Source organism: Pseudoroseicyclus sp. CXY001 (assembly GCF_041714655.1).
Lineage (GTDB): Bacteria > Pseudomonadota > Alphaproteobacteria > Rhodobacterales > Rhodobacteraceae > Pseudoroseicyclus_A.
In genome coordinates, this window is the sequence record NZ_CP168219.1 from 873,711 (window position 1) to 1,096,508 (window position 222,798).

Annotated in this window: 213 protein-coding genes, 2 tRNA genes and 1 pseudogene (2 of these 216 running past the window's edge); 125 read left to right on the forward strand and 91 right to left on the reverse strand. The window is 69.5% G+C overall.

Annotation, left to right across the window (positions count from 1 at the left end; genetic code table 11):
• Nucleotides 1-62, forward strand: partial view of a class I SAM-dependent methyltransferase gene (locus tag ACAZ03_RS04385; RefSeq protein ID WP_373356167.1) — the end only. Its footprint begins 1,141 nt before the window's first position; the window shows 62 of its 1,203 coding nt (coding positions 1,142-1,203); its start codon lies off the left edge, out of view; the stop codon is at nt 60-62.
• The gene (locus ACAZ03_RS04390; protein ID WP_373356168.1) at nt 62-727 is read left to right on the forward strand and encodes an SOS response-associated peptidase; all 666 of its coding nucleotides are present in this window, start codon (nt 62-64) and stop codon (nt 725-727) included. The genes ACAZ03_RS04385 and ACAZ03_RS04390 overlap by 1 nt, the downstream gene beginning before the upstream one ends.
• An 89-nt stretch (nt 728-816) precedes the next feature.
• On the opposite strand, the gene ACAZ03_RS04395 is transcribed toward ACAZ03_RS04390, so the two are convergent.
• On the reverse strand, nt 817-1,674 hold the full coding sequence (locus tag ACAZ03_RS04395; protein WP_373356169.1) for a helix-turn-helix domain-containing protein: 858 nt from the start codon (nt 1,672-1,674) through the stop codon (nt 817-819).
• An 85-nt stretch (nt 1,675-1,759) separates the two neighbouring features.
• Here ACAZ03_RS04395 and pobA point away from each other — a divergent pair, with 85 nt between their 5' ends.
• Nucleotides 1,760-2,926 (forward strand): 4-hydroxybenzoate 3-monooxygenase, encoded by a 1,167-nt coding sequence (gene pobA / locus ACAZ03_RS04400; protein WP_373356170.1) that lies wholly within the window; start codon nt 1,760-1,762, stop codon nt 2,924-2,926.
• Between the two features lie 53 nt (nt 2,927-2,979).
• Here pobA and sthA read toward each other — a convergent pair whose 3' ends face one another.
• From sthA to choX, 5 genes are all read right to left on the reverse strand, one after another.
• Entirely contained in the window at nt 2,980-4,368 is a 1,389-nt protein-coding gene (gene sthA / locus ACAZ03_RS04405; protein ID WP_373356171.1) for a Si-specific NAD(P)(+) transhydrogenase, read from the reverse strand.
• A 96-nt stretch (nt 4,369-4,464) separates the two neighbouring features.
• On the reverse strand, nt 4,465-5,385 hold the full coding sequence (locus ACAZ03_RS04410) for a pirin family protein (RefSeq protein WP_373356172.1): 921 nt from the start codon (nt 5,383-5,385) through the stop codon (nt 4,465-4,467).
• A gap of 179 nt (nt 5,386-5,564) precedes the next feature.
• Nucleotides 5,565-6,608 carry a choline ABC transporter ATP-binding protein gene (choV, locus tag ACAZ03_RS04415; protein ID WP_373356173.1) on the reverse strand — a complete coding sequence of 348 codons (1,044 nt, stop codon included), beginning with the start codon at nt 6,606-6,608 and terminating at the stop codon, nt 5,565-5,567.
• A complete protein-coding gene (gene choW / locus ACAZ03_RS04420) occupies nt 6,605-7,444 on the reverse strand; it encodes a choline ABC transporter permease subunit (protein WP_373356174.1) in 840 nt (279 codons plus the stop codon). Before choW ends, choV begins: the two co-directional genes overlap by 4 nt.
• 117 nt (nt 7,445-7,561) lie before the next feature.
• The gene (choX, locus tag ACAZ03_RS04425) at nt 7,562-8,497 is read right to left on the reverse strand and encodes a choline ABC transporter substrate-binding protein (protein WP_373356175.1); all 936 of its coding nucleotides are present in this window, start codon (nt 8,495-8,497) and stop codon (nt 7,562-7,564) included.
• A 73-nt stretch (nt 8,498-8,570) separates the two neighbouring features.
• Between choX and betI the strand changes: the two genes are divergently transcribed.
• From betI to ACAZ03_RS04450, 5 genes are all read left to right on the forward strand, one after another.
• Nucleotides 8,571-9,143 carry a choline-responsive transcriptional repressor BetI gene (betI, locus tag ACAZ03_RS04430; protein ID WP_373356176.1) on the forward strand — a complete coding sequence of 191 codons (573 nt, stop codon included), beginning with the start codon at nt 8,571-8,573 and terminating at the stop codon, nt 9,141-9,143.
• On the forward strand, nt 9,140-10,648 hold the full coding sequence (gene betC / locus ACAZ03_RS04435; protein WP_373356177.1) for a choline-sulfatase: 1,509 nt from the start codon (nt 9,140-9,142) through the stop codon (nt 10,646-10,648). The genes betI and betC overlap by 4 nt, the downstream gene beginning before the upstream one ends.
• A gap of 4 nt (nt 10,649-10,652) precedes the next feature.
• A complete protein-coding gene (gene betB, locus ACAZ03_RS04440; protein ID WP_373356178.1) occupies nt 10,653-12,110 on the forward strand; it encodes a betaine-aldehyde dehydrogenase in 1,458 nt (485 codons plus the stop codon).
• Nucleotides 12,110-13,780, forward strand: coding sequence for a choline dehydrogenase (gene betA / locus ACAZ03_RS04445; RefSeq protein WP_373356179.1), 1,671 nt, complete (start codon nt 12,110-12,112; stop codon nt 13,778-13,780). The genes betB and betA overlap by 1 nt, the downstream gene beginning before the upstream one ends.
• 118 nt (nt 13,781-13,898) lie before the next feature.
• Nucleotides 13,899-14,333 carry a hypothetical protein gene (locus ACAZ03_RS04450; protein WP_373356180.1) on the forward strand — a complete coding sequence of 145 codons (435 nt, stop codon included), beginning with the start codon at nt 13,899-13,901 and terminating at the stop codon, nt 14,331-14,333.
• Nucleotides 14,334-14,348: 15 nt separating this feature from the next.
• Here ACAZ03_RS04450 and ACAZ03_RS04455 read toward each other — a convergent pair whose 3' ends face one another.
• From ACAZ03_RS04455 to ACAZ03_RS04485, 7 genes are all read right to left on the reverse strand, one after another.
• Entirely contained in the window at nt 14,349-15,191 is an 843-nt protein-coding gene (locus ACAZ03_RS04455; RefSeq protein ID WP_373356181.1) for a phytanoyl-CoA dioxygenase family protein, read from the reverse strand.
• A 69-nt stretch (nt 15,192-15,260) separates the two neighbouring features.
• Nucleotides 15,261-16,160, reverse strand: a complete 900-nt coding sequence (locus ACAZ03_RS04460) for a hypothetical protein (protein WP_373356182.1) — start codon at nt 16,158-16,160, stop codon at nt 15,261-15,263.
• 26 nt (nt 16,161-16,186) lie between these two features.
• A complete protein-coding gene (locus tag ACAZ03_RS04465; protein ID WP_373356183.1) occupies nt 16,187-16,642 on the reverse strand; it encodes a PaaI family thioesterase in 456 nt (151 codons plus the stop codon).
• Nucleotides 16,639-17,529, reverse strand: coding sequence for a 3-keto-5-aminohexanoate cleavage protein (locus ACAZ03_RS04470; RefSeq protein ID WP_373356184.1), 891 nt, complete (start codon nt 17,527-17,529; stop codon nt 16,639-16,641). Before ACAZ03_RS04470 ends, ACAZ03_RS04465 begins: the two co-directional genes overlap by 4 nt.
• 60 nt (nt 17,530-17,589) lie before the next feature.
• On the reverse strand, nt 17,590-19,095 hold the full coding sequence (locus ACAZ03_RS04475; RefSeq protein ID WP_373356185.1) for a tripartite tricarboxylate transporter permease: 1,506 nt from the start codon (nt 19,093-19,095) through the stop codon (nt 17,590-17,592).
• Nucleotides 19,096-19,110: 15 nt separating this feature from the next.
• Nucleotides 19,111-19,641: a tripartite tricarboxylate transporter TctB family protein gene (locus ACAZ03_RS04480; RefSeq protein WP_373356186.1), complete on the reverse strand. Its 531-nt coding sequence runs from the start codon at nt 19,639-19,641 to the stop codon at nt 19,111-19,113.
• Nucleotides 19,631-20,608, reverse strand: a complete 978-nt coding sequence (locus ACAZ03_RS04485; RefSeq protein ID WP_373356187.1) for a tripartite tricarboxylate transporter substrate binding protein — start codon at nt 20,606-20,608, stop codon at nt 19,631-19,633. The genes ACAZ03_RS04480 and ACAZ03_RS04485 overlap by 11 nt, the downstream gene beginning before the upstream one ends.
• Nucleotides 20,609-20,908: 300 nt before the next feature.
• Here ACAZ03_RS04485 and ACAZ03_RS04490 point away from each other — a divergent pair, with 300 nt between their 5' ends.
• The 5 genes from ACAZ03_RS04490 (at nt 20,909) to ACAZ03_RS04510 (ending at nt 25,716) form a co-directional block, all read left to right on the forward strand.
• On the forward strand, nt 20,909-21,901 hold the full coding sequence (locus tag ACAZ03_RS04490; RefSeq protein WP_373356188.1) for an alpha/beta hydrolase: 993 nt from the start codon (nt 20,909-20,911) through the stop codon (nt 21,899-21,901).
• The gene (locus tag ACAZ03_RS04495) at nt 21,898-23,535 is read left to right on the forward strand and encodes an MFS transporter (RefSeq protein ID WP_373356189.1); all 1,638 of its coding nucleotides are present in this window, start codon (nt 21,898-21,900) and stop codon (nt 23,533-23,535) included. The genes ACAZ03_RS04490 and ACAZ03_RS04495 overlap by 4 nt, the downstream gene beginning before the upstream one ends.
• 66 nt (nt 23,536-23,601) lie before the next feature.
• Nucleotides 23,602-24,081, forward strand: coding sequence for a nuclear transport factor 2 family protein (locus ACAZ03_RS04500; RefSeq protein WP_373356190.1), 480 nt, complete (start codon nt 23,602-23,604; stop codon nt 24,079-24,081).
• A complete protein-coding gene (locus ACAZ03_RS04505; RefSeq protein WP_373356191.1) occupies nt 24,081-24,938 on the forward strand; it encodes an amidohydrolase in 858 nt (285 codons plus the stop codon). The genes ACAZ03_RS04500 and ACAZ03_RS04505 overlap by 1 nt, the downstream gene beginning before the upstream one ends.
• A gap of 10 nt (nt 24,939-24,948) precedes the next feature.
• Nucleotides 24,949-25,716 (forward strand): HpcH/HpaI aldolase/citrate lyase family protein, encoded by a 768-nt coding sequence (locus ACAZ03_RS04510; RefSeq protein ID WP_373356192.1) that lies wholly within the window; start codon nt 24,949-24,951, stop codon nt 25,714-25,716.
• Here the strand turns inward: ACAZ03_RS04510 and ACAZ03_RS04515 are convergent.
• Nucleotides 25,713-26,558 (reverse strand): helix-turn-helix domain-containing protein, encoded by an 846-nt coding sequence (locus ACAZ03_RS04515; protein ID WP_373356193.1) that lies wholly within the window; start codon nt 26,556-26,558, stop codon nt 25,713-25,715. The two genes, ACAZ03_RS04510 and ACAZ03_RS04515, sit on opposite strands and share 4 nt — an antisense overlap.
• Nucleotides 26,559-26,745: 187 nt before the next feature.
• On the opposite strand from ACAZ03_RS04515, the gene ACAZ03_RS04520 reads away from it, so the two are divergent.
• The 3 genes from ACAZ03_RS04520 (at nt 26,746) to ACAZ03_RS04530 (ending at nt 29,222) form a co-directional block, all read left to right on the forward strand.
• A tRNA-Gly gene (locus tag ACAZ03_RS04520) sits at nt 26,746-26,819 on the forward strand.
• 158 nt (nt 26,820-26,977) lie between these two features.
• Nucleotides 26,978-27,958 carry an agmatinase gene (gene speB, locus ACAZ03_RS04525; protein ID WP_373356194.1) on the forward strand — a complete coding sequence of 327 codons (981 nt, stop codon included), beginning with the start codon at nt 26,978-26,980 and terminating at the stop codon, nt 27,956-27,958.
• The gene (locus ACAZ03_RS04530; RefSeq protein WP_373356195.1) at nt 27,942-29,222 is read left to right on the forward strand and encodes a glycerate kinase; all 1,281 of its coding nucleotides are present in this window, start codon (nt 27,942-27,944) and stop codon (nt 29,220-29,222) included. Before speB ends, ACAZ03_RS04530 begins: the two co-directional genes overlap by 17 nt.
• A gap of 360 nt (nt 29,223-29,582) precedes the next feature.
• On the opposite strand, the gene ACAZ03_RS04535 is transcribed toward ACAZ03_RS04530, so the two are convergent.
• Nucleotides 29,583-31,349 carry a trypsin-like peptidase domain-containing protein gene (locus ACAZ03_RS04535; RefSeq protein ID WP_373356197.1) on the reverse strand — a complete coding sequence of 589 codons (1,767 nt, stop codon included), beginning with the start codon at nt 31,347-31,349 and terminating at the stop codon, nt 29,583-29,585.
• Between the two features lie 189 nt (nt 31,350-31,538).
• Here ACAZ03_RS04535 and ACAZ03_RS04540 point away from each other — a divergent pair, with 189 nt between their 5' ends.
• The 19 genes and pseudogenes from ACAZ03_RS04540 to ACAZ03_RS04630 all read left to right on the forward strand — a co-directional run.
• A complete protein-coding gene (locus ACAZ03_RS04540) occupies nt 31,539-32,456 on the forward strand; it encodes a glycine--tRNA ligase subunit alpha (RefSeq protein WP_373356198.1) in 918 nt (305 codons plus the stop codon).
• The gene (locus ACAZ03_RS04545; RefSeq protein WP_373356199.1) at nt 32,456-32,968 is read left to right on the forward strand and encodes a DUF6446 family protein; all 513 of its coding nucleotides are present in this window, start codon (nt 32,456-32,458) and stop codon (nt 32,966-32,968) included. Before ACAZ03_RS04540 ends, ACAZ03_RS04545 begins: the two co-directional genes overlap by 1 nt.
• Nucleotides 32,965-35,022, forward strand: coding sequence for a glycine--tRNA ligase subunit beta (gene glyS / locus ACAZ03_RS04550; RefSeq protein WP_373356200.1), 2,058 nt, complete (start codon nt 32,965-32,967; stop codon nt 35,020-35,022). Before ACAZ03_RS04545 ends, glyS begins: the two co-directional genes overlap by 4 nt.
• 54 nt (nt 35,023-35,076) lie before the next feature.
• Nucleotides 35,077-37,638 (forward strand): putative PEP-binding protein, encoded by a 2,562-nt coding sequence (locus ACAZ03_RS04555; RefSeq protein WP_373356201.1) that lies wholly within the window; start codon nt 35,077-35,079, stop codon nt 37,636-37,638.
• 172 nt (nt 37,639-37,810) lie between these two features.
• On the forward strand, nt 37,811-38,488 hold the full coding sequence (locus ACAZ03_RS04560) for a cell wall hydrolase (RefSeq protein WP_373356203.1): 678 nt from the start codon (nt 37,811-37,813) through the stop codon (nt 38,486-38,488).
• 194 nt (nt 38,489-38,682) lie between these two features.
• Nucleotides 38,683-41,565, forward strand: coding sequence for a monovalent cation/H+ antiporter subunit A (locus tag ACAZ03_RS04565; RefSeq protein WP_373356205.1), 2,883 nt, complete (start codon nt 38,683-38,685; stop codon nt 41,563-41,565).
• 1 nt (nt 41,566) lies between these two features.
• Nucleotides 41,567-41,995 (forward strand): Na+/H+ antiporter subunit C, encoded by a 429-nt coding sequence (locus ACAZ03_RS04570; protein ID WP_373356206.1) that lies wholly within the window; start codon nt 41,567-41,569, stop codon nt 41,993-41,995.
• On the forward strand, nt 41,995-43,671 hold the full coding sequence (locus ACAZ03_RS04575) for a monovalent cation/H+ antiporter subunit D (protein ID WP_373357041.1): 1,677 nt from the start codon (nt 41,995-41,997) through the stop codon (nt 43,669-43,671). The genes ACAZ03_RS04570 and ACAZ03_RS04575 overlap by 1 nt, the downstream gene beginning before the upstream one ends.
• Entirely contained in the window at nt 43,671-44,162 is a 492-nt protein-coding gene (locus tag ACAZ03_RS04580) for a Na+/H+ antiporter subunit E (RefSeq protein ID WP_373356207.1), read from the forward strand. The genes ACAZ03_RS04575 and ACAZ03_RS04580 overlap by 1 nt, the downstream gene beginning before the upstream one ends.
• Entirely contained in the window at nt 44,159-44,428 is a 270-nt protein-coding gene (locus tag ACAZ03_RS04585; protein ID WP_373356208.1) for a K+/H+ antiporter subunit F, read from the forward strand. Before ACAZ03_RS04580 ends, ACAZ03_RS04585 begins: the two co-directional genes overlap by 4 nt.
• A gap of 7 nt (nt 44,429-44,435) precedes the next feature.
• Nucleotides 44,436-44,810, forward strand: coding sequence for a Na+/H+ antiporter subunit G (locus ACAZ03_RS04590; RefSeq protein WP_373356209.1), 375 nt, complete (start codon nt 44,436-44,438; stop codon nt 44,808-44,810).
• 89 nt (nt 44,811-44,899) lie between these two features.
• Nucleotides 44,900-46,048 (forward strand): calcium-binding protein, encoded by a 1,149-nt coding sequence (locus ACAZ03_RS04595; RefSeq protein ID WP_373356210.1) that lies wholly within the window; start codon nt 44,900-44,902, stop codon nt 46,046-46,048.
• Between the two features lie 219 nt (nt 46,049-46,267).
• Nucleotides 46,268-47,734 (forward strand): calcium-binding protein, encoded by a 1,467-nt coding sequence (locus tag ACAZ03_RS04600; protein ID WP_373356211.1) that lies wholly within the window; start codon nt 46,268-46,270, stop codon nt 47,732-47,734.
• Nucleotides 47,735-47,921: 187 nt separating this feature from the next.
• The gene (locus tag ACAZ03_RS04605) at nt 47,922-49,022 is read left to right on the forward strand and encodes an ABC transporter ATP-binding protein (RefSeq protein WP_373356212.1); all 1,101 of its coding nucleotides are present in this window, start codon (nt 47,922-47,924) and stop codon (nt 49,020-49,022) included.
• Between the two features lie 85 nt (nt 49,023-49,107).
• Entirely contained in the window at nt 49,108-50,217 is a 1,110-nt protein-coding gene (locus ACAZ03_RS04610; RefSeq protein ID WP_373356214.1) for an extracellular solute-binding protein, read from the forward strand.
• Between the two features lie 59 nt (nt 50,218-50,276).
• Nucleotides 50,277-50,564 carry a DUF1330 domain-containing protein gene (locus ACAZ03_RS04615; protein ID WP_373356215.1) on the forward strand — a complete coding sequence of 96 codons (288 nt, stop codon included), beginning with the start codon at nt 50,277-50,279 and terminating at the stop codon, nt 50,562-50,564.
• A 5-nt stretch (nt 50,565-50,569) separates the two neighbouring features.
• Entirely contained in the window at nt 50,570-52,138 is a 1,569-nt protein-coding gene (locus ACAZ03_RS04620; protein ID WP_373357042.1) for an ABC transporter permease, read from the forward strand.
• Nucleotides 52,135-52,578, forward strand: a complete 444-nt coding sequence (locus tag ACAZ03_RS04625) for a hypothetical protein (RefSeq protein WP_373356216.1) — start codon at nt 52,135-52,137, stop codon at nt 52,576-52,578. The genes ACAZ03_RS04620 and ACAZ03_RS04625 overlap by 4 nt, the downstream gene beginning before the upstream one ends.
• A 5-nt stretch (nt 52,579-52,583) precedes the next feature.
• Nucleotides 52,584-53,429 (forward strand): annotated as a pseudogene (locus ACAZ03_RS04630) (ABC transporter permease); the annotation flags it as partial.
• A gap of 395 nt (nt 53,430-53,824) precedes the next feature.
• Here the strand turns inward: ACAZ03_RS04630 and ACAZ03_RS04635 are convergent.
• From ACAZ03_RS04635 to ACAZ03_RS04665, 7 genes are all read right to left on the reverse strand, one after another.
• Nucleotides 53,825-54,754 carry an AEC family transporter gene (locus tag ACAZ03_RS04635; protein WP_373356217.1) on the reverse strand — a complete coding sequence of 310 codons (930 nt, stop codon included), beginning with the start codon at nt 54,752-54,754 and terminating at the stop codon, nt 53,825-53,827.
• Nucleotides 54,751-55,533, reverse strand: coding sequence for an MBL fold metallo-hydrolase (locus ACAZ03_RS04640; RefSeq protein ID WP_373356218.1), 783 nt, complete (start codon nt 55,531-55,533; stop codon nt 54,751-54,753). The genes ACAZ03_RS04635 and ACAZ03_RS04640 overlap by 4 nt, the downstream gene beginning before the upstream one ends.
• The gene (locus ACAZ03_RS04645; RefSeq protein ID WP_373356219.1) at nt 55,533-56,309 is read right to left on the reverse strand and encodes a TatD family hydrolase; all 777 of its coding nucleotides are present in this window, start codon (nt 56,307-56,309) and stop codon (nt 55,533-55,535) included. Before ACAZ03_RS04645 ends, ACAZ03_RS04640 begins: the two co-directional genes overlap by 1 nt.
• Nucleotides 56,310-56,334: 25 nt before the next feature.
• The gene (locus ACAZ03_RS04650) at nt 56,335-57,447 is read right to left on the reverse strand and encodes a DNA polymerase III subunit delta' (protein WP_373356220.1); all 1,113 of its coding nucleotides are present in this window, start codon (nt 57,445-57,447) and stop codon (nt 56,335-56,337) included.
• 167 nt (nt 57,448-57,614) lie between these two features.
• Entirely contained in the window at nt 57,615-58,238 is a 624-nt protein-coding gene (gene tmk, locus ACAZ03_RS04655) for a dTMP kinase (RefSeq protein ID WP_373356221.1), read from the reverse strand.
• Between the two features lie 17 nt (nt 58,239-58,255).
• On the reverse strand, nt 58,256-59,515 hold the full coding sequence (locus ACAZ03_RS04660; protein ID WP_373356222.1) for a D-alanyl-D-alanine carboxypeptidase family protein: 1,260 nt from the start codon (nt 59,513-59,515) through the stop codon (nt 58,256-58,258).
• Nucleotides 59,516-59,549: 34 nt separating this feature from the next.
• Nucleotides 59,550-60,431: an SPOR domain-containing protein gene (locus ACAZ03_RS04665; RefSeq protein ID WP_373356223.1), complete on the reverse strand. Its 882-nt coding sequence runs from the start codon at nt 60,429-60,431 to the stop codon at nt 59,550-59,552.
• Nucleotides 60,432-60,692: 261 nt separating this feature from the next.
• Between ACAZ03_RS04665 and ACAZ03_RS04670 the strand changes: the two genes are divergently transcribed.
• Nucleotides 60,693-60,782, forward strand: a tRNA-Ser gene (locus ACAZ03_RS04670).
• Between the two features lie 243 nt (nt 60,783-61,025).
• Here ACAZ03_RS04670 and ACAZ03_RS04675 read toward each other — a convergent pair.
• The 6 genes from ACAZ03_RS04675 to ACAZ03_RS04700 form a co-directional block, all read right to left on the reverse strand.
• On the reverse strand, nt 61,026-62,582 hold the full coding sequence (locus tag ACAZ03_RS04675) for an ABC transporter substrate-binding protein (RefSeq protein WP_373356224.1): 1,557 nt from the start codon (nt 62,580-62,582) through the stop codon (nt 61,026-61,028).
• A gap of 50 nt (nt 62,583-62,632) precedes the next feature.
• Nucleotides 62,633-63,475 (reverse strand): alpha/beta hydrolase, encoded by an 843-nt coding sequence (locus tag ACAZ03_RS04680; RefSeq protein ID WP_373356225.1) that lies wholly within the window; start codon nt 63,473-63,475, stop codon nt 62,633-62,635.
• Nucleotides 63,476-63,696: 221 nt separating this feature from the next.
• Nucleotides 63,697-65,355 carry an ABC transporter ATP-binding protein gene (locus tag ACAZ03_RS04685; RefSeq protein ID WP_373356226.1) on the reverse strand — a complete coding sequence of 553 codons (1,659 nt, stop codon included), beginning with the start codon at nt 65,353-65,355 and terminating at the stop codon, nt 63,697-63,699.
• Nucleotides 65,352-66,182, reverse strand: a complete 831-nt coding sequence (locus ACAZ03_RS04690) for an ABC transporter permease (protein WP_373356227.1) — start codon at nt 66,180-66,182, stop codon at nt 65,352-65,354. The genes ACAZ03_RS04685 and ACAZ03_RS04690 overlap by 4 nt, the downstream gene beginning before the upstream one ends.
• Nucleotides 66,182-67,123: an ABC transporter permease gene (locus ACAZ03_RS04695; RefSeq protein ID WP_373356228.1), complete on the reverse strand. Its 942-nt coding sequence runs from the start codon at nt 67,121-67,123 to the stop codon at nt 66,182-66,184. The genes ACAZ03_RS04690 and ACAZ03_RS04695 overlap by 1 nt, the downstream gene beginning before the upstream one ends.
• 6 nt (nt 67,124-67,129) lie before the next feature.
• Nucleotides 67,130-68,260 (reverse strand): C45 family autoproteolytic acyltransferase/hydolase, encoded by a 1,131-nt coding sequence (locus tag ACAZ03_RS04700; RefSeq protein WP_373356229.1) that lies wholly within the window; start codon nt 68,258-68,260, stop codon nt 67,130-67,132.
• Between the two features lie 154 nt (nt 68,261-68,414).
• On the opposite strand from ACAZ03_RS04700, the gene ACAZ03_RS04705 reads away from it, so the two are divergent.
• Entirely contained in the window at nt 68,415-69,308 is an 894-nt protein-coding gene (locus tag ACAZ03_RS04705) for a GntR family transcriptional regulator (RefSeq protein ID WP_373356230.1), read from the forward strand.
• Nucleotides 69,309-69,312: 4 nt separating this feature from the next.
• Here ACAZ03_RS04705 and ACAZ03_RS04710 read toward each other — a convergent pair whose 3' ends face one another.
• Entirely contained in the window at nt 69,313-70,596 is a 1,284-nt protein-coding gene (locus ACAZ03_RS04710; protein ID WP_373356231.1) for a glutamine synthetase family protein, read from the reverse strand.
• Complete coding sequence (locus ACAZ03_RS04715) at nt 70,593-72,068, reverse strand: aldehyde dehydrogenase family protein (protein ID WP_373356232.1); 1,476 nt, start codon at nt 72,066-72,068, stop codon at nt 70,593-70,595. Before ACAZ03_RS04715 ends, ACAZ03_RS04710 begins: the two co-directional genes overlap by 4 nt.
• A 174-nt stretch (nt 72,069-72,242) precedes the next feature.
• On the opposite strand from ACAZ03_RS04715, the gene ACAZ03_RS04720 reads away from it, so the two are divergent.
• The 7 genes from ACAZ03_RS04720 (at nt 72,243) to ACAZ03_RS04750 (ending at nt 81,341) form a co-directional block, all read left to right on the forward strand.
• On the forward strand, nt 72,243-73,685 hold the full coding sequence (locus tag ACAZ03_RS04720; protein ID WP_373356233.1) for an aldehyde dehydrogenase family protein: 1,443 nt from the start codon (nt 72,243-72,245) through the stop codon (nt 73,683-73,685).
• On the forward strand, nt 73,685-75,532 hold the full coding sequence (locus ACAZ03_RS04725) for an MOSC domain-containing protein (RefSeq protein ID WP_373356234.1): 1,848 nt from the start codon (nt 73,685-73,687) through the stop codon (nt 75,530-75,532). Before ACAZ03_RS04720 ends, ACAZ03_RS04725 begins: the two co-directional genes overlap by 1 nt.
• Before the next feature lie 14 nt (nt 75,533-75,546).
• Complete coding sequence (locus ACAZ03_RS04730; protein ID WP_373356235.1) at nt 75,547-76,953, forward strand: aspartate aminotransferase family protein; 1,407 nt, start codon at nt 75,547-75,549, stop codon at nt 76,951-76,953.
• Nucleotides 76,953-77,894, forward strand: coding sequence for a 3-hydroxyacyl-CoA dehydrogenase NAD-binding domain-containing protein (locus ACAZ03_RS04735; RefSeq protein WP_373356236.1), 942 nt, complete (start codon nt 76,953-76,955; stop codon nt 77,892-77,894). The genes ACAZ03_RS04730 and ACAZ03_RS04735 overlap by 1 nt, the downstream gene beginning before the upstream one ends.
• Complete coding sequence (locus ACAZ03_RS04740) at nt 77,891-78,655, forward strand: 3-keto-5-aminohexanoate cleavage protein (protein ID WP_373356237.1); 765 nt, start codon at nt 77,891-77,893, stop codon at nt 78,653-78,655. Before ACAZ03_RS04735 ends, ACAZ03_RS04740 begins: the two co-directional genes overlap by 4 nt.
• Nucleotides 78,656-78,795: 140 nt before the next feature.
• The gene (locus tag ACAZ03_RS04745; protein ID WP_373356238.1) at nt 78,796-80,178 is read left to right on the forward strand and encodes an aspartate aminotransferase family protein; all 1,383 of its coding nucleotides are present in this window, start codon (nt 78,796-78,798) and stop codon (nt 80,176-80,178) included.
• Nucleotides 80,178-81,341 carry a serine hydrolase domain-containing protein gene (locus ACAZ03_RS04750; RefSeq protein ID WP_373356239.1) on the forward strand — a complete coding sequence of 388 codons (1,164 nt, stop codon included), beginning with the start codon at nt 80,178-80,180 and terminating at the stop codon, nt 81,339-81,341. Before ACAZ03_RS04745 ends, ACAZ03_RS04750 begins: the two co-directional genes overlap by 1 nt.
• A gap of 6 nt (nt 81,342-81,347) precedes the next feature.
• On the opposite strand, the gene ACAZ03_RS04755 is transcribed toward ACAZ03_RS04750, so the two are convergent.
• Entirely contained in the window at nt 81,348-82,034 is a 687-nt protein-coding gene (locus ACAZ03_RS04755) for a GntR family transcriptional regulator (RefSeq protein WP_373356240.1), read from the reverse strand.
• A 231-nt stretch (nt 82,035-82,265) separates the two neighbouring features.
• Between ACAZ03_RS04755 and ACAZ03_RS04760 the strand changes: the two genes are divergently transcribed.
• Entirely contained in the window at nt 82,266-83,432 is a 1,167-nt protein-coding gene (locus ACAZ03_RS04760) for a serine hydrolase domain-containing protein (RefSeq protein ID WP_373356241.1), read from the forward strand.
• A gap of 118 nt (nt 83,433-83,550) precedes the next feature.
• On the opposite strand, the gene ACAZ03_RS04765 is transcribed toward ACAZ03_RS04760, so the two are convergent.
• The 6 genes from ACAZ03_RS04765 to ACAZ03_RS04790 all read right to left on the reverse strand — a co-directional run bounded on the left by ACAZ03_RS04765 (nt 83,551) and on the right by ACAZ03_RS04790 (nt 89,193).
• Nucleotides 83,551-84,735 carry an MFS transporter gene (locus ACAZ03_RS04765; protein ID WP_373356242.1) on the reverse strand — a complete coding sequence of 395 codons (1,185 nt, stop codon included), beginning with the start codon at nt 84,733-84,735 and terminating at the stop codon, nt 83,551-83,553.
• A complete protein-coding gene (locus ACAZ03_RS04770; RefSeq protein ID WP_373356243.1) occupies nt 84,728-85,486 on the reverse strand; it encodes a hypothetical protein in 759 nt (252 codons plus the stop codon). Before ACAZ03_RS04770 ends, ACAZ03_RS04765 begins: the two co-directional genes overlap by 8 nt.
• Before the next feature lie 25 nt (nt 85,487-85,511).
• A complete protein-coding gene (locus ACAZ03_RS04775) occupies nt 85,512-86,177 on the reverse strand; it encodes a flavin reductase family protein (RefSeq protein WP_373356244.1) in 666 nt (221 codons plus the stop codon).
• Nucleotides 86,174-87,670 (reverse strand): tripartite tricarboxylate transporter permease, encoded by a 1,497-nt coding sequence (locus ACAZ03_RS04780; protein ID WP_373356245.1) that lies wholly within the window; start codon nt 87,668-87,670, stop codon nt 86,174-86,176. The genes ACAZ03_RS04775 and ACAZ03_RS04780 overlap by 4 nt, the downstream gene beginning before the upstream one ends.
• Nucleotides 87,670-88,119, reverse strand: a complete 450-nt coding sequence (locus ACAZ03_RS04785; protein WP_373356246.1) for a tripartite tricarboxylate transporter TctB family protein — start codon at nt 88,117-88,119, stop codon at nt 87,670-87,672. The genes ACAZ03_RS04780 and ACAZ03_RS04785 overlap by 1 nt, the downstream gene beginning before the upstream one ends.
• A gap of 63 nt (nt 88,120-88,182) precedes the next feature.
• Nucleotides 88,183-89,193: a fumarylacetoacetate hydrolase family protein gene (locus tag ACAZ03_RS04790; protein WP_373356247.1), complete on the reverse strand. Its 1,011-nt coding sequence runs from the start codon at nt 89,191-89,193 to the stop codon at nt 88,183-88,185.
• A gap of 186 nt (nt 89,194-89,379) precedes the next feature.
• Between ACAZ03_RS04790 and ACAZ03_RS04795 the strand changes: the two genes are divergently transcribed.
• Nucleotides 89,380-90,102, forward strand: a complete 723-nt coding sequence (locus ACAZ03_RS04795) for a helix-turn-helix domain-containing protein (protein WP_373356248.1) — start codon at nt 89,380-89,382, stop codon at nt 90,100-90,102.
• 36 nt (nt 90,103-90,138) lie between these two features.
• Here ACAZ03_RS04795 and ACAZ03_RS04800 read toward each other — a convergent pair whose 3' ends face one another.
• From ACAZ03_RS04800 to ACAZ03_RS04810, 3 genes are all read right to left on the reverse strand, one after another.
• A complete protein-coding gene (locus ACAZ03_RS04800; protein WP_373356249.1) occupies nt 90,139-90,864 on the reverse strand; it encodes an RraA family protein in 726 nt (241 codons plus the stop codon).
• 18 nt (nt 90,865-90,882) lie between these two features.
• Complete coding sequence (locus tag ACAZ03_RS04805) at nt 90,883-91,869, reverse strand: tripartite tricarboxylate transporter substrate binding protein (RefSeq protein ID WP_373356251.1); 987 nt, start codon at nt 91,867-91,869, stop codon at nt 90,883-90,885.
• A gap of 143 nt (nt 91,870-92,012) precedes the next feature.
• The gene (locus ACAZ03_RS04810; protein ID WP_373356252.1) at nt 92,013-92,555 is read right to left on the reverse strand and encodes a carboxymuconolactone decarboxylase family protein; all 543 of its coding nucleotides are present in this window, start codon (nt 92,553-92,555) and stop codon (nt 92,013-92,015) included.
• A 442-nt stretch (nt 92,556-92,997) separates the two neighbouring features.
• Between ACAZ03_RS04810 and ACAZ03_RS04815 the strand changes: the two genes are divergently transcribed.
• The 4 genes from ACAZ03_RS04815 (at nt 92,998) to ACAZ03_RS04830 (ending at nt 99,152) form a co-directional block, all read left to right on the forward strand.
• Nucleotides 92,998-93,957: an AraC family transcriptional regulator gene (locus ACAZ03_RS04815; protein WP_373356253.1), complete on the forward strand. Its 960-nt coding sequence runs from the start codon at nt 92,998-93,000 to the stop codon at nt 93,955-93,957.
• A 203-nt stretch (nt 93,958-94,160) separates the two neighbouring features.
• Nucleotides 94,161-95,159 (forward strand): hypothetical protein, encoded by a 999-nt coding sequence (locus ACAZ03_RS04820; RefSeq protein ID WP_373356254.1) that lies wholly within the window; start codon nt 94,161-94,163, stop codon nt 95,157-95,159.
• Complete coding sequence (locus ACAZ03_RS04825; RefSeq protein ID WP_373356255.1) at nt 95,156-98,422, forward strand: hypothetical protein; 3,267 nt, start codon at nt 95,156-95,158, stop codon at nt 98,420-98,422. The genes ACAZ03_RS04820 and ACAZ03_RS04825 overlap by 4 nt, the downstream gene beginning before the upstream one ends.
• Nucleotides 98,423-98,426: 4 nt before the next feature.
• On the forward strand, nt 98,427-99,152 hold the full coding sequence (locus ACAZ03_RS04830) for a hypothetical protein (protein WP_373356256.1): 726 nt from the start codon (nt 98,427-98,429) through the stop codon (nt 99,150-99,152).
• A gap of 302 nt (nt 99,153-99,454) precedes the next feature.
• On the opposite strand, the gene yihU is transcribed toward ACAZ03_RS04830, so the two are convergent.
• Entirely contained in the window at nt 99,455-100,387 is a 933-nt protein-coding gene (yihU, locus tag ACAZ03_RS04835; RefSeq protein ID WP_373356257.1) for a sulfolactaldehyde 3-reductase, read from the reverse strand.
• 20 nt (nt 100,388-100,407) lie between these two features.
• Nucleotides 100,408-100,764: a carboxymuconolactone decarboxylase family protein gene (locus tag ACAZ03_RS04840; RefSeq protein WP_373356258.1), complete on the reverse strand. Its 357-nt coding sequence runs from the start codon at nt 100,762-100,764 to the stop codon at nt 100,408-100,410.
• Between the two features lie 183 nt (nt 100,765-100,947).
• On the opposite strand from ACAZ03_RS04840, the gene ACAZ03_RS04845 reads away from it, so the two are divergent.
• The 3 genes from ACAZ03_RS04845 to ACAZ03_RS04855 are packed head-to-tail and all read left to right on the forward strand — an operon-like array spanning nt 100,948 to nt 103,335.
• A complete protein-coding gene (locus ACAZ03_RS04845; protein ID WP_373356259.1) occupies nt 100,948-101,769 on the forward strand; it encodes an N-acyl homoserine lactonase family protein in 822 nt (273 codons plus the stop codon).
• Nucleotides 101,766-102,530 carry an SDR family NAD(P)-dependent oxidoreductase gene (locus ACAZ03_RS04850; RefSeq protein WP_373356260.1) on the forward strand — a complete coding sequence of 255 codons (765 nt, stop codon included), beginning with the start codon at nt 101,766-101,768 and terminating at the stop codon, nt 102,528-102,530. The genes ACAZ03_RS04845 and ACAZ03_RS04850 overlap by 4 nt, the downstream gene beginning before the upstream one ends.
• A gap of 16 nt (nt 102,531-102,546) precedes the next feature.
• Nucleotides 102,547-103,335: an SDR family NAD(P)-dependent oxidoreductase gene (locus ACAZ03_RS04855; RefSeq protein ID WP_373356261.1), complete on the forward strand. Its 789-nt coding sequence runs from the start codon at nt 102,547-102,549 to the stop codon at nt 103,333-103,335.
• Here ACAZ03_RS04855 and ACAZ03_RS04860 read toward each other — a convergent pair.
• The 3 genes from ACAZ03_RS04860 to ACAZ03_RS04870 are packed head-to-tail and all read right to left on the reverse strand — an operon-like array spanning nt 103,332 to nt 107,627.
• Complete coding sequence (locus ACAZ03_RS04860; protein WP_373356262.1) at nt 103,332-104,660, reverse strand: MmgE/PrpD family protein; 1,329 nt, start codon at nt 104,658-104,660, stop codon at nt 103,332-103,334. The two genes, ACAZ03_RS04855 and ACAZ03_RS04860, sit on opposite strands and share 4 nt — an antisense overlap.
• Entirely contained in the window at nt 104,657-105,544 is an 888-nt protein-coding gene (locus ACAZ03_RS04865; RefSeq protein ID WP_373356263.1) for an NAD(P)-dependent oxidoreductase, read from the reverse strand. The genes ACAZ03_RS04860 and ACAZ03_RS04865 overlap by 4 nt, the downstream gene beginning before the upstream one ends.
• 19 nt (nt 105,545-105,563) lie before the next feature.
• Complete coding sequence (locus ACAZ03_RS04870) at nt 105,564-107,627, reverse strand: TRAP transporter large permease subunit (protein ID WP_373356264.1); 2,064 nt, start codon at nt 107,625-107,627, stop codon at nt 105,564-105,566.
• Nucleotides 107,628-107,882: 255 nt separating this feature from the next.
• On the opposite strand from ACAZ03_RS04870, the gene dctP (ACAZ03_RS04875) reads away from it, so the two are divergent.
• Both dctP (ACAZ03_RS04875) and ACAZ03_RS04880 read left to right on the forward strand, forming a co-directional pair.
• Entirely contained in the window at nt 107,883-108,833 is a 951-nt protein-coding gene (dctP, locus tag ACAZ03_RS04875; RefSeq protein ID WP_373356265.1) for a TRAP transporter substrate-binding protein DctP, read from the forward strand.
• A 90-nt stretch (nt 108,834-108,923) separates the two neighbouring features.
• Nucleotides 108,924-109,607 carry a GntR family transcriptional regulator gene (locus tag ACAZ03_RS04880; protein ID WP_373356266.1) on the forward strand — a complete coding sequence of 228 codons (684 nt, stop codon included), beginning with the start codon at nt 108,924-108,926 and terminating at the stop codon, nt 109,605-109,607.
• Nucleotides 109,608-109,736: 129 nt separating this feature from the next.
• Here the strand turns inward: ACAZ03_RS04880 and dctP (ACAZ03_RS04885) are convergent, their stop codons facing one another.
• On the reverse strand, nt 109,737-110,747 hold the full coding sequence (dctP, locus tag ACAZ03_RS04885; RefSeq protein ID WP_373356267.1) for a TRAP transporter substrate-binding protein DctP: 1,011 nt from the start codon (nt 110,745-110,747) through the stop codon (nt 109,737-109,739).
• A gap of 151 nt (nt 110,748-110,898) precedes the next feature.
• Between dctP (ACAZ03_RS04885) and ACAZ03_RS04890 the strand changes: the two genes are divergently transcribed.
• Nucleotides 110,899-112,323: an aldehyde dehydrogenase family protein gene (locus tag ACAZ03_RS04890; RefSeq protein WP_373356268.1), complete on the forward strand. Its 1,425-nt coding sequence runs from the start codon at nt 110,899-110,901 to the stop codon at nt 112,321-112,323.
• 67 nt (nt 112,324-112,390) lie between these two features.
• Nucleotides 112,391-114,022, forward strand: coding sequence for a GMC family oxidoreductase (locus tag ACAZ03_RS04895; RefSeq protein WP_373356269.1), 1,632 nt, complete (start codon nt 112,391-112,393; stop codon nt 114,020-114,022).
• Here the strand turns inward: ACAZ03_RS04895 and ACAZ03_RS04900 are convergent.
• On the reverse strand, nt 113,997-114,518 hold the full coding sequence (locus ACAZ03_RS04900) for an SRPBCC family protein (protein ID WP_373356270.1): 522 nt from the start codon (nt 114,516-114,518) through the stop codon (nt 113,997-113,999). The genes ACAZ03_RS04895 and ACAZ03_RS04900 overlap by 26 nt on opposite strands.
• Complete coding sequence (locus ACAZ03_RS04905; RefSeq protein ID WP_373356271.1) at nt 114,502-114,861, reverse strand: ArsR/SmtB family transcription factor; 360 nt, start codon at nt 114,859-114,861, stop codon at nt 114,502-114,504. The genes ACAZ03_RS04900 and ACAZ03_RS04905 overlap by 17 nt, the downstream gene beginning before the upstream one ends.
• Before the next feature lie 104 nt (nt 114,862-114,965).
• Between ACAZ03_RS04905 and ACAZ03_RS04910 the strand changes: the two genes are divergently transcribed.
• From ACAZ03_RS04910 to ACAZ03_RS04960, 11 genes are all read left to right on the forward strand, one after another.
• On the forward strand, nt 114,966-116,639 hold the full coding sequence (locus ACAZ03_RS04910; RefSeq protein ID WP_373356272.1) for an ATP-binding cassette domain-containing protein: 1,674 nt from the start codon (nt 114,966-114,968) through the stop codon (nt 116,637-116,639).
• A gap of 271 nt (nt 116,640-116,910) precedes the next feature.
• Complete coding sequence (locus ACAZ03_RS04915) at nt 116,911-118,503, forward strand: ATP-binding cassette domain-containing protein (protein WP_373356273.1); 1,593 nt, start codon at nt 116,911-116,913, stop codon at nt 118,501-118,503.
• A gap of 171 nt (nt 118,504-118,674) precedes the next feature.
• A complete protein-coding gene (locus tag ACAZ03_RS04920; RefSeq protein ID WP_373357043.1) occupies nt 118,675-120,285 on the forward strand; it encodes a cytochrome ubiquinol oxidase subunit I in 1,611 nt (536 codons plus the stop codon).
• 5 nt (nt 120,286-120,290) lie between these two features.
• Nucleotides 120,291-121,454 (forward strand): cytochrome d ubiquinol oxidase subunit II, encoded by a 1,164-nt coding sequence (gene cydB / locus ACAZ03_RS04925; RefSeq protein ID WP_373356274.1) that lies wholly within the window; start codon nt 120,291-120,293, stop codon nt 121,452-121,454.
• Between the two features lie 11 nt (nt 121,455-121,465).
• Nucleotides 121,466-121,603 carry a cytochrome bd-I oxidase subunit CydX gene (gene cydX / locus ACAZ03_RS04930; protein ID WP_373356276.1) on the forward strand — a complete coding sequence of 46 codons (138 nt, stop codon included), beginning with the start codon at nt 121,466-121,468 and terminating at the stop codon, nt 121,601-121,603.
• 7 nt (nt 121,604-121,610) lie between these two features.
• Nucleotides 121,611-122,303 carry a Crp/Fnr family transcriptional regulator gene (locus ACAZ03_RS04935; protein WP_373356277.1) on the forward strand — a complete coding sequence of 231 codons (693 nt, stop codon included), beginning with the start codon at nt 121,611-121,613 and terminating at the stop codon, nt 122,301-122,303.
• A gap of 146 nt (nt 122,304-122,449) precedes the next feature.
• Nucleotides 122,450-122,881, forward strand: coding sequence for a YeeE/YedE family protein (locus tag ACAZ03_RS04940; RefSeq protein ID WP_373356278.1), 432 nt, complete (start codon nt 122,450-122,452; stop codon nt 122,879-122,881).
• Nucleotides 122,882-122,886: 5 nt separating this feature from the next.
• A complete protein-coding gene (locus ACAZ03_RS04945; RefSeq protein ID WP_373356279.1) occupies nt 122,887-123,327 on the forward strand; it encodes a DUF6691 family protein in 441 nt (146 codons plus the stop codon).
• Between the two features lie 22 nt (nt 123,328-123,349).
• A complete protein-coding gene (locus ACAZ03_RS04950; RefSeq protein ID WP_373356280.1) occupies nt 123,350-124,234 on the forward strand; it encodes an MBL fold metallo-hydrolase in 885 nt (294 codons plus the stop codon).
• Between the two features lie 21 nt (nt 124,235-124,255).
• Nucleotides 124,256-124,591 carry a TIGR01244 family sulfur transferase gene (locus ACAZ03_RS04955; protein WP_373356281.1) on the forward strand — a complete coding sequence of 112 codons (336 nt, stop codon included), beginning with the start codon at nt 124,256-124,258 and terminating at the stop codon, nt 124,589-124,591.
• 7 nt (nt 124,592-124,598) lie between these two features.
• Complete coding sequence (locus tag ACAZ03_RS04960; protein ID WP_373356282.1) at nt 124,599-126,317, forward strand: SulP family inorganic anion transporter; 1,719 nt, start codon at nt 124,599-124,601, stop codon at nt 126,315-126,317.
• Between the two features lie 14 nt (nt 126,318-126,331).
• On the opposite strand, the gene gcvA is transcribed toward ACAZ03_RS04960, so the two are convergent.
• On the reverse strand, nt 126,332-127,228 hold the full coding sequence (gene gcvA / locus ACAZ03_RS04965; RefSeq protein ID WP_373356283.1) for a transcriptional regulator GcvA: 897 nt from the start codon (nt 127,226-127,228) through the stop codon (nt 126,332-126,334).
• 216 nt (nt 127,229-127,444) lie between these two features.
• Between gcvA and ACAZ03_RS04970 the strand changes: the two genes are divergently transcribed.
• From ACAZ03_RS04970 to ACAZ03_RS05020, 11 genes are all read left to right on the forward strand, one after another.
• Nucleotides 127,445-128,581, forward strand: a complete 1,137-nt coding sequence (locus ACAZ03_RS04970; RefSeq protein WP_373356284.1) for a hypothetical protein — start codon at nt 127,445-127,447, stop codon at nt 128,579-128,581.
• Nucleotides 128,582-128,586: 5 nt separating this feature from the next.
• Nucleotides 128,587-129,669 (forward strand): ketopantoate reductase family protein, encoded by a 1,083-nt coding sequence (locus ACAZ03_RS04975; RefSeq protein WP_373356285.1) that lies wholly within the window; start codon nt 128,587-128,589, stop codon nt 129,667-129,669.
• Complete coding sequence (locus tag ACAZ03_RS04980) at nt 129,666-130,775, forward strand: Gfo/Idh/MocA family protein (protein WP_373356286.1); 1,110 nt, start codon at nt 129,666-129,668, stop codon at nt 130,773-130,775. Before ACAZ03_RS04975 ends, ACAZ03_RS04980 begins: the two co-directional genes overlap by 4 nt.
• A complete protein-coding gene (locus ACAZ03_RS04985; RefSeq protein WP_373356287.1) occupies nt 130,772-132,358 on the forward strand; it encodes a DUF885 family protein in 1,587 nt (528 codons plus the stop codon). The genes ACAZ03_RS04980 and ACAZ03_RS04985 overlap by 4 nt, the downstream gene beginning before the upstream one ends.
• Nucleotides 132,355-133,365, forward strand: a complete 1,011-nt coding sequence (locus ACAZ03_RS04990) for an ABC transporter ATP-binding protein (RefSeq protein ID WP_373356288.1) — start codon at nt 132,355-132,357, stop codon at nt 133,363-133,365. The genes ACAZ03_RS04985 and ACAZ03_RS04990 overlap by 4 nt, the downstream gene beginning before the upstream one ends.
• Nucleotides 133,362-134,381 carry an ABC transporter ATP-binding protein gene (locus ACAZ03_RS04995; RefSeq protein ID WP_373356289.1) on the forward strand — a complete coding sequence of 340 codons (1,020 nt, stop codon included), beginning with the start codon at nt 133,362-133,364 and terminating at the stop codon, nt 134,379-134,381. The genes ACAZ03_RS04990 and ACAZ03_RS04995 overlap by 4 nt, the downstream gene beginning before the upstream one ends.
• A 69-nt stretch (nt 134,382-134,450) precedes the next feature.
• A complete protein-coding gene (locus tag ACAZ03_RS05000; protein WP_373357044.1) occupies nt 134,451-135,377 on the forward strand; it encodes a 2-hydroxyacid dehydrogenase in 927 nt (308 codons plus the stop codon).
• A 61-nt stretch (nt 135,378-135,438) separates the two neighbouring features.
• Nucleotides 135,439-137,046, forward strand: a complete 1,608-nt coding sequence (locus ACAZ03_RS05005) for a peptide ABC transporter substrate-binding protein (protein WP_373356290.1) — start codon at nt 135,439-135,441, stop codon at nt 137,044-137,046.
• Nucleotides 137,047-137,112: 66 nt separating this feature from the next.
• Nucleotides 137,113-138,066: an ABC transporter permease gene (locus ACAZ03_RS05010; protein WP_373356291.1), complete on the forward strand. Its 954-nt coding sequence runs from the start codon at nt 137,113-137,115 to the stop codon at nt 138,064-138,066.
• The gene (locus tag ACAZ03_RS05015; protein WP_373356292.1) at nt 138,059-138,946 is read left to right on the forward strand and encodes an ABC transporter permease; all 888 of its coding nucleotides are present in this window, start codon (nt 138,059-138,061) and stop codon (nt 138,944-138,946) included. Before ACAZ03_RS05010 ends, ACAZ03_RS05015 begins: the two co-directional genes overlap by 8 nt.
• Nucleotides 138,947-138,981: 35 nt before the next feature.
• On the forward strand, nt 138,982-140,205 hold the full coding sequence (locus ACAZ03_RS05020) for an aminotransferase class I/II-fold pyridoxal phosphate-dependent enzyme (RefSeq protein WP_373356293.1): 1,224 nt from the start codon (nt 138,982-138,984) through the stop codon (nt 140,203-140,205).
• 35 nt (nt 140,206-140,240) lie between these two features.
• Here ACAZ03_RS05020 and ACAZ03_RS05025 read toward each other — a convergent pair whose 3' ends face one another.
• From ACAZ03_RS05025 to ACAZ03_RS05060, 8 genes are read right to left on the reverse strand one after another with little or no spacing between them, the layout of a single operon-like run.
• Nucleotides 140,241-141,356, reverse strand: coding sequence for a chemotaxis response regulator protein-glutamate methylesterase (locus tag ACAZ03_RS05025; protein ID WP_373356294.1), 1,116 nt, complete (start codon nt 141,354-141,356; stop codon nt 140,241-140,243).
• The gene (locus tag ACAZ03_RS05030; protein WP_373356295.1) at nt 141,353-142,207 is read right to left on the reverse strand and encodes a protein-glutamate O-methyltransferase CheR; all 855 of its coding nucleotides are present in this window, start codon (nt 142,205-142,207) and stop codon (nt 141,353-141,355) included. Before ACAZ03_RS05030 ends, ACAZ03_RS05025 begins: the two co-directional genes overlap by 4 nt.
• Nucleotides 142,195-142,821: a chemotaxis protein CheW gene (locus tag ACAZ03_RS05035; RefSeq protein WP_373356296.1), complete on the reverse strand. Its 627-nt coding sequence runs from the start codon at nt 142,819-142,821 to the stop codon at nt 142,195-142,197. Before ACAZ03_RS05035 ends, ACAZ03_RS05030 begins: the two co-directional genes overlap by 13 nt.
• 9 nt (nt 142,822-142,830) lie before the next feature.
• Nucleotides 142,831-144,540 (reverse strand): methyl-accepting chemotaxis protein, encoded by a 1,710-nt coding sequence (locus ACAZ03_RS05040; RefSeq protein ID WP_373356297.1) that lies wholly within the window; start codon nt 144,538-144,540, stop codon nt 142,831-142,833.
• A gap of 10 nt (nt 144,541-144,550) precedes the next feature.
• Nucleotides 144,551-145,063: a chemotaxis protein CheW gene (locus tag ACAZ03_RS05045; RefSeq protein ID WP_373356298.1), complete on the reverse strand. Its 513-nt coding sequence runs from the start codon at nt 145,061-145,063 to the stop codon at nt 144,551-144,553.
• On the reverse strand, nt 145,060-147,018 hold the full coding sequence (locus ACAZ03_RS05050; protein ID WP_373356299.1) for a chemotaxis protein CheA: 1,959 nt from the start codon (nt 147,016-147,018) through the stop codon (nt 145,060-145,062). Before ACAZ03_RS05050 ends, ACAZ03_RS05045 begins: the two co-directional genes overlap by 4 nt.
• On the reverse strand, nt 147,015-147,380 hold the full coding sequence (locus ACAZ03_RS05055; RefSeq protein ID WP_373356300.1) for a response regulator: 366 nt from the start codon (nt 147,378-147,380) through the stop codon (nt 147,015-147,017). The genes ACAZ03_RS05050 and ACAZ03_RS05055 overlap by 4 nt, the downstream gene beginning before the upstream one ends.
• On the reverse strand, nt 147,377-147,649 hold the full coding sequence (locus ACAZ03_RS05060) for a hypothetical protein (protein WP_373356301.1): 273 nt from the start codon (nt 147,647-147,649) through the stop codon (nt 147,377-147,379). Before ACAZ03_RS05060 ends, ACAZ03_RS05055 begins: the two co-directional genes overlap by 4 nt.
• Nucleotides 147,650-147,837: 188 nt before the next feature.
• On the opposite strand from ACAZ03_RS05060, the gene ACAZ03_RS05065 reads away from it, so the two are divergent.
• A complete protein-coding gene (locus ACAZ03_RS05065) occupies nt 147,838-149,529 on the forward strand; it encodes a hypothetical protein (RefSeq protein ID WP_373356302.1) in 1,692 nt (563 codons plus the stop codon).
• Nucleotides 149,530-149,558: 29 nt separating this feature from the next.
• Here ACAZ03_RS05065 and ACAZ03_RS05070 read toward each other — a convergent pair whose 3' ends face one another.
• Genes ACAZ03_RS05070 through ACAZ03_RS05090 form a run of 5 tightly spaced genes read right to left on the reverse strand, consistent with a single transcriptional unit; the run spans nt 149,559 to nt 154,978 of the window.
• Entirely contained in the window at nt 149,559-150,650 is a 1,092-nt protein-coding gene (locus ACAZ03_RS05070) for an ABC transporter ATP-binding protein (protein WP_373356303.1), read from the reverse strand.
• A gap of 4 nt (nt 150,651-150,654) precedes the next feature.
• Nucleotides 150,655-151,485, reverse strand: a complete 831-nt coding sequence (locus ACAZ03_RS05075; protein WP_373356304.1) for a carbohydrate ABC transporter permease — start codon at nt 151,483-151,485, stop codon at nt 150,655-150,657.
• Nucleotides 151,482-152,435 carry a carbohydrate ABC transporter permease gene (locus ACAZ03_RS05080; RefSeq protein ID WP_373356305.1) on the reverse strand — a complete coding sequence of 318 codons (954 nt, stop codon included), beginning with the start codon at nt 152,433-152,435 and terminating at the stop codon, nt 151,482-151,484. The genes ACAZ03_RS05075 and ACAZ03_RS05080 overlap by 4 nt, the downstream gene beginning before the upstream one ends.
• 22 nt (nt 152,436-152,457) lie before the next feature.
• Nucleotides 152,458-153,747 (reverse strand): ABC transporter substrate-binding protein, encoded by a 1,290-nt coding sequence (locus ACAZ03_RS05085; RefSeq protein ID WP_373356306.1) that lies wholly within the window; start codon nt 153,745-153,747, stop codon nt 152,458-152,460.
• A 52-nt stretch (nt 153,748-153,799) separates the two neighbouring features.
• The gene (locus ACAZ03_RS05090; protein ID WP_373356307.1) at nt 153,800-154,978 is read right to left on the reverse strand and encodes a serine hydrolase domain-containing protein; all 1,179 of its coding nucleotides are present in this window, start codon (nt 154,976-154,978) and stop codon (nt 153,800-153,802) included.
• A gap of 154 nt (nt 154,979-155,132) precedes the next feature.
• Here ACAZ03_RS05090 and ACAZ03_RS05095 point away from each other — a divergent pair, with 154 nt between their 5' ends.
• Nucleotides 155,133-156,152 (forward strand): LacI family DNA-binding transcriptional regulator, encoded by a 1,020-nt coding sequence (locus tag ACAZ03_RS05095; protein WP_373356309.1) that lies wholly within the window; start codon nt 155,133-155,135, stop codon nt 156,150-156,152.
• A 338-nt stretch (nt 156,153-156,490) separates the two neighbouring features.
• Here ACAZ03_RS05095 and ACAZ03_RS05100 read toward each other — a convergent pair whose 3' ends face one another.
• On the reverse strand, nt 156,491-157,846 hold the full coding sequence (locus ACAZ03_RS05100; RefSeq protein WP_373356310.1) for a formimidoylglutamate deiminase: 1,356 nt from the start codon (nt 157,844-157,846) through the stop codon (nt 156,491-156,493).
• Nucleotides 157,847-157,918: 72 nt separating this feature from the next.
• On the opposite strand from ACAZ03_RS05100, the gene hutI reads away from it, so the two are divergent.
• The 8 genes from hutI (at nt 157,919) to ACAZ03_RS05140 (ending at nt 164,929) form a co-directional block, all read left to right on the forward strand.
• On the forward strand, nt 157,919-159,103 hold the full coding sequence (gene hutI / locus ACAZ03_RS05105; RefSeq protein WP_373356311.1) for an imidazolonepropionase: 1,185 nt from the start codon (nt 157,919-157,921) through the stop codon (nt 159,101-159,103).
• Entirely contained in the window at nt 159,097-160,620 is a 1,524-nt protein-coding gene (hutH, locus tag ACAZ03_RS05110) for a histidine ammonia-lyase (RefSeq protein WP_373356312.1), read from the forward strand. Before hutI ends, hutH begins: the two co-directional genes overlap by 7 nt.
• Nucleotides 160,617-161,417 carry an N-formylglutamate deformylase gene (hutG, locus tag ACAZ03_RS05115; protein ID WP_373356313.1) on the forward strand — a complete coding sequence of 267 codons (801 nt, stop codon included), beginning with the start codon at nt 160,617-160,619 and terminating at the stop codon, nt 161,415-161,417. The genes hutH and hutG overlap by 4 nt, the downstream gene beginning before the upstream one ends.
• On the forward strand, nt 161,414-163,090 hold the full coding sequence (gene hutU / locus ACAZ03_RS05120; protein WP_373356314.1) for a urocanate hydratase: 1,677 nt from the start codon (nt 161,414-161,416) through the stop codon (nt 163,088-163,090). Before hutG ends, hutU begins: the two co-directional genes overlap by 4 nt.
• Complete coding sequence (locus ACAZ03_RS05125) at nt 163,087-163,779, forward strand: UTRA domain-containing protein (protein ID WP_373356315.1); 693 nt, start codon at nt 163,087-163,089, stop codon at nt 163,777-163,779. Before hutU ends, ACAZ03_RS05125 begins: the two co-directional genes overlap by 4 nt.
• Nucleotides 163,780-163,912: 133 nt before the next feature.
• Complete coding sequence (locus ACAZ03_RS05130) at nt 163,913-164,230, forward strand: ArsR/SmtB family transcription factor (protein WP_373356316.1); 318 nt, start codon at nt 163,913-163,915, stop codon at nt 164,228-164,230.
• Nucleotides 164,227-164,655: an SRPBCC domain-containing protein gene (locus tag ACAZ03_RS05135; RefSeq protein WP_373356317.1), complete on the forward strand. Its 429-nt coding sequence runs from the start codon at nt 164,227-164,229 to the stop codon at nt 164,653-164,655. Before ACAZ03_RS05130 ends, ACAZ03_RS05135 begins: the two co-directional genes overlap by 4 nt.
• 76 nt (nt 164,656-164,731) lie before the next feature.
• Complete coding sequence (locus tag ACAZ03_RS05140) at nt 164,732-164,929, forward strand: hypothetical protein (RefSeq protein WP_373356318.1); 198 nt, start codon at nt 164,732-164,734, stop codon at nt 164,927-164,929.
• On the opposite strand, the gene ACAZ03_RS05145 is transcribed toward ACAZ03_RS05140, so the two are convergent.
• On the reverse strand, nt 164,913-165,350 hold the full coding sequence (locus ACAZ03_RS05145; RefSeq protein ID WP_373356319.1) for an EVE domain-containing protein: 438 nt from the start codon (nt 165,348-165,350) through the stop codon (nt 164,913-164,915). The genes ACAZ03_RS05140 and ACAZ03_RS05145 overlap by 17 nt on opposite strands.
• Nucleotides 165,350-165,718, reverse strand: coding sequence for a VOC family protein (locus tag ACAZ03_RS05150; RefSeq protein WP_373356320.1), 369 nt, complete (start codon nt 165,716-165,718; stop codon nt 165,350-165,352). Before ACAZ03_RS05150 ends, ACAZ03_RS05145 begins: the two co-directional genes overlap by 1 nt.
• A 63-nt stretch (nt 165,719-165,781) precedes the next feature.
• On the opposite strand from ACAZ03_RS05150, the gene ACAZ03_RS05155 reads away from it, so the two are divergent.
• The 10 genes from ACAZ03_RS05155 to ACAZ03_RS05200 all read left to right on the forward strand — a co-directional run bounded on the left by ACAZ03_RS05155 (nt 165,782) and on the right by ACAZ03_RS05200 (nt 178,099).
• On the forward strand, nt 165,782-166,210 hold the full coding sequence (locus ACAZ03_RS05155) for a MarR family winged helix-turn-helix transcriptional regulator (protein ID WP_373356321.1): 429 nt from the start codon (nt 165,782-165,784) through the stop codon (nt 166,208-166,210).
• Between the two features lie 110 nt (nt 166,211-166,320).
• The gene (locus tag ACAZ03_RS05160; protein WP_373356322.1) at nt 166,321-168,390 is read left to right on the forward strand and encodes an FAD-dependent oxidoreductase; all 2,070 of its coding nucleotides are present in this window, start codon (nt 166,321-166,323) and stop codon (nt 168,388-168,390) included.
• 46 nt (nt 168,391-168,436) lie between these two features.
• Nucleotides 168,437-169,957 (forward strand): trimethylamine methyltransferase family protein, encoded by a 1,521-nt coding sequence (locus ACAZ03_RS05165; protein WP_373356323.1) that lies wholly within the window; start codon nt 168,437-168,439, stop codon nt 169,955-169,957.
• A gap of 13 nt (nt 169,958-169,970) precedes the next feature.
• Nucleotides 169,971-172,004, forward strand: coding sequence for a CocE/NonD family hydrolase (locus ACAZ03_RS05170; protein WP_373356324.1), 2,034 nt, complete (start codon nt 169,971-169,973; stop codon nt 172,002-172,004).
• A gap of 12 nt (nt 172,005-172,016) precedes the next feature.
• A complete protein-coding gene (locus tag ACAZ03_RS05175; RefSeq protein ID WP_373356325.1) occupies nt 172,017-172,967 on the forward strand; it encodes an ABC transporter permease in 951 nt (316 codons plus the stop codon).
• A complete protein-coding gene (locus ACAZ03_RS05180; RefSeq protein ID WP_373356326.1) occupies nt 172,951-173,871 on the forward strand; it encodes an ABC transporter permease in 921 nt (306 codons plus the stop codon). The genes ACAZ03_RS05175 and ACAZ03_RS05180 overlap by 17 nt, the downstream gene beginning before the upstream one ends.
• Nucleotides 173,868-174,821, forward strand: a complete 954-nt coding sequence (locus tag ACAZ03_RS05185; RefSeq protein WP_373356327.1) for an ABC transporter ATP-binding protein — start codon at nt 173,868-173,870, stop codon at nt 174,819-174,821. The genes ACAZ03_RS05180 and ACAZ03_RS05185 overlap by 4 nt, the downstream gene beginning before the upstream one ends.
• Before the next feature lie 113 nt (nt 174,822-174,934).
• Nucleotides 174,935-175,873 (forward strand): oligopeptide/dipeptide ABC transporter ATP-binding protein, encoded by a 939-nt coding sequence (locus ACAZ03_RS05190; protein ID WP_373356328.1) that lies wholly within the window; start codon nt 174,935-174,937, stop codon nt 175,871-175,873.
• Nucleotides 175,874-175,886: 13 nt separating this feature from the next.
• A complete protein-coding gene (locus tag ACAZ03_RS05195) occupies nt 175,887-177,437 on the forward strand; it encodes an ABC transporter substrate-binding protein (protein WP_373356329.1) in 1,551 nt (516 codons plus the stop codon).
• Nucleotides 177,438-177,496: 59 nt separating this feature from the next.
• Nucleotides 177,497-178,099 (forward strand): TetR/AcrR family transcriptional regulator, encoded by a 603-nt coding sequence (locus tag ACAZ03_RS05200; RefSeq protein WP_373356330.1) that lies wholly within the window; start codon nt 177,497-177,499, stop codon nt 178,097-178,099.
• Between the two features lie 114 nt (nt 178,100-178,213).
• Here ACAZ03_RS05200 and ACAZ03_RS05205 read toward each other — a convergent pair whose 3' ends face one another.
• From ACAZ03_RS05205 to ACAZ03_RS05220, 4 genes are read right to left on the reverse strand one after another with little or no spacing between them, the layout of a single operon-like run.
• The gene (locus tag ACAZ03_RS05205) at nt 178,214-179,809 is read right to left on the reverse strand and encodes a 5-guanidino-2-oxopentanoate decarboxylase (RefSeq protein WP_373356331.1); all 1,596 of its coding nucleotides are present in this window, start codon (nt 179,807-179,809) and stop codon (nt 178,214-178,216) included.
• 3 nt (nt 179,810-179,812) lie between these two features.
• Nucleotides 179,813-181,009 carry a pyridoxal phosphate-dependent aminotransferase gene (locus ACAZ03_RS05210; protein WP_373356332.1) on the reverse strand — a complete coding sequence of 399 codons (1,197 nt, stop codon included), beginning with the start codon at nt 181,007-181,009 and terminating at the stop codon, nt 179,813-179,815.
• On the reverse strand, nt 181,006-181,653 hold the full coding sequence (locus ACAZ03_RS05215; RefSeq protein ID WP_373356333.1) for a TetR family transcriptional regulator C-terminal domain-containing protein: 648 nt from the start codon (nt 181,651-181,653) through the stop codon (nt 181,006-181,008). The genes ACAZ03_RS05210 and ACAZ03_RS05215 overlap by 4 nt, the downstream gene beginning before the upstream one ends.
• Nucleotides 181,654-181,709: 56 nt before the next feature.
• Nucleotides 181,710-182,573 carry a LysR substrate-binding domain-containing protein gene (locus ACAZ03_RS05220; RefSeq protein ID WP_373356334.1) on the reverse strand — a complete coding sequence of 288 codons (864 nt, stop codon included), beginning with the start codon at nt 182,571-182,573 and terminating at the stop codon, nt 181,710-181,712.
• A gap of 116 nt (nt 182,574-182,689) precedes the next feature.
• On the opposite strand from ACAZ03_RS05220, the gene ACAZ03_RS05225 reads away from it, so the two are divergent.
• Entirely contained in the window at nt 182,690-183,829 is a 1,140-nt protein-coding gene (locus ACAZ03_RS05225) for a TauD/TfdA family dioxygenase (protein WP_373356335.1), read from the forward strand.
• A complete protein-coding gene (locus ACAZ03_RS05230; protein WP_373356336.1) occupies nt 183,826-184,566 on the forward strand; it encodes a class II aldolase/adducin family protein in 741 nt (246 codons plus the stop codon). Before ACAZ03_RS05225 ends, ACAZ03_RS05230 begins: the two co-directional genes overlap by 4 nt.
• Before the next feature lie 36 nt (nt 184,567-184,602).
• Here ACAZ03_RS05230 and rpoH read toward each other — a convergent pair whose 3' ends face one another.
• Nucleotides 184,603-185,499: an RNA polymerase sigma factor RpoH gene (gene rpoH, locus ACAZ03_RS05235; RefSeq protein WP_373356337.1), complete on the reverse strand. Its 897-nt coding sequence runs from the start codon at nt 185,497-185,499 to the stop codon at nt 184,603-184,605.
• Nucleotides 185,500-185,620: 121 nt separating this feature from the next.
• Nucleotides 185,621-186,064, reverse strand: a complete 444-nt coding sequence (locus ACAZ03_RS05240; protein ID WP_373356338.1) for a winged helix-turn-helix transcriptional regulator — start codon at nt 186,062-186,064, stop codon at nt 185,621-185,623.
• A 170-nt stretch (nt 186,065-186,234) separates the two neighbouring features.
• Between ACAZ03_RS05240 and ACAZ03_RS05245 the strand changes: the two genes are divergently transcribed.
• The 5 genes from ACAZ03_RS05245 (at nt 186,235) to ACAZ03_RS05265 (ending at nt 190,266) form a co-directional block, all read left to right on the forward strand.
• Nucleotides 186,235-186,963, forward strand: coding sequence for a PIG-L deacetylase family protein (locus ACAZ03_RS05245; RefSeq protein ID WP_373356339.1), 729 nt, complete (start codon nt 186,235-186,237; stop codon nt 186,961-186,963).
• 33 nt (nt 186,964-186,996) lie between these two features.
• Complete coding sequence (locus tag ACAZ03_RS05250) at nt 186,997-187,380, forward strand: DoxX family protein (protein WP_373356340.1); 384 nt, start codon at nt 186,997-186,999, stop codon at nt 187,378-187,380.
• Between the two features lie 100 nt (nt 187,381-187,480).
• On the forward strand, nt 187,481-188,449 hold the full coding sequence (locus tag ACAZ03_RS05255; RefSeq protein WP_373356341.1) for a VOC family protein: 969 nt from the start codon (nt 187,481-187,483) through the stop codon (nt 188,447-188,449).
• 82 nt (nt 188,450-188,531) lie between these two features.
• Nucleotides 188,532-189,206: a 4-carboxy-4-hydroxy-2-oxoadipate aldolase/oxaloacetate decarboxylase gene (locus tag ACAZ03_RS05260; protein ID WP_373356343.1), complete on the forward strand. Its 675-nt coding sequence runs from the start codon at nt 188,532-188,534 to the stop codon at nt 189,204-189,206.
• Nucleotides 189,199-190,266, forward strand: a complete 1,068-nt coding sequence (locus ACAZ03_RS05265; RefSeq protein ID WP_373356344.1) for a 4-oxalomesaconate tautomerase — start codon at nt 189,199-189,201, stop codon at nt 190,264-190,266. The genes ACAZ03_RS05260 and ACAZ03_RS05265 overlap by 8 nt, the downstream gene beginning before the upstream one ends.
• Nucleotides 190,267-190,355: 89 nt before the next feature.
• Here ACAZ03_RS05265 and ACAZ03_RS05270 read toward each other — a convergent pair whose 3' ends face one another.
• Both ACAZ03_RS05270 and ACAZ03_RS05275 read right to left on the reverse strand, forming a co-directional pair.
• The gene (locus ACAZ03_RS05270) at nt 190,356-191,444 is read right to left on the reverse strand and encodes an alkylphosphonate utilization protein (RefSeq protein ID WP_373356345.1); all 1,089 of its coding nucleotides are present in this window, start codon (nt 191,442-191,444) and stop codon (nt 190,356-190,358) included.
• 244 nt (nt 191,445-191,688) lie between these two features.
• The gene (locus ACAZ03_RS05275) at nt 191,689-192,420 is read right to left on the reverse strand and encodes a Crp/Fnr family transcriptional regulator (RefSeq protein WP_373356346.1); all 732 of its coding nucleotides are present in this window, start codon (nt 192,418-192,420) and stop codon (nt 191,689-191,691) included.
• 126 nt (nt 192,421-192,546) lie between these two features.
• On the opposite strand from ACAZ03_RS05275, the gene ACAZ03_RS05280 reads away from it, so the two are divergent.
• From ACAZ03_RS05280 to ACAZ03_RS05290, 3 genes are all read left to right on the forward strand, one after another.
• Entirely contained in the window at nt 192,547-192,966 is a 420-nt protein-coding gene (locus ACAZ03_RS05280; RefSeq protein ID WP_373356347.1) for a hypothetical protein, read from the forward strand.
• 90 nt (nt 192,967-193,056) lie between these two features.
• Entirely contained in the window at nt 193,057-193,245 is a 189-nt protein-coding gene (locus tag ACAZ03_RS05285) for a PLDc N-terminal domain-containing protein (protein WP_373356348.1), read from the forward strand.
• Between the two features lie 9 nt (nt 193,246-193,254).
• The gene (locus ACAZ03_RS05290) at nt 193,255-194,349 is read left to right on the forward strand and encodes an AI-2E family transporter (RefSeq protein WP_373356349.1); all 1,095 of its coding nucleotides are present in this window, start codon (nt 193,255-193,257) and stop codon (nt 194,347-194,349) included.
• A 105-nt stretch (nt 194,350-194,454) separates the two neighbouring features.
• Here the strand turns inward: ACAZ03_RS05290 and ACAZ03_RS05295 are convergent, their stop codons facing one another.
• The 3 genes from ACAZ03_RS05295 to ACAZ03_RS05305 form a co-directional block, all read right to left on the reverse strand.
• Nucleotides 194,455-194,856, reverse strand: coding sequence for a PRC-barrel domain-containing protein (locus ACAZ03_RS05295; protein ID WP_373356350.1), 402 nt, complete (start codon nt 194,854-194,856; stop codon nt 194,455-194,457).
• Between the two features lie 109 nt (nt 194,857-194,965).
• Complete coding sequence (locus ACAZ03_RS05300; RefSeq protein WP_373356351.1) at nt 194,966-195,322, reverse strand: hypothetical protein; 357 nt, start codon at nt 195,320-195,322, stop codon at nt 194,966-194,968.
• Nucleotides 195,322-195,666, reverse strand: a complete 345-nt coding sequence (locus tag ACAZ03_RS05305; RefSeq protein WP_373356352.1) for a YqjD family protein — start codon at nt 195,664-195,666, stop codon at nt 195,322-195,324. Before ACAZ03_RS05305 ends, ACAZ03_RS05300 begins: the two co-directional genes overlap by 1 nt.
• 170 nt (nt 195,667-195,836) lie before the next feature.
• Here ACAZ03_RS05305 and ACAZ03_RS05310 point away from each other — a divergent pair, with 170 nt between their 5' ends.
• Nucleotides 195,837-196,010, forward strand: coding sequence for a DUF1328 family protein (locus ACAZ03_RS05310; protein ID WP_373356353.1), 174 nt, complete (start codon nt 195,837-195,839; stop codon nt 196,008-196,010).
• Nucleotides 196,011-196,082: 72 nt separating this feature from the next.
• On the forward strand, nt 196,083-196,556 hold the full coding sequence (locus ACAZ03_RS05315; protein ID WP_373356354.1) for a Dps family protein: 474 nt from the start codon (nt 196,083-196,085) through the stop codon (nt 196,554-196,556).
• Between the two features lie 103 nt (nt 196,557-196,659).
• Here ACAZ03_RS05315 and ACAZ03_RS05320 read toward each other — a convergent pair whose 3' ends face one another.
• Nucleotides 196,660-197,472, reverse strand: a complete 813-nt coding sequence (locus ACAZ03_RS05320; protein ID WP_373356355.1) for a response regulator — start codon at nt 197,470-197,472, stop codon at nt 196,660-196,662.
• Nucleotides 197,473-197,590: 118 nt separating this feature from the next.
• Between ACAZ03_RS05320 and ACAZ03_RS05325 the strand changes: the two genes are divergently transcribed.
• The 4 genes from ACAZ03_RS05325 (at nt 197,591) to ACAZ03_RS05340 (ending at nt 201,795) form a co-directional block, all read left to right on the forward strand.
• A complete protein-coding gene (locus ACAZ03_RS05325) occupies nt 197,591-197,737 on the forward strand; it encodes a NepR family anti-sigma factor (RefSeq protein ID WP_373356356.1) in 147 nt (48 codons plus the stop codon).
• Nucleotides 197,738-197,802: 65 nt separating this feature from the next.
• Nucleotides 197,803-198,360 (forward strand): RNA polymerase sigma factor, encoded by a 558-nt coding sequence (locus ACAZ03_RS05330; protein WP_373357045.1) that lies wholly within the window; start codon nt 197,803-197,805, stop codon nt 198,358-198,360.
• Nucleotides 198,357-200,105, forward strand: a complete 1,749-nt coding sequence (locus ACAZ03_RS05335) for a sensor histidine kinase (protein WP_373356357.1) — start codon at nt 198,357-198,359, stop codon at nt 200,103-200,105. Before ACAZ03_RS05330 ends, ACAZ03_RS05335 begins: the two co-directional genes overlap by 4 nt.
• Nucleotides 200,106-200,115: 10 nt before the next feature.
• On the forward strand, nt 200,116-201,795 hold the full coding sequence (locus tag ACAZ03_RS05340) for a phosphatidylserine/phosphatidylglycerophosphate/cardiolipin synthase family protein (protein WP_373356359.1): 1,680 nt from the start codon (nt 200,116-200,118) through the stop codon (nt 201,793-201,795).
• A 126-nt stretch (nt 201,796-201,921) separates the two neighbouring features.
• On the opposite strand, the gene ACAZ03_RS05345 is transcribed toward ACAZ03_RS05340, so the two are convergent.
• From ACAZ03_RS05345 to ACAZ03_RS05365, 5 genes are all read right to left on the reverse strand, one after another.
• Nucleotides 201,922-203,337 carry a PRC-barrel domain-containing protein gene (locus tag ACAZ03_RS05345; protein WP_373356360.1) on the reverse strand — a complete coding sequence of 472 codons (1,416 nt, stop codon included), beginning with the start codon at nt 203,335-203,337 and terminating at the stop codon, nt 201,922-201,924.
• A gap of 229 nt (nt 203,338-203,566) precedes the next feature.
• Nucleotides 203,567-204,295 carry an SDR family NAD(P)-dependent oxidoreductase gene (locus ACAZ03_RS05350; RefSeq protein ID WP_373356361.1) on the reverse strand — a complete coding sequence of 243 codons (729 nt, stop codon included), beginning with the start codon at nt 204,293-204,295 and terminating at the stop codon, nt 203,567-203,569.
• Nucleotides 204,292-205,371, reverse strand: coding sequence for a class I SAM-dependent methyltransferase (locus ACAZ03_RS05355; protein WP_373356362.1), 1,080 nt, complete (start codon nt 205,369-205,371; stop codon nt 204,292-204,294). Before ACAZ03_RS05355 ends, ACAZ03_RS05350 begins: the two co-directional genes overlap by 4 nt.
• The gene (locus ACAZ03_RS05360) at nt 205,368-206,117 is read right to left on the reverse strand and encodes a DUF1365 domain-containing protein (protein ID WP_373356363.1); all 750 of its coding nucleotides are present in this window, start codon (nt 206,115-206,117) and stop codon (nt 205,368-205,370) included. The genes ACAZ03_RS05355 and ACAZ03_RS05360 overlap by 4 nt, the downstream gene beginning before the upstream one ends.
• Nucleotides 206,118-206,128: 11 nt before the next feature.
• Nucleotides 206,129-207,427, reverse strand: a complete 1,299-nt coding sequence (locus tag ACAZ03_RS05365) for an NAD(P)/FAD-dependent oxidoreductase (protein ID WP_373356364.1) — start codon at nt 207,425-207,427, stop codon at nt 206,129-206,131.
• A 360-nt stretch (nt 207,428-207,787) separates the two neighbouring features.
• Between ACAZ03_RS05365 and ACAZ03_RS05370 the strand changes: the two genes are divergently transcribed.
• The 4 genes from ACAZ03_RS05370 to ACAZ03_RS05385 all read left to right on the forward strand — a co-directional run bounded on the left by ACAZ03_RS05370 (nt 207,788) and on the right by ACAZ03_RS05385 (nt 211,562).
• Nucleotides 207,788-208,318, forward strand: coding sequence for a sigma-70 family RNA polymerase sigma factor (locus tag ACAZ03_RS05370; protein ID WP_373357046.1), 531 nt, complete (start codon nt 207,788-207,790; stop codon nt 208,316-208,318).
• A 44-nt stretch (nt 208,319-208,362) separates the two neighbouring features.
• Nucleotides 208,363-209,010 carry a ChrR family anti-sigma-E factor gene (locus ACAZ03_RS05375; RefSeq protein ID WP_373357047.1) on the forward strand — a complete coding sequence of 216 codons (648 nt, stop codon included), beginning with the start codon at nt 208,363-208,365 and terminating at the stop codon, nt 209,008-209,010.
• 160 nt (nt 209,011-209,170) lie between these two features.
• Complete coding sequence (locus ACAZ03_RS05380; protein ID WP_373356365.1) at nt 209,171-209,755, forward strand: PDC sensor domain-containing protein; 585 nt, start codon at nt 209,171-209,173, stop codon at nt 209,753-209,755.
• Between the two features lie 82 nt (nt 209,756-209,837).
• A complete protein-coding gene (locus ACAZ03_RS05385) occupies nt 209,838-211,562 on the forward strand; it encodes a methyl-accepting chemotaxis protein (protein WP_373356366.1) in 1,725 nt (574 codons plus the stop codon).
• A 64-nt stretch (nt 211,563-211,626) separates the two neighbouring features.
• Here ACAZ03_RS05385 and ACAZ03_RS05390 read toward each other — a convergent pair whose 3' ends face one another.
• A complete protein-coding gene (locus ACAZ03_RS05390) occupies nt 211,627-212,013 on the reverse strand; it encodes a DoxX family protein (RefSeq protein WP_373356367.1) in 387 nt (128 codons plus the stop codon).
• A 344-nt stretch (nt 212,014-212,357) separates the two neighbouring features.
• Here ACAZ03_RS05390 and rpsA point away from each other — a divergent pair, with 344 nt between their 5' ends.
• Nucleotides 212,358-214,046 (forward strand): 30S ribosomal protein S1, encoded by a 1,689-nt coding sequence (gene rpsA, locus ACAZ03_RS05395; protein ID WP_373356368.1) that lies wholly within the window; start codon nt 212,358-212,360, stop codon nt 214,044-214,046.
• Between the two features lie 147 nt (nt 214,047-214,193).
• Here the strand turns inward: rpsA and ACAZ03_RS05400 are convergent, their stop codons facing one another.
• Nucleotides 214,194-214,523, reverse strand: a complete 330-nt coding sequence (locus tag ACAZ03_RS05400; RefSeq protein WP_373356369.1) for an ArsR/SmtB family transcription factor — start codon at nt 214,521-214,523, stop codon at nt 214,194-214,196.
• On the reverse strand, nt 214,523-215,158 hold the full coding sequence (locus ACAZ03_RS05405) for an SRPBCC domain-containing protein (RefSeq protein WP_373356370.1): 636 nt from the start codon (nt 215,156-215,158) through the stop codon (nt 214,523-214,525). Before ACAZ03_RS05405 ends, ACAZ03_RS05400 begins: the two co-directional genes overlap by 1 nt.
• A 289-nt stretch (nt 215,159-215,447) precedes the next feature.
• Between ACAZ03_RS05405 and ihfB the strand changes: the two genes are divergently transcribed.
• The 5 genes from ihfB to trpB all read left to right on the forward strand — a co-directional run bounded on the left by ihfB (nt 215,448) and on the right by trpB (nt 219,282).
• Nucleotides 215,448-215,729, forward strand: a complete 282-nt coding sequence (gene ihfB / locus ACAZ03_RS05410; protein ID WP_373356372.1) for an integration host factor subunit beta — start codon at nt 215,448-215,450, stop codon at nt 215,727-215,729.
• A gap of 9 nt (nt 215,730-215,738) precedes the next feature.
• On the forward strand, nt 215,739-216,080 hold the full coding sequence (locus tag ACAZ03_RS05415; RefSeq protein WP_373356373.1) for a lipopolysaccharide assembly protein LapA domain-containing protein: 342 nt from the start codon (nt 215,739-215,741) through the stop codon (nt 216,078-216,080).
• Between the two features lie 44 nt (nt 216,081-216,124).
• A complete protein-coding gene (locus ACAZ03_RS05420) occupies nt 216,125-216,796 on the forward strand; it encodes a phosphoribosylanthranilate isomerase (protein WP_373356374.1) in 672 nt (223 codons plus the stop codon).
• On the forward strand, nt 216,793-217,983 hold the full coding sequence (locus ACAZ03_RS05425) for a hypothetical protein (protein ID WP_373356375.1): 1,191 nt from the start codon (nt 216,793-216,795) through the stop codon (nt 217,981-217,983). Before ACAZ03_RS05420 ends, ACAZ03_RS05425 begins: the two co-directional genes overlap by 4 nt.
• A 75-nt stretch (nt 217,984-218,058) precedes the next feature.
• Nucleotides 218,059-219,282, forward strand: coding sequence for a tryptophan synthase subunit beta (gene trpB / locus ACAZ03_RS05430; RefSeq protein ID WP_373356376.1), 1,224 nt, complete (start codon nt 218,059-218,061; stop codon nt 219,280-219,282).
• 29 nt (nt 219,283-219,311) lie between these two features.
• Here trpB and ACAZ03_RS05435 read toward each other — a convergent pair whose 3' ends face one another.
• From ACAZ03_RS05435 to ACAZ03_RS05460, 6 genes are all read right to left on the reverse strand, one after another.
• On the reverse strand, nt 219,312-219,683 hold the full coding sequence (locus ACAZ03_RS05435) for a DUF2237 family protein (RefSeq protein WP_373356377.1): 372 nt from the start codon (nt 219,681-219,683) through the stop codon (nt 219,312-219,314).
• 23 nt (nt 219,684-219,706) lie between these two features.
• Nucleotides 219,707-220,744 (reverse strand): DUF2332 domain-containing protein, encoded by a 1,038-nt coding sequence (locus tag ACAZ03_RS05440; protein ID WP_373356378.1) that lies wholly within the window; start codon nt 220,742-220,744, stop codon nt 219,707-219,709.
• Nucleotides 220,741-221,430, reverse strand: coding sequence for an aminoacyl-tRNA hydrolase (gene pth / locus ACAZ03_RS05445; RefSeq protein ID WP_373356379.1), 690 nt, complete (start codon nt 221,428-221,430; stop codon nt 220,741-220,743). Before pth ends, ACAZ03_RS05440 begins: the two co-directional genes overlap by 4 nt.
• A gap of 9 nt (nt 221,431-221,439) precedes the next feature.
• Nucleotides 221,440-221,742 (reverse strand): hypothetical protein, encoded by a 303-nt coding sequence (locus ACAZ03_RS05450; RefSeq protein WP_373356380.1) that lies wholly within the window; start codon nt 221,740-221,742, stop codon nt 221,440-221,442.
• A 270-nt stretch (nt 221,743-222,012) separates the two neighbouring features.
• The gene (locus ACAZ03_RS05455) at nt 222,013-222,654 is read right to left on the reverse strand and encodes a 50S ribosomal protein L25/general stress protein Ctc (RefSeq protein ID WP_373356381.1); all 642 of its coding nucleotides are present in this window, start codon (nt 222,652-222,654) and stop codon (nt 222,013-222,015) included.
• Between the two features lie 108 nt (nt 222,655-222,762).
• Nucleotides 222,763-222,798, reverse strand: partial view of a hypothetical protein gene (locus ACAZ03_RS05460; protein ID WP_373356382.1) — the 3' portion only. Its footprint extends 897 nt past the window's final position; only the last 36 of its 933 coding nucleotides appear in the window; its start codon lies off the right edge, out of view — the gene reads right to left on this strand; its stop codon occupies nt 222,763-222,765.

The following is a 222,798-nucleotide window of genomic DNA, read 5'->3' on the forward strand; positions in this document are numbered from 1 at the left end:
AGCGGATCGAGGCCGGCTTCGCCGGCGTCGGCTCGCTCCTCTATTCCGGGGGGGCGCGCTGATGTGCGGGCGGATGGCGCTGACCCTGCCGAAGGAGGCGATGGTTGAGCTCTTCGCCGCGACCCCGGCGAACAACCTGCCCGAGGTGCCGAACTACAACATCTGCCCGACCAATCAGGTGCATGGCGTCACCTCCGAAGGCGGGGCGCGGCGGATCCGGTCGATGCGCTGGGGGCTCCTGCCGCCCTGGTACAAGACGCCCTCCGCCGGGCCGCTCCTCATCAATGCCCGCGCCGAGACGGTGGCCGAGAAGCCGGCCTTCCGCGAGGCGATCCGGGCGCGGCGCTGCCTCGTGCCGGCGGACGGGTTCTACGAATGGTCGAAGGATGCGGAGGACAACCGCCTGCCCTGGTTCGTCCACCGCGCCGACGGGGCGCCGATGGTCTTCGGCGGGCTCTGGCAGGAATGGCAGGGCGAGGGCGGTGGGGTGGCGACGCTGGCCATCGTGACGCTGGCGGCGGAGGGCAAGATGGCATCGGTCCACCAGCGCCAGCCGCTGGTGCTGGCGCCCGAGGACTGGCCGCTCTGGCTCGGCGAGGCGGGCAAGGGCGCGGCGCTTCTGATGAAGACCCCACCCGAGGGCACGCTCGACCTCTACCGGGTGGACCGGGAGGTGAATTCCAACCGCGCCTCGGGGCCGCAGCTTCTGGAGCCGCTGGAAGGCTGAGGGCCGGCCCGTGCCGGGCCGGGTGGAGGCTCTGCCTCCACACCTCCGAGGTATTTTCGGCCAGATGAAAGGGGATCGGGGGGCGCCTGTCAGGCGACGAAGGGGGCGCGGAAGGCACTGGGGGACTGGCCGGTGACCCGCCGGAAGACGCGGGAGAAATAGGCCGGATCCTCGAAGCCGAGCCGGTAGCCGATCTCCGCCACATCCTCGCGGGTATAGGCGAGGAGGCGCTTGGCCTCCTGCATGAGGAGGAGTTGCGCATAGGCCAGCGGCGAATAGCCCGTGGCGCTCCGGCAATGGCGGGTGAGCTGGCTGGCGGAGAGGCCGAGCCGGGCGGCGCAATCGCCGATGCTGGTGCGCAATTCCGGCGCCTCGCGGATCAGCGCCTCGAAGCCGGCGATCGTGGCGCGGGGGCGCGAGGGGGCAGGGCGCGCGGTTTCCTCCGCCTGGGCCAGCGCGCAGAGGATCTGCAGGACGAGCGCGCGGAGGAGCGGGCCGCGCGCCGGGGCATGGGCCAGCCGCACGTCGTGCAAGACGCCGAAGGCGCCGGCGGCGAGCGGCGGGGCGGGCAGGCGGCGGGGGGCGTCGGCGATGCGCTCCAGCTCGGGCTCGCCGGCGGTGAGGCGCGCCATCTCGGTGTTCGGCACCGAGACGACATAGCCCTCGATCCCCGGCTCGAAGGTGAAGCCATGCACCGTCAGCCGCGGCACCGAGATGATCTCGCCGCCCCGCACGGGCCGCCGCTCGCCGTCGAGCTCCATCTCGCCGGCGCCCTCGATGATGTGGAAGAGCTGGTGCAGGCCCAGATGCCGGTGCGGCGAGATCACCCAGCCATGGGGGCCGGCGCGATCCTTCAGCCGCTCGCAATGGAGCACATCGGGGAAATCCCGGCTCTCGCCATAAAGCGCATAGGCGGGGATCAGATCTGCGTCCCGTGTCGCGGTCATGCGCGGATCATGCCAGCCTCGGGGGGCAACGTCCATGTCCCGGGGGCGGCCTTGCGTCTATTCTCCCAGCCGAGGGAGGATCACCATGCGTACCCAGGTCTGCATCATCGGCGGCGGCCCGGCGGGGCTGCTCTTGGGCCAGCTCCTCCACCGGCGGGGCATCGAGACGATCCTCATCGAACGGAAGAGCCGCGATTACGTTTTGTCGCGCATCCGCGCCGGGGTGCTGGAGCGGGGCTTCGTGGGGCTGATGGAGGAGGCGGGCGTCGCCGGGCGGCTCCACCGCGAGGGCTATCCGCATGACGGCGTCATGATCGGCGCCGGGGCGGAGATGTTCCGCATCGATTTCGCGAAGCTCACCGGCCACCGGGTGACCGTCTATGGCCAGACGGAGGTGACCCGCGATCTCTACGAGGCGCGCGAGGCCGCCGGCCTGCCGACCCTGCACGAGGTGGACGAGGTGGCGCTGCAGGGGCTGGAGGGGGCCTCGCCCACGGTCACCTTCCTCCATGAGGGGGAGCGGAAAACGATCCGCTGCGACTATGTCGCCGGTTGCGACGGCTTTCACGGGCCCTCGCGGCAGGCGATCCCGGAGGAGAAGCGGCGCGAGGTCGAGAAGGTCTATCCCTTCGGCTGGCTCGGCATCCTCTCCGAGACGCCGCCCGTCCATGAGGAGCTGATCTATTCGAGCTCGAAGGAGGGCTTCGCACTCTGCTCGATGCGCAACGAGACCCTCAGCCGCTACTATGTGCAGGTGCCCATGTCCGACCGGGTGGAGGACTGGTCCGACGCGCGCTTCTGGGCCGCGCTCCGCGCCCGCATCCCCGCCGGGGCGGCCGACGCGCTGGTCACCGGGCCCTCGATCGAGAAGAGCATCGCGCCGCTCCGCAGCTTCGTCTGCGAGACGATGCGCTGGGGGCGGCTGTTCCTCTGCGGGGATGCCGCCCATATCGTGCCGCCGACCGGGGCCAAGGGGCTGAACACGGCGGCCTCCGACGTGTATTACCTCTATGAGGCGCTGGCGGCGGCCTGCACCGGCGACGAGGCGGCGCTGGACGCTTATGCGGAGAAGGCGCTCGCCCGGGTCTGGAAGACGCAGCGCTTCTCGTGGTGGATGACGCAGCTCCTCCACCATTTCCCCGAGCAGACGGCCTATGACCGGCGGGTGCAGGCGGCGGAGCTGACCTTCCTCGCAGAGAGCGAGGCGGCGCAGAAGGCGCTGGCGGAGCAATATGTGGGGCTGCCGTACTAGGCGGGGGCGGGTGGAAACCATGTGGTTTCCGCCCGCTCCATGAAGACGCTGCCCTAGCGGCTCATCCGGTTCCAGGCATCGAGCCCGGCGATCTTGTAGGCTTCAGCCAGCGTCGGGTAGTTGAAGGTGTTCTCGACGAAGAAATCCACGGTGCCGTGCAGGTTGATGACCGCCTGGCCGATGTGGATCAGCTCCGTCGCGCCCTCGCCGACGATATGCGCGCCGAGGAGCCGGCGGCTCTTCAGCGAGAATATCAGCTTCAGGAAGCCGGCATCGACGCCCATGATGTGGCCGCGGGAGGTCTCGCGGAACCGGGCGATGCCGCATTCGTACGCCTCGCCCGACTTGCGCACCTCCTCCTCCGACTGGCCGACGGTGGAGATCTCGGGCACGGCGTAGATCCCGTAGGGAAAGGTCTCCGGCGCCGGGGGCACGGGCATCTCGAAGGCGTGGCAGGCGGCGACGCGACCCTGCTCCATCGAGGTGGAGGCGAGCGAGGGGAAGCCGATCACGTCGCCGGCGGCATAGATGTTGGGCACCGAGGTCTGGAAGGTCTTGTCGTCGACCTTGATGCGGCCGCGCTTGTCGGCCTCCAGCCCGATCTCCTCCAGCCCCAGCGCGCCGATATTGCCCTGCCGGCCGGCGGCGAAGAGCAGCATCTCTGAGCGGATGCGGCGGCCGTCGCCGAGGGTGACGTCGACGCCGGTCGGGCCGCTCTCGATGCGCTCCACTGAGGCGCCGAGCCGCATCGACATGCCGCGGTCGCGCATCTGGTGGGTGAAGTCCTCGACGATCTCGCGGTCGATGAAGTCGAGGATCTTGTCCCGCCCCTCGATCAGCGTCACCGGCACGTCGAGCGCCGAGAAGATCGTCGCATATTCGACGCCGATCACGCCGCCGCCGATGACGGTCAGCGTGCGCGGCAGGTGGTCGATCTCGAGGATCTCGTCGCTGTCGAAGACGCGCAGCCCGTCGAAGGGCACGTAATCCGGCCGGAAGGGCCGCGTGCCGACGGCGACCAGCGCCTTGTCGAAGCCCATGCGCCAGGTCTCGCCGTCGGGGTTCGTCAGCGCGACCTCGTTCGCCCCGGTGAACCGCGCCTCCGCCGTCACCGAGCGGACCATGTTGCGCATGAACTGGTGCTGGAGCACCTCGACCTCGTGGTCGAGCGTCTTGTGCAGCCGCTGCATCAGGTCATGGGCCGTGATCTCCTGCTTCACCCGGTAGCCGCGGCCGTAGAATCCGCGCTCGCGCCAGCCGGAGAGGTTGAGCACGGTCTCGCGCAGTGTCTTCGAGGGGATCGTGCCGGTATGCACCGAGACGCCGCCGAGCCGGCGGCCGCGGTCGACGACCATGACCGAGCGCCCGAGCTTGGCCGATTGCACCGCCGCCCGCCGCCCGGCGGGGCCGGAGCCCACGACCAGCATGTCCACCTTGTCCATCGGCCTCTCCCTTTCGGGGACAGCAGAACAAGGGATGTGTCAAAAAACAATGACGATGGGGGCGGGGCGGCGACGGGGCCGCCCCTTTGCCCGGATTCAGGGCGCCGGGACGAACTCCGCGTCATCCCCCGGCGGCAGGGCGAAGCGCCCCTCGCCCCAGCGGCCGGCGATCCAGTCGGCCTTGGCCGCCTCGATCCGGTCGCGAGAGGAGGAGACGAAATTCCACCAGATATGCCGGCGCTGGCCGAGCGTGGCGCCGCCGAGCGCCATCAGCCGGGCGCCCTCCGGCCCGGCGGTGACGGAGATCGCGTCGCCCGGGCGGAAGACCATCATGCGGCCGGCCGCATAGGTTTCGCCCGCCACGGTGATCTCGCCTTGCGTGATGTAGAGCCCCCGGTCCTCGTGCTCGTCGGGCAGGGGATAGGCGGCGCCGGGAGCGAGCGTCACGTCGAGGTAGAAGGCCTCGGAATAGAGCGTCGCCGGCGCCCGCTCGCCATGGGCATTGCCGAGAAGGAGCCGCGCGGTGATCCCCTCCGCCTCGAGGAGCGGCAGCGCGCCCTCCCCGTGATGCTCGAAGACCGGGTCGACCTCCTCGCGATCCTCCGGCAGGGCGATCCAGGTCTGGATGCCGAAGAGCGCGTTCGGCCCCTGGCGCGCCGCGAGCGAGGTGCGTTCGGAATGGGTCACGCCGCGGCCGGCCACCATCCAGTTGACCTCGCCGGGGCGGATCAGCTGGTCGGAGCCGATGCTGTCGCGGTGATGGAAATCGCCCTGATAGAGATAGGTGACGGTGCCGAGCCCGATATGCGGATGCGGCCGCACGTCGACGCCTTGGCCGGTCAGAAATTCCGCCGGCCCCGCCTGATCGAAGAAGATGAAGGGCCCGACCATCTGCCGCTGATGCGAGGGCAGGGCGCGCCGCACCTCGAAGGCGCCGATGTCGCGGCTGCGGGGGATGATCACCGCCTCGATGGCCTCGGGGGCCACATGGGTGGCGGCATTGGGGTTCCAGCTCATCAGGTGCCTCCTTCGGCTCTTGTCCGAAGATAGGCGGCGCATCCGCCGCCAAAAAGGCCCCTCTTGCCTCTGCCCCATTCCAAATACCCTTCGGGGGGGTCGCCATTGGTGGCGCCATTGGTTCGAGCCCCAATGGCGACGGGGCAGACAGCCCCCCGGCCTCTCCACCAGGCGCTAGGTCAGACCCCGCCGACCACCCGCTGATCCGCCGGCAGGAGCCCGCGCAGCACGTCGTCGCGCGTGAGCTGGCCGATGAGCTTGCCGTTCTCCTCGACGCCGACGCAGCCCTCGGCCTCGATCAGCCGGGCGATGCCCTCGCGGACGAGCCGGTTCGCGTCGATCTTGATTGTGGGCTGGCCGGTCAGCGGCGTCATCAGGTCGCGGGCGCGGAAGACGCCGAGCGGGTTCATGTGCTGCACGAATTCCGCGACGTAATCGTTCTCCGGGGCGGAGAAGATGTCGCGCGGCTCGCCGGTCTGGATGATCCGGCCGCCCTCCATGATCGAGATCTGGTTGCCGATCTTGAAGGCCTCGTCGAGGTCGTGGCTGACGAAGATGATCGTGCGCTTCAGCCGCTGCTGCAGCTCCAGAAGCTCGTCCTGGAGCTTCGTGCGGATGAGCGGGTCGAGCGCCGAGAAGGGCTCGTCCATCAGAAGGATCGGCGCCTGGGTGGCGAAGGCGCGGGCGAGGCCGACGCGCTGCTGCATGCCGCCCGAGAGATCGCCGACCTTGCGCTCGGCCCATTCGGAAAGGTTCACGAGCGCGAGCTGCTCGTCGACCCGCTCCTTCATCTCCTTCTTCTTCATGCCGCCGAGTTCGAGCCCGAGCCCGACATTCTCGCGCACCGTGCGCCAGGGCAGCAGCCCGAACTGCTGGAAGACCATGGCGACGTGATGCATGCGGATGCGCCGCAGTTCCGCCGCGCCGGCATGGGTGACGTCGACCATCTTGTTGCCGTCGTTCACATGCACGGCGCCGCGCACCACCGGGTTCAGCCCGTTGACGGCGCGGAGCAGCGTCGACTTGCCGGAGCCGGAGAGGCCCATGAGGACGAGGATCTGCCCCTCCTCGACCTCCAGCGTGCAATCGTGCACGCCGAGCACCTGCTTGGTGGCCTCCTGGATCTCGCCGCGGTTCTTGCCCTCGTCCATCATCGGCAGGGCGCGTTCGGGGTCGGAGCCGAAGACGATGGAGACATTGTCGATCTTGACGGCGGTACTCATTTGTCGCGGCTCCCCAGGTTCAGGATGCGGTCCAGCATGATCGCGACGACGACGATGACGAAGCCGGATTCGAAGCCGAGCGAGGTGTCGACGCGGTTCAGCGCCTGCAGGACGGGCACGCCGAGGCCGGAGGCGCCGACGAGCGCCGAGACGACGACCATGGAGAGCGACAGCATGATGGTCTGGTTGAGGCCGGCCATGATCTGCGGCAGCGCGTAGGGCAGCTCGACCTTGAAGAGCGCCTGCCGCGGCGTGGCGCCGAAGGCGCGGGCGGCCTCGAGCAGCGATTGCGGCGTCGAATGAACGCCGAGATAGGTCAGGCGGATGGGCGCCGGCAGCACGAAGATCACCGTGGCGATGAGCCCGGGGACGGTGCCGATGCCGAAGAAGACGATGGCCGGGATCAGGTAGACGAAGGTCGGCAGCGTCTGCATCAGGTCGAGGATCGGCCGCAGGAACAGGTAGAACTTCGGGCGGTGTGCGGCGGCGATGCCGATCGGCACGCCGACGGCCATGCAGACGATGCAGGCCGAGAGCACCAGCGTCAGGCTCTCGGTCGTCTCTTCCCAGTAGCCCTGGTTGACGATGAAGAGAAAGCCGAGCGCCACGAAGAGGCAGATCTTCCAGCTTCGCTGCACGGCCCAGGTGATGGCCACGAAGACGGCGATGACAATGAGCGGGTAGGGCTCCTGCAGGAGCCATTCGATCCCCTCGATCATCGCGTCCATGAGGTCGGCGAAGATGTCGAGCAGAAAGCCCAGATTGTCGCGGATCCATTCGAAGATCGCGCTGGCGCCGTCCCCGACCGGAATTTTGTATGCTTCGAGCCACTCCATGGCTTTACGCTGTCCCCTGTCTTTTTTGTCATTGGTGCCGCCTGCTATCGAAAAGGGGCGCCCGGCGGGCGCCCCTTAGCAGGACCGGCCAGACGGCCGGCCGGTCCTGCTGCAGCGTCACATGCCGAGCGAGGCGCGCACGGCGTCGAGACCCGGCTCGCCGTCGAGGGTGGTCACGCCCTCCAGCCAGCCTTCCCACTCGCCGGGGTTCGCCACGAGCCAGGCCTCGGTGGCCTCGGCCGGGTCGGCACCCTCGTCGAGGATCTGGCCCATGATGGCGTTTTCCATGTCGAGCGTGAAGGACATGTTCTTGAGGAGCTGGCCGACGTTCGGGCATTCCTCGACATAGCCCTGGCGGGTCACGGTGTTCACCACGCCTTCGCCGCCGAAGAAGTCTTCGCCGCCGGTCAGGTACTCGAGATCGAAGTTCGCGTTCATCGGGTGCGGCGCCCAGCCGAGGAAGACGACGTCCTGCTGGTCCTCGTAGGCGCGGCTGACCTGCGCCAGCATGCCCTGCTCGGAGGATTCGATGACGTCGAAGCCGGACAGGCCGGAGGTCTCGTCCTCGGTCAGCGAGATGAGGTAATCGTTGCCCTCGTTGCCGGGCTCGATGCCGTAGACCTCGCCGTCGAGCTCATCGCGGAAGTTCGCGATGTCGTCGTAGGTCTGCAGGCCCTTCTCGTAGGTATAGGCCGGCACGGCGAGCGTGTAGATCGTGCCCTCGAGGTTGGTGGCGACGGTCTCGATCTCGCCGGAATCGAGATAGGGGCCGATGGCGCCCGACTGCGCCGGCAGCCAGTTGCCGAGGAAGATGTCGACATCGTCGGATTCCAGCGCGGCGAAGGTCACCGGCACGGAGAGGATCGACGTCTCGACCTCGTAGCCGAGGCCTTCGAGAACGTGGGTCGCCGTGGCGGTGGTGGTGGTGATGTCCGTCCAGCCGACGTCGGAGAAGGTGACAGTATCGCAATCGGCGAAGGCGGCCCCGGCGCAAAGCGCGAGGACGGAGGCAGTCGCAGTGATTTTCATAAGAGGCTCCCTGTCTTTCATCATTGAAATCTGATTGACCAGTCAAACAATGAGGCTTTATTGCCGGATGGCAACCAATTTTTCCGGGGAGCGGCAGATGAGCGTCGAAATACGACGCCGGGACGAGCTGATCCGGGCGACGATAAAGGTGATCGGCGAGGCAGGCTCGCTCGACATCACCGTCAGCCGGATCGCGAAGAAGGCGGGCGTCTCCCCGGCGCTGGCCTTCCACTATTTCGGCGACAAGGAGGCGCTGTTCCTCGCCTCGATGCGCCATGTGCTGCGCAGCTACCACAACGATGTAGTGGCGGCACTCACCTCGGCCAGCACACCGCGCGAAAGGCTTGCGCAGATCATCCATGCGAGTTTCGCGCCGGGCAACTTTCACCGCGGCGTCATCGCCGCATGGCTCAATTTTTACGTGCTGGCGCAGTCTTCGGAGGAGGCGCACCGCCTGCTTCGAATTTACCACCGCCGCCTGCAGTCGAACTTCGTCCACGACCTCCGGCCCCTGGTCGGCGACCGCGCCGGGCTGATCGCCGCGCGGCTCGGCGCGATGATCGACGGGCTCTATCTGCGCCTCGTCCTGACCCCGGTGGAGGCGGCCGGAGAAAGCGCCGCCGACACCGTCCTCGCAACTCTGGAAAACGAGCTCAACAGCCCCTCATGACCCGACCGAACATCCTCATCCTCATGGTCGACCAGCTGAACGGGACGCTCTTTCCCGACGGCCCCGCGGACTGGCTGCATGCGCCCAATCTCAAGGCACTCGCCGCCGAATCGGCGCGATTCGAGACCTGCTATACCGCCTCGCCGCTCTGCGCCCCGGGGCGTGCCAGCTTCATGTCGGGGCAGCTCCCCTCCGTCACCGGCGTCTATGACAACGCAGCGGAGTTCGCCTCCGACCTGCCGACCTATGCGCATCACCTGCGCCGCGCCGGCTATCAGACGGCGCTCTCCGGCAAGATGCACTTCGTCGGCCCCGACCAGCTTCACGGCTTCGAGCAGCGGCTGACGACGGATATCTACCCCGCCGATTTCGGCTGGACCCCGGATTACCGCAAGCCCGGCGAGCGGATCGACTGGTGGTACCACAACATGGGCTCCGTCACCGGCGCCGGCGTGGCCGAGATCACCAACCAGATGGAATATGACGACGACGTCGCCTTCCAGGCCGAGCAGAAGCTCTTCGACCTCTCCCGCGGCAAGGACGACCGGCCCTGGTGCCTGACGGTGAGCTTCACCCATCCGCACGACCCCTACGTCGCGCGGAAGAAATACTGGGACCTCTACGAGGAGTGCGAGCACCTCCTGCCGGAGGTCGGCACCATGCCCTACGAGGAGCATGACGCGCATTCCAAGCGCATCTTCGATGCCAACGACTGGCGCAGCTTCGACATCACCGAAGAGCACATACGCCGGGCGCGGCGCGGCTATTTCGCCAATATCTCCTATCTCGACGACAAGATCGGCGCGATCCTCGACGTGCTCGAGCGGACGCGGCAGGAGGCGGTGATCCTCCTCGTCTCCGACCATGGCGACATGCTCGGTGAGCGGGGGCTCTGGTTCAAGATGAGCTTCCTCGAAGGCTCCTCGCGCGTGCCGCTCATGATCAAGGCCCCCGGGGTGAAACCGGGCCGCGTCACGCAGCCCGTCTCCACCATCGACGTCTGCCCGACGCTCTGCGATCTCGCCGGCGTCTCGATGGAGGAGGTCGCGCCCTGGACGGAGGGCGAGAGCCTGATCGAGGTGGCGAACGGCACGCGCCAGCGCGCCCCGGTCACGATGGAATACGCCGCCGAGGCCAGCCAGGCGCCGCTCGTCGGCATCCGCGACGGGCGCTACAAATACATCCGCTGCACGCTGGACCCAGAGCTGCTCTTCGATCTCGAGGCCGATCCGCACGAGCTGACCAACCTCGCCGAAGACCCGGCCCACGCCGAGGCGCTGGGGCGCCTCCGCGCCCAGGCCGACGAGCGGTGGGACCTCGCGGGGTTCGACGACGACGTCCGCAAGAGCCAGGCCCGCCGCTGGATCGTCTACGAGGCGCTCCGCAACGGCGCCTATTACCCATGGGACCATCAGCCGCTGCGCGACGCTTCCGAGCGCTACATGCGCAACCACATGGACCTGAACATCGTCGAGGAGAGCCAGCGCTTCCCGCGCGGCGAATGAACCTATGAGCTATGACCCCCAACCGCAGGCCAGCCACTACATCGGCGGCGCCTATGTCGAAGATTCCTCGGGCACCGAGATCCCGGTGATCTATCCGGCGACCGGCGAGCGCATCGCGACGCTCCATGCCGCGACGCCGGCCATCGTCGATCAGGCGCTCGCCGCCGCCGAGGCCGCGCAGAAGGTCTGGGCCACATGGACGCCTCGTGCCCGCGGCCGGGTCCTGACCCGCGCCGCGCAGATCATGCGCGAGCGCAACCGCGAGCTCTCCGAGCTCGAGACCCGCGACACCGGCAAGCCGCTGCAGGAAACGCTGGTGGCCGATGCGACCTCGGGCGCCGATGCGCTCGAGTATTTCGGCGGGCTGGCCGCCGGGCTGACCGGCGAGCATATCCAGCTCGGCGACGACTGGGTCTATACGATCCGCGAGCCGCTCGGCGTCTGCGTCGGCATCGGCGCCTGGAACTACCCCACGCAGATCGCCTGCTGGAAGACCGCCCCGGCGCTTGCCTGCGGCAATGCCATGGTCTTCAAACCGTCGGAGACGACGCCGCTTTCGGCTTTGAAGGTCGCCGAGATACTCACCGAGGCCGGCGCGCCGGCCGGGCTCTTCAACGTCGTGCAGGGCATGGGCGAGGTCGGTGCGGCGCTCGTCACCGATCCGCGGGTCGCCAAGGTTTCGCTGACCGGCTCGGCGGCGACGGGCAAGCGCGTCTATGCGGCCGCGGCGGCGGAGATGAAGCACGTGACGATGGAGCTCGGCGGCAAGTCGCCGCTGATCGTCTTCGAGGATGCCGAGATCGACAACGCCGTCTCCGGCGCGATCAACGGCAACTTCTATTCCTCCGGCCAGGTCTGCTCGAACGGCACCCGCGTCTTCGTGCATCGCAGCATCAAGGAGGCGTTCCTCGAGCGCCTGACCGAGCGCCTGAGCGGCATCGTCTACGGCGACCCGCTGGACGAGGCGACGAACTTCGGCCCCATGGTCAGCGAGCGGCAGATGCAGATCGTTCAGGGCTTCATCGAGAAGGGCGTGGCCGAGGGCGCCCGGCTCGTCGCCGGCGGCAAGCGGCTGGAGCGCGAGGGCTTCTTCCTCGAGGCCACGATCTTCGCCGACGTGACCGATGACATGACCATCGCGCGGGAAGAGATTTTCGGCCCCGTCATGTCCGTCCTCGATTTCGAGACGGAGGACGAGGCCGTGACCCGCGCCAATGCCACGGAATACGGGCTCTCCGCCGGGGTCTTCACCCGCGACATCTCCCGCGCGCACCGGGTGATCCGCTCGCTCGAGGCGGGCTCGTGCTTCATCAATTCCTACAATGACGCGCCGGTGGAGGCGCCCTTCGGCGGGGTGAAGGCCTCCGGCGTCGGCCGCGAGAACGCCCATGCGGCGCTCGAGCATTACTCGCAGCTCCGCTCCGTCTATGTCCGCATGGGCGATGTTGAGGCGCCGTTCTGATGGCCTCTGACCGGAGCGCGGATTACGTCATCGTCGGTGCCGGCAGCGCCGGCTGTGCCATGGCCTATCGTCTGGCGGAGGCCGGCAAGCAGGTGCTCGTCATCGAGCACGGCGGCTCCGACGCCGGCCCCTTCATCCAGATGCCGGGTGCGCTCAGCTACCCGATGAACATGAAACGCTACGACTGGGGCTACCGCTCCGAGCCCGAGCCGCATCTGGGCGGCCGCCGGCTCGCCCTGCCGCGCGGCAAGGTCATCGGCGGCTCCTCCTCGATCAACGGCATGATCTACGTCCGCGGCCATGCCCGCGACTATGACCATTGGGCGGAGGAGGGAGCGGCAGGCTGGAGCTATGCCGACGTGCTGCCCTACTTCAAGCGCATGGAAGACTGGCATGCCGGCGGCCATGGCGGCGATGCGAGCTGGCGCGGGCAGGGCGGCCCCTTGCATGTGACGCGCGGCCAGCGCGACAACCCGCTGACCCGCGCCTTCGTCGAGGCCGGGCGGCAGGCGGGTTATCCGGTGACGCCGGATTACAACGGCCGCCAGCAGGAGGGCTTCGGCCCCTATGACATGACCGTCTGGAAGGGGCAGCGCTTCTCCGCCGCCCGCGCCTATCTCTACCCGGCGCTCAAGCGCCCCAACTGCGAGCTGGTGCGCGCCTTCGCCCGCCGCGTCGTCATCGAGGACGGCCGCGCCGTCGGGGTCGAGGTCGAGCGCAAGGGCAAGGTCGAGGTGATCCGCGCCGGGCGCGAGGTGATCCTCGCCGCCTCGTCGATCAACTCGCCGAAGCTGCTCATGCTCTCCGGCATCGGGCCGGCGGCGCATCTGGCGGAGCACGGGATCGAGGTCGTGGCCGACCGGCCGGGCGTCGGGCAGAACCTGCAGGACCATCTGGAGCTCTATATCCAGGTCGCCGCCTCGCAGCCCGTCTCCCTCGCGAAATACTGGAACCTCCTCGGCAAGGCCTATGTCGGCGCCCGCTGGCTGCTCACGCGGACGGGCCCGGGCGCCTCGAACCAGTTCGAGAGCGCCGGCTTCATCCGCTCCGCCGTCGGGGTGGAGTATCCCGACATCCAGTTCCACTTCCTGCCCATCGCCGTGCGCTACGACGGCCAGGCAAGCCCCGAGGGCCACGGCTTTCAGGCCCATGTCGGCCCGATGCGCTCGCCCTCGCGCGGGGCGGTGACGCTCCGCTCGGCCGATCCGAAGGAGGACCCGAAGGTCCTCTTCAACTACATGAGCCGCGAGGAGGACTGGCGCGACTTCCGCAGCTGCATCCGCCTGACGCGGGAGATCCTTGGGCAGGAGGCGTTCAAGCCCTTCTACAAGCACGAGATCCAGCCCGGGGCCGCGGCGCAGTCGGACGAGGAGCTGGACGCCTTCATACGCGAGCATGTGGAAAGCGCCTACCATCCCTGCGGCACGGCAAAGATGGGCGCGGCGGACGACCCGATGGCGGTCGTCGACCCGGAGGCGCGGGTGATCGGGGTGGAGGGGCTGCGGCTCGCCGACAGCTCGATCTTCCCCCGGATCACCAACGGCAACCTCAACGCCCCCTCGATCCTCGTCGGCGAGAAGGCGGCGGATCACATCCTCGGGCGGTCGCCGCTCGCCCCCTCCAACATGGAGCCCTGGATCCACCCGGACTGGCAGACCTCGCAGCGCTGACGGCCGGGCCCCTGGGGTGGGGGGCCTGCGGGGGGGGGGGAACCATGTGGCGCGCCGGAGCTTTCCTTTAGGGAAGAGGCTGCGCCCTTCCGGCGCGGCCCCGGCAGAGGAGAGACAGATGGCCGAGGACAAGACCGCCCCCCACCCCAAGAGCGATGACGACATCCCGATGGGGCCCACCTCCACCGCCGCCGGCCCGGCCACCATGCCGGCCGATCTCGATCACGAGGCCGCCGACGAGGTCGATGCCGAGGTCGCGCGCGACGAGGCGCCGGAGCCCGGCACCCCCGGCTCGACGGCGGAGACTGCCGCCAGCGCCGGCGCCGCCCCGGCCGCAGCCGGCACCGCGGCCGCCGGCAGCGCCGGCTCCGCCCCCGGCCCGACCGCCCCAGACCCCACCGGCGCCGCCTCTCGCGGGCCGCTCGAAGGCGCGGCCGCCGAGCCGACGCCCGGCCCGCATGGCGAGCATGATCCCGCGCCGGGCGCCGGGCTCTACTGGGGCGGCGCGGCGCTGGCCCTCGTCGTCATCGTGGCGCTGATCGTCATCTTCTGAGGCCAACTCTGGCGCTCAGGGCGCTTCCCAGAGAAGCGGGAAGAGCGGATGCTCCATCGGCGCGCGCTCGGGCAGCTCCTCCTGCAGGCCGGGGAAGGGCGGCGAGGTGCGCCAGGGCCGCGGCGCATGGCGCACATCGTCGCCCATGAAGCGCACCGAGAGCACGCGCCGCCGCCCCGACCCGGCGCCGCCCGCCGCATGGAGTGCAAGCATGTGGAACATCACCACGTCGCCCGGCTCCAGCGCCCAGCCGCGGATGTCGAAGGCCTCCCGGTCGGCATCGACATCGGGCCGGTCGGCGAGCGTGCCCTCGGGGAACCAGCGCGCCTCATGGGTCATGAAGGTGCGGGGCATGAGCCAGGGGCCCCTATGGGTGCCGGCGACGAATTCGAGCGTCGCCTCCCGCGGTACCGGGTCGAGCGGCGCCCACATCGAGCAGGTCTGCGACCCTTCGATGTTGTAATAGGGCTGGTCCTGGTGCCACGGGGTCTTGGCGCGGGTGTTCGGCTCCTTGACCAGGAGGTGGTCGTGGTAGAGCCGCACCTGGCGCGCCTCCATCAGCCGCCCGGCCGCGGCGGCGGCGGGGGAGGTGAAGATCACCTCGCGATAGGCGTCGATCCGCTGCCAGTTGCAGAAATCCTCGATGAAATAGCCCGGATCGTCCGGCTGGCTGGCGACGATGGCCCGCTCGCTCGGCGCGGCCATGTTCGCCTCGATCCCCTCGCCGAGGCGGGCGAGCTCTTCGGCATTGAAGAGCCCGCGCAGGACGATGACCCCGTCCTGCTGGAAGGCCGCGACCTCCTCCGGCCCGACGAGCGCGGCGGCGCGGGCTGTCGTATCTTTCGTCGTCTCACCCATGGCGTTCCCCTTCTCCTGCCGGCCGACGCTAGCGCGCCCGGGCGGCGGAGGGGAAGGGCGCGCCTGCCCTCAACTCTCGGCCGGAGCCGGATAATCCGCGGCGTTGAGCACCCAGCCTTCCTTGGTCGAAAAATCGAAGCGCGGCGGGCTGAAGATGTCGACGAGGCGGTTGCCGTCGGGGTCGAGCGAGCGCGAGGTATGGATCGTCGGCGGCGGAATGACGGCGACGGAGGGCGCGCCGCAGGTCTCGGCATCGTCGGGCCGCCATTGCGAGAGGTCGTTCGTCCAGGGCCAGCGCAGGTAATGCGTATAGGCGCCTTTGAGACAGAGCGAATATTGCTCGAAATTGTCGTGGCTGTGCGGCGACATGCGGCCCGGGTCCCGCGGCGGCGAGATGTCAAAGGCGTTGATCATGATCGTCGTGCAGCGGAAGAGGCGGCCGAAGCGGCCTTTTTCCATCGGCACATCGAGCGAGTAGGCGCGGATCGCCCAGCCGCCCGGCGGGGCGGGCCAGCGCTCGAGCGGCGGCACATTGGGGTCCCGCTCGGCATAGGCCGCGGCATTGACGCAGCGCTCCACCGCGTCCGGGTTCTCCGTCGTGATCAGGCGCACGACCACCGCGTCGCTCTGTAGCGTCACCGCGCTCGGCCCCGGCGGCACGAAGACGACCGAGGGGCCCTCGACCTCCTCCGCCGCGCCGCCCGCCTCGACCCGGATCCGCGTGGCGCGGTCGGGGAGGAGGATCGCGTATTCATCGACCTGCTCGGCCCGGGTCAGCACGAGGCCGGCCTTGCCGTCGGTGTAGCTGACGACCAGGTTCTGGCCGCGGGCATACCAGCTCTGGCTGTCGCCCTCGGTCTCTTGTGGGGGCATGTCGTAGAAGCGGGCGTATTCGGCGCTCTTGAAGCTGTCGGGCGCGGCGGCGGGCCCGCTATTCAGCGTCGCGCGCAGATCGTCCTTGGGGTACATGGTCAGGCTCCTGTGATGAGGCGATGTCAGGTGCCGGCCCTGCGGCCGACGATCTTGAAGATCCCCTGCATGGCGGCGACGGTCCGCTCGCCGACGACGAGGCGGCCGGAGGCGAAGGTCATGGACCGCGTCGCATGGGTGATCTCGGCGCGGCTCTCGACGAGTTCGCCGATGAGCGCGGCGGAGGCGTAGGAGATGTCGAGCTGGATCGTGGCGCTGAGGACCTTTCCCGGCCCGGTCTCGCCATCGGGGTTGCGATGGCGGCGGACCAGCCCGCCGAGCCCCATGTCGGCGAGGCTGGCGATGATGCCGCCGTGCATCGCGCCGTTGCCGTTGTCATGCTCTTCGGTGCAGCGCATCGCGATCTGGAAGACGCCCCCCGCATCGCGCTCCCAGACGATGCCGATGGTCGTGGGATAGCGCCCGGTCGCCTCGCGGGCGCGCCAGCCTTCGCCGCCCGGCGGATCGCTCGGGGCGCTCATGCCGCGGCGGCCGGGGCGGCGGGCAGCGAGAGGATCTCGCGGGCCTGCGCGGGCGTGGCCGGCGCGCAGCCCAGCCCCTCGATCAGGCTGACCGCGCGCGCGACGAGGGGGGCGTTGCCCTCCGCGAGGACGCCGCGCTCGAGATAGAGATTGTCCTCCAGCCCGACGCGGACATGCCCGCCGAGGATCACCGACTGGGCGACCATGGGCATCTGCCCAGGGCCGATGCCGAAGGCGCCCCAGGGCGTGCCGGCCGGCAGCATGGAGCGCATGAGCAGCATAGCTTCGGTCGTGGCCGGGGCGCCGCCGGCGATGCCGAGACAGAACTGGAAGAAGGGCGGCGAGGGGATCGCGCCTTCGGCCACCAGGCGCAGGGCCGTGCCGATCTGGCCGACGTCGAAGACCTCGAGCTCCGGCTTCACGCCCGTCTCGGCCATGATGCGCGCCATGGCCCGCAGATGCGCGGGCGTGTTCACCACGGCGTTCTCGCCGAGGTTGATCGTGGCCACATCGAGCGTGCAGAGCTCCGGCCGGGTCGGGGCCAGATGCTCCGTCCTCCGGCTCGGGCTTTGCGGCATGGTGCCGGGCCCGCTCTCGCCGTCGGCCGGCGGCACGCAGCGCGCGCCCATGCCGGTGGTGAGGTTGAGGAGCACCTCGGTGTTCCGCTCGCGGATGCGCTCGACCACCTCGACGTAGAGCGCCGTCTCCATCGAGCCCTCCCCCGTCTCGGGGTCGCGCACATGGATGTGGATCGACGAGGCTCCGGCCTCCGCCGCCGCCAGCGCCTCGGCCGCGATTTGCGCCGGCGTGATGGGAACGTGGGTGCTTCTGGGGCCGATGGCGCCACTTCCGGTGACGGCGCAGGTGACGATGACGGGGCGTTTCATGAGGCGGGACCTTTGGTCGGACGTGAGGGATCTGCGGGCGGCCGTGCCGCCCGCGACGGGTCAGGCGGCGGCGGCCTCGGCCTTCCGCTTGCGGGGCAGCAGGTAGAAGATCATCAGCCCCGACATCGCCAGGAGTGCGAGCGCGATCGGGTGGCGCAGGACGATCGTCCAGTCGCCGCCCGAGATCCGCACCGCCTGCACGATCGAGGCCTCGAGCTGCGGCGTCAGGATGAAGGCGACGATGAAGGCGATGAACGGATAGCCGAAGGACGTCATGAGGTAGCCCCAGAACGCCGCGCCCACCATGAAGACCACGCCCATCGGCGAGCCGGTGATGAGATACATCCCCGTCGTGCAGATGATGAGCGCGCAGGGGTAGACCACCGTGGACGGCGCCGTGACGACCTTGGCCCAGAGCCGCATGCAGACCTGCCCGACGCCGAGATTGGCGACATTGGCCATCAGCATGGCCCCGAAGAGCCCGTAGACGAGCTGCCCCTGGTTCTCGAAGAGCAGGGGCCCGGGCTGGACGCCGTGAAGGACGAAGGCGCCGACGAGCAGGGCCGCGCCGATATTGCCCGGGATGCCGAGGGTCAGAAGCGGGATCAGGTTGGCGCCGACGACGGCGCTGTTGGCCGTCTCCGACGCCGCGATGCCGCGCGGATCGCCGGTGCCGAAAGCCTCCGGATCCTTGGCGCTCTGCTTGGTGACGGAGTACGAGATCATGCCCGCGGTCGAGGAGCCGAGGCCCGGGATCGCGCCGATGATTGTGCCGATGACGAACGCCCGGAAGGCGACGACCCGGTTGGCCAGGAGCTCCTTCAGGGTCACCGATTGCGACTTCGCCTGCAGCACCGTCAGCGTCGAGCCGCCGCTCGAGCCGCGGTTCATCTGCGCGATCTCGCGGATGATGACCGAGACGGCGAGCATCCCCAGCGCCAGGGGGCCGAGCGGGATGCCGTCGTAGAGCTCGTAGGAATTGAAGGTGAAGCGCGGCGTGCCATAGCCCGGATCGAGCCCGATGGCGCCGATCAGGAAGCCGAGGCCCACCGAGATCACGCCCTTGATGAGGGAATCGCCGACGAGGCCCGAGATGACCGTGAAGGCCAGCACCATGAGCGCGCAGATCTCGATCGGGCCCATCTTGAGCGCGACCATCGCCAGCGGCGCCGCCACGAGGATGAGAACGATATCGGAGCCGACATCGCCGAAGATCGAGTAATAGAGCGAGTATTTCATCGCCTTGCCGGCCTGCCCCTTCTTGGCCATCGGATGGCCGTCGAAGGTGGTGGCCGCCGCCTCGGCGGAGCCGGGCGTGTTCAGCAGGATCGCCGAGACGGCCCCGCCGACGGTGCCGCCCTTGCTGATGGAGATCAGGAAGGCGACGGCCGTCAGGGTGTCGAGCGAGATCGTGAAGGGGATCGCGACGGCCAGCGCCATGACGGTGCCGAGGCCGGGAATAGCGGCGATCACCTGGCCTAGTGTCACACCCAGAAGGATGTAGAGGAAATTCGTGATCGTCAGGGCGTCGAGAAACCCCGCGAGGACGACGGAAAGGTCGGGCATGTCAGGCTCTCCGGTTCAGGGCAGCGGGCGCTGGAGCACGATCTCGAAGAGCACCCAGACACAGACGGGCACAGCGAAGACCGCGATGGCGATCCAGAGCTTGCGGGTCTCGAAGACGACGAACATGAGCGCTGCGAGCAGCGCCATCGCGCCGACGAGGAAGCCGAAGGTCTCCATCAGCCAGACCATGCCGAGAAGCAGGGCGCCGACGAGCAGGAACCTCAGGAAGTCGCGGAGCGCGGGCAGGTTGGTGCCTGTCCGCACGAAGAGCACCTGCAGGATGCCGAAGATCACGAAGATCCACGCCCCGATCTGCGGGAAGAGCCGCGGGCTCGGGCTCTCGTAGCCCTGGTGGTCGACATTCTGGGGGATGCCGTAGACCAGCAGCCAGATGCCGGCGCAGGTCACGAGCACGCCCACGATCCGGTCGAGCGTGATCAGCCCGGAGCGGGGGGGCTCGTCGGCCCCCCCGGTCACAGGCCGGTCCGGACCGGAGGCGGTCGGCAGAACGACCGCCCGCTCCGGATCGGGCGGATTATTCGCCATTGCCGAAATACTCGCGGAAAACGGCGAATTCACGCTCCAGAAGCGCGGTCGTCTCTTCGGGGCCGAGGTTGTAGGCCTCGTTCTCGAACTGCACCATGAGCTCGCCGAAGCCCTCGGAATTGATCGCCTCGTCGATCGCCTCCTCGAGGCAGGTCAGCACAGGCTCCTCGATGCCGTCGGGGGCGGCGATGAGCACGTAGCTGACGGCGCCCACGAAATCGTAGCCGAGCTCGGCCGTCGTCGGCGTGTCCGGATCCCAGAGCGTCCGCCGGTCGCCGAGCGTGAAGAGCCCGGTCAGCCGCCCCGTCGCCATGTGCTCGATGGCCGTGGTGCCCATGAGGGCGGCATCGACATGGCCGCCGAGGATCTGCTGGAGCGAGCCGGTCGAGCCCTGCGCGGGCACCAGCGTGATCTTCACGCCCTCGCGCTCGGCGATGGCATCGAAGAAGATGTTGGAATCGACGGAGGCCGAGGCGATCGTGAAATTGCCGCTCTCCCGGGCGTGCTCGATCATCTCTTCATAGGTGTCGAAGTCGTTGTCGGCGAGCGTGTAGATGCCGATGGGCGTCTGCTGCGCGGTGCCGAGGAACGAGAAATCGGTGATCGTGTAGGGGCTGTCGGGGTTGCGGTTCGGCACTTTCGAGATGGAGCCGGTGCTGGTGAGGCCGATGGTCATGCCATCGGCGTCGGCGCCGGAGAGCCGGGCCATCATGACGCTCGAGCTGGCGCCCGGGATATTGGTGACGGCGATGGACCAGCCCTGCGCCGCCTCGAGTTCGGCGGCGATCTGGCGGGCGATCAGATCGGTGCCCCCGCCGGCATCGTAGCCCACCCAGAAATCGATCGGCCCGTCGGGGAAGCCCTCGGGGCAGGTCGCCGCGGCAGCGCCGCTTGCCGAGAGCGCCACCAGCGCGGCGGTGAGGCCGGCGGCCTTCATGGAACGGATCGGTCCTTGTGTCTTGGTCATCCTTCTTCCTCCCTTTTTCTGCCCGTTTTACAGGCAGTTGTCATGCACCGGGGCGGGCCGCTCCTCTTCGGCCGCCACGGTGAACCTGCCTGAAACGGTCAGCGGGCGGTGGCTTCAAGTCAATGAGGATGGCCGAAGCGCGAACGAGTGTTTCACCTATTGAAACGCTCTGCGGAATGGACTTCCCGTCGGGTGCGGGCTCCTGCTCTTCAAGAGGCGAGACTCCGCCCTGCGACCGAGGCGCCCTCCAAGAGCGGGGGCGTTGTCGCCGGCGGAGCGGAATTTGGCGGAGACCCCAGCATGGACGAAGTAGAACGGCGGGATTTCACCGTCAAAACGCGTGACGGAGTGACCATCGCCGTCCGCGAGGTCAAGGCGCGCGGGGCAGAGGCCGGCCAGCCGATCATCCTGCTGCACGGCACCAGGGTGCCCGGCTTCAGCGAATACGATCTGAAGGTGGCGGGCGGCTCGCTCGCCGAGGATCTGGCCCGGCTCGGCCATCCCTCCTACATCGTCGATGCGCGGGGCTTCGGCCTCTCCGAGCGCCCCGCCGAGATGGAGGAGCCGCCCGTCCCCGGCGCGCCCTCGCTGGTGCGCACGGTCGAGATCACCAAGGATCTGGAGGCCGCCGCGCTCGCCATCCGCGAGCGCTGCGGCGTGCAGAAGGTCGCCGTCTTCGGCTGGGGCGTCGGCGGGACGGCGGCGATCATGTTCGCCGGCATCGAGCCACAGCTCTGCAGCCACATCTTTCTCTACGACACGATCTACGGCGGCGGCGGCACCTATGGCTCCGGCCCCGGCTCCCGCTTCGAGGATCCCGAGCGGCCGGGCTGGTTCAACAAGCAGGTGAACGGCAACTACAACTACAATTCCATCGACCTGCTCGAAGAGCACTGGGATCGTCAGGTCCCCATCGACGACAAGGATGCCTGGCGTGACCCCGCCATGGTCAAGGCCTTCTCCCAGGCGCTGCTCGATGGCGATCCTACTTCCTACGACCGCGACCCGCCGACCTATCGCAGCCCCAACGGCATGCTGGAGGACCTGTTCTACATGGCCGCGGGCGAGCGGCTGTTCCATGCCAATCAGGTCTATTGCAAGGTCTTCATCATCAATCCCGAGCTCGACACGCTCTGCCAGGACAGCGACATGGAGGTGCTGATCGCGGATCTGAAGAACGCCGAGGACGTCGTTCACTACAATCCGCCGAACACCACCCATTACCTGATCCTCGACAGACCGGACCGCGGCCGCAGCGAGCTGCTCGCCCGCATGGCCGACTACCTCAGGTGAGCGCCACCGCCGCCAGCGGGCCGAGCGATTCCGTCACCGGGATCCTGCGCCTGCCGGAGTTCCGGCGGCTCTGGGCCGGGTCCGTCGCCTCGATCATCGGCAATACGGTGGTGCTCGTCTCCGCCGGATGGCTGATGACGACGCTGACGGACTCCGCGCTGCTCATCGCGCTGGTGCATACGGCGACGACGCTGCCGGTGATGCTCCTGTCGATCCCGGTGGGCGTCCTTTCCGACGGGTTCGAGCGGCGCAACCTCATGCTCGCGGCGCATCTGTTCCTGATGGCCATCGTGGCCCTGCTCTCGCTGCTGGCGCTTTCGGGCGTGCTCTCGCCGCTCGTGCTGCTGTCGCTGACCTGCCTCGTCGGCTGCGGATCGGCCTTCTACTTCCCCGCCTGGCAGGCGAGCATCGGCGATCTGGTGCCGCGGGAGGAGATCCCCTCGGCCGTCGCGCTCAACAACGTCGCCCACAACATCGCCCGCTGCATCGGGCCGGCGACGACGGGCATCCTTCTGGCGGCTGTGCCGGCCTGGATCGCGCTGGCGCTGGGCGCGATGCTCTATGCGGTGATGAGCTCCCTCCTTCTGGCATGGCGCCCGGCGCGGGAGCCGCGCGACCTGCCGCGCGAGGGCTTCTTCTCGGCCCTGCGGAGCGGGCTGGTCTACGTGCTGTCGACCCCGACGCTGACGAGCGTCGTTGTCCGCAACTTCGTCTTCGCCTTCGGGGCGGTCCATACGCTGGCGCTCCTGCCGGTGATCGCCACCTCGCTGCCCCGCGGCGGCCCGGCCGCCTACGGCATGGTGCTGAGCTGCTACGGCTTCGGCGCGCTTCTGAGCGCCTTCCTGAGCAAGATCGTCCGCAACCGGATCGGCAACGAATGGATGGTGCGTTTCGCCTTTCTCGCCGTGGCCGCGTGCGCGCTCGGCAGCGGTTTCGCGACCTCGCTCTGGCAGCTCGCCCTGATCCTGCCGCTCGGCGGCTTCGGTTCGGTCGCGGGCTTCACCTGCCTCAACAGCACCATGCAGCTCTCGGCCGCGCGCTGGGTGGTCGGCCGCGTCATGTCGATCCACCAGACATCGACCTTCGCGGGCCTGACGACCGGCAGCATCGTCGCGGGCGCGGCGGCAGATGCCCTCGGGCTCGGCGGCGCGATGACGCTGGTCTTCTTCGTCCTGTTAGGCGGCGCGGCGCTGGGGCTCCTGCGGCCCATGCCGCCCCTGCCGGGCGATGCCCTGCAGCCGCTAGGCCGCTTCGTGGCGCCGGAGCTGCCGGTCTCCGTCCGCGAGACGAAGGAGCGGGTCGTCGTGCAGGTCCCCTATCGGGTGCCCGAGGAGGACACGGCCGGCTTCCTCGCCGCCATCGAGATCCGCAGCCGGGCCCGGCGGCGCGACGGGGCGCAGCGCTGGCAGCTTCTGCAGGACATCGAGACCCCCGGCCGCTGGATCGAGACCTACAGTGTCGAGAACTGGATCGAATACCAGCGGCACAACAGCCGGCAGACGATAGGCGACCGCGACAACATCGACCTGCTGCGCGGCTACCGCGACGGCGCGATCGCCCGGTTCCTTGTGCAGGGGCCGCGCGTTCAGCAGCCTGTCCCGATGGGGGCCGACCCCGCCAGACATGGCGTCTGACGGACCAAGAGCCGCGACGCATCAGACAGGGCCCTCGAGGGGGCCGAAATGAGGAGGAGAAAGAGAATGAACACCGAGACGAGGCGCGAGGTCGCCCGCCATCTGCACGAGAAGGTCGTCGCCTATTGGCACGACGTCGACTTCAACTGGGGCCGCAATGCCTCGGCCCATTACACCGAGGACGGCATCTTCCTCGGCAGCAGCGTTCGCTACGACGGGCGCAGCGAGATCCAGGAGTTCTACAACTGGCGCATCGACCGCGGCGAGCGGACCAATGTCCATCTCGTCGGCAATTTCCACGTCGAGTTCGAGGGCGATGACACGGCCACCGCCGCCTGGATCTGCACGCTCTACGCCAAGGACGGCCCGCCCCCGCAGGAGACCGCGCCGCCCATCTCGATCACCCGCGTGGTGGACACGTTCGTCCGTCAGGACAACGGCGACTGGCTCTGCGCCAAGCGGCACTGGCACGGGCTCTTCAAGGGCGGCGTGCCCGCCACGAGCCTCACGCGGGAGGAGATGGCCAACCGGATGGGCAAATCCTGATGACCCGGCCCGACATCGAGACCGCCCCGCTGGTCGACACCCATGCCCATATCTTCCGCGAGGGGATGCCCTTCACCGGCGGCGCCTGGAACCGGCCGGATTATCCCTTCACCGCAGAGACCTTCCTCAAGATGCTCGACGCCCATGGCGTGCATTTCGGCGTCATCGCGGGGATCAGCCTCTTCGGCACCTACAACGACTATATGATCGAGGCGCTGCGCCAGCAGCCGCGCCTGCGCGGCACGGCGAGCGTCACGCCGCAGGTCTCGCCCTTCGATCTGGCGCGGATGCACGAATGCGGCGTCGTGGGCATCCGGCTCTTCCGCATCGCCCATGTCTTCGGCGAGCCGCCGGATATCCGCACCGACGATTACCGGCAGCTCTTCCACCGGGTCCGCGATCTCGGCTGGCATGTGCATTTCCTTGCCGGGCCGGGCGATTACGAGGAGACGCTTGAGGTGCTCGGCGAGGTCGGCGTCGATACGGTGATCGACCATTACGGACGCTGCGACCCCGCGCTCGGGCTCGATTGCCCCAAGCTCTCCGGCGCGCTCCGGGCCATCGAGAAGGGCCATACCTGGCTGAAGGTCTCCGCCGGCTGGCGCTTCGCCGGCAAGACGAAGGACGGCAGCCGCCCCGATTTCGAGAGGGCCATCGACGACGAGATCAAGGTGATGGAGCTCATCCGCGCCGAGGTCGGCCTTGACCGCCTGCTCTGGGGGAGCGATGCGCCCTTCATCGGGCAGGAGGCGCATATGTCCTACGAGCTCGCGCTGAAGGGCTATATGGCCGCCGTGCCCGATCCGGCCGACCGCCGCCGGATCGACCGCAACGCGCTCGAACTCTACTTCGCCTGAGGAGGCCCCGATGCTGCCAGATCCCGATGTCATCAACGACTTCCGCGCGCGGCTGCAGGGCGGCGCATCGCTCATGGGCACCTTTCTCAAGCTGCCCGGGCCGCATGTGATCGAGGTGCTGGGCGGCGTCGGGCTCGACTTCGCCATCCTCGACGAGGAGCACGCCCCCTGGACGCGGGAGACGCTGGATGTCGGCATCCTCGCCGCGAGGGCCTCCGGCGTGGCCTCCATCGTCCGGGTGGCGCGGGCGGAGGCGGCGAGCATCCTCTCCGCGCTCGATTGCGGCGCGACGGGCGTGATGGTCCCGCATGTGGACAGCGTCGCCAAGGCGGAGGTCGTCGCCTCCGCCGGGCGCTACATCGGCGGCACGCGCGGCGCCGGGGCGGCGCGGGGGGGCTTCTACGGCCGGAGGGGTCCGCGCAACTACGAGATGGCGGACGAGGAGGCGACCGTGATCGCGATGATCGAGGATGCCGCCGCCATCGACGACATCGACGCCATCGCGGCGGTCGAGGGCATCCATGCACTCTTCATCGGCCGCGGGGACCTCGGCCTGTCGCTCCGCAATGCCCGCGGCTCCGCCGACGATCTGAACGCCTCCGTGGAGCGTGTGGCGGAGGCCGCCAGGCGCCACGGCAAGGGGGTGATGGCGGTCGTGCCCGCGCCCGAACATGCGGATACCGCCTGGCTCCGCGGGCTCGGCGTCACGACGCTCGCCGTCTCCTCCGACATCGGGTTCCTGCAAAGCGCGGCCCGCGCCGCGCGGCAGGCCTTCTAGCCGGCAGCCGACCACTCCGCCTCGATGGCATCCACCGTCTGGCGGAGCGGGTCGATGACGGTCTCCGACAGGCGCTTGCCCTGCATGGCGCTGGCGTAATAGCCGACGCCGACGGCGGCGACGAGCCGGCCCCGCTTGCGCAGCGGCATCGCGACGAATTCGTGCCGCGTCTTCAGGTTCTTGATGGGGATCGACTTGGCGAAGCCCTGCTGGCGCACCTGCGCCACGATCGCGCCGCGCGACGCGAGCAATTCATCGCGCACCGCCGCGCAGCGGTCGCCGATCTGCCGGGCGACGAGCCGGTCGCTGAGCTCCTGCGAGGCAAAGGCGAGCCAGACGCGGCCGAGCGCGTTATGCGCCAGGTCCATCACCTCGCCGAGGACGTTGAACGGATAGGACAGGCAGCTTTGCGGCGAGGTCGAGAACTTGACGACCACCTGGTCCTTCTCGACCGTGGCCACGCTGACGGGCCAGAGGATCCGGTCGGCCAGCGGGTGGATATGCGCCCGCGCGGCGGCAAGCACCTGATGGCTCACCGTATATCCCGAGCTCAGCGCCTTGACCTGTGAGGTGACGGAATAGCCGCCGAGGCATTCGTCGCGCGTGACATAGCCCTCCGCGATCATCGTCTCGAGCATCCTGACGATGGTGGCCTTAGGCAGCCCGGTGTCGGTCGCGAGGTCGCGGACCTTGGCGACACCGTGCTCGTTCAGCATCCGAAGGAGCAGGAGCGCCCGGCGCACCGATTCCACCGGCTGGAACGACATCGTCTGCGATAGCTGAGGGATTGCGTCCCCGACCGCCTCGCCCGCAGGCCAGCGGCGCTCCGACATGGCGGCCATTCAGATCTCCTCCCGCTGCCACTCTACCCGAAAGGGGGTGGTTGAGAAGGGATTTGTCCAAGGGCGCCGGGGCGGGGGCAGGCGGTGCGCCCTCCGGCCGGCTGGCGGCGCGCGCTCCGGCAGCCGCCAGCCGCCGATCCCCCGGTTCTTGACTACCTCCCCGGCTTGACCTAGCGAAGGCCGGCCGGCGGGTGTGATGTAATGGTAGCCTGTCAGCCTTCCAAGCTGAACGCGCGGGTTCGATTCCCGCCACCCGCTCCAGACTTTCGCAAGATGGGGCGCCCGGCCGGCGCGAGGGGTTTCCGGGGCGAACCCCTGCACGGAAATCGCGCGATTTCCTTGGCCCGGTCATCGCCGCCTGCGTCCGTTTCCCCCGAAGAGCCTTCCCAGAGGCCAGGAAACCCGCTTCACTGGCCCCGATGGCACCTGGATACAACCAGCCGCTCGGCGGCAACGACATGCCGCGCCCCGGCGGGCCGGCGACCTTCATGAGGCTCCCCACGGCCGAGGGGCCGGAGGGGCTCGATGCCGCGGTTCTCGGCGTGCCGATGGACATCGGCACCTCCAACCGCCCCGGCACGAGGCTCGGGCCCCGGGCCATCCGCGACGAGAGCCGGATGCTGCGGCCCTACAACATGGCCACCGGCGCCGCGCCCTTCGATCACCTGCAGATCGCCGATATCGGCGACGTGCCGATCAACCTCTTCAACCTCGAGGCCTCGGTCGAGATCATCCGCCAGGCCATCGGCCGCGTCGCCGCGGGCGGCACCGTGCCGGTGACATTGGGCGGCGATCACACGCTGACCTTTCCGGCGCTCCAGGGCGTTGCGGAAAGCTACGGGCCCCTCGCGCTCGTCCATATCGACGCCCATGCCGATGTGAACGAGGCGATGTTCGGCGAGGCGCTGGCCCATGGCACGCCCTTCCGCCGGGCGCATGAGGCGGGTGTGCTCGACGATGCCCGCGTCGTGCAGATCGGCCTCCGTGGCACCGGCTATGCGGCGGAGGATTTCGACTGGGGGCGCGAGCTCGGCTGGCAGATCGTGACGGGCGAGGAGGTGGCGGGGCGCGACCTGAGGCCCCTCATGGCGCAGGTGGCCGAATATGTGGGCGACGCGCCGCTCTACCTGTCGTTCGACATCGACAGCCTCGCCCCCGGCCTCGCCCCTGGCACGGGCACGGCAGAGGCGGGCGGCATCGCCGACTGGCAGGCGCTGCAGATCATCCGGGGGCTCGCCGGGTGCAACCTCGTCGGCTGCGACCTCGTGGAGGTCTCGCCGCCCTTCGACGCCACGGGCAACACGGCCATGGTCGCGGCGGCGCTCGTCTACGAGATGCTCTGCATCCTGCCGGGCGTGCCGCAGCGCCCGGCGCCGAGACGGCATGACTTCGATTTCTGAGCCCGGCTTCGACCGGAGGGCCTTCCTCATCGGCCTCTTCGAGGCGGCCATCGCGGCTGCGGACCCGGCGGAGGCCTTGAAGGGCCAGCTGCCGGAGCGACCCAAGGGCCGGACCGTGGTGATCGGCGCCGGCAAGGGCGCGGCGCAGCTCGCTGGGGCCTTCGAGGCGGCGTGGGAGGGCCCGCTGACCGGCCTCATCGTTACGCGCTACGGCTACGGGGCGCCGCTGGAGCGGCTGGCGCTGCGCGAAGCTGCGCATCCGGTGCCGGATGCGGCCGGCGCGGCGGCGGCGGTGGAGATGCTCGGCCTCCTTCGGGGGCTGACGGCGGACGACCTCGTCGTGGCGCTCATCACCGGCGGCGGCTCGGCGCTGCTGCCCGCCCCGGGGCCGGGAATGACGCTGGCCGACGAGGTGGCGGTGAACGAGGCGCTTCTCGCCTCCGGCGCGCCGATTTCGGTGATGAACGCCATCCGGCGGGAGCTCTCGGAGGTGAAGGGCGGGCGGCTGGCACTGGCGGCGGCCCCGGCACGGGTGGTGACGCTGATCGTCTCCGACGTGCCGGGCGACCGACCGGAGGAGGTCGCCTCCGGCCCCACGGTCCCGGGGGCCGGGTCACGGGCGGAGGCGCGGCGGCTGGTGGAGACCTGGGGCATAAGCCTGCCGGACGCCGCCGCCCGGGCGCTCGCGGGGGAGGAGAACCCGGCGCCATTGCCGGGAGACCCGGGCTTCGCGGGCCACGAGTGGCGCGTCATCGCCTCGGCCGCCCGCTCGCTGGAGGCAGCGGCGGCGCGGGCGGAGGCAGCGGGGGTCGCCGCGGCGATCCTCTCCGATGCCGTCGAGGGCGAGGCGCGGGAGGTGGCGAAGGTCCATGCGGCGCTGGCGCGGGAGGTGGCGCTGAAGGGCCGGCCCTTCGCGCTGCCGGTGGTGCTGCTCTCGGGCGGCGAGACGACGGTGACGCTGGGGGCGTCCGGGGGCCGGGGCGGCCGGAACGGCGAGTTCGCGCTGGCCGTGGCGCTGGCGGCGGAAGGCCTGCCGGTGAGGGCGCTCGCGGCCGATACCGACGGCATCGACGGGACGGAGGACAATGCCGGGGCCTTCGCGGACGGCGGCAGCGCCGGCCGGCTCCGCGCGCTGGGCGCGGACCCGGCGGCGCTCCTCGCGGCCCACGACAGCTACGGCGCCTTCGCGCAGCTGGGAGACCTCTTCGTGCCGGGGCCGACCGGGACGAATATCAACGATTTCCGGGCGATCTTGGTGGGGTAGGGTGCGCGACGGCTGGGCCGTGCCCCGCCCGGTGCGCGCCGCAGGCGCAGGGCGAGCGCCGGCCCGTCCCGCGGGCTGGCGCTCTGGTGAGGTCAGGCGCGACGGCGAGCGAGGGAGTGGTGGCGCCATAAAGCGCGCCGCTCAACCGTCAGGAGCGCCAACCCCCGGGCCGGCGCTCGCCCTGCGCGGTGAGGTCAGGATTGGGAGTGGGGGAGGAAGGTGGGTTACAAACCCATCCTAAGCCTGGCGTCGGTTTTCGTCTTCCGCGGAGCAGAAGTGCTTAAATCCGACGGAGGAAGGTGGGTTACACCCCCCCCCTACGCCGCGGGCCAGACGGGGGGCGCAACCCACCCGTCCCGCTCACTCCCAGCAGCTCACCAGCACCGCGACGTCGCCGGCGTGGCGCGTCAGCATCTCGGGGCTCATCGGCGTCGCGCGCGTGCTCGCGCCGGCCGGGACGCCCGCGGCGTCCAGCACCGGCAGGATCGCATCCGTCTCCACCAGGAAGCTGACATCGGCGGGGAGCTGCGTGCCCCCCGTCGCCGCCGGCTCTGCGAGCATGCCGAGGACCGCGCCGGTCTTGTCGAAGACCGGCCCGCCGGCGTCGCCCTCCTCGGCCGAGAGCGACAGGCGCTTCAGCGTGTCCTCGCCGTTCAGCCCGCGGATGTCGGCCAGCTCGCCGAAGGTCAGGGCCGGCGTCGCCAGCACGCCGCCGAAGGGGAAGCCGGCCACCGCCACCTCGGCGCCGATGAGCGGCACGCCCGTCTGGAAGGAGGCGACCGAGAGCGGCGCGAGCGTCGCCCGCGGCGCCAGAACCGCGAGGCCGAGTGCCGCATCCTCGCCGATCACTTCGGCGTTGGTGCTGCCGATGGTCACCTCACCGCAACCGGCTACGGCCCCTGCGCTCGTGAGGACGGCGCCGTCTTCCGAGACGAAGAAGCCCGTCCGCGTCCGCAGCGGCTGGCGCACGGCGAGGCCGGAGACGAGGTCGATGGCCTGGTCTTCGCCCGGGGGCGCGACGGCGGGGTCGAGGACGCCCGGGAGCCGCGTGAAGCTCGGGCGGATCTCGGCAAGGAGCCGCGTGAAGCGCTCCTCGTCGCCGGCGATCCAGATGAGGGCATAGCCCTTGATCTCGCCGCCCTCGGCCCAGGCCTCGACGAAGGCATGGCGCTCGCCGTCCAGCCCCTCAATGGTGAAGTGATCCGCAGTGCGCTCGCGCGGGCCCTCGGGCGGGATCACGTCGAGCGTCTGCAGGATCTCGTAAAGGCCGAAGAAGCGGTCCTGATCGCCCGGCTGGCTGATGAGCAGCATCTGGACCGGCAGGTCCGGGCTCACCGGCTCGTAGCGGGCGAAGGGCGGCGCATAGGTCGAGAAGGCCACGGCGCCCGTCGGCATGATCATCTCGATGCCGGCCTCGGCATCGCGGACGGGGGCGAGGTCCATCCCCTCCAGCACGGCGTTGTACTCCGCGTAGAGCTCGGCGCGCTGGCGCGTGGTGAGCACGCCCGTTTCCTCATAGCCCCTCGCGCCCTGCCAGGCGGCCATCGAGCCGCGGGTCCCGCGGCCGTAGGCGCCGTCGATGGCGCCCTCGTAGAAGCCGGCCCATTGGAGCCAGACCTGCAGCTCCATCTTCTCCTCGCGGGTGAGCAGCGCCTCGCTCTGCCGCGCCTGCGCCGGGGTCTCGTCGACCACCGGGGCGGGCTCGGGCTCGGGCTCGGCCACCTCGGCCAGCGGGGCGGTCTCGGTCACCTCGACGGAGGGCTCCAGCCCCTCGGGGAGCGGCTGGGCGGTGACCGGCGCGCCGGCGCCGATGGGCCAGAATTGCTGGCGGAAGGTGCTGCCGGTGACGATATAGCTGTCGCCCGGGATGGCGCCGGAGGCGCGCAATTGCCGCAGGACGGCGGAGGCATCGTCGCGGGAATAGGGCCCGATGGCGATGCCGTACCAGCCGGAGGTCAGCGCGTAGCCCACCACATCGGGCAGGTCGCCCGCATAGTCGCGCACGCGATCCTGCGCGGCCGTCAGCGTCGGCAAGGCCTCCACCTGGACCCAGACACCCTCCTGCGCGGCAACGGCCCCGCCCGCAACCAGACCCCAAAGCAGGGCCAGTACCCTCAATCTCTTCACAAAAAGCTTCCTCGATCCTGCGTCGTGAGCCGCCCGGGCGGCCGTCTTTGCCCCCCTTTAGCCGCGCTCCGCCCGACCCGCACCCGAAAATCCCGCGAGCCCCTGCAATTGCGCGGATTCCGTGGCGCGATTGACCCTCTTGCCCCGGGGGACTATGCCCCCGCCGACCCCGTCATGAGGAGCCGCGCCATGGCCGACGCCCCGAGGAGCTTTCAGGAGATCATCCTGCGCCTGCAGACCTATTGGTCGGGTCGCGGCTGCGCCATCCTGCAGCCCTACGACATGGAGGTCGGCGCCGGCACCTTCCATCCGGCGACGACGCTGCGCGCGCTCGGCGAAAAGGCCTGGGCCGCCGCATACGTCCAGCCCTCGCGCCGGCCAACCGACGGGCGCTACGGCGAAAATCCGAACCGGATGCAGCATTACTACCAGTATCAGGTGATCCTGAAGCCCTCGCCGCCGGACCTGCAGGAGCTTTACCTCGGCAGCCTCGAGGCCATCGGTATCGACATGGCCAGCCATGACATCCGCTTCGTGGAGGACGATTGGGAAAGCCCGACCCTCGGCGCCTGGGGGCTCGGCTGGGAGGTCTGGTGCGACGGGATGGAGGTGAGCCAGTTCACCTATTTCCAGCAGGTCGGCGGCCATGACTGCCGCCCGGTCTCGGGCGAGCTGACCTACGGGCTCGAGCGGCTCGCCATGTATGTACTCGGCGTCGAGCATGTGATGGAGATGCCGTTCAACGATCCGCAATCGCCTATCCCCCTGACCTATGGCGATATTTTCCGCCAGACGGAGGAGGAATACTCCCGCCACAACTTCGATGCGGCGACGACCGACATGCTCCTCCAGCATTTCAACGATGCCGAGGCGGAATGCGCGCGGCTCCTCTCGGCGGAGGAGATCGACCCGCGGACGGGCAAGCGCATCGTCATGGCACATCCGGCCTATGACCAGTGCATCAAGGCCTCGCACCTCTTCAACCTGCTCGACGCGCGGGGGGTGATCTCCGTCACCGAGCGGCAGGCCTATATCGGCCGGGTGCGGGCGCTGGCGAAGGCCTGCGCCGATGCCTTCGTGACCACCGACGCGGCGAAGGCCGCCTGATGGCTCGGCTCGCCATCGCCCTGATGCTGGCCGTGGCGCTGCTCCTCGGCGGCGGCATGTGGTATCTGCAGACGCGCGCCTTCTATTTCGAGACCGAGGTCGAGGATGTGCAACTCACCGCCGCCGAAACGGGCGAGCTGACCCCGGTGAGGTTCGAAAATGCCAAGGCGATCGACGCGACTTCCTCGCCGATCCGCTACCGCGCCTGCCTGGTTCTGCCCGGTCTCGACCCGGAAGCCTTCGCCCCCTATCCGGAGGCGGAGCCGCTGACCGGCCCCGGCTGGTTCGACTGCTATAACGCTGAGGCCATCGGCGACGCGCTCGAGGCCGGCGAGGCCGTGGCGGTGCTGGGGCAGGCGAATGTCACCTACGGGATCGACAGGGTCTACGCCCTCTTCCCCGATGGCCGGGCCTATGCCTGGCACCAGATCAACCCCTGTGGCGCCGCCGTCTATGACGGTGAGGATGCGCCGGAGGGCTGCCCGCCCGCGCCCGAGGAGTACGAGGAATGAAAGAGCTGCTGATCGAACTCTTCAGCGAGGAGATCCCGGCGCGGATGCAGGGCAAGGCCTCGGAAGATCTGAAGAAACTCATGACCGACGGGCTCGTCGAGGCCGGGCTCACCTATGCCTCCGCCGCCGCCTTCGCGACGCCGCGGCGGCTGGCGCTGGTGGTCGAGGGCCTCTCCGAGGCCAGCCAGGAGCGGCGGGAGGAGCGCAAGGGCCCGAAGGTCGGCGCGCCGGAGCAGGCAGTCGAGGGGTTCCTCCGCTCGACCGGGCTCAGCCGCGATGACCTCGAGGTGCGGCCCGACAAGAAGGGCGAGGCCTATTTCGCGACGATCACGACCCCCGGCCGCCCGGCGGCGGAGATCGTGGCGGAGGTGCTCGAGACCACCATCCGCAATTTCCCCTGGCCGAAGTCGATGCGCTGGGGCGCCGGGAGTCTGCGCTGGGTGCGGCCCCTGCACCGGATCCTCTGTGTGCTCTCCGATGAGGGCGGCACCGAGGTGGTGCCCTTCGAGCTCGACGGGATCCGCGCCGGCGACCGGACGAGCGGCCACCGCTTCATGGGGCCTGCGGATTTTTCCGTCCGCGATTTCGAGGATTACGAGGCGAAGCTCACCTCCGCTCATGTGATCCTCCGCCCCGAGAGCCGGGCCGAGACGATCCGCCACGACGCCACCCAGCTCGCCTTCGCCAAGGGCTTCGAGGTGGTGGAGGACGAGGGCCTGCTGGCCGAGGTCGCGGGCCTTGTCGAATGGCCGGTGGCGCTGATGGGGCGGATCGAGGAGGCCTTCCTCGGCCTGCCGCCGGAAGTGCTGCAGACCTCGATGAAGGAGCACCAGAAGTTCTTCTCGGTGAGAAACCCGAAATCGGGCCGCATCGAGGCCTGGATCACGGTCGCGAATATCGAGGCGGCGGATGGCGGCGCCGCCATCCTCGCCGGCAATTCGCGCGTGCTCCGCGCCCGGCTCTCGGATGCAAAGTTCTTCTGGGACAATGACTTGCGCGAGGTGAAGGCCCGCGGGCTCGAGGGCATGGCCGAAGGGCTCGCCCGCGTCACCTTCCAGTCGAAGCTGGGCACCCAGGCCGAGCGCGTGGCCCGCATCGCGGCGCTTGCCCGCATCATCGCACCGATGGTCGGGGCCGATGCCGAAGAGGCCGCCACGGCGGCCGCCATCTGCAAGGCCGACCTCCGTTCCGAGATGGTGGGGGAATTCCCCGAATTGCAGGGGCTTATGGGGCGTTATTACGCCGAAGCCGCCGGCCATGCCCCCGAGGTCGCCGCCGCGGCGCAGGAGCATTACGCCCCGCTCGGCCCCTCGGATGACGTGCCCACCGCCCCCCTCTCCGTCACGCTGGCGCTGGCCGACAAGCTCGACACGCTGGCCGGCTTCTGGGCCGTGGGCGAGAAGCCCACCGGCTCGAAGGACCCCTTCGCGCTCCGCCGCGCGGCGCTGGGCGTCATCCGGCTGATCCTGACGGACGGCCTGCGCCTTCCGCTCGACGAGCTGATCCTCGCCGCGAACAAGCTCACCGATGTACCTGATCTCATGCGGTTCTTCCATGACCGCCTCAAGGTCGCGCTCCGCGACCGGGGCCTTGCGCATGACGTGATCGACGCCTGCCTGACCGGCGATGCCGCCGATCTCGCGCAGGTGGCGGCGCGGGCCGAGGCGCTGGCGGAGGTGCTGAAGACCGACGACGGCGTGAACCTCGTGCAGGGCTTCAAGCGCGCTAACAACATCCTCAGCCAGGCCGAGGCGGCCGATGGCGTCGAATATTCCTTCGGCGCCGAGCGCAAGTTCACTGAAGACCCGGCGGAGGTGGCGCTTTTCGATGCGCTGGACGCGGCGGAGGCGAAGATCACCCCCGCGCTCGAGGCGGAGGATTTCGCCGGCGCCATGGCGGCCATGGCCGCGCTCCGCGCCCCGATCGACGCCTTCTTCGAGGCGGTGCAGGTCAATGCCGACAATCAGGTTCTGCGCCGCAACCGGTTGAATCTCCTCAACCGGATCCGCGCCGTGTGCCTGAAAAGCGCCGACCTGACCCGGCTCGAGGGCTGACAGCTTGATCGGCACCCGCCGGGGGCGCATGGTGCCCCCGGAGGTGATGCCGCAATGCAGCAAGTCGCGCGCTTCGAGAAGGTGACGCCGATCACGCAGACCGCGCGGATGGCGGCGGCGGTGCATGGCGGCCGGGCGAAATGCCTGCAGCGGCTGGTGCGGCTCGGCTTCAACGTGCCGACGACTGTCGCGCTTTCCTTCGATGCGGTCCACGAGATCGCGCGCGGCAAGGCGCCGCCCGTCGGCGAGATCCTCGCCCCCTTCGGCCCGGCGCCGCTTCTGTGCGTGCGGCCCTCCAGCCTCGACCAGGATTGGGGCGGGCCCTCCGCGATCCTCAACATCGGCATGAACGACGCCCGCCATGCGGCGCTTTGCGACAGCATCGGCGAGGAGGCGGCCAACGCGCTCTATCTGCGCTTCATCCAGTCCTATGCCGAGCATGTCTCACGACTCGATCCCGATCTCTTCCTCCTGCCCGACGCGCCCAGCGCCGAGGCGGTGGCCGCCATGCGCGAGACCTATGAGGAGGAGATGGAGGAGCCCTTCCCCGAGGCGCCTCAGGTGCAGCTCGCCGAGGTGCTCCGCTCGATGGCGCGCGCCTGGGAGGGCACGTCGGCAAGGCTCCTCCGTCAGTCGAAGGGCGCGCCGGCCGATGCGGGGCTCGGGCTCGTCGTGCAGGCCATGGCGCTGGGCGTCGGCCCGGGCGAGAGCGGCTCGGGCGTCATCGGCTTCGTCGATCCCGAAACCGGCGAGCCGCAGATCACCGGCCGTTACCTCCGCCAGAGCCAGGGCCGCGAGGCGCTCTCCGCGGCTTCGGGCGCGCTCTATCTGACGAATGATCCGCGCGGGCCCTCGCTCGAGGAATGCGCGCCCGAGGCCTTTGCCGAGCTCCGCGCGGCGGGCGACCTCTGCCGGCAGCGGCTCCGCGAGGAGATGCAGGTGGAGTTCACCATCGAATCGGGCCGCATCGCCATTCTCGACGCCGTGCGCCTGCCGCGCGCGCCGAAGGCCGCGGTGAAGATCGCCGTGTCCCTCGCCAGCGAGGGCATCATCCCCGAGGCGGAGGCGGTGATGCGCATCCCGCCCGTGGCGCTGACCGCGCTCCTTCACCGGCAGGTGGACCCGGCGGCGGAGCGCGACATCGTGGCCCGGGGTATCGCCGCATCGCCCGGCGCCGCCACCGGCCGGCTCGTGCTGACGGCGGAGGAGGCGGAGGCGAGCGCCGGGCGCGGCGAGCCCGCCATCCTCATCCGCCGCGAGACCAGCCCGGAGGATATCCGCGGCATGCAGGCGGCACGCGCCATCGTCACGATCCGCGGCGGCGTCACCAGCCATGCCGCCGTCATCGGGCGCGGCATCGGCCTGCCCTGCGTCGTCGGCGCCGGGGACCTCTCCATCGACCGGCAAGGCCAGGTGCTGGCGCCGGGCGGACGGCGGCTGAAGCCCGGCGACTGGGTCACGGTCGACGGCACCACCGGCGAGATCATCGCCGGCGAGGTGCGGCTGGTCGAGGCGGGGCTCGACGACAGCTTCCGCACGCTCCTCGCCTGGGCGGATGCCGAGCGCGACATCGGCGTCCGCGCCAATGCCGACACGCCCGGCGATGCCGAGGTGGCGCGGCGCTTCCAGGCGGAGGGCATCGGGCTCTGCCGCACCGAGCACATGTTCTTCGAGGATGGCCGCATCGGGCTCATGCGCGAGGTAATCTTCTCCGAGACCGACGAGGAAAGCGCCGCCGTGCTCTCGCGCCTTCTGCCGCTGCAGCGGGGCGACTTCATCCGGCTCTTCGAGATCATGGGCGGGCGGCCGGTCTGCATCCGGCTCTTCGACCCGCCGCTCCATGAATTCCTGCCGACCGACACGCGCGGCCTCAAGGACATGGCGGTGATGCTCGGCAAGCCCCATGCCGAGGTGAAGGCGCGGGTGGAGGCGCTCAGCGAATACAACCCGATGCTGGGGATGCGCGGCGTGCGGCTCGGCATCGCCGTGCCGCAGATCTACGAGATGCAGGCCCGCGCCATCTTCGAGGCGGCCATCGAGGCCGGCCGGGCCGGAGCGCCGGTGGTGCCCGAGATCATGATCCCCCTCGTCTCCGCCGCGCGCGAAGTCGAGGTGGTGAAGGCGATGATCGAGGCGGTGGCCGCGGCGGTGCGCAGCGAGACCGGCGACATGGTCGAGTACCGGCTCGGCGTCATGGTCGAGACGCCGCGCGCCGCGCTCCGCGCCGCCGATATCGCCCAGCACGCGAGCTTCCTCTCCTTCGGCACCAATGACCTCACGCAGATGACCTACGGGCTCAGCCGCGACGATGCCGGGCGCTTCATGAGCGCCTATATCCGCCGCGGCGTCTACGAGGAGGACCCGTTCCACCTTCTCGATACCGAGGGGGTGGGAGAGCTGCTGCAGATCGGCGCCGCGCGCGGGCGGAAGGGGCGACCCGACGTGACGCTCGCCATCTGCGGCGAGCATGGCGGCAGCCCCAGGGCCATCGCCTTCTGCCGGGGCGAGGGGTTCACCTATGTCTCCTGCTCGCCCTACCGGGTGCCGCTGGCGCGACTCGCCGCCGCGCAGCTCGCAATCGCCGAGCGCCGAACGGCTGCGGAGCTCCCCGCCTGAGGGCGGTGGCGCCCCTGCAACGGTTCCCCCGTTCTCGATTTGCCTGCGTTTTGGGCGAGATTCCGCCGAACCTGCCGGCATCCCGGGCACGGGATTCGACCTCTTAACCCCATCCGCCTAGGAGCGGCCTGCTCGCGCGGCAGCAGGTCGCGCCGGAAGGGAATGAGAGACAATGCGGATCGCGAAGGCGGGACACCGGGCGCTCAAGGGCGCCTTTCTTATGCTGGCCATGTCGGTTGCGACCGGCCTGTCGCTCCCCGGCGCTGCCGCGGCCGACACCGCGCTTGCCGGCCAGCTTTCCGACCTTCTGGGCCAGGAACGTCAGGCGCTCTCGGAAGCGCCCGAAGCCCGGCTTCTCGCCGTGACGGCGCCGTCGGAAGACCGGCTGACCGCCATGGGTGCCACGGGCGATATCGCCTATTCCGACGCTTTCCTCGCTTCCCTGCCGTCCGCCTCCGGCGGTGCCGAGTGGCAATGCCTGACCGAGGCGCTCTATTTCGAGGCCCGGGGCGAAGCCGCCCGCGGCCTCTTCGCCGTCGCCGAGGTCATCATGAACCGCGTCGATTCCCCCCGCTTCCCCGGCTCCGTCTGCGGCGTGATCCATCAGGGCACCGGCGCGCAGTATCAGTGCCAGTTCACCTATACCTGCGACGGCTCGCCCGAGGTGGTGCATGAGCAGGCCGCCTGGAGCCGCGTCGGCAAGGTCGCCCGGCTGATGCTCGACGGCGCCGACCGCGAGCTGACCGGCGGCGCGACCTATTACCACACCACGGCCGTGCGCCCCTCCTGGGCCCGCCGCTTCCCGCAGACCGCGCAGATCGGCGCGCATCTGTTCTACCGCCAGACCTGACGGCCGGTCCCGGGCCCCGGACCCGGGCCCGAAGTATCTCGAGTTGAGACCCCTGGGGCCCGCCGCGGGCGGGCCTTGGGTCCGCTCCGGGCGGTGCGCCCCGCTCACATCGTCGCGTTTATCGCCGGGCGCCGTTTTCTCCCCCCGCCGCAGCCGTTAGAACATTTCGGAACGATTCGGCCGAAGGGGCGGGCATGGGCGGCGCGGGCCTCCTTCCAATCATTGCACTTCTGCCATTCTTGGGGGCCCTGGTCCCCGGGGTGATGATCCGCGCGGGCCGCAACGCCTGCGCCACCTTCGCGGCGATTCCGACCGCCCTCGCGCTCCTGATGCTGCTGACGCTGGCGCCGGGCGTGATGGAGGGGCAGGTCTACCAGAAGAGCTTCGCCTGGTTCCCGCCGCTCGGCCTGTCGGCCAGCTTCTTCCTCGACGGGCTCGGGCTCATGTTCGCGGTGATGATCCTCGCCGTGGGGCTGCTCATCACGCTCTATGCGCGGTTCTACCTGTCGGGCGAGGATCCGATGGGGGAGTTCTTCACCTATCTGCTGCTCTTCCAGGGGGCGATGCTGGGCATCGTTCTCTCCGACAACATCCTGATGCTCTTGGTGTTTTGGGAGCTGACTTCGCTCACCTCCTTCCTGCTCATCGGCTACTGGAAGAACCTGCCGGAAGGCCGGCAGGGCGCGCGGATGGCGCTGGCCGTCACCGGCTCCGGCGGGCTCGCCATGATTGGCGGCATGCTGATCCTCGGCGAGATCGCCGGCAGCTACGAGCTGACGGACATCCTGCAGGCGGGCGAGGCGATCAAGGCGAGCCCCCTCTACCTGCCGGCGCTACTACTGATCCTCGCCGGGGCCTTCACGAAATCGGCGCAGTTCCCCTTCCACTTCTGGCTTCCGCACGCCATGGCCGCGCCGACGCCCGTCTCGGCCTATCTGCACTCGGCGACAATGGTGAAGGCCGGCATCTTCTTGATGGCGCGGCTTTGGCCGGTGCTGGCGGGGACGGAGCTGTGGTTCTACATCGTCGCCACCACCGGGCTCGTCACCATGGTGCTCGGCGCGCTGATCGCGCTCTTCAAGGACGACCTGAAAGCGCTCCTTGCCTTCTCGACCGTCTCGCACCTCGGCCTTCTGACGCTGCTCCTCGGTCTCGGGACGGAGGCGGGGGCCATCGCCGCGGTCTTCCACGTCTTCAACCACCTGACCTTCAAGGCGGCGCTCTTCATGACCGCCGGCATCGTCGATCACGCGACCCATACGCGTGACATCAAGCGGCTCGGCGGGCTCCTCGCCCTCATGCCGATCACCGGCGCCATCGGCATCCTCGCCGCGCTCTCCATGGCCGGCATCCCGCTCTTCAACGGCTTCCTGTCGAAGGAGATGATGCTGGAGGAGGCGTCTCATACCGTCTGGTGGGAGAATGCCTGGCTCGTGCCGGTGCTGGCGACGCTGGGAGCGCTCCTCTCCGTCGCCTATTCCTTCCGCTTCATCTTCCACACCTTCCTCGGGCGGCAGAAGGACGAGAGCATCGACCACCCGCATGACCCGCCCTTCGGCATGTGGCTGCCGCCGGCGGTGCTCGTGGTGCTGGTCGTGGCCTCCGGGCTCTTCCCCGCCTTCGTCGCCGGCCCCATCGTCGACATGGCAGCCTCCGCCGTGACGGGGGAGGAGATCCACACCCATCTGGCGCTCTGGCACGGGGTGACGCCTGCGCTGATCATGTCGATCATCGCCATCGTCGGCGGCCTGATCCTCCTGGCAGTCCACCGCCCGCTAGACCGGCTCTGGATCGCCGCGCCGCGGCCGGAGGCGAAGGTGATCTTCGACCGGATGATGACCGGGCTCGTCCATGGCTCGCGCGCCGTGGCGGAGGGGATGCACAACGGCGCCGTGTCGCGCTACCTCGCCGTCTTCGTCGTCGCGACCCTCGCCTCGGCGCTCGTCGCCTTCTTCGGGCGGGGCCTCGCCCCCGTCAGCCGGCCGCTCCTGCCCATCCCGCCCATCGCCGTCGTCGGCTGGGTGCTGATGCTGGTGGCGACGCTCTCCGTGATCCTCCTCCATCGCCGGCGGTTCCTGGCGCTGGTGGTGATCTCGATCTGCGGGCTCATGGTCTCCATCGGCTTCGTCTATCTCTCCGCCCCCGATCTGGCGCTCACCCAGATCTCGGTGGAGACGGTGACGATCCTGCTCCTCCTCCTCGCACTCCACTACCTGCCGAAGACGACGCCGACCGACAGCTCGGGGATGCGCCGCATCCGCGACGGCATCATCGGCATCGCCGCCGGCGCAGGGGTGGGCGGGCTCGCCTATGCCTTTATGCGCCGCGACGTGGAGAGCATCTCGGATTACTTCCTCGCCAATGCCTATGAGGGCGGCGGCGGGCACAACGTCGTCAACGTCATCCTCGTCGACTTCCGGGGCTATGACACCTACGGCGAGATCATCGTGCTCGGCATCGCCGGGGTCATCATCTTCGCGCTTATGGAATCGCTCTTGCGCGGCCGCGCCGGCAAGCGCCTGCGCAACTGGACCTTTGCGGCCGACCGCTCCCGCGACCGCCACCCGCTGATGATGGTCGTCGGCACCCGCGTCATGATGCCCATCGCGCTGCTCGTCGGGCTCTACATCTTCCTGCGGGGCCACAACAATCCGGGCGGCGGCTTCGTGGCGGGGCTCGTCTTCTCCATCGCGCTCCTCATGCAGTACATGGCCTCGGGCTTCGCCTGGACGATGGACCGCCAGCGCTGGGAATATCACTCGCTGATCGGCTGGGGCGTCATCATTGCCGGGCTGACGGGCATGGGCGCCTGGATTGCCGGGCTGCCCTTCCTCACCTCCGCCTATGGCTATGTGAAATGGCCCTGGATCGAGGAATTCGAATGGGCCTCGGCGATGTTCTTCGACCTCGGCGTGTTCCTCGCCGTGCTCGGCGCGGTGATGCTGATGCTCTATTCGCTCAGCCGCATGGCCCGCTATGCGGGCGAGACGGTCAACCTCGAGCCGATGGACTACGATCCCTCGTCGCGGCGCGCCGATGGCACGGCGCCCGTGCCCTCCGAAGGCGAGGAGGTCTGAGATGGAGATCGTGGTCGCGAGTTCGGTGGGCGTGCTGACGGCGGGCGGGGTCTACCTGATCCTGCGGCTCCGCGTCTTCCCGGTGATCCTGGGGCTGGCGCTGCTCAGCTACGCCGTCAACGTCTTCCTCTTCTCGACCGGGGGGCTCTCCATCAATGCGGCGCCGATCCTCGCCGACGAGGGCGGCGGCCCCTATACCGACCCGCTGCCGCAGGCGCTGGTGCTGACGGCCATCGTCATCTCCTTCGGGATGACGGCCGTCCTCGTGATGATCTCGCTCGGCGCCTATCTCGACATCGGCGACGATCACATCGACATGGGCCGCGCCCTGCCGGAGGGCGAGACCGAGGGCCCCGAGGGCCGCGACACGCAGAGCCCGGGGCCGGACCCGGGCTATGACGACGATACGCCCGTGAGGCCGCAGCCATGATGAACCACTGGATCATCGCGCCTGTGGTGCTGCCGGCGATGCTGGCGCCGCTCATCGCCTGGGTCATGCGGCACGATATCGTGCTGGCCCGCTCTGCCTCCACCGCCGGCGCAGCCGCGCTCGTCGCCATCGCCGTGGGCCTCCTCAACGTCGCCGCCGGCTCCGGCGAGCAGGTCTACCGGCTCGGCGACTGGCCTGCGCCCTTCGGGATCGTGCTCGTCCTCGATCACCTCTCCGCCGCGATGGTGCTTCTGACGGCCGTCCTAGGGCTCATCGTGCTCATCCATGCCATGGCGACGGGATGGGACAGGCGGGGCCGGCATTTCCATGCGCTCTTCCAGTTCCAGCTCATGGGCATCTGCGGGGCGTTCCTCACCGGCGACGCCTTCAACCTCTTCGTCTTCTTCGAGATCCTGCTCATCGCCTCCTACGGGCTGATGATCCACGGCGGCGGCCGGGTCCGGCTGCAGGCGGGCCTCCAATATGTCGTGATGAACCTCGCCGGCTCGACGCTCTTCCTCTTCGCGCTCGGCACGCTCTATGCCTCGACAGGCACGCTCAACATCGCCGATCTGGCGGTGAAGGTCCGCGAGATCGCGCCGGAGGATGCGGCGCTCGTGCGCGTCGCGGCCATGCTGCTGCTCATCGTCTTCGCCATCAAGGCGGCGGTCTTCCCCGTGCAGTTCTGGCTGCCGGGCACCTATTCGAACGCTCCTGCGCCCGTCGCGGCGCTCTTCGCGGTGATGACCAAGGTCGGTGCCTATGCGATCCTGCGGGTCTTCATCATCGTCTTCGGGCCGGATGTCGCCGCGACCGGCACGCTGCCTGAGAAATGGCTCTTCGCCGGGTCGGTCGTCACCATCGCCATCGGCGCGCTCGGCGTGCTCGGCGCGCGGCGGCTCATGTCGCTGATCTCCTTCTCGGTGATCGGCTCCATGGGCACGCTGATGATCGCCATCAGCGCCTTCACGCCCGACGCCACGCTGGCGGCGCTCTACTACCTCCTCCATTCCACCTTCGCGACGGCGGCGCTGTTCCTGCTCGCCTGCCACGTCATCTCGCGCCGCGAGAGCGGAGACCTCCTCAAGGCGGCGCCGCCCACCGTGCAGCACGCGCTCTTCGCCGCGCTCTTCTTCGCCGCCGCCATCGGCATGGCGGGGATGCCGCCGCTCTCGGGCTTTCTCGGCAAGCTCGTCATCCTGAAGGCGGTGATCCCCTGGGAGCATATGGAGCTCGCGTGGGTCTTCATCCTCACCGGCTCGCTCTTCACCATCGTCGGCTTCGCGCGGGCCGGATCTGAGCTTTTCTGGAAGGCCACCTCCGTGCCCGCCCCCGAGCCTGAGGAGGCTGAGGAGGGCAAGGCCGATGTGGTGCCCGACGGGCGCGGCCAGAAGGCCAGCCCGCTGGCGCTTCTGCCCGTGGCGCTCTGCATCCTGATGATGGGTATCCTCTCCGTCCTCGCCGGGCCGGTGACCCGCTACCTCGGCGTCGCCACCGCGCAGCTCTACGACCGCGAGGGCTATATCTCCGCCGTGCTCGCCCCGCCGGAAGAGGCGGAGGAGGCGGAGGAGGCGCACGGCGACTCCGCCACCGCCGACGGCGCGCATGACGACGTGCCGCTCGACAGCGGCGAGACGCCCCTGCCGGGCGTCACCGTCGAGGAGGCCGGTCACTGATGATGAAGCGCCTCTTCCCGCATCCGATCCTCAGCGTCATGCTGATCCTGATCTGGCTGCTGCTGGTCAACAAGATCACGCCGGGCAACCTCGTCCTCGGCGTGCTTCTGTCCTTCATCGTGCCGGCCGTGACCGAGCCCTACTGGCCGAACCGCGCCCGGCTGCAGAAACCGGCCCTCGGCGCCGCCTATGTCGCCATCGTCCTTTGGGACATCATCATCGCGAATGTCGAGGTGGCGCTGATCGTTCTCTTCAAGCGGCGCGACCGGATCCACTCGCAATGGGTCACCGTGCCGATCGAGCTCACCTCGCCGGAGGCGATCACCGTCCTCGCCGGCACCATCACGCTGACCCCGGGCACCGTGACGGCCATGCTCTCGGCCGACGCCTCGTGCCTGCTCGTCCATTGCCTGCATACGGATGACCCGGACGCGGTGCGCGATGGCATCAAGCACCGCTACGAGCGGCGATTGAAGGAGATATTCGCATGATCGACTATGCCCTCTGGTTCGCCTTCGCCTGCTTCGGCCTCGGCCTGCTCTTCACGCTCTACCGCGTCGCCCGCGGCCCCTATTCGGCCGACAGGATCCTCGCGCTCGACACGATGGTCATCAACGCCATCGGGCTTCTCGTCGTCTACGGGATCTCCATCGGCCGGCAGGTCTATTTCGAGGCGGCCATGCTGATCGCCATGGTCGGCTTCGTCTCCACCGTCGCCTATTGCCGCTTTCTTCTGCGCGGCGACATCATCGAGTGAGGGCGGCATGGACATGATCGTCGAAATTCTCGTCTCGTTCTTCCTCGTCGTCGGCGGGATCTTCGCGCTGGTCGGCTCCTTCGGGCTGGTGCGGCTGCAGGACGCGATGCAGCGGCTCCATGCGCCGACCAAGGCGACGACGCTGGGGATCGGCGGGGTGCTCATCGCCTCGATGATCTACTTCGGCTTCTCGGGCGGGCAGGTGTCGATCCACGAGCTCCTGATCTCGATCTTCCTCTTCCTGACGGCGCCGCTGACCGCGAACTTCATCGCCAAGGCCTATCTGGTGCACCGGGTGGAAGAGAGCGATCTGCCGCCCGTGTCGGGCGAATACGGCTGGGCGATCTACCACGACCCGCCGAAGGATCCGGCGGACCTCTGAGGCCCCCCATATCCGGCGGGTTTTGCCGGGCCCCATGGCTCCCTATGCTGCGACCCTGGTGGGTCGGAGCAGCTTGAGGGAGCAGCTTCATGCCGATCTTCGGATGGCGGCCCGACCGGACCGGCCTCTTCGCCGCGCTGGTCACAGGCACATCGGGCAATGACACCTACACGGGCACGCCCCTTGCCGACACCTATGACGGGCTCGGCGGCGACGACACGATCTACGGCGGGCTCGGCCTCGACAGCCTCGAGGGCAATACCGGCAGTGACACGCTCTATGGCGGCGACGATTCCGATTACCTCTTCGGCGGGGTCGATGGCGACTACCTGGCGGGCGATGACGGCGATGACCGGATCTACGGCGGCCTCGGCGACGACACGGCCTATGGCGGCACCGGCAATGACGGGATCTACGGCGAGGACGGGTTCGACGTGCTCTTCGGCGGCGCCGGGAATGACGCGATGAACGGCGGCGCCGGCAGCGACACGCTGGACGGCGGCGCGGGGGAGGACATCGTGGTCGGCGGCGAGGGCAGCGACGTGCTCTTCGGCGGCGCCGACGACGATTACGTCTCGAGCCTCTCCGGCGACGACACCGCCCATGGCGGCACGGGCAACGACGAGGTGCAGGGCCATTCGGGCGACGATTCCCTCTATGGCGGCACCGGCAATGACCTCATGTACGGCGGCCCCGGCTCCGACGACATGCGCGGCGGCGACGGGGTGGATTCCCTCTACGGCGGCACCGGCCGCGACTTCCTCTATGGCGGCGCCGGCGAGAACACGATCTGGGCCGGCGATGACGACGACACGATCTACGGCGGCGGCGAGATCGACGAGATCTACGGCGGTAACGGCCGCGACGTGCTCTACGGCGGGCCGGGGGAGGGGAACTACCTCGACGGCGGCGCCTCGGACGACTGGGTCTACGGCGGCGACGGGCTCGACGTCGTCTACGGCAATTCCGGCAACGACACGCTCACGGGTGGCACCGGCGTCGACTTCTTCGCCTTCAACCTCGGCCGCGATGTCATCACCGATTTCGACACCGACGAGGACTGGCTCGTCATCTTCCGCTCCGCCTGGGGCGGGCAGAACCTCCGCCGCAGCCAGGTGCGCGCAATGGCGGAGGAGGTGCCCGACGGCGTGGAATTCGCGCTCGGCCTCGGCAACCGGATCCTGCTGGAGGGGCTCGACATCGAGGATGTGCGGGACATCAAGTTCTTCTTCCTCTGACGGCCCACCCGGGCGGCCCTGCTGCCGGCAGCCCGTGACGATGCGCCGCCGCCGCAGCGCGGCCCGACCATGAAAAGGTGAAGGGCTCGGCCGTTGACCGGCGGGGGCGGGAGCCGCTAGGCCTCGTCTCACCACGAGCTATCCCGCCCGGGCAACGACCAGGGGCGGCCCGGGCGGCGAGGCCCGACCCCGGGGTGGCACTGACAGGAGCAGCCCCCGATGAAGACCCGCGTCACCGCCGCGCCCCTTTTCGCCCCCGAGTGGGGGCCGCAGGCCTTCACCGAAGGCACCTCCGGCAACGACAGCCTGACCGTCGAGCCCGGCACCGACGAGCTCTACGGCGGCGCCGGCAACGACACTCTCTACGGCGATGCCGGCAACGACCTCCTCGACGGCGGCGCCGATGACGACACGCTCTATGCCGGCGGCGGCGCGGATGTGCTTTACGGCGGCACCGGCAACGACACGATCATCGGCAACGTCACCTATTCCGACCCCGATGCCGTCGACGACGCGATGGGCGATCTCGTCTACGGCGGCGACGGGGTGGACATCATCCACATCGGCCCGGGCGACGACACGGTCTACGGCGGCGACCAGACGGATACCGTCTGGGATATCGGCGGCTCCGATGTCGTCCATCTCGGCGGCGGGGCGGACTGGTTCCAGGCCTATGGCGGCGCCGATGACGACAGCATCTACGGCGGCGACGGGTCGGATTTCATCCGCGACGACGGCGGCGACAACCTGATCCGCGGCGGCAACGGCCATGACACGGTCTATGCCGGCTTCGGCGACGACAACATCAACGGCGGCGCGGGGCGCGACGTGCTCTTCGGCGCGGGCGGCAACGACCGGATCGCCGGCGCCGCGGATGCCGACACGCTCTATGGCGGCAACGGCGGAGACTTCCTGATCGGCAATGCGGGGCGCGACCGGCTCTTCGGCGACAATGGCTCCGACACGATCTACGGCGGCGGCGATCACGACCAGATCTGGGGCGGGCAGGGGCACGACCTGATCCTCGGGTCCGGCGGCAATGACCGGATCGACGGCGGCTCGGGGCGCGACACCATCCTCGGCCAGGCCGGGGACAACGTGATCCTGAACGGCGAGAAGGTCTTCGGCGGGCCGGGTCGCGACAAGATCTTCGCCTCGGGCGCCACCGACATCCATGCCGGCAGCGACAATGACATCGTCTTCATCGACACCGGCGCCGCGGCCCGCATCCAGGGCAATGCCGGGGACGACCAGTTCCTCTTCCGCAAGGCGAGCAGCGCCGATGTCTACGGCAACAACGGCGACGACCGCTTCGACATCCGCGAGGGCGGGCCGGCCGAGATCTACGGCGGCGCCGGCGACGATCTCGTGCTGATCCGCTACGGCGGCGGGGTGGAGGTCCACGGCGGCGGCGGCAATGACCGCTTCATCGCCCAGCACGAGGGCGCCTCGATCTGGGGCGACGGCGGCGTGGATGTCTTCCACTATCAGGGCGGCGATCTGCATCTGATGGACCTGCAGGCCGGCCGCGAACATGTGCGCGTCTACCGGCCCGAAGGCCAGATGAAGGCCTATGCCGATGCAGCCGCCGGGGCCGTGACCTTCGTCTTCGGCACGGGCGATGTGCTGACGCTTCACGGTTTCTCGGATGTCGAAAGCGCCGAGGCGACGCTCCTTTTCGTCTAGCGAACGCCCGCAGACCGGGCGAATCCGCCGTTTTTCTGGGAGATTGCCCCCTTCTGCCGGCTTTTCGGCCGGCTGCGGGCTTGCAATGCCGCAAGCGCTTTGGAATGCTCCGGGGCAAATGCCGCAAAAAGCGGCAGGGCAGGGGCCATGAGGCGCCGCCACCAACGGGGATTAACGGGAGAGCGCCTTGGACGGATCAGGCAGCGCCGCCGCATTCGTGGCTTTCGAACGGGTTCAGAAGAGCTACGACGGCGAAACACTGGTCGTCAAAGACCTCAATCTGACCATGCCCAAGGGAGAGTTTCTGACGATGCTCGGCCCCTCGGGCTCGGGCAAGACCACCTGCCTGATGATGCTCGCCGGCTTCGAGACGGCCACGCATGGCGAGATCCTCCTCGCCGGAAAGCCGATCAACAACATCCCGCCGCACAAGCGGGGCATCGGCATGGTCTTCCAGAATTACGCGCTCTTCCCGCATATGAGCGTTGCCGAGAACCTCGCCTTCCCGCTGGAGGTGCGCAAGATCGGCAAGTCCGACCGCGAGGCGAAGATCAAGCGCGCGCTCGACATGGTGCAGATGGGCGATTTCGCCGGGCGCCGCCCGGCGCAGCTCTCGGGCGGGCAGCAGCAGCGCATCGCGCTCGCCCGCGCCCTGGTCTTCGAGCCCGAGCTCGTGCTGATGGACGAGCCGCTCGGCGCGCTCGACAAGCAGCTCCGCGAGCACATGCAGTTCGAGATCACGCGCCTCGCCCACAACCTCGGCATCACCACCGTCTACGTCACGCATGACCAGACGGAGGCATTGACGATGTCCGACCGGGTCGCCGTCTTCAACGACGGGCGCATCCAGCAGCTCGCCCCGCCCGACCAGCTCTACGAGCAGCCGGAGAACAGCTTCGTCGCGCAGTTCATCGGCGAGAACAACACGCTCCTCGGCAAGATCGAGGAGATCACCGGCGAGACCTGCAAGGTGCGGCTCGACAGCGGCGACTTGATCGCCGCCAAGCCCGCCAATGTGGCCGAGGTCGGCGAGCGCACCCGCGTCTCCATCCGCCCCGAGCGGGTGGAATGGAACAAGGACCGCCTGCAGGAGGGCGCCTTCACGCTGAAGGCCGAGGTGCTCGAATTCATCTACATGGGCGACATCTACCGGACGCGCCTGCGCGTCGCCGGGCATGATGATTTCGTCATGAAGACCCGCAACGCCCCAGATCAGCCGCGCCTGACCCCAGGCGAGATTATCGAGATCGGCTGGCTGCCAGAGGATTGCCGCGCGCTCGACGCTTGAGCGCGGGGACGGGCGGGGCGCTTCCCGGTGGCGCCCCAGTGACATGCCCATCCGCCGGGGCCTGAAAAACAGGGAGAATAACGACATGAAAACCAAGCTTCTGATGTCCGCCACGGCCGTCGCCGCGCTCGGCACCGCCGTCATGGCGCAGGAGATGGCCGACGAGATGACTCTCGTCAGCTGGGGCGGCGCCTATCAGGCGAGCCAGGTCAGTGCCTATTCCGAACCCTATCTCGCCGACCATCCCGAAGTGTCCATCGTATGGGACGAAAGCTCCCCCGAGGCGGTCGCCAAGCTCCGCGCCATGAACGAGACGGGCAACATCACCTGGGATCTCGTCGACGTGGAAGCGGCCGACGCCATCCGGCTCTGCGACGAAGGACTGGCGATGGAGATCGACGCCGACGAGGTCCTCGCCGCGGCGCCCGACGGCACCACGGCGTCCGACGATTTCGGCGACATGCTGGTCTCCGACTGCTTTATCCCGCAGATCGTCTTCTCGACGACGTTCGGCTACCGCACCGACATGGTGCCCGAGGGCGTCGAGCCGCCGACCGGCGCCTGCGACGTCTTCGACCTCGAGACCTATCCGGGCCAGCGCGCGCTGAACCGCCAGCCGATCGCCAACCTCGAATGGGCACTGCTGTGCGACGGCGTGGCCTATGAGGATGTCTACGACATGCTCGAGACCGAAGAGGGCCAGGACCGCGCCTTCGCCAAGCTCGACACGATCAAGGACCAGACGATCTGGTGGACGGCCGCCGCCGAGACCCCGCAGCTTCTCGCCGACGGCGAGATCTTCATGGGCTCCACCTACAACGGCCGCCTCTTCGCCGCGATCGAAGAGCAGGACCAGCCGATCGGCATGGCCTGGGATTGGCAGATGTTCGACCTCGACGGCTGGGTGATCCCCGAAGGGCTGCCCGAGGACCGGCTCGCCCGCGTGATGGACTTCGTCTACTTCGCGACCGACACGCAGCGGCTCGCCGATCAGGCGGCCTACATCTCCTACGGTCCGGCGCGTGCCTCGTCGGCGCCGCTCGTCTCGACCCATGCCGAGCTCGGCATCGAGATGGCGCCGCACATGCCGACCGACCCGAACAACGCGGAGAACACCTTCGTGAACAACTACCTGTGGTGGGCCGACTACCGCGACGACTTGGACGCCAAGTTCCAGGCCTGGCTCGCGCAGTAAGACCGCTTTCCGGGGCGGCCTTCGGGCCGCCCCGACCCCCAAGAAGGACGAGAAAAGACGTGCCCAAAGGCTACCTGATCCTCCACGTCACCGTGACCGACGCCGAGCCCTACAAGGACTATGTGCGCCTCGACACGCCGATCTTCGAGCGGCATGGCGGGCGCTTCCTGGTCAGGGGCGGCGCGGCCGAGGTGCTCGAAGGCGAGGCCAAGGCCCGGCATGTCGTCGCAGAATTCCCGTCGCTCGAGGCCGCGCGCGCCTGCTACGAGGACCCTGAATATCAGGAGGTCCTCAAGATCCGCACCGCCAATGCCGAGAGCGACGTCATCCTCGTGGAGGGCACCTGATGACCATGGCGACGGAGGAAGGCGGCCGTGTCCCCGAGATGACCGGCGAGAACACCGCCGCCCGCATGGTCGCCGCCGACGGCCGGCCGCTCAAGCGCTCGCTGGCCCGCGCGCTCCGCCGCGAGAAGCTCCGGGCGCTGATGCTGATCGCGCCGCTTCTCATCTTCATCCTCGTCGCCTTCGTCGCGCCCATCGTCGACATGCTCTTCCGCTCGGTCGAGAACGGCATCGTCTCCGACACGCTCCCCCGCACCACCGCGGCGCTGGAGGACTGGGACCCGGAGGAAGCCGAGCTGCCCCCCGATGCCGTCTATGACGCCTTCTACACCGATCTCGTCGTCGCCGAGGAGTTGAAGCTCCATACCCGGCTCGGCACGCGGCTCAATTACGAGCTCACCGGCATCTCCTCGATGTTCCGGTCCACCGGCCGCGCCGTCGGGCGGTTCGAGACGGATATCTACACAGACCAGTTCATCGCCGCCGATCCCGAGTTCGAGCGCCCCGTCGCCTGGGTCGCCTGGATGAACGACGATGCGGTGCGCGAGGCGCTGCCCCAGACCGCCTCTGCCTGGGAAGGCTGGCGCGACATGCTCGACGACAGCGGCGACGAGGCGGGCGAGGAGGACGTGCCCGATTTCGTCTTCGCCGCGCTCTACCGCGACGCGCTGGCCGGCGGGCTGCCCGACGCCCTGCCGCAGGTCGATGTCTCCGGCTTCGAGAGCGTCTCGATCCGCGAGCAATTCGCCGAGGCCGACGAGGAATGGCTCGACCCGGAGGTCTGGGAGACGATCAAGGTCTTCTCCCCCGACTACACGCCCGGCTACTTCCTCAATTCCGCCGATCTGCAGCTCACCCCGCAGGGTTCGATCGAACAGCGGCCGGAGGGCGACCGCATCTACATGACGCTCTTCGGGCGGACGATGTGGATGAGCCTCGTCATCACCGTCTCCTGCATCCTTCTCGGCTATCCGGTCGCCTGGATGCTCGCCAACCTGCCGATGCGCTCGGCGAACCTTCTGATGATCCTCGTGCTCCTGCCGTTCTGGACCTCGCTTCTGGTGCGGACCTCGGCCTGGAAGGTGCTCCTCCAGCAGCAGGGGGTCATCAACGACATCCTCGTCTGGGCGCATATCATCTCGGACGGGAACCGGCTGGTGATGATCAACAATGCCACCGGCACGATCATCGCCATGACGCATATCCTTCTGCCCTTCATGATCCTGCCGCTCTATTCGGTGATGAAGACCATCCCGCCGAGCTACCTGCGCGCCGCCAAGAGCCTCGGCGCGACGAACTGGACGGCCTTCTGGCGGGTCTATTTCCCGCAGTCGGTCCCCGGGATCGGCGCGGGCTCGATCCTCGTCTTCATCCTCGCAATAGGCTACTACATCACGCCGGAGCTCGTGGGCGGCACCAAGGGGGTCTTCATCTCCAACCGCATCGCCTACCACATCTCGCAATCGCTCAACTGGGGGCTGGCCGCGGCGCTGGGCACGATCCTTCTGGTGCTCGTCCTGCTGCTCTACTGGGTATACGACAAGCTCGTCGGCATCGACAATGTGAGCCTCGGATGAGCCGCGACGAGATCATCGAGGCGCATTACGCGAAGGCCCGGCGCGAGATGGCGCTGCTCTGGGCGATCATCCCCTTCATGGCGGCGCTGCTCCTGGCCTTCTTCATCGCCGGCGGCACCGACGGGCCGGTGAGCCGGCGGGGCGGCGGCGGCATCTTCGCGCTCCTCGCCGTGGTGCCGCTCGTCGTCATCCGCGACTGGCTGTCCGACAACCGCTCCGCCGGGGCGGCGCTCGGCATCGCCCTGCCGATGCTCGGCGGCTTTCTCGCGACGGGGGAGATCTGGGTCTCGCTCCTGTGCGGCGCGCTCGGCGCCGCCGGGGCGCGGACCTTCTACACCGTGCGCGGCCGCACGAGCTATCGCCCGAAGCTCAACCGCGCCGGCCGCGCGAAGCTGACCGCCGATCTCGCCGCCCATGGCCATGAGGAGGAGTTCGCATGAGCGCCCTGCCGCCCTATGCCACCGCTGGCCAGCGCGTCTGGCACTATGCCTTCCGCGTCATCGTGGGGCTGATCCTCTTCTTCCTGATCGCGCCGATCCTGGTGATCATTCCCCTCAGCTTCAACGCCGAGAACTTCTTCACCTTCACGCCCGAGATGCTGCGGCTCGACCCCGAGGGCTATTCGCTGAAGCACTATCGCGACTTCTTCACCAACTCCGACTGGCAGATCCCGCTCTGGAACTCGCTGAAGATCGCGCCGGCGGCGACGCTCCTCTCCGTGACGCTGGGCACGCTGGCGGCCATCGGGCTCAGCCAGCCGCATGTGCCCTTCCGCCGGGCGATCATGGCGGTGCTGATCTCGCCGATGATCGTGCCGCTGATCATCTCGGCGGCGGGGATGTATTTCTTCTACTCCCGCGTCGGGCTGCAGGGCAGCTACATCGGCGTGGTGCTCGCCCATGCCGCGCTCGGCATCCCCTTCGTCATCATCACCGTGACGGCGACGCTCGTCGGCTTCGACAATTCGCTGACGCGCGCGGCGGCGAACATGGGGGCGAGCCCGGTGAAGACCTTCTTCAAGGTGCAGATGCCGCTGATCCTGCCGGGCGTGATCTCGGGCGGGCTCTTCGCCTTAATCACCTCCTTCGACGAGGTCGTGGTGGTGCTCTTCGTGGGCTCGGCCAGCCAGAAGACACTGCCCTGGCAGATGTTCACCGGCCTCCGCGAGCAGATCTCGCCGACGATCCTCGCGGCGGCGACGGTGCTGATCACCATCTCGATCCTGCTCCTCGCGACGCTGGAGATCCTCCGGAGGCGGTCCGAGCGGCTCCGGGGGCTCAGCCCGGGCTGAGCGGGGAGACTTCCCTGTTCCGACAGTAGAGCGGTGCCCCCGCCCGGTACGCGCCGGCACGGCGCAGGGCGAGCGCCGGCCCGTCCCGCGGGCTGGCGCTCTGGTGAAGCCTCGCCCAGCCTCTGGGCTGGGAGGTGTGTGGCACCATTAACCGCCCCGACCAACCCGCAGGAGCGCCGCCCCACGGGCCGGCGCTCGCCCTGCGCGGCGAGGTTGCGCGAGTTGGAGCGGCTATAGTGGGTTGGTAACCCACACTACGGAGGTCGAGGAGGGGTGAGAGGGGGTGGCGGGCTGAAGCCCGCCCTACGTGGGGCCTACGTGGCGCCCTACGCGGGAGGCCCCTCATAACCCCCGTAGGGCGGGCTTCAGCCCGCCACCCTCCGCCGCCACCCCCCTCACGGCAAGAGCAACAACCACCCCGAGATCGTGATCACGCTCAGCCCCGTCGCCACCAGCACCGAAGACGCTGCCACCCGCCGCGCCGCGCCGTACATGTTGGCGAAGAGATAGGCGTTGACGCCCGGCGCCATGGCCGCCGTCACCACGGCGGAGCGCAAGGGCGTCGGCTCCAGCCCGAAGCCGCGGCCGAGCGCATAGGTGATGGCGGGGTGCACGATCAGCGCCACCGCCGAGACGAAGAGGATCGCCCGCATGTCGCCCTCCGGCCGGTAGCGGAAGAGGATCCCGCCGAGCCCGAAGAGCGCCGCCGGCAGCGCCGCGCGGACGATGAGGTCGAGCGCGTCGGTCAGGATCGCCGGCAGCGTGATGCCGGAGAGGTTCACCGCCAACCCCAGCAGGATCCCCACCACCAGCGCGTTCGAGAACATCGCCCGCGCCACCTTGGCGGGGAGCCGGAGGAGGCTCTCGCCCCGCGCCCGTGCCAGCTCCATCGCCGTGATGCCGATGGCATAGAGCGAGGGGGCGTGGATCGAGATGATGGCGAGGTTCGCCTCCAGCGCATCCGCCCCGTAGGCCCGCTCGGTGATCGGCAGGCCAAGGAGCAGCGAGTTGGAGAAGAGGCAGCAGAAGCCGATGGCCACCGCATCCTCCCAGTTCCGCCGGAAGAGCAGCCGCGCCGCCGTCAGCCCGAGCGCGAAGCCGGCCAGGGCGCCTGCGTAGAACGAGATGAGGAGCGGCGGGTGGAACTGCGCGCCGAGATCGAGCGTCGAGATGCCGCGGAAGAGCAGGCAGGGGATGGCGAAGCCCTGAGCGAAGCGCATGAGCCCGTCGACATGGTCGTCGCTCAGGAAACCGCGCCAGCGGGCCACCCAGCCGAAGGCGATGACGATGAAGACCGGCAGGATGACCGGCAGCGTCGTCATCATGGGGCGAGGTCCAGCTCCATCCCGTCATAGGCGGGGGTGACCCCCTCGGGCAGCTCGGCGCAAAGCGTGTCGTAATCGAGATCGACATGCATGTTGGTCAGCACCGCCCGCGCCGGCCTCAGGCGCGCGATCCACTCCAGCGTCTGCGCCAGATGCGCATGGCTCGGATGCGGCTCGCGCCGGAGCGCGTCGATGAGGAGAAGATCGAGCCCCTTCAGCCGCGCCATGGCCGCCTCGGGGATGGCGCTGACATCGGGCAGATAGGCGAAGCTGCCGACCCGGAAGCCGAGAGCGGTCATCTCGCCATGCTGAAGCCGCAGCGGCTCGAAGGGCAAGCCGGCGGCGGTGAAGGGGCCCTCGATCAGGTTGAGATCGGCGATAGGCGGATAGTTCGAGCCCTCGGGCGTCGAGAAGACATAGCCGAAGCGGGTGAGCAGCATGTCGGAGGTCTGCCCGTCCGCCCAGATCGGCATCCGCCGGCGGGTGTTGAAGACCACCATGCGCAGGTCGTCGATCCCGTGCACATGATCGGCATGGGGATGGGTGTAGACCACCGCATCGAGCGTGCCGACCTCCGCCGCCAGCAGCTGCGCGCGCATGTCGGGGGAGGTGTCGATGAGCACGCGTGTGCTGCGGCCTTCCGCCTCCTCCGTCAGGAGGATCGAGCAGCGCGAGCGGCTGTTCCTCGGGTTCGACGGGTCGCAATCGCCCCAGTGGCCGCCGAGCCGCGGCACGCCGCCGGAGGAGCCGCAGCCGAGGATGCGCAGGCGCCGCGCCATCAGGCCGCCTTCCGGAAGAGGCGGTGGAAATTCTCCGTCGTCTGCGCCGCGAAGGCTTCCGGGCTGAGGCCGAAGACCTCCGCCCCGACCTTCGCCGTCTCGGCCACATAGGCCGGCTCGTTGCGCTTGCCGCGATGGGGCGGCGGCGCGAGATAGGGGCTGTCGGTCTCAACGAGGATGCGCTCCAGCGGCGCCTTCGCGAAGATCTCCCGCAGATCGGAGGAGCGCGGGAAGGCCGCGATGCCGGACATGGAGAGATAGCCGCCGATGGCCAGCGCCCGCTCGGCGAGCGCGGGGCCGGAAGAAAAGCAGTGCATCATCAGCGGGTAGGGGGCCTTGGCATAGCCGTCCTCCAGGATCGTGGCCATGTCGTCATCGGCATCGCGGGCGTGGATGATGAGGGGGAGCTGGGTTTCCTGCGCGGCCTCGATATGGATGCGCAGCAAGCGCTGCTGCACCTCGGCGCTCTCGGCCGTGTAGTGATAATCGAGCCCCGTCTCGCCGATGCCGACGAACTTCGGATGCGCGGCGAGGGCGACCAGCTCGGCGACCTCCGGCAGGCGCTCCTCCTCATGGGCGCGCATCGGGTGGATGCCGGCGGCGTAATAGACGGCGTCGTGCGACTCGGCGATGGCGCGGACGAGCGGCTCGCGGTCGAGGCGGGTGCAGATGGTGACGAGCTTGCCCACCCCGGCGGCGCGGGCGCGGGCGATGATGTCATCCACCTCCCCCTCGAAATCGGGGAAGTCGAGGTGGCAATGGGCGTCGACGAGCATGGAATTCCCGGGCGTTTGGCGGGCCTCAGGCTGCAGCCCGGGCGGCCTCTTCGATCCTGAAAAGCATATCGAGGATCAGGGAGGGAGGGTCAAGGTTGACGGCCTTCGCGGCGCGGGCGCGGGCGCCGAGGCTGGCGCCGAGCTCCGCCCAGCCGCGGGCGGCGCGGTCATGCGGCGCGAGCCGGGCAAGAAGCCGCGCCTCGCCGGGCGCACCTTGCGCATCCGGCTCGCCGACGAGCCCGGCGCGGGCGGCGCGGGCGAGGAAGAGGTCGATGAGGCCGAGCGCCAGCTCGAAGCGGCCCTCCGCCCCGCGGGCCCCCACCTTCTCGGCGAAGGCGATGGCGGCGGCGCGGTCGAAGCCGGGCATCCCCTCGAGAAGGCGGATGAGCTCGGCATAAAGATGCAGACCGTCGTCGGAGGCGAGGCGGATGGCGCGCCCGGCGGAGCCGCCGGCGAGGACAGCCAGCGCCTCGGGCGCGTCGGTTGTGATGCCCTGCTCCTCCAGCACGGCCTTGAGCTCGGCGGGGGCGAGCGGGTCGAGCCGGAGGATGCGGCAGCGCGAGCGGATCGTCGGCAGGAGCCGGGCGGGCTGGTGCGAGACGAGGAGCAGCGTCGTGCGCGCCGGCGGCTCCTCCAGCTCCTTCAGGACGGCATTGGCGGCGGTGACGTTCATCTCGTCGGCGGCGTCGATGATGACGACCCGCTGGCCGCCATCGGTGACCGAGAGGTGGAAGAAATTCTTGAGCCGGCGGACGTCGGCGGCCCGGATCTCGGCCGAGAGCCGGTCGCCCTTGTCGTTGGGGCCGCGCTTGACGATGGCGAGGCGGGGGTGGGCGCCGGCGCGGAGGAGCCGCGCGTCCGGGTGGTCGGGCGGCAGGCCGAGCGCCGGCGCCTCGCCGAAGAGCCCCGCCTCGGGCACCTCGCCGGAAAGGAGCGTCGCCGCCATGCGATAGGCGAAGGTCGCCTTGCCGATGCCCTCGGGGCCGGTGATGAGCCAGCCCGAATGGACGCGGCCGGAGGCGAGCGCCTCCGCGACCGCCGCCTCGGCCGCCGCATGGCCGTGGAGGGTCACCGCCTCCCGGGGATGGGCGGCACCCTCGATGCGGGTCGGGTCGGGCAGGTCCGAGGGGTCAGGCATGGCGGCTCCGGTGGAGCGGGGGGCTGTCTGCCCCCCGCGCCCCCCGAGAGTATTTGGAAGAAAGCGAGAGGGGAAGGCGGGGTGGGGGGCGCCCCGCCATTGGCCGGAGGAGGGGGCGGGACGGGTTCTCTGCACCGGCTCGTGGGGTGGTGGGTTACAAACCCACCCTACAGGGCCTCTTTGGCCGCCGCGAGGATGTCGGCGGCGATCTCCTCCTCGCTCCGGTTGGCGTCGATCACCCGGAAGCGGGCGGGGGCGGCTGCGGCTAGGGCGAGGAATCCGGCGCGGGCGCGCTCCTGCATGTCGAGGCCGAACCCCTCGAAGCGGAGCTCGCCGCCCCGGGTCAGGCCGCGGCGGAGCGAGGTTTCGGGGTCGGCATCGAGGAGGAAGGTGACATCGGGTTCCAGCCCGATCATCAGCTCGTGGAGCGCGTCGACCGTCTTGGTCAGATCGCCCCGGGTGAGCCCCTGATAGACCCGCGTGGAATCGGCGAAGCGGTCGCAGAGCACCAGCTTGCCCGCCTCCAGCGAGGGGCGGATCAGCCGCTCGAGATGGTCGCGGCGGGCGGCGGTGAAGAGGAGGATCTCCGTCTCCGGGCTCCAGCGGTCGGGCTCGCCGGTGAGGACAAGCTCGCGGATCGCCTCGGCGCCGGGGGCGCCGCCGGGCTCGCGGGTGAGGATTGCCTCATGCCCCTCGGCTTCCAGAGCCGCCGCGAGGCGGCGGGCCTGGGTGGACTTGCCGGAGCCGTCGATCCCCTCGAAGGTGAAGAACCGCCCGCGCGCGGCGGTCATCGGGCTCTGCATCGGGCTCAGGCGCCCTCGGCGGTGTCGCCGGCACCGCCTGCCGCGGCGCCGTCGCCCGCCGCGGGGGCCGCGCCGGAGGCCGGCATGCCGCCGAAGGCCGGCTCGAGCTCCGCCGCCGCCTGGGGGGCGAAGCGGTGGAGGAGGACGAGCCCCGCGATGCGCAGCCGCTCGCCAAAGCCGCCGCGCGCCACGGCGGCCTCAGCCACCAGCGGCACGCGCACTTCGCCCAGCCCCTCGCGGGTGACGATCAGCTCGCCGATCTCCTGCCCCGCGGCGACGGGCGCCTCGACGGGCTCCGTCCAGACCGCCTCGATCCCCGCCTCGTCGCCGCCGGTGACGGGCATCAGCAGCGTCAGATCCTCGGGGATGACGAGGCCCACATGGCTCTCGGCCCCCATCCAGACGCTCGCCTCGGCGATCCGCGTGCCGCCCTCGGCCAGCGCCGCCTCGGTGAACTGGCGGAAGGCCCAGTTGGTGATGCGCTCGGCCTCCTCGCGGCGCTGCGCCTCTGTATCGAGCCCGGTGATCACGAAGATGATCCGCCGGTCGCCCTGCTTGGCGCTGCCGACGAGCCCGTAGCCCGCTTCGGAGGTATGGCCGGTTTTCAGCCCGTCGGCGCCGATGCCGAGCCCCAGGATCGGGTTGCGGTTCTGGCTGTTGGACGGCACCCGCCCGTCGAACAGGAACTCCTGCTCGCCGAAGAGCGGATAGAAGGTCGGGAAGTCGCGGATGATGTGATCGGCGAGCCGCCCGAGGTCATGGGCGCTCATCAGATGCCCCACCGCCGGCCAGCCGTTGGAATTGGCGAAGGTCGAGGTGGTCATGCCGAGATCCGGCGCCCGCTCGGTCATCATCCGCGCGAAGCCCGCCTCGGTGCCGTCGGGCGACAGGGCCTCGGCGATGACGCAGGAGGCATCGTTGCCGGAGAGCACGATGATGCCGCGCAGAAGGTCCTCGACCTTCACCCGCTCGCCGGAGCGCAGGAACATCGACGAGCCGGCGTAGCCCGAGCAATGCTCCGAGACCAGAAGCTCCTCCGAGACGGAGAGCCGCCCCGAGGCGATGGCCTCGAAGCCGAGGTACAGCGTCATCAGCTTCGACATCGAGGCCGGCGGGATCGGATTGTCGGCATCCTTGGAGAGGAGGACCGTATCCGAGGTCTGGTCATAGACCCAGGCGGCGCGGGCCGGCGTGTCGAAGCTCTGCGCGAGCGCGGCGCCGGCGGAGAAGGTGAGGGCCAGTGCGGCGGCGATGAGGCGGGTCATGTCCATCCCCTGAAGCGGGGCCCCGGGCGGGGGCTCAGTTGCGGGTGAAATAGGCGTCGGTGAAGCCGAGCCTCTTGACGGTGTCGAGATCGGCGGCGCGGGCGCTCTCGCTCGCCGCCGGGCCGACGACGACGCGCCAGAAGGTCGTGCCCTGGCTCGATTGTTCGAGCACGCGGGCGGTGAGCCCGTTCGAGCGCATGGCCGTCGCCGCGTTGTTGGCATTCGCCTCGACCGAGAAGATGCCGATCTGGATATAGGGCCGCTCGAGGCTGGAGGCCGCCGCCGGGCTGGCTGCGGGGGCGGGCGTGGCTGCGGGGGCGGGCGTCGCGGCGGGTGTCGAGGCGCCGCCGAGGATCGCGTCGAGCTCGCTGGTCAGGATCGGGCCGCCGGAGGGGGCGGGCGCCGGGGCGGCGCCGTCATCGCCTATGGCGGCGGGTGCATTGGCCTCCGTCGCCTCCGGCTCGGCCGCGGCCTCGCGCCGGAGCGCGGTGACGTTCAGCTCCGCCGGCGCGCCGGCGAGCATGCCGAGCGCATCGGCGGCATCGGAGGAGACCTGGAGCGACGGGCCGAGATTCTCCCGCTCGCGCCGGAAGAGCGCGCCGATGACGAACTGGCCGTTCTCGGTATTGCGGATGATGACGCGCTCGGGATCGGCGACATCGGGATGCGCCACCCAGACGCCGCCGAGGCTCGGCCGGCCGTCCCAGAGCCCCTCTTCGGTGACGTGGAAGACCTCCGGCGCCTCGACATCGACCTCGACGAGTTCGGTGGTGCCGCCGGGGGCGCCGGCAGCCGTGGCGCCGTCTTCGGACGTGGCCAGAAAGGCCGGCATTTCAAAGCCTTCCTCGCAGCCGGCGAGGCTTGCCGCCATCGCGACTGCCAGCCAGAACGGTCGCCGCGCGGCCCTGCCCTTCATGCGTCCCCCATGCCTCGTCTGCCCCGCCGGCCCCGTCGAAGGGGCCCCTGCCGGGGCACGCTCGCTCGCCTCACGCCCCTTTGCCGGCCATCGGCCAAGCGGGCTTTGGCGGCAGCATAACGGCGGGGCGGTTTCATTGAAAGGCCGCCCGACGGGCCTCACGCCGCTTTCCGCGCATCGTGAGGGCGGGGGGTGAGTGCGGGGGCCGCGGCGCGGCCCGCTTGCAGCCGGCGGGTCGGGAGGCGATAAGCCCGATGGCCCGGAGGAGTGGCAGAGCGGTTGAATGCACCGGTCTTGAAAACCGGCGTGCGTGAAAGCGTACCGTGGGTTCGAATCCCACCTCCTCCGCCACTTGCCCTCGCAGTTTTCGCTCTGCCGCTTTTTGGCCGAGATAGTCCCAGATTTCCGGGCTCTTGCCGCGCCGGCCAATTCAGAGACCGGATATGCACCCACTGAGAGCTACGCTGCATGCAGGACGCGGCGCTTCTTCGATAGCGCGAGCGTGCCTCAAGCTGCCAACGCGCCGCCAATTCACATGTGACAAAGACGCCCGCCCCGGGGAAGGGCAGGCGCTCTGCGCTAAGAGGGGCTCTTTCAAGGGGTTTTGGTGACGCCCCAGGCGACCTGGTTGTCGGCGGACCAGACGAGGAAGCCGTCCACATTCGCCCGCGTGGCGCCAATGTTGGGCGCGTAGTAAAGCCCGAAGATCGGCAGATCCTCGACCATCATCGCGTGCAACTGGCGGAAGAGTTCGCCGCGCGCCTCGGTGTCGGTCTCGACCAGGGTCTGCAGGTAGATCTCCTGCGCCGCCGGGTTGTCCCACTGGTTGGAGCCGTCTTCGGCCTTGGAGCCCATGAACATGCCGTAGGCCAGCGAGGGGTCGAGCCGGGCGGACCAGCCGAAGCTCTGCAGCTGGAAGTTGCCGGAGAGGAAATTGTCGAGCTGCGTGCCCCATTCCAGCGTTTCCAGCTCGACGTTGAAGCCGGCGGCGGAGAGCATGGCCTGCACGAGGATCGAGTTCTCGTACATGCCCTGGTAGCGGGAGTTCGTCTGCATGACGATCGGCTCGCCGGCATAGCCGGCCTCTGCGGCCATGGTGCGGGCGAGCTCGGGGTCGTATTCCGGCCAGGTCTGGAAGCTCTCGTCAAAGAAGGCGCTCGATTCCGCCACCGCCGAGGGGTTGAACGGTGCGAGGCCGTTGTTCTTCACATCGGCGATCTGCGCGAAGTCGATGGCATGGGCCAGCGCCTCGCGCATCTTCGGGTCAGAGAGGAGCGGATCCTCCGTCTGCACGAGGATCGTCGTCCAGCCGAGGCCGGGGGCCGTCTGCACCACGGCGCCCTGTGCCTCGAGATCGGCGACGCGGTTGGCCGAGATGTTGTTGACGATGTCGACGTCACCGGCCAGCAGCGCCGTCTCGCGCACGGTGGCATCGGGGATGATCTGGAAGGTCACCGTGTCGAAGTTGACGGTGCGGTCGCCCGAATAGCCGCTGGTCGGGGCGGCGGAGGGCACGTAATCGGCGAAGCGCGCCAGTTCGATGGACTCGCCGACGTTCCAGGCGTCGAGCACCAGCGGGCCGGAGCCAATGGCCGAGCCGCTGATCCAGGCGCCGCTCTCGTCGAGATTGGCGGGGCTGAAGACCCAGAGGTCGCATTGCACCTCGGCGAGGCGGGTGAGGAAGAGCGCGTTCGGCGCGTTGATCGTCATGACCAGCGTCGCCGGGTCGGGCGTCTCGATGGATTGCAGGACAAGGCCCCGGGTGCCGTCGAAATTCGGGATGCAGGCGCTTTCCTGTTCCGGCGCAAGGCGCCATTCGATGGCGGCCTTCACATCCTCGGACGTGATCGGCGTGCCGTCGTGGAAGAGCGCGCCCTCGCGGAGGTGGAAGGTATAGACCGTGCCATCCTCAGAGACGTCCCAGCTTTCCGCCAGCGCCGGCCCGACGGAGAGATCCTCGCGGAAGCCGACCAGCGAGTCATAGATGTGGTTGAGCACCACATCGGTGTTGTTGTCGCGGTTGGTGCCGTTGAGGCTGCGGATATCGGCGCTGAGCGCGATCACCAGCTCGTCGGCGGCGGTCTCGGCCGCGAGTGGCTGGGCGAGTGCCGCCAGGGCGGTGGCGGCAAGCAAGGCTGTCTTGTGTCCCATCGAGTGAGGCTCCTGTCGGTTCGGAAATGCGATCGGGGGTCGGGGGAGTGTCAGGGCTCGGTCAGCGACCGGGCGAAGAAGGCCTTCACGTCGCCGAGCATCTCGTCATCCTCATGGGCGACATGGGGAAAGGTGCGGTAGTCCACGGCGATGCCGTGGCTCTCGAAATTGTCGCGCAGCGCCTCCATGCGGGCGACGCGGGTGATCCCCGTCGAATTGGCGCCCGGCATCCAGAAGGTCTGATCGGTCGGGCGGACCTCGCACCAGCGGGTTCGCAGGTCGTCCTCGCCGATCAGCATCTGCACGGCGACCTTGCGGATGGCCCCCACATCGACCGGCTTGCCGAAGAGCGCCTGAAAGCCGTTCGTGCCGACCCAGTAATCCGCCGCCTCGTCGATGAGCGTCACCGTGCCGGGCGCGCCGATGGCGACACCGCGCAGCCGGTCCGGATGGGCATAGAGGAAGCGGTGCGAGAACTGCCCGCCGCCGGAGAAACCGTAGAGCAGGAATTTCCCCCGCTCGATCGGATACTTGCTGGCGAACTCGTCGACCATGTCGAGGAGGATCTCGTCATAGCGCACGCCATGGCCGCGCAGCAGCTTGTAGCTGTGAAGATCGCCTTGATAGAGCGCGTTGACCGGGAAGAGCGGGCAGAGCACCGCCGCCTGATGCTCTTCGGCGAAGTCGACGAACTGGTCGCGGTAGCGCTCCATCGAGCGCTCGGAGCCATGGACGATGACGGCGAGCGGATAGCGTCTGGTGCCGCGGCGGCTGAAGCTGGTGGGCACGTAGGTGCAGAACGAGAAGCGCGGGTCCATCCGGCTGGCGGTGGCCGGCGAGCGGCCCGTCTCGAACATCGAGACACTCTGTTCCAGGTCGGCGTCGTGTTTCATCTCGGTCCTCTCGGGCCTTGTCGCCAGGCGGAAGCTCCCGCCTTCCTTGACGAACCGTTAACATGGTGGGGTGAGTCGAAAAAGTGTTTTGTGTTCATAAGGTGCATTTTGAGGAGGTAGAAGGGCGTTGTTTTCCGGGACTCGCCAGGAAATGCGCCACTCTCGTCTGCCTTATGGCGAGTGAAAGTGCCGATTTTCCGCCGGGGATGCATCGAGGGCCCTTAGCCGCCGCGCCGCGCGGCGGCCGGGGCGCCGCCGAGATGCATCGCTGCATCGAGAAGCGCGCGGGTATAGGGATGGCTCGGCGCGTCGAAGATCTGGTCGCGCGGGCCGATCTCGACGATATGGCCGGCCTCCATGACCGCGACGCGGTCGGCGATCTGCTCGACGGCGCCGAGATCGTGGCTGATGAAGAGGCAGGCGAAACCGTATTGCTCCTGCAGGCGGGCGATGAGCTCAAGGATCTGCTTCTGCACCGTCATGTCGAGCGCCGAGACCGGCTCGTCGGCGACGACGAATGCCGGCCGGCGGACGATGGCGCGGGCGATGGCGACGCGCTGGCGCTGGCCGCCGGAGAGCTGGTGGGGCAGGCGGCGGAGGAACTCCGGGCCGAGCCCGACCGCCTCGCAGGTCTCCTCCACCCGCGCCCGGCGCTGGGAGCGCGGCACCGAGCGGTCGAGCCGCAAGGGCTCGCCGACGATATCGGCGACGCGCTGGCGCGGGTCGAGCGAGGAATAGGGGTCCTGGAAGACCATCTGCACATGCTGGCGCTGGGCCCGGCTCGGCCCTCGGCGCGCGGAGATCATCTCCTCGCCGCGGAACGCGATGCTGCCGCCGCTCGGCCGCTTGAGTCCGACGATGGCGCGCCCCAGCGTCGTCTTTCCGGAGCCGGAGGCGCCGACGAGCGCCAGCGTCTCGCCCGGCTGGATGGCGAGGTCGACCGCATGGACGACCTGCTTCACCTGACGCGGCTCGAGTAGCCGCCGGGGCCGGGCGTAATCGACCGTCAGGCCGTTGACCGCGAGGAGCGGCACGGGCGCCTGCGGAACATGCCGCGCCGGCCCGCGGCTCGGCAGCGCCTCGACCAGCTTGCGGGTATAGGGATGCTCGGGGCGGGAAAGGACGCGGGCGACCGGCCCCGCCTCCACCGCTTCGCCATCCTTCATCACCGCGGCGCGCGAGACGTAATGCGACACCATGCCGAGGTCATGGCTGATGAGCAGCACCGCCGTTCCGTTCTCGCGGCAGAGCTCGACCATCAGGTCGAGCACCTGCCGCTGCACCAGCGTGTCGAGCGCCGTCGTCGGCTCGTCGGCGATGAGCAGCCGCGGCCTGGTCAGCATGACGGAGGCGAGCATGATCCGCTGCCGCATCCCGCCGGAGAACTCGTGCGGGTAGGACGTGAGGCAGCCCTCGGGGTCGGGGATGCGCACCCTGTCGAGCATCGCGGCGCAGCGGGTGAGGATCTCCTTCTCCGAGAGCTTGGAATGCAATTCCAGCGCCTCGGCCATCTGCCGGCCGATGGGCATCGAGGGGTTGAGGGAGACCATGGGCTCCTGAAACACCATCCCCACCTCGGCGCCCCGGATGCGGCGGAGCTGATCCGGCGCCATGCCCACGATCTCTCGCCCGCCGATGCGCACTGAACTCTCCGGCGCGATCTCCAGCGGCTTCGGCAGGACGCGGATCACCGAGCGGGCGGCCATGGTCTTGCCCGAGCCGCTCTCGCCGACAAGCGCGAACATCTCGCCGGCGCCGATGCGGAAGGAGAGATCCTTCACCACACGCCGCCCGCCGGGCCCGATGGTGACAGAGAGATCCGTCACCTCCAGCACCGGCGCGTCGGTGCCCTGCTGCGCGGCGTCGTACTTGGCGTTCATTCGCGGCCCGCGTTCTTGGGGTCGGCAAAGTCGCGCAGCGCGTCGCCGAGCAGGTTGATGCCTAGGAGGGTGATGGTGATGCAGAGCCCGGGCAGGACGATCAGCAGCGGCGACTGAGTGATGTAGGGCCGGGCGCTCGCCAGCATGTTGCCCCAGCTCGGCTGCGGCGGCGGCACGCCAAGGCCGAGAAAGCTGAGGCCGGCCTCCGCCAGGATGATCCAGCCGAACATCGTGGTGGCCAGCACCGTCAGCGGCGGGATGGCGTTCGGCAGGACATGCCGCGCCACAGTGGCCACCTCGGAATTGCCGATGACGATGGAGGCCTCGACGAATTCCAGCTCGCGGATCGACAGGACAGCCGAGCGCGTCACCCGCACGACGGCGGGCATGTAGGCAAGGCCGAGCGCCACGATGATCCCCGACGAGCTGGCGCCGTAGATCGCCATGATGCCGAGCGCGAGGAGGAGGCCGGGGAAGGCCAGGAAGGCGTCGTTGACCACCATCAGCAGCCGGTCCACCGGCCCGCGGAAGAACCCCGCTACCAGTCCGATGACCATGCCGGAGGCGAGCGCGAAGGCGAGCGTCGTGAAGGCGATCCAGGCGCTGGCCTCGGCGCCGGCGAGGAGGCGGCTGAGCGTATCGCGGCCAAACTCGTCGGCGCCGAGCAGATGCGCGGGCCCGGGCCCGGTGAGCCGCGCGCCGAGGTCGAGCGCCATCGGGTCGTAGGGCGCGAGCCGGCCACCAAAAAGGGCGAGGAACAGGAGCGCGAGGAGGACGAGGAGCCCGAAGGCGGCATTGACCTTCATATGGCGGAAGACCCGGCCCATCAGCGCGCCACCCGCGGGTCGAGCAGCGGATAGACGAGGTCCACCAGCAGGTTAACCGCCACATAGATGAAGGTTATCAAGAGGATGCATCCCTGGATGATCGGGTAGTCGCGGGCATAGATGCCATCGACCAGCAGCCGGCCGAGGCCGGGGATGGTGAACACCGTCTCGGTGATCGCGATGCCGCCGAGGAGGCTGCCGAGGATCAGGCCGAGGAGCGTCCAGGTCGGCGCGAAGGAATTGCGCAGCCCGTGCCGCCAGACGATCTGGCTCTCCGACAGGCCCTTGGCGCGCGCATGGGTGATGTATTCGAGCCCGGCGACGGTGATGGCGCTGGCGCGGGTCATCCGGGCGATGGAGCCGATGTCGGTCAGCGCCAGTGTCATCACCGGCATGATCATGTAGAGGAGCGCCGCGCCCGGGTCGCGCGACAGCGAGACGAAGCCCACCACCGGCAGCCAGCCGAGCCAGAGCCCGAAAGCCAGAAGGATCATCAGCCCCAGCCAGAAGCCCGGCAGCGACAGGAGCAGCGTCGAGGAGGCGATGACAGCGAAATCGCCGAGGCTGTCCTTCCGCCAGGCGGCGAACATGCCGGCGGGCACGGCGATGATCGTCGCCAGCGTCAGCGCGATGAGCACGATCGGGGCGGAGACGAAGAAGCGGCTGACGATCAGGTCGCTGACCGGCAGGTCCATGGTGATCGAGCGGCCGAAATCTCCGTGGAGGATATCGCGGAGCCAGATGAGATATTGCACCGGCAGGGGCTTGTCGAGCCCCATGCGCGCCCGCAGCGCCTCGAGCTGGCCGGGCAGAGCGTCGTCGCCGAGCATGAGCTGCGCGGGGTCGCCGGGGATCAGCCGGACGATGGCGAAGACGGCGGCCGAGACGATCAGCAGCGTCGGAATGGCGGAGAGGAGCCGCGAGAGAAAGAAGCGCAGCATGGTGGCTCAGGTCCCGGTCGCGCGCACGGGCTCGAGCTCCGGCTCGATCCGGTAGGTGCCGGCGGTCTCGTTGAGGGCCGGCATCGGCGTCACCTCCAGATAGCCGTCCGCCGGGACCATGACGACCCGCGCCACGGTGGCCGAGAGGTTGCCCTTGGCACCGGGGATGGGCGGGCGGCAGACGGAATAGGGGTAGCCGAAGCGGTCGCCGAGCGCCGAGCGCGTGTCGGCGAGGGTGATCGCGCCGATCTTGGGGGTCAACGCCTCCTTCACCCGCCAGTCTCGGTAGAGGCTGTCGGGCACGCTCTCGAGCCCGGTCTCGCGGAGCTTCGCGAGGGCGACGGGGCTCTGCCAGTGGTTGGCATGCACGATGAGGCCGCGCTCGGGATAGATCGCGAAGGTCTCGTCGGGGGCGCATTCGAAATCGACGGCGAAGCCCTCCGCCGAGCCGACGATCATGTTGTTGGCGGCGGATTTGGGCGTCGTGGCGACGATGCGCAGCGCCTCGGAGAGGTGCCGCGCCTCCAGCGCCCGGCGGCGGATCAGCGCCAGCGGCACGCCGAAGCTGCGGTAATCGCGGTCGCATTCGAGGTAATTGGCGGTGATGGAAATCCCGGCGGCGTTGAGGCCGCTGCGGGCCATGCCACCGGCTTCGGTGAAGGTGAGGATGTCGGGGCCATCGGTGCCGGTGATGCGCAGGACGACTGAGGTTTCGGCGCATTCGGCACGCCAGTCCCAGTTCTGCGCCTGGATCAGCTTGCCGTCGGCGGTGGCAGAGGGCAGGGCGGCGATGCCCGTGCAGCCGTCCGGCTCCGCCGCCATGCCCCGCCGCCGTGCGAGCTGGACGATCTCCGTCCGCGCATTGACGAGCAGGATCTCGGCGAAGCTGACGCCGGCGCCCTCGGCGATATAGCGCATCTCCTCCACCAGATGCGGCGCGAAATCGGTGATCTTTTGCGCGAAGGGGTCGGTCAGCGTGGCGAGGGTGGAAAGGTCACAGCCGAGCCCGGCGATCTGCTCGGAATAGAGCGCGATCGAGGCGCGGATTCGGCCCCGCGCCGCCTCCCCATAGCCATGCCCACGCTGGCGCCGGTCGCCGCTGATCTCGATGAGGGGGAAGGGCTCGTAGGAAGACATGGCCATCCTTGCTGCTTTCGTCCTTCGACTCCTATATGCACTATATCGACATTAAAAGCATTTTGTGATCCCGGAGTGCATTTTGCCCGGCGCGGACGTTGTCCGCCGCACCTGCAGGCAGTAAGCGTGGAGCCAGGCGCGGACGAGGAGGCCTATGGGAACGCAAAATTCCGAAGCGGCGGAGGCGCTCACGCCGCTGCAGCTCGATCTCGCCCAGAAGATCCTGCAGCATCTGCGTGACGAGGCGCTGCCGGTCGGCACCCGCGTTTCTGCGCCCGAGCTGGCGCGCAGCTTCAACGTCTCCCGCTCGCCGGTCGGCCGGGCCCTCGGGCTTCTGGTCGAGGAGGGCGTGCTGCGCGTCACGCCGTCGCGGCGGATGGAGGTGGCGCGGGACGTCTCGAAGCTCGAGGTGCCGGCGCTGGCCGGGCCCTCGCCGCAGGAGGATCTCTACAAGCGCATCATGCGCGATCGCGCGCGGGGCGATCTGCCCCGCGAGGTGTCTGAGGCCGAGCTAATCCCGCGCTACGGCGTCTCCCGCGGCACGATCCGCAAGGTGCTGATGCGCTTCGCCGCGGACGGGCTGGCGCAGCGGCTGCAGGGGCATGGCTGGCAATTCGTGGAATCACTCCACGATGCCGAGTCGCTCCGCGAGAGCTACCACTTCCGCCTGATCGTCGAATGCTCCGCCTTCCGCGCCCCCGGCTACCATGCCGACCCGGCGCGGATCGACCAGATCCGCCGGGCCCACGAGCGCATCCTGACGCTCGGCCGCGGCGCGGTGACGGCGGAGCAATGGTTCGGCGTCAACGCCGGCTTTCACGAGGCGGTGGCCGGCTTTTCCGGCAACCGCTACCTCGTCTCGGCCGTCCAGCATCAGAACAACCTGCGGCGGATGCGCGAGGCGGCGCTCTATGAAGAGCTCTCGATCCGCCGCATCCGGGTGTCCTGCGAGGAGCATCTCGACGTGCTCGCCGCCATCGAGGAGGGCAACCTCGAATGGGCGGAATCGCTGATGCGCGAGCATCTGAAGAAGGCCGGCGGGCTCTGAGGCCTCAGGTCATCCGCAGGTAGCTGTCGATCTCGAAGGGGCTGACATGGGCGGCGAAGACGCCCCGCTCCTGCGCCTTGCACTCCGCGAACATCGTGAAGAAGAGCTCCGGCAGGTAGGAGCGGAGGATCGGCGCCGCCTCGAAGGCGGCGATGGCCGCGCCCCAATCCTCCGGCAGGCGGGGGTCGGCGAGGGGCGCGTCGGGGTCGATCTTGTGGGTCAGCCCGTGGAGGATGCCGCAGAGGATGGCGGCGATCACCAGATAGGGATTGGCGTCGGCCCCCGCGACCCGGTGCTCCAGCCGCCGCGCCGCCGCCGGGCCGCCGGGGATGCGGATCGCGGCCATCCGGTCCTCGTGCCCCCAGTCGGTGTTGACGGGCGCATAGCTCGCCGGGCGGAGCCGGCGGTAGGAGTTGAAATGCGGCGCAAAGATCAGCGCCGACTGGTGCATCGCCTGCCGGAGCCCGCCGACGGCATGGCCGAGCGCCGGGGCGCCCCGCGCCGAGCCGTCGTCGAAGATGTTGCGGCCGTCCTCATCCAGAAGGCTCACATGCACATGGAGGCCATTGCCGGCCTCTTCCGAGAAGGGCTTGGCCATGAAGCAGGCCTCCCACCCGTGGGTCCGGGCGATGCCGGCGGCGAGGTGCTTGAAGAGCTGGGCGTGGTCGGCGGCGGCCAGCGGGTCGGGCGCGTGCTTGAAGTTGACCTCCAGCTGGCCCGGCCCGTTCTCGGCGATGACCGTATCGAGCGGCAGGCCCCAGCTCCGGCAGGCGGCGCTGACCTCTCGGATGTAGGGGCCGTAGGCCTCGAGCTCGGTGATGGCCATGGTCGCGGCGCGCACCTTGCCGGGGCCGGTCGCGGCGGGGACGATGCTCTCCCCCTTGCGCTCGACGAGGTAGAATTCCAGCTCCGTCGCCATCACCGGCGTGAGGCCGGCCTCGCGGAAGGCGGCGACGATGGCGCCGAGCACCCGGCGCGGATCGCCGCCATAGGGGCGCCCGTCGTCCTGCCGGAGCCAGACGGGGAAGAGCGCGGAGCCCGGCGCGTTCCACGGCGTCGGCAGGAAGCCGGTGCCGATCGGCTCGGCGACGCCATCGGCATCGCCATCCTCGAAGACCTTGGGATTGCCGTCGATATCGGCGCCCCAGACGTCCATCCCGGCGATGGTCAGCGGCATCCGGATGCCGGAGCCGAGCGCCTTCTGCACGGCGCCCTCCTCGAGCCGCTTGCCGCGGTAGATGCCATTGAGATCGGCGAGGGCGGCGTAGAACTCGGTGATGTCGTTCATGATGCGAACCGGAGCCAGGTGGAGCGGAGGCCCGTATACTTCTCCGCCGCATGGCGCGAAAGGTCGCGCCCGAAGCCCGACTGGCGGAAGCCGCCGAAGGGCACGGCGGGGTCGATCGGGTCGACCGCGTTGACGGCCACGAGCCCGGCGCGGATCGCCGCCGCCACCCGGTGCGCGCGCCGGAAGTCGGAGGTCCAGAGCGAGGCGGCGAGCCCGTAGGCGCTGCCGTTGGCGAGGGCGATGGCCTCTGCCTCGCTCTCGAAGGTCGTCACCGCGAGGACGGGGCCGAAGATCTCCTCCTGCGCGATGGTGGCGCCGGGCGGGACGTCGGTGAGGATCGTCGGCTCGACATGGAAGCCGGTGCCCTCCGGTTGTCCTCCGCCGGCGAGGAGTGTCGCCTCCCGCCGGCCCGCCTCGATATAGCCGAGAACCCGGCGCTGCTGCGCCGCGCTGACGAGGGGGCCCATGCCGGATGCCGGGTCGAGCGGGTCGCCCGGCCGGTACTTCGCGAGCTCGCCCCGGAGCAGCTCGGCGAAGGGGGCGGCGACCTTGCGGTCGACAAGGACGCGCGAGGTGGCGGAGCAGACCTGGCCCTGGTTGTAGAAGATGCCCTCCGCCGCGGCCGCCGCCGCCCCGGGCAGGTCGTCGCAATCGGCGAAGACGATCAGCGGCGACTTGCCGCCGCACTCCAGCCAGACCTGCTTGAGGTTCGACTGCCCGGCATATTGCAGGAAGAGCCTGCCGACCTCGGTCGAGCCCGTGAAGGCGAGGACGTCGACATCCGGGTGCAGCCCGAGCGCCCGCCCGGCCACCGCGCCATGGCCGGGCACGACGTTCAGCACCCCCTCGGGCAACCCTGCCTCCAGCGCCAACTCGCCGAAGCGGAGCGCGGTGAAGTTGGATTGCTCTGCCGGTTTCAGGACGACGGAATTGCCGGCGGCGAGCGCCGGCGTGCATTTCCAGAGCGCCATGTTGAGCGGGAAGTTCCAAGGCACGACGGCGCCGACGACGCCGAGCGGCACGCGCTCGATCAGGACGGTATTGCCGGGGCGGGGGGAGGTCGTCTCGCCATAGGCCTTGTCGGCCTCCTCTGCATGCCACTGCAGGATGCCGATGGCATTCGGCAGATCGTTGCCCCGCGCCTGGGTCACGAGCTTGCCCATGTCGAGGCTCTCCATCACCGCCAGCCGGTCGAGCTCTGCCCGCAGGAGCTCCGCGAGGCGGAGGAGCGCCGCCTTGCGATGCGCCGGCGCCGCGCGGCTCCAGGCGCCGCCGTCGAAGCTGGCGCGGGCGGCGACGACGGCACTGTGCACGTCATCGGCGGTGCAGGCCGCGACGCGGGCGATCTCGGCGCCGGTGGCGGGGTTGATCGCCGGCAGCGTGCCGCCGTCCGACGCCTCCTTCAGCGCGCCGCCGATGAGGGCGCGGGAGGGCAGGTGGAGGGTTTCGGCGATCTGGTGCCACTTGGTCATCTGATAATGGTCCGGGCAGTTTTCGGCGGGTTTGAGAGGGTAGGGCGGCGTTCATCAGGCTTTATTTCAGCAGTTTATCGCCTTGACCTTTCCCTCTCTGCTTTCCTATTGCGCGATTTGCGATCGCACTTTACACAGCGAGTCGCTGAGAAGGCAAGAGCGGGAGGGCGCGACATGAAGGACGATCTGCAACCGCAGGGCATCTATGTCGCCGGGCGCTGGCGGCTGACCGGCGACCTCGCCGAGAACCGCGACCCCTCGCGCCCCGAGGCGCTCGTCAGCCTGCAATCCCTCGCCACGACCTGCGATCTCGACGAGGCCGTCGCCGCCGCCCGCCCCGCCGGCGCGGCCTGGGCGGCCCTGCCGCCGCAGGCGCGCTTTGCCGTGCTCGACGCCGCCGGCACCGAGATCCTCGCCCGGACGGATGAGATCGGCCGGCTCCTCTCCCGCGAGGAGGGCAAGATCCTGCCCGAGGCGGTGGGCGAGGCCGAGCGGGCGGGGATGATCTTCAAGTTCATGGCCGGCGAGGCGATGCGCACCGGCGGCGAGCTCCATCCCTCGCTCCGCCCCGGCACGAGTGTCGAGGTGACGCGCGAGCCGGTGGGCGTGGTCGGCATCATCACGCCCTGGAACTACCCGATCGCCATTCCGGCCTGGAAGATCGCCCCGGCGCTCGCCTTCGGCAATGCCGTCATCTTCAAGCCGGCCGAGCTGGTGCCCGCCTGCGCCGTGCTCCTCACCGAGATCCTCGAGCGCGCCGGCCTGCCGCCCGGCACCCTCAGCCTGCTGCCCGGCCCGGGGGCGGAGATCGGCGCCGCCATCGCCGCCCATCCCGGCGTGGACGCGGTGAGCTTTACCGGCTCCGCCGCGACCGGCCGGGGCGTCATCGCCACCGCCGCCGCGCGGGGCGCCCGGGTGCAGGCGGAGATGGGCGGCAAGAACCCCTTCGTGGTGCTGGAGGATGCTGACCTGCCGCTGGCCGCCGAGGCGATCGCCTCCGGCTCCTACCTCTCGACCGGCCAGCGCTGCACGGCCTCGAGCCGGATCATCGTGGTGGAGGCGGTCCATGACGCGCTGGTGGAGGCGCTGGCGAAGAAGGTCTCCGCCCTCCGCTGCGGCCCGGCGGATGACGCCGCCAGCAGCTACGGCCCGGTGGTCGATGCCCGCCAGCTCGCAAGCAACCGCGCCCATGTGCGCGGGGCGCTGGAGGAGGGGGCGGAGCTGGTGACGGCCAGCGCGGAGGATCAGGGGCTCTTCATGCAGCCCGTCCTCCTCGCCGGCACCACGAACGCCATGCGCATCAACCGCGAGGAGGTCTTCGGGCCGGTCGCCGCGGTCATCCCCGCAGCCGATTACGACGAGGCGCTGGCGCTCGCCAACGACACGAGCTTCGGCCTTTCCGCCGGGATCGCCACGCGCTCGATGACCCGGGCGCAGCATTTCCGCCGCCATGTGCGGGCGGGGATGGTCATGGTGAACGGGCCGACGGCAGGCGTGGATTTCCACGTGCCTTTCGGCGGCACCCGCGGCTCCAGCTACGGGCCACGCGAGCAGGGGACCCATGCCCGCGAGTTCTTCACCCAGGTGAAGACGGCCTATATCTCGCCGGTCGGCTGATGGCGCTTTCGCTTGGAGCCATCGCCCGCTACCCGCTGAAGTCCGGCCGGGCGGAGCTGCGGTGGACGACTGAGGTTGGGCTGGCGGGGCTCGCGGGGGACCGCCGGCTGATGGCCGTCGATCCGGCCGGGCGGGCGCTGACGGCGCGCGAGGTGCCGGCGCTCCTCTCGCTTTCCGCCGTGATCGACGGGGGAGAGGCGGTGCTCGGCGCCGAGGGCGCCCCACCACTCACCGTTCCGCTCGCCCTTCCGATGGCAGGCGCCCCTGCTGCCGCCACGCTCTGGGGCGAGACGGCCGGCGCCTTTGACGCCGGCGACGCCGCGGCCCGCTGGCTGACGGCGAGGCTCGAGCGCCCCTGCCGGCTGGTGATCGACGATCCCGCCCGCCGCCGCCGCTACAGCGCCGCGCCGCTGGCCTTCCCGGACAGCGCGCCAGTGATGCTTCTCACCCGCGCCTCGCTGGACGCGCTGAACGCCCGGGCGCGCCACGACTTTTCGGCCTGGCGCTTCCGGCCGAACCTCGTGATCGAGGGGGCGGAGCCTTTCGCTGAGGATGGCTGGCGGCAGATCCGCATCGGCAAGGTGACCTTCACTCTCGTCGAACCCTGCGCCCGCTGCGTCATGGTCGATATCGACCCCGAGACCGGCGCCCGCGACAGCGCCACGGGCCCGCTTGCCCATCTCGGCCGGTTCCGGCGAGGGGAGGGGGGCGAGGTGCTTCTCGGCCAGCTCGCCGTGCCCGAAGGCTCCGGTCGCATATCGCTGGGCGAGCCGGTGGAGGTGCTCGAGGTCAAGCCCGCGCCGGTCTTCCTCCCCCCGATGCCACGTTTGACCCGCCCCGTCCTGCCTGCGCCGCGCCCCCTCCGGCTGGTGCTAACCGGGCGGCGGGAGGAGGCGGGCGGGATGACGACCTATCATTTCCGCCCCGACGGCCCTCCGCCGCCCTATCTCGCCGGTCAGTTCTTGACGCTGGAGGCGGAGGTCGCGGGCGAGGTCGTCCACCGCAACTTCACGCTCTCCTCTTCGCCGACGCGGCCGGGGCTCCTCTCGGTCACCATCCGGCGCCGGTCCGAGGGCGTGCTCAGCCCCTGGCTGCACCGCCATCTCCGCTCCGGCATGGCGCTCGCCGCCCGCGGCCCCTTCGGCCGCTTCGTGCTGGAGGAGCTGCCGGAGGACGCGCCGCTCCTCCTCCTCACCGCCGGCAGCGGCATCACCCCGGCGCTTTCGATGCTCCGCGCTCTCGCCGACCGGGCGGAGCGGCGCGACCTCCACCTCGTCCATGCCGCGCGGAGCCGGGCCGCCGTGCCCTTCGCCGCCGAGCTCAAGGGGCTCCGAGAGCAGATGGGCGCGTCGATGAGGCTCAGCCTCGCCATCAGCACCAAGGGCGGCCGGCTCGATGCCGCCCGGCTGGCGGAGCTGGTCCCCGACGCCGCCCGCCGTGCCTGGCTCGTCTGCGGCCCCGCGCCGTTCCGCGACATGGCCCGCGCCGCGCATGAGGCGGCGGGCGGCGCCTTGCCCTTCTTCACCGAGGCCTTCACCGCCGGCGAGACCGGCGAGGACCCGACACTGGCCTTCGACCTTCGCTTCGAACGAAGCGGAGCCGAGACCGCCGGCACCGGCTCGCGCACACTCCTCGAGCATGCCCGCGCGCTCGGCGTCGCGCTGCCGAGCGCCTGCGAGGCCGGGCTATGCGGCACCTGCCGCTGCCGCGTGACGCAAGGCCGCTGCCGTCCCTCGAACCGCAGCGCCGACCCCGAGGCCAGCGTGCTCACCGATGAGGAGAAGGCCGAGGGCCTCGTCCTCGCCTGCACATCCATCCCCGAAGGCCGCGTGCGCGTGGACCTCTGACCCCAGGAGACGACATGGACACCGCCACCCTCCCCGATACCGCCCGGCCCAACACCGACCTGATCGCGGCCGACCGGCGCGCCCAGCTCCACCCCTTCAGTGCCCTCCGCGACCAGCGCGAGGCGGAGGCCTTCCTCGTCACCGGCGGCGCCGGCTGCCGGCTGACCGGGCCGGAGGGCCGGAGCTGGCTCGACGGGGCGGCGGGGCTCTGGTGCGTCAATGCCGGCTACGGGCAGGCGGAGATCACCGAGGCCATCGCGGCGCAATCGGCGCGGCTTCCCTATTTCCACTCCTTCAACGGCGCCGCCAACGAGCCCTCGATCCGCCTCGCCGAGCGCATCCTCGAGCTGGCGCCACCCGGAATGGCGCGGGTGTTCTTCGGCTCCTCGGGCTCGGATGCCAACGACACGGCGGTGAAGCTCCTGTGGACCTGCAACGCGCTGGAAGGCCGGCCGGAGAAGCGCAAGGTCATCTCCCGCCGGGGCGCCTATCACGGCGTGACGGTGGCGGCGGGCTCGCTTTCGGGCATCCCGGTCGTCCATAAGGACTTCGGCCTGCCGCTGGATTTCGCCCGCCACGTCTCGCCGCCCGACCTCTACCGCGACGCCCCGGCGCGCGGCTGCCGGACGGAGGCGGAGTATTCCGCCGCACTGGCGGCCGAGCTCGAGGCGCTGATCGTGGCCGAGGGGCCGGAGACGGTGGCGGGCATGGTGATGGAGCCGGTGATGGGCACCGGCGGCGTCCTGCCGCCGCCCGAGGGCTATATCGCCGCGATCTCGGAGGTGCTGCGGCGCCATGACGTGCGGCTCATCGCCGACGAGGTCATCACCGGCTTCGGCCGCACCGGTGCGTGGTTCGCCTCCGCCCGCTATGGGCTGAAGCCCGACATGATCCTCACGGCCAAGGGGCTGACGAGCGGATACCTGCCGCTCTCGGCCGTGATATTAGGCGAGGGGATGTTCCGCGTGCTCGAGGCCGCCTCGGAGGATGGCCGAAGCTTCGCCCATGGTTTCACCTATTCCGGCCACCCGACGGCGGCGGCGGCCGGCCTCGCCAACCTTGCGCTGATCGAGCGGGAGGGGCTGGTGGAGCGGGTGGCCGCGCTGGAGGCGCCGTTCCGCGCCGCCTTCGATGCGGCTCTAGGCGGGCTGCCCCATGTCGGCGATATCCGCTCGGCAGGCCTGATGCTCGGCATCGAGCTGGTGGCCGACCGGCAGACGAAGGCCCCCTTCGACCCGGCCCGCAAGACCGCCGCCAGGGTGGCGCTGGCGGCGCGGGAGCGGGGCGCGCTCGTCCGGGCGCTGCCCGGCGGCGACGTGCTGGCGCTCTCGCCGCCCTTCATCGTGACGGAGGAGGAGATCGCCGAGCTTGCGTCCATACTCCGGGATGCCATCCTCGACGTGACCGGCGGGGAGAGCTGATGAGCGAGCAAGTGACATACGGCGGCGCCGGCCCGGTGGCCGTGATCGGCGCCGGGCTGATAGGCGCCTCCTGGGCGGCGCTCTTCCTGCACCACGGGCGGGACGTGAGGGCCTACGATCCCTCGGAGGAGGCAAGGGCGCGACTGCAGGCGACGATCGCCCTCGCATTAGCCGATCTGGCGGAGCTGGGTGGCGGCGGCGCCGTCGGCTCCCTCACCGTCGCCGGCAGCCTCGAGGAGGCGCTTGCCGGGGCGGTGCACATCCAGGAGAACGCACCCGAAAAGTTCCCCGCCAAGCAGGCGCTTATTGCGGAGCTCGACGCGCTGGCCCCGCCCGGCGCCACCATCGGCTCCAGCACGACCTCCTTCATGGCGAGCGAGCTGACGGCGTCTTGCCCCGCCTCGCCCCGCGTCTTCGTCGCCCATCCCTACAACCCGCCGCACCTCGTGCCGCTGGTTGAGATCGGCCCCGCCCCGGCGACGTCGCCAGAGGCGCTCGCGGCGGCGGAGGCGCTCTATGCATCCTGCGGCAAGGTCACAATACGCATCCGGGTCGAGGCGCGGGGGCATATCGCCAACCGCCTCTCCGCCGCGCTCTTCCGCGAGGCCGTGCATATCGTCCGCGCCGGCATAGCGACGGCAGAGGATGTCGACGCGGCGATCCGCTTCGGCCCGGGCCTGCGTTGGGCGGCCGACGGGCCGTTCATGACCTATCACCTTGGCGGGGGGCCGGGCGGCATCCGCGACTACCTCGCCCGGCTCGGCCCGGCGCAGGAGGCGCGCTGGGCCGATCTCGGCGCCCCGAGCCTCGACCCCGCCACCGTCGCCGCCATCGCCGAGGAGGTCGAGCGCACCGCCGGCGACCGGAGCGTGGCAGAGCTGGAGGCGGAGCGCTCGGGCCGCCTCAAGGCCATCCTCGCCGCGCTGGAGGAGGCGCCATGAGCCTGCCCCGCCTCATGGTCGCCCCCAACGGCGCCCGCCGTGGCAAGGCCGACCACCCGGCGCTGCCCGTGACGATCCCCGAGATCGTCGAGACGGCGCGCGCCGCCCAGGCCTCCGGCGCCGATGGCATCCATGCCCATGCCCGGGATGCCGACGGCCGCCACAGCCTCGATCCCGTCCTTTGCCGCGAGCTCCTCGCGGCGCTGGGCGAGGCCGTGCCGGGGATGCATCTGCAGCTCACCAGCGAGGCGGCCGGGCGCTATGCGCCCGCCGAGCAGATCGCCGCCATGCAGGCGATCCGCCCTGCCTCGCTCTCCGTCGCGCTGCGCGAGGTAAGCCCGGCGACGCCCGAGGGCGTCGACTTCTACCGCTGGTGCGCGGCGGAGGGGCTCTTCGTCCAGCATATTCTCTATGCCCCGCAGGAGCTGGCGGCGCTCGGCGAGCTCCTCCGGCTCCTGCCCGAGCCCGCCACCCCGCCGGCCGTGATCTACGTCCTCGGCGCCTATGCCCCGGCGCGGGACGGCACGCCCGCCGAGCTCGGCGGCTTCCTCAAGTCGGCGGCGCTCCTGCCCCAAAAGCTCGACTGGATGGTCTGCGCCTTCGGCCGCACCGAGCGCGACTGCCTTGCCGCCGCGCTCACGCAGGGCGGCAAGGTGCGGGTGGGGTTCGAGAACAACATCCACCGCCCCGACGGGGCGCTCGCCGGCTCCAACGACGAGCAGGTCGCCCGCATCGCCGGGCTCATGCGGCAGAGCGCATGAACCGCGGCTCCGCCCGCCCCCGCGCCTCGCGCATCAGCCGCTGGCGAGAGCTCCTGCGGCTCTGCGCCCGCATCGGCTATTCGCCCCCTCCCGCCGCCGTTTCGCCTGCCATCTGAAACGGACGTCATCGGGAGAGACCCATGGGATATGCCAACCTGAGCCTTCAGCAGCTCCAGACCATCGACAGCCAGCACCACCTGCACCCGTTCACCGACCACAAGGATCTGCGCGCCAGCGGCACGCGGGTCATCACCCGCGCCGAAGGGCCTTACATCTATGACAGCGAGGGCGCCGAGATCCTCGACGGCATGGCCGGGCTCTGGTGCGTGAACCTCGGCTACGGCCGGGAGGAGCTGGTGGAGGCGGCGGCGGCGCAGATGCGCGAGCTGCCCTTCTACAATTCCTTCTTCCGTTGCACGACCCCGGCGCCGATCCTCCTTGCCGAGAAGCTGGCGGAGCTGGCGCCGGAGGGCGTCGACCAGGTGATGTTCGCCTCCTCCGGCTCGGAATCGAACGACGCCGCCGTGCGGCTCGTCCGCCGCTACTGGGCCATCGAGGGCCAGCCGGAGAAGCAGGTCATCATCTCGCGGAAGGGCGCCTACCACGGATCCTCCATTGCCGGCGCCTCGCTCGGCGGCATGAAGGGGATGCACGGCCAGCTCGGCGGCGGCATCCCCGGCATCGTGCATGTCATGCCGCCCGACAGCTTCGAGCTGAAGGAGGCGGGCGAGAGCGACGAGGCCTTCGGCCTCCGCGCCGCGCGAGCGGTGGAAGAGGCGATCCTCGAAGCCGGGCCCGAGAAGGTCGCCGCCTTCATCGGCGAACCGATCATGGGGGCGGGCGGGGTGCGCATCCCGCCGGCGAGCTACTGGCCGGAGGTGCAGCGCATCTGCCGGCAATACGACGTGCTCTTGATGATCGACGAGGTCATCACCGGCTTCGGCCGCACCGGCAACTGGTTCGCTTGCGAGACCTACGGCATCCAGCCCGACACCATCACGACGGCAAAGGCCCTGACCTCCGGCTACCAGCCGCTCTCGGCCCTGCTGGTCGGCGACCGGATCGCCGAGGCGCTCGTCGAGCGGGGCGGCGAGTTCTATCACGGCTACACCTACGCCGGGCACCCCGTCGCCTGCGCCGTGGCACTGAAGAACCTCGAGCTGATCGAGCGCGAGGGGCTGGTGAAGCGGGTGCGCGACGTGACCGGGCCGTACCTGCAGGCGGCCCTCGCGGAGCGCATCGGCCCGCATCCGCTGATCGGCGAGACCCGCGCCTGCGGTCTGATCGCGGCGGTGGAGATCGTGGCCGACAAGGCGGCGAAGACCCGCTTCCCCGAAGAGCTCCACGCCGGCGACAAGGTGCGCGACGCCTGCATCGCGGCCGGGCTGATGGTGCGCTCGGTGGATGACACGATCGTCCTCTCGCCGCCGCTCATCTGGGGCGAGGCGGAGATCGACCTCTGCGTCGACCGGCTCGCCAGCGCGCTCGACACAGCGGCCGCCAGCCTGCCGGGAGCCGCCTGATGGAGGCGCGGCGGGCAAGCCCCGCCCTCACACCGGAGGAGCGGCGCGAGGTGACGCTCGCGAACTGGCGGCTCCGGCCCTTCTCGACCTGGAGCTTCCAGCATGTGGCGGAGGTCGTGCCTTCGGCGGTCATCCCCGGCAGCGGCGCTGCGGAACCGGAGGTGGCGCCGCTCGGCGCCCTCGCGGAGATCGAGGTCAGCCATCACGCGGCGGGGGCAATGCCCCTGCCGGCCTTCCTTGACGCCGCCGAGAGCGACGCCTTCGTCGTGATGCGCCGGGGTGAGATTACCGCCGAATGGTATGCGCCGACCTGCGACCCGCTGGCGCCACATATCATCTTCTCGGTCTCGAAATCCGTCACCGGCCTTCTCGCCGGGGCGCTGGCGGGGGCGGGGCTCCTCGATTTCGCCGCCCCCGTCGCCCGCTACATCCCCGAGGCGGAGGGCTCCGCCTTTGGCGATGCCACAGTCGATCAGCTCATCGACATGGCCGTCTCCATCGACTTCGACGAGAGCTACCTCGACAAGACCGGCGCCTTCGACCGCTATCGCCGCGCGACGCTCTGGAACCCCGAGCGGCCCGGCGCGGCGGGGGAGGACCTGAAGGGCTTCCTCTGCACCATCCCCAAGGGCGACTGGCCGCAGGGCGCCCGGCACGAATATCGCTCGCCCGATACCGACATGGCGGCGCTGGTCTTCGAGGCGGCCTCCGGCCGGCGCTTCGCCGACCTTCTGGCGGAGTATGTCTGGGGGCCCACGGGGGCGCAGGGCCCCCTTCACTACACCGTCGACCGGCTGGGCGCCCCGCGGGCGGCCGGCGGCCTCTCGATGCGGGCGCGCGATCTGGCGCGGCTGGGAGAGATGATGCGGGTGAACCCGCCCGGGCCGCTGCAGGACTGGATCGCGGCGATATGGGCTGGCGGTGACCGTGCGCGCTGGGCGGCGGGCAACCAAAAGGCCTACTACAAGGGCGGCAGCTACCGGGCCTTCTGGTATGAGACGGGGCAGGGCGAGCTCGCGGGCATGGGTGTCCATGGCCAGTGGCTCTGGATCGACCGGGCGCGCGAGACGGTGATCGCCCGCCTCTCCACCGAGGCGCAGCCGATCGACGAGGCGCTCGACATGAGCGTCATCGCCATGCTGCGGGCGGTGGCGGCGGCCTGAGGCGGCTCAGCCCTTCGCCCGCGCGATCAGATGGGCGGCGCCCTCGCGGATGTCGCGGGCGATGGCCTCGGCGGCGGCCGCTCCGTCGCCGGCCTCCAGCGCCTTCACCGCCTCCTCGTGATAGTCGATCTCGAGGATCGCCGAGAGCTCGCCCTCGAAGCTCGCCCCGAAGTTGCGCAGGAAGGGGCCGACGCGCAGCCACAGGGTCTCGATGAAGAACTCCAGCTGCGGATCGCCGCAATGCCGGTAGATCGAGAACTTGAAGTCGTGGTTGCGGGAGAGATAGGCGCCGATCTCTCCCTCCCGCGCCGCCTCCGTCAGCTTGTCGCAGCGGCTGCGGATGGCGCGGAGGTTGTTGCCGTCGATGTTGGGTGCGGCGAGCGCGGTCGCCCGCGCCTCCAGCAATTCGCGCAGGCCCATGAGCTGGGCGAATTCCGCGATGGAGATCTCCGGTACCTGCATCGAGCCGTTCGGCATGGCGTTGAGGGCGCGGAGCGCCTGCAACCGCGCGAAGGCGCTGCGGACGGGCATGTCCGAGGTGCCGAGCTCCTTTGCGACCTTGCGGGAGGTCAGCTTCTGCCCCGGCGCCACTTGTCCCGACATGATGGCGCGCATGATCTCCGCCTGCACCTGCTCGTGCAGCGGCTGCGCCTCGATGGCGCGAAAACCGACAGGAGTTGTGCTGCGCGCCATGGGGCACCTCCGGTAGGTATCTGACCATATCGGCGGCGGGGCGACAAGCGCGGGGCGGGGCGGCTAGGGGCCTGAATCGGCGGGGCTTTCCGTGCCGGAGCTTGCGGGCGGGCAGGGGAGGACGGTCGCGGCGGGTTTCGGGTCGCACATATCCAGATTCGAGATTGTAGATCGCATAATTTCGGCTAGGCTTTGCCCGAAACATCAAGCCAGCGCAGAGGCTTCCACGCCATGACCGCCCAAGAGACCACCTCCGCCCTCCCGGAGTTTTCCCGTGCCGAGGTCACGCTGGGCAACTGGCGGATGCGCCCCTGGTCCGTCTGGGCCTTCCAGCATGTGGGCGAGATCGTCCCCTCTGTCCATCTCACCGGAACCGGCGTGCCGGAAGAGCCGGCGCCGGGGCTGGAGGCGCTCGGCGATCCGCTCCTACCGCTGGCGGCGGGGGAGGGGCGCCTGCCGGCGTTCCTCGCCGACATCGAGGCGGATTCGCTGGTGGTGATGCGCGAGGGCCGGATCGTCGCGGACTGGGCGGCGCCGCATTGCGACCCGGCCCTGCCGCATATCGTCTTCTCCGTCACCAAGTCGGTCGCCGGCATCCTCGGCGCGATGCTGGCGGTGGAGGGCCGGCTCGACTACGCCGCCCCCGTCAACCGCTACCTGCCCGAGGCCGCCGGCTCCGCCTTCGGCGATGCGACGGTCGAGCAGCTTGCAAACATGCAGGTTAGCCTCGATTTCGATGATGCCTATCTCGACAGGACCGGCGCCTTCGACCGCTACCGCCGCGCCACGCTCTGGAACCCCGAGCACGGGAAGGTGCCGGCGCCGGATCTCAGGGGCTTCCTCTGCGCGATGCAGAAAGGGCCCCTGCCGCATGGCGCCGCCCATGCCTATCATTCGCCCTGCACCGACATGTTCGGCCTTGTGCTCGAGGCCGCCTCCGGCCGCCGCTTCGCCGATCTGCTGCAGGAGCGGCTCTGGCGCCCGCTCGCCCTTCGCGGCCCAGGCGCGATGACGGTCGACCGGGCCGGCGCCCCCCGCGCCGCGGCCGGCCTCTCGATGACCGCCCGCGATCTGGCGCGCGTTGGCGAGGCCTTGCGGCTCGGCGGCGCCGGGGTCATCCCGGGGCATTGGATCGAGGGGCTCTGGGCCGGAGGCAATAGCGACCTCTGGGCGGCGGGGACGCAGAGCTTCCTCTTCCCGCGCGGCAGCTACCGGCACTACTGGTACAATTCCGGCGAGGGCGAGCTCGCCGGAATCGGGATCCACGGCCAGTGGCTTTGGATAGACCGGGTAAGCTCGACGGTGATCGCGCTGCTGTCCTCCAACGCCGAGGTCAACGATCAGGGGGTGGAGGCGCGGACGATTGACGGGCTGCGGCGATTGGCGAGAGGCGGCTAGGGAATTCCAGGGAAGCAAATGCGGCTCAAGATGCCGCATGCGCCTTCCAGGATTGGGCAGCTCAGGCGACAAAAGACTCCCCCCTTGATGCTAGGATGCAAGTCGTCTGCCCGTTCAGTCATGTCACCCGGTTGTGTTCGTTCAGCGCCCGGTCCGTCTGCCGGGCGACGATCAGCACCGCCCCGCCCAGGACCATGAACGCCAGGCCCAGGCTGCTCGCCGCGGCGAAGACCCCGACGGCCGGGGGCAGGACCAGCTGGGCGAAACGGTTGCCGGTCAGGCGGAGGGACAGGGCCAGGCCGCGGGCGTCGGGGGGAACGATGCTGGCGATCCATGACATCGAGAGCGGGATCGAGAAGCCGGCGCCGAGGCCAAGGAAAACCATCGAGACGATCAGCGCCCAGGCGGGGAGGCCGGCGTTCATGAGGCAGAGGGCAATCCCGGTCAGGGCCAGCGAGCCTGTCAGGAGGAACCGCCGGCCGAACGCTGCCAGAAACCACTGGAAGAACAGACGTGACGCCAGGGAGGTGCCGGCCCGGAGGGAGAGGAGGGAGGCGACCATAGCGGCGGAAATGCCGGCGCCGGCGCCGATGGCCGGCAGGTAGACCACGAGCAGGTCGATGGCGCAGATGACCGCCACGCCGCCCATGATGGCGGGGCGGACGCCGGGCGAGCGCAGGAGGGCCCACATCGGGATGTTGGTCCGTTCTGTTGAGCGTGGCCGCGCCGAGCGGAAGTCGATCAGCAGGATGCCGCAGAGGGACAGGGCGGAGAGCCCGGCCGCCGTCAGGAACAAGGTGCCCGTCTGAGGGATCTCGCGGGAGCCGCCGATCATGCCCACCACCATCGGTGCGATGACCTGGCCGAGCGCGATCAGCACGGCGTATTGGCCGAAGCGGCGGTCCATCTGCCGATCCTCGCCGGCGGATGCCATATAGGCGTGCTGCGACAGCATGCAGGTGACGTGACCGAGCCCCAGAACGGCGCTGGCGAGCACCAGCCCCCAGGGGCTGAACCCCAGAACGATCAGCCCGATGCAGCCGGCGCTCATGCCGATGCCACCGGCCAGCATCGCGCCCCGGGCGCCGCGCCGGTCGATCCACTGGCCTGTCAGGGTCGCCCCGAGGAGCGGCAGCACGGAGAAGCTGGCCGCGATGATCCCGATCCAGAGCTCCGAGGCGCCGAGTTCGATCGCCCGGTAGGATGTGGTGACGCGGGCGACGATCACGACGAGCTGGGTCACGAGGACATGGGTGATCAGCCCGGCGAGCGACAGCCCGGGCCGGGCAGGGGTGTCAGTCATCGTGCTGCCCAGCGGCTTCATAATCCCCGGCATTCGCCACCCATCCCTTGGCGATGAAATCGGCACGAGGCGGGCTGAACATCTCGATGACCAGATGATGGTCGTCTCCGATGCCTTCGGTGGTGTGAAGATGCCCGGGCGGGATCTCGACGAAGGTCTCGGGGCCCGCCTCGATATGCTGGTCCGGCATCCAGCTCGTCGCATCCGGCCCCCAGGGCAGGCGCAAGTGGTGGATGAATTGCCCCTCCAGCGCCAGAGCCCCCTGACCGAAGTCATCGTGCAGATGGGGGCTGAGCGTCCGCCGGTCGCGGGGGCCGTCATACTCCGTCCAGTTGATGCTCATGACCTCGCTCTGGATCAGGCGGAGGCGAGGATTGCCCGGCATGGTCGGCAAGGTGCCGACGTGGAGCACCGCGACACGCCCGGCGCGGGATCGACGCCGGAAGATGCCTTCGGGGCGCGCCACGGGAGAAAGCAGATAGGCCGAGACACCCGCCGCGAGCCGGGCCTTCACAGGCCCTGCCGGCAGGATCGCCACGCTTCGGGTGGGCAGCTCCACCTCATCTGGCGACAGGAGTGTCACGCCCCCGGACGGGGCCGCGAGGATGGTCTCCCACGGGTCGGAGGCCTCGAACGTGCCGGCGCCGCTCCACCGGCGGAGGCGGAAGGTGTCACTCTGGATCTCGCCCTCAGGGGTCCACCCGACAAGGCGTACGCCCTGCTGCGCTGCCTGGGCCGTTCGATCGGTCATTCCGGCTCGCTCCTGACCAAGGCGCTCAGCTCCGCCGCTTGAACTTGGGAGGCAACTCGAAAATGTCGGTCGTGCTCAGGTACTGGATGCCGCCCAGACGGGCCACCGGCATCGCCTCCACGGTCTTGAACCGGCCCTGAGCGTCGATGAGGTCCGCGCGCATGTGTATGCCGACCACCTTGCCGAAGACGACATGACTGTCGCTCTCCACCTCGGTCGTCGCCTTGATGTGCAGGACGTGCCAGAGCCGGCATTCCATATGCGCCGGCGCCCCCGCGACGCGCGGGGCGGCGACCTTGCGGGATGCCAGCTTCGTTAGCCCGGCCGCCGCGAACTCGTCCGTGCCGGCGGGCAAGGGGGCCGAGCTTTCGATCATCGCCTCCTTCTGGCCGAAGCTGGCCATGTTAACCACGAATTCCCCGGTTTCGAGGACGTTGGCGAGGGTGTCCTTCTGCTCGCGGTCTTCCGGCGTGTTGCAGGAGAACATGACGATGGGCGGCGCCGAAGAGGCGACGTTGAAGTGCGAGAAGGGCGCGAGGTTGGCGCGGCCCGCGCCGTCGAGCGTGCTGATCCAGCCGATCGGCCGCGGGGCCACGAGCTCGTTCAGGAAGGCCCGCCGGAAGCGGCCCTCCGCCGGATCGACGAAGGTATGGCCCGGGCCCTGGCCCGGATCATCGGGCGCCGCGCTCATGCCGCTTTCCTGCGATTGCGGGCGTTCGAGACGAGCGTCCAGACCAGCAGCACCAAGGTCACGGCCAGGATGACGGCTGTGATCGGGCGGGTGACGAAGATCGACAGATCGCCGCGCGACAGAAGCAGCGTCCGGCGGAAGTTCTCTTCCAGCATTGGCCCCAGCACAAAGGCGAGGAGGAGCGGCGGCGCCGGGAAGTCGAAGATGCGCATGACGTAGCCGAGGGCACCGAAGAAGAGCACGACCCAGACATCGAAGGCGCTGTTGCTGACCGTGTAGGTGCCGACGCAGACGAACATCAACACCGCCGGAAAGAGCAGGTGATAGGGGATCGTCAGCAGCCGCACCCAGATGCCGATCAGGGGAATGTTCAGCACAAGAAGGAGCAGGTTGCCGATCCAGAAGCTCATGATGAGCCCCCAGAAGAGCGAGGGCTGCTCGGCCATCAGGTTCGGCCCCGGCACGATGCCGTGGATCAGCAGGGCCCCCAGCATGATCGCCATCGAGGCGCTGCCGGGGATGCCCAGGGCCAGGGTCGGGATGAAGGCCGTCTGGTCGGAGGCGTTGTTCGAGGCCTCGGGCGCCATGATCCCCTCGATCGCGCCGTTGCCGAAGCGGGAGGGGTCCTTGGCGATGCGCTTCTCGAACGCATAGGCGATGAAGGCCGCGACGGAGGGGCCGGTGCCGGGCAGGGTTCCGAAGAACGAGCCGATGCCGCTCCCCCTCAGCATGGGGCCCCAGGAGGCGCGCCATTCCTCCTTGGTCGGTTTCATCGCCTTAAAGGTCAGCGTGGCGGGGTCGATCTCCTTCACGTTGACGCGGCGGACGGAGGTAATGACCTCCGCGATACCGAAGATGCCCATCGCCAGCGCCACCAGCGAGATGCCGTCCGACAGTTCGTAATGGCCGAAGGTGAACCGGTTGACGCCCGTGTACATGTCCATGCCCACGGTCCCGAAGACGAGCCCGACGACCACCATCGCGAGCCCCTTGGCCGGCGCGCCGGTCGACACCATCGAGGCGGCGACCAGACCCATGACCATCAGCGCGAAATACTCCGGCGAGCGGAAGCTCAGCGCGAAGCCGGCAATCGTCGGCGCGAAGAGCATCAGGAGGATGATCCCGACCGACCCGCCGAAAAAGGACGCGACCGTGGTCATGAAGAGGGCCACGCCGGCGCGCCCCTGCCGGGCCATCGGGTAGCCGTCGATCGCGGTGACGGCATTCGCCGGTGTGCCGGGCAGGTTCAGCAGGATCGACGCCGTGCTGCCGCCGTAGGTCGTCCCGTACCAGATGCCCGCCAGCAGGATCAGCGCAGTCGTCGGATCGAGGTGAAAGCTGATCGGGAAGAGGATCGAGATGGCCGTGAGAACCCCGATGCCGGGGATGACCCCGAGGAGCGTGCCCAGAAGCACGCCCAGGAAGCAGTAGGCCAGGTTGGTCAGGCTGAGAGCCGTCTCGAGGCCCAGGACGATGTTCGAGAAAATGTCCATCAGAACGACCAATCGAACATGCGGATCGGCAGGCCCAGGGCAAAGCCGAAGATCAGGTAGGCCAGAAGGCACAGGCCGGCGATCAGCAGGATCAGGCTGACCGGGTGCACCTTCAACTCCGCGAGGGATGAAATGGCGACGACCGCCACCACGGCCGGGATCAGACCCGCGTGCGGGATGACGTAGGCAAAGGCCGCAACGCCTGCGAGGACGAAGAGCGGCGAGTAGATGCGCACTTCGATGGGCGGGCCGGAGCGGGACCAGGCCGGGACAGCAATGATGACGCCGAGGAGCACCATCAAGAGGCCAAGCCCGAAGGGATACATCCCCGGGCCCATCCGCCGGATCGTGCCCATCTCGTAGCTGTTCCACGCGTAGATCGTCACGGCCAGGCCTGCGATCCCGAGCAGCAGCCCTGCCAGAATATCGCGATAGTCTCTGCTCTGCATGTCCTCACTCCCTCCAACTCCCGTGACTGCGGCGCCACTCCCCCCGGGGCGCGGGCGGCCGGGCTACCCGGCCGCCCCCTCGCGCTTTTTCCGCCGTTCGATCGGGTTCGACAGGCGGCCGAGCCCCTCGATCTCGATGTCGATGGTGCCGTCCATCTCGTGCATGTTGATGTTCCGGTGGCCCGCCGGGAAGCGGCCGACCCCTTTCGCCGAGGTGCCGAAGCAGATCACGTCGCCCGGCTCCAGCGTGAAGTAATGGCTCGCTTCCGAGATGACCTCTTCGACCTTGAACCGGTAGGACGAGGTGTTGTCCACGGCAAAGGCCTCGCCGTCGATCCAGCCGGCCACGTCCAGATCATTTGGGTTGCCGACCTCGTCGCGGGTCGTGACCCAGGGCCCCATCGGCCCGAAGGTATCGCTCGCCTTGGACCGGGAATGGTAGACGTAGTAGACGTCCCGGTCCTCCTCGCCGTAGCGGTTGCGCCACCCGAAGTGGTGCGGGCGCAGGAGCTCGGGCTCGCGGGTCGTGGCGATGGAATCCAGCCCGAACTTCAGCCCGTGCGAGGTCACATCGTTCATGATGGAATAGCCGAAGACGGCGTCCAGCGCCTCGTCGACGCCGATCTCCTTGCAGCGGCGCCCGATGACGCAGGCGAGCTCCAGTTCGGGGATGGTCTCGCCGTAATGTTCCTTGATGACGATCGGCTTGCCGTGCCCGGTCAGCGCAGAGGGCGCCTTCAGGAAGAAGTTGGGCACGCCGGGATCGACATGCGCCGCCTTGCGGATCCCCATGTTGTTGAAGGCAACGCCGAGGATCTTCGACGGGGTCGGCTGCGGCGGCAACCAGGAGAGGCCCTCCGGGTCCAGCAGAGCCGGGGATCCGGGGTCGACGGCGGCGATGGCCTCGCGGGCCCTGTCCAGCATCTGCGGATCGGCGATGATCTCGGCCAGCGTCGCGGGCGCGTCGCCCAGTCCCGCCGCCTCAAAGGCGAGGGAAAGCGGAACGATCCCATTGTCGCGCGTTGCTGCCACAAGCACCGGTTTCCCGCCGATCTCCACCAATCCGAACTTCATATTTTGCACATCCGTTGTTGCAGGCCCTCCGGGCCCCCGCTGCCATGAGCCGGGCACGCCTGCGTGACCGATTGAAGTCACCATATCAGCGGGTGGCGGGCGGTCTTGTCCGGCGAGCGGTTGTTCCATATCGTGGAACAAGCGGCCGGGATGCCCTCCCGCTGTTCGAGATCGGAACGTCGCGCCATGCCCTACAAGAACGCCCTGGAAAAAGGCCTTCACGTGCTCGAGCTGGTGAATGACCGGGTGACCGTCCGCGTCAAGGAACTGGAAGAGCTGACCGGCATTCCGTCGCCCTCGCTGGTGCGGATCCTGCGCACCTTGCAGGACATGGGCTATGTCGTGCAGGTGTCGCGGAATTCCGGCTACCGGGTGGCCTCACGGGTCATGGCGCTCAGTTCCGGCTTTCACGGCGCGCCCAAGATCGTCGCGCAGGCCGGCCCCTATCTCGACGATCTGACCCGGCGAAAGCTCTGGCCGGCCTCTCTGGCCAGTCTCGACCTCGACGCGATGGTCGTGCGCTACAGCACGATTCCGATCAGCCCCTATTCCCACAAGCAATCCACCATCGAGCGGCGGCTCAGCCTGGCGAAAAGGGCCCACGGCCGGGCCTATCTCGCCTTCTGCACACGGATCGAGCGGCGCTCGCTGTTCTCGCGGATGCCGGAAGAGACGGTCCGTGGGCTGGAGCCGATGCTGGCGCTCTACAAGCAGCGGGGCTGGGCGGTGCGGGACCCCTCGCTGGAGCCGCAGACCAACTCCATCGCGGTGCCGCTGATCGACAAGGACCGGCGCCTGCAGGGAACCATCGGGTTCACCTATTTCCGCAAGGCCGTCGATGCGAAGGAGGAGAGGGTTCTGGCGGAGGAGTTGCAGCAGACGGCCGCGCTGATCGTCAGCGAGGCGTGACAGGCCGCCCCGCGGGCGGCCTGCCGGTCTCGAATCTCACGCCGTGGGCAGGTCGGCGATATGGGCGCCGTCCGCGACCGCGGCGAGCCGCTTCTGCTCGAGATCGTATTTCGACACGCAGAGCTTCATGATCTCCTCCGCCCGCTCGATCGGCAGAACGCAGACCCCGGTGTCATCGGCGACGATGATGTCGCCGGGTCGGATCCAGAGTCCGCAGACTTGGATCGGGCCGTTGATCTCGACGGTCTCGATGCGCCACTTGCCGGTCACCGGGCTGATTTCGGTCGCCCACAGCGGAAAGCCGAGCGCCCGCGAATGGTTGAGGTCGCGAACCCCGCCTTCGACGATCGCGCCCACAATGCCCTGCCGCTGGGCGATCTGCGACGAAACGCCGCCCATGTTCGACAGACCGAGGACGCCCTCGATGACGATGACATCGCCGTCGCCGGAGAGGTTGTGCGCCTCCATCTCGGCCATGCTGTTGTGCCCGGCCGCCGCGCGGTCATTGGCCGTGGAGGTGCCATCCAGCGGCACGTTGCGCACGGTGACCGCGGGGCCGACGATCGGCCGCCCCGTCAGCGTCGGGGCCATCACGGAGGCCGGAATGACCCCCGTGATGCCGAGGATGTCCATGACATCCGAAACCAGGCTGGAATCCGGACCCGTCCGTTTCAGGCCCTCGATGATGTGGGCGGGGGGACGGGGCGTGCTCATGAGCCGAATGCGCTCTTTCGCGATCTTCCCGGTCAGCTTCTTTTCCATGTCCTGGTTCCCCCCGGATCAGTCGAAGAGGCCGCGCGCGCGCACGTCCGTCCAGGTGTCCACCTGTTCGTCGATGAACTGCTGGAAGTCCTCGAGACCCAGCGCCATGACCTGCGAACCTTCTTCCTGCAGGGGGATGCGCACGTCCGGATCGCTGAGGATCTCCTGCATGGCCGTGTTGATCATGCCGGTGATCTCGGGATCGGTGCCCGCCGGGGCGGCAATGCCGAACCAGGTCCCCATCTGGAAGGGGAAGCCCTCTTCCTCGAACGTGGGCACGTCGGGGATGAGCGGGCTGCGCTCGGAAGCGGCCAGAGCAAGCGGCCGGAGCTGCCCGGCCTCGACCTGCGGGTTCACCAGCATCGAGGTCGGCATCAGCATGTCCACCTCGCCGGCGACGACTGCGGTCACGGCAGGGCCGCCGCCGCCATAGGGAATTCCCTCCAGCTCGAGATCGAAGGCCGCGGCGAAGAGAACCGACGACAGGTGCGGCTGGCTGCGGTCGCCGAAGGTGCCGTAGAAGAACTCGTTCGGGTTCTCCCGAACATCCTCGACGAACTCGCCGAGGGTCTCGGCCTCGACCGAGGGGTTCACCACCAGAAGCGTCGGCGACATCGTGACCAGCGTGATCGGCGCCAGCGCGGTCTTGGGATCATAGGGCGCTTCCTCGCCCAGAACCGGGTTCGTCACGTAGGAAGAGCTCATCATCAGGAGCGTGTAGCCGTCCGGATCCGAATGGATCACGTGGTCGACGCCGATGAGGCTCCCCGCGCCCGGCCGGTTCTCGACGACGACGGTCTGGTCGAGCCGTTCGGTCAGTTCCTGCGCCATGTTGCGGGCCAGGATGTCCGTGCCGCCACCGGCCGCGAACGGCACGACGAGACGGATGGTCTGGTTGGGGTAGTCGCCCGCCTGTGCCAGCGCGGCCGTCGCGGCAAACTGTCCGGCGGCAAGCACTCCGGCAACCAGTGCGGTAGCCCTCAGGTGATACGCTGCGGTCTTCATGGTGTCCTCCCATATGCCTGCATCCCGTCGAGATTTCCCGAAGAGACGTGGTGACATGACGGTATCGCAGCGACGGAGAGCGGGAAGGTCCGGAATCGCGTTGTTCCACATCGTGGAACGGAGCTTCAGGCGGTGGGGTCAGGTCAGAGCGGCGCCCGCGCCAGCTCTTCCGCGACCGTCGTGTCGATGGGCGTCTCGTAGCTCATCAGCAGATAGCCGAGCACCGAGTAGAACCCGACGGTCGCGATCAGGTCGAAAACCGCCGGGCGGCCCAGCGCGGCGACCAGCTCGGCATCGAGCTCCGCCGAGAGGCGCCGGTCGTCGAGGAGCGCGTCCACCGCACGGGCGATCAATCCGTCCTCGCCGTCTGGCATAGCGCGCAGGGCCCTGATGCGCTCATCCGAAAACCCGAGCTTCCGCGCCCGGCTGACGTGATGTGCCCATTCGTAATCCGACCCGAAGCGGTAGGCGGTGCGCAGGATCACCACCTCGCTCCGCGCGTCACCAAGCGAGCTTTCCATGACGACATGGGCCCTGAGCGGAGCCCAGGCGGCCAGCAGGGCCGGGTGATGCGCCATCACCCGGTAGACGTTCAACTGCCCGGCGAACCCGTCCCGAAGCGCGGCAATCTCCTCCGGCCAGTCCGTGTCCGTGATGGGCTGGGGGGCATTGGGTGGGAGGGGCATGGGCTGGTCCTCGGGTCATTGTCAGATGTCGGCTCAATATTGTGTCTGCCGGTCAGAGGTCTAGCGGGGCCGCACACCGGTCTCCGATGGTCCGCCCGACAATTCCTGCAATCCTGCGGCAATCATCCCTGCGAGGATGCGGCGAGGTCGAAGGGGGCCTGGCGCAGCGGAGTGCATGACGCCGTGCTCCTCGATCGCAGGCCGCCCGACGGCGACGGGATCGACATCATGAGATGGAGCTCACCGCAGACGCGTATGGCAGAACTCGACCACCGCAGGTTAGGGCGTGATTGTTGGCAGGTGGCGCGTAGCCCCCAAAATGCCGCAGCGCCGCCCGCCAGCGTGCGGCAACGCCGCGCTCGACAAGATGATGCGCCTGTGCCTCAATGCGACCTGCGCGTGAGAGGTGCATTCAAGGCCAAAGTGCCGTTCTTGGGGGCGCATGACGATACTTTCCATACGGTCGCAGGACTTCGAGATTTCCCGGCGTGTGGAAGAATTTCAGAACGTCATTGCCGCCATCACCAAGGTGGATTTTGTCCCGGATGACGAAACGTCATTCACGTCCGAAACCTCAATCGGCGTTCTGCAGAACCTGATCGTCGGCTACGGGCGGCACTCTGCGTCGACGGCCGTTCGCACACCCACCCATGCCGCCGATACCGAAGACAACGTGATGTTCCATGTGCCGCTCGCGGGCAGTTGCTCCATCGAGCAGCGGGGCGGTGAACGGACCGAACTGAAATCCGGCCTCGTCTATGCCGATCCCGGCGAGGTTCCTGGCATCATCCGGTTTCATGGGGAACCCACCGAGGGGTTCTATGTGTCGGTCCCCCGCGTCCATCTCGGAACCGCGACCTCCGGCCTCAATGCCATGCTGCGCGGTACCGCGCCGCTGACACCGCAATGGCGCCTGTTCTTCAACTATGCACGCAGTTTGCATGAGGAATTGGCGGAGCTCGCGCCCGGAGAGGCTGCGCAATGCGCGACGCATGTGCAGGACCTGGCCCTGATGGCGCTTGGCGCGACGCGGGAGGCCGCCGAAGTCGCGGCGGGTCGCGGTGTGCGGGCCGCGAGGCTGAAAGCGGTCAAAGCGGATATCGAACGTCATCTCACCGCGCCGGACCTGTCGGCGGAGGGAATAGCGGGTCGTCACGGGATCAGCCCGCGCTATCTGCGCTCCCTGTTCGAAAGCGAAGGCACCTCGTTCGGGGATTTCGTCGCCGCGCGGCGTCTGGCGCTGGCCCACCGGATGCTCTCTGACCCGCGCAATGCCGGGGCCAGTATCGCCGGCATCGCCATGAGCGCCGGGTTCGGCGATCTGTCGTGGTTCAACATCCGCTTTCGCCGCGCCTACGGGATGACGCCCAAGGATGTGCGCGCTCATGCGCGGTCGCGCTGACCGGGCCGCCCCGGACACCTGTTCCGCTCTCCCCCTGTTTGACCTCCGCCCTCCCCAAGACGGGCGTTAGCGTTCCGCCTACTCTGCGCCATGGCGCACCTTGCCTGCCGGCGAGGGCAAAACCCATGCGCAAGTGAGAGATCGACCATGGAAACAAAGCCGAACACCACTGATCGCCCGCGGCACGATCGGATGGACGCGTGATGTGGGATTTTTCGGTTTCCCGCTCGCTCGGCCTGATGCGCCGCACCATGCCCTTCATCGCCCTGCGCATGGCCGTCTATTTCGGCATGGCGGTGGCCTATGTCGCCGTGACCGGCACGGGTGCCGGGATCGGCTGGGGGATCGGCGCCTTCGGTGACGACGAGTTTCGCACCGGGGCGGTCTTCTGGGGCGGTGCCATCGGCTTCGGGGTGACCGCCGGCGTTCTCTATTTCTTGCGCGAATATGTTCTCTATAGCGTCAAGGCCGGCCACATCGCGGTGCTGGTCGAGCTGCTCGATGGGCGCGACATGCCGTCCGGCAAGCCTCAGATCACGCATGCGACCGCCGTGGTGAAGCAGCGCTTCGGCGAAGCCAGCGTGCTCTTCGCCATAGACCAGCTGGTCAAGGGCGTGCTGCGGGTGGTGACCCGGCTCGTTCAGGGGATCGCCTCGATCCTGCCGGTGCCCGGGTTGCAGCAGATGGCGGGGATCCTGCGGGCCTTTCTCAACATCTCGGTGGGGTTCATCGACGAGGTTATCCTCGCCTATGCCATTCGCACCGGATCGACCAATCCGTGGCAGTCGGCGCGCTCCGCGCTGGTGCTCTACGGACAAAACTACAAGCCCATGCTCAAGAACGCGGCGTGGCTGACAATCATTGTCTACGGGCTTTCGTTTCTGGTCTTCCTTCTGATGCTGGCCCCTGCGGCGGCTGTGGTGTGGCTCATTCCCGGTGCCTGGTCGGCGGGCGGATTTGTCTTTGCGCTGATCTTTGCCTGGGCCGTCAAGGCGGCGCTGATCGAGCCCTTCGCCATCACCTGCATGATGGAAGTCTATTTCCGGACCATCGAGGGGCAGGAGCCCAACCCCGAATGGGACGCCAAACTGTCGGGCGTCTCGAAGCAATTCAACAAGATCAAGGACAAGGCCATCGGCGGGCGCGGTGCGCCCGGTGCCGGCTCTGCCGGACCGGCACCTGAGGAAGGATCGACATCGTGACATCGCACCACAAGAGGACAAGGGGCCCGCTGGCCGGTTTGAGGCGCATCGGGTTTCTTGCCGCGTTCAATGCCCTGGCCGGGGTCGCGCTTCCCGTGGCGGCCCAGCAGGCCGACAGCGCCTCGATCCTGATCTATGACGCCTCGGGGTCGATGTGGGGGCAACTCGATGGTGGTATCACCAAGGTCGAGATTGCCCGCGAGGTGATCGGAGACTTCTTCGCCAGCCGCGACACTACGGTTCCGCTCGGCGTCATCGCCTATGGTCACAACCGGCGGGGGGATTGCTCCGATATCCAGGTGATCGCCGATGTGGGTGTGGACGATCCTTCCGAGCTTTCGGCCCGCCTCAACCGTCTCAATCCGCGTGGCATGACACCGATCACGGATTCGCTGTCGCTCGCCGCATCCATGATCCCGCCCGAGGCGGAATCGGCCGATATCATCCTCGTGACCGACGGGCTCGAGACCTGCGAGGCGGATCCCTGCGCGCTCGCCGCGCAACTGGCGCAGGAAGGCATCGCCATCCGCGCGCATGTCGTCGGCTTCGGGCTGACCTCGCAGGAAGCGGCGGCGATGAGCTGCGTGGCGGACGCGACCGGCGGGCTGCTGCTCACCCCCCAGACCGGGCAGGAACTGGCCGACGCGCTCAACCAGATCGCGGCCGTCGAACCGGCACCCGAGCCTGAGCCCGAGCCCGAGCCGGTTCAGGAGGCCTTTTTCGATATCGGCCCGAAAGCCGAGGCGGGGCATACCTATACCATCTCCTTTCAGGGCAGCGCGCGCCCGGACTATTACGCCGGGTTCACTCTGCGCGGGGGCGGCATGACTGAGGTCGGCCCGTCCTTCGGCGTCATCGGCGGCGCTGGCGATCTGGGCAACAATCCGTTTTCCAAGACAGCGCCGACCGAGCCGGGCGAGTACGATCTCGTCATGATCGCGCATGACGGTACGGTCATCGCGCGTCAGCCCATCGAGGTCGTGCCGCCCTCCAACGGCTTCGATGCCATCGGTTCGGTCGAGCCCGACAGGCGGTTCGAGTTCACATGGCGCGGTCCCAATCAGGTTGGCGAGCGCATCGTGATCGCCCGGCCGGGCGCCGCGCCCAATGAGTATCAAGGCGATTGGGGCCAGCCCTACAGCAACCGGCAGACCCAGCGCATGGGGCTGCGGTCCCCGGCGGAGCCCGGCATCTACGAGCTCCGCTACATCTCGGGCAACCAGCAGGAGATTCTGTTCTTCCGCGAGTTCGGCGTGGGCGTGCCCTTCGCGGACACTGACCTCACCAACACCGCCGATCTGGCCGCGCAGGCCGCAGCCGCCACGCAAGCCTTGCCGGGTCAGGACGCCATGCCGATGGTGCGGGCGACGTTCCGCATCCCGGACAATTTCCCGCAAATCCCGCTCTGGTGGTCGGCGGTCCCGCTCGATCCCGACATGAGCCCGGAGGCTTGGGCTCCGATCTCCGAAATGGTCGTCGGCGAAGGCGATTTCGAGCCGGGGCGCTATCGCATCTCGACCACGGGACCAGGTGAGGTCGAGTTCAGCGCCGAGGTGGAGATCTATCCCGGCCAGGCCAACGACTTCATCATCCCGCCGGTTGAAGCATCCGACGATGAGGCGTCGGCGACGACGCTTGGCGGTCCGTGGCAGATCATCGGTGTGCCGCCCTATCAGGTGCAGGCGGGAGCGGACCAATTGCTGACACTTGCTCTCGAACAGGCGCAGCCCGATGGCCCGATCGGCGGCGGCTGGACGGCCGGGGAACGACTTGCCGGGCCGGAAGCCGCCGGACGGCTAGGCACCTTCACGACGGCAACGCTGGACGGCGACGCGCTGCGCATGACCTTCACCGTGGGCGACCCGATCCCGTCACCCATGACGCTCTATCTGACGCCCTACGGCATCGGTTATGCCGGCACCCTGTCGTCGGGCGGGCAGGGCATGAGCGTCGTCATGTGGCCGGGTGGCTATGCGCCCCCCTCGCTGGCCGAGATGCGCGAAGCCGTGCATGGCCCCGCACCTGCCGACTTTATCGACATGAGCGGCACCGCCCCCTCGCCATCCGACAGTCCCCCGCAGAAGGCCCTGACGGTTCCGGTCCGTCTGCTCACGCCCTTCGACATCGCCGGCAAGCGGGTTCAGTGGTCGGCCATCCGCACCGACACGCCCACATCCGATGTCGCTTTCGCCTTGAGCGACTTCGAACAGATGCTGATCGTCGATCTCGAGCCGGGGACCTATGCGGTGGAAGGGATCAACGACGCCGAAGGCATCTTCCTCGCCGGCACCATCATTGTGACCGCCGGGGGCGAGAACAGCTTTGAAATCCCGGTGGCCGGGTACGGTGATCGCAGCGATGCCGCCTCCGGCCAAGGTGAGGACGTTGCCTTTGCCTGCACCAACGCGCCGGCAGGCTGCGAGGTCCGGCATCAGGCCAGCGGTATCTCCCTGACACTTCCCAACAACTGGAGCATGAGCGAGCCCTATTTCTACGAGACGGCCGGCGGCGCGCGCGCGGACCTGCCGACGGCCAGCTTCTTCGCGGAGGACATGGGCACCGTCATCCGTGTCGAGCTCAACCCGCATCAATGGCTGGACTCGAACGGCCCCTGCCGATCCATTGGCCCACATCAGCTTTGCATGTTCAGCGGGCAGGGCATGGGGGCGGAGATCGGGTTCGAGGGCATTGCGTCTTCGCTTCAGATCGCTTCGACAGCACCGAACAACGCGGCAGCGCCTCAATCGACCGGAGCGATCCGTCTGACCTTCAGACCTGCCGAACAATTCGGAACCGGCTGTGTGCTGAACGCCGAACTTGCGAACCCGTCGGGCGAAGCCTTCACGCTCTACGCCCCGATCAGCGCCACGGCAAACGGCCAGCCGGTTCGCCCGGTGCTGAACCCGGACGACCCCGCGGTGCTTGAAATCGACGCCTATACCGAAGCGGGGGCCACCCTCGCCGCGCCGGCGCTGATGGCGCCATGCGGTGCATTGGTCGTCAGCGTCGGCCCCGTCGAGTGCCGTCTGGGCGCGGGCAGTTCCGGCCCGCTCACCGCCTGCCCCCTGCCGGTCGAGGTGAGGGCCATGCCGGAATTCGCTGATCTCTTCCTCTTGAGTGCAGGCGATGGGGCGTCCGTCTCGCAGCCGAGAGGCTCCCCGGCCATGGGCGCGGATCCGGAGGCCGTAATCCCGGTCGACCTCGCCGGGCGTGATCCGGGGGCGGTCCTGCGCGCCCTTTTCGGCAACCGGTCGGGGAACTGAACGCATGAGACACAAGCTGGCACCGACCCTTTTCGGTTTCGCCCTGTCCTTCGGCTTCGTCCCTGCGGCACAGGCGCAGATGGTGCAGATCGCCATGTGCATGGAGGGCGGCTGTAGCTGCCATGTGCCGGGCACGACGCTGTCCGATGTCGAGATGATCCTCGGCGCGCCCAATCCTCCGGGAGCCGCCGACATGACCCTTGTGGTCTACGAGAACGAGTACAGCTGGCGGTCCCAAACGCCCGCGCAGATCGATGCGTCCTTCGGCGGGCCGGGATACTGTCCGATTCAACTGGAAGCGCCGCTCATTCCCGAAGATGGGCTCTGGCGCATGACCGCCGGGGCCACCGACGCATCGGCCTGCCCGTTGTTGTCGCTCTCCGGCCAGGCTGTGCCGGGCCAGATCAGCGGCGAGACGCGGCAGATCTCGTGGGGCGGCTGGTTCTCGCCGAGCAAGCTGATGTCCGAGGCCGAAGGGCATGTGAGCTGGACCCACGCGGGCGGTCATACCTGGCGCGGCGTTGTCGTCGACGAACGGGTCCCAGACGGGTCCGGCACCACCGGCGCCAGCGTCATCTGGACGGTGAACCTGGTGAGCCCGACAGAGATCACCGGTTCAAGCGTGTTCGAGTTCGCCGTACCCTCAGGCGCCGCCGACCCGGCAGCAGCGATGCTCCAGAACTTGCAGTGCCGGACGGTGACACCGTTCACGGCGAGAAAGGTCGGATGAAGAGACAGGAGGGCGCGTCATGTCAGTGGCGCGCGCGAGTGGGCTGCGGTTAGGCGAAGCCATTCCCCCCTTTGATTTCGCATGAGCGGCCCACCTAGAAGCGTCCTCGCAGAGCTGGGGTTTGCGATTTCCCATGTGGTCCCGAAACCCCGCCTGATCGCCGATCCTTCCGCTGCTTTCGAGGGCTATGCGGGAGCGGCCGTGCTCTGACGGCCGCTCCGGGAGGCCCGGAAGCGGCCTGTCAGGGCCGATCTTCCACGCACCCGCCCGAAACGCTCCGATGCCAGCAAAATCGCCGGAGATCAGTCGCTTCCGAAGGGGTTGAACTCGACATCATCCTTCGGATCGTAGGGGATCTCCTCAGGCAGGCCGGCGAGGCGCCGCAGCGTGGGGAAGACGGCGCAGTAGTCCAGTCGGCCGTCGCCTTGCGACAGGACGATCGAGTAGGTCTGAAGAGCGGCCGCCCCCATGGGCGCAGGGGTGTGCCGGTCCGCCGCGAGGCGCATCGCGAGGGCGAGGTCCTTGTGCGCCAGCTCGCTGGGGAAGCCGGGCTCGAGGTCGCCCTTGAGGACCTTGTTGGGGTAGGTGACCCCCATGTGTCCGATGCCCGCGATGGTGCCGCGCATGACGTCGAGCGCGAGGCGGAGGTCGAGGCCCGAGGCTTCGGCGAGGGTCAGCGCCTCTGCGGTCAGCGCGTTCAGCGAAACGCCCATGAAGTTGTTGATGATCTTGACCCGCGAGCCGTTGCCGAGCTCGCCGCAATCGATCGTCTTGTTGCCCATGCAGTCGAAGGCCGGGGCCGCGGCCGCCTGCGCATCCGCCGTCCCGCTGGCGAGGATCAGGAGCGCACCGCGCTTGGCCTCGAGGGCCGAGCGCCCGACCGGCGCATCCAGCATCCGCATCTTCCCGTCCAGCCGCTTGGCCAGCGCCAGGGTCTCGTCCGGCAGGATCGTCGACATGTTGACCAGGATCGTGTCGGGGGCGGCCCCTTCGAGGATGCCGCCCGGGCCGAACACGGCCGTCTCCACATGCTCCGCGCGGGGCAGCATCGTGATGGTCAGGGCACTGCCTGTCGCGGCGTCCGCGGCGCTGGTGGCGGCGCGCCCGCCGGCCTCCGCCAGCGTGTCCAGCGCGGCCTGCGACAGGTCGAAGCCCGCCACATCGTGGCCGCCGCGCACGAGGTTGAGCGCCATGGGCAGGCCCATGGTGCCCAGTCCAACGAAACCGATCTTCATCTTCTTGTCCTTTGCTGGTCTCAGGCCTCGGCGTCGAGTTCCTTGAAGGTCTCGGTCACCGTCCGCATCGCATCGAGCGCGGCGGGCACGCCGCAGTAGATCGCGGCCTGAAGGACGACCTCGCCGATCTCGTCGCGCGTCACGCCGTTGTTGATGGCGCCGCGGATGTGCAGCTTGAGCTCGTGGGGGCGATCCAGCGCGATGAGCATGGCCAGATTGAGCATCGACCGGTCGCGCCGCTCCAGGCCGGGCCGGGACCAGACCTCGCCCCAGCACCACTCGGTGACGAGCTTTTGCAGGGGTGCGGTGAAGTCCGTGGCCGCGTTCAGGGACTTCTCCACATAGGCGTCGCCGACGACCTCGCGCCTGATGGACACCCCCTTCTCGAACTGTTCACCACGGAATTCTTTGTGGACGGCCATCTGATTTCCTCTTGGGCTGCTGTCTGACGAGAATACGAACGGCGGTCCGCCAAGGTCAAGGTTTGTATTATTGTACGACCGTCTTGTTTCGCCCCATCGCGCGCGATATGAGCGGCCAAAGGACCGGGAGCGTTGATCATGGAGCCGTTCGAACTTTTCGCCCTTCGCTACGCACATAATGGCGGGCGCACGGGGGCCGACAACTTCGTCGGAGGCACCGATCTGCACGAAAGCAGCTCGCCGCTCGACTACTACATCTGGGTCGCGCGCCGGTCAGACCGCTGCTTCGTCATCGACACCGGTTTCCAGAAGGCCGCGGCAGAGGCGCGGGGCAGGGACCTGCTGCGCACGCCCGCCGAGGCCCTTGCCCTTCTGGGCATCGACGCCGGGCGGGTGGACGAGGTCCTCCTCAGCCACGCGCATTTCGATCATGCCGGCGGGCTGGGGGACTTCCCCGCCGCGCGCGTGCATGTGCAGGATGCCGAGATGGCCTATGCCACGGGCCGGTGCATGTGCCACGGCTTCCTGCAGCATCCCTTCGACGTCGAAGACGTGGTTCGCCTGGTGCGGCTGACCTATGCGGGGCGGGTCTGTCATCATGACGGCGACCGCGAGATCGTGCCGGGGCTGTCCGTTCACCGCATCGGCGGCCATTCCGCCGGGTTGCAGTCGGTCCGGGTCTGGACGAAGCGGGGCTGGGTCGTCGTCGCCTCCGACGCCGCCCACCTTTACGAGAATTTCCGCTCCGAGCGGGTCTTTCCGTTCGTCTACCGCGTGGACGAGCTTCTGGAGGGCTACCGCCGGATCCGGGCGCTGGCAGACAGCGACGATCACGTGGTGCCGGGCCATGATCCGCTCGTCATGCAGCTCTACCCCCCAGTCAGCCCCGAGCTGGAGGGCCTCGCCGTGCGGCTGGACGAGCCGCCCTCGGCGACGCCGCGCGGGGTGACGGTGCGATGAGCGCGCATCTCGCCCTCGTCACCGGCGCGGCGACCGGGATCGGGCTGGCCATCTGCGAGGCGCTCGCGCAGGCGGGCCATGCCGTCCTGATGACGGGCCTGCAGGACAGCGCGGAGGGGGAGGCCCTCGCCGCCGATATCGCGGGCAGGACCGGAGCGGATGTCACCTACCGCCAGGCGGACCTGCTGGACGAGGGGCAGATCGAGGCCCTCGTCGGCCCCCGCGTGCCCGACATCGTCGTCAACAACGCCGTCCTGCGCCATTTCGGGCCGGTTGAGGAGATGAACGGCACCGACTGGAACGCCGCCCTGGGGGTGAACCTGTCGGCCCCGTTTCACCTCGCGCGGCTCTGCGTGCCGCAGATGAAGCGGGCGGGCTGGGGCCGCATCGTCAACATCGCGTCGATCTACGCGACCAAGGGCGCGGCGGAGCGAATCGACTACGTCACGACCAAGGCCGGGCTCATCGGCATGACGCGGGCCCTGTCGCTGGAGCTCGCGCGGACCGGCGTGACCTGCAACGCCGTCTCGCCCGGCACCGTCCTCTCCGAGCCAATCGCGGAGCGCATTGCCGCCGCGGCGCGCCGCGACGGGATGACGGAGGACGAGGCCGCCGCCGCCTATCTGGAGACGCGCAATCCCAGTGGCCGGTTCATCGCGCTGGAGGCGGTGGGCGCGGCCGTCGCGTTCCTGTGCAGCGACGCGGCGGCGGATATCAACGGGGCCAATCTGCCGATCGACGGCGGCTGGTCCAACAGCTGAAGCCGGAGGGCGCGACATGAGACTGGAGGGCAGGACCTGCCTCGTCACGGGGGCGGCCGGCGGCATCGGCACCGCGCTCACGCATCGGTTCCTCGACGAGGGCGCGCGCGTCATCGCGACCGATCTCGACCCCGAGGCTCTGCGCGAGCATTACGCGGCGCGCGCTTCGGACGACCGGCTGCACCTCGCCGGCCTCGACATCACGAAGGCCGAGCAGATCGCCGCGCTGGTGGCGGAGCTCGAAGGCTCGGGCCGCGCGCCGGACGTGCTGATCAACAACGCCGCGGCGATCCGCATCGGTGCCCTCCTCGATGCCAAACCGGAGGATCTCGACCTCGTCTACGGCGTCAACATGCGCGGCACGATGCTCGTCACCCGGGCGGTCCTGCCGGGCATGATCGCGCGGGGCGGGGGCACGGTGCTCAACATGGCATCGCTGGCCGGGGTGCACGCGATGTACGAGCGCTTCGCCTACGGGGCGTCCAAGGCGGCCATCGTCATGATGACCCGCTCCATCGCCGTCGATTACGTCGCCCGCGGCATCCGCGCGAACTGCATCTGCGCGGCCCGGGTCGCGACGCCCTTCGTGCGCAGCTATCTCGAGGAATACTACCCCGGCGAGGTCGAGGAGCGCTTCGACGCCCTGTCGCGCTACCAGCCCACGGGCCGGATGATCCAGGCCGACGAGGTGGCGCAGATGGCCGTCTACCTCTGCTCCGCCGAATCCGCGATGGTGAACGGCCAGAGCTTCGTGATGGATGGCGGCGTCACGGCGGGGGACCGCGCCCCCGCCGCCCAGATCTAGTCGCGCAGGCGCACCGCCTCGAGAATGCGGCCGGCATCCTCCACCTCGTCCAGCCTCAGCACTAGGTCGGCCAGGGCATCGGCATCGACGCCGGGGCCGGCCAGCGTGGCCAGCTTCGCGCGCAGCCGATCCGTCGACAGGGGGCGCCCGGTGTCGCCCTCGGCGCGGGTGATCGTGCGGGTCTGGGCGCGGCCATCCGCGAAGGTCACCTCGACGCGGGCCGAGCCCAGCGGCATGGAGCTGTCGACCTCCACCCGGACCTTGCCGCGTAGCGCCGTGAGCGCCGGGTCCGCAACCGCCGCATCCGAGAAGTCGGCCAGGCCGGCGCTGACGCGGGCCAGCGCGGCCGCCACGGCGTGCTGCGCGCTGACCTGCGCCGTGCGGCCGCTCAGCGGGGCAGGGCGGTCGGCCCGCTCCGACAACAAAGACGGCCCCGCGACCGTGACGGATGCGATGTCGTTCGCGCCATGGGGGCGCCCGCCCCCCAGCTCCAGCGCGGCCTCGATCACCGGGTTCAGCACCACGCCGCAGGGATAGGGCTTGTAGGTGTTGCGCAGGATCTCCCACCCGCCATCGGCGAGCGGCAGCGCGAGGGCCGGGTCGATCTCGTCGGTCGTCGCGCGCATGAAGCCGCGGGGCCCCTCGATCGGCGCGTCCGGTCCCTGCAAGCCGTCTTCGGCCATGAAGGCGGCGAGGAGGCCGCCGCGCGCCGCGCCGCCGACGCCCACGCTCTTGGCCATGTAGCCCAGCGTCTCGACCAGCCCCGAGGCCTGTGCCGAGGCCGCGCCGAAGGCATGGAGGACGCGCTCCGCCGGCAGCCCGAGGATCCGGGCCGCCGCCGCCGCCGCGCCGAAGACGCCGCAGCTCGCCGTGATGTGCCAGCCGCGCCGGTAGTGTTCGGGCGTGACGGCATTGGCGATCCGGCACTCCACCTCCACCCCGATGGCGAAGGCGTCGAGGAAGGCGCGCCCGGTCACGGGCCGCATGGCGGCCAGCGACAGCAGCACCGGCAGCACCGGCGCCGTGGGATGCAGGATCGTCACCGGGTGGGTGTCGTCGAAATCGTGGACGTTGATCGCCATCGCGTTGAGGAAGGCCGCCGTCAGCGGCCCCGCCTCGCCCCGTGCGCCGATCAGCCCGACGCCGCCGCCCGGCTCCAGCCGGGCGAGGGTGCCGCGCGCGATGGTCACCGCCGCATCGGGCGCCCCGGCAAGGCCGGTGGCGAGGCCGTTCAGGATCGACCTGGCGGCCTCGGCCCGTGCCTCGGGCGGGACGGTGGCGGTGGCGGTGAACTCCGCCAGCGCGGCGGACACCGCCTGCGTCATGCCGCGCGGTCCGGCGTCGCGGCCCGTTCGATCGTCTTGAAGATCTCGGTCATGTCCGCGTTCGGCCCGAGCTGGGTCTGCGCCATGTTCAGCAGAAGCTTCGTCGCGTTGCCGAGCACCATCGGCACGCCGGCGGCTTCGCTCTCAGCAAGGCAGAGGCGGATGTCCTTGGCGGACAGTCCGAGCGCGAAGCCGAAATCGAAGGAGCGCGTCAGCACGTATTTCGGGATCTTGTCCTCGCTGGCGTTCGACCGGCCGGAGCCCTTGTTGACGATGTTCATCAGCGTCTCGCCCGAGACGCCGCATTTCTCGGCGAGGACGATCCCCTCGGCGGCGATGGCGAGCGAGGTGACGGACATCAGGTTGTTGATCACCTTGATGAGCTGCGCCTGACCAGGCTCCTCGCCCACATGGGTGACGGAGCCGAAGCGCGACAGGATCGGCTCGACCTTGGCGAAGAGATCCGCGGGGCAGGCGGTCATCAGCGTCAGCGTGCCCTTTTCCGCGCCGCCGACGCCGCCGCTCACCGGCGAATCGACGAAGCCGATGCCGGCCTTGGCCAGCCCGGCGCCGACCCGCCGCGACACGGTCGGCCCGGTGGTGGACAGGTCCACGACGGCACTCGGACGGCCGGAAGCCGCGATGCCCTCCGCCCCCAGCGTCACCGCCTCCACCACGTCGGGCGTGGGCAGCGACATCAGCACGATGTCCGCCGCCGCGACGTCGGCGATGGTATGGGCCGGCGTCGCGCCGTCCTTGGCGATGGCCGCGACCGCATCGGCATTGGGGTCGTAGGCCAGCACCTTGTGGCCCGCGTCGAGCAGGTGGCGAACCATGGGCGCGCCCATGCGGCCGATACCGATGAAGCCGATCTTGCTGGTCATTTCGAGAGTCTCCGGAAGGTCAAAGGTTTTCCATCTGCTCGGGCAGCCACAGGACGATCTCCGGGACGGCGTAGAGCAGGACGATGAAGGCGAGCATGACGATGATGAACGGCGTGACCCCGAGGGCCACGTCGCGCAGCGACACGTTGCCGAGGCCGCGCAGGATGAAGAGCACGATGCCCACCGGCGGGGTGATGAGGCCGATCTCGACGAGGATCACCAGCACGACGCCGAACCAGATCGGGTCGAAGCCGAGCGCCACGACGATCGGGTAGGTGACCGACAGCGTCATCAGCATCATCGAGATCGATTCGATCAGCGTGCCCATCGCCAGGTAGAACAGCGCGAGCAGCAGCATGATCAGCCAGGGCGCGAGGTTGGCCTCGGTCACGGCGGCGACCATCTCGCGCGGCAGGCGCAGGAAGTCGAAGACCCAGCCGAAGATCGACGCGCCGATCACGATCAGCATGATGAAGGCGGTGACCTTCACCGTGTCCAGCAGCACCAGATAGATGTCCTTCGGCGCGGCCCGTCCCGTGAAGACGCAGATCACGAAGGCCGCGGCGGCGCCGACCGCGCCCGCCTCGGTGGGCGTCGCGATCCCGAAATAGAGCGAGCCCAGAACCGAGAAGATCAGCACGAGGAAGGGCACCATGCCGCCGAGGGAGCGGAGCTTCTCGGCCATCGAGTAGCGCTCGCCCTGCGGCACGGCGGAGGGCACGACGTAGGACCAGCCGAGGATGGTAAAGGCGAAGAGGCCGGCCAGCATCAGGCCCGGGATGATCCCGGCGATGAAGAGCACGGTGATCGGCGCGCCCACGGTGTTGCCGTAGATGATCATGGCGATGCTGGGCGGCAGCAGGATGCCGAGGGTCGACCCGGCGGCGACGACGCCGTAGGTGAGCCGGTCGCTGTAGCCCCGCCGCGCCAGTTCCGGGGCGGCGACCCGCCCCAGCGTGGCGGCCGTCGCTAGGCTCGAGCCCGAGACGGCGGCGAAGATCGCCGAGGAGCCGACGGCCGCATGGCCGAGCCCGCCCCGCGTCCGGCCGAACCAGCAGACCAGCAGGTCGAAGAGCTTGGTCGTGATCCCGCTGTGCACCAGCAGCGAGCCCATGAGCACGAAGGTCGGCACGGCCGTCAGCGTGAAGGAGTTGATGCTCGTCCAGGACCGGTCGGCCAGGATCGGCAGTTGCGGGCTGCGCAGGAGGAACACGAGGCCGATGAGCCCCACCATCCCCAGTGCGGCGCCCACCGGCACGCCAAGCAGCAGCAGGAAGACGAGCGAAAGCGTCAGCAGGGTGCCGATCCAGACCAGCGAGCCGCCCTGCGCCCCGGCATAAAGGAGCGACATCACGGCGACGATGGCCGCCACGGCGAGCGCGATGCGCGCCCCGCTCCACAGCCAGGCCATGACGAGGCTGGCGGCCAGGATGACCAGCGTGGCGGCGTCCAGCGGCAGACCGTCCACCGGGAACACGTCCCGGCGTCCGATGAGGGCCAGAGCCACGACTGTTGCGACGACCACGATGGGCACGCCCCAGGTGCGCCCCTCGCTCTGCCGCGGGCTGAGTTCGAAGAGGGTCTGCAGGATCGCGAAGAAGAACAGGGCATAGCCCACGACGACAGGCGTCTCGGGCATCCATTGCGGCGTCGCCAGCAGCCCCCAGTCGCGCGTGTCGTTGATGTATTCCGACACCGTGAAGCAGAACATCTCCCAGCCGCAGAACGCCACGAGGATCAGCAGGAGCCAGTTGCCGATCATCTGCAGCGCATGCTTGCGGGGCTCGGAGACGGAATCGATCAGGATCTCGACCTGGATGTGGGCGCCGGCGCGCTGCGCCACGCCCAGACCGAGGAACACCAACGCGACGAAGCTGTAGACGCTGATCTCGGCAACCCAGCTCGTCGGCATGTTGAAGAGCGAGCGCATGACCACTTCGTAGACGACGATGCAGGTCATGAAGAGCAGGGTCATGGAGGCCAGGAACCCGGCCGAGCCGGTGATCAGCCCAAGGCCCCGCATCACCATGTGGCCCTCACGGGGCGGGCGGTCGGGTGTTGCGGTGACGCCGTCGACGCTCATTCAGTATTCCCCCTCTGCTCGCCCGGGCATGTCCCGATGACCTCGGGGCGCTCTTCCTCGTCGATGCAGCCTATATTCGGGGCGCTTGACAAGCAAGGTTTTGTATTATCGTAATCTCGTACCACGCTCTCTGCGGATGGCAAGCGGAGAAGCAGATCAAACACCCGGGAGGACCAACACATGACCTTGAACCAGATGCGGACGCGAACGGCCATCTGTGCTGCGGCGATGACGTCGCTGCTTGCAGGCGGCGCCTTGGCGCAGGATCCGGAGTTCGACTTCACGATGGCCGTGATCGTCTCTCCCGGCGACGTCTATACCGCCCTGACGCAGGGCATCCCCGAGCGCGTGGCGGAAGCGACCGACGGCCGCGTCCGCGTGACGGTCAGCGACTCGCTCGTGGCGTCCAACCAGGTGGCGAGCGCCGTTCGTGACGGCCGGATCCCCATGTCCGCCGCGCTGCATACCTACATCTCGGCCGAAGAGCCGCGGATGGGCATCTTCAACCTGCCGGGCCTGATCAACGGCATCGAAGATTATGTCGATGTGCGTGAGGCCTTCTGGCGGCAGGACGTGGCGGACATCTGGCTCGAGCGCTGGAACGCCGTGATGCTGGCCGATGGCGCCTGGTGCCCGACGGCCCTGTTCTCGACCGAGCCGATCCAATCGATCGAGGATTTCGCCGAGCAGCGCATCCGTATCCACAACCCGCAGAGCGCGGAGCTGATGAGCGCCCTCGGCGCGCAGCCGGTCGCGATGCCGACGGGTGAGGTGACCCCGGCGCTGGAGCGCGGCGTGATCGACGGTGTCTTCACCTCGATGTGCGTCGGCGCGGCGATGGAGCTGCCCCGCGTGGCGCCCTACGTCCAGGACTGGGGCGTCTCGCCGATCACCGGCTGGGTCATCCTCGTCAACGCCGACGTCTGGGCCGACCTCCCCGAGGACATCCAGGGCCAGCTCGAGCAGGCCATGGCCGATCTCGAGGAAGAGGCCTTCGGCACCTACCAGACCTACATCGACACGGCCGAGGCCAAGTTCGCCGAACTGGGCTCCGAGATGTGGACCGCTCCGGCGGAGCTGCAGGCAGAGCTGAGCTCCGAGCAGTATTCGCAGCCGGCCTACGACGCCTGGTACGCCCGGGCGACCGAGCTCGGCATCGACGGCGAGGCCTATGTCGATCAGGTCCGCGCCGCTCTCGCCGACTAATCCGGCCACGGAAACCCCCGCCCGCCGGGCGGGGGTTCTCCACACGGGGCGAACGAGGTATCAACCATAGGTCAGCCGAGGGTGGGTTCCGTGAAACAGCACGCAGACGCAATGAACGACTTCCGCGTCGAGCGCGTCGCGGCGCCGCTTCGGAATCAGGTGATCGAGGCGATCCGCAATTCGATCATCGCCGGGCATTTCGAGCCGGGCGAGCGGCTGCTCGAGCGACGGCTCTGCGAGATGACCGGCGTCAGCCGCACCCTCGTCCGCGAGGCGCTGCGCCAGCTTGAATCGGAAGGGCTGATCGAGGTCGTGCCCCATCGCGGCCCCCGCGTGGCGGTGCTCGACCCCGACATGGCGCGCGACATCTACCTCGTGCGCTCCCAGCTCGAGGGGCTCGCCGCCGCGCTCTTCGCCGAGAGGGCGACATCCCGGAATTTCGACGCGATCCGCGCCGCCTTCGAGCGCCTCAAGAGCGTCATCTCGGAGGACGATCCGATCGTGCGGGTCGAGGCGAAGAACGCCTTCTACGTCGAGCTCATCAACGGCGCCGGCAACCGGGCGCTCGGCCCCAGCCTCAACTTCCTCAATTCCCGCATCGTCCTTCTGCGCGCCACCTCCCTGCAGGCGCCGGGGCGGTTGCAGGAGAGCGTCAAGGAGCTCGGCGCCCTCGTCGACGCGCTGGAGGCGCGCGATTCCGAGGCGGCACGCGCGGCGGCCCAGCGACACGTCGCCAACGCGGCCGAGATCGCGCTTCAGTTCCTGAAAGTCTGAGATCCGGGATCGCCCGGCATCGGCGGGCCGCGTCGCTCGCGGCCTATTCTTCTTGCGCGCGGCCGGGACGGTCGCCACGGGAATGCGGCCCCGGGAAGGTGTCTTCCCGGGGCCGGACCTTTTCGGAGCTTACTTGCCCAGGGCGTCCCTGACGCGCTGGACGTAGCTCTCGCCGTCGGCGCCGATCTCCGCGGTGCGGGCATACCAGCCCTCGTAGGCGGCGTCGGTGTACTCGGGCAGCCGAAGCTCTTCCTGCAGCGCCTCAGGCGCATCCCAGATCTCGGCGCCGAGGGCCGTGATGCTGTCCCGCGCGCGGCCGACATAGACGTCATAGTCGGCGAAGGCTTCTTCCTCGATCGATGTCATCGCGGCCTGCACGTCCGCCTGGACGTCCTCGGGCATGTCGTTCCAGACATCGGAGTTGATCAGGATCGCCCAGCCGGTGATCGGCGCCATGTGCCAGTCCTGCACGTTCGGCGCGACGCGGGCGAGCTCGAAGGCGGCCCCCGCACACATCGAGGTCCAGACGGCGTCGATCACGCCGCGCTCGAGCGCCGGGACGACCTCGGTCGTGGGCATCGGCACGGGAACGGCGCCCAGCGATTCCATCAGCGTCGCCGAGACGGGATCGAAGATGCGGATCCGCTTGCCCTCGAAGGAGGCGACGTCCTGGATCGGCTCGCGCGAGAACAGGACGACAGGGCAATAGGGCCCGTCGGCCAGCATCGTCGCGCCCCAGCGCTCCTGCCAGAAGTCGGCCACGTCGTCGCGCCAGAAGGCCTCGCGCACGGTCTGGTATTCGTCGATGCTGTTGATCAGCCCGGGCAGGCTGAAGATCGAGATGCGCGGTTCTTCGGCCGAGATATAGGCATGCGTCGCCGCGACGATCGGCAGCCGGCCGTCACGGACGGCGCCCGCGATCTGGTTGGCCGCCACGAGCGACGAGCTCAGCGTCACCAAAACCTCGCCGTCCGTCGCCTCCGCGACGCGATCGGGGATGAGCTGGGTCATCTCGTCATAGACGTCGGTGGGCGAGGTCATCACCCCCATCGTCAGGTCATACTCCTGGGCACTGGCGGTCCCGGCCGCGAGGGCCAGCGCGCAGGCCGCGCTCGAGAGCCATGTCTTGGATGTCGTCATTGAGGTCTCCTCCCTCTTGCGCCTCGCCTGGTGCGGGGTCGCGTCTCATGAGAATACAATAATACAATATTGCAGGTCAACGTGGCAGGTGGTAGTTTCGCGGCCGAACGACGGGCCGCTGGCCCGGCACCGCACGACCGGAGGGGCGATCATGGAAATCGGACAGTTCTACATCGACGGGACATGGGTTGATCCCGTCGCCCCAGAGTGGATGGCCATGATCAACCCGGCGACGGAGGAGGAGTTCGGGCGCCTCGCCCTCGGATCCGCCGCCGATATCGACCGCGCCGTCACGGCGGCCCGCGCGGCGCTGCCGGCCTTCTCGACCACCAGCCCCGCTGACCGGGCTGCGATGATGCGTCGCATCATCGCCGAGTTCGACGCGCGGGCCGAGGAGTTCGCCCAGGCGACGACGCTCGAGATGGGGTCGCCCATCAGCTTCTCGCGCACGGGGCAGGTGACCCGCGGCCCTGCGCATCTGGGCAAGACGCTGGAGGTGCTGGAGCGCTTCGAGTTCGACCGCAGCTTCGGCCCGTCCCGTCTGCGCTACGAATCCGTCGGCGTCTGCGGCCTGATCACGCCCTGGAACTGGCCGGTCAACCAGGTGGTGGTGAAGGTGGCGCCCGCGCTCGCGGCGGGCTGCACGATGGTGCTCAAGCCCAGCGAATATTCCCCGGTCACCGCGCGCCTCTTCGCCGAGGTCATGGACGCCGCCGGCGTGCCGCCGGGCGTCTTCAACCTCGTCTTCGGCCGGGGCGAGACGGCGGGCGCGCGCCTGTCCGAGCATCCGGACGTGGACGCGGTCTCCTTCACCGGCTCGACCCGCGCGGGCGTCGAGATCGCCCGGGCCGCGGCGCCGACCGTCAAGCGCGTCTCGCAGGAGCTGGGCGGCAAGACCGCCAACGTCATCCTGCCCGATGCCGATCTCGATGCCGCGGTCCGCAAGGGTGTCGCCGTCTGCTTCGCCAACAGTGGCCAGTCCTGCGCGGCCCCGACGCGGATGCTCGTGCCCGCCGACCGGCTCGAGGAGGCCTGCGCGGCCGCGGCCGAGGCCGCCGAGGCGCTGCGCGTCGGCGATCCGGGCGATGATGCCACCGAGCTCGGCCCGGTGGTGAACCGCGCGCAGTTCGACCGCATCCAGTCCCTCATCCGGATCGGGATCGGCGAGGGCGCGCGCCTCGTCACCGGCGGTGAGGGCCGGCCCGATGGTTTCAACCGGGGCTACTACGTCCGCCCGACCGTCTTCGCCGGGGTGACCCCCGACATGACGATCGCCCGGACCGAGATCTTCGGCCCCGTCCTCTGCATCCTCAGCTACGAGACCGAGGACGAGGCCGTCGAGATCGCCAACGACACGCCCTACGGGCTCAGCGCCCATATCCAGACGGGGGATCCCGCGGCGGCGGTCGCGCTGGCGGACAGGCTCGTGGCCGGTGCGATCTACTTCAACTACCCGCCCTTCGACTTTGGCGCGCCCTTCGGGGGGCGCAAGCAGTCCGGCAACGGCCGCGAATGGGGCGAGTTCGGCCTGATGGAATATCTCGAGGCCAAGAGCCTGATCGGCGATCTGGGCTGAGGGCCCGCACACCGGGCCGGGCGGCGTCCCGCCCGGGCGGCAATGCAACGACAATCGGACGGATGCCATGGAGCAGGTGACGACGACGGCCGACGAGGCCGATTACGTGATCGTCGGCGGGGGGGCGGCCGGCTGCGTGCTGGCGGCCCGCCTGGGCGAGCGGACGCGCGATCGCATCGTGATGCTGGAGGCCGGGCCGCGCGACCGCAGCCCGCTGATCCGCATCCCGGCGGGCGTCATCAAGCTGCTCTTCGACAAGCGATATGCCTGGCAGTTCCGCACCGAGCCGAGCGAGGGAACGGCGATGCGCCGCGTCTTCGCCCCGCAGGGTCGCACGCTCGGCGGATCGAGCTCGATCAACGGGATGATCTACAACCGCGGGCAGGCGCAGGATTACGACGGCTGGGAAGAGGGCGGGGCGGAGGGCTGGTCCTACCGGGACGTGCTGACCTACTTCCGCCGCTCCGAGCGGCGCATCGGCGGAGAGCCCAACCAGTATCACGGCGCCACCGGGCCTTTGCCTGTAAGCGATGCGGACTGGACCAACCCGGCGATCGACGCCTTCATCGACGGGGTGAGTGCGCTCGGCCTGCCGCGCAACCCCGACTACAACGGCGCCTCGCAGGAGGGCGTCGGCACGCTGCAGCGGGTGATCGAGGACGGGCGCCGGGTGAGCGCGGCCCGGGCCTTCCTGCACCCCGCCGGCCGGCGCATCGACGTCCGCACCCGGGCCCACGCGACGGAGATCGTCTTCGAGGGCCGCCGGGCCGTCGGCGTGCGCTACACCGATCCGGACGGCCGGACGCTGCGACTGGTCCGGGCCCGCAAGGAGGTGCTGGTCTGCACCGGCGCGCTCAACACGCCCAAGCTCTTGCAGCTGTCCGGCATCGGCGCGGGGCCGGCGATCTCGGCCCTCGGCTTGCCGGTCGTGGCGGACCTCCCCGGCGTCGGGCAGAACCTGCAGGACCATTTCGGCACGCGCAGTGTCGTGCGCATCCGCAACGCGCCGACGGCGAACGAGCTCTCCCGCTGGCCCTATCTCGGCGTCGAGATCGGGAAATGGCTGATGAAGAAGCCGAGCATCCTCGGCCTCAGCTCGTCGCTCGCCTATGTCTTCGCGCGCACCGATCCGTCGCTCGACCGGCCCGACCTGCAATTCGTCCTGACGCCGATGAGCTTCAAGGCCGGCCAGTTCGGCGTGGTGGACCGCGACCCCGGCTTCTCGCTCGCCTCGTGGCAGCACCGGCCCGAAAGCCGCGGCACCGTCGCCGCGGGCAGCCCGTCGTGGCGCGACGATCCGGTGATCCAGCCCAATTACCTTGCCTCGGAGGTCGACCAGCGGGTCACGGTGGCCGGCATCCGGCTGGCGCGGACCTTCCTGCAGACGCCGCAGATGGCGCGCTTCGTGGCAGGGGAGGTGACGCCCGGCGCCGACATCCGGGACGACGCGGAGCTGCTGCACTATGCCCGCCAGTTCGGGTCCACCATCTACCACTTCTGCGGCACCTGCCGCATGGGCGATCCGGACCGGGCCGATACGGTCGTCGGCCCTGATCTTCGGCTGAAGGGCGTGGACGGCCTGAGGGTGGTCGATGCCTCGGTGATGCCGACCGTCCCCTCCGGCAACACCTACGCGCCGACGCTGATGATCGCCGAGCGCGCCGCGGACCTTATCATTTCGGGCGGGAGTGCCGGCTAGGGTCCGCCGCCCCCTCGGCCAGCAGCGCATCCAGCGCCACGAACTGCTCCGGATAGGCGCCGGTGGAGCCCGAGGCGAGCGCCGCGTCGAGCGCCTCCTTGGAGGGGTAGAGCTCGTGGAGCGTCAGCAGCGTCTCGCCGCCCTCCTCCTTGAGGGTCAGCGTGCTGATCTGCTCGCCATGGCCCTCCTCCTCGTTCGTCCAGACGATGCGTGCGTCGGGGACGACCTCGGTGTACCGGCCGAAGAAGGCCATGGGCTCATCGAACGAGGGATGGGCGAAGGTGAAGCGGTAGGTGCCGCCCGTCCGCACATCCATCTCGCAGCTGACGAAGGTCATCCCGAAGGAGGGCGGCACCCACCAGCGCTGCATGAGCTCCGGCCGGGTCCAGGCGGCGAAGACATGCCGGGCGGCGCCCTTTAAGCGGCGGGTCACCACCAGCTCGCGGTCGGAGATGCGCTCCGTGGTCGTCTCGGGGCTGTCAGTCATGGGGGCCATCGGCCGCTTCCTTCTCTTGCAAGTCTGCGATCACGTCATCGAGCCCGTCGAAGCGCGCGGCCCAGAGCCGGCGGTACTCCTCGATCCAGGCGGCTTCCTCGGCGAGGGCGCGGGCGCCGAGCCGGCAGGTGCGGATGCGGCCGACCTTCTGCGTCGTGACCAGCCCCGCCTCCTCGAGGATGCCCACATGCTTGCGGATGCCGGTGAGCGTCATGTCGAAGCGGCCGGCGAGGTCGCTGATCGAGGCGTCGGCGCCGGCCAGCGCCTCGAGCACGCCGCGCCGCGTCGGGTCCGCAAGGGCGGCAAAGGTGGCGTCGAAGCCCTTGTGAGATAACTGAACCATATGGTTCAGTGTTGGCACGGGCCCGCACGACCCGCAAGAGGAATTGTCGCAGTCGCCAAGGGCGGGGGGCGCCGATAGAAGGGGCGCCGACGGAAGGGAGCCGCATGTCAGACGCCGCCACAGACGCCCCCGCCCTGCCGCCCCGCGCGGCGGCGGAGGCCCGGCTCTTCGGGCCGATCCGGGCGCGGCTGCGGCTGGCGGGCGGGCTCTCGATCGCCGCAGGGCTGCTCTGGCCCGTGCAGGCGGCGGCCATCGCGCTGGTGATCTCCGGCTGGGTGGCAGAGGGGGTCTCCGCCGCGCGGCTGGCGGCGGGGCTCGGCGCCTTTTTCGGCGCGGCGCTCCTCCGCGCGGTGCTGGAGCATCGCGCCGGCGGCATCCTCTTTGTGGCGGCGGAGAGCGCCATCGCCGCCGAGCGCGCGCGGCTCATCCGCCGCGCCGCCCGGGCCCCTTCCTCCGCCGGCTCGGCGGCCCTTGCCGCGCTCGCGGTGCAGAAGCTCCAGCTCCTCGCGCCGCTCGTCACCCGCTACCGGCTGGCGATGTGGCGGGTGTCCGTCCTGCCGCTGGTGCTGGCGGCGCTGGCCTTCTCGCTTTCCTGGGTCGTCGGGCTGATCTTCCTCGTGGCCGGGCCGCTGATCCCCGTCTTCATGGCGCTGATCGGCATGGCGGCCGAGGATGCCGCGAAGCGGCAGATGGCCGAGGTCGGCAGCATGAACGCCATGCTGATGGAGCGGCTCTCGGCGCTGCTCGACATCCGCCTTCTCGGCGCGTCGGAGAGGGCGGCGGCGGCCTTCGGGGCGCGGGCGGAGGCGCTGAGGGAGCGGACCATGGCCGTGCTCCGCATCGCCTTCCTCTCCTCCACCGTGCTCGAGCTGCTCGCCGCCGTCGGCCTCGCCATGGTGGCGGTCTTCGTGGGCTTCACGCTCCTCGGCGTGATCCGCATCGGGAGCTGGGGCGGGTCGCTCACGCTGGGGCAGGGGCTCTTCCTCCTCCTCATCGCGCCGGAGGTCTTCCAGCCCTTCCGCGACCTCGCCGCCGCCTGGCACGACCGCGCCGCCGCGGCCGCCGTCCTTTCCGAGCTCGATGCGCTCGAAGCGGAGCCGCGGGTGGAGATGATCGGGCAGGGCGCCGCCGTGCCGCCGCTGCCGGGCCGCTTCTCGCTGGCGCTCCGCGGTGCCGTCGCGGCGCTGCCGGGGCAGTCGGTGCCGCTGCCCGATCTGGCGCTCGGCCCGGGGGAGGCGCTGGCGATCACCGGGCCGAGCGGGGTGGGCAAGAGCACGGCGCTCGCCGCCATCGCCGGGCTGGTGCCCTTGGGCGCCGGGGCGGTGGAGGTCTGCGGCCAGAGGCTCGGGCCTGAGACGGCCGACGCCTGGCGCGCCCGCATCGCCTTCGTGCCCCAGCGTGTGCATGTGCCCGATGCGCCGCTCGGCACCTGGCTCGACCCGCGCGGCACCGGCGCCGACCCCTGGCCGGCGCTCCGCCTCGCCGATGCGGACGCCCTCGTCCGCCGCCTGCCGGAGGGGCTCGCGACGCGGCTGGGCGAGAGGGGCGGCGGCGTCTCCGGCGGCGAGGCGAGGCGGCTGATGCTGGCGCGGGCCGTGATGGCGGGCGGAGACCTCATCCTCGCCGACGAGCCCACCGCCGATCTCGACGCCGAGACGGCGGGCCGCATCATCGCCGCCCTCGCCCGCATCCGCGCCGAGGGACGGGCGCTGATCGTCGCCACCCATGACCCGGCGCTGGCCGAGGCCATGGGTGCTCAGGAGGAGATGGGGGCGTGAGCGGGGCGGGGAGGCTTTGCGGAGGGGTGCGCCGGGCCGGTGGTTGGGCGCCGGACGCCATGCGCGCCGCGGTGGTGCGGGGGAGGGCGCCGGCCTCGTCCGCCCTTCGCGGCGCCGCGACGTCGCGCCTGCCCGCAGGCCACCTCATGGCCCGGCTCTTCGGCTCTGTCGGTCCAGCACCCGAGGTCGCGGCTCGTGGGACGCCGCCGGCCGTCGCGGTCCCTGTCATGGACGAGGCGCCGCCCGTCCTCCCCCGCCCGGAGGCCACCCCATGACCCCGCTTCTCCGCACCCTCCGCCTCCTCCTCGGCGCCGCCCCCTGGGCGATGGCGCGGGGGGCGGCGCTGGCGGTGCTGGTGCTCGTCATGGGCGCGGCGCTTCTCGGGCTTTCCGGCTGGTTCATCACGGCGACGGGGCTCGCTGGGCTGGCCGGGATCGGCATCGCCTTCGACGTCTTCCGCCCGTCCGCCGGGGTGCGCTTCCTCGCCCTCGGCCGCACCGCCGCGCGCTATGGCGAGCGGCTCCTGACCCATGACGCCACGCTCCGCGCGCTCGCGGCGCTGCGCGTCACGCTCCTGCGCCGCCATGCCGGGCTCGGCGCCCGGGCGCTGGCGCGGCTGCGGGGGGAGGCGGCGCTGACGCGGATGGTGGCGGATGTGGATGCGCTCGACGGGCTGGTCCTGCGGCTGGCGCTGCCGGGGATGGCGGCGGTGGTCACACACCTCGCCGCCTTCGCAGGGCTCGCCTGGATCGTCGGCCTGCCGGTGGCGGCCATGGTGGCCGGGCTCTACCTGCCGGGCGCGGCGCTGGTGCTCTGGCGGCTGGCGCGGCGGAGCCTCGTGCCCTCGGCCGCGGCGGAGGACGGGGCGCAGGCGCTCCGGCGGGCGATCATCGACATGATCCGCGACCGGGAGGCGCTGATCCTCTCCGGCGCGCTCGGGGCGCGGGAGGAGGCGCTCATCGCCCTCGACGCCAGCGCCCGGGCCGAGGCGGCGGCGGTCGAGCGGGCGGAGCGGGGCGCCGGGGCGCTGCTCGCGCTCCTCTCCGCCCTTGCCGCCGCCGGGGCGCTGGGCGCCGGCGGCTGGCTTCTGGCGGAGGGGCGGGTGGACCCGGCGGTTGCCGCCATCGGGCTCTTCGTGGCGCTGGCGCTCGCCGAGACGCTGGCGCCCCTCGCGCGCGGCCTCGCCGAGCTCGGGCGCACCGGCGCCGCCGCCGCGCGGGTGGAGGCGGCACCGGAGCCCCCCGCCGCCCCGCGCCCGCCCTTGCCGCCGGCCCCGATCCTCGAGGTCCCGAGGCTCGGCCTCACCCTCGCCCCCGGCACGGCGGTCGCGCTCACCGGCCCCTCCGGCGCGGGCAAGAGCACGCTCTTGCTGGCCATCGCCGGGCTCCTGCCGGCCGAGGGCATCACCCTCGCCGGCAAGCCGCCGGAGGCCTGGAGCGACGCCTCGCTCCGCGCCCGCGTGACGCTGCTGCCGCAGCGGAGCGCCCTCATCGCCGGCAGCATCCGCGAGAACCTGACGCTGGCCGCCGGTGACCCCGATGCGGCGCTCGAGGCCGTGCTTGCGGCCGTGTGGCTGACCCGCCCCCTCCGCCCCCGCGGCGGGTTAGAGGCAAGGCTCGGCGAGGGCGGCGCCGGGCTCTCCGGCGGGCAGGCGCGGCGGCTGGCGCTGGCGCGGGCGCTGCTGGCCCGGCCGGACATCCTCCTCCTCGACGAGCCGACCGAGGGGCTCGATGCCGAGACGGCGGCGGCGGTCCTTCAGGCCGTCCGCGACGCCCTGCCGCAGGCGGCGCTTCTCGTCGCGCTCCACAAGGGCGCGGGGCATCCGATCTTCGATGCGACGCTCCGTCTCGACGCAGGGAGTTAACGAAAAGGCTAAACCCCGCCCGCCAATGGTGCTATCCGGCTTGCGCATGGCGGCAATCCTCGCGCCGGCTCCCTGGCGCCTCTCCCTTCGGCCGCGTGCTGACCAGAGGAGACCCGTGCCGTGGTTCTCGATGTCGTCGAGCTGTCCCGCCTGCAATTCGCCCTGACGGCGATGTATCACTTCCTCTTCGTGCCGCTGACGCTGGGCCTCAGCGTTCTCGTCGCCATCATGGAGACGGTCTACGTCATGACCGGCCGGCCGATCTGGCGGCAGATGACGAAGTTCTGGGGTACGCTCTTCGGCATCAACTTCGTCCTCGGCGTCGCCACCGGCATCACCATGGAATTCCAGTTCGGCATGAACTGGAGCTATTACAGCCATTACGTCGGCGACATCTTCGGGGCGCCGCTCGCCATCGAGGGGCTGATGGCCTTCTTCCTCGAGGCGACCTTCGTCGGGCTCTTCTTCTTCGGCTGGGACAAGCTCAGCCGCGTAGGGCACCTCGTCACCGCCTGGCTCGTCGCCATCGGCTCGAACTTCTCGGCGCTGTGGATCCTCATCGCCAACGGCTGGATGCAGAACCCCGTCGGCGCATCGTTCAACCCCGAGACGATGCGCATGGAGCTCGACAACTTCTTCGAGGTGCTCTTCAACGAGGTCGCCCAGGCGAAGTTCGTCCATACCGTCTCGGCCGGCTATGTCACCGCCTCGGTCTTCGTGCTCGGCGTCTCGGCCTGGTACCTGCTGAAGGGCCGCCATATCGAGCTGGCCCGCCGGTCGATCACCGTCGCCGCCTCCTTCGGGCTGGCCTCGGCGCTCTCCGTCGTCGTCCTCGGCGACGAGAGCGGCTATTCGACGAGCCACACCCAGCGCATGAAGCTCGCCGCGATGGAAGGCATGTGGGAGACGCATCCCGCCCCCGCCGCCTTCACAATCTTCGGCATCCCCGATGTCGCCGACCGCGAGACGCATTACGCCGTCGAGGTGCCCTGGGTCATGGGGCTGATCGGCACGAGGTCGCTGACGACCGAGATCCCCGGCATCAACGATCTGGTGGAGGAGGCCGACCAGCGCATCCGCTCGGGCATCATCGCCTATGACGCGCTGATGACCATCCGCGAGGAGCGGGACGAGACCTCCGAACAGGTGCGCAACACCTTCGAGGTGAATTCCGAGAACCTCGGCTTCGCCTTCCTGCTGCTGCGCTACATGGACGATCCGCGGGGCGCGACGGATGAAGAGATCGCCAGGGCGGCGACGGACACGATCCCCGGCGTCCTGCCGATCTTTTGGGCCTTCCGCATCATGGTGGGGCTCGGCTTCGCCTTCATCGCGGTGATGGTCTATTTCTTCTGGCGCTCCTCGTTCCGGCAGCAGAGCTATCCGCGCTGGGCGCTCAGGCTCGCCGTCGTCATCATCCCCGCGCCCTGGATCGCCGCCGAGCTCGGCTGGTTCGTCGCCGAATACGGGCGCCAGCCCTGGACGGTGGACAGCGTGCTACCGACGGCGCTGTCGGTCAGCCACCTCAGCGCGCAGGACCTGCTCTTCACCATCGCCGGCTTCGTGCTCTTCTACACCGTGCTCTTCGTCATCGAGATGGGGCTCATGCTGAAGTACATCCGCAAGGGGCCGACGCAGGACGTGGAAGAGACCGACGCCTGGGAGGCGCGGCACGAGCACCGCCTGCGCACCCATGACGGGCGGGGGCCCTTCGCCCCGGCCGGCGCCTCCGCCGCTTCGGCGGTGGATGACGGCGACCCCAGCCCCACGCCCGCGGAGTAGCGCCCATGATCCTCTTCGAACTCGTCCCCTACGATCTTCTCCGCGTCATCTGGTGGCTCCTCCTTGGCGTCCTCCTCATCGCCTTCGCCATGACCGACGGCTTCGACATGGGCGTCGGCGCGCTCCTGCCCTTCGTGGGGCGCACGGACGTGGAGCGGCGCATCGTCATCAACACCGTCGGCCCGGTCTGGGAGGGGAACCAGGTCTGGTTCATCCTCGGCGGCGGCGCCATCTTCGCGGCCTGGCCGCCGCTCTATGCGGTCAGCTTCTCGGGCTTCTACCTCGCGATGTTCGCGATCCTCGCGGCGCTGATCGTCCGCCCGGTGGCGTTCAAGTATCGCTCCAAGCGCGAAAGCCCGCGCTGGCGGAGCAGCTGGGACTGGGCGCTCTGCCTCGCCGGCGCGGTGCCTGTGCTGATCTTCGGCGTCGCCGTCGGCAACGTCCTGCAGGGCGTGCCCTTCGAGCTGACGCCCGATCTCTTCTCGCGCTACGAGGGGAGCTTTCACGCCAAGTTCCTCGGCCTCCTCAACCCCTTCGCGCTTCTCTGCGGGCTGGTCTCGGTGGTGATGCTGCTCACGCACGGCGCCGCCTGGCTGGCGCTGAAGAGCGAAGGGCCGGTCGCCGCCCGCGCCCGGACCATCGGCACCGTCACCGGGCTCGCCACCATGGCGCTCTACGCGCTCGCCGGGCTCTGGCTCGCCTTCGGGATCGAGGGCTATGCGCTCGCCGAGGCGCCGCTGCGCGACGGGCCGTCGAACCCGCTTTACACCGAGGTGATCCGCACCGGATCCTGGCTCTCGGCCTATGCCGACCGGCCCTGGATCACCCTCGCGCCGATCCTCGCCTTCGCCGGCATGGCGCTTGCGAATGTCGGCATGCGGCGCGGCTGGGAGGTGGGGACGCTTCTCTTCTCGCAGCTCGGCATCTTCGGGGCGATCTCCTCCGTCGGGCTGGTGATGTTCCCGTTCCTGTTACCCTCCTCGCTCGACCCCCGCTCGTCGCTGACCGTCTGGGACAGCTCGTCCTCGCATCTGACGCTCTTCATCATGCTGGTCGTGACGGCGATCTTCCTGCCGATCGTGCTCGCCTACACCGCCTGGGTCTACAAGGTGCTCTGGGGCAAGGTGACGGAGAAGGCGGTGACCGACGGCACCGAGACGATGTACTGAAAGGACCAACCATGTGGTATTTCGCCTGGCTCCTCGGCCTGCCGCTCGCCGCGATCTTCGCAGTGATGAACGCCATGTGGCTGGAGATGATGCGCGACCGCGAGCTCGCCGGCGAGCATGACGACCTGCCCCCCGCCGTGGACGAGTAGGGCCCCGATGCCCGCGCCCCTGCCTGCGCCCGCCGCCACCGACTGGATCGACAGGTTCGAGGGCCTCGCCCGGCTGCCGGCCGAGATCCGCGCCGACCTGACCGCGGGAGCGGAGATCGTGGACATGCCCGCGGGCGTGACCGTCTTCGCGCCGGGGCAGGCGGCGGATCGGCTGCTGCTCCTCCTCGAGGGCACCGTGCGCGTGCAGCAGACCTCGGAGACCGGGCGCGAGATCTTCCTCTACCGGGTCCATGCGGGGGAGAGCTGCGTGCTCACCACCGCCTGCATGCTGGCCTTCGAGGATCACGCCGCCACCGGCATCGCGGAGACGCCCGTCCGCGCCGCCGCCATCCCCCGCGCGATCTTCGACGACCTCGTCGCCCGGTCGCCGGTCTTCCGGCAATTCGTCTTCGCCGCCTATTCGCGGCGGATCACCGACCTCTTCACCCTCATCGACGATATCGTCTTTCAGAAGATGGATGTCCGCCTTGCCGCCCGGCTTCTGGAACTGGCGGGCGAGGGGGAGGAGGTCCGTGCCACCCATGCGACGCTCGGCGCCGAGCTCGGCACCGCCCGCGAGGTGATCTCGCGGACGCTGGCGGAGTTCCAGCGGCGCGGCTGGGTCGAGCTCGGGCGCGGCGCCGTGCGGCTGGTCGGCCGGGCGGGGCTGGAGCGGCTCGTGAGGTCGGCCGGAGCCTGACGCTACGGCAGGGCGCCTTCGGTGATGATGTCACCGACAGGCGCCACGCCGCCATGGCAGAGATCGCGAACCGATTCTCATGGCCGTGGGGGCACAGTGACCGACAGACCGACAAGAAACCGCCAAGCGGGCCGCGAGGCGCGCTGATGGAAACCATGTTCACACCCGTCCCGGCGCTTGCCGGCGGCGTGCTCATCGGCCTCGCCGCCACGGCGCTGATGCTGATCTCGGGCCGCATCTTCGGCGCGACCGGCATCCTCGCCGGCGTCCTGCGCCGGCCGGCCGCGGCGGAAACCGCCTGGCGCGTGGCCCTCATCCTCGGCATGGCGAGCGGTCCGCTCGCCGTCGCCGCGGTCACCGGCCAGATGCCGGAGGTCACTGTGCCCGTCTCGCTGCCGATGCTGCTCATCGGCGGCGTGATCGTCGGCATCGGCGTCACCTACGGCTCGGGCTGCACCTCCGGGCACGGCATCTGCGGCATGGCGCGGCTGTCGCCGCGGTCCATCGCGGCAACGGCCACCTTCATGGTGAGCACCTTCGCCACCGTCTTCGTCGTCCGCCACCTCATCGGAGCCTGAGCCACATGCGCCTCGTCCTTCTCTATCTCACCGGGCTCGTCTTCGGCGTCGGTATCTCGATCTCCGGCATGGCGAACCCTGCCAAGGTGCTGAATTTCTTCGACCTCGCGGGGGCGTGGGACGCCTCCCTCCTCCTGGTGATGGGGGGCGCGCTCGTCACCACCTTCATCGGCTACCGCCTGGTCTTCCGCCGCCAGGCGCCGCTTCTTGCGGGCGGCTTCGACCTTCCGCCCCGCCGGCCGATCGACGCCCGGCTCATCGGCGGCTCGGTGGTCTTCGGGATCGGCTGGGGCATCGCCGGCTTCTGCCCGGGCGCGTCGCTGCCGGCGCTCGGGACGGGGCAGTGGGAGGTCTACGCCTTCACCGGGGCCCTCATCGCCGGGATCTTCATCGCGCGGGCCCTGCAATCCATCAGGCCCTCGGCCCGGCGCCGGGCGGCGGCCTGACATCAGAACGGGACTGACTGACATGACCGATTATCCGATCCACATGGAGACCGTGCCGGAGGTGCAGGCCTTCTTCGACGAGGCCACGAACACCATCAGCTATATCGTCAAGGACCCGGCCTCCAACGCCTGCGCCATCGTCGACAGCGTCATGGACATCGACTACGCCGCCGGCCGCATCACCTACGATCACGCCGACCGGCTGATCGACGAGGTCACCCGCCAGGGGCTGACGCTCGAATGGATCATCGAGACCCATGTCCATGCCGACCACCTGTCGGCGGCGCCCTATCTGCAGCAGAAGCTGGGGGGCAAGATCGGCATCGGGGCCAAGATCCTGATCGTGCAGGAGACCTTCGGGAAGGTCTTCAACGAGGGCACGGAGTTTCAGCGCGACGGCTCGCAATTCGACCGGCTCTTCGAGGATGGCGACACCTACCGGATCGGCGAGATGGAGGCCGTGGCGCTCTATACGCCCGGCCATACGCCGGCCTGCATGGTGCATGTCATCGGCAATGCTGCCTTCGTGGGCGACACGCTCTTCATGCCCGACGGCGGCTCGGCGCGCGCCGACTTTCCCGGGGGCGATGCGGGCACGCTTTACGACTCGATCCAGAAGGTCCTCGCCCTGCCGGACGAGATGCGGCTCTTCATGTGCCACGATTACGGCCCGAACGGCCGCGACATCGCCTGGGAGACGACCGTCGCCGAGGAAAAGGCCCACAACATCCATGTGGGCGGTGGCAAGACGAAGGAAGAATTCGTCGCCTTCCGCCAGGAGCGGGACGCGACGCTCGGGATGCCGAAACTCATTCTTCCCTCTTTGCAGGTCAACATGCGCGCTGGCGAGGTCCCGAAAGACGCGGACGGCCGGCCGATGCTCAAGGTGCCGCTCGGCGGCCTCTGACGGTTTGAAAGGTGTGACGTCATGGACTTCAGAACCCTCACCCCCGCCCTCGCGGTGACCGGACAGGTCGCCCCGGCCGACATGGCCGCCATCCGCGCGGCCGGCTTCGGCGCCATCCTGTGCAACCGGCCGGACGGCGAGGCGCCGGGCCAGCCATCCTTTGCCCAGCTCGCGGCGGCGGCCGAAGCGGCGGGCCTCGCCGCGCGCCATGTGCCGGTGACCCCGGGCGCCGTCACCAGGGCCGATGTCGCCGCCTTCAGCGCGGCGCTGGACGAGCTGCCCGGCCCGGTGCTCGCGTTCTGCCGGTCGGGCGCGCGGTCGGAGGCGCTTTTCTCGCTCCTCGGCCGGGCGGCGTAACCGGGAGATGCGCCGCTACCTGCCGATCCTCGACTGGGGCCGCAGCTACAACCGGGCAAGCCTGACGAGCGACCTGATCGCGGCCGTGATCGTCACGATCATGCTCATCCCGCAGTCGCTGGCCTATGCGCTGCTCGCCGGCCTGCCGCCCGAGGCCGGGATCTACGCCTCCATCGCTCCGATCCTGCTCTACGCCGTCTTCGGCACCAGCCGGGCGCTGGCGGTGGGGCCGGTGGCGGTCGTCTCGCTGATGACGGCAGCGGCGGTGGGCGAGGTGGCGGCGGAGGGCACGGCGGGCTATGCCAGCGCCGCGCTGACGCTCGCGGCCCTCTCGGGGGGGATCCTGATGCTCCTTGGCCTCCTGCGGCTGGGGTTCATCGCCAATTTCCTCAGCCATCCGGTGATTTCCGGTTTCATCACCGCCTCGGGGCTGCTCATCGCCACCAGTCAGCTCAAGCATATCCTCGGGATCGACGCGGGCGGCCGGACGCTGCCGGAGATGCTGGCGGGGCTCTGGCGCCATCTCGGCGAGACCAATCCAGTCACCCTGGTCATCGGCATATGCGCGACCGCGTTTCTCTTCTGGGCGCGGCGGCGGCTGCGCCCGGCGCTCGCCCGGCTCGGCACGCCGCCCGTGCTGGCGGATGTCCTCACCAAGGCCGGCCCCGTCGCCGCCGTGGTGGTGACGACACTCGCCGTCCGGCTCTTCGACCTCGATGCGCGCGGCGTCGCCGTGGTCGGCGTGGTGCCGCAGAGCCTGCCGCCCTTCACCCTGCCCGGCCTTTCGCCGGAGCTGATCGGCCGGCTGGCGCTGCCGGCGCTTCTCATCTCGATCATCGGCTTCGTCGAATCGATCTCCGTCGCGCAGACGCTTGCGGCCAAGCGGCGCCAGCGGATCGACCCGGATCAGGAGCTGATCGGCCTCGGCGCCGCCAACCTCGGCGCCGCCTTCACGGGCGGCTACCCGGTGACGGGCGGCTTCGCCCGCTCGGTCGTCAATTTTGACGCGGGGGCCGAGACACCCGCCGCCGGCGCCTTCACCGCCATCGGGCTCGCCATCGCTGCCGTGGCGCTGACGCCGCTGCTGCACGACCTGCCCACCGCCACGCTGGCCGCGACGATCATCGTCGCTGTCCTGGGGCTGGTGGATCTGTCGATCCTGAAGAAGACCTGGGCCTATTCGCGGGCCGATTTCACCGCCGTCTCGGCGACCATCGCCGTGACGCTCCTCGTCGGGGTGGAGGCCGGGGTGGCTTCCGGGGTCGGCCTCTCTGTGCTCATGCATCTCTACAAGGCCTCGCGGCCGCATGTCGCCGAGGTCGGGCTCGTCCCCGGAACCCAGCATTTCCGCAATATCAACCGGCACGACGTGGTGACCTCCGAGCGGCTCCTGACGCTGCGGGTCGACGAGAGCCTCTTCTTCGTGAACGCCCGGGTGCTGGAGGATCTCATCCAGCGCCGCGTGACCGAGGGCTGCGCCATCACCGATGTGGTGCTGATGTGCTCGGCCGTGAACGCCGTCGATTATTCGGCGCTGGAGAGCCTCGAGGCCATCAACCAGCGCCTGAGGGACATGGGGGTCGGCCTCCATCTGTCGGAGGTGAAGGGCCCGGTGATGGACCGGCTGGCGGCGACGGCGCTGATCCGCGAGCTGAACGGCCGGGTCTTCCTGTCGCAATACGACGCCTGGGCGGCACTCTCGAAGAACCGGGCCGCGCAGGCGTAGCGCTTCTGCCGCGCTCAGACGTCCCGCGCCTCCTTCGCCAGCCAGGAGCGGAAGGCGCGGACGCGGGGCAGGTCGCCCTTGCCCTCGGGCGTCACGAGGTAATAGCCGCCCGGCCCGTTGACGCGTACCGGGAAGGGCGCGACGAGGTTGCCGGCGGCGAGGTCGGTCTCCACCAGGAACGTCGGCAGGAGCGCCACGCCGAGGCCCGACACGGCCGCCTGCAGCACCATGAAGAAATGCTCCAGCTTCGGCCCCCAGTGCATCGCCGAGGCGTCGATGCCGGTGGAGCGGAACCAGTGGTCCCAGGCGCGGGGGCGCGTCGAATGGACGATCAGCTCGTGCCGCCGCAGCATGTCGTAATCGACGAGCGGGTAGGGGCCGTCCATGATCCGGGGGGAGCAAACGACCTGCAGCTCCTCCGACATGATCGGCTCCGCCAGATGGCCCGGCCATTCGCCGTAGCCGAAGCGGATCGCGGTATCGGTCGTGTTGTCGCCCTCTACCGGCGGCCCGTCGCTGGAGACGATATTCAGCGAGATATCAGGGTGCAGGTCCTGAAAGGTGCCGAGCCGGGGGATCAGCCATTTCGTCCCGAAGGTCGGCAGGATGCCCACGGTCAGCGTGCCGGTGCCGGCGCGGGTGGAGGTCAGCTCCTCCGTGCCCGATTCGATCCGGTTGAGCGCATCGTTGAGGAGTGCGGCGTAGTAGCGGCCCTGGTCGGTCAGCTCGATCAGCCGGCTGCGGCGGGTGAAGAGCTGGATCTCGAGGTAATCCTCGAGGCTCCGCACCATGCGGCTCGCGGCGCTCTGCGTCACGTTCAGCTCCTCCGCCGCGCGGGTGAAGCTGCCGTGGCGCGCCGCCGCCTCGAAGGTGCGCAGCGCATTGAGGGAGGGGAGCGATCGGCCGGCCATTTGCATTCCTTCAACTCATGTATGGGCGATGTTTAGGCTGCTTGCGGGCGGGCGCAAGCTGCACTGTCATATCCCTGTCGTGGACGGGGCGATCGGGCCCGGTCCCTTGTGTGAGCGCCGCTGAAAAAAGCGGCGCGGGGCCGCGAATGGCGGCCGAAGACGCGAAGGAAAGTCATGTCTCTCTCGAAGATCGGTCGTCAACTGACCGCTGTAACAATGGGAATCGACCGGTTCGAGCGCAGCCGTAACGACGGGCGCTCGCTTCTCGACGGCGAAGGGCTCGTGCCGATCTTCATGGGGGACGACCTCGTGACCGCGCGCAGCTACACCGGCTGGGACACGGTGCAGGCCGACCTCGCCTCGCTCGAGAGCGATGTCGCCGACCTGCCGAAAGGCGAGCGCAAGACATTCCTCGAAGGAATGCTCACCTCGCTCCGCCTCGCCGTGCGGCTCTTCTCCGGCGGCTCTCCGACCTTCGAGGAAAAGGTCGTCGATCTGGTCGGCGCCCCGCGCGGCAAGGTCGACCCCTCGATCATCGAGACGGCGCGCGACAATATCGACCGGCTCCTGCGCAGCGCCGGCTTCACCGACGGCTCGCTGCAAGAGCGCGTCGCCCGCTGGGAATCGGAACGCGCCATCGACCCCGCCAAGCTCGAGGAGGTCTTCACCGAGCTCATGGCGCAGGCCAAGGCCCGCACCGACGAGATGATCTTCGACACCGGCGATTACACGATGGCGCTCAATCCGGTCTCGGATGTGCCCTACACGGCCCGCTGCAATTTCGACGACGCGAAGATGGACCTGAACATGGACCTCAGCTTCACGCGCGCCGCGCTGAAGCATCTCGTCGCCCACGAGGTCTATCCGGGCCATTCCACCCAGCTTCTCTACACCCGCGCCGAGGTCGATGCCGGCCGCGCGACGCTGGATGCGCTTCTCATCACCGCCAATGCCATCACCGGCTGCGTGCAGGAGGGCATCGGCGATCAGGGCATCCAGCTCATCGACTGGATCGAGGACGATGACGACCAGATCCAGCTCGAGCTGCGCCGCCTGCGCTCCGCCGCCCAGACCACGGCGACCTGGGTCTACATGGTCGAGGGCAAGCCGGCCGAAGAGGTGATGCGCTACCTGCGCGACGTGGCGATGGGGCAGGAGGCCTGGGCCCGCGGCCGCCTGCGCATGGCCGCCCATCCGTTCCGGGGGCCGTTCATCGCCTCCTACTGGGCCGGCAACGAGGCCGTCCGCACGGTGCGCGAGCGCATCCGTCCCGAGCAGAAGCCCGAGTTCCTGCACGCGCTCTACGGCCGCGCGCAGAGCCCGCGCAGCCTCGACATGTTCCCGGCGGAGTAAGCCCCATGAAGTTCACGATTATCGGATCGGGCGCCATCGGCGGCCTCGCCGGCGCCTGGATGGCCGAGGCGGGCCACGACGTGACCCTGGTCGACCGCTGGGAAGAGCATGTCGCCGCCATGAAGGCCGCGGGCCTGAAGATCGACGGCGTGCGCGGCGACCGCGAGGTCGCCGTCACCGCCGCGCTGCCCTCGGAGCTGAAAGCCCCGCTCGGCGTGGTGCTCATCGCCACGAAGTCTCAGCACGCGGTGGAGGCGTTGAAGGAGATCATTCCGCTCCTCGACGAGGGCTCCTGCGTCATCTCCTTCCAGAACGGCTTCAACGAGCCCGACCTGATCGCGGCGCTGAACGAGGCCGGCCTGCCGGGCGACAAGATCGTCATGGGGTCGATCCCCAATTACGGCGGGGCGCTGGTCGACCCGGGCTATATCGAATTCGTCCACGAGGGGCCGATCCAGCTCGGTGAGCTGGACGGCACGATGTCGGACCGGCTGAAGGAGATCGGCGAGGCGCTCTCCGCCCTCACCGAGGTGCAATATTCCACCCATATCTGGGGGCAGATCTGGGCGAAGGAGGTCTATGCCTCCCAGGTCGTCTTCTCCGCCCTTGTCGATGCGCCGATCCGCGAGTCGCTCGGCAACGAGCGCTATGCCCGCATCGCCGGCGCCATCGTCAAGGAGGCGCTGGAGATCGCCGATGCCAAGGGCATCGACGTGCAGCCCTTCGATTTCTTCGACCCGGCCAACTACCGGGTGAAGACGGCGGAAGACACGCGCAAGCTGCTCGACAACGTGAACCACGCCATCTGGCTCCTGAAGAAGGATCAGGAGACGAAGCCCGCGCATCAGTTCAAGAAGAAGGGCTCCGGCATCTGGTGGGACATCGTCTACCGCAAGCGCCCCTCCGAGACGCGCTCCTCCTCCGGCAAGCTGATCGACTACGGCCGCGAGGCCGGGGCCGACACGCGGCTGAACGCGAAGCTCTTCGAGATGATCTACGAGATCGAGGAGGGCAAGCGCGAGCTCGGCTTCCACAATTACGATGAACTCGAGGCCTATGTGGCCGAGATTGGAAAGACCCTCCCATGAGTGATGCAAAGCTCGGTGTCGGCGTCATCGGCACCTTCGCCTGGGCCGACAAGGCCCATCTGCCTGGCTACAAGGCGCATGAGCGCGTCGATCTCGTCGCCGTCTGCGACGTGAACGAAGAGCGCGCCCGGGCGGCGGCCGAGAAGTTCGGGGCGCGGAAGGTCTATACCTCCGCCGCCGAGCTGATCGCCGACCCCGAGGTGCAGATGGTCGACGTCTGCACGCCGACGCACACGCACCTGCCCCTGTCGCTCGACGCCATCGCGGCCGGCAAGCACGTGCTGTCGGAAAAGCCGCTGCACACCGAGGCCGCCCCCGCCTTCGACGCCGCCGTGCGGGCCGATGCGGCGGGCGTGCGCACCAAGCTCGGCTTCACCTTCCGCTACTCCCCGGCGATCCGCTGGATCCAGGAGGCGGTGGCCTCCGGCGAGCTCGGCGAGATCTACCACATCCACGGTTTCGAGCAGAACCAGCAGTGGCTGGACCCGGACTTTCCGCTCCGCCAGGTGGCGCCGGGTGCCAAGCGCGATCAGCTCATCCCCTCGTCCATCGTCGGCTACGGCTCGCATCTCATCGACCTCATGCGCTGGGTCGGCGGCGAGTTCGGCTCCGTCGTCTCGTCGATGAAGAACTTCATCCCCGAGCGGGTGATCCGCGGCGAGGAAGGGCGCCAGCGCGTGCTGATCGACGACGGCACCGTGGGGCTGGTCGAATACCAGAGCGGCGCGCAGGGCACGCTTCAGACGAGCTACATCGCCGTCGGCAATTACCCGGGCGTCGAGCTCAGGGTCTACGGCTCCAAGGGCGCGGCCATCGCACGGCTCATCTCGGAATACGACGTGCAGGAAACGCTGATGGTGGCGACGAAGGAGAACTTCGAGTTCCGCCGCCTCGACCTGCCCGAGAGCACCCTGCCGCCGGGCACGACCCTCGCGACCCCCTGGCCGGAGCTCTACTACCGCAACCTCGTGCGGCATTTCGTGGACGAGATCCTCGAGGATCGCCCGCAGGAATGCACCTTCCACGACGGCGCCAAGAGCCAGGAGATCGTCGACGCCTTCATCAAAGCGCATTACGAGCGGCGCTGGGTCGAGGTGGGCACGTGACGGCAGTCGATACCTATCTCGCCCACCGCTTCGACTGGCGGCCGGTGGATGCGACGTTTATGGGCGCGGAGGGCCACGACCAACGCCTGCCGCGCACCGGCGCGGGGGCGGCGGAGGCCGAGCTGGCCGAGCTGACGGGCCTCATCGCGGAGGTGGAGGCCGATGCGAGCCTCGACCCCAGCGACCGGCAGATGCTGCTGGCGGAGATGCGGGTGGAGGAATCCTCCCTCGCCACCCGCCCGCGTCACCGCAACCCGGCCTGGCACACCGGCGAGACCGCCTTCGGGGTGATCTCGCTCCTGCTCCCGCAGTCCGCGCCCTGGCGCGGTGAGGCCATCGCCGCGCGGCTGGCGGCCATTCCCGCCTTCCTGCAGGACGGGCTCACCGCCATCGGCGGCGCCCCGGTCCCCGCCGGCTGGGTGGCGCGCGCGCAGGGCGAGTGCGCCGCCATGGCGACCTTCCTGCGCGAGGATATCCAGCTCCACGAGGCCTACGAGCCGGCCTGGCCGACCGGCCCCGCCGCCGCCGCCTTCGAGGCCTATGCCGATGCGCTCACGGGCCTGCCCGATGCCGACCCGGCCGCCGGCCGCGCCCATCTGGAGCTGGTCATGCGCGAGCAGCACCGGCTGGACTTCGGCCCCGACGAGGCGCTCGCCCGCGCCCGCGCCGCCTTCGACCGGACAACGCGCGAGCTGGAGGAGATGGCCCGCGCCATCGACCCCGCGACGCCCTGGGCCGATCAGATCGCCGCCCTCTCCGCCCTCCACCCCGCCGACGAGGCGGGCGTGCTCGCCGAGGTGAAGGCGCTCGACGCCGCTGCGATGGACGCGGCCGACGGGCTCGTCACCCCGGCCCGCGCCTACGGGCTCGACTACCGGCCCTTCCCCGACTGGGCGCGGAATGTCTCGAAGGCGCTCTACTTCCTCTTCTACCGCTCGCCGCCGGGGCTGAACCCGGGGCAGGGGAGCACCTACTGGGTCTCCCGCCCGGGCGAGGACCTTGCCGCCTATCTCGCCGCCAACGCGACCGCGATGCTGAAGACGATCCATGCCGTCCACCACGGCAGCGTCGGCCATCACACGCAGAACGCCCGCGCCCGGCAGGCGCCGAGCCGGCTCGGCCGCATCGCCGGCACCGATTGCGCCATGGGCCTCGCCTTCCTCGGCGCGGGAACGCTGATCGAGGGCTGGGCCTGCTATGTGGAAGACCTGCTGATGGAGGCGCCGGGCTTTTACAGCCCCGCCGAGTGCCTGCTCCTCAAGAGCTTCGAGCGGCGGAACGCGGCGAGCGTGCTCGTCGACATCAACATCCACCTGGGCCATTGGTCGCTCGACGAGGCCGCCCGCTTCTATGCGGAGGAGGCGGGCTTCGCCCCGGCCCGCGTCAGGGGCGAGGTCGTCCGCAACTCGATGTTCCCCGGCAGCCGGCTCATGTACTGGATCGGCGTCGAGGGCATCCGCGACCTCCGCGCCCGCTGGACAGGCACTGCGGAGGAGTTCCACGACACGCTCCTCTCCCTCGGCCATGTGCCGCTCGCCACCGTGGCCGAGCACATGGCAGACACCGGCAGGCTGGCCGCATGAGCGGGGCGCTTCTCGATATCCGCGGGCTCGTCACGGAGTTCCGCACCGAGGCGGGGCTCCTCCATGCCGTCAAGGGCGTCGACCTGACGATCGCGCCCCGCGAGACGCTGGCGCTCGTCGGCGAAAGCGGCTCCGGCAAGTCGGTCACCTCGCTCTCGGCCATGCGGCTTATTCCCGAGCGGGTCGGGCGCATCGCGGCGGGGGAGATCCTCTTCACCGGCCGCGACGGGCAGACGCGCGACCTCGCGAAGCTCGACCAGCGGCAGATGAGCACGCTCCGCGGCTCCGAGATCGCCATGATCTTCCAGGAGCCGATGACCTCGCTCAACCCGGCGCACCGGATCGGCGTGCAGATCGCCGAGGCGGCGCGGCTGCACGAGGGCCTGTCGCGCAAGGCCGCCCATGCCCGCGCCATCGAGATGCTGCGCCTCGTTGAGATCCCCGAGCCCGAGCGGCGGGCGGAGGCCTATCCGCACCAGCTTTCGGGCGGGATGCGCCAACGGGTCATGATCGCGAGCGCGCTCGTCTGCCATCCGGCGCTGCTCATCGCCGACGAGCCGACGACGGCGCTCGATTCCACCGTACAGCTGCAGATCCTCGTGTTGCTGAAGCGCCTGCAGGAGGAATTCGGCATGGGGGTGCTCTTCATCACCCACAACCTCGGCGTCGTCGCCGAAATAGCCGACCGCGTGGCGGTCATGTATGGCGGGCGGATCGTCGAGGACGCGCCGGTGGCCGAGATCCTCACGCAGCCGCGGCATCCCTATACCAAGGGCCTCCTCGGCTCCGTGCCGCGGACGGATCATGCCGCCCGCGCCGGCGGCTCGCGCGAGCGGCTCGCGCAGATCCCCGGCAGCATGGTCGACCCGTTCCACCCGCCGCCCGGCTGCGATTTCGCGCCGCGCTGCGCCTTCGCGCAGCCGGCCTGCAGCGCCGCCGTGCCGCCGCTCGAGCCGACGTCCCGCGGCTCTCACGTCCGCTGCATCCGCTGGAGGGAGATCGCATGAGCAGGGCCCTTCTCGACGTCCGCAACCTTCAGGTCCACTTCCCGGTGGGCAAGACGATGTTCAACAAGGGCGTGACCGTCCGCGCCGTGGACGGCGTGTCGATCTCCATCGGCAAGGGCGAGGTCGTGGGCCTCGTCGGCGAGAGCGGCTCCGGCAAGACGACCCTCGGCCGCGCGCTTCTGCGGCTCGTCGAGCCGACCGGCGGCTCGGTGCTGCTGAACGGCGAGGAGGTGACGACGATGTCGCCCTCGCGCCTCAGGAAGGCGCGCTCCGAGATGCAGATCATCTTCCAGGACCCCTTCGCCAGCCTCAATCCGCGCATGAGCGTCGGCGAGATCCTCGGCGAGGCGCTGCACCTGCATGGCATCGGCACCCGCGCCGACCGGCGCGAGCGGGTGGCGGAGCTCCTTCAGAAGGTCGGCCTGCCCGCCAGCGCGGCCGAGCGGCACCCGCATGAGTTTTCCGGCGGGCAGCGGCAGCGCATCGGCATCGCCCGGGCGCTGTCGGTGAACCCCGCCTTTATCGTCGCCGACGAGCCTGTCAGCGCGCTCGACGTGTCGATCCAGGCGCAGATCGTGAACCTGCTTCACGACCTCCGCGAGGCCATGGACCTGTCCATCCTCTTCATCGGCCACGACCTGTCGGTGATCGAATATCTCTGCGACCGCGTGGTGGTGCTCTACATGGGCAAGGTGATGGAGACGGGCAGTGTCGCCGACATCTACCAGCGCCCAAGACATCCCTATACCCGGGCACTTCTGGATGCCGCGCCGCAGGTGACGACCGAACGGCGGACGGACAGGATCATGCTCTCGGGCGACCTGCCGAGCCCCGTGAACCCGCCCTCGGGATGCATCTTCCGCACCCGCTGCCCCTTCGCCGCGCCGGCCTGCGCCGAGGTTTCTCCGCCGCTCGAAGAACGGGCAAAGGGGCACGAGGTCGCCTGTATCCGCGCCGATGAGATCGACCTCGCCGCGCCCGGCGCGCCCGTGTCGGCGCCGCCTCTCCATGCATGAGTTCAGCGCCGTGCATGGCCGAGATTTTCAGTCGTTGTCCGCCTTCGGACAGCCAATAGCGTGAGTTTCATGATACGCATCTACATCGCATCCAAGGGTGACCGGGCCGGTCTGCAGCGCCTCTTCCAGGCGGAATTGCCGGAGGCCGAGGTCCTGATCGACGCCGCCGAACTGGGCCCGGAGCCCTGCCCCTATATCGTCGTCGGCCGCCCCGATCCGGGCACCATCGCCAGCGTTCCCGGCGTCGAGGTCGTCCTGTCGCTGAACGCCGGGGTGGAGCATCTGCTCGCCTCCGGGGAGGTGCCCGAGGCGATGCCCATCGTGCGCATGGTCGATGATGGCCTCGCCGAGGGCATGAGCGAATGGGTGCTGGCCGAGGTGCTCGCCTGGCACCGCAACATCCTGCATTACCACCGCATCCAGCCCGAGGCGCGCTGGGCGCCGGAGCGCGAGAAGCTCGCCCGCGAGCGGATCGTCACCGTGCTCGGCGCCGGCGCCCTCGGCGGGCCTGCGGCCGAACATCTCGCCCGCATTGGCTTTCGGACCCGCGTCTGGAGCCGTTCCGGCCGCGCCGTCCCCGGCGCCACCGCCTATGGCGCCGGCCAGCTCGAAGAGGCGGTGACCGGCGCCGATGTGCTCGTGAACCTTCTGCCGCTGACGGCCGACACCCGCGACCTGATCGACGGGGCGCTCCTCGGCCGGATGGCCAGGGGCGGGCTCTTCGTCAACGGCGCGCGCGGCGCGCATGTGGTGGAGGCCGATCTCGTCGCGGCGCTCGATGCCGGCCAGCTCTCGCTCGCCGCGCTCGACGTCTTCCGCACCGAGCCCCTCCCGGCGGAGGACCCGCTCTGGCGGCACCCGAAGGTGCTCGTCTCCCCCCATGTCGCGGCGCCGACCCATCCCGGGCCGGCCGTCGCGGAAATGGCCGCCAACATAAGGCGGCATCAGAACGGCGAACCGATGCGCAACGTCGTCGATCGGGCGGCAGGGTACTGAGGCCCGATCCCCCCACGTCCCGGGCTCACCCCCGGCCCCACTCGCAACAAGGAGCTAGATCATGACCAGCATTTCGCGCCGCGGCCTCTTCCGGGCCACCGTCGCCGGGGTCGCCCTCGCGGCGATGTCCGCCGGATGGGCCAACGCCCAGCAGATGGGCGGCACGCTCGATGTCGGCCTCACCTACGAGATCGACACGATGAACGTCTATTCGACGGGCTATCTCGGCGACGCCCAGGCGACCATCGTCGAAGGTCTGCTCGCGCCCGACGAGAATGCCAACTACGTGCCCGTCCTCGCCACCGAGGTGCCGACGCTCGACAATGGCGGCATCGTGCTCTCCGACGATGGCGAGACGATGACGATCACGTATCACCTGCGTGAAGGTGTGACCTGGCACGACGGCGAGCCCTTCACCTCGGCCGACGTCGCCTTCACCTGGGAAGCCGTGAAAAACCCCGACTTCATCGCCGAATCCAAATCCGGCACTGAGGTCATCGACTCGATCGAGACGCCGGACGACCTGACCGTCGTCGTCCATTACAACACCGTGGCGCCGGACTTCGCCTCGACGCTCTTCACCTTCGGCATCATGCCCAAGCACGTGCTCGAGGGGCAGGACCTCAACACCCATGAGTACAACGAGCTGCCGGTCGGCACCGGCCCGTTCATGGCGACCGAGTTCGAGCGCGGCCAGTATGTCGTCGCCGAGCGCAACCCCAACTACTGGCGGACGGCCGAGGACGGCACGCAGCTGCCCTATCTCGACCGGATCGTGTTCCACATCGTGCCCGATTCCAACACGATCATGACCCAGCTCCGCTCCGGCGAGCTCGATCTCGTCGTGAAGACGCCCTACAACCAGGCCGCCCAGATCGAGGCCATCGACGGGCTGGAGCTGATGGTCGGGCCGCTGCTCTCCTGGCAGCATCTCGACTTCAACTTCCGCAACGATTTCCTGGCCGATCACGCCGTGCGCGAAGCCTTCGCCCATGCCGTCGACCGGGAGGTGCTGATCCGCGCCCAGGGCGGCTTCCCCGAGCCGATCAAGTCGATCGTCGTGCCGGTGTTCTCGCTCTATGACGACACCACGCCGTCCTATGAGTACGACGTGGAGCTGGCCAACCAGATCCTCGACGAGGCCGGCTACGAGATGGGCGACGACGGCATCCGCACCAAGGATGGAGAGCGCCTGTCGTTCGACTTCGTGGTCACCGCCGGCAACGCCGACGACGAGAACGTCCAGCAGATCCTGATGGCGCAGATGGAGGCGATCGGCGTCGAGCTCGTCCCCGACAACCGCGCCGGTGTCGCCTATCGCGAGGCGCGCTACTCGGGTGACTACGACCTGATCTACGGCCGCTGGATCACCTCCGCCGACCCGGTCTACTCGGTGTTCTACGGCACCGATGGCGCGAACAACGGCCAGGGCTATTCCAACCCCGAGCTCGACGAGGTTCTCGCGACGCTCGAGGGCAGCCTTGACCCGCAGGTGCGTCAGGAGGCCTCCTCCGAGATGCAGCACATGATCGCGGAAGACATCCCGTCGATCCCGCTGACGACGAACGTGGCGCTGATCACCAAGACGACCGCGCTCAAGAACTTCGTGCCGAACCCGACGAACATGACCAATTTCGTCAACTCGGCCGCGTGGTATCTCGAAGAGTAAAGTCCTCGCCGGCCGCGGGGGGTGCATCCCCGCGGCCGGCCCTTCGCCCCCGAAAGACCTTGTGACGTGAGCCTCAGTTTCCTCATCCGGCGCATCTTCGGCGCGATCCCGCTTCTCTTCGGGATCTCGCTCGTCCTGTTCGTCATCATCCATCTCGCGCCCGGCGGACCGCTCGACGTCTATGCCGACAACCCCTCCGTCTCGCCCGAGGCGCTGGAGCAGATCCGCGTCCGCTTCGGGCTCGATCAGCCGGTGCCGGTGCAATACGTCCTTTGGCTGCGCTCGATGCTGGTGGGCGACTGGGGCCTCTCGATCCGCACGGGCCGCCCGGTGCTGGACGAGATCGTGACCCGGCTCGGCCCGACCCTGCAGCTCGGCGGCATCGCCATGCTCCTGTCCTTCATCGTCGCCGTGCCGCTCGGCATCGTCAGCGCCGCCCGCCGCGGCAGCCGCACCGACAGCACCGTGACTTTCGCCGCCTTCGCCGGCATCTCCATGCCCGTCTTCTGGTCGGCGCTGCTCTTGCAGCTCATCTTCAGCGTCTGGCTCGGCTGGCTGCCCTCCGCCGGCATGAAATCCATCGGCGACGGCTCCTTCCCCGACCGGCTCGCCCATCTGGTGATGCCCGTCGCCGTCCTCTCCCTCGCCACCATCGCGAGCTGGAGCCGCTACATCCGCTCCGGCATGGTTGACGTGCTGAGCCAGGATTACATCCGCACCGCCTATGCCAAGGGCCGGCGGGAGCGGGGGGTGATCTTCCGCCATGCCTTGCGCAACGCCATGATCCCGGCGGTGACCGTCATCGCCATCGATTTCGTCACCATCATCTCCGGCGCCGTCATCACCGAGACGGTCTTCGCCTGGCCCGGCATCGGCCGGCTCTTCGTCGAAAGCATGAACGGCCGCGATTATCCCATGCTCATGGGGCTGATGATGATGGGCTCCGTCGGCGTCGTCGCCGCCAATATCCTGGCCGACATCGTCTATGCCGCGCTCGACCCGAGGATCCGCCATGGTTGACCTGACCGTAGAGACGCTCGAGACGCCGCTCCCCGCGAGCCGGAGGCCGCTCCGCCAGATGGCCCGCCGCTTCATGCGCCACCGGCTGGCGGTGATCGGGCTCGTCGTCCTGTCGCTCATGACGCTGATCGTCATCCTCGGGCCCTATCTGTCGCCCTATGAGTACGATCAGCAGGATTTCATGCTGATCGGCACGCCGGGCGCGCCCTCCTCCGCGCATTGGCTCGGCACCGACGAGCTCGGCCGCGACGCGCTGACGCGGCTCATCTACGGCGGGCGGGTGTCTCTCGGCGTCGGCCTCCTGGGCGCGCTGATCTCGACGCTGGTCGGCACGCTGATCGGCTCCGTAGCCGGCTTCTACCGCGGGGTCTGGGATGTGCTCCTCATGCGCTTCACCGACGTGATGCTCTCGATCCCGACCTTGCCGCTGGTGCTGCTGCTCTCGACGCTCTTCCGGCCTAGCCCGGTGCTGCTCGTCGTCATCGTCGGCGGCCTCATCTGGATGGGCACGGCGCGGCTCGTGCGCTCGCAGTTCCTCGCGCTCCGCGAGCGGGAATATGTCGAGGCGGCCATGGCGCTCGGCGCCGGAGGGCCGCGCCTGATGTTCCGCCACATCCTGCCCAATGCTCTGGGGCCGATCACGGTGGCGGCGACGCTGGCCGTCGGCAGCTCGATCATGCTGGAATCGGCCCTGTCGTTCCTCGGCTTCGGCATCCTGCCGCCGGTGCCCACCTGGGGGAACATCCTCAATTCGGCGAGCGGCTGGCTCGCCATCGCGCCCTGGCTCGCGATTCCGCCGGGCCTGTGTATCTTCTTCACGGTCCTTTCGGTGAATTTCGTCGGCGAGGGCCTGCGTGATGCGATGGAGCCCCGCGGCTGACAAGCGGGGACCATCCTCTTTCGGAAGGACAAACCATGAGTACACCCGACCGTCCCGCACGGCTGGATCGCCTGACGCTCCCCGGCCGTGCCGGAGGGGGCCTGAGCGCGCGCGAGGCCGACCTCGCGCTCATCGCCAAGGCGCCCGAGGGCTTCCTCGACACCACGCATTTCGACACGGTGCGCTTCCCGCCGCCGGACTGGGCGGCGGAGTTGATGGGCGAGGTGATGCGCGACGGCGCCCGCGCCTACAGCCCCTATCGCGGCCATGCCGATGTGCTGGAGATCGTCGCGCGGAACGCCGCGGCGCTGATCGGCATCGACGTCGACCCGCGGCGGAACGTGATCCTCACGGCCGGCACGCAATCGGCGCTCTTCGCGGCCATGGGCGCGCTGGCGCCGGAGGGCGGCGAGGTGGCGCTCCTTTCCCCCGAATATCTCTTCGACGAGCGGATGGCGGCCTTCGTCGGCGCCGCCGTTCGGCACATCCCGCTCGACCTCGCGGCGGAAACGCCGGATCTCGCGGCGCTCGAGGCCGCCTTCAAGGCGGGCGTGAAGACCTTCGTCTTCTCGCATCCGAACAACCCGACGGGCACGGTCTTCTCGGCCGAGACGGTGGCGGAGATCGCCCGGCTCGCCGTGGCCCATGACGTGACCATCGTCGCCGACGAGCTCTACTGCCGGCTCCTGCATGACGGCACGCCCTTCCACCACATCGCCGCCGAGCCCGGAATGGCCGAGCGTACGATCACGCTCCTCGGGCCGAGCAAGACGGAATCGCTCAGCGGCTTCCGGCTCGGCGTCGCCATCGGGCCCGAGGCGCTGATCGCGCGGATGGAAAATGTCCTCTCCATCACCGCGCTCCGCGCGCCGGCCTATGCGCAGAGCCTGCTGACCCGCTGGCTCGGCGAGGATCAGGACTGGCTCGCCGCCCGCATCCCCGAGCTGACGGCGCTTCGGGCGCTCACGCGCGAGAAGCTGGCGACGCTCGACTGGCTGAAGGTCACCACCGGGCAGGGCACGGCCTATGCCTGGTGCGATGCGCGGGCGCTGGGGCTGAGCGGGGCGGAGCTGTCGCAGCGGCTGATGACCGAGGCCGCCGTGCTCGTCAGCCCGGGCTACCAGTTCGGCCCCGACACCGACGGCTTCTTCCGCGTCTGCTATGCGCGGGACGAGGCCGAATGGGCCGCGGCGCTCGACCGGATGGTCACCGTGCTCAAAGCTGCCCGCGCCGAGACGGCCGAACCGGCGGCGGGGTGAGGGCCGGGGGGCGGCACCTCCCTGGCCGCCCCCCGCTAGCCCCAGCTGATGGCGCCCCTCGGCGCGAGCTGGCTGGCCCAGGTCTGGATGTCGAGCGGCAGCTTGCCGAGCGGGCGGGCGCGGTCGGCGCCGCCCATGGCCAGCGCCTCCTTCGGCATGCCGAAGACCACCGAGGTCGCCTCGTCCTGCACAAGCGTCTCGGCGCCGGCCTGCCGCATCTCCAGCAGCCCTCGCGCCCCGTCATCGCCCATGCCGGTCATGATGAGGCCGAAGGCCTTCTTGCCTGCCGCCTGGGCGACGGAGCGGAAGAGCACATCCACGGAGGGCCGGTGGCGGGAGACATAGGCGCCCTTCACGATATCGACCTTGTAGCCCGGCCCGCTCCGCCGCAGCAGCATGTGGTGGTTGCCGGGGGCAATGAGCACCGTGCCCGGCGCCGGGCGGTCGCCCGTCTGCGCCTCCAGCACCTGCAGCTCGCAAAGCCCGTCGAGCCGCTGCGCGAAGGTGCGGGTGAAATGCTCCGGCATGTGCTGCACGATGACGATGGGCGGCAGGGCGGCGGGGAGCTTGGTGAGCAGCTTCGTCAGCGCCTCCGTGCCGCCGGTCGAGGCGCCGATGGCGATGATGTGCCCGCCCGGCGGGCCGACATCGGGGTTGGGCGGCCGGGGCGGCAGGATGACGTCGGCGGTCAGCTTCGGGCCCGGGCTCATCGCCCTCGGCGCCGGCCGCTGCGCCCGGCGCCGGCCACCGGTGGAGGCGGCGGCGCGCACCGCGTCGCAGAGCCTGACCTCGGCTTCCGCCCAATCCTCCTTCGTGGCGAGCTGTGGCTTGGCGATCACCTCGGCGGCGCCGGATTCCAGCGCCCGCATGGCATTGGCCGAGCCGCTCGCCGTGAAGCCCGAGCAGACGACCACCGGCATGGGATGCTGCGCCATGATCCGCCGCAGGAAGGTCAGCCCGTCCATCCGCGGCAGGGCGAGATCGAGGATCAGCACGTCGGGGAGCTGGCTCCGCATCGCCTCCGCCGCCTCGAACGGATCGCCCGCGGTGGCGAAGACCTCGATGTCGTCATCGGCGGCGAGCAGGCGCTTGAGCGCCGCCCGGGCGCTGGCGCTGTCGTCGACGATCATCACCTGGATTCGGCCGGTCATGGCTGGTTTTCCTTTCTGCGAAAGGCCGCGGGGGCCATGTGATCGAGCCGTCCGTCCTCGACGACCATGGATTCGGCATGGCCGACGAAGAGCCAGCCGCCCGGGCGCAGATGCTCGACCATGTCGGCGATCAGCCGCGCCTGCCGCGCCTCGTCGAAATAGATGAGCACGTTGCGCAGGAAGATCGCGTCGAGATTACGGGCGACGGGGAAGGGCGGGTTGATGAGGTTCATCTCGGCAAAGCGCATGCGCCGGCGGAGCTCGGGCACGAAGCGGGCGCTGCCCGCGCCGTTCCGGCTTCGCCCCGCCATCGTGTAGCGCACGCGCATCTGCGCCGGCACGGGCGTCAGCTCGCGGCTGGGGTAGATCGCCCGCTCGGCCTGGGCGAGCACGGCCGTCGAGATGTCGGTGCCGAGGATCGCCCAGTCGAGCCGCCGGTCGGCGGCGGCGGCATCGGCGAGCACCATGGCGGCGGAATAGGCCTCCGCCCCGGTGGAGGCGGCGGCGCTCCACAGCCGGAAGCGGCAAGCGGCGCCGGGGCGGAGGCGGGCCAACGCCTCGGGGATGACCTGTTCGGAGAGGATCTCGAAATGCCGCCGCTCGCGGAAGAACTCCGTCTTGTTTGTGGTGACCTGGTTGACGATCAGCTCCCAGTCCCGGGCGAGGCCGCCCTCTTCGAAGAGGTGGCGCAGATAGCCGTCGAGATCGTGAAAGCCGCCCTCGATGAAGCGTCGGCGGAGGCGCGAGGCGAGCAGATGGTCCTTGTTGGCGGGCATGCAGATGCCCGTCTCCCGGTAGATGATGTCGCGAAAGCGCTCCCGGTAATCGGGCCGGAGCTTCAGGGCCTGCATGGCCAGCCATCCGCGCTGGCGCCGGGGCCGGCCTCGAGCCCGGCGCCGGTGCCGAACGCCATGTCGCTCTCCAAGTCGCTCTCCATGTCGAGCACCACGCCGGCGAGGCCGCGGTCTGCCGGCGCCTGGCGCGGGGCGGGCGCCGGGGCCGCCGCGGCGACGATCAGCCCGGGGTCGAGCACTTCACTGACGTCGAGAAGCGCCGTGATCGCGCCGTTGCGCCGGCCGATGCCCCGCAGCATTCGCGGGTCCCAGGCCAGCATCTCGGCTTCGCCCACGGGCGCCACGAGACCGTCCTGGTCGAGCGCCGCCACCTCGATCACCCGGTCGACCTGCAGGGCGACCCGGTGCACCGCGCCTCCGGTGCCCGGCAGGCTGAGGAGGAGGATGCGGGTATCCTCGTCCTCCGCCCGCGCCGGCTCGCCGAGGATGCGGCGCAGGTCCACCAGCACCACCGAATGCCCTCTGACGTCGATCAGGCCGAGCAGATGCGGCGGGGCATTCGGCAGGCGGGAGGGCCGCTGCGGCGACAGGATCTCCTGCACCATGGCCACCTCGACCGCGAAGAGCGACCCGGCGACCGAGAAGGTCACGACTGTGTCGACAAGCTGCATGCCTACCCCTCAGGCCGCCGAACTGCCGCGACCGGCATGGCGAACGAAATCGGCATCGAGCTCGTCCTCCGCGCCGCTCATGTCGAAGTCGAAGCCGTCGCCGTCGAGCTTGGCGGGCCGGGGCGCGGGGCCGGAGCTGCGGCGGACGGGCGCGGGCGCCGGCGCCCCGCTCCGCCGGGGTGCGGCAGCACCGGCGGGCGCGCTCATGGGCGCGACCGCGCCGTCGCGCTCGTCGGTCTGGAAATAGGAGATCGAGGCGCGCAGCGTCTCGGACTGGGCCGACAGCTCCTCCGCCGTGGCGGACATCTGCTCGGAGGCCGAGGTGTTCTCCTGCGTGACCTTGTCGAGCTGCTGGATGGCGAGGTTCACCTGCGTCGCGCCGGTCGCCAGCTCCTGGCTGGCGGAGCTGATCTGGCTGACGAGTTCGGAGGTGCGCTCGATGTCAGGCACGAGGCCCTCGAGCATCTTGCCGGCCTCTTCCGCCGCGCGCACCGTGTTGGCGGAGAGCGAGGAGATCTCGCCCGCCGCGGTCTGGCTGCGCTCGGCCAGCTTGCGCACCTCGGAGGCGACCACGGCGAAGCCGCGGCCATGCTCGCCCGCCCGCGCCGCCTCGACGGCGGCGTTGAGGGCGAGGAGGTCGGTCTGACGGGCGATCTCCTGCACCACCATGATCCGCTCGGCGATAGTCTTCATCGCCTCGACGGCCTCGGCCACGGCATCGCCGCTCAACCGCGCGTCGGTGGCGGATTTGCGGGCCATCTCTTCGGTCTGCCGGGCGTTGTCGGCGGTCTGCTTGATGTTGGCGGTCATCTCCTCGACCGAGCTCGAGGCTTCTTCGGTGGAGGAAGCCTGCTCCGTCGCGCCTTGGCTGAGCTGCTCGGCGGTCGAGGCCATCTCGGACGAGCCGGCGGCCACCTGGCCCGCGCCGCTGCGCACCTCGCCGACGACACGGCGGAGGTTGCGGGTCATCTCGTTCATGGCGCCGAGAAGGTCGGCGATCTCGTCATGGCTCGCATGGCTCACACTGTCCGTCAGATCGCCGGTGGCGACCTTGCGGGCGAGGTTGATGGCCTTCGTCAGGCCGTTCGAGATCGTCATGACGATCCAGACCCCCGCGATGCCGCTGACCAGCGAGATGGCGGCCATGATGGCGATCGTCAGGTTGCGCGAGGACGTATAGCTCTCCGCGGCATGAACGGGGGCCGTGGCGAGGCTGTCGCGGTTCATGCTTAGAACATGGTCGAGCTCGATCTCCATCTCGTGCCAGGCCTCTTCGCCTTCGCTGCGGATGAGCCGGAAGGCGGCGTCGGTGTCGCCGGCGCGGACCAGCTCGATGGCGCGGGCATTGAGCTCGAGGATCTGCGTGAAGATGCCCTCGTAGAGCTCGAGCACGGCCAGCCCCTCGGGCGTCTCGAGCGCGCGGAGCTCGCTCAGGAGCTCGTCGTGATGCGTGCGGGCATCCTCCATGTCGGTGAGGACGATGCGCTGCTGCGCCGGCGTCTCGGCCAGGAGGAAATCGCGCATGTCGCGCTGCAGGCGCATCTGCTCGAAGCCGAGCTCTTCGGCGAGGCGGATGCGCTCGGCCTCGACATCAACGAGCTCGATCATCCGGTCCTGCATGCCGGCGAGCTTGTCGAGCGCGAGCAGCCCGGCGCCGATCGAGGCGGCGACCACGAAGACGAGGGTGATGGCAAGCTTCAGTTTCAGGGTCAGGCGCATGATGGGTTCCTCAGGCGTGAAGCGCGACGACCGCCTCGGAGCTGCTCAGATGCTCCGAAAAGATCGCGTCGAGATCGGGGATCAGGAAGAAGCGGTCGCCCTTGCGGCCGATCGCCTCGACGAAATGGCGGGGCCAGCGGGCGCCGACGGTGGGGACCTCCTCGAGGCTGGCGCCGGAGACCTCCGTCACCTCGTGCACCTCTTCGGCGAGGATGCCGACGACGGCGGGCGTGCCGTCGAGCACCACGTCGAGCACCAGGATGCGGGTTTCTTCCGTCGGCGGGCTGATGCGCATTCGGAGGGGAATGCGCAGATCGGTCAGCGGCACGACGGCGCCGCGCACGTTGAAGAGCCCGCCACAGAAGGCCGAGGCATTCGGCACCCGCGTGATCGTGCCGGGCTCGATCACCTCGCGGAGGATCCCGGTCGGGATGCCGACCAGCTCTCCGCCGAGGCTGAGGGTGACCATCGTCGTGTCGCCGCGCGCGCTGCGCGGCCGGCGCGTGTCCTGCCCGGCCATCATGCGGCCTCCATGCTGTCGCGGATCTGGCCGAAGGCGACGAGCTGCGGCACGTCGAGGATGAGCGCCACGGAGCCGTCGCCGAGCACCGTCGCGCCCGAGAAGGTCTTGAGTGTGCTGTGCAGCGGCGAGAGCTGCTTGATGACCGTCTGGCTGGAGCCGATGATCCGGTCGACGGTCAGCCCGACGCGCAGCTCGCCCGCCGTCGCCACGACCACCTTCTGGAAGGGGGCGGGCGGCCCCTCGCTGCCGAGCAGCTCGCGCATCCGCAGGAAGGGCACGAGCTGGTCGCGGATGTTGAGGAAGCGCGAGCCGTCGCCGCGCTTGGCATGCTCCTCCGGCAGCTCGATGATATGCTCCACCGCCGCCAGCGGGATCGTGTAGCGCTCGCCCGCGATCTCGACGAGCAGCCCGTCGATGATGGCGAGCGTCAGGGGCAGGCGCATGTGGATCCGCGTGCCCTGACCGGGGACGCTCTCCACCTCGATCGTGCCGCGGAGCTGCTCGACCGTGCGCTTGACGACATCCATGCCGACGCCGCGGCCCGAGAGCTCCGTCACCGTCTCGGCGGTGGAAAAGCCGGGCTGCAGGATCAGCGCCAGCGTCGCCTGCTCGTCGAGCTCCGCCTCCGGCGCCACGAGCCCGCGCTCCTCCGCCCGGGCGCGGATGCGGCCGACGTCGAGCCCGCGGCCGTCATCGGCCAGCGTGATGACCACCTCGGCCCCCGAATAGCGGGCCGAAAGGCGGATGGTGCCGGCCTCGGGCTTGCCGGCGGCGCGGCGCACCTCCGGCAGCTCGAGCCCGTGGTCGGCGGAATTGCGGATGAGGTGCATGAGCGGGTCGGCGAGGAGCTCGATGACCGTCTTGTCGAGCTCCGTCTCCTCGCCCTCGACCTCGAAGAGGATCGACTTGCCGAGCGCGCCGTTGAGGTCGTGGATCAGCCGGCGGAAGCGGCTGGTGATGGAATCGATCGGCGTCATGCGGATCGACATGGTCGTCTCGCGCATGCCGGTGGCGAGGCGCTGGATCTCTTCCGCCACAGCGACGAGTTGCGCGTCGCCGGTGCGCGCGACGAGCTCGGCCAACCGGGCCTCGGCGATCACAAGCTCGCCGACGCGGTTCATCATCTCGTCCAGCCGCTCGGCCGGCACGCGCATCATCGTGCGCTCGCGGGGCGGGGCCGCGGGCGGAGTCGGGGCGGCCGCCATGGCGACAGGCCCGGCGGCCGGCGGCGCGGTGGCGGCCTCGACCTCGGGGGGCGGCCCGGCGGGCTCGCGGGTGAGCTCGAGCCGCAGATCCTCCTCGTTGAAGAGGAAGACCTCGCGGATCTCCGCCTCGGTCACATGGCCGGGCAGGCGCAGGCGCCATCCGATATAGAGCCGGTCGGGCTCCAGATCGATCAGCGTCGGCAGCGCATCGAAATCGGGGTTCAGATCCGTGGCGCCGAGCGCGCGCAATTCGTCGAGCAGCACCTGCGGGCGCGCTCCGAGGACGAGGCAGTCGGCCGCGAGGCGGAAGGCCATCTGCCAGTCGCCGGAGCCCGCGCCTTCTTCCGGCGCGGCGCCCTCTTCCGCCGGGGCCGCCGCCGGGGCATCCCCGCCGGAGATCAGCGCGGTCAGCTCCGCCAGAAGGGCCTGGCCGGGAGCGGCTTCCCCCCCTTCGAGGAGCGTCACCGCATGGTCGCAGGCGCGCAAGCCCAGATCGATCAGCGCCGCGGTGACGGCGAAGCGCCCCTCGCGCACCGCGTCGAAGGCCGTCTCGAAGTCATGCAGGAACGTCGCCAGCGCCGTATGGCCGAACATCGCGCCCGAGCCCTTCAACGTGTGCAGGTCGCGGAAGACGCTGTCGACCAGCGTCCGGTCCTCCGGGCGGGACTTCATGTCGAGGAGCCCGGCCTCGAGGCTCTCGGCGAGCTGGCGGGCCTCGATCAGGAAGAGATCGTCGGCATCGTTGCTCATCGGCCGAGCACCTTGCGGATGACGCCGAGCAGCTTCTGGTCGTCGAAGGGCTTGGTCATCCATCCGATCGCCCCGGCCTCGCGGGCCTTCTGCTTCAGCGTGTCAGCGTTCTCGGTCGACAGGAAGATGACCGGCACCCCGGCGCTGCCCGGCATCTGGCGGAAGGCGCGGATGAAGCCGATCCCGTCGAGGTTGGGCATGTTCTGGTCGGTGATGACCGCCGCGGGCATGGCGCTGCGCACCGCCGTCAGCGCCGCCTGGCCGTCGCCGGCCTCGATGGTCTGGTAGCCGGCCATGCGCAGGGTCGAGGTGATGAGCCGGCGGACGGAGACGGAATCGTCGACGACAAGGACATGGCTCATGAGGCGGCCTCCGGCAGGGGCGCCGCGGGGGCGAGGCTGTCGAAGCCGAGCCGGGCCCAGAGATCCGCCGCGTCGCTTCCCTCGGCCATCTGCAGGCCGAGCGGTGTGCCGCCGCGGCGGCTGGTCAGGATCGCGGCGGCGATGAGCTGCGCCCCGGCCGCATCGAGCGGCGTCTCCGCATCGAGCGCGATGAGCTCCGCCCCCTCGTCGATGAGCGACAGAAGGCGCAACTGCGCATCCTCGCCCGCTGCGATCGTGTATCCCGACATTCCCGCCTTCCTTCCCGGACCGGATCCCGCGGCGGTGTCTAGGCGGCAAGTGCTACCAGAAGCTGAAAGCCGGCCAGATCGGGGCGCCCTGCCTAACACTTCGTTCAGACAGCAACCCTATGGTGACCCGGACCCATGGATGCCGCCCGCACGGGCCGCAGCGCCCCGCCTTGAGGACCGTGAATCGCATGCAGACTGCCGAAAGGCGGGGGACCGAGGCCCCCGGCGACCTGAACGAGCTGACGGCCGTGGTCTCGACGGTGGAGCAGGTCTTCACCGCCGCGGCCGATGCGCTGATCGCCGGGCAGGATTCCCTGTCGGTGCTGACGCGCACGCTCGCCTCCTGCGGGGAGGGGCTCGCCGATCTCTCCGCCGCCGGCGTGGTCGATGCGGTCGAGGTGATGGCGGGCCGCGTGCAGGGCGCCGGCGCGGCGCATGGCGCCGAGAGCGAGGCGGTGGCCCGCATCGCGCGGGTGCTCGAAGAGAATCGCAAGCCGATGCAGCACCTGCGCGACCAGGTGAAGATGCTCGAGACCTTCACGAGCACCGCGCGTGTGGTCGAGGTCGAATGCGGCCAGGGGCAGAGCACGGAATTCTCGCAGGAGATCAAGCGCCTGACCGAGCGGAGCCAGAAGAGCTACGCCGAGATGAAGCGCCTCAGCGACACGATGGCGCGCATGGCCGCCGGCATCGGCGCCCGGCAGGCGGGCTTTCGTGACGGCGGCCTGCAGGATCTCGAACGGATGAACGGCGCGCTCCTCGCGGTCTCGACCAGCGTCGCCCCGCGCCTGCAGGTCGCCGCCAGCGATGCCGGGCGGCTGGCCGGCGCCGTTGGCGGGCTGACGGCGCGGCTGAGCGCGGGGCTGACCGACATGCAAGTGGGCGACAGCTTCCGCCAGCGGCTCGAACATGCCTTCGACGCGCTGGAGCGCTATCCCGCCGGGGGCGACGCCGCCGGCGCGCTCATCGGCATCATCGCCGTCGCGCAGCTCGACGCGGCGACGCTGGAGCTCGACGCGACGCTCCGCCGGATCAACCGCACGATGCAGATCATCGCGGAGGAGACGGAAGAGCTCGTCGTCGGCGCGCGCCAACTCATGGAGAGCTCCGACCTCGCTCCCCTCCTGACCGAACTGCAGGCGCTGAGCGGCAAGGGCCTCGCGGCGCTTCAGGCCTCTCGCCGCAAGCGGGAGGGGCTCGACGAAGAGCTGCGCAAGCTGCGCGAGACGGTCGGGCGGATGCAGGGCGTGCTCGAGGCGCAGAGCTCCGTCGACGAGCAGATGAAGCTCGGCAGCTACAACGTCTCTCTCTCGAGCCGCCGGTCGAGCCGGGGCCGGGCCGCGATGAGCTATGTCGCCGCCGAGATCGGCCGGATGGTCGATGAATGCCTCGCCTCGCGGGGCGAGATCGTGCGCCAGCTCGACGTGGTGAGCGAAACGGTCGCCACCACGGTGGGCGCCGGCGAGGGGCGGGCGGACGATCTGGGCGGGATCAGCGAGCGGCTGGAGGGGCTCGGCCGCATGCTGGGGCTCTGGGCCGAGCTCGGCGAGCGGCTGAAGGAGCTGGAGGTCGAGGGGCCGCGCGCCGCCGCCTCCTTCCGCGACTGCGCGCGCCGGATGGTGGCCGAACAGGCGACGACGGCGCGGATGCACGCGCTCGTCGCGCGGATGCGGCAGGCGCTGCCACAGGCGGATCCGGCGGCGCTCTGGCAGCAGCCACCGGCGCGCAGCGCGGCCGATTGGATGCGCGGGCTCTACTCGGTGCCCGAGGAGCGGCACATTCACGACAGGCTCTGCGGCGCCGAGCTGGCCCCGCCGCCGCCGGCGGCTGCCACCAGTGCCGCGCAGTCGGGCGGCGATGACGGGTTCGACTGGTTCTGAGCGCCGGGGGCGCCCGGGTCAGCCTGGCGTCAGTCCGCCTTGAGTGGTACGGCCTCGCCCGAGGCCGCGAAGAGCCGCGCGGCGCCCGGTGCGACGGAGAGGGGCACCTCCTCGTCGAGCCTGACGGGGCTCCGCGCCTCGAGCACCGCCGTCAGCCGCGCCCCGGAGGGCAGGGCGCCCGCGATGATCGTCTCGTGCCCGAGCCGCTCGATCAGGTCGATGCGCGGGCGGAGCGGGCCGTCTGCGGCCGGGATCAGGTCATGCGGGCGGATGCCGAGCGTCACCGCCTCGCCCCGGGCGGGCAGGGTGCCGGCGGCGCCCGTCACGGTCAGCTCCGTCAGATCCGCCCCGCCGAGCCGGATCGTCGCGCCGTCGACGGAGGTGACGTCGGCCTCGAGCAGGTTCATCTTCGGCGCGCCGATGAAGCCGGCGACGAAGAGATTGGCGGGGTGGTCGTAGAGCTCCATCGGCGCGCCGATCTGCTGCACCTCGCCATCCTTCAGGACGACGATCTTGTCGGCGAGGGTCATCGCCTCCACCTGGTCGTGGGTGACGTAGATCATCGTGGCGCCGAGCTGCTGGTGCAGGCGCGCCAGCTCCGCCCGCATGTCCATGCGGAGCGCGGCATCGAGGTTCGAGAGCGGCTCGTCGAAGAGGAAGACCTCCGGATCGCGGACGATGGCGCGGCCGATGGCCACGCGCTGCCGCTGCCCGCCGGAGAGCTGCGCGGGCTTGCGGTCGAGGAGCGGCTCCATCTGCAGGATGCGCGCGGCCTCCTCCACCGCCTTCGCGCGCTCGGCCTTCGGCACACGCGCGAGGCGGAGCCCGAAGCCGACGTTGTCACGGACGGACATGTGCGGATAGAGCGCGTAGCTCTGGAAGACCATGGCGACACCCCGGTCGCGCGCCTCGACATCGTTCACCAGCTTGCCGCCGATCTCGATGTCGCCGGAGGTGATGTCTTCCAGCCCCGCGATCAGGCGCAGGAGCGTGGACTTGCCGCAGCCCGAGGGCCCGACGAAGACGACGAACTCGCCATGGGCGATGTCGAGATCGACGCCCTTGATGACGTCTGCGGCCCCGTAGGCCTTGCGCACGCCGCGCAGTTTGAGGTCTGCCATTGTCTTATCCTTTGACCGCGCCCTGCAGGAGGGCGGCGACGAACTGGCGCTGGAAGATCAGGAAGAGGATCACGGTCGGTGCCAGGATGATGAGCGAGCCCGCGCAGAGAAGCGGGATGTCGGTGCCCCACTGGCCCTGGAAGGCGCCGAGCGCCCCGGCCATGGTGCGGCGGGTCGGTTCCTGCACGAGCACGACGGGCAGGAGGAACTGGTTCCACGTCCAGAGGAACAGCAGGATGGAGAGCGACATGATCGCCGGCCGCGCGAGCGGCACCTGCACCATCCAGAACTCCTGCCAGCGCCGCGCGCCGTCGAGCTGCGAGGCCTCCGAGAGGTCCTGCGGGATCGACAGGAAATGCGCCCGCATCCAGAAGACGGAGAAGGGCATGTAGAGCCCGATGAGCGGCAGGATGATCGCGCCGCGCGTGTTGAGAAGGCCGAGCTCGCGCACCTCGAAATAGAGCGGCGTGATGACCGCCTCGAAGGGCAGGGTCAGGCCGATGACGAAGACGAGGTAGAACCAGGCCGAGCGCTTCGTGGTGAGCTTCGCAAGGCCGAAGCCCGCCATGGTGGCGAAGAGGACGGCCGCCGGCACGGTGCCGAGCACGATGAGCACCGAGGAGGTCATGAGCTCGGTCATGTTGGCGACCTGCCAGGCCTTGGCGAAGTTGCCCCAGGCCGGGTCGCTCGGCCATTCGAGGCCCGAGGGGTAGCTCCCCGACGGCGCGAGCGCGGCGGAGAGCATCGACAGGAACGGCAGCAGCGTCACGATCATCAGAAGGACGATCAGGCCACGGGCGAAGAGCGCGTTGGTGCGCAGGCGCGGAAAGGTCATTTGTTGCGGTCCCTCAGCGCCCACTGGATCGGCAGCACGCAGGCGAGAACGAGGATCATCAGCACGATTGCCAGCGCCGAGGCGAGCCCGACCTGACGGTGGGCGAAGGCGAGGCGATAGATCTCGAGCCCGGGCACGGTGGTCTCGATCCCCGGGCCGCCGGCGGTGGCGATATAGACGATGTCGAAGGACGACAGCGCCTGGATGATCGTCACGGTGATGCAGATGCCGATCTCGTTCTTGAGCCCCGGCAGGGTCACGAAACGGAACTCGTGACGCGGCCGGGCGCCGTCGAGCTTGGCGGCCTCGTAGAGCGAGCCGTCGATGCGGGCGATGCCGGTGACGAGGAGCATGGTGCAGAGCCCGAGCAGCACCCAGGCGCCGATGATGCCGACGGCGGGCAGCGCATAGGTGAAGTCGCCGAGCCAGCCGCGCGTCCAGCTCTCGAGCCCGACCCAGCGGAGGAACTGGTTCACGACGCCGTAGCTGTCGTACATCCAGCTCCAGGCGATGCCGGCGGCGACGAGCGGGATGACCTGCGGCAGGAAGAGGATGGTGCGCGTGGCGGTGCCGAAGCGCCCGGCCATCTGGCTGCGGATGGCGGAGGCCACCGCGAGGCCGAGGCAGACGGGCGGAATGGTGAACCACAGCGCCAGCTGGAAGGCGTTGCCGATGATCTGCAGAAGATCGTCGTCGGTCAGCACCTCGATGTAGTTCCTCAGCCCGTAGAAGCGGGCGGAGGTCGCGATCTCGCCGATCCCGTCCCAGCGGAGCAGGGAATAATAGACCGACATGCCGAGCGGCACGAAGACGAAGGCGGCATAGATCAGGAAGGCGGGGGCGATGAACAGGATCATCGCCCGCCGCTGGGCCTTCGCCCGGCGGCTGGCCGCCGGGCGCGGTGCCGGAGCCACGGGGGCTCCGGCGGTGCTGTTTTCAAGGTGGGTCATCCGACCTCCCTACGGCTGCGCCTCAGCGGGCGAGCTGGTCTTCGTATTCTTCCTGCACATCGGCAAGAAGACCGGCCGGGTCCTGCTGGCCGCCGACCATCTTCTGCAGCTCCGGCGTCCAGCCGGCGGCGAAGATCGCGCCGGTGGCGTTGGCGATGAAGTCCATCGCGCCGTTGTCGGCACCGATGACCTGACCGGCCGCGAGGGTCTGGCTGATAAGCGAGCCCTCTTCCTGCGGCGGGATGGCCATGTCGGCCGGGCCGCCCGGGTTGGAGCCGCCGACGGCGACGTTGATCTCGCGGGCGGTCTCGTTGGTGGCCACCCAGTCGAGGAAGAACGCGGCGCAATCGGGGTTCGCCGCATTGGCGCCGATGCCGAAGGTCAGCGGCGACGACATGGTGGCGTGGCGCCCGCCCTCTTCCATCGGCGGCATCAGGAAGAAGCCGACCGAGGAGCCCATGGAGTTCTGCAGGTTGGCAGATTCCCAGTCGCCGTTGAACATGAAGAGCCCCTCACCGCCGGTGAAGCGGCTCATCATGGTGAAGTAGTCGACGGCATTGGCATCGGAGGGGAAGTAGCCCGCCTCGATCCAGTCCTCGAGGTGCTCGGCGGCCTCCAGGTTCTCCGGCGTGTCGATCGTCGCGCCTTCCTGCTGGAAGATCCAGGCGTTGATCGGCTCGGGGTCGCCATAGACGCCCATGAGGTTCTGCAGCGGGAAGGCAAGACCGGCGGTCTCCTTGTTCCACTGCATGATCGGCTGGATGCCGGCCTCCTTGGCGGCTGCCATGGCAGCGTCGAGCTCGGCGAGCGTCGTCGGCGCCTCGGTCAGGCCGATCTCGGCGCCGAGGTCCTTGTTCCAGAAGACGCCGGTCGTCGAGTAGTTGAGGCCCATGGCATAGAGGCTGCCGACACCGCGCGGGCGGCCGCTCTCGTCGATGCGCAGCTGCACGAGGTTGCCTTCGGGGAACGAGTCCCAGCCGAAATCCTCGTAATAGCCATCGAGGTTCATCAGAAGCCCGTTGGTCACGAGATCCGAGATCGAGGGCAGGCGCACGAGATCCGGCGCACCGTCCTGGCTGAGTAGGCGCGGCGTGTTCTCCATCAGGTTGGCGAACTGGTCTTCGCGGATGTCGAAGGTCACGTTCGGGTACTGGTTGGTGAACTCGGTCGCGAGCTCGGTGGGGAGCGGGAAGCCCGTCTCGAAATAGGCGTTGAGCGTCACGGGATCGCTGCCGCAATCCTGCGCGGCGGCGGCCGTGGCCAGCGCCGAGGCGCCGAGCGCGAGGCCGGCGATGAGTTTCGTGGTCGTCATCTCATTTCCTCCACTGTGGTCCGGCTTTTGGCCGGGTTTGTCGGGGGCGCCGTCAGAGCGCCGCCCGCAATTCGTCGATGATGTCGGTGGCCCGGGTGTCGCCCGCGCCCTCCATCCAGTTGGTGACAAAAGCAAAGCCGATGCCGGCCTCGGGGTCGGCGAAGGCGCATTGCCCGCCGGCGCCGTCATGGCCGAAGCTCTTGGGCCCAAGGTAGCGGCGCGCCTCGCTGTCGAGCTGCACGCCCATGCCCCAGGCCGCGAAGGGGCCGGGCCCCTCGAATACATGCGGCCCGGCGGATTGCAGCTCGGTCATCCGTGCGGCCGTCTGGGGCGAGATGAGGCGGACGCCGTCCGTCTCCGCCACGCTGGCCGACCAGATGCGGGCGAGCGCCTCGGCGGAGGCGATGGCCCCGGCGCCAGGGATCACGGCGCGCTGCAGGACGGGGGCGTTCCAGCCGCCGTCCTCCGTCACCAGATCGGCGGGCAGGGCGGCCCCGAAGGTCATGGCCCTGTAGGGCCAGTAGGGCGCCTCGACGCTGTCCTTCTTCGCCTCCTCGACCCAGGCGGCCGTGAGGCCGGGGTGCACGCGAACATGGGCGAGCCGGTCGCGGCGCTCGTCGGGCAGTCCGAACCAGATGTCGGCACCGAGCGGCGCGGCGATGCGCCGGGCGAAGGCCTCGGCCGGGGGCAGAAGGGCGGCGCGGCGGGCGATCTCGCCCGTCAACCAGCCATGCGTGATCGCGTGATAGGCATGGCCCGTGCCCGGCTCCCAGAGCGGCGCCTGCGCGGCGAGGCGGGCGACCATGCCGTCGAAATCGGCGATCTCCTCGGGGGAGGTCAGCCAGTCGCGCACGGCAGACAGGCCGGCGCGGTGGGCAATGGCCTCGGCCACGGTCGTGGCGCCCTTGCCCTCGGCAGCGAACTCCGGCCAAAGCGCCGCGACGGGCGTGTCGTAATCGAGCCGGCCTTCTTCGACGAGCCCGGCGAGCAGCAGCGACATCATGCCCTTGGAGCAGGAAAACACCGGCGTCAGCGTGCCCGGGGCCCAGCGGCGCCCGGTGCGGGCGTCGGCGACGCCGCCATGGAGCGACACGACCTGCCGCCCGCCCTGATAGATCACGAGGCTCGCGCCCATCTCGGACCGGCCCGCGAAGCCCGCGCGGAAAACCTCCGCGACCTTGTCGAAGCCGGTGGCGGACCGGCCGACGAAGCTGAGGGCGTCGGCCTTCATGCGCCGGGGCCTTCGGTCAAACGCCTGCTGGCGAGCCGTCTGGGCATATCGTGGGTCCTCCGCGTCCTCCGTCTTGCTAAAACGATTTATCAATTTGGCAACGGATGACAATCCCCTTAGTAAACCGATTGATCAAAGACGGGGTGAGGGCGGGATGGCCAAGGGGCGGACGACAATGGCGGATGTGGCGCGGCGCGCCGGCGTCTCTTCGGCCACCGTCTCGATGATTCTCTCGGGGCGGCCCGACACCCGTTTTTCGCAGGAAACCCATGCCCGTGTCCATCAGGCAGCCGCCGAGCTGAGCTATCGCCCGAACGCCGCCGCGCGGGCGCTGCGGACCGACCGCAGCCATGCGCTCGCCTTCATCTCCGATCACGTCGCGACGACGCGCTTCGCCAACGGCCTCATCCGCGGCGCCCTCAAGGGCTCGGCCCGCGCCGGGCAGATGCTGATGGTGATGGAGACGGGCGGTGTGCCCGAGCGCGAGGCGCTCGCCATCGATTCGGCGCTCGACCGGCAGATCGACGGCATCATCTTCGCCTCCATGCGCGCCCGCGAGATCACGCTGCCCAAGACGCCGCCGGCTATCCCGATGGTCGTGCTGAACGGCACCTCCAGCCAGTGCCCGAGCTGGGTGCTGCCCGATGAGGAGGGTGGCGGCCGCGAGGCGGTGCGGCTGCTCGCCGAGGCCGGCGTGGCCGGGGAGGTGGCGCTGATCGGCATCAACGAGGAGGAGGAGCGCGGCCTCTTCCGCTCGCTGCCGATCCAGCGGCGGCTGGCGGGGATAAGGGCCGGGATGGCCGAGCGCGGGCTCGCCTTCGCGCATGAGGTCTCGATCTGGGAATGGGAGCCGGCGCGGGGCTTTGAGGCGGTGGCGGCGCTGCTGGCCTCGGGCGACCGGCCCTCGGCGCTTCTTTGCCTCAACGACCGGCTGGCCTTCGGCGCCTATCAGGCCTGCGCGGAGGCGGGGGTGAGGGTGCCGGAGGATCTCTCCATCGTCTCCTTCGACAATGACGAGCTCGCCGCCTACCTGCGCCCCGGCCTCACGACGATCGCGCTGCCGCACGACCGGATGGGCGAGCTGGCGGTGGACCGGGTGCTGGCGCAGAGCCAGGGCGAAGAGCTGGTGCCGATGCCGGCCGTGGTGCGGGGCTCGATCCGCGGCGCGGGTTAGGGGGTTCACCCTTTGGTGGCTTGGCGGGCCCCCGGAGGTCCCACTATTTCGCAACGCCCGAGCGTCGTCCCCGCCCGATGCGCGCCGAAGGCGCAGGGCGAGCGCCGGCCCGTCCCGCGGGCTGGCGCTCTGGTTGGGCTGGGCGCAGCGGTCGGGCGGGGAAGCGGCCTGCACCATAAAGCGCGCCGCTCCACTGTCGGAGCGCCACCCCCCGGGCCGGCGCTCGCCCTGCGCGGCGACGGTGCTCCCGGTTGAAAGGGGGCGGTGGGTTGCAAACCCACCCTACGGAAAGCTCGGCTAGGTGGGCCACCTCCCTTAGCGCGCCCGAGATGGCCCCCTCAGGCCTTGGCCCTGAGCCCCGCCACCGCCTCGCGATAGGCGGCCGTGATGCCCTCGCGGCCGACATGCCGTCCGCCGGTCACGATATGCCGCCCGGCCGACCAGAGGTCGGCCACCATGTCGGTGCCGCCGGCGAAGATGAAGCTGTCGAGCACCGTGTCGCCCGAGAGCCCCTGCAGATCGGGGTGGCGCATGTCGAGCGCCAAAAGGTCCGCCGTCGCGCCCACCCTGAGGCCGCTCTCGCCTCGGCCCGCCGCCCGCGCCCCGCCCGCCACCGCCGCCTCGAAGAGCCGCCGGCCGGTGGAGCGCTCCGCCGTCGCCAGCGCGGCGCGGGAGCGGTCGCGGAGCCGCTGCGAGGTCTCGAGCTGCCGCAGCTCCTCGGCCAGCGAGATGCGGATGTTGCTGTCAGAGCCGATGGCCAGCGCCCCGCCGGCGCCGAGCCAGCGGACGCCGTCGAAGATCCCGTCGCCGAGGCTCGCCTCGGTCAGCGGGCAGAGCCCGGCGACGGCGCCGGTCTGCGCCAGCGCCTCCGTTTCTTCGGGGGTCATCTGCGTGCAGTGGATCAGGCACCAGTCGGGCGAGAGGGGCAGGTTCTCCAGCGCCCAGCCCACCGGGCGGGCGCCGAGGGCGGCCTCCACCTCCTCCACCTCCGCCACCTGCTCCGCCAGATGCATGTGGACGGGGCCGGAGGAGAGCGCCGCCAGCGGCGCCAGATCCTCCGCCGCCACCGCGCGGAGCGAATGGAGCGCCACGCCGAGCCGCGCGTCCTCCGGCAGCGGCCCGAGCGCCGCTCCGGCCCCCTCGTGGAGCCGCGCGAAGCGCTCGGCATCGTTGCCGAAGCGCCGCTGGCCCGGCGCCAGCGCGCGCCGGTCGAGCCCGCCGAACTGATAGGCGACGGGCAGCAGCGTCAGCCCCAGCCCCGAGGTCGCGGCGGCGGCGGCGACGCGGGCGGAGGTCTCGGCGAGGTCGTCATAGGGCGCGCCGTCGGGGCGGTGGTGGAGGTAGTGGAACTCCACAGAGGCGCCGAAGCCGGCTTCCGCCATCTCCATCTGCACGAAGGCGGTGATGGCCTCGATCTGCTCCGGCGTGATCGCCTCGAGAAAGCGGAACATCAGCCGCCGCCATGTCCAGAAACTGTCGGCCGGGTCGGGTCCGCGCCGCTCCGTCAGCCCGGCCATGGCGCGCTGGAAGGCGTGGGAATGGGCATTGGCCGGGGCGGGGAGGAGCATCGCGTGGCGCGGCCCGAGCGGCGGCGCGCCGGGCGTCACCTCGGTGATCCGCCCCGCCTCGACGCCGATCGCCACGTCCTTCGCCCAGCCGTCCGGCAGGAGAGCCTCTTCCGCCCAGAGCCGCATGGTGATCTCCCCGTTGACAGGAATATGTGCATACATAATCATCGAAGCCATCCGCCGATCAAGGGGGCCTTGATGCTCTACACGAACGCCCGCCTCGCCACCTTTGCCGCCCCCGGGCGCTACGGGCTGATCGAGCGGGGCGCGCTTTTGGTGGAGGAGGGGCGCATCGTCTGGGTCGGGCCGATGGACGAGGCGCCGGGCGGCCCGGCGGAGGACCTCGGCGGCCGGCTGGTGACGCCGGGCCTCATCGACTGCCACACGCATCTGGTCTTCGGCGGCCACCGCGCCGGCGAGTTCGAGATGCGGCTCGAGGGCGCGAGCTACGAAGAGGTCGCCCGCGCCGGCGGCGGCATCCTCTCGACGGTGCGCGCCACGCGGGCAGCGTCCGAGGCGGAGCTGCTGGCCGGGGCGCTGACCCGGGCCGACGCGCTGATCGCCGAGGGCGTGACGACGCTGGAGGTGAAATCCGGCTACGGGCTGGAGGCGGAGACGGAGCTGCGGATGCTCCGGGTCGCCCGCGCGATCGGCCGGCAGCGGCCGGTGACGGTCAAGACCTCCTACCTCGCCGCCCATGCCCTGCCGCCGGAATTCGCCGGCCGGGCAGGGGATTACATCGCGGAGGTGGTGATCCCGACCATGGAGGCGGGCCACGCCGAGGGGCTGATCGACGCCGTCGACGGCTTCTGCGAGGGCATCGCCTTCAGCCCCGAGGAGATCGCCCGCGTCTTCGACGCCGCCCGCGCGCTGGGCCTGCCGGTCAAGCTCCATGCCGAGCAGCTCAGCCATCTCGGCGGCGCTGCGCTGGCGGCCCGCTACGGGGCGCTCTCGGCCGACCACCTCGAATATGCCAGCGCCGAGGACGCCGCCGCCATGGCCGCCTCCGGCACCGTCGCCGTTCTCCTCCCCGGCGCCTTCTACACGCTCCGCGAGACCCAGGCGCCGCCCGTCCAGGCCTTCCGCGACGCCGGCGTGCCGATGGCGCTCGCCACCGACTGCAACCCGGGCTCCTCGCCGCTCGCCTCGCTGCTCCTCGCGCTCAACATGGGCTGCACGCTCTTCCGCCTGACGCCGGAGGAGGCGCTGGCCGGCGTCACCATCCACGCCGCCCGCGCGCTCGGCCTCACTGACCGCGGCACGCTCGCCGCCGGACAGCGCGCCGACTTCGCCATCTGGGATATAGAGACCCCCGCCGAGCTCGCCTATCGCATCGGCTGGAACCCGCTCCACGCCCGCATCCACGGAGGCCTCCCTTGCTAACCCTCACCCCCGGCGCCACGCCGCTCGCCACGCTCCGCGCCATCTGGGAAGGCGCGCCGGCCCGGCTCGACCCGGCGGCCCGGGGGCCGGTGGAGGCGGCGGCGCGCATGGTAGCCGAGGCGGCGGCGGGAGAGGCGGCGATCTATGGCGTCAACACCGGCTTCGGCAAGCTCGCCTCGGTGCGGATCGCGCCCGGGGACACGGCGCAGCTCCAGCGCAACCTGATCCTCTCGCATTGCTGCGGCGTGGGCGCGGCCCTCGACGCGGCCACGACCCGGCTGATGATGGCGCTGAAGCTCCTCTCCCTCGGCCGGGGCGCCTCGGGCGTGGCCTGGGAAACGGCCGCCCAGATCGAGGCGATGCTGGCGGCGGATGTGCTGCCGGTGGTCCCCGAGCAGGGCTCCGTCGGCGCCTCGGGAGACCTCGCGCCGCTCGCCCATCTCGCCGCCGCGATGATGGGGGAGGGGGAGGCGTTGTTTGGCGGGGCGCGCCTGCCCGCCGGCGAGGCGCTGGCGCGCGCCGGCCTCGCCACCATCGCCCTCGGCCCCAAGGAGGGGCTCGCCCTCATCAACGGCACGCAATTCTCCACCGCCGCCGCGCTCGCCGCGCTCTGGGGCGCGTGGGACAACCTCAAGGCCGCCGTGGTCACCGGCGCGCTCTCGACCGATGCCGTCATGGGCTCCACCGCGCCGCTCCTCGCCGGGATCCATGCGCTGCGCGGCCATGCCGGCCAGATTGCCTTCGCCGCCGCCCAGCGGACGCTGATGGAGGGGTCCGAGATCCGCGAGAGCCACCGCGAGGGCGACAGCCGCGTGCAGGACCCCTATTGCATCCGCTGCCAGCCTCAGGTGATGGGCGCGGCCATGGACCTTTTGTCCTTTGCCGCCGGTACTTTGGAGGTCGAAGCGAATGCAGTGACCGACAACCCGCTGGTGCTGGTGGAGGAGGGGCGCATCGTCTCAGGCGGCAATTTCCATGCCGAACCGGTGGCCTTCGCCGCCGACCAGATCGCTCTGGCCATCGCCGAGATGGGCTCCATCGCCCAGCGGCGCATCGCGGTGATGGTGGACCCCACGCTCTCCTTCGACCTGCCGCCGTTCCTGACGCCCGACCCGGGCCTGAACTCCGGCCTGATGATCGCCGAGGTGACGAGCGCCGCCTTGATGAGCGAAAACAAGCACCTGGCGACGCCCTGCTCGACGGATTCCACCCCCACCTCCGCCAATCAGGAGGATCATGTGAGCATGGCCGCCCATGCCGCGCGGCGCCTCGCGCGGATGAACGCCAACCTCTCCATGATCCTCGGCATCGAGGCGCTGGCGGCCGTGCAGGGCATCGGCTTCCGGGCGCCGCTCCAGACCTCCGCCCCTCTCCAGCGGGTGATCGCTCGGCTCCGGGAGGATATCCCGGCGTTGGCGGAGGATCGCTACCTCGCGCCGGAGCTGGAGCTGGCGGCGGGGCTGGTGCGTGAGGGGGCGCTCACCAAGGGGCTCGACCTGCCGGAGCTAAGCCCATGACTCCGGTGGAGATTTCCCGCGGCGACGGCCCCGTCGTCCTCGGCCTGCCCCACACCGGCACCTGGCTGCCGGAGGAGGTCTTCGCCCGCCTGAACGCGAACGGTCAGGCGCTCGCGGATACCGACTGGCACATCCACCGGCTCTACGACGGGCTCCTGCCCGGCGTCACGACCGTCCGCGCGACGTTCCACCGCTACCTGATCGACGCCAACCGCGACCCCTCCGGCGCCTCGCTCTATCCGGGCCAGAACACCACCGGCCTCGTCCCCCTCACCGATTTCGACGGGGAGGAGATCTGGCAGGCCCCGCCCGACGAGGCCGAGATCGCCGCCCGCCGCGCCGCCTATCACACCCCCTACCACGCCGCGATCGCCGCCGAGATGGCGCGGGTCAAGGCGCTGCATGCCGTCGCGATCTTGTACGATTGCCATTCGATCAGGGGGGAGATCCCCTTCTTGTTCCGAGGAAACTTGCCGGATTTCAACATCGGCACCAACGGCGGCACCACTTGCTCGCCGGAGGTCGAGACCGCCGTCACCGAGCTCTGCGCCGCCGCCCCGGGCTATTCCTCCATTCTCAACGGCCGCTTCAAGGGCGGCTGGACGACGCGCCACTACGGCCGGCCCGCCGAGGGGCTCCATGCCATCCAGATGGAGCTCGCCCAAAGGACCTACCTCGCCGCCGAGGCGCCGCCCTGGACCTATGACGAGGCCAAGGCCGAGACCCTCCGCGCCCATCTCAAGACCATCCTGCAAACCCTTGCGGCGCTTGCCGAACCTCTGGGAGGCTCCCGATGACCGACCCCCGCCATAACCTCCGCGACGTCTTCCCGCCGACCGGGCCGGAGATCACTGCCAAGTCCTGGCTGACCGAAGCGCCGATGCGGATGCTGATGAACAACCTCCACCCCGACGTGGCGGAGAACCCGCATGAGCTGGTCGTCTACGGCGGCATCGGCCGCGCGGCGCGCACCTGGGAGGATTTTGACCGTATCGTCTCGGCCCTTAAGACGCTCGAGGAGGACGAGACGCTCCTCGTCCAGTCCGGCAAGCCGGTCGGCGTCTTCCGCACGCACCCAGATGCCCCCCGCGTGCTCATCGCCAATTCCAACCTCGTGCCGCATTGGGCAAACTGGGATCATTTCAACGAGTTAGACAAGAAGGGCCTGGCCATGTACGGCCAGATGACCGCCGGCTCGTGGATCTACATCGGCAGCCAGGGCATCGTGCAGGGCACCTACGAGACCTTCGTCGAGGCCGGGCGCCAGCATTACGGCGGCGACCTCACCGGCAAGTGGATCCTCACCGCGGGCCTCGGCGGTATGGGCGGCGCCCAGCCGCTCGCCGCGGTGATGGCCGGCGCCTCTTGCCTCGCCGTCGAATGCGACGAGACGCGCGCCGACTTCCGGCTCCGCACCCGCTATGTCGATGAAAAGACGCATGATCTGGACGAGGCCCTGGCGCTGATCGCGGAGTGGACCGCCGCTGGCGAGGCGAAGTCCGTCGCCCTCATCGGCAATGCCGCCGATGTCTTCCCCGAGCTCGCCCGGCGCCTCAAGGCGGGCGGCCCCCGCCCCGATATCGTCACCGACCAGACCTCCGCCCATGACCCGCTCCACGGCTACCTGCCGCAGGGCTGGGGCCTCGCGGAGTGGCGCGACAAGCAGCGGACCGCCCCGAAGGAGGTCGAGGCCGCCGCCCGCGCCTCGATGAAGACCCATGTCGCCGCCATGGTGGAGTTCTGGAACGCCGGCGTGCCGACGCTCGATTACGGCAACAATATCCGGCAGGTGGCGAAGGACGAGGGGCTGGCGGAGGCCTTCGCTTTCCCCGGTTTCGTCCCCGCCTATGTCCGCCCGCTCTTCTGCCGCGGCATCGGCCCCTTCCGCTGGGCGGCGCTCTCGGGCGATCCGGAGGACATCTACAAGACCGATGCCAAGGTGAAGGAGCTGATCGACGATCCGCACCTGCACACCTGGCTCGACATGGCCCGCGAGCGCATCTCCTTCCAGGGGCTGCCGGCGCGGATCTGCTGGGTGGGCCTCGGCCAGCGCCACCGGCTCGGCCTCGCCTTCAACGAGATGGTCCGCTCCGGCGAGCTCTCCGCCCCCGTGGTCATCGGGCGCGACCACCTCGATTCGGGCTCCGTCGCCTCCCCCAACCGCGAGACGGAGGCGATGAAGGACGGCTCCGATGCCGTCTCCGACTGGCCGCTGCTGAATGCCCTCCTCAACACCGCCTCGGGGGCGACCTGGGTCAGCCTGCATCACGGCGGCGGCGTGGGCATGGGCTTTTCGCAACATGCCGGTATGGTCATCTGTGCCGACGGCACGGATGCCGCCGCCCGGCGCCTCGAGCGCGTGCTCTGGAACGACCCGGCCTCCGGGGTCATGCGCCATGCGGATGCGGGCTATGAGGATGCCATCGCCTGCGCCGGCGAGCACGGGCTGAACCTGCCCGGGCTGAGGTGAAGGGCACCTCCTGGCGGGCGGTGCAGGACGAGCTCGTCGCCCGCATAAGTGCCGGCACCTGGCCCCCCGGCGCGCTCCTGCCCGCCGAGGCGGCGCTGGCGGCGGAGTTCGGCTGCGCCCGCACCACGGTCAACCGCGCCATGCGCGGCCTCGCCGAACGCGGCCTCGTCGACCGCAAGCGCCGCGCCGGCACCCGCGTCGCCCGCCACCCGCCGGCGCGGGCGACGCTGACCATTCCGGTGATCCGGGCGGAGGTGGAGGGGCAGGGCGCGAGTTGGTCGCACCGGCTCCTCAGCCGCGCGGCGGCCCCCGCAGCGGAGGAGGTCGCCGCCCGCCTCGGCCTGCCCGAGGGCGCCCCGATGCTGCATCTGACGGCGCTCCATCTCGCCGATGCCGCGCCATTCCTCCATGAGGACCGCTGGATCAACCTCGCCGCCCTGCCGGAAGCGGAGGAGGTGGATTTCACCGCCCAAAGCCCCAACGAATGGCTCCTCGCCCACGTGCCCTACACGACCGGCGACATTGCGCTGTCGGCCAGCGCCGCCACCGGCGCCACCGCCCGCCACCTCGCTGCCCCCGAGGGCACGCCGCTCTTCACGCTCGACCGCGCCACATGGAACGGCCCCGCGCCGGTCACGCAGGTCCGACTTTCTTACGCCCCCGGCTACCGCCTGCTCGCCACGCTCTAGATCGCTTTTCTCCAAATACCCGCGGGGGGGGGCGCCGTTCGGGCGACGGGTGCAGGGTCCCCAATCTCCCGCGTTGACAGACTCATTCCTATCCGGTTATGAGTTGTCCCATAACCAGAGTGCTATCAGTCCCATGACCCCCGACCTCCTCTTCCGTTCCCTCGCTGACCCCACCCGCCGGGCGCTCTTCGAGCGTCTCTGCCGGGACGGGGAGCAGAGCGTCGCGGCGCTGACGGAAGGGGCCGGGGTCTCGCAGCCGGCCGTCTCGAAACATCTGGCGGTGCTCCGCGAGGCGGGGCTCGTCACGGCGCGGCCGGAGGGGCGGCAGACCCGCTATTCTGCCGAGCCCGCCGCGCTCGCGCCCCTCGCCGACTGGACGGTGCAGATGGCCAGCTTCTGGCAGGGCCGCATCGATGCGCTCGAAGACCTCCTCAAACGGATGGACCAATGACCGACCAGTTCCCCGAAAATCACGCCCACGAAAAGACCCGCTCCGTCACCGTCGAGCGCGAGTTGCCGCATCCGCCCGAGAAGGTCTGGCGGGCGCTCACCACGCCGCATTTCATCGAGGACTGGCTGATGAAGAACGACTTATCCCCGGAGGTCGGCCATGCCTTCCAGATGAGCGGCGACTGGGGGGCCGTCGATTGCACGGTGCTGGAGGCGGAGCCGCCCGAGCGGCTCAGCTATTCCTGGAACGCCTTCGGGCTCGAGAGCACCGTGACGTGGGAGCTGGTGCCCATCCCCTCCGGGACGCTCCTGAAGATGGAGCAGCGCGGCTTCAAGCCGGGGCAGGGCCAGTTCTACGCCGGCGCCCGCGACAGCTGGCCGGCGCATCTCGGCAACCTCGCCGCCTTCCTCGACCGGATGGACTGACCGTTCTGTCTGACCCCAGCCGACCCGGCGCCCTTCCCGGGCGCCGGCCGATCCCTCACGCCCGAAAGGTCCCGCCATGCCCGCGCTCCTCCGCCGCATCCATCGCATCTGTTCGGTGCTCTTCACGCTCGGCTTCATCGCCAATGTCGTCGCCATCCTCCTTGTGGAGGTGCCGCCGACCTGGGTCTATGTCACCGCGCTGGTGCCGCTCTTCGTGCTCTTCCCGACCGGGCTCTACATGTTCCTGCGGCCGTGGCTCAGCCGGGCGGCGTGAGGGCGCCGACGCCCATTTCCTCGGCGATCCGCCGGAAATCGGCGGTGGCGAGGCGGCGCTTCGGCCCGCGGAGCGCCATGCCCCAATGCGGGCCGCGGCCCCGCGTGAGCTCCAGCGCCTCAAGCAGGGGGCGGATCGGCGCAGCCTGCGCGTCCAGATAGCGGACATCGAGCCGGTAGGGCAGGAAGTCCATCGTCTGTTCAGCGCGGTAGGGGGCGGGCGAGGTCACCTCGCCGATGGTGACGAAGGCCTGCACCGGCGCGCCCGTCCCCATCCCCTCGCGGGGGGCGTAATAGACGATCCAGTCTCCCGCCCCGATCCCGTTCAGCGCCATGTGCCGGCCATGGCCGAGCTGTGCGAAGCCGCCCTCCCGGCCGGCCCGCGCATGATCGGCCGAGGCGATGCCGAGCCAGAAGGCCATCAGCCGACCAGCGTATGGGCGGTGATCGTGTAGCCGAAGGGATCCTCGAAGGCGAAGTAGCGCCCGAAGGGGCTGTCCTTCGGCGGAAAGGCGATCGAGATGCCCTTCGCCGCCAGCTCGTCATGGAGCGCATCCGCATCGTCGCAGCCGAACCAGAGCGAGACGCCATGGCCGAGCGGCCGGGCGGCGTCCAGATCCACCACGGGCTCGCGCACCGCGAAGGGCACGGGCGTCGTGGCGAAGACCACGGCGCCGGGCGGGCTCTGGGGGGCGGGGGTGAGGCCGACGACCTCGGTGTAGAAGGCGCGGGCCGCAGCGAGGTCGGCGACCTGGATGCCGATGAAGTCCGGCCCGATGAGATGTGCCATGGATTGTCCTTTCAGGGGCAGGGAGCTAATATCAGGCGACTGACATAATGTAAGCCTCCTGATATGACAAGCCCCCCCTACGCGCCCTACGAGTCCCTCGGCTATGCCTTGAAGCGGGCCCAGCATGCCCTGCGCCTCCACATGGACCGCGAGCTGCGGCCGCTCGGGCTGAGCGCGCCGCAATATGCGGTGCTGACGCATGTGGAGGCGGAGCCCGGGGTCTCCAACGCTGGGCTGGCGCGCCGCGCCTTCGTGACGCCGCAGACCATGCAGGCGATGCTGGCGAAGCTGGAGGCCGCCGGGCTCCTCGCCCGCGCGCCCGACCCCGAGCACGGCCGCATCCAGCGCACCGAGCTGACGGAAGCGGGGCGGGCGATCCTGGCCAAGGCCCATGACGCCGCGCTCCGCTCGGAAACGGCCGCCCGCGCCGCTGCCCCGGAAGAGGCCGCCCGATGGCTCACCCGCATCGCGGAGGCACTGGACCCAACGTGAATGCCTGCCAAAGTGGCAGGGTCGCCCGAGTGGGCGAGGGCGATGCCAAAGGTCTTGACAGGACGCCCACCGGCCCCGTTAACTGAACGGGAGTTCAACAAGGGGTCCCCATGCCGCGTCCCTCCCGCTACGACGTGCTCTTCGAGCCGGTGAAGATCGGCCCCAAGGTCGCGAAGAACCGCTTCTATCAGGTGCCCCATGCCTCCGGCATGACCAATGCCAATCCGCATGTGCGGGCGGCGTTCCGGGGCACCAAGGCGGAGGGCGGCTGGGGCGTCGTCTCCACCGGGGCCTGCTCGGTGCATCCCTCGTCGGACGACAGCCCCTTTCCCTTCGCTTCGCTCTGGGACGGCTCCGACATCCGCGCCCATGCGCTGACCACCGATGCCGTCCATGAACATGGGGCGCTCGCGGCGGTGGAGCTCTGGCACGGCGGCGCCGCGGCGGTGAACCGCACCAGCCGCTATGCGCCGCTCTCGCCCTCGGGCGTGCCCTGGATGGCGACGCATGTAGGCTTCATGTCCTCGGCGCGGCCGAAGATCATGGATGCCTCCGACATCCGCGATTTGATCCGCTGGCATGCCGAGGCGGCCGTGCGGGCGGAGGAGGCGGGCTTCGACATCCTCTATGTCTATGCCGGCATGGGCTATCTGCCCTATCAGTTCCTCCTCTCCGACTACAATCACCGGACCGACGCCTATGGCGGGTCCGCGCAGAACCGCGTCCGCCTTATCTCCGAGCTGATCGACGCCGTGCGCGAGGCTACCCATGGCCGCACCGCCGTGGCGCTGCGCATCTCGCTGCAAGAGCTGCGCGCCCGCCCCGCCGAGGGAGCGGAGACGGAGGCGCATGAGGTCATCGAGCTCCTGAAGGACGCGCCCGACCTTTTCGACGTGAAGATGGATTACTCCTCCAGCGACTGCGCCCCCTCGCGCTACGTGCAGGAGGGCAGCCACGAGCCGGTCGTCGATTTCGTCAAGACGATCACCGACAAGCCGGTCGTCGGCGTCGGCCGCTTCACCTCGCCCGACACGATGGTCTCGATGGTCAAGCGCGGCGTCCTTGACCTCATCGGCGGCGCCCGCCCCTCCATCGCCGATCCCTTCCTGCCGAAGAAGATCGAGGAGGGCCGCGAGGACGAGATCCGCGAGTGCATCGGCTGCAACATCTGCATCTCCTCCTGGCATGACGGTGTCTGGGTGCGCTGCACGCAGAACCCGACGGCGGGGGAGGAATGGCGGCGGAACTGGCATCCCGAGGTGGTGACGAAGGACAGCGAGGAGAGCGCCGTCGTCATCGGCTCCGGCCCTGCCGGGCTGGAAGCGGCGCTGACGCTGGCCCGCCGGGGCATGCAGGTCACCGTCGCCGAGGCGGGGGCGGAATTCGGCGGGCGGCTCCTCTGGGAAGCGAAGCTGCCGGGCCTCCGCCAATGGTTCCGCGTCATCGACTACCGTCTGGGGCGGCTCCTCCAGATGCCCAATGTCTCGCTCTTCGCCGAAAGCCGGCTCGCGGCGGAGGATGTGGCGGAGTTCGGGGCCGATCACGTCGTCGTCGCCACCGGCGCCCGCTGGACGCGCAACCTCTGCGGCGCCAACGAGATCCCGACCGGCCCGATCAGCGGCCCGCGCATCTACACGCCGGACGACATCGCGGCGGGCACCGAGATCGAGGGCCCCGTCGCCGTCTTCGATTACGACAATTACTACATGGGTTCGGCCATTGCCGAGCATCTGGCGGGGCAGGGGAAGGATGTCACCTACATCACCACCGCCGGCGCCGCGCAGAGCTGGGGCGTGATGACCAACGAGCAGCCGCATGTCCATGTCGCCTTCCAGCGGCTCGGCATCGCCTACCGGACGCTGGAGATCGTCGAGGATTTCGACGGCGAGACGCTGGGCCTCTCCCAGATCTTCACCGCCGAGCGCCGCGAGATCGCGGCCCGCTCGCTCGTGATCGTTGGCCAGCGGCTCGGCGACACCGATCTGCATGCGGCCCTCGCCGCCGCCGGCACGCCCTCGCTGCATCTGACAGGCGATGCCAACGCCCCCGGCGCCATCGCCCATGCCACCTACCAGGCCCACCGCACCGCCCGCGCCGTGGGCCTCGCCCCCGCCTCGCTCATCGAGCGGCGCGACGCCCCCTTCGCCCCGCCCGGCCTCTTCCCGGAGGCGGCGGAATGAGCCCTGATCCCATGCATCTGGCCGTAGATACCTCCGGGGCCGCATCATGAGCGCCCGCGCCCGTCGCACCCGCCGCGGCTCCGGCCCGCCGCCGATCGAGCAGGCGGCCTTCGGCCAGCGTCGCCGCCCCTACCGGCCGGTCGAGGTCATCACCGCCGACCAGGTGGAGGCGATCCATCAGGCGGCGCTGACTCTCCTTTCCACGCAAGGCTTCCGCGCCCTCGACGAACGCGCCCGGGGCCTCTACCGCGACGCCGGGGCGGAGGTCGAAGACGTCACCGTCCGGCTCGATCCCGGCCTCGTCACCGAACGCCTGAAGACCGTCCCCGCCAGCTTCACCCTCGCCGCCCGCAACCCGGCGCATGACCTGACGGTCGGGGGGGATCTCTGCGTCTATGCCTCCGTCGGCGGCCCCGCCTATGTGATGGACAATGACCGCGGCCGGCGCGACGGGACCTTCGCCGAGATGCAGGATTACATGCGCCTCGTGCAGGTGCTGAACGTCCTCCACCAGGAGGGCGGCTGCCCCTTCGAGCCAATGGACCTGCCGGCCAATACCCGGCATCTCGACATCTACCGCGCGCAGATCACGCTTCTCGACAAGAACTGGCAGACTCAGACGCTCGGCCACAAGCGCACGATGGACGGCATCGAGATGGCCGCCATCGCGCTCGGCACCACGCCCGAGGCGCTGGCCGACAAGCCGGCGCTCCTCGGCGTCATCAACACCAACTCGCCCTTGCAGCTCGACATCCCGATGGCCGAAGGGCTGATCGCCATGGCCTCGCACGGCCAGCCGGTCGCCATCACGCCCTTCACCCTCGCCGGAGCCATGGCGCCGGTGACGCTGGCGGGCGCGCTCGTCCAGCAGCATGCCGAGGCGCTGGCGGGGATCGTGCTCACGCAGATCGTCCGCCCCGGCGCGCCGGTGCTCTACGGCGGCTTCACCTCGAATGTCGACATGCGCTCGGGCTCCCCCGCCTTCGGCACGCCCGAATACATCAAGGCGGCGCAGGCCACCGGCCAGCTCGCCCGGCATATCGGCGTGCCCTTCCGCTCGTCCAACGTGAACGCCGCCAACGAGGTGGATGCCCAATCGGCCTACGAGAGCATGTTCGCGCTCTGGGGCGCGCTCATGGGGGGCTGCCACCTTCTCGAGCATGGCGCCGGATGGCTTCATGGCGGGCTCACCGCGAGCTTCGAGAAGCTCATCCTCGATGCCGAGATGCTGCAGATGATGGATGCCTATTACGCCCCGCTCGACACCTCGCCCGATGCGCTCGCGCTCGATGCCATCGCCGAGGCCGGCCCGGGCGGGCATTTCTTCGGCACCGCCCATACGATGGAACGCTACGAGACGGCGTTCCACACGCCGCTCCTGTCCAACTGGGACAACCATCCCCTCTGGCTCGAGAAGGGCTCCATTGACGCGCGGACCCGAGCGAACGGCGTCTGGAAGAGCCTCCTCGCCACCTATGAACAGCCGGCCTTCGAACCCGACCGCGCCGAGGCGCTCGACGCCTTCGTCGCGCGCCGGACGGAAGAGGGCGGGGCGCCGATGAACTGATGCCGAAGAGCCCATGACAGAGATCCGCGACAGCTTCCCCCACGACGTCGAGATCACGGAGAACCTCTTCGTGCCGCTGAAGGACGGCACGCGCCTCGCCGCCAAGCTCTGGCTGCCGAAGGGGATCGGCCCGGTGCCGGTGATCCTCGAATACCTGCCCTATCGCAAGCGCGAGGGCACGCGGGCGCGGGATCAGGAGATGCATGGATGGCTCGCCGGGCAGGGCTATGCCTGCCTCCGGCTCGACATCCGCGGTACGGGCGACAGCGAGGGGATCATCGAGGACGAATACTCGGTGCAGGAGCAGCTCGACGGCGTCGAGGCCATCGGCTGGATTGCCGAGCAGGAGTGGTGCGACGGTCAGGTGGCGATGATCGGCATCTCCTGGGGCGGGTTCAACGGCCTCCAGATCGCCGCCCGCCAGCCCCCGGCGCTGAAGACAATCATCACGGTCGGCTCCACCGATGACCGCTACGCCACCGACATCCACTGGGTCGGCGGCTGCCTGTCGAAGGACAATTTCGACTGGTCCGCCACCATGTTCGCCCATAACGACCTGCCGCCCGACCCGGAGCTCTCCGGCCCCGGCTGGCGCGCGCAATGGCTCGCCCGGATGGAGGCGAACAGCCCCTGGATCCTCACCTGGCTCGCCCACCAGCGGCGGGACGAGTACTGGAGGCAGGGCTCCGTCTGCGAGGATTTCAGCCGGATCACCATTCCCGTCTATGCCGTCTCCGGCTGGGCGGACAATTATGCCGAAAGCGTCCCGCGCCTCCTCGAAGGCCTCTCCGGCCCCCGCCGCGGCCTCGTCGGCCCCTGGGCGCACAGCTTCCCCCATGACGTCGCCGTCCATCCTGCGATCGGCTGGCTGCAGGAGGTGAAACGCTGGTGCGACCACTGGCTGAAGGGCGAGGGGCAGGGGCTCGAGGGCGAGCCCATGTACCGCGTCTGGATGCAGGAGAGCGTCCCGCCGCAGACCTGCTACCTGGAGCGCCCCGGCCGCTGGGTCGGCGAAGGCGCCTGGCCCTCGCCGAGGATCGAGCACCGCCCGCTGACCCTCACCGCCACCGGGGGCCTGAGCCCTGAGCCGCTCCCGGAGGGGGCGGCCGAGGAGGCCCGGCTCGAGATCTGCTCGCCCCTCTCCGTCGGCCTCGCCGCCGGCGAGGTCGGCCGCTACGGCGAGGATGCCGAATGGGCGCCCGACCAGCGCGAGGATGATGGCGGAAGCCTCGTCTTCACCACCGATCCGCTCCCCGAGCGGACAGAGATCCTCGGCGCCCCGCAGCTCACCCTGCGCTTTTCCTCCGACAAGCCCATGGCCCTCGTCGCCGTGCGCCTGAACGACGTCCTGCCCGACGGCCGCTCGACCAAGGTCACCCAAGGCTACCTCAACCTCACCCACCGGCAGGATCACGAGCATGCCGAGCTCCTGACCCCGGGGGAGACCTACGAGGTCACCGTCGATCTCGACGACATCGCCCATGCCTTCCCGGCCGGGCACCGTATCGCGGTCTCGCTCTCCACCACCTATTTTCCCATCTGCTGGCCCTCGCCGGAGCTCGCCACGCTCTCCATCGTCCCGGGCGCGAGCCGGCTCGACCTGCCCGTCCGCCCGCCGCGGGCCGAGGACGAGCAGCTCCGCGCCTTCGATGCGCCCGAGATGGCGGCGCCGACGCCGAGCGTGAAGCACCCCGCGCCCGAGGGCGTCCGCCGCACGATCACCCGCGACCTCCTCAGCGGCGAGACCGTGGTCGACTTCCCCCGCTGGACCTATTCGACCGAGATGACCGACATCGGCCAGACGGTCACCTCCGACGCCTTCGCCCGCTACCGGATCACCGAGGGCGACCCGCTCTCCGCCGTCTGCGAGACCGAATGCAATGTCGAGATCAAGGGCCCCGACACGACCTGCGGCCACCACTCCACGGGGCGGCTGACCTCGGACGCGACCCATTTCCGGGTCGAGATGACATTGCGCGTCACCGAGAACGGCGAGACGCTTCTGGAACGACAATGGGATGAAAGGATCGCGCGCGACCATGTGTGAGCGAAGGGCCCCATGCTGAGATACGCCGTCCGGCGTATCGGCCTCGCCATCGTGATCCTCCTCACGGTGATGCTGGCCATGTATGCCATGGTGTTCCTCATTCCCGGCGATCCCGCCTCTCTCGCCCTCGGCCCCCGCGCGACGCCGGAGCTGAAGGCGCTCCTGCGCGAGCGCATGGGGCTGGACGAGCCGCTCCTCACCCAGATCTGGCTGTTCCTCAAGAACGCCGCCACCGGCGATCTCGGCTATGACGTCTGGTCGCAGCGGCCGGTCCTCGACCTCATCTGGGAGTTCTTCCCCAAGACGCTGGTGCTCGGGCTCGTGGCGCTCCTCTGGGCGCTCGTTCTCGGTATCCTCCTCGGCGCCGCCGCCGTCGTCTGGCGGGGGACGATCACCGACCGGGCGCTCGGGCTCCTTTCCGTCAGCTTCATCTCGGTGCCGTCCTTCGTCATCGCCATCTATGCGATCCTGATCTTCGCCGTCTGGCTGCACTGGCTGCCGGCCATCGGCGCCGGGAGCCCCGGAGACCTCGGCAGCCAGATCCGGGCGCTGATCCTGCCGGCCTTCGCGCTCGGCATCGGCTGGGTCGGCTACCTCGCCCGGCTGGTGCGCGCCTCGCTTCTCGAGGTGATGGGCGAGCACCACATCCGCACGGCGCGCGCCTTCGGCCTGCCGGAGCACCGGGTGGTCTTCCGCTACGCGCTTCGCGTCGCCATCATCCCGACGATCGCGCTCCTTGCCGTCGGCCTCGGGTCGATCCTCTCCTCGGCGGTCTTCGTCGAGGCGGTCTTCTCGCGCCCCGGCATCGGCACGCTGATGACGGGCGCCGTCTCCAACCGGAATTATCCGGTCGTCATGGGCTGCGTCCTTTTCATGACCGCCTTCTATCTCTTCGTCGTCACCGCCGCCGATCTCCTGATCGCGCGGCTTGATCCGAGGGTCCGCGATGCCGTCCGACGCTAGCGCCCCCGTCGCGCGCCCCGAGCCAGAGCCGGGCCGCGAGCGCCGCGCCGCCGGGCGCGCGCTCTACCGCTCGTCGCTGCGCATCCTTCTGAAGGACCCGATGGGCGCCATGGGGCTGATCCTCGTGCTCGTCTTCGTCGCCATGGCGCTCTTCGCCCCCTGGCTCGCGCCCTACGACCCGATCAAGCTCGACGTGATGGACAAGTTCCAGGGCCCGAGCTGGGAGCATTGGGCGGGGACGGACCAGCTCGGCCGCGACCTCCTCTCGCGCATCATCTACGGCGCCCGCACCGCGCTCGGCATCGCGCTCACCTCCGTCGGGCTGGCGGGACTCGGCGGCATCGTGCTCGGCATGATCGCCGGCTACGGGCCGCGCTGGCTGGATGCGATCCTCGTCCTCATCTTCGACAGCGTCTCCTCGCTGCCGATGATCATGCTGGCCCTCGCCGTCATCACCGTCATCGGCCCGGGCACGGACACGCTGATCCTCGTCGTCGTCACCGTGTCGATCCCCGCCTATGCGCGGCTGATCCGGGCGCAGACGCTGGGGCTCTCCTCCGCCGATTTCATCGTGGCCGAGCGGGCGATGGGCGCCTCCTCCGTGCGCATTCTCTTCAAGCACCTTCTGCCCAATGTCGTGGGGCCGCTGGTCATCCTCCTGTCGATGGACGTGCCGATCATCATCATGCTCGAGGCCGGGCTCAGCTATCTCAACCTCGGGGTGCGCCCGCCGATCCCCTCCTGGGGGAACATCCTCTACGACGGCTACACCTCGCTGCGCTCCGCCCCGCATATGGTGCTCTTCGCCGGGGCGCCGCTGGTGCTCTCCACCCTCGGCTTCACCTTCCTCGGCGAGGGCCTGCGGGACGCGCTCGACCCCAAGCTGGTCAAGGGGGGCGCATGAGCGAGCCTGTCCTTTCCGCTCAGGGGCTCCGGCTCCGCTACCCCGGCGGCGTGCAGGCGCTGCGGGGCGTGACGCTGGAGGTGCAGCCCGGCGAAGTGCTGGGCATCGCCGGCGAATCCGGTTGCGGCAAGTCCACGCTGGCGGGCGCGCTCATCCACCTCCTGGGCGCCGGGGCCGAGGTCACCGAGGGCGCCGTCCGCCTCAAGGGAGAGGATCTGACGGCGCTGCCCGAGCGCCGCCGCCGGGCGCTCCGCGGCCGCGAGATCGCCATGGTCTTCCAGGACCCGCTGACGGCGTTCAACCCGGTGCTGAAGATCGGCGCCCAGCTCACCGACTTCCAGATCAACGCCGAGGGCTCCACCCGCGAGAAGCGCGCCCGCGCCGCCGCCATGCTCGCCAAGGTCGGGCTGGAGCCCGAGCTCGCCATGGCCCGCTATCCGCATGAGCTCTCCGGCGGCATGCGCCAGCGCGCCGCCATCGCCGCGGCGCTCCTGATGCGCCCCAACGTGCTCATCGCCGACGAGCCGACCACGGCGCTCGACGTGACGATGGAGGCGCAGATCATCCACCTCCTCCGCGAGCTCCAAGGGGAGGTCGGCTGCGCCATCGTCATCGTGACCCACCACCTCGGCGTCATCGCCGAGCTCTGCGACCGGGTGGCGGTCATGTATGCGGGCGAGGTGGTGGAGGTGGCGCCGGTGGACGACCTCTATCACGCGCCGCTCCACCCCTATACCAAGGCGCTCCTCGCCTGCGACCCGGCGGTTCTCGAGGCGAACACCGGCCGCCTGCCCACCATCGGCGGCCGCCTTCCCGACCTGACAGACCCGCCAGCCGGCTGCGCCTTCGCCCCCCGCTGCCCGCTCGCCTCCGACATCTGCGCCACCCCGCCCCCCCGCGTCCGCCCCGCCCCCGGCCGCGAGGCGCTCTGCCACAAGGTGGCGCCATGACCTCCCGGGATCCCCTTTCATCTGGCCAGAAATACCTCGGAGGTGTGGAGGCAGAGCCTCCGCCCGGCCCGGCACGGGCCGGCCCCCCCTCCGCCGGCACGCCTCTCCTGCAGATGGAGGACCTCCAGGTCGATCTGCCGCTCGGCGGGCTCTTCTCGCGCGCCGAGCTCAACATCCTCGCCGGCATCACGCTCGATCTGCCGGCCGGCCAGACTTTAGGCCTCGTCGGCGAGAGCGGCTCCGGCAAGACGACGCTGGCCCGCGCCATCCTTGGCCTCCAATCCAGCACCGGCTCGCTCGCCTTCGAGGGCCGGCCCCTGGCCACATCCGCCGATTTCCGGGCCATCCGCCGGCGGACGGCGTTGATGTTCCAGGATGCCGCCGCCTCGCTCTCCCCCCGCATGAACGTGGCGGAGGCGGTGACCGAGCCGCTCGTCATCCACAAGGCGATGGAGGGCGCCAAGCGGCGCGACAAGGCGGCGGAGCTCCTCGCCGAGGTCGGCCTGCCGGCGGATATGGGCGCGCGCTTCCCCCATGAGCTTTCCGGCGGGCAGGCGCGGCGCGTCGGCGTCGCGCGGTCGCTGGCGCTGAAACCCGCGCTCGTCATCGCCGACGAGCCGACGGCGGGGCTCGATGTCTCCGTCCAGGCCGACATCCTCAACCTGATGGCCGATCTCAAGGCGCGGCACGGGCTGAGCTACCTCATCATCACCCACAATCTCGCGCTCATCCGCCATGTGGCGGACCGTATCGCCGTTCTCTACCTCGGGCGGCTGGTCGAGACGGGCCCCACGGCCCGGATCTTCGCCAGCCCCGCCCATCCCTACACCAAGAGCCTCATCGCCGCCGAGCCGAAGCCCGATCCGCGCAAGCGCCGGGTCGATCTGGCGATCAAGGGAGAGATTCCGGGCGTCCTGCGCCGCCCGCGGGCCTGCGCGTTCCACACGCGCTGCCCCCTCGTGCAGGATATTTGCCGCACCGAAGAGCCGGTGCTGCGCACCATCGCCCCGGGCCGCCAGGCCCGGTGCCATCTCATTGACGCGACCAATTAACGGGGAGAAACCAATGACCTGGAAGACCAACAGACGCCAATTCCTGCAGACCGCCGGTGCCGGACTTGCGGCGGCCGCGGCCGCCCCGCGCTTCGCCTGGGCCCAGGACGGAGACACGCTCCGCATCCGCATGGCCGCCGATTACCAGGTGATCGACCCCTGGGGCATCATCGGCGGGCTCGACGACGTGATCCCGCGCTGCACCACCGTGACGCTCGTCCGCCTCGGCGACCTGCGCGACGGCTCGCCCTGGGAGCCCTATGCCGCCGAGGCGATCGAATGGCAGAGCGAGACGGCGCTCGCCTTCACGCTCCGCGAGGGTCTGAGCTGGACGAACGGCTACGGGCCGGTCACCGCCGAGGACGTCAAGTATTCCTTCGAGCGCATCGCCGGCTCCGACAGCCCCTGGGCCTATCAGTTCGAGATGCTCGACCATGTCGAGGTCACCGGCGAGCGCAGCGGCATCATCCACCTGACCGCGCCCTTCGCGCCCTTCATCGTCACCGCGCTGCCCTATTATGGCGGCCATCTCGTCTGCAAGGCGGCGGTCGAGGAGGTCGGCGGCAGCTTCACCACCGAGGCGCCGGCGGAATGCGGGCCCTATCTCTTCTCCTCCTGGGAGCAGCAGCAGAAGATCACGCTGACCGCCAACCCCGACTGGACGGGCGAGGCGCCGGATTTCTCCGCGATCGAGGTCTATATCGTCGAGGACGACCAGTCGGCGCTCCTGGCCTACGAGGCCAGCAGCTTCGACTTCACCCGCATCGCGGCGAGCGCCATCAGCCAGCTTCGGGGCTCCATGCCCGAGGGGGCCGAGCTGATCGAGGCCGACAGCACGACCTACACCTGGCTGACGATCAACCAGAATGCGCCGACGCTGCAGGACCCCCGCGTCCGCCAGGCGATCCAGCTCGCCTATGACAGCGAGGCTGTGCTCTACGGCGCCTATGACGGCACGGTCGGGCGCTCCACCGGCCTCATCCCGCCGGGCTCGGATTATGCCCGCGAGGCCAATATCTACGAGACCCGCGATGTCGAGAAGGCCCGCGAGCTCCTGGCCGAGGCCGGGGCCGAGGGGCTGACGCTGAACCTCGTGGCGCTCACGGATTCCACCTCGCAGACCGTCGCCCAGATCATCCAGGCGAGCCTGTCCGAGGCCGGGATCAACGTCGTGATCCAGCCGACGGAAGAGGCCGCCTACTGGGCGCTCGGCGACAAGGAAGCGGGCGACGACTACCTGACGCTCGAGCTGGTCCTTCAGGGCTTCGCCGGCGGCGTGGATCCGACGGAGAATTTCGTCTGGTTCCGCCCCGACCAGATCGGCGTCTACAACTGGACCTTCTTCGACAGCCAGGAGTTCGAGGATCTCTACCAGGCCTCGCTGGTCGAGCTCGACCCGGAGGCACGCAAGGGCATGTTCAACCGGATGGAGGACCTGATGGAGGAGAGCGGCTCGTTCATCTTCATCGCCTTCTCGCCCTATCTGGCGATCCACGATGCCGATATCTCGCCGGTGATCCTTGCCGACGGCCATCCTGACCCGGTACGCTTCGCAAAAGTGTAACGATCCTCCGGCGCCCCTCCCTCTGGTTGTGAGGGGCGCCGGTCACCCGGTCGAGGGACATGAGCGCCAGAAAGGCCCCCAAATACATCCGCCTGAGCGGTGAGGCACGCCGCGCGCAGCTCGTGGCCGCGGGGCTGGCCTGCATGGCGCGGGGCGGGATCCAGGAGTTCACGGTCGACCGAATCTGCGAGGAGGCGGGGGTGAGCCGCGGCCTCGTCATCCACCATTTCGGCTCGATGAACGCGCTTCTGGCGGCGGTCTATGCCTCGATGTATCTCGGCTCGACGCGCCTGCCCGGCCCGCCGGAGCCCGGCAAGACCCGCCTGACGGCGCTGCTCGAGGCCTTCTTCTCGCCGGAGAACTTCAACCGGGATGCGTTCAACATCTGGCTGACGCTCTGGGGGCAGATCTCGATCAACGAGGATCTGAAGACCGAGCACCGGATGCAATATGCGGCCTATCTCGCCGATGTCTCCGGCGCCATCTCCGAGGCGGCCGAGGCGAACGGCACGACCATCGAGGCGGAGCCGCTGGCGCGGGTGCTCATCTGCCTGATCGACGGGCTCGGCATCCAGCATTGCATCGAGCCCGCCTCGATGCCGGCGGAGAAGGCTCTGGAAGCCTGCCGCCAGCTCCTCGCGCCGCATCTGGGCGCGTTCTGAGACCTCCGATCCGGGCCCGGGCCTGATCGCGGGCGGCCCGGGGGGCTGTCTGCCCCCCGTCGCCCTGAAGGGCGACTCCCCCCGAGGATTTCCGGGAGCAAAGACATTGCGGCCTCAGGCGGGGCGGTCGAGCGGGGGCGCGGCGTCGGCGATCTCGATGAGGACGGGGCCGGTCGTCGGGGGCAGGGCCCTCAGGGCGGCCGCGACATCGGCGGGGGCCGGGCCGGTCCGGCGATAGGGCATGGCGCAGGACTTCGCCACCGCCTCCAAATCGGGGGGCGCGGGGTGGCAGCCGATCACCTCCGTCTCCGCCTCGCGCATGGCCCAGGCGATCTCCTGATAGGCGTGGTTGTTCCAGATGAGGAAGGTGATGGGCAGCTTCTCCTCCGCCGCGGTCATCAGCTCGGCCAGCGAGAATTGCGCGCCGCCGTCGCCGTTGAGCGAGATAACGGGCGTGCCCGGTGCGGCGAGGGCGGCGCCGATGGAAGCCGGGATGGCGAAGCCGAGGGCGCCGTAGCCGGTCGCGGCATTGAACCAGCCGCCGGGGCGGTCGTGATCGTAGGAAAGGTTGCCGGCATAGACGGCCTGCGTGGAATCTCCGACGACGAGCGCGCCGGGGACGGCGTCGCGGATCGCGTCCAGCACATCGGCGCAGGCGGCGAGCCCAGCGTCGAGCCCGGCGCGGGCGCCCTTGCGGGCCATGGCGGCGCGGGCGGCGCCCTCTGCCGGGGGCCGGGAGGGCAGGCGGGCGGCGAGGGCGGGCAGGAGCGTCTCGGCATGGCCCTGCAGCGGGATCTCTGCCTCATGGCGGCGGAGCTGGGCGGCGGAGATGTCGATGCGGACGAGCCGGGCCGGCGCGGGCCAGAGCCCGTCGACCATCATGTCGTAATCCGTCTGCCCGAATTCCGTGCCGACGGCGAGGACGGCATCCGCCTCCGCCACCAGCGCACGGACGGGGGCGAGGCTGGGCGAGGCGGCGACGGTCAGCGGGTGGCCATGGAGGAGCCCCCGCGCATTGGCCGTCTGGATCACCGGGGCGTCCAGTGCCTCCGCCACCTCGCGGAGCGCCGCCTCCGCCCGCCGGGCGCCGCCGCCAGCGAGGATCACCGGGCGCGAGGCGCCGGCGAGGAGCCGGGCGGCGGCGTCTAGCCCGGGCGGCAGGGACGGGGTCGGCGTGAGGGGCGGCTCGCCGGGCGCGGGCGCGGGCAGGGGCATCACGTCGAGCGGGATCTCGATGTGGTGGGGTCCCGGGCGGCCGCTCGCCAGCGCCGCGAAGGCGGCGTCGAGGGCGGGGGCGAGGTCCTCCGGCCGCTCGACGCGCGTGGCGGTCAGCGCGACCTTGGCGGCGAGGCCGAGCTGGTCGGGCAGCTCGTGGAGCTTGCCGAGCCCCTTGCCGAGCGACGCGCGGTCGTTGACGCCCGAGATCACCAGCATCGGCGAGGAATCCGCCCGTGCCTGACCCATCGGCGTCAGCACGTTGGTCACCCCTGGCCCGGTGATGACCAGCGCCACCCCGGGCTTGCCGCTGACCCGCCCGTAGCCATCGGCCATGAAGCCGGCGCCCTGCTCGTGGCGGGCGGTGATGTGGCGGATGCCGGAGCCGGCGAGGCCGCGATAGAGCTCCACCGTATGGACGCCCGGGATGCCGAAGACGACCTCGACCCCCCGCGCCTTCAGACCCGCAATCAGCGCTTCTCCCACCGATGCCATGGCTCAGGCCTCCGCTCTGCTGGGCGCGCGCATATGGCGCTCTGCATGGGTGAGGATGCGGGTGATCGCCTCGTCGAGCTTGGCATCCGGCACCGTCAGCGCGAGGCGCACCCATCCGGCGATGGAGGGGCCGAAGACGCTGCCGGGCATGAGGGCGACGCCGGTTTTCTCAAGGAGGTCGGCGGCATAGGCGGCATCGCTCATCCCCGTGGCGCGGATATCGATGAGGGCGAACATGCCGGCCTCCGGGCGGTTGACCTTGAGCGGCCCCGCCTCCAGCCGCTCCGCCAGCCGCTGCGCGCGGGCGCTCAGCCGGGCGGCCATGCCGCGCGCGGTAGCGGAGGGGGCCGAGACGGCGAGCGCCGTGGCGTCGGCGATGAAGGGCTGGTTGCCGAAGAGCATCGTGTCGGAGAGGGGCGCGAGCCGGGCCGCCGCCTCCTCCGGCAAGACGGCCCAGCCGGAGCGGAAGCCGGGGGCCGCGTGGCTCTTCGAGATGGACGAGACGACCACCGTCCGCTCGGCGAGGGCGGGGTCGGCCAGCGGCGAGGCGAAGGGCGCGCCGGAGAAGATCAGCTCGTCATAGACCTCGTCGGCGACGATCCAGAGGTCATGCGCCCGGGCGATCTCGCCGATGGCGGCAATGTCCTCGGCGCGGAGCACGGCGCCCGTCGGGTTCTGCGGGGAGTTGAGGAGGAGCGCGCGGGTGCGGGGCGTCACGCGGGCCGCGAGATCCTCCGCCGAGAGCCGGAAGCCCCGCTCGGGGCGGAGCGGCACGGGCACCGGCTCGGCGCCGGAGGCCCGGATGACGCCCTCGTAAGTCGCATACATCGGGTCGCCCACCAGCACCTCGGTGCCCGGCTCGGCGAGGCCGGTCATCACAGCATAGAGCGCCGTCTGCGTGCCGGGGAAGCAGAGGATCTGCGCGGGCGTGATCTCCCGCCCGGTGCTGTCGGAATAGCGGCGGGCGAGGGCGGCGCGGAGCGCGGGCTCGCCGCGCCCGTCGGAATATTCCGTGCGGCCCGCGCGGAGCGCGGTGACGGCGGCCTCGATCAGCGGCTCTGGGGCCGGCACGTCGGGGTTGCCGATGGTCAGGTCGATGATGTCGTGCCCCGCGGCTTCGAGCGCCTGGGCGCGGTAGTAGATGTCCCATTTGGCGGCGCCGAGGGCGTTCAGGCGGTCGAGGATGGCGGCGTATCTCATTGGGACTCCAAGGATAGGTCGAGCCCGGTGAGGGCGGAGACGGAGGTGAGGGCGAGCCCGGCGATCTCGCCCTCGCCGAAGGCCTCGGGCAGGGCGCCGGCCTCGAGCCAGAGCCCGTCGAGCACGGCGTTGCAGGCGATGGCGAGGGCGCGCGCCTCGGGGGCGCGGAGGGGGCGGCCGGCCTCCTCCCGCGCCTCGGTGAGCAGCGCCTGCAGCCGGTCGCGATAGGAGAGGTAGCTGGCCTCGTGCGTGGCGCGGATCGCCCGCGAGCCGCGCGTCATGTTGAGAAAGCCCGCCCAGAGCGCCAGCCCGGCGGGCTCGGCCACGGGCGGCGTGACGGAGGCGCGGATCATCGCCGCGAGCCGGGCGCGCGGGGAGGGGCCGGCACCGGCGACCTCCGCCTCGATGGCCTCGGCCTGGGCGGCCATATGGGCGGCATAGGCGGCGTCGATCAGCGCCTCCTTGCCGGAGAAATGATGGCGGATCATGCCCTGGGTGAGCCCGGCGCGGTCGGCGATGGCGCGGACGGTCGCGGCGGCCGGGCCGGCCTCGGCCACAAGTTCCAGCGTCGCCGCGATCAGCGCGGCGCGGCGCGCCTCGGGCTCGGCGCGGATGAAGCTGCGGCGGGGTTCGGGGCGAGTCACTCTGGCCTCCTAATCATACGGATGTATAATTACGGGGAGACCCCCGGCGCAAGCCCTCAGTCGAGCAGCCAGGAGAGGAAGGCCCGCGCGCCGGCGGAGGGGCGGGGGCCTTCGGTGACCCAATAGGCGGTGCCGAGCGACATGGCGCCCTCCGGCCAGGGCGCCAGCGCCCCTTCGGCGATCAGGCGAGCCGTGATCGAGCGCCAGCCGAGCATCAGCCCCCGCCCATCGAGCGCCGCCTGCGTGGCCTGGACGTAATTGTCGAAGCTCTGCCCGGGCGCGCGGGAGCGGGGTAGCCCGCGCGCCGCCAGATAGTCGGTCCAGCCGGCCCAATGGAGGTTGGCGGCGGAGCGGACGTGGATGAGCGGCGCTTCGGAGAGGCTCTCCAGCCGCGCGATCAGGTCGGGGCGGCCGACGGGGCAGGCCTCCTCGTCGAAGAGCTTCACGGTCGGGCCGTCGCGGAAGGGGGTGGCGCCGTAGCGCAGGGTCACGTCGATGCCGGGGGCGAGGGCGGGCAGGTCGGTCGGCGGCGCCTGGACGTTGACGGTGATGCCGGGATGGGCGGCGTAGAAGCCGGGCAGGCGCGGCATCAGCCAGTAGGTCGCCATCCCGAGCGTGCAGGCGACGGTCACCTGCGCCTCCGCCAGATCGGCGCGGGCGCGCATGTCGTCGATGGCCGTGCCGATGGCACCGAGGCTGCCCTGCACCACCCGCGCCAGCTCCGCCCCCGCCGCGGTGAGCCGGGCAGGGCGGGTGGCACGGTCGAGGAGCGGCGCGCCGACGTGATCTTCGAGCGCCTTCAGTGCCTGGGTGACGGCCGGCTGGCTGACGTTGAGCGCCGCGGCGGCGGCGCGCATCGAGCCGAGCCGGGCGACGGCCTCGAACGTGGCAAGAAGGCGAAGCGGGGGGAGGCGGTCCATCGGGGTCTCAAGTTAAACTGCAGGTTAACTCGACTTCATCCGAATCCGCCTTTTTTCGCAAGCCCCACAGGTGCGAGGGTGCCGCAAACGCTCCCCCAGAAGTTAAGGATGCCGCCATGACCACTGTTGCCAACATCGCGCCGGCCCGCCCGGTCACGATCACCGATACCGGCGTCGAGGTCGCGCTCTCAGAGGGGCCGGCCTATTTCAACAGCTACTGGCTGCGCGACAATTGCCCGACGTCCTTCAACAGCGCCACGCGCGAGCGGAGCTTCGACATCTTCCACCTGAGCGAGGCGCCCCGCCCCGAGACGGCGGAGATGGACGGTGACGAGCTGGTCATCCGCTGGGCTGGCGAGGGGCATGTCTCGCGCTATCCGCTGAGCCTGCTCGAGGCCTTCGCGGGCGGCCAGAAGCGCCATGACCCGGCCGACCTGCCGCGCCAGGCCTGGTACGGCGACCACTACGCCGAGGTGCCCCGCTTCTCGCAGCCGACGCTCCTCGCCGACAAGGCGGAGGTCGCGAAATGGATCGAGGCGCTGATCGTCGAGGGGCTCGCCATCGTCACCGACATGCCCGACACCGACGCGGGCCTCACCGAGCTCGTCGAGCTCATGGGGCAGGTGCGGCCGACCTTCTTCGGCCTCTATTTCGACGTGAAGACCCATATCAACCCGACCAACACCGCCTATACGGCGAGCGCGCTCGAGCTGCATACCGACACGCCGGCGGAGGAAATGGCGCCGGGCGTCCAGTTCCTCCATTGCCGGGCGAATACCGTCGAGGGCGGCCAGAGCCTCTATGCCGACGGGGTGGCGGTGGCCAACGACTTCCGCGCGCGGGATCCGGAGGGCTTCCGTCTGCTCAGCGAGACGCCGGTGCCCTTTTATTGCGAGCATGACACCTACGACATGCGCTCGCGGCAGACGATCATCGAGCTCGACGAGCATGGCGAGGTCTCGGGCCTGACCATCAGCCAGCACATGCTCGACATCTCCGACCTGCCGCAGCACCTTCTGGATGCCTGGTATCCGGCCTTCTGCCGCTTCGGGCGGATGCTGCAGGAGCCGAGATACCTGATGCGCTTCATGATGAAGGCGGGGGAATGCATGGTCTTCGACAACCACCGGATCGTCCATGGCCGCGCCGCCTATTCGGCGACCTCGGGTGACCGCTACCTGCGCGGCACCTATGCCGACCGGGCCGAGATGCGCTCGACCTACCGGGCGCTGGTCAGCGAAGGGCGCTTCAAATGAGGGACGATGTGGCGGCGGAGCAGACGCTCCGCCAGGACCTCGCCGCCGCCTTCCGGCTCTGCCACCGCTTCGGCTGGAGCGAGTCGGTCGGCAACCATTTCTCCGCCGCGGTGAGCGAGGACGGGCGGCGGTTCCTCCTCAACCCGCGCTGGCAGCATTTCGCGACGATCAAGGCGAGCGACCTGTTGCTCCTCGATGCGGATGACGAGAGCGTCATGGCGGGGCCAGATGCGCCCGACCCCTCGGCCTGGGCGATCCACGGCACGCTCCACCGCGAGCTGCCGGAGGCGCGGGTGATCCTCCATTGCCATGCGCCTTATGCGACGGCGCTTGCCTGCCTGAAGGACCCGACGCTGCTGCCGCTCGACAACAACACCGCCCGCTTCTGGGGGCGGATCGGCTATGATCTGGAATTCGGAGGGATTTCCGACAGCGCCGAGGAGGGCGCCCATCTGGCGAAGGCCATGAAGGGCAAGGCGGCGCTGGTGATGGGCAATCATGGCGTGTCCATCGCCGGCGAGACGGTCGCGGAGGCCTTCGAGGATCTCTATTTCTTCGAAAAGGCGGCGCAGACGCAGATCCTCGCCCTGTCGACCGGTCAGCCGCTGGCGGTGCTCAGCGACAATGTCGCGCAGAACACTTCGGAAGGCTGGGGACCCTACGCGGGCATGGCCGAGCGCCACTTCGACTATCTGAAATCGGTGCTGGACGCGGACGACCCGAGCTGGCGGCAGTAGCAAAGCGGGGGCCGTCTCCGGCCCCCGCACCTGCGATCACGCGTCTTCGAGCATGCCCTTCTCGCGGGCGAGCGCCTGCATCCGCTCCTGCAGCTTCTCGAACGCCCGGACCTCGATCTGCCGGATGCGCTCGCGGCTGACGCCGTAGCGGCCGGAGAGGTCTTCAAGCGTCACCTGCTCGTCGGAGAGCCGCCGCTGCATCAGGATGTCGCGCTCGCGGTCGTTGAGCACGTCCATCGCCGAGGTCAGCATCTCGCGCCGGGCTTCCAGCTCGTCGCGTTCGGCATAATCGCCGGCCTGGTCGGCGTCTTCGTCTTCCAGCCAGTCCTGCCATTGCGTGGCGCTGTCGCCCTCGGTGCCGACCATCGCGTTCAGCGAGGCATCGGAGCCCGCGAGCCGCCGGTTCATCGAGATCACCTCGGTCTCGGTCACGCCGAGGTCATGGGCGATCTGGGCGACGTTCTCGGGGCGGAGGTCGCCCTCTTCGAGCGCACCGATGCGGGCCTTGGCCTTGCGGAGGTTGAAGAACAGCTTCTTCTGCGCCGAGGTGGTGCCGAGCTTCACGAGGCTCCACGACCGCAGGATGTACTCCTGGATCGAGGCGCGGATCCACCACATCGCATAGGTCGCGAGGCGGAAGCCCTTCTCGGGATCGAACCGCTTGACCGCCTGCATCAGGCCGACATTCGCCTCCGAGATGACCTCGGCCTGCGGCAGGCCGTAGCCGCGATAGCCCATGGCGATCTTGGCGGCGAGCCGCAGGTGCGATGTCACCATCTTGTGGGCGGCGCCGGTATCCTCATGGTCCACCCAGCGCTTGGCCAGCATGTATTCCTCTTCCGGTTCCAGAAGCGGGAACTTCCGGATCTCCTGAAGGTATCGGTTCAGCCCCTGTTCGGGCGACGGGGCCGGGAGGCTGGAATAGGTGCTCACGTGTCGTCCCTTATGTTTATGGTCTTAACATTGCAGATGGGTGCGCTCATTCCCTTATCAAGGGGGGCTGCGCCTCCGGGATGAAGATTTCGTTGCCCATTCGTGCAGGCCGCGTGCAGACTCATGCCTCAGCCTCCTGCGCCGATTCCTCGGCCTGGGCCGCGAGAAGCTGGGCCTTGAAGGCGCCGCAGGCGGCGGCACCGCCGCGCTCGAGCTGCAGCACCTTGTCGCAAAGCTCCGGGTCGCCATGGCGGTGCCGGGCACCCCAGGCGCCGAGAGCCGCGATGACGGGCAGCAGGTCCGCCCCCGCATCGGTCAGGCGGAAGTAGCCCTTCTGCCGATGCTGGGCGCAACATTCGCGCCGGAGGATCCCCGCATTGGTCAGCCGCTGCAGCCGCTCGGCCAGGACCGAGGGGGAGATCCCCTCCTCGGAGCCTTCCAGAAGGGCGCGGAAATGCTGGCGCTTGCCGAAGATGATGTCCCGCAGGACCAGCAGCGTCCAGCGATCTCCCACCACTTCCACGGCGAGGTTGATCGGGCAATCTGAGCGGTGCGTCTGGGTCATGTCGGTCGCGGAGCCGTCCTTGGTCTGTCTCGATAAGCGATATGGGAAGCCTACCGGTTATCCTTCAAGACCGGTAGGGAAAAAATATCGGTTAAGCGGAGCGCCGCCGATAGCGTTGGACAGGCCGGCGGCCCGCATGGAATATACGCCGCGCTCAGGGAGAGGATCACATGGCAAAATCCGCACTCGTCATCTCGGCCCATGCCGCCGATTTCGTCTGGCGCTGCGGGGGCGCCATCGCGCTGCATGCCGAGAAGGGGATCGAGGTCACCGTCCTCTGCCTGTCCTTCGGCGAGCGGGGCGAGAGCGCCAAGCTCTGGAAAGAGGAGGGCATGACGCTGCAGCGCGTCAAGGAAGTCCGCCGGTCCGAGGCGGAGCGGGCGGCGGAGGCCCTCGGCGTCCATGAGCTCGTCTGCCTCGATCTCGGCGACTACCCCCTGGAGTTCTCCCGCGAGAACAAGATGAAGATGGTGGAAGTCATCCGGGCCGTGCAGCCGGGCTTCATGCTCAGCCACAGCCAGTACGACCCCTACAACACCGATCACATGAACACGACCAATGCCGTCCTCGAGGCGCGGATGATCGCGCAGGCCTGGGGCCACAATCCCGGCGAGAAGGTCCTCGGCGCCCCGCAGCTCTACCTTTTCGAGCCGCACCAGACCGAGCAGATGGGCTGGAAGCCTGACACCTTCCTCGACATCACGCCGGTCTGGGAGAAGAAGCGCGCCGCCATCGAATGCATGGAGGGGCAGGAGCACCTCTGGGAGTTCTACACCCGCGTCGCCCAGCAGCGGGCCAACCATTTCAAGCGCAACTCCGGCGGCCAGTCGGGCGGGCGCGATTGCCGTTACGCCGAAGGGTTCCAGTCGGTCTTTCCGCGCACCGTCGATGAGTTATAAGGCCAGCCCTCTGACCTCAAAAGGTAAAGTGGTATGACCTTTCTCTCTCGCTATCGTCCGCAGCTTCTGTCGATCCTGCGGATCATGACGGCGCTTCTGATCCTGCAACACGGCACGACGAAGTTCTTCGACCTGCCGCCGAGCGGCATGGCGGCGCCTGTCTTCTCGATCATCGGCATTGCCGGCATTCTCGAACTCGTCGGCGGCGTCCTGCTGCTGATCGGCCTTTTCACCCGGGTGACGGCGTTCGTGCTCTCGGGCATGATGGCCGTGGCCTATTTCATGGTGCATGCGCCGCAGGGCTTCTATCCGCTGGTGAACGGCGGCGAGCTGGCGGTGATCTACTGCTTCACCTGCCTCTACCTCGCCGCGGCCGGCGCCGGCCCCTGGTCGGTCGACGCGGCCCGGGCGCGCTGAGGAGAGCGCGAGGTTCGAGGGAGGAGGGCGCCTTCTAGGCGCCGGCAAACAAGGGGCGGCCCGGCCGGTGCCGGGCTGCCCGACCGAGGGAGGAGAGACGATGCAAGAGCCCACCAACCCGAATTTCGACCTCGCCCATCTGGGGCATGTCGAGGTCTTCACAGACCGCTTCGAGGAGAGCCTCGATTTCTTCACCCGCGTTTACGGGCTGAAGCTCTCGGGACAGGACGAGGGCTCCGCCTATCTCCGCGCCTGGGAGGATTACGAGTTTCACTCGCTGAAGCTGACGAAGGCGGACCGCACCGGCGTCGGCCATATCGCCTACCGGGTGTCCTCACCCGAGGCGCTTGAGCGGCGCGTCGCCGCCATCGAGGCGAGCGACTACAAGGTGCTGGGCTGGGTCGAGGGCGACCTCGGCCATGGCCGCGCCTTCCGCTTCGAGGACCCGTTCGGCCATGTGTTCGAGCTCTACTGGGAGACGGTGAAATACAAGGCGCCGCCGGAGGATGCCTCGGCGCTGAAGAACCTCTCCTCCCGCTATCACGGGCAGGGGATCTCCCCCCGGCGGATCGACCATGTGAACCTCCTCGGCGAGGATGTCACCGCCTTTCGCGACTTCGTGGGGACCTGCCTCGGCCACCGGGTGACCGAATATATCCAGCTCGACAACGGCCGGATGGGCGGCTGCTGGTTCACCTGCAACAACAAGAGCTACGATCTCGTCTGTTCCGAGGAGCGGGGCGGCGGCGAGGGCCGGCTGCACCACGTCACCTATGCGACCGACACGCGGGAAGACATCCTGCGCGCCGCCGACATCTATCTGGAGAACGGCGTGCATATCGAGACGGGGCCGCACAAGCACGCCATCCAGGGGAGCTTCTTCCTCTATGCCTGGGAGCCGGCGGGCAACCGGATCGAGCTCGCCAATGCCGGCGCGCGGCTTGTCATGCAGCCAGACTGGGAGCCGGTGGTCTGGACGGAGGCGGATCGCGCCAAGGGCCAGGCCTGGGGGCTGAAGACGATCGCGACGTTCCATACGCACGGGACGCCGCCGGTGGAGAAGGGCTGAGGTTGCGCCTTGGGGGAGAGGCCGGGGGGCCAGCCCCCCGGACCCCCCGAGGTATTTATGGCCAGATGAAAGGGGATCCGGGATGGCGAACGTTGTCGTGCAGAATGTTGAGAGGGCGGCGGCCGAGGTGATCGACGGGCTGGCGAGGGCCGGGGTCGCGACGGTGCATGAGGCGCAGGGGCGGCGGGGGTGCTTCGCGTCGCGGATGCGGCCCATTCAGGAGGGCGCGGCGATTGCCGGCTCGGCGGTGACGATCTCGGCGCCGCCGGGGGACAACTGGATGATCCATGTGGCCATTGAGCAGCTTAAGGCCGGCGACGTGCTCGTTCTGGCGCCGACCTCGCCCTGCGACAACGGCTATTTCGGCGACCTCCTCGCGACCTCCGCCATGGCGCGCGGCTGCCGGGGGCTGGTGATCGACGCGGGCGTCCGCGACACGCGCGACCTGCGCGCCATGGGCTTTCCGGTCTGGTCAAAGGCGGTCTCCGCCGAGGCGACGGTGAAGAAGACCTTGGGCTCGGTGAACGTGCAGGTGGTCTGCGGGGGCCAGCTGGTGAACGCCGGCGACGTGATCGTCGCCGATGACGACGGGGTGGTCGTGGTGCGGCGCGAGGAGGCGGAGGAGGTGCTGGCCGCCGCCGAAAAGCGGCTGGCGGCGGAGGAGGCGAAGCGGGCGCGGCTCGCCTCGGGCGAGCTCGGGCTCGACATCTACGACATGCGGCCGCGGCTGGAGGCCAAGGGGCTGAAATATGTCTGAAGACGAGGGCATCCCCTGCCTCTGGATGCGGGGGGGCACCTCGAAGGGCGCCTATTTCCTCGACTCCGACCTGCCGGAGGATGTGGCGGCGCGCGATGACCTGCTCCTGCGCATCATGGGCTCGCCCGACGCGCGGCAGATCGACGGGATCGGCGGGGCGGATCCGCTCACCTCGAAGGTCGCGGTGCTCTCGCCGCCGAGCCGAGAGGATGCCGATGTCGACTACCTCTTCCTGCAGGTCTTCGTCGATCAGGCGCTGGTTTCGGATGCGCAGGGCTGCGGCAACATCCTCGCCGGCGTCGGCCCGGCCGCCATCGAGCGGGGGTTAGTGGCGGCGGCAGGGAAAGAGACGCGGGTGCGGATCCACATGGTCAACACCGGCGAGGTGGCCGAGGCGCTGATCGCGACGCCGGGCGGGCGGGTCAGCTATCGGGGCGAGGCGCGGATCGACGGGGTGCCGGGCACCCATGCGGCGGTGCCGCTGAAGTTCGAGGGGCTGGAGGGCTCGATGTGCGGGGCGCTCCTGCCGACCGGCCGGGCGGTGGACGTGATCGAGGGCGTCGAGGCGACGCTCCTCGACCTCGGGATGCCCTGCGTGGTCATGCGCGCCGCCGATCTCGGGGTGACGGGGCGCGAAAGCCGCGAGGAGCTTGAGGGCAATGCCGCGTTGAAAGAGCGGGTGGAGGCGATCCGCCTGGCCGCCGGGCCGCTGATGGGGCTCGGCGATGTGGCGGAGAAGAGCGTGCCGAAGATGTTCCTCGTCTCGGGGCCGCAGGCGGGCGGCACGCTCAACACCCGCAGCTTCATCCCGCACCGGGTGCATGCGACGGTCGGTGTTTTCGCCGCCGTCTCCGTCGCCGCGGCGGCGGTGATGGAGGGCACGCCGGCCGCCTCTGTGGCGCGGCTGCCGGAGGGGGAGACCTTCGTGATCGAGCATCCGGGCGGGGCGGCGGAGGTGCTGCTGGAGCGGGATGCGGCGGGCGCGGTCGTGCGGGCGGGGACGCTCAGGACGGCGCGAAAGCTCTTCGACGGGCTTGTTTTCCCGCGGGTGCCGGGCTGAACGACTTGCAGAAATGCGATCTCGGGGCCGAGTTTAGGGCCGCATGCCGCCGCTGACTTGACCTTTTGCAATCTCATCCGCCGCGGGCCTCAGGCGGCCACCACCTCCGGCGCCCCCGCCTGCTGAAGGCGCTCCGATAGGCCGGGCGCGGCCCAGACCAGCCGCCCGGCAACGATGGTCGCCGCCACATTGCCGCTCGCGGCATCGAGGATGGTGAGGTCCGCCCGGCGCCCGTAGTCGATGACGCCACGGTCGGGCAGGCGCAGGATCTCCGCCGGGCGGCTGGAGATCAGCGCCCAGGCGGCCGGCAGGCCGATCTCCTTCGCCAGCATCAGGGCGGCGGCCACGAGTGCCCCCGGCGCATCGGCGGAGACGAGGGCGTCGCATTGTCCGCGGCGGAGGATCGGCAGCGGCGCCGGCTCCGCCCTCGCCCGCAGCAGCGCCGGCGCCGGCAGGAGCACCGCATCGCCCACGGCACGGGCCACGGCGGCGGGGGCGGGCGCGGCGGGCGTCACGCAGATGCCGGCGCCGATCATCGAGTAATATTCGCGGGTCTGGGCGTCGGGGTCGAAGCGGCTGCCGTAGAGCGTGCCGAGCGTGTCGAAGGCATCGGCGAGCCGGCAGAGGAAGCGCGGCACCTGCCCGCCGAGCTCCCGCGCCGCGGCGGCGGTGGAGCCCGGCGCAGCTTCGTTCGGCAAGCTGTTCTGAAAGGTCACGAAATCCAGCTTGTGGCGGCGCACGGCGGACACGATCCGGTCGAGGCTGCCGGGCATATGCGTCTCACAGGCGAGCTGGAGGCGCAGGTCGATCCCCGCCGAGGGCCGGTAGGCGCCGAGCGCCTGCAGCACCGCCTCTGCCATCTCGGGCGCCGCCACGCCGCCCGCCCAGCTCCACCCCTGCACCGCCCAGGCCGTCGTCACGCCGGCCCGCGCCAGCGCCCTGTCGGTGGCCGCAAGCGCCCCTGCCGGGCCGGAGCGGCCGGGCAGGGCGGCGGCCAGAACGCCTGACTGCAGATCGACGATGCCGGGGAGGATGAGATGGCCCGAGAGGTCCGCCTCGGGCAGCGGGCCCTTCGAGATGACGCCGCCCTCCATCGCCACGGTCCGCTCCTGCATCTCGCCGTCGCGCAGCACCGCCGCGCCGGTGAGGCGCAGCGAAAGCGGGCGGCGAGGGGGCATCTGGCGGGGGGCCATCGGCAAAAGCTCCTTGTTGGCCAAGGCTTTTGCCAGTGGTGCATGTCAGCGGCATGACAGCCGGCCTCCGGGAGGCGACGGGGCCGGCGTGGCCTCAGCGGCGGATGCCGATCATCACGATCCAGATGAGGCCGGTCACGGCGACGCCGGTGAGCGTCCCTGCGACGAAACTGAAGATGTCCATGACCGTCTGCCTTCCTTTCCCGGCGCGGCGGGGCCTGTCGCCCGCTCAGATCAACGGGCGTCTGGGCGGCGGCTCGAGCTCGAGCCCCGCCATCTCTGCCATCGGCTCCAGACCCGGAATGGCCAGTTGCCCGTCCTGCCAGCGCACGAGGTTGTGGCGGCGCAGGCGCGCGAGTGTCTTGTTGGTATGAACGAGCGAGAGGCCGAGAAGATCCGCGAGATCCTGTTGACGGAAGGGGAAGGGCATGAGCCCACCGCCGTTGACCATCCCGAGCGCCTGGCCGCGCTGATAGATGCGCACGAGGGCCCAGGCGATGCGGTCGGAGGCGTCGCGCTGGCCGACGGTTGCCAGCGCCTCACCGAGGAAATGCTCCTCCATCGCCGCGAGCCAGGTGACGTCGAAGCCGCGGTTGGGGCTGGACCGGACGAATGAGTAAAATTCGTTGCGATCGAAGACGCAGAGCGTCATCTGCGTGCGCGCGACGACGGAGTGCTTCATCTCTCCCATGACGCCGGCCTGAAGGCCGACGAAGTCACCGGGAAAGATGATGTTCAAGACCTGCCGGCTGCCGTCCGCGAGGCTCTTGTAGCGCAGGCCCATGCCGCTCAGGGCCGTGTATAGCTGGGCGGAACCGGCCCCTTCGATGAGCAGATGCGTGCCGGGCTCGATGGTCATCTCACCCGCCTTGAAGGCCTCGGTCTGGCGGACCTCATCGCGGGTCATCTCGACGAAATGCTCGCGGCGGCGGAGCGGACAGGCGCTGCAGGGCGTCGTCATCGGCAGCTCCCGGCGGTCGGGGCGCCAAATGATAACGTTTGATGACATATGTCACAGTTTAATGAGCGCTGCGCCGCCGCATGTGATCTTGCGCCCGTAAGTTGTGAACCTGGGAAGGGGTGAGTCTTGTCTTCACTACTCGTCATTTGCGCGGAATCCCTTGTCGCCGACGATATTTGCGAGAACCTCGCGATGCGGTTCCCGGGCGATGACCTCATCCGGTTTCGATCGTTTTCTGACGCAAGGAACGCACAGGAAGGAACTTCCGTTCCAAGACTTGTGGTTGTTTCTCATGAACTCAAAGACATCGCGTCGGCCGAGGCCGCCGCGCGCTTTGCCGAAGCGGGAAGCGCCGTCGTGCTCCTGCAGGCGGATTACGAGCCCGCAAACGGGGCATCGCACGATACGGCCCACGCCGCCCATTACGCCGTCCTGACCTTGCCCTTCTCGGACGCCTCGCTGAACGAGGCTGTCGACAAGGCCCTGAGGTTGGTGGCGCCGCCCGCGGCGCCGCGGCAGGGAGAGGGGCCGGCGCCGGCGCCCTGATGCCGGGGCGGAACCTTGCACCCCGGCCGGCGTTGTGACCGAAAGGCCGCGCGGAGAGGCGTGCGGCAATCATTTTCACAGGAGAAATCCATGTTCAGCGCTATCGGCGGCCTTATCGTTCTTGCCCTCGACATCTGGGCCATCGTCTCGATCATCAGCTCGTCCGCCTCGACGGGCAGCAAGGTGCTCTGGACGCTGCTCGTGCTCATCCTGCCGGTCCTCGGCTTCATCATCTGGCTCATCGCCGGGCCGCGCTCTTCTGCGCCGCACAAAGCCTGATCCACAGCCATGGTGAAGGGAGAGGGGATTGGCCGCGCCGCGATCGTCGTGATCGCGGCGCTTGCCATTGGCTTCACATTACAGGTCGCCGAGGGCATCGTTGCGCCCATTGTGCTGGCCCTGGTCGCCGGCGTCGTCCTGTCGCCGGTTTCTGACACGTTGGAGCGCTGGGGGGTGGGCCGCACGTTCGGGGCGCTTATCAGCCTGATCCTTACGATGAGCGTCGTCGTGCTTCTGGTGCTGGCACTGCAGCCCATCGCCATGCGGCTCATCGAATCCCTTCCCAAGGTGGCGCGCGACCTGAATGACGCGCTCGGCAATCTCCGGGGCACGCTGGCCGATCTGTCCTCGATGTCCGAAGACATGGCCGACACCTTGTCCGGGGCAGAGCCCGGAACGGCCGAGGCGGCGGCTGCCGCGGCGCCGGCGGCGTCGGGCGAGGAGCTGCCCGATGTGCGCGACGCGCTGCTGCTCGCGCCGTCGATCCTCGCGCAGGTCATCGTCTTCGCGGGGACGCTCTTTTTCTTCGTGGCGACGCGCGACGAGGTCTACGGGTTCCTGCGCCGGGTGCTGCCCGGCCATGACGGCCGGCCGCTGCAAACCAGCGACCTGCGCCGCGCCGAACGGCGGGTGGCGCATTACTTCCTGACGATCACGCTCATCAACACCTGCCTCGGTGTCATGGTCGCCGGGGCGCTGAAGCTCATCGGGCTGCCGGGGGCGCTGCAATGGGGCCTGCTGGCGTTCTTCATGAACTTCGTCGTCTATCTCGGCCCCGCCGTCTTCGGCATCTCGCTGCTGATCGCCGGGATCGCCGCCTTCGATGGCGCCTATTCGCTGCTGCCGGCGGCGAGCTTCTTCCTGCTCAACATGATGGAAGGCCAGTTCATCACGCCCTCGCTGGTCGGGCGAGAGATGCGGATCAACCCGCTGCTGATCTTCCTGTCTGTGACCTTCGGCCTATGGATCTGGGGGCCAATCGGCGGGATCGTGGCCATTCCACTTCTCGTCTGGTTCCTGGTGGTGCTGACGGGACGCGCCGGGGCCGTCGACCCCAGGCCGCTCTTTGCGGCAGAGGATAGCGGAAAGCCGGCGGGGGACTGACCCCCCCGTCGACGGGCCCCCGACGGGCCACGGCAAGGGAAAGACAGACAAGAAAAGGGGCGGCGCATCATCTGCGCCGCCCCTTTTCTTTGTCGTTCAGTTCTCTCAGCTCTCGAAGACCGGCAGCGCATCCAGCCCTTCGGCGGTCATGGACGCCTGCACGACGAAGGCGCCGTCCGGCATCGACATGACCTGCATGTCGGCCATCTCGAGGGCGACCTCACGCTGGGAAAAGAGCCCGCCGACGGAGACGACGGCGCCGCTGATGGCGCCATTGCCGTCGATGAAGAGCTCCGCGACGCTGCCGACCTGCCGCTGGGCGGCATCGAGCACCGGGGCGGCGATGAGGGCATCGACGTTGACGCCGGTGAAGGTCAGGGCGCTCGCCGGGATGACGGTGCCGTCGACCGATTGTTCGGTCATAGCCGCCGGGGTGACGGCGGGGATGGCTGCGGCGGCGACGCCGCCGGTGGCTGCAAGAGCGAGTGCAATACCTTTGCCGATCATGGCAGTGATCTCCTCGTTCGGATCGCGTTGTTGCAGGTACAACGCAACAACCGCGCCCGGGGTTTCGGGCGCGGCTGCGAAAACTTGTCAGAATATCAATAAGGTGAGGTCAGCGCGGCCTGCGGCTGGAAAGCCCGGCCCCGAGCCCCTGGGCAAAGGCCATGGCAACTGAGCTGACGAGCGTCGGCGTGAGGACGCCGGGGGTGGCCGCCGTCGGCGCCGCTGCCGCCACGGGGGCGGCGACGGGACGGGGGCGGCGCGTGAGAATAAGGACAAGGACGAAGGCCATCAGCATCCAGAAGCCGCCGATGCAGAGCGCCGCGATCAGGTGACCCTGCGCGGCGGCGATGGCGATCCAGGCGGCCGCCGTCAGGCATCCCAGCCCGACGGTGAGGCATAGAAGAGCGGCAACGCCGAGAACGGCGTTGCGCGCGATGGCGGCGGCGGCGAGCCGGAGGCGCAGCATCACTTGCGGCGCGACAGGACCAGCCCGACGAGGAAGCCGATGCCGGTCGCAAGCCCGATGGCGGCGGCGGGGTTCTCGCGCACCTGCGTGGTCGCGGTCTCGGCAGCGCCTTCGGCGGCGCGGCGGGCGGCGCTCGAGAGTTCGGCCACGGCCGCTTCGCTGCGGCTGCGGATCACCTCGGCGCCCTGCACGGCGTTGCTGCGCAGGAGTTTCTTCTGCGTCGCGCCGATCTCGGCGGCCTGCTGGGACAGCTCGGCAAGGTCTTCCTTGAGCGTCTCGAACTGCTTCATGAAGTCGGCAAGAGTCGCCTCAACGCCGTTGTTGCTGGAACCTCTGGCGGGCATGTCTGCCTCTCCTCATGACCATTTCATCCGCCTCTGTAATGCGCGGGCGCCGGAAAGGTTCCGTCTTTTCAGGAAATTCTTCGTCCGGGAACCGGGGTTGGCACGTTGGCGTTTGGTTTTCAAATCGGGCGAAGGCGCCCAATCGTTGAAACCATACCTAGGAGGCTCCCATGCTTGGCTGGGCTCTCACGTTCCTCGTCGTGGCGATCATCGCCGCTGTGTTCGGGTTTGGCGGCATCGCGGCCGGTGCCGCGAGCATCGCGCAGATCCTGTTCTTCATCTTCCTCGTCCTCTTCCTCGTCGCCGCCATCGCCGGCGCGCTCCGGGGCCGCCCGCCGATGTGATCGGCCGGACGAGACGCACCCTCACGGGCGGGGCCATGCCCCGCCCGTTTCATTGAGACGAAGGAGAAGACCATGACCGCTGCCCAATCGCTCCACACCGGTGTCCGCAACGAGGAAAGCGTCGCCGCCGCGCTCGCGAGCGCGCTGGCCGATACCTACCGGCTGATGGCCAAGACGCATATCTACCACTGGAACCTCGAAGGCCCGCAGTTCTTCGCGATCCACAAGCTGACCGAAGAGCAATACGAGGATCTCTTCGCCGCCGCCGACGAGATGGCCGAGCGCATCCGCGCCCTGGGGCTGAAGGCGCCGGCGACGATTGCCGAGCTGACGACGGGCAATGTCATCGACGAGGCCATCAGCGACTTCGCCGTGACCGAGGTGGTCAAGAGCCTCGCCGCCGATCACGAGCGCCTGGCGCACCGGCTTCATGCGGTGATCCGCATCGCCGAAGGCCAGAACGATCCGGTGACCGCCGACCTGATCACCGCGCGCTCCGCCGCCCATGAGAAAGCCGCCTGGATGCTCCGCGCGACCCTCGGCTGAGCCGATAAAAAGAGCCCGCCGGAGCAAATCCGGCGGGCCCGAGAAACCAGCGCCGCCCGCAGGACTGAAATAGGGTGGGCGGCGCTGAAACTGGTTTGCGAGGTCAGGCGTGCAGCGTCTCCGTCGACGAGAAGAAGCTGGCCTGGCTGACGGCCGAGCGCACCTGATCTTCCGAATAGGGCTTGGTGATGACGAAGGCCGGCTCCGGCCGTTCGCCCGTCAGGAGCCGCTCGGGGAAGGCGGTGATGAAGATCACCGGAATGTCGCCCGCGAGCCCGAGGATCTCGTTCACCGCCTCGATGCCCGACGAGCCGTCGGCGAGCTGGATGTCCGAGAGGATCAGATCGGGCTTCTCCTTCTTGAAGAGCTCGACCGCCTCGGTATGCGTCCGCGCCACGCCGGTGATGGCATGGCCCATGTCGGCGACGATGTCCTGGATATCCATGGCGATGATCGGCTCGTCCTCGATGACGAGCACGCGGCCGGTGATGCTCTCTTCCATCTCGCGGCGGGCGGTGTCGATCAGATGACGGACCTCGCTCTCCTCGATCTCCATGATCGTGGCGATGTCGCCGGCCGAGAACTCCTCGATGGTGTAGAGGAGCAGCGCCTCGCGGGTGTTCGTGGTCAGCCGTGCCATATGGCTCTGGGCGCGGCGGGCGAGCCCGTTGTCGCCTTCGCCGACAGGAGCGCCGGAGGAGCTCCAGATCAGATGGAAGGCACGGAAGAGCGCGACCTTCTTGGAGTGCCCCTGATCGAAGACGGATCTGTCGGTCAGAAGTGCTTCCAGCGTGGCCGCCACATAGTTGTCACCGCTCGTCTGGCTCCCGGTCAGCGCACGCGCATAGCGGCGCAGATAGGGCAGAAGATCTGCAACGGCGACGGAGAGAAACGACGGCTCAGTGGCCTGCGACATTTTTTACCCCTTTTAGTACTTTTCGCGGAACCGAACGTGCCGGATAGCGTTTGGTTCCGACTGGAGCAGAAAAAAACGTAGCTAGACGTCAGTGGTGCGAAAGGTGCCGAAGGGGACAATGCCTGAAAAACATCAAAAAGACGATCTGGAGCAGATGATCGATAGCAACCTCCGCAGGGTCTTCCAGCAAGAGGTTGAACGTGAGCTTCCCGATCGATTTGTCGAGCTGCTGAAGCAGCTCAAGGAGCAGGACAGCCATCCATGAGCTCTGCTCGCAAACGTCCGGATGACAAGGGACAGGGCAACAAGGGCCCGGGCGACAAGGAGGCGATGGATCCGCGCGACGAGATCCTCGTGCACCTTCCCTCGCTCCGAGCCTTCGCCGTGTCGCTGACCCGGAATTCATCGGCCGCCGACGATCTGGTGCAGGACACCATCGTCAACGCCTGGCGGGCGATCGACAGCTTCAAGCCCGGCACCAACATGCGTGCCTGGCTCTTCACCATCCTGCGCAACGCCTTCTATTCGGGCCGGCGCAAGATGAAGTACGAGGTCGCCGATGCAGACGGCGTCATGGCGGCGAGCCTCTCGGTCAAGCCGCAGCATGACGGGCGCCTCGCGCTCAACGACTTCCGCAAGGCCTTCACCGAATTGCCCGACGAGCAGCGCGAGGCGCTGGTTCTGGTCGGCGCCTCGGGGATGACCTACGAGGAAGCGGCCGAGACCTGCGGCGTCGCCGTCGGGACCATCAAGTCCCGCGTCTTCCGCGGCCGTGCCCGGCTGGTCGAGATCCTGCAGCTTTCCGATGATGAACCGCTTGAGATGACCGACGCCGCCACGCTCGCCGTGGTGACCGACGGGCGGCAATCTCGGAAGGCGGCCTTTTGACGTCTGTCCTCTCGCGGCTGCGCGAGCGATCCCATTCGCTCACCTTCCGCATCGCGGCGCTGATGGCCCTTGCGCTTCTGCCCATCGGTCTCATTTCCGTGAACCAGACCTATCTGCTGCTGAAGGAGACCGACAAGAATTCGTCGGCCAACCTTCTGTCGCGCACCGCCGAGGCGGCGGCGCGCGAGGCGAGCCACATCCAGGCGGCCTTCGGGGCGGCACGGATGCTGGCCGCCGCGGCGCCGCTTCTGCGCAACGAGGGCGAACTCTGCGAGGCCGGGCTGGCGCGCTTCCTCGACCGGGCGGACCCCGTGGCCTTCGTCGGCTATGTCTCGGCTGACGGCATCGTCCAATGCGCCTCCGACGGGGTGGGGACGGATGTCTCCGAGCGGCCGAGCGTGGTCGACATGGTCGAGAACCCGCGCGAGCGGGCGATGGTCATCGGCGACGGCGCCATCACGCAGCGCGCCGTGGTCGCCGTGGGCGTGCCGGTCATCAGCGCCGAGGGCGACTACAACGGCTTTGTCACCGTGTCGCTCGAACATGGCGCGCTGGCCGAGGCGATGGTCGACGGCGCCGCCGCCTCCGACCGGCCGATCAACCTCGTCACCTTCAACGCCAGCGGCGAGATCCTCACCGCTGGAGAGAATGCGGGCTCGCTCGAGCGGCAGCTTCCGGCCAATGCCGATCTCGCCAATCTCGCGCGCATCGGTCGCACCGCCTTCATCGGCACGACCGAGTCCGGCCAGAGGCGCTTCTTCGCCGTGGTGCCGATCGAGCAGGGCGTCGTCTTCGCGCTCGGCTCCTGGGCCTACCGCGCCGACAGCGTCATCGCCGACGGGCTGCACGTCGCCTATTCGCTGCTCTTCCCCGCCGCCATGTGGCTCGCCGGGCTGGCGGTGGCCTTCTTCTCCGTCCAGGCGATGGTCATCAAGCCGACGCGGAACCTGCGGGCCCGGATGCTCATGTTCATGCGCAACCGCCGCATCATCCCGCGCAACCAGAGCCCCTGGGAGCCGCAGGAGCTCGTCGACATGGACGAGACCTGGCAGCTTCTGGCCGAAAGCGTGCTGCGCGACGAGGCGGAGCTTCACAATTCGATCCACCAGAAGACGGTGCTCCTCAAGGAGGTGCACCACCGGGTGAAGAACAACCTTCAGCTCATCGCCTCGATCATCAACATGAAGATGCGCAAGATGAGCGACCCGGCCGAACGGCGGGTGCTCGTTGAGCTGCAGCACCGCGTCGCCTCCATCGCGCGGGTGCATCAGAAGCTCTACGAGACCTCGGCGGAAGAGCGGGTCCGCGCTGACGAGCTCTTCTCCGCCATCGTCGAGCAGACGGCGGCGGCCGGCGTCGGCGGCGTCAATGCAAGTGGCGCCGAGATCGACCTATCTCAGAACTATGAAGAAGTCGTGCTCTACCCCGATCAGGCGGTGCCGATGGGGCTCGCCCTGTCGGAGCTGGTGATGAACGCCTTCAAGTATATCGGCGCGCCAGAGGGCGAGACCCCGTGGATCGCCATCGACCTGCACACAGACGAGAGTGGCGGCGCGGTGCTCGACATCCGCAACAGTGTGCCCCCCGCCGGCGACGCGCCGGAGCCTCGCGGCGATGGCCTCGGCAGCAAGCTCGTCAACGCCTTTGCCCGCCAGCTCGGCGGCACCTTGAGCGAAACCAACGACGGCCGCGAACACCGCACCGTCCTGTCCTTCCCCATCGCCGCCTTCCAGGATGCAGCCTGATGGGGAGGGCATGAGCGGCGCAGAAGGCACACAGAATGAGGCCGGGCAGCCGGCTGCGGGAGGACTGACACCGGCGCAGGCGCAGAAGCCGTCAGCAGGGGCGTCTGCCGGCTCGCCCACGCTCGCCCCCGTCGCCGGGCCGACCCTCGGGCCGGCCGAGGGCGCCGGCCGCATCCGGCTTCTCATCACCGCCGAGGAGGCCTATCCGACCTTCGAGCGGCTCGTCCTTTCCGCCGAGCGCGAGATCGTCATGGGGTTTCGCATCTTCGATCCCCAGACAGAGCTGCGCTCGGCCGAGGGGCTGGCCATCGGCCGCACTTGGGTCGACCTTCTCGTTCATGCGCTCCGCCGCGGCGTGGACATCCGGCTCTGGCTCTCCGATTTCGACGGCGCTGCGGCGACGGATCTCCATCAGGGCACCTGGAAGACCGTGAGCATTCTCACCGGCATCCGCGAGCTTGCGGGGGCGGAGGCGCCCGGCACGCTGACCGTGTTGCCGCGCCTGCACCCCTCGCGCCCGGGGACGCTGGCGCGCGTGCTGCTGACGCCGCTGATCCGCACGCGCCTGTCGAAGGTCGCCCGCGAGGCGCTGAAGGAGAAGCGCGAGGGCCATGGGCAGGGGCTGAAGACCATGCCCGGCGTCAGCGCCATGCTCCGGCGCCGCTTCGGGCAGGGGATGCCCTCCTGGCCCGTGACGCATCACCAGAAGCTCGCCTCCGTCGACGGCCGCTGGCTCTATATCGGCGGGCTCGATCTCAACGAGCGCCGCTGGGACACGCGCGGCCATGACCAGGTCTCGCAAGGCACCTGGCACGATCTGCAGGTGCTGATCGACGATCCCGGCCTCGCCGAGGCCGGGCGGGCGCATCTGGAGAATTTCGACGATGTGACCGAGGCACGCGCCGATCCGGTGCCGGCGGCGGGTCTCTTGCGGACCATCTCCGCCCGGCGGCGCAAGTCGCATCCCTTCCGGCTCGGCCCGAAGAAGGTCGTCACCGAGATCGAGACGCGCCACCATGCGCGCATCAAGCGCGCCACGCGGCTCATCTATCTGGAAACGCAGTTCTTCCGCGACCGGGATCTGGCGCGGGCGCTCGCCGCGCGGGCGCGGGAGGTTCCCGACCTCAAGCTGATCCTCGTCATGCCCGCGGCGCCCGAGACGGCCGCCTTCGACGATCCGCCCACGCTCGACGCGCGTTACGGCGATTATCTGCAGCTCGCCTGCCTCGACATCGTCCGCGCCGCCTTCGGCGAGGAGCGGATGCTGGTTGCGAGCCCGGTGCAGCCGCGCGTCTGCCGTGACGACGATTGCCCGGCGCCGCGCGCCTGCCTCGCCGGCGCGCCGATCGTCTATCTGCATTCCAAGCTCTCGGTCTTCGACGGGGCGGCGGCGATCCTGTCCTCCGCCAATCTGAACGGCCGCTCGCTCCATTGGGATACCGAGGCCGGCGTCGAGCTGACGGCGGAGGACGAGGTGTCCCATATCCGCAAGCGCATTCAGGAGATGTGGCTCGGCGAACCGGCCGAGCTCCATCCGCTCGACGATGCCTTCGATCACTGGGTGGAGGCCGTCCACCGCAATGCCGCCGAGCCGCCGTCCGAGCGGCACGGCTTTCTCGTGCCCTACGATCCCGCCGCCGCCCGCGCCCAGGCCGTGCCGCTGCCGCTCGTCCCGCCGGAAATGGTCTGAGGCAGGGCAGGGGCCGCAGGAGGCCGCGTCCTTCGCCACGGTCACACGCCACTCAGCGAAAAAGAAAAGGGCCGCACCAATGGTGCGGCCCTTCCCTTTGGGTCTGACGACCCGGATGGATCAGAGTTATTCCATCTCGGTGTATTCGTCGGCGCGGGCCTTGAGCTGGTCTTCGGTCGCGGCTACGAAGATGCGCAGGTCATCGCCGGCTTCGTCGCGCAGGATCTGCAGCTCTTCGAAGCCCACTTCCACGCGGTCCTGGCCGATGCCGAGGAACCCGCCGACGTCGATCAGCGCGTACTCGATCATGCCGTCATCGGAGAGAACCACGTCGGCAACCTTGCCGATCCGGTCATCTTCCGTGCCGAACACCGGGGCGCCCTGCAGGTCTTCCGCCGTCAGGGCCGCAGCCTCGACATTGGCATAGCCTTCCATCTCCATCGACGGGGCATCCCAGAGGTCACGATCGCCTTCGGCAACCATGGTGTCATCCGCCATGTCGGCGTCTTCCATGGTGGCGTCGTCTTCGGCAACCATGGTGTCTTCGCCAGCGTCAGCCGGCTCTTCCATGGTGGCATCGCCTTCGGCCACGACGGTCTCGTCGGTCATGTCGGCGTCTTCCTCGACGGCGGCATCGCCTTCGGCCACGACGGTCTCGTCGGTCATGTCGGCGTCTTCTTCGACGGCGGCATCACCTTCGGCCACGACGGTCTCATCGGTCATGTCGGCGTCTTCCTCGACGGCGGCATCACCCTCCGCCACGACGGTTTCATCCGTCATGTCGGCGTCTTCTTCGATCGCAGCTTCGCCTTCGGCGACCATGGTGTCGTCTTCGCCTTCGAGCACATCGCCCGATTCGACGGTGGCGTCGGCTTCGGCCATCGCGGTGTCATCGACCGCGACGTCGCTTTGGGCTTCGACCTCGCCTTCGGCGACCATCGTGTCGTCGCCCATGGCATCGGCTTCGGTGCCCTCTTCGAGCGCGTCATCGCCTTCGGCGACGAGCGTGCCGCCTTCGACGTTTTCGTCCATGACGGCGTCGTCATCGGCGTCCATCGAGGTGTCGGCCACCTCGTCGGTCATGACCTCGCCCTCTTCGTAGGCGGACTGGTTCTCCAGCGTGGCACGGTCGCCCGCGTAGACGACGAAGAAGTTATCGTCGCCGCCGTTCTCGGTGTAGAAGCTGAGCTCCTCGAGCTGCGTGGCCACGACCTTCTCGCCGATGCCGAGGAAGCCGCCGACGTCGATCAGGACGGAGGTCAGCTCACCGTCGTCGCTGAACACGAGGTCACCGACCTCGCCGATGTCGTCCCAGCCGTTCTCAAGGCCGGCCGTGAGTTCGGCGCCGTCTTCGCTGACGTAGACGCGCTTGCCGATCAGCTCCTGAGCTTCGAAGCTGCCGAGTTCGATTTCGACAGCGGCATATTGCTCGTCGGCCAGCACAGCCGCGTCACCGTTGTCGATCGCATCTGCCGTTTCCTGAGCCACGGCCGGTCCGGCCAGGATCGCGAGAGCGGCGATAATGGAATGAGAGGTCCTCATGGTGTTCCTCCTGCAATGTCTTGCACAGTTTCTCCGGCAGGGATCCCTGCCTTGTATGCCGCTTCAACTCGCCATCTCGGGGAAGGTTCCGCGCTGTGCCGCGACAATTGCGGCGCGCGCTCATGACCCTGCGGTCATGCGCGGAATCATGCTTATCTTACGCAAGGAAAAGCGAAAATCCGCGCCCTGTCGTCGTTCCGTCGCGGCCCCGGTTGGAACCCCGGGGGGCTCACATGAGCCGGTCCCAGAGCCGATAGGGGATGAGGGCGCTCCAGCGGAAGAGCCAGGCGAAGGGCGCGGGGAAGTCGCGGCGGAAGCGGCCGCTGTCGATCAGGCGCATCACCTGGGCCGCGGCCTCCTCCGGCTCCATGATCTGCGGCATGGAGAAGTCGTTCTTGTCTGTCAGCCGGGTGCGGATGAAGCCGGGGTTGGCGATCTGCACCTTGAGGTCTGTCCCCCGCAGGTCGGAGCGCATGCTTTCGGCGAGGCTCAGAAGCGCCGCCTTCGGGGCCGAATAGCCGATGGCGCCCGGCAGGCCGCGAAAGGCGGAGAGCGAGCCGACCAGGACGAGCCGCCCCGAGCGGCGGGCCAGCATCGCCGGCAGCGCCCGGCCGATCAGGCGGAGCGCGCCGAGGAAGTTGGCGTCGACCATGGTCTCGGCCTGCTCCGCGTCCCAGTCCTTCGCCGACATCGGGTCGTAGAGGCCGACGGAATAGAGAAGCGCATCCGGCGCCCCGGCTTTCTCCACCGCCGCATGGATGCTCGCAGGGTCGCTCACATCCATCGGCAGCACGGTCGCGTCGCGGCATTTGCCCGCGATCTCGGCCAGCGCCTCCTCCCTCCGGGCAGAGAGGATCAGCCGGCAGCCGCGCTTGTCGAGCGCCTCGGCCAGCGCCGCGCCGAGACCGGAGGAGGCGCCGACGATCCACCAGGTCTGGCCGGAGAGATCCGTGCTCATCGTCCCGCCTCGCCGGCATGGGTCAGCTCGATCTGCACGACCTGCCGCTGGCCGAGCGCAAAGGCGGCGGCCGCGGAGTCGAACTGCCAGCGCCAGCGGCGCAGCATGTCTTCGCCGAAGCCGAGCGCCAGGGCACGGGGGCGGGCGGCCTCCAGCCGCGCCGACCAGTGGCGCAGCGTCCGCGCGTAATCGGCGCCGAAGGCGAAGCGCTGGCCGGGGGCGAGCCCGGCGAGCACGGCGAGGCCGGTGAGCCGCGCCTCCTCCTCCGGCCCGTGGGTGACGGATTGCAGAAGCGCCCGGCCGCCATCGGCCAGCCGCGCGCGCATCTCGGCGAGGAGCCGGGGCAGGGCGGCGGAGCCCGCCGGCTCTATGGCCGCGATGCCGCCGTACCGGCCCGGCGCGCCCCTGGCGGCCAGCCGTACCTCGGCCCGCCCGTCGAGCCGCGCGTCGGTGAAGGAGGCCTGGGCGGGATGCTCGGCGAGGCCGGTGGCCCGGAGACCGCGCGCGGCGGCCCGCTCCAGAAGCCCGCCCCAGCCGCAGGACATGTCGAGCAGCCGCGGCGCGCCGCCGATCCGGTCGAGCACCCGGTCGTACTTCCGTGACTGGGCGCGGCCGAGGTCGTCATCGCCGGGCTGGAAGAGCGCCGCGGTGAAGCTCATCCCCGGATCGAGGAAGAGCTGGAAGAACTCGTTGCCGGGCAGGGGGGCACCGCGGCCCCGGCCGGGCCCCGGATGCAGCCCCGCCGGACATCTCTGCAAAGCGCGGAGCGGGCCTGAGGCCAGCGGGCCGGGGCGCAAAGGAAAGGCCGCCCGGTTCTCGGCGAAGAGCCGGGCGAGCGCCTCGGGCTCCGGCGAATGCCAGAGGCCGCGGGCGAAGCTCTCCGCCAGCAGATCGGGCCGCTGCGAGAGGAGCGGCGGCGCGGCGGCCCAGTCGTTGAGCTCCAGATGCGCCGCGCGCGGGCCGCTGCCGTAGTGCCGCTCCTGCCCGCCGGGCAGGGTGACGTTGAGCTGGCCGGCCTCCACCGCCTCGCAGGCGGCGAGGAAGCGGGTGGGGGCGCCGGGGGGGCGGCGGATCATGTCAGTTCCTCCTTGGGGGGCAGGGGGCGCGGCCGGTAGCGGGCGCCCTTGGCCTTGAGCCGCAGCGCCTGCCAGTAGATCAGCGCCCCGGTGCGCAGCCCCCCGAGCGGCAGGCGCAGGCCCGCCGAGAGGAGCGCGCCGTTGGTCATCGGCCGGCGGCGGCCGAAGAGCGTCGCATGCAGCCGCTCGGCGCCGTCCTCATGGGTGATGAGGATGCCGATGCGCTCCTCCGAGATGTCGAAGCCGAAGGTGTACTCCCCCGCGATCTCGCGGAAGGGCGAGACGTGAAAGACCTTCTCGGCCTTGAGCCGGTCGGAACGCAGGATCGGCGCGAAGCCGGACTTCGCGACGAGGTAGGAATGCCGATCGCCGAAGGTGTTGTTCACCTCGGCGATCACCGCGATCAGGTTGTCGCCGCGCAGCGCCAGCCAGAAGCTCACGGGGTTGAACCCCATCCCCATCAGCCGCGGCTGCGCGAGGAGGAGGAGCCGCTCGTCCTCGCCGATCACCAGCCCGTGCGAGGCGAAGGCCTCGCGCGCCCAGGGCGCGCCGCGCCCGGCGCCGCGCTGGCCGCCGTGGTCGATGTCGCGCACGGCGGCGAAGCCCCGGCGGCGGGAGAAGAGGGTAGGCCCCGGCGTTCCGGCCTCGAGCGAGATAAGCACGAAGGGCACGCGGGTGCGGAAGGCATGGGAAACGCGCCCCTCCCGCGCATGGGTCGTCACCGCATCGACGAACTCCGGTCTCATGCCTTGGGGCCTCATGCGAGCGCCATTTGCGGGGCGAGCTGGGGGGCCATGGCCTCGGCGACGCGCACGGCGCTGGCGAACCCGTCCTCGTGGAAGCCGTGCCGCATCCAGGCGCCGGCATAGAAGGTGCCGCGCTCGCCCTGCATCGCCTTCAGCCGCTGCTGCGCCGCGAGCGCCCCGGCATCGAAGACCGGATGGCGGTAGGTCACCTCGTCATAGATCGCCTCCTGCCGCACGGGGCGGACGGGGTTGAGCGACACGAAGAGCGGATCGTCCTGGGGGATATTCTGCAGGCGGTTCATCCAGTAGGTGACGCCGATGCGCGGTTGCTCGGCGGCGCCTTCAGACTGGTAGACCCAGGACGACCAGCAGGTCCGACGCCTGGGCATCTGGCCTTCATCGGCGTGAAGGACGGCGTGATTGTCCTGATAGCGGACGGCCGAGAGCGCCTGCCGCTCGGCCTCGGACGGGTCGGTCAGCAGCGCCAACGCCTGATCGGAATGGCAGGCGAGGATCACCTGGTCGTAATGCTCCGCCTCGCCGCCGACGGGGCGCAGGCTGATGCCCCGGCCCGGATGCCGGGTGACGGAGGCGACGGGGGCGCCGCGGCGGAGCGTCGCGCCGGTGGCGGCGAGATGCGCCTCGAGCCGGCGGACATATTCCACCGAGCCGCCATCCACCGTCCACCATTGGTGCTGTCCGCTGGCGGAGAGGAGCGCGTGGTTGCGGAAGAAGGCGAGGAGCGCCAGCGCCGGATAATCGCGGATCCGCGCCGGCGGGGTCGACCAGATCGCCCCGCAGAGGGGCAGAAGGTAATAGCGTTCGAACCAGGGGCCGAGCCGGAGGGCGTCCATCAATTCGCCGATGCTCTGCCCCTCGCGCGCCGCCGCCTCCGCCCCGGAATTGAAGCGGAAGATGTCACGCAGCATCCGCAGGAAGCCCGGGCGCAGGAGGTTGGCGCGCTGGCCGGAGAGGGCAGAGAGGTCCCGCAGCCCGTATTCCACCCGGCCGCCGTCGATCGTCGCGCCGAAGCTCATGTCGCTCTTCGCCACCGGCACGCCGAGCTCGTGGAACATCCGCGTCAGATGCGGATAGGTCGCGTAGTTGAAGACGATGAAGCCTGTGTCGACCGGCTGGTCGCCGCGCTTGCCGGCGATCACCGTCCGCGCATGGCCGCCGAGGCGCGGCTCGGCCTCGAAAAGCGTGACGCGGTGCGAGGGGGCGAGCAGCCAGGCGGCCGCGAGGCCGGATATGCCCCCGCCGACGATGGCGATCTTCTGGGGGCGGGTCGGCGCGAAGTCGAATGACATGCAGGTCCTCTTCGGTGGATTGCAGGAGATACGGGGCGCGCGCCGGTGTGGATCACTCGGGGCAGGGCGGGGCAGGGCCAGACGGCCGCGGCACGGACGTCCGGTGCCCGACGGACAGCGAGGGTGTGGGGCCAGCCCCCACTCCCCCGGAGTACTTGCAAGAAAGCGAGGGGGCGGTGGCGCGGAAGTGATCCGGGGCGGGGGGCCTTGCGTATCCCTGGCATGTTGATCGAGACCGCCCGTCCTGCGACATTGACCAAGGCGCCCCGGCGGCGCCCGGGGGCGAGCCATGCGGGCGGGGATGTGAGCGTGACGGACGATCGGGCGGGCGTGCCGCCCCTTGCGGAACAGACGCTGCAGATGCTCGCCGTCCGCGACCGTCGCGACCGGGCGGCCTTCGGCAAGCTCTTCGACCATTACGCGCCGCGCCTGAAGGCGATGGCGATGCGGGGCGGCGCCTCCGCCGCCCTGGCCGAGGATATCGTGCAGGACGTCATGCTGACGATCTGGCGCAAGGCCGATCAATACGATCCGGCGCGCGCCCCGGTCTCTGCCTGGATCTTCCGCATCGCCCGCAACCGGCAGATCGACATCGCCCGCCGCAACCGGCGGCCCGAGCCCGAGCTTCTGGTCAGCGCCGCCGAGGCGGATGCGCCGGACGAGGGCTCGGCCGGCGACATGCTGGCGCTCGCGGAAGAGAGCGAGGCCCTGCGCGCCGCGCTCCGCGCCCTCTCTCCCGAGCAGCGCGCGGTGATCGAGAGCGCCTATCTCGGCGATCTCACCCACCGCGAGATTCATGCCGAGACCGGCCTGCCGCTCGGCACCATCAAATCCCGCATCCGGCTCGCGCTCGAGCGGCTGCGGCACGAACTGAAGGACCTCCGCCCGTGAGCCCGCCCGTGACCTCTTCCGTGAGCCCCTCCGCGCCCGGCCCGATGCCCGGCCCGATCTCGCATCACCTGCCCGAGGCGATCCTCGCGGCCTATGCCGGCGGCAGCCTCGGCTATGCCTTCGAGCTGGTCGTGGCCGCGCATGTCTCGCTCTGCGACGAATGCCGCGCCCGGCTCGGCGCGCATGAGGCCGCCGGCGGTGCGGTGCTGGAAGAGGTCGGCGCCGCCGCCCTCTCGCCCGATCTGCGCAGCCGTCTCCTCGGCGCGCTTGCGGACGAGGCGCCGTCTCATGCGGCTCCGCAGGCGCCCCGCCGCGACGGCCCCTTCCCGGCGCCCGTGGTCGCGGCACTGGGCGGGCGGGCGCCGCGCTGGCGGAGCCTGACCGGCGGCGCGAAGCAATGCATCCTCGAGGACGAGGCGGCCGGCTCCGTCCGGCTCCTGTCGATCCCGCCGGGCGCGGCGATGCCGGAGCACGGGCATGGCGGGCTCGAGCTGACGCTCGTCCTGCAAGGGGCTTACCGCGACGCGGGCGGGCGCTACGGCGCCGGCGATGTCGCGGTCGAGGAGGATGACGACGGTCACCAGCCCGTCGCCGAGCCCGGCGAGACCTGCATCTGCCTCGCCGCCGCCGATGCGCCCCTGCGGTTCCGCGGCATCGGCCCGCGGCTGGCGCAGCGCTTCTTCCGCATCTAGGCGCGGCGGCCCTTCGCCGCCCCCGGCCGCGCCGGGCGCGGCCGGGCCGCGTCTCGCGGTGGTCGGGCCGCGCCCGTTCATCTTCTGTCAGCACCTGTCGGCTATCCCGGCGCGGTCAACCTCGCAACCGGGGCCCCCGCCCCTGACCGACAGGACGCACATGATCAATCGCACCCTCCTTTCCGCTGCCCTCGGCACGGCCCTTCTCGGCGCCGGCTCCGTCGCGCAGGCGACCGAAATGAACGCCGAGACGCAGGCCTTCTACACCGAGACGGTCTATCCGCTGATCACCAGCGCGGCGGTGCTCGACGCGGTCGCCGCCCAGAATGCCCAGACCCATGGCTATACGGCCGACGATATCGCCGCCCTCGACCGGCAATGGGCCGCCGAGATCGGCCGCGCCGATGCCGAGCTGATCAACTCCGTGACCGGCTCGGCCCTCTCCGCGCAGCTGCGCGAGATGATCGAGGGCTCGAACGGCATCTATACCGAGATCTTCCTGATGGACGCCCAGGGGCTGAACGTCGCGAGCAGCGGCGTGACCTCCGACTATTGGCAGGGCGACGAGGCGAAGTTCCAGGAGAGCTTTGGCGCCGGCGCCGATGCCTTCCACCTCAGCGAGGTGGAATTCGACGAGAGCGCCCAGGCCTATTCGGTCCAGGTCTCCTTCCCCATCAACGACCCGGCCACGGGTGAACCGATCGGCGCCATCACCTTCGGGGTGGATGCCACCGTTCTTCAATGACGGCAGGGCGGGCCTCTGGCCCGCCCCAGCGGCCGCCGGGGGGCGGCGCCGCGCCGGCTGTGACGCATGAAAGGTCAGTAAATTGGAACAGACACGAGGCGGCCTGCGGTTTCTCACGGGCTCTGTTTTCATCAAATCGGCCGGTCTGACGGCACTGACGGCGGCCATCACCGCCGTGCTGCTGGTCGTCCTGTCGACCGCCGAGACGACCCGGCTCGCCAAGGAAAGCCTCGCGCGCCTGGCACTCGAAGTCGTGCAGACCGACGCGACCTCCATGGCCGGCCATGTGCGCTTCGCCAATGCCGAGGCCATCGCCGCGGCGATGGACGAGCACATCAAGCGCGCCGGCGAGCAGTTCGTGCATCTCGAGATCAACGGCATGGACGGCCAGGTGCTCGAGGAGCGGGGCACCGTCTCCGCCGAGACCGAGGCCCAGATGGACCGGATGGCCGAAGAGGCTCTCCGCACCGGCGAGACCGTTGTCGCCGGGGACGGCTTCCTGGTCTCCCAGCCGATCTTCTTCGGCAATGATGTCACCCCGACCGGCGTCATCAACGTCGCCTGGTCGCCCGACGCGCTTCTGGGCGAGATTGCCGCGCAGCGGCAGGTCACCCTTCTGATCGTCGCCGGTGTCTTCCTGGCCCTCGTCGCCATCAGCGCCGAGATCACGCGCCGGATGATCGGCAATCCGCTCCGCCGCATGGCCACCGCCGTCAACTGCGTGTCGGACGGCAAGGAGGATTGCGACATCCGCATGACCGAGCGGCATGACGAGGTCGGCGAGATCGCCCGCTCGGTGCAGCTCCTGCACACCAAGCTCCTCGCCGCGCGCCAGGCCGAGGCCGAGCGCGACCGCGCGCGGGGCGAGCAGGCGCGGGTGGTGGAGCGGCTCGGCCGCGGCCTGACCGCCCTCGCCGATGGCGACCTCACCCACCGGATCGACCAGCCTTTCGGCCACGAATACGAACAGCTCCGCGCCGATTTCAACCGGGCGCTGGAGCGGCTCTCCGCCGCCATCAGCCAGGTCTACGGCGCCGCCAGCTCGATCCGCGAGGGCATCGGCTCCGTCTCCGCCTCGTCCGACGATCTCTCCCGCCGGACGGAGAACCAGGCGGCGACGCTGGAGGAAACCGCCGCCGCGCTCGACGAGCTCACCGCCTCCGTCCGCGCCGCCGCCGACGGCTCGCGCGAGGTCGAGGGCATCGTCACCGATGCGCGCAGCCATGCCGAGCATTCCGGCCAGGTCGTGCAGAGTGCCGTCTCGGCGATGACCAAGATCGAGAAGAGCTCCGAGCAGATCAGCCAGATCATCGGCGTGATCGACGACATCGCCTTCCAGACCAACCTCCTCGCGCTCAACGCGGGCGTCGAGGCGGCGCGGGCCGGCGAGGCGGGCAAGGGCTTCGCCGTCGTCGCCTCCGAGGTCCGGGTTCTGGCGCAGCGCACCTCCGACGCCGCCAAGGAGATCAAGGACCTGATCTCCGGCTCGACGGCGCAGGTCGGCGAGGGCGTGACGCTGGTCGGCAAGGCGGGCGAGGCGCTGAACTCGATCGTCGAGCGGGTGAGCCATATCTCCGAGCTGGTCACCGGCATCGCCGCCGGCACGGTGGAGCAGGCCAATTCTCTGGACGAGATCAACACCGGCGTCACCTCGCTCGATCAGGTCACCCAGCAGAACGCCGCCATGGTTGAGGAAAGCACCGCCGCCGCGCACACGCTCTATGCGGATGCCGACCGGCTGGCCTCGCTGGTGGGGCAGTTCCAGATCACGCAGGGCCGCGCCGCGCCGCACGCCCGCGCCGCCTGACGCTCCAGATCCCCGCTCCGCAGCCGACGCGCCCCGCCATCCCGGCGGGGCGCGTTTCCGCGTCTCAGGCGCCCGAAAAGGGGAAGACCGCCCGGATCGACGGATCGCGCAGCCAGAGCCCCAGCCAGAGCGCGATGCCGAGGTAGATGCTGAAGAGCACATGCGAGTAGAGCTGCGAGCCGGCCTGCATCTGCGTGGCCATCGCGCCGCCGAGAAGCCCCATGGTCAGCACCGCCCCGAGAAGCGCCGTCGGCGGGAAGAGGTAGAGGAGCGTCAGCACGACCTCCAGGATGCCGATCAGCAGGACCGGCGCCGTCGGCAAGCCGAGATCGGCCATCGATTTCGCGCCGACATCCATGAAGAGCTTCGGCATCGCCGAGGCAAAGAGCATGAAGGCCGCATAGAGGCCCGAGATCACCCAACCGGCGGTAATCATTGCAGAACCGGACATGACCTCTCCTATAGGGTTGATATCAACATTGGCCATGGTGGGGCTCTTCTGTCAACGGGCCCTGCTGGCTTCGCGACGGGGCAGGCGACGGGGCCGCTGGGCCCGGCACCGCGGGCCCGCCCGGCCGCCGCCCGGGGCTTATTTCCCTTGCTCCCGGGGCCTCACGCCCCTATATGGGCGCTGCCGAAGCGGCGGGACAGCCGCGGGCGGGGTGTGAGCAGGGTCGGGCCTACCGACCCTTTTTGTTTACGCCCCGGCCAGCTCATCCGCCCGGCCAATCCACATCAAGACCCGCGGAGACAACCGCGCGGCCAGCAACGACCAAAAGGAACCTGATTAGCCATATGGCGCAGAACGCATCCATGGAGGAGTTCGAGGCCCTCCTGAACGAAAGCCTCGAAATGGACACGCCGAACGAAGGCAGTGTCGTCAAGGGCCGGGTCATCGCCGTCGAGGCGGGACAGGCCATCATCGATGTCGGCTACAAGATGGAAGGCCGCGTCGATCTCAAGGAATTCGCGAATCCCGGCGAGGCCCCGACGATCACCGTGGGTGACGAGGTCGAGGTCTATCTCCGCCAGGTCGAGAACGCCCGCGGCGAAGCCGTCATCTCGCGCGAGATGGCCCGCCGTGAAGAGGCGTGGGACCGGCTCGAGAAGGCCTATGCCGATGAAGAGCGCGTCGAAGGCGCGATCTTCGGCCGCGTCAAGGGTGGCTTCACCGTCGATCTCGGCGGCGCCGTGGCCTTCCTGCCCGGCTCCCAGGTCGATGTGCGCCCCGTGCGCGACGCCGGCCCGCTCATGGGCCTCAAGCAGCCCTTCCAGATCCTCAAGATGGACCGTCGCCGCGGCAATATCGTCGTCTCGCGCCGCGCCATTCTGGAAGAATCCCGCGCCGAACAGCGCGCCGAGGTGATCTCGAACCTCACCGAAGGCCAGGCGGTCGACGGTGTGGTGAAGAACATCACCGAATACGGCGCCTTCGTCGATCTCGGCGGTGTCGACGGCCTCCTCCATGTCACCGACATGGCCTGGCGGCGCGTCAACCACCCCTCCGAGATCCTGTCGATCGGCGAGACGGTGAAGGTCCAGGTCATCAAGATCAACAAGGAGACGCACCGCATCTCGCTCGGCATGAAGCAGCTTCAGGCCGACCCGTGGGATACGGTCGAAGCCAAGTTCCCGCTCGGCTCCGTGCATGCCGGCCGCGTCACCAACATCACCGATTACGGCGCCTTCGTGGAGCTGGAACCGGGGGTCGAGGGGCTCGTCCACGTCTCGGAAATGTCCTGGACGAAGAAGAACGTGCACCCCGGCAAGATCGTCTCCACCTCGCAGGAGGTGGACGTCATGGTGCTGGAGATCGACAGCGCCAAGCGGCGCGTGTCGCTCGGCCTGAAGCAGACCCAGCGCAACCCGTGGGAAGTCTTCGCCGAGACGCATCCGGCGGGCACCGAGGTCGAGGGCGAGGTGAAGAACATCACCGAATTCGGCCTCTTCATCGGTCTGCCGGGCGATATCGACGGCATGGTTCACCTGTCCGACCTCAGCTGGGATCAGCGCGGCGAGCAGGCCATCCAGGAATATCGCAAGGGTGACGTGGTCAAGGCCAAGGTCTCGGAAGTCGATGTCGAGAAGGAGCGCATCTCGCTCTCCATCAAGGACCTCGGCGACGATCCCTTCGCGGAGGCCATCGGCGGCGTGAAGCGCGGCTCGATCGTGACGGTTGCCGTCACCAAGATCGAGGATGGCGGCATCGAGGTGGAATACGAGGGCATGAAGTCCTTCATCCGCCGCTCCGATCTGTCGCGCGACCGCTCCGAGCAGCGCCCCGAGCGCTTCCAGCCGGGTGACAAGGTCGACGTGCGCGTGACGCAGGTCGACAGCAAGACCCGCAAGCTCGGCCTGTCGATCAAGGCACGCGAGATCGCGGAAGAGAAGGAAGCGGTCGAGCAGTACGGCTCCTCCGACAGCGGCGCCTCGCTCGGCGACATCCTCGGCGCGGCCCTCCGCGGCGGTGACGACGACGAGTAAGGCAGGGGCCTCCGGGCCTCGCCGCAAGATCAGCCCCGCGCCGGTAACGGCGCGGGGTTTTTTGTTGGGGCGTTATCCCACTAAAATTCCCTTTGTGAGATAGCGGCGCCTGTCGCGACGCGAGGCCGCAGACCGGCTCGCCGCCCTCTAGCCCTTCCGCGCCTTCTTGCCGCGCGCGACTTCGGTCTCGATGGCCATCAGCTTCGGCTCCCAGAAGGCGCGGAAGCGCGAGAGCCAGGCGTCGACCTCGCTCAGGGGGGCGGGGTCGAGTGCGTAGATGCGGCGAGTGCCCTCTGGGGTGACGGAAGCGAAGCCGCCCTCCCGCAGCACCCGCAGATGCTGCGAGACGGCGGCCTGGGTGATGCCGAACTCGGCGCGGATCGCCTCGGTGATCTCGCCGGAACTGCGCTCGCCGCCGGAGAGCAGCTCCAGGATCCGGCGGCGGACCGGATCGCCCAGGATGTCGAACGCGCCCATCAGGCGCCCGGAGGCGTTTCGCCGAGGTAGAAGGCGCGCGTGGCGGCGGCGCGCCGGTTGGCATCCTCCGGACTCGCGCCCGCGGCCTCGTCGGCCGTCCCCCAGCGCGCGGCGGCGCCTTCGAGAAAGGCGCGGCCCTCGGGCGTCTCGTGGAAGGTCATCGCATCGGGCTTTTCCGCCTCCGGCTCGGCCACATGCAGGGCGAGGCCGAGGAGCGCACCGTCCCAGCCGACGCCGACCGCGCCGGGGCCGAACTGATCCCAGAAGGGGCTGACATGCGCGGTGTGAACGAGCGTGAAGGCGGTCTCTTCCGACGAGACCTCCTCCAGCTCCAGGGTCACCCAGCTCACGTCGCCCTGCATCTCCCAGGTGAGCTCCAGCTTGCGGGGCGGGGTGCAGGTCAGGATCTGGCCGCCGGCATTGCCCTCGACCTGAAACCGGCCGCCCTCCTTGAGCTCGCCGGAGACCGGCGCGAACCAGCGGGGGATGCGTTCTGGGTCCGTCAGCACCTCCCAGAGGTCGCCCGCAGACGTGCCGAACCGGCGGGAGAGGACGACGGCCCCCGCCGCCTTCCCGTCTATTTCCAACGTGTTGACCGACCGTTCAACGTCGCCGAGCTGCCTTGCGAAATCCATGAGTCCCTCCATAGAGTATTAGATTACACTTATATTAGCGCGGGCTTGCCTTGCCGTCCAGCGCTCCGCCACCGCCCCCGAATCGGGCGGCGGATTACCGCACTGCAGCATCGGCGAAAGCGCCGGTTTGCCCGGTCTTCGCCGGGCGAAAACTTCCCCAAGGGCGCTTTTGTCCGTGGAAAGGGCCGTGACGCGGCGTGGCCGCTATTTTCGCCTCGGGTGTTTGCGCCTATAGTCGGAGCCCAGAACAAGAAGAACCGTCACTCCGTTGGTCCGAGGGAGGCCCGTCATGATCCGCTCCGAGCTGATCCAGAAGATTGCCGACGAGAACCCCCACCTCTATCAACGCGACGTCGAAAAGATCGTGAACACGATCTTCGAGCAGATCACCGAGGCCCTCGCGGGCGGTGATCGCGTCGAGCTTCGCGGCTTCGGTGCCTTTTCCGTGAAGAAGCGCGACTCGCGCACCGGGCGAAACCCGCGTACGGGGGAGGCGGTTGCGGTCGACGAGAAGTTCGTCCCCTTCTTCAAGACGGGCAAGCTGTTGCGCGACCGCCTGAACGGCAAGTAGGTTAGGGCCATGAGAACGATCCGGATCGCCTTCTGGGGCATCGTTGCCCTGTGCCTCATCGCCATCGGCATCGCCAACCGGGGCATGGTCACGCTGCGCGCCATGCCCGAGGGGTTGAGCGACCTCATCGGCGTCTCGCCCGATGTCGAACTGCCCCTCTTCGTGGTGATATTCCTCGGCGTCGCCGCCGGGCTGCTCATCGGCTTTCTCTGGGAGTGGATCCGCGAGGCGCGTCACCGGGCGGAATCGCGCCGCCGGGCCCGCGAGGTCGCCCAGCTCCGGCAGGAGGTCGGGCGGCTCAAGACCGAGAAGCACGAGGGCAAGGACGAGGTTCTGGCGCTGCTCGAATAGGCGCCTTGCCAATGGGCGGCGCCATCCCCTAAGTCCCCGGACCTATGAGTATCAGGTTGAAGATATGCGGGCTGAAGAGGCCCGCCGAGATTGCCGCCTCCGCCGAAGCCGGGGCGGCCTACTTCGGCTTCAACTTCTTCCCCCGTTCGCCGCGCTGCGTCAGTCCCGCCGAGGCCGCGGCGCTTGCCGCCGATGTGCCCTTCGGCCGGATGAAGGTCGGGCTCTTCGTGGCGCCCTCCGATGAGCTTCTCGGCGAGACGCTGGCCATCGCGCCGCTCGACATGATCCAGCTTCATGGAGACGAGAGCCCCGAGCGGGTCGCCGAGGTCCGTGCCCGGTTCGGCCTGCCGGTGATGAAGGCGCTCGGCATCGCCGGGCCGGAGGATCTGCCGCTGATCGACGCTCATGCCGCCGTGGCCGACCAGCTTCTGATCGATGCGCGCGCGCCCAAGGGGGCCGTGCTCCCCGGCGGCAATGGCGTGCCCTTCGACTGGCGGCTGATCGCCGGGCGGCGCTGGCCGGTGCCGTGGATGCTGGCCGGCGGCCTGCGGGTCGAGAACGTCGCCGAGGCCATAAGGCTGACGGGCGCGCGGCAGGTCGATGTCTCCTCCGGGGTCGAGTCGGCGCCGGGCCACAAGGACCCGGCGCTCATCGCCGCCTTCGCCCGCGCCGTGGCGGCCGCCGAGGCTGGCGCGGCCGGGGCAGGAGCGCCATGACGCGCCGCGTCATCCTGCATCTGGGGATGCACAAGACCGGCACGACGACGCTGCAGAACCGCCTCGACGGCTTCGACGACGGGCGGACGCGCTATCTCGACCTCGGCTACCCGAACCACTCGATCCCGTTGAAGCTCGCCTATCTGGAGAAGGCCCCCCGGCATTTCTACGAGAGCGACGACAAGGCCGACTGGCCGGCGGAGCGGGCGGCGGCGCTGGCCCGCATCGAGCGGGCGCTGGAAGAGGCGGCCCCGAAGGACGTGGTGATCTCCGGCGAGGAGCTCTCGACCTTTCCGGGCGGCAACTGGCGGCCGCAGATGGTGTCGCATCTGAAGCGCCGTGTCGGCCGGGTGGAGGCCATCGGCTATGTGCGCGACCCGGGCGGCTTCATGGCATCCGACTTCGGGCAGCGCGTGCAGGCGGGCTTTCGCGAGTTCGACATCGCCCGGCTCTATCCGCGCTACCGCTTCCGCTTTCAGGGCTGGCTCAATGTCATGCGCGAGGCCGGGGCCCCTGCCGATCTGTCGCTCTTCGACCCGGCGACCTACGAGGAGGGCGATGTCGTCAACGATTTCGTCCGCCGCGCCGGGCTCGACCCCGCGGCGCTGAAGCCCAAGACCGGCCTCTCCAACCCCTCGCTGACAGCCGAGGGGGCGGCGGTCTTCTATGCCTTCCGCCATGCCGACGGGCCGAACCCGATCCGCGGGGCCGAGAACCAGGCGCAGAACCGGCTGGTGAACCTCATGTACGGCTTCGGGCGCAACCCGATCCGCCTGTCGCCGGAGATCCTGGTGCCGGTCTTCGAGGAGAATGCCGGCGAGATCGCCTGGATCGAGAAGGTCATCGGCCAGCGTTTCCCGGCCCCCAAGGAGGGGCCGGTGATGTTCGAATCGAGCGACCAGATCGTGCGCTACGCCGCCTCGATCGGCCCCGAACTGGCGGAATGGCTGCACGCGCAGGGCTTCGAGCCCGCCAATTCCGGCCGCGACGTGCCGGCGATCATGCGCGGCATGGTCCTGAGCCTGATGGGCACCAGCAATACGGTGGCCAACCGCCTGCGCTACCGTCTGGCCATTTGGCGGCGGGGGCGGGAAGAGAAGGCGCTCGCCCGGGCCGAGCGCCGCGAGCGGGAGGCGGCCGCGAAGGCCGCCGCCGCCGAGAAGGCCGAGAAGGCCGCCAAGAGCTAGCGCCCGCCTTGCCGATGGGCAGCCGGCGCTCTAGGGTGCCCGCTGGCGCCAGTCCGCCCCTCAAGGAGGCCTCCCATGCCCGACGATCGCATCAATTCCTTCACGCAAGGCCCTGACGAGACGGGCCGTTTCGGCATTTTCGGCGGCCGCTTCGTCTCCGAAACGCTGATGCCGCTGATCCTCGATCTGGAGGAGCAGTACGAATTCGCGAAGACGGACGAGAGCTTCTGGGCCGAGATGGACGATCTGTGGGAGCATTACGTCGGCCGCCCCTCGCCGCTCTATTATGCCGACCGCATGACCAAGCACCTCGGCGGCGCAAAGGTCTATTTCAAGCGCGACGAGCTGAACCACACCGGCGCCCACAAGATCAACAACGTGCTCGGCCAGATCCTCCTCGCCCGGCGGATGGGCAAGAGCCGCATCATCGCCGAGACGGGAGCCGGCCAGCACGGCGTCGCCACGGCGACAGTCTGCGCCAAGTTCGGGCTGAAATGCGTGGTCTACATGGGCGCGCATGACGTCGAGCGGCAGAAGCCCAACGTCTTCCGCATGAAGCTGCTCGGCGCCGAGGTGATCCCCGTCACCTCCGGCCGCGGCACGCTCAAGGATGCCATGAACGACGCGCTGCGCGACTGGGTCACCAACGTGCGCGACACGTTCTATTGCATCGGCACGGTGGCCGGCCCGCATCCCTATCCGGCGATGGTCCGCGACTTCCAGTCGATCATCGGCAAGGAGGCGAAGGCCCAGATGCTGAAGGCGGAGGGCCGCCTGCCCGACATCATCACCGCCGCCATCGGCGGGGGCTCGAACGCCATGGGGCTCTTCTTCCCCTTCCTCGATGACCCCTCCGTGCGGATCATTGGGGTGGAGGCCGGCGGCAAGGGCGTCGACGACCGCATGGAGCATTGCGCCTCGCTGACCGGCGGGCGCCCGGGCGTGCTGCACGGCAACCGGACCTATCTTCTGCAGGACGACGACGGGCAGATCCTCGAGGGCTTCTCGATCTCCGCCGGGCTCGACTATCCGGGCATCGGGCCGGAGCACGCCTGGCTGCATGACATCGGCCGTGCCGAGTACGTCTCGATCACCGACAAGGAGGCGCTGGAGGCGTTCAAGCTCTGCACCGAGCTCGAGGGGATCATCCCGGCGCTCGAGCCCTCCCACGCGCTCGCCCATGTCATGAAGATCGCCCCCGAGCTGCCGCCGGAGACGCTGATCTGCATGAACATGTGCGGCCGGGGCGACAAGGATATCTTCACCGTGGCCAAGCACCTCGGCGTCGAGATCGCCTGACCTCCGGGCGCGGTCGGTCCGGCCGCCTTCTAGACCGCCGCGTGGAGTTCGAGCACCGCGAGGGGCACGATCTCCAGCGCGCGGCGGTGGGTCGCGGCGAGCTCGACCTCCGGCGCGCAGCCCTCGTCATGGGCCTGCAGGAAGCGGCTGGCGCAAAGGCACCAGCGGTCGCCCGGCTTTAGGCCGGCGAAGCCGAATTCCGGCCGGGGCGTCGAGAGGTCGTTGCCCACATATTTGGAATAGGCGAGGAATTCGGGGTTCATCACGGCGCAGACCGTGTGCGAGCCCATGTCCTCCTCGCAGGTATTGCAGCTCCCGTCGCGGAAGAACCCGGTGACCGGGGCGCTCGAACAGGGGCGCAGCGCCTCTCCGAGCACGTTCAGCGGAAAGTCCATCTCCATCGCGGCCCCCCTTCCTCTGGTCTTCAGATAGGGCGGGGGGACCAGTCGATCCAGCGCCCATGGAAATCGACGCGGGCGAGGGCGATATCCTCCCCCTCCGGCCAGATGCGCAGCCTCAGGCCGGCGCCGGGGGAGCCGCCATCCTGCTCCATGCCGAGCCAGGCGAGCGGCGCCTCCGCCGTGGCGCGGGCACCGGCGGCGCGGATCGCCGCCTCGGCCCGGGCCTGAACGGCGGCGGGGAAATACTGCCAGGCGATGGTGTGGTAGACGAGGTGCCAGCACCCGGGATGCGGCGTGGCGAGCCGCGCTTCGAGCCAGTCCGCCGCATCGGCCTTGTCCACCGTGACGGGCGGCAGGGCGAGGGCGGCCTCCGTCAGCGCCTTCCGCTCCGGCTGGTCGGGCCAGAGGTAGGACAGGAGGCGCAGCCGGTCCGCCACCGGGTCGATGGGCGAGAGGTCGGCGCCCGCCGCCCCGGCGAGCGAAATCGGCGCCGGCTCCGGCGCCTCGCCATGCCAGGTGGGCGTGAGGGTCAGCGCGGGCGTCTCCGCGCCGATCAGCCCGCCCGGGGTTTCGACCGCATAGTCGGGAAAGTGCAGGTTGAGCCCGGCGGAGGCGCCGAGCTCCGACAGCACGAAGGGCAGGGGGCGGCGGCCTGCGAGCAGCGCCGCGGCGGGCAGGAGGGCCACAGAGCGGCGGACTTCGTTGGTCTGCGGCGGGCTGTGGATAAACTCGTGGATGAAATCCGCTTCTTCCTTGAGCGCCCGGGCGATACCGGCCGCAAGCGCGGCGTCATCGGGAGCCTCGGGCGGATAGACCTCCGCCAGCCCGGCGCGGTCCTGCAGGCGCAGCGCATGGAGCGCGCCGCAGAGCCGGAGGGGGATCGAATGGCCGCGGGGGCCGAGGTCTCCCTCGAAGCTTTCCAGCCGCTCGAGGAGCGGCGGCGGCAGGATTTCGGGAAGGATCCGGCAGAGCCGCCCCATGAAGGGCGATCCGAGCGCTTCGCAGGCTCCGGCCTGTATTTCAAAGGCTTCGAGGAGGGCGGTCGAGGGGGCCTTGGTCATTTGAAGTGGTTCTTCAATCGCCAGAACGGGGTCTGGGGCTTGGGCTTCGGGGGCGGCTTGGCGGCGGGCTTCGGCGCGGGGGGCGGGGCCTCCGCCTCCGCCTTCGAGCCGTTCCGCGCGGGGTTCAGCCGGCGGTTCACGGCATTGAGGAAGCCCGGGCCGTCGCCCTTCGCCAGCGCCTCCGCCCCGTCGGCGCAGCCGCGGATCATGTCGTCCAGCCACTCTTCGTCGGCCTTGGGGAAATCGTGGAGCACATAGCCCGGCACGGCCTCCTTCCGGCCCGGATGGCCGACGCCCATGCGCACGCGGCCATAGGCCTCGCCGATATGGGCGTGGATCGAGCGCAGGCCATTGTGCCCCGCATGGCCGCCGCCCTGCTTGAGGCGGATCTTGCCGGGGGCGAGGTCGATCTCGTCATGAAAGACGGTGAGGTCGGCGGGGGCGAGCTTGTAGAAGCGCAGGGCCTCGCCGACCGCCTGGCCGGAGAGGTTCATGAAGGTTTCGGGCTTCAAAAGCAGCACCTTCTCGCCGCCGAGTGTGCCCTCGCTGACCTGCCCCTGAAAGCGGGCGCGCCAGGGGGAGAAGCCGTGGGCGGCGGCGATTTCGTCCACCGCCATGAAGCCGATGTTGTGCCGGTTGCGCGCGTATTTCGCGCCGGGATTGCCGAGGCCTGCGAAGAGTTTCATGGGGATAGGTTACGACGCCGCGCCGGGCGGCGCCAGATGGGCCGCGAGGGAACGAAGCCAGCGGCGGATCGCCGGGGCCGTCTCCGCCGCCAGCTCGTCGAGCGCCGCCGGGCTCCACTCCCGCGCCGGGGCGAGGTCTGCGAGCCAGCCGAGCCGCTCCGCCTCCTGCGCCGCCGGCAGGGTCAGGGCGGCGGCGGAGAGGAGGAGCTGGTGCAGCGCCTGCACCTCGCGCATCGCGGCAAAGGCGCGGATCATCGGGCCGGTGAGGGCGGGCTCGGCCTGCCAGCTCCGCCCGGCGAAGACCTCCTGCACGACGCGCTGGCCGGCCCCGCCGCAATCATAGGCGACGCAGCCGGGGAAGCCCTCCTCCGCCAGCCGCTCATGGATGCCGCAGGCATGGCCGGAAAGGTTGGGGCAGGGGGTGCCGGCGGGCTTGTCGATGCCGAAGCGGGGGCCCTTGTCCAGCGCCAGCGCCAGGCAGCAGAGCGCCGCGCAGCGGCTGCAATCGGCCCGGAATCCGGGCCCGGAAACGGCAGCGGGGCCCGAAGGCCCCGCGCTTGTGTCAGTTCCGAAGGCCAGAGGTCATTCCTCGGCGGCTTCGGCCTCGTCCTCAGCCTCGGCCTCGTCGGCGTCAGCGCCGCCGGCGGCGCGCAGGCCCGAGGGGGCAGAGATGTTGGCGATCACGAAGTTCCGCTCGATGGTCGGCTTGGCGCCGCCCGGCAGCTCGATGTCGTGGATGTGGATCACGTCGCCCACTTCCTTGCCCGTCAGGTCAACGGTGATGTGGTCGGGGATCTCGCCGGCCACGACGTTGAGCTCGACTTCCGCGCGGACGACGGTCAGCACGCCGCCCTTCTTGATGCCCGGCGCGTCCTTGTGGTTCACGAACTCGACGGGGATGAAGAGGTTGACGCGGGAGGTCCGGCGCAGGCGCATGAAATCGACATGGCGCGGCAGGTCCTTCACCACGTCGCGCTCGACGGCGCGGCAGATGACGCGGACATCCTCCTGGCCCTCGACCTTCAGGTTGAAGAGCGTCGAGAGGAAGCGGCCTTCATGCAGCTTCTTCAGAAGGTAGTTGAAGTTGACGTTGATCGGGAGCGGATCGGCGCCGCCACCATAGACAATGCCAGGCACGTCGCCATTGCGGCGAGCTTCGCGGGCGGCCCCCTTGCCTGTCCCCGCGCGTGCCGTGGCGATCAGATCGGGGATCTCACCAGCCATCGGATATTCCATTTCTGTTCGAGGCGCCCGCCTCCAAGGGTGATCAGGCGCCGGTTGAAGGCGCTCCCATAGCGGGGATTGGCCCTCTTGAAAAGGGGGGAGGGGCCCTCAGCGGTGCCGCGCATACTCGGGCGGGCAAAGCTC

Coding starts and splice junctions, on each gene's coding strand:
- ACAZ03_RS04390 (WP_373356168.1), top strand. CDS start 62: ATGTGCGGGCGGATGGCGCTGACCCTGCCGAAGGAGGCGATGGTTGAG.
- ACAZ03_RS04395 (WP_373356169.1), bottom strand. CDS start 1,674: ATGACCGCGACACGGGACGCAGATCTGATCCCCGCCTATGCGCTTTAT.
- pobA (WP_373356170.1), top strand. CDS start 1,760: ATGCGTACCCAGGTCTGCATCATCGGCGGCGGCCCGGCGGGGCTGCTC.
- sthA (WP_373356171.1), bottom strand. CDS start 4,368: ATGGACAAGGTGGACATGCTGGTCGTGGGCTCCGGCCCCGCCGGGCGG.
- ACAZ03_RS04410 (WP_373356172.1), bottom strand. CDS start 5,385: ATGAGCTGGAACCCCAATGCCGCCACCCATGTGGCCCCCGAGGCCATC.
- choV (WP_373356173.1), bottom strand. CDS start 6,608: ATGAGTACCGCCGTCAAGATCGACAATGTCTCCATCGTCTTCGGCTCC.
- choW (WP_373356174.1), bottom strand. CDS start 7,444: ATGGAGTGGCTCGAAGCATACAAAATTCCGGTCGGGGACGGCGCCAGC.
- choX (WP_373356175.1), bottom strand. CDS start 8,497: ATGATGAAAGACAGGGAGCCTCTTATGAAAATCACTGCGACTGCCTCC.
- betI (WP_373356176.1), top strand. CDS start 8,571: ATGAGCGTCGAAATACGACGCCGGGACGAGCTGATCCGGGCGACGATA.
- betC (WP_373356177.1), top strand. CDS start 9,140: ATGACCCGACCGAACATCCTCATCCTCATGGTCGACCAGCTGAACGGG.
- betB (WP_373356178.1), top strand. CDS start 10,653: ATGAGCTATGACCCCCAACCGCAGGCCAGCCACTACATCGGCGGCGCC.
- betA (WP_373356179.1), top strand. CDS start 12,110: ATGGCCTCTGACCGGAGCGCGGATTACGTCATCGTCGGTGCCGGCAGC.
- ACAZ03_RS04450 (WP_373356180.1), top strand. CDS start 13,899: ATGGCCGAGGACAAGACCGCCCCCCACCCCAAGAGCGATGACGACATC.
- ACAZ03_RS04455 (WP_373356181.1), bottom strand. CDS start 15,191: ATGGGTGAGACGACGAAAGATACGACAGCCCGCGCCGCCGCGCTCGTC.
- ACAZ03_RS04460 (WP_373356182.1), bottom strand. CDS start 16,160: ATGTACCCCAAGGACGATCTGCGCGCGACGCTGAATAGCGGGCCCGCC.
- ACAZ03_RS04465 (WP_373356183.1), bottom strand. CDS start 16,642: ATGAGCGCCCCGAGCGATCCGCCGGGCGGCGAAGGCTGGCGCGCCCGC.
- ACAZ03_RS04470 (WP_373356184.1), bottom strand. CDS start 17,529: ATGAAACGCCCCGTCATCGTCACCTGCGCCGTCACCGGAAGTGGCGCC.
- ACAZ03_RS04475 (WP_373356185.1), bottom strand. CDS start 19,095: ATGCCCGACCTTTCCGTCGTCCTCGCGGGGTTTCTCGACGCCCTGACG.
- ACAZ03_RS04480 (WP_373356186.1), bottom strand. CDS start 19,641: ATGGCGAATAATCCGCCCGATCCGGAGCGGGCGGTCGTTCTGCCGACC.
- ACAZ03_RS04485 (WP_373356187.1), bottom strand. CDS start 20,608: ATGACCAAGACACAAGGACCGATCCGTTCCATGAAGGCCGCCGGCCTC.
- ACAZ03_RS04490 (WP_373356188.1), top strand. CDS start 20,909: ATGGACGAAGTAGAACGGCGGGATTTCACCGTCAAAACGCGTGACGGA.
- ACAZ03_RS04500 (WP_373356190.1), top strand. CDS start 23,602: ATGAACACCGAGACGAGGCGCGAGGTCGCCCGCCATCTGCACGAGAAG.
- ACAZ03_RS04505 (WP_373356191.1), top strand. CDS start 24,081: ATGACCCGGCCCGACATCGAGACCGCCCCGCTGGTCGACACCCATGCC.
- ACAZ03_RS04510 (WP_373356192.1), top strand. CDS start 24,949: ATGCTGCCAGATCCCGATGTCATCAACGACTTCCGCGCGCGGCTGCAG.
- ACAZ03_RS04515 (WP_373356193.1), bottom strand. CDS start 26,558: ATGGCCGCCATGTCGGAGCGCCGCTGGCCTGCGGGCGAGGCGGTCGGG.
- speB (WP_373356194.1), top strand. CDS start 26,978: ATGGCACCTGGATACAACCAGCCGCTCGGCGGCAACGACATGCCGCGC.
- ACAZ03_RS04530 (WP_373356195.1), top strand. CDS start 27,942: ATGACTTCGATTTCTGAGCCCGGCTTCGACCGGAGGGCCTTCCTCATC.
- ACAZ03_RS04540 (WP_373356198.1), top strand. CDS start 31,539: ATGGCCGACGCCCCGAGGAGCTTTCAGGAGATCATCCTGCGCCTGCAG.
- ACAZ03_RS04545 (WP_373356199.1), top strand. CDS start 32,456: ATGGCTCGGCTCGCCATCGCCCTGATGCTGGCCGTGGCGCTGCTCCTC.
- glyS (WP_373356200.1), top strand. CDS start 32,965: ATGAAAGAGCTGCTGATCGAACTCTTCAGCGAGGAGATCCCGGCGCGG.
- ACAZ03_RS04555 (WP_373356201.1), top strand. CDS start 35,077: ATGCAGCAAGTCGCGCGCTTCGAGAAGGTGACGCCGATCACGCAGACC.
- ACAZ03_RS04560 (WP_373356203.1), top strand. CDS start 37,811: ATGCGGATCGCGAAGGCGGGACACCGGGCGCTCAAGGGCGCCTTTCTT.
- ACAZ03_RS04565 (WP_373356205.1), top strand. CDS start 38,683: ATGGGCGGCGCGGGCCTCCTTCCAATCATTGCACTTCTGCCATTCTTG.
- ACAZ03_RS04570 (WP_373356206.1), top strand. CDS start 41,567: ATGGAGATCGTGGTCGCGAGTTCGGTGGGCGTGCTGACGGCGGGCGGG.
- ACAZ03_RS04575 (WP_373357041.1), top strand. CDS start 41,995: ATGAACCACTGGATCATCGCGCCTGTGGTGCTGCCGGCGATGCTGGCG.
- ACAZ03_RS04580 (WP_373356207.1), top strand. CDS start 43,671: ATGATGAAGCGCCTCTTCCCGCATCCGATCCTCAGCGTCATGCTGATC.
- ACAZ03_RS04585 (WP_373356208.1), top strand. CDS start 44,159: ATGATCGACTATGCCCTCTGGTTCGCCTTCGCCTGCTTCGGCCTCGGC.
- ACAZ03_RS04590 (WP_373356209.1), top strand. CDS start 44,436: ATGGACATGATCGTCGAAATTCTCGTCTCGTTCTTCCTCGTCGTCGGC.
- ACAZ03_RS04595 (WP_373356210.1), top strand. CDS start 44,900: ATGCCGATCTTCGGATGGCGGCCCGACCGGACCGGCCTCTTCGCCGCG.
- ACAZ03_RS04600 (WP_373356211.1), top strand. CDS start 46,268: ATGAAGACCCGCGTCACCGCCGCGCCCCTTTTCGCCCCCGAGTGGGGG.
- ACAZ03_RS04610 (WP_373356214.1), top strand. CDS start 49,108: ATGAAAACCAAGCTTCTGATGTCCGCCACGGCCGTCGCCGCGCTCGGC.
- ACAZ03_RS04620 (WP_373357042.1), top strand. CDS start 50,570: ATGGCGACGGAGGAAGGCGGCCGTGTCCCCGAGATGACCGGCGAGAAC.
- ACAZ03_RS04625 (WP_373356216.1), top strand. CDS start 52,135: ATGAGCCGCGACGAGATCATCGAGGCGCATTACGCGAAGGCCCGGCGC.
- ACAZ03_RS04635 (WP_373356217.1), bottom strand. CDS start 54,754: ATGATGACGACGCTGCCGGTCATCCTGCCGGTCTTCATCGTCATCGCC.
- ACAZ03_RS04640 (WP_373356218.1), bottom strand. CDS start 55,533: ATGGCGCGGCGCCTGCGCATCCTCGGCTGCGGCTCCTCCGGCGGCGTG.
- ACAZ03_RS04645 (WP_373356219.1), bottom strand. CDS start 56,309: ATGCTCGTCGACGCCCATTGCCACCTCGACTTCCCCGATTTCGAGGGG.
- ACAZ03_RS04650 (WP_373356220.1), bottom strand. CDS start 57,447: ATGCCTGACCCCTCGGACCTGCCCGACCCGACCCGCATCGAGGGTGCC.
- tmk (WP_373356221.1), bottom strand. CDS start 58,238: ATGACCGCCGCGCGCGGGCGGTTCTTCACCTTCGAGGGGATCGACGGC.
- ACAZ03_RS04660 (WP_373356222.1), bottom strand. CDS start 59,515: ATGACCCGCCTCATCGCCGCCGCACTGGCCCTCACCTTCTCCGCCGGC.
- ACAZ03_RS04665 (WP_373356223.1), bottom strand. CDS start 60,431: ATGAAGGGCAGGGCCGCGCGGCGACCGTTCTGGCTGGCAGTCGCGATG.
- ACAZ03_RS04675 (WP_373356224.1), bottom strand. CDS start 62,582: ATGGGACACAAGACAGCCTTGCTTGCCGCCACCGCCCTGGCGGCACTC.
- ACAZ03_RS04680 (WP_373356225.1), bottom strand. CDS start 63,475: ATGAAACACGACGCCGACCTGGAACAGAGTGTCTCGATGTTCGAGACG.
- ACAZ03_RS04685 (WP_373356226.1), bottom strand. CDS start 65,355: ATGAACGCCAAGTACGACGCCGCGCAGCAGGGCACCGACGCGCCGGTG.
- ACAZ03_RS04690 (WP_373356227.1), bottom strand. CDS start 66,182: ATGGGCCGGGTCTTCCGCCATATGAAGGTCAATGCCGCCTTCGGGCTC.
- ACAZ03_RS04695 (WP_373356228.1), bottom strand. CDS start 67,123: ATGCTGCGCTTCTTTCTCTCGCGGCTCCTCTCCGCCATTCCGACGCTG.
- ACAZ03_RS04700 (WP_373356229.1), bottom strand. CDS start 68,260: ATGTCTTCCTACGAGCCCTTCCCCCTCATCGAGATCAGCGGCGACCGG.
- ACAZ03_RS04705 (WP_373356230.1), top strand. CDS start 68,415: ATGGGAACGCAAAATTCCGAAGCGGCGGAGGCGCTCACGCCGCTGCAG.
- ACAZ03_RS04710 (WP_373356231.1), bottom strand. CDS start 70,596: ATGAACGACATCACCGAGTTCTACGCCGCCCTCGCCGATCTCAATGGC.
- ACAZ03_RS04715 (WP_373356232.1), bottom strand. CDS start 72,068: ATGACCAAGTGGCACCAGATCGCCGAAACCCTCCACCTGCCCTCCCGC.
- ACAZ03_RS04720 (WP_373356233.1), top strand. CDS start 72,243: ATGAAGGACGATCTGCAACCGCAGGGCATCTATGTCGCCGGGCGCTGG.
- ACAZ03_RS04725 (WP_373356234.1), top strand. CDS start 73,685: ATGGCGCTTTCGCTTGGAGCCATCGCCCGCTACCCGCTGAAGTCCGGC.
- ACAZ03_RS04730 (WP_373356235.1), top strand. CDS start 75,547: ATGGACACCGCCACCCTCCCCGATACCGCCCGGCCCAACACCGACCTG.
- ACAZ03_RS04735 (WP_373356236.1), top strand. CDS start 76,953: ATGAGCGAGCAAGTGACATACGGCGGCGCCGGCCCGGTGGCCGTGATC.
- ACAZ03_RS04740 (WP_373356237.1), top strand. CDS start 77,891: ATGAGCCTGCCCCGCCTCATGGTCGCCCCCAACGGCGCCCGCCGTGGC.
- ACAZ03_RS04745 (WP_373356238.1), top strand. CDS start 78,796: ATGGGATATGCCAACCTGAGCCTTCAGCAGCTCCAGACCATCGACAGC.
- ACAZ03_RS04750 (WP_373356239.1), top strand. CDS start 80,178: ATGGAGGCGCGGCGGGCAAGCCCCGCCCTCACACCGGAGGAGCGGCGC.
- ACAZ03_RS04755 (WP_373356240.1), bottom strand. CDS start 82,034: ATGGCGCGCAGCACAACTCCTGTCGGTTTTCGCGCCATCGAGGCGCAG.
- ACAZ03_RS04760 (WP_373356241.1), top strand. CDS start 82,266: ATGACCGCCCAAGAGACCACCTCCGCCCTCCCGGAGTTTTCCCGTGCC.
- ACAZ03_RS04765 (WP_373356242.1), bottom strand. CDS start 84,735: ATGACTGACACCCCTGCCCGGCCCGGGCTGTCGCTCGCCGGGCTGATC.
- ACAZ03_RS04770 (WP_373356243.1), bottom strand. CDS start 85,486: ATGACCGATCGAACGGCCCAGGCAGCGCAGCAGGGCGTACGCCTTGTC.
- ACAZ03_RS04775 (WP_373356244.1), bottom strand. CDS start 86,177: ATGAGCGCGGCGCCCGATGATCCGGGCCAGGGCCCGGGCCATACCTTC.
- ACAZ03_RS04780 (WP_373356245.1), bottom strand. CDS start 87,670: ATGGACATTTTCTCGAACATCGTCCTGGGCCTCGAGACGGCTCTCAGC.
- ACAZ03_RS04785 (WP_373356246.1), bottom strand. CDS start 88,119: ATGCAGAGCAGAGACTATCGCGATATTCTGGCAGGGCTGCTGCTCGGG.
- ACAZ03_RS04790 (WP_373356247.1), bottom strand. CDS start 89,193: ATGAAGTTCGGATTGGTGGAGATCGGCGGGAAACCGGTGCTTGTGGCA.
- ACAZ03_RS04795 (WP_373356248.1), top strand. CDS start 89,380: ATGCCCTACAAGAACGCCCTGGAAAAAGGCCTTCACGTGCTCGAGCTG.
- ACAZ03_RS04800 (WP_373356249.1), bottom strand. CDS start 90,864: ATGGAAAAGAAGCTGACCGGGAAGATCGCGAAAGAGCGCATTCGGCTC.
- ACAZ03_RS04805 (WP_373356251.1), bottom strand. CDS start 91,869: ATGAAGACCGCAGCGTATCACCTGAGGGCTACCGCACTGGTTGCCGGA.
- ACAZ03_RS04810 (WP_373356252.1), bottom strand. CDS start 92,555: ATGCCCCTCCCACCCAATGCCCCCCAGCCCATCACGGACACGGACTGG.
- ACAZ03_RS04815 (WP_373356253.1), top strand. CDS start 92,998: ATGACGATACTTTCCATACGGTCGCAGGACTTCGAGATTTCCCGGCGT.
- ACAZ03_RS04820 (WP_373356254.1), top strand. CDS start 94,161: ATGTGGGATTTTTCGGTTTCCCGCTCGCTCGGCCTGATGCGCCGCACC.
- ACAZ03_RS04830 (WP_373356256.1), top strand. CDS start 98,427: ATGAGACACAAGCTGGCACCGACCCTTTTCGGTTTCGCCCTGTCCTTC.
- yihU (WP_373356257.1), bottom strand. CDS start 100,387: ATGAAGATCGGTTTCGTTGGACTGGGCACCATGGGCCTGCCCATGGCG.
- ACAZ03_RS04845 (WP_373356259.1), top strand. CDS start 100,948: ATGGAGCCGTTCGAACTTTTCGCCCTTCGCTACGCACATAATGGCGGG.
- ACAZ03_RS04850 (WP_373356260.1), top strand. CDS start 101,766: ATGAGCGCGCATCTCGCCCTCGTCACCGGCGCGGCGACCGGGATCGGG.
- ACAZ03_RS04855 (WP_373356261.1), top strand. CDS start 102,547: ATGAGACTGGAGGGCAGGACCTGCCTCGTCACGGGGGCGGCCGGCGGC.
- ACAZ03_RS04860 (WP_373356262.1), bottom strand. CDS start 104,660: ATGACGCAGGCGGTGTCCGCCGCGCTGGCGGAGTTCACCGCCACCGCC.
- ACAZ03_RS04865 (WP_373356263.1), bottom strand. CDS start 105,544: ATGACCAGCAAGATCGGCTTCATCGGTATCGGCCGCATGGGCGCGCCC.
- ACAZ03_RS04870 (WP_373356264.1), bottom strand. CDS start 107,627: ATGAGCGTCGACGGCGTCACCGCAACACCCGACCGCCCGCCCCGTGAG.
- dctP (WP_373356267.1), bottom strand. CDS start 110,747: ATGACGACATCCAAGACATGGCTCTCGAGCGCGGCCTGCGCGCTGGCC.
- ACAZ03_RS04890 (WP_373356268.1), top strand. CDS start 110,899: ATGGAAATCGGACAGTTCTACATCGACGGGACATGGGTTGATCCCGTC.
- ACAZ03_RS04895 (WP_373356269.1), top strand. CDS start 112,391: ATGGAGCAGGTGACGACGACGGCCGACGAGGCCGATTACGTGATCGTC.
- ACAZ03_RS04900 (WP_373356270.1), bottom strand. CDS start 114,518: ATGGCCCCCATGACTGACAGCCCCGAGACGACCACGGAGCGCATCTCC.
- ACAZ03_RS04905 (WP_373356271.1), bottom strand. CDS start 114,861: ATGGTTCAGTTATCTCACAAGGGCTTCGACGCCACCTTTGCCGCCCTT.
- ACAZ03_RS04910 (WP_373356272.1), top strand. CDS start 114,966: ATGTCAGACGCCGCCACAGACGCCCCCGCCCTGCCGCCCCGCGCGGCG.
- ACAZ03_RS04915 (WP_373356273.1), top strand. CDS start 116,911: ATGACCCCGCTTCTCCGCACCCTCCGCCTCCTCCTCGGCGCCGCCCCC.
- ACAZ03_RS04920 (WP_373357043.1), top strand. CDS start 118,675: ATGTATCACTTCCTCTTCGTGCCGCTGACGCTGGGCCTCAGCGTTCTC.
- cydB (WP_373356274.1), top strand. CDS start 120,291: ATGATCCTCTTCGAACTCGTCCCCTACGATCTTCTCCGCGTCATCTGG.
- cydX (WP_373356276.1), top strand. CDS start 121,466: ATGTGGTATTTCGCCTGGCTCCTCGGCCTGCCGCTCGCCGCGATCTTC.
- ACAZ03_RS04935 (WP_373356277.1), top strand. CDS start 121,611: ATGCCCGCGCCCCTGCCTGCGCCCGCCGCCACCGACTGGATCGACAGG.
- ACAZ03_RS04940 (WP_373356278.1), top strand. CDS start 122,450: ATGGAAACCATGTTCACACCCGTCCCGGCGCTTGCCGGCGGCGTGCTC.
- ACAZ03_RS04945 (WP_373356279.1), top strand. CDS start 122,887: ATGCGCCTCGTCCTTCTCTATCTCACCGGGCTCGTCTTCGGCGTCGGT.
- ACAZ03_RS04950 (WP_373356280.1), top strand. CDS start 123,350: ATGACCGATTATCCGATCCACATGGAGACCGTGCCGGAGGTGCAGGCC.
- ACAZ03_RS04955 (WP_373356281.1), top strand. CDS start 124,256: ATGGACTTCAGAACCCTCACCCCCGCCCTCGCGGTGACCGGACAGGTC.
- ACAZ03_RS04960 (WP_373356282.1), top strand. CDS start 124,599: ATGCGCCGCTACCTGCCGATCCTCGACTGGGGCCGCAGCTACAACCGG.
- gcvA (WP_373356283.1), bottom strand. CDS start 127,228: ATGGCCGGCCGATCGCTCCCCTCCCTCAATGCGCTGCGCACCTTCGAG.
- ACAZ03_RS04970 (WP_373356284.1), top strand. CDS start 127,445: ATGGGAATCGACCGGTTCGAGCGCAGCCGTAACGACGGGCGCTCGCTT.
- ACAZ03_RS04975 (WP_373356285.1), top strand. CDS start 128,587: ATGAAGTTCACGATTATCGGATCGGGCGCCATCGGCGGCCTCGCCGGC.
- ACAZ03_RS04980 (WP_373356286.1), top strand. CDS start 129,666: ATGAGTGATGCAAAGCTCGGTGTCGGCGTCATCGGCACCTTCGCCTGG.
- ACAZ03_RS04990 (WP_373356288.1), top strand. CDS start 132,355: ATGAGCGGGGCGCTTCTCGATATCCGCGGGCTCGTCACGGAGTTCCGC.
- ACAZ03_RS04995 (WP_373356289.1), top strand. CDS start 133,362: ATGAGCAGGGCCCTTCTCGACGTCCGCAACCTTCAGGTCCACTTCCCG.
- ACAZ03_RS05000 (WP_373357044.1), top strand. CDS start 134,451: ATGATACGCATCTACATCGCATCCAAGGGTGACCGGGCCGGTCTGCAG.
- ACAZ03_RS05005 (WP_373356290.1), top strand. CDS start 135,439: ATGACCAGCATTTCGCGCCGCGGCCTCTTCCGGGCCACCGTCGCCGGG.
- ACAZ03_RS05015 (WP_373356292.1), top strand. CDS start 138,059: ATGGTTGACCTGACCGTAGAGACGCTCGAGACGCCGCTCCCCGCGAGC.
- ACAZ03_RS05020 (WP_373356293.1), top strand. CDS start 138,982: ATGAGTACACCCGACCGTCCCGCACGGCTGGATCGCCTGACGCTCCCC.
- ACAZ03_RS05025 (WP_373356294.1), bottom strand. CDS start 141,356: ATGACCGGCCGAATCCAGGTGATGATCGTCGACGACAGCGCCAGCGCC.
- ACAZ03_RS05030 (WP_373356295.1), bottom strand. CDS start 142,207: ATGCAGGCCCTGAAGCTCCGGCCCGATTACCGGGAGCGCTTTCGCGAC.
- ACAZ03_RS05035 (WP_373356296.1), bottom strand. CDS start 142,821: ATGCAGCTTGTCGACACAGTCGTGACCTTCTCGGTCGCCGGGTCGCTC.
- ACAZ03_RS05040 (WP_373356297.1), bottom strand. CDS start 144,540: ATGCGCCTGACCCTGAAACTGAAGCTTGCCATCACCCTCGTCTTCGTG.
- ACAZ03_RS05045 (WP_373356298.1), bottom strand. CDS start 145,063: ATGATGGCCGGGCAGGACACGCGCCGGCCGCGCAGCGCGCGCGGCGAC.
- ACAZ03_RS05050 (WP_373356299.1), bottom strand. CDS start 147,018: ATGAGCAACGATGCCGACGATCTCTTCCTGATCGAGGCCCGCCAGCTC.
- ACAZ03_RS05055 (WP_373356300.1), bottom strand. CDS start 147,380: ATGAGCCATGTCCTTGTCGTCGACGATTCCGTCTCCGTCCGCCGGCTC.
- ACAZ03_RS05060 (WP_373356301.1), bottom strand. CDS start 147,649: ATGTCGGGATACACGATCGCAGCGGGCGAGGATGCGCAGTTGCGCCTT.
- ACAZ03_RS05065 (WP_373356302.1), top strand. CDS start 147,838: ATGCAGACTGCCGAAAGGCGGGGGACCGAGGCCCCCGGCGACCTGAAC.
- ACAZ03_RS05070 (WP_373356303.1), bottom strand. CDS start 150,650: ATGGCAGACCTCAAACTGCGCGGCGTGCGCAAGGCCTACGGGGCCGCA.
- ACAZ03_RS05075 (WP_373356304.1), bottom strand. CDS start 151,485: ATGACCTTTCCGCGCCTGCGCACCAACGCGCTCTTCGCCCGTGGCCTG.
- ACAZ03_RS05080 (WP_373356305.1), bottom strand. CDS start 152,435: ATGACCCACCTTGAAAACAGCACCGCCGGAGCCCCCGTGGCTCCGGCA.
- ACAZ03_RS05085 (WP_373356306.1), bottom strand. CDS start 153,747: ATGACGACCACGAAACTCATCGCCGGCCTCGCGCTCGGCGCCTCGGCG.
- ACAZ03_RS05090 (WP_373356307.1), bottom strand. CDS start 154,978: ATGAAGGCCGACGCCCTCAGCTTCGTCGGCCGGTCCGCCACCGGCTTC.
- ACAZ03_RS05095 (WP_373356309.1), top strand. CDS start 155,133: ATGGCCAAGGGGCGGACGACAATGGCGGATGTGGCGCGGCGCGCCGGC.
- ACAZ03_RS05100 (WP_373356310.1), bottom strand. CDS start 157,846: ATGCGGCTCTGGGCGGAAGAGGCTCTCCTGCCGGACGGCTGGGCGAAG.
- hutI (WP_373356311.1), top strand. CDS start 157,919: ATGCTCTACACGAACGCCCGCCTCGCCACCTTTGCCGCCCCCGGGCGC.
- hutG (WP_373356313.1), top strand. CDS start 160,617: ATGACTCCGGTGGAGATTTCCCGCGGCGACGGCCCCGTCGTCCTCGGC.
- hutU (WP_373356314.1), top strand. CDS start 161,414: ATGACCGACCCCCGCCATAACCTCCGCGACGTCTTCCCGCCGACCGGG.
- ACAZ03_RS05130 (WP_373356316.1), top strand. CDS start 163,913: ATGACCCCCGACCTCCTCTTCCGTTCCCTCGCTGACCCCACCCGCCGG.
- ACAZ03_RS05135 (WP_373356317.1), top strand. CDS start 164,227: ATGACCGACCAGTTCCCCGAAAATCACGCCCACGAAAAGACCCGCTCC.
- ACAZ03_RS05140 (WP_373356318.1), top strand. CDS start 164,732: ATGCCCGCGCTCCTCCGCCGCATCCATCGCATCTGTTCGGTGCTCTTC.
- ACAZ03_RS05145 (WP_373356319.1), bottom strand. CDS start 165,350: ATGGCCTTCTGGCTCGGCATCGCCTCGGCCGATCATGCGCGGGCCGGC.
- ACAZ03_RS05150 (WP_373356320.1), bottom strand. CDS start 165,718: ATGGCACATCTCATCGGGCCGGACTTCATCGGCATCCAGGTCGCCGAC.
- ACAZ03_RS05155 (WP_373356321.1), top strand. CDS start 165,782: ATGACAAGCCCCCCCTACGCGCCCTACGAGTCCCTCGGCTATGCCTTG.
- ACAZ03_RS05160 (WP_373356322.1), top strand. CDS start 166,321: ATGCCGCGTCCCTCCCGCTACGACGTGCTCTTCGAGCCGGTGAAGATC.
- ACAZ03_RS05165 (WP_373356323.1), top strand. CDS start 168,437: ATGAGCGCCCGCGCCCGTCGCACCCGCCGCGGCTCCGGCCCGCCGCCG.
- ACAZ03_RS05170 (WP_373356324.1), top strand. CDS start 169,971: ATGACAGAGATCCGCGACAGCTTCCCCCACGACGTCGAGATCACGGAG.
- ACAZ03_RS05175 (WP_373356325.1), top strand. CDS start 172,017: ATGCTGAGATACGCCGTCCGGCGTATCGGCCTCGCCATCGTGATCCTC.
- ACAZ03_RS05180 (WP_373356326.1), top strand. CDS start 172,951: ATGCCGTCCGACGCTAGCGCCCCCGTCGCGCGCCCCGAGCCAGAGCCG.
- ACAZ03_RS05185 (WP_373356327.1), top strand. CDS start 173,868: ATGAGCGAGCCTGTCCTTTCCGCTCAGGGGCTCCGGCTCCGCTACCCC.
- ACAZ03_RS05190 (WP_373356328.1), top strand. CDS start 174,935: ATGGAGGACCTCCAGGTCGATCTGCCGCTCGGCGGGCTCTTCTCGCGC.
- ACAZ03_RS05195 (WP_373356329.1), top strand. CDS start 175,887: ATGACCTGGAAGACCAACAGACGCCAATTCCTGCAGACCGCCGGTGCC.
- ACAZ03_RS05200 (WP_373356330.1), top strand. CDS start 177,497: ATGAGCGCCAGAAAGGCCCCCAAATACATCCGCCTGAGCGGTGAGGCA.
- ACAZ03_RS05205 (WP_373356331.1), bottom strand. CDS start 179,809: ATGGCATCGGTGGGAGAAGCGCTGATTGCGGGTCTGAAGGCGCGGGGG.
- ACAZ03_RS05210 (WP_373356332.1), bottom strand. CDS start 181,009: ATGAGATACGCCGCCATCCTCGACCGCCTGAACGCCCTCGGCGCCGCC.
- ACAZ03_RS05220 (WP_373356334.1), bottom strand. CDS start 182,573: ATGGACCGCCTCCCCCCGCTTCGCCTTCTTGCCACGTTCGAGGCCGTC.
- ACAZ03_RS05225 (WP_373356335.1), top strand. CDS start 182,690: ATGACCACTGTTGCCAACATCGCGCCGGCCCGCCCGGTCACGATCACC.
- ACAZ03_RS05230 (WP_373356336.1), top strand. CDS start 183,826: ATGAGGGACGATGTGGCGGCGGAGCAGACGCTCCGCCAGGACCTCGCC.
- ACAZ03_RS05240 (WP_373356338.1), bottom strand. CDS start 186,064: ATGACCCAGACGCACCGCTCAGATTGCCCGATCAACCTCGCCGTGGAA.
- ACAZ03_RS05245 (WP_373356339.1), top strand. CDS start 186,235: ATGGCAAAATCCGCACTCGTCATCTCGGCCCATGCCGCCGATTTCGTC.
- ACAZ03_RS05250 (WP_373356340.1), top strand. CDS start 186,997: ATGACCTTTCTCTCTCGCTATCGTCCGCAGCTTCTGTCGATCCTGCGG.
- ACAZ03_RS05255 (WP_373356341.1), top strand. CDS start 187,481: ATGCAAGAGCCCACCAACCCGAATTTCGACCTCGCCCATCTGGGGCAT.
- ACAZ03_RS05260 (WP_373356343.1), top strand. CDS start 188,532: ATGGCGAACGTTGTCGTGCAGAATGTTGAGAGGGCGGCGGCCGAGGTG.
- ACAZ03_RS05265 (WP_373356344.1), top strand. CDS start 189,199: ATGTCTGAAGACGAGGGCATCCCCTGCCTCTGGATGCGGGGGGGCACC.
- ACAZ03_RS05270 (WP_373356345.1), bottom strand. CDS start 191,444: ATGCCCCCTCGCCGCCCGCTTTCGCTGCGCCTCACCGGCGCGGCGGTG.
- ACAZ03_RS05275 (WP_373356346.1), bottom strand. CDS start 192,420: ATGACGACGCCCTGCAGCGCCTGTCCGCTCCGCCGCCGCGAGCATTTC.
- ACAZ03_RS05285 (WP_373356348.1), top strand. CDS start 193,057: ATGTTCAGCGCTATCGGCGGCCTTATCGTTCTTGCCCTCGACATCTGG.
- ACAZ03_RS05290 (WP_373356349.1), top strand. CDS start 193,255: ATGGTGAAGGGAGAGGGGATTGGCCGCGCCGCGATCGTCGTGATCGCG.
- ACAZ03_RS05295 (WP_373356350.1), bottom strand. CDS start 194,856: ATGATCGGCAAAGGTATTGCACTCGCTCTTGCAGCCACCGGCGGCGTC.
- ACAZ03_RS05300 (WP_373356351.1), bottom strand. CDS start 195,322: ATGCTGCGCCTCCGGCTCGCCGCCGCCGCCATCGCGCGCAACGCCGTT.
- ACAZ03_RS05305 (WP_373356352.1), bottom strand. CDS start 195,666: ATGCCCGCCAGAGGTTCCAGCAACAACGGCGTTGAGGCGACTCTTGCC.
- ACAZ03_RS05310 (WP_373356353.1), top strand. CDS start 195,837: ATGCTTGGCTGGGCTCTCACGTTCCTCGTCGTGGCGATCATCGCCGCT.
- ACAZ03_RS05315 (WP_373356354.1), top strand. CDS start 196,083: ATGACCGCTGCCCAATCGCTCCACACCGGTGTCCGCAACGAGGAAAGC.
- ACAZ03_RS05320 (WP_373356355.1), bottom strand. CDS start 197,472: ATGTCGCAGGCCACTGAGCCGTCGTTTCTCTCCGTCGCCGTTGCAGAT.
- ACAZ03_RS05325 (WP_373356356.1), top strand. CDS start 197,591: ATGCCTGAAAAACATCAAAAAGACGATCTGGAGCAGATGATCGATAGC.
- ACAZ03_RS05330 (WP_373357045.1), top strand. CDS start 197,803: ATGGATCCGCGCGACGAGATCCTCGTGCACCTTCCCTCGCTCCGAGCC.
- ACAZ03_RS05340 (WP_373356359.1), top strand. CDS start 200,116: ATGAGCGGCGCAGAAGGCACACAGAATGAGGCCGGGCAGCCGGCTGCG.
- ACAZ03_RS05345 (WP_373356360.1), bottom strand. CDS start 203,337: ATGAGGACCTCTCATTCCATTATCGCCGCTCTCGCGATCCTGGCCGGA.
- ACAZ03_RS05350 (WP_373356361.1), bottom strand. CDS start 204,295: ATGAGCACGGATCTCTCCGGCCAGACCTGGTGGATCGTCGGCGCCTCC.
- ACAZ03_RS05355 (WP_373356362.1), bottom strand. CDS start 205,371: ATGATCCGCCGCCCCCCCGGCGCCCCCACCCGCTTCCTCGCCGCCTGC.
- ACAZ03_RS05360 (WP_373356363.1), bottom strand. CDS start 206,117: ATGAGACCGGAGTTCGTCGATGCGGTGACGACCCATGCGCGGGAGGGG.
- ACAZ03_RS05365 (WP_373356364.1), bottom strand. CDS start 207,427: ATGTCATTCGACTTCGCGCCGACCCGCCCCCAGAAGATCGCCATCGTC.
- ACAZ03_RS05370 (WP_373357046.1), top strand. CDS start 207,788: ATGCTCGCCGTCCGCGACCGTCGCGACCGGGCGGCCTTCGGCAAGCTC.
- ACAZ03_RS05375 (WP_373357047.1), top strand. CDS start 208,363: ATGCCCGGCCCGATCTCGCATCACCTGCCCGAGGCGATCCTCGCGGCC.
- ACAZ03_RS05380 (WP_373356365.1), top strand. CDS start 209,171: ATGATCAATCGCACCCTCCTTTCCGCTGCCCTCGGCACGGCCCTTCTC.
- ACAZ03_RS05390 (WP_373356367.1), bottom strand. CDS start 212,013: ATGTCCGGTTCTGCAATGATTACCGCCGGTTGGGTGATCTCGGGCCTC.
- rpsA (WP_373356368.1), top strand. CDS start 212,358: ATGGCGCAGAACGCATCCATGGAGGAGTTCGAGGCCCTCCTGAACGAA.
- ACAZ03_RS05400 (WP_373356369.1), bottom strand. CDS start 214,523: ATGGGCGCGTTCGACATCCTGGGCGATCCGGTCCGCCGCCGGATCCTG.
- ACAZ03_RS05405 (WP_373356370.1), bottom strand. CDS start 215,158: ATGGATTTCGCAAGGCAGCTCGGCGACGTTGAACGGTCGGTCAACACG.
- ihfB (WP_373356372.1), top strand. CDS start 215,448: ATGATCCGCTCCGAGCTGATCCAGAAGATTGCCGACGAGAACCCCCAC.
- ACAZ03_RS05415 (WP_373356373.1), top strand. CDS start 215,739: ATGAGAACGATCCGGATCGCCTTCTGGGGCATCGTTGCCCTGTGCCTC.
- ACAZ03_RS05420 (WP_373356374.1), top strand. CDS start 216,125: ATGAGTATCAGGTTGAAGATATGCGGGCTGAAGAGGCCCGCCGAGATT.
- ACAZ03_RS05425 (WP_373356375.1), top strand. CDS start 216,793: ATGACGCGCCGCGTCATCCTGCATCTGGGGATGCACAAGACCGGCACG.
- trpB (WP_373356376.1), top strand. CDS start 218,059: ATGCCCGACGATCGCATCAATTCCTTCACGCAAGGCCCTGACGAGACG.
- ACAZ03_RS05435 (WP_373356377.1), bottom strand. CDS start 219,683: ATGGAGATGGACTTTCCGCTGAACGTGCTCGGAGAGGCGCTGCGCCCC.
- ACAZ03_RS05440 (WP_373356378.1), bottom strand. CDS start 220,744: ATGACCAAGGCCCCCTCGACCGCCCTCCTCGAAGCCTTTGAAATACAG.
- pth (WP_373356379.1), bottom strand. CDS start 221,430: ATGAAACTCTTCGCAGGCCTCGGCAATCCCGGCGCGAAATACGCGCGC.
- ACAZ03_RS05455 (WP_373356381.1), bottom strand. CDS start 222,654: ATGGCTGGTGAGATCCCCGATCTGATCGCCACGGCACGCGCGGGGACA.